The sequence below is a fragment of the Nonomuraea sp. NPDC000554 genome (genome assembly GCF_040300065.1).
Taxonomy (GTDB): Bacteria; Actinomycetota; Actinomycetes; order Streptosporangiales; family Streptosporangiaceae; genus Nonomuraea.
The window spans coordinates 56,805-260,991 of the sequence record NZ_JBEPDC010000015.1 but is presented as its reverse complement, the minus strand read 5'-3'; the positions used below and the strand labels follow the sequence as shown (position 1 = coordinate 260,991).

Annotated in this window: 182 protein-coding genes and 1 tRNA gene (1 of these 183 running past the window's edge); 109 read left to right on the top strand and 74 right to left on the bottom strand. The window is 71.0% G+C overall.

Features of this window, described 5'->3' with window-relative positions; translation table 11 throughout:
* Positions 1-94 precede the first annotated feature (94 nt).
* The 15 genes from ABT294_RS27870 to ABT294_RS27800 all read left to right on the top strand — a co-directional run bounded on the left by ABT294_RS27870 (position 95) and on the right by ABT294_RS27800 (position 19,285).
* On the top strand, positions 95-1,825 hold the full coding sequence (locus ABT294_RS27870; RefSeq protein ID WP_350809226.1) for a peptidoglycan D,D-transpeptidase FtsI family protein: 1,731 nt from the start codon (positions 95-97) through the stop codon (positions 1,823-1,825).
* Between the two features lie 40 nt (positions 1,826-1,865).
* A complete protein-coding gene (locus ABT294_RS27865; protein ID WP_350809225.1) occupies positions 1,866-3,398 on the top strand; it encodes a UDP-N-acetylmuramoyl-L-alanyl-D-glutamate--2,6-diaminopimelate ligase in 1,533 nt (510 codons plus the stop codon).
* A complete protein-coding gene (locus ABT294_RS27860; RefSeq protein WP_350809224.1) occupies positions 3,395-4,813 on the top strand; it encodes a UDP-N-acetylmuramoyl-tripeptide--D-alanyl-D-alanine ligase in 1,419 nt (472 codons plus the stop codon). The genes ABT294_RS27865 and ABT294_RS27860 overlap by 4 nt, the downstream gene beginning before the upstream one ends.
* Positions 4,810-5,865 (top strand): phospho-N-acetylmuramoyl-pentapeptide-transferase, encoded by a 1,056-nt coding sequence (gene mraY, locus ABT294_RS27855; RefSeq protein WP_350809223.1) that lies wholly within the window; start codon positions 4,810-4,812, stop codon positions 5,863-5,865. The genes ABT294_RS27860 and mraY overlap by 4 nt, the downstream gene beginning before the upstream one ends.
* A 5-nt stretch (positions 5,866-5,870) precedes the next feature.
* Positions 5,871-7,229: a UDP-N-acetylmuramoyl-L-alanine--D-glutamate ligase gene (gene murD / locus ABT294_RS27850; RefSeq protein ID WP_350809235.1), complete on the top strand. Its 1,359-nt coding sequence runs from the start codon at positions 5,871-5,873 to the stop codon at positions 7,227-7,229.
* Positions 7,226-8,509, top strand: coding sequence for a putative lipid II flippase FtsW (gene ftsW / locus ABT294_RS27845; RefSeq protein ID WP_502912143.1), 1,284 nt, complete (start codon positions 7,226-7,228; stop codon positions 8,507-8,509). Before murD ends, ftsW begins: the two co-directional genes overlap by 4 nt.
* A 12-nt stretch (positions 8,510-8,521) precedes the next feature.
* Positions 8,522-9,598 carry an undecaprenyldiphospho-muramoylpentapeptide beta-N-acetylglucosaminyltransferase gene (gene murG / locus ABT294_RS27840; protein WP_350809222.1) on the top strand — a complete coding sequence of 359 codons (1,077 nt, stop codon included), beginning with the start codon at positions 8,522-8,524 and terminating at the stop codon, positions 9,596-9,598.
* Entirely contained in the window at positions 9,595-10,995 is a 1,401-nt protein-coding gene (gene murC, locus ABT294_RS27835; RefSeq protein WP_350809221.1) for a UDP-N-acetylmuramate--L-alanine ligase, read from the top strand. Before murG ends, murC begins: the two co-directional genes overlap by 4 nt.
* Positions 10,992-11,654: a cell division protein FtsQ/DivIB gene (locus tag ABT294_RS27830; RefSeq protein WP_350809220.1), complete on the top strand. Its 663-nt coding sequence runs from the start codon at positions 10,992-10,994 to the stop codon at positions 11,652-11,654. Before murC ends, ABT294_RS27830 begins: the two co-directional genes overlap by 4 nt.
* Before the next feature lie 381 nt (positions 11,655-12,035).
* Complete coding sequence (gene ftsZ / locus ABT294_RS27825) at positions 12,036-13,478, top strand: cell division protein FtsZ (protein WP_350809219.1); 1,443 nt, start codon at positions 12,036-12,038, stop codon at positions 13,476-13,478.
* A 968-nt stretch (positions 13,479-14,446) separates the two neighbouring features.
* On the top strand, positions 14,447-15,139 hold the full coding sequence (locus ABT294_RS27820; RefSeq protein ID WP_350809218.1) for a YggS family pyridoxal phosphate-dependent enzyme: 693 nt from the start codon (positions 14,447-14,449) through the stop codon (positions 15,137-15,139).
* Positions 15,140-15,278: 139 nt separating this feature from the next.
* The gene (locus ABT294_RS27815) at positions 15,279-15,779 is read left to right on the top strand and encodes a cell division protein SepF (protein ID WP_350809217.1); all 501 of its coding nucleotides are present in this window, start codon (positions 15,279-15,281) and stop codon (positions 15,777-15,779) included.
* 80 nt (positions 15,780-15,859) lie between these two features.
* On the top strand, positions 15,860-16,150 hold the full coding sequence (locus ABT294_RS27810; RefSeq protein WP_350809216.1) for a YggT family protein: 291 nt from the start codon (positions 15,860-15,862) through the stop codon (positions 16,148-16,150).
* A 107-nt stretch (positions 16,151-16,257) separates the two neighbouring features.
* On the top strand, positions 16,258-17,124 hold the full coding sequence (locus tag ABT294_RS27805) for a DivIVA domain-containing protein (RefSeq protein WP_350809215.1): 867 nt from the start codon (positions 16,258-16,260) through the stop codon (positions 17,122-17,124).
* Between the two features lie 40 nt (positions 17,125-17,164).
* Positions 17,165-19,285, top strand: coding sequence for a hypothetical protein (locus tag ABT294_RS27800; RefSeq protein ID WP_350809214.1), 2,121 nt, complete (start codon positions 17,165-17,167; stop codon positions 19,283-19,285).
* A 277-nt stretch (positions 19,286-19,562) separates the two neighbouring features.
* Here ABT294_RS27800 and ileS read toward each other — a convergent pair whose 3' ends face one another.
* Positions 19,563-22,709 carry an isoleucine--tRNA ligase gene (gene ileS, locus ABT294_RS27795; RefSeq protein ID WP_350809213.1) on the bottom strand — a complete coding sequence of 1,049 codons (3,147 nt, stop codon included), beginning with the start codon at positions 22,707-22,709 and terminating at the stop codon, positions 19,563-19,565.
* 442 nt (positions 22,710-23,151) lie between these two features.
* Between ileS and ABT294_RS27790 the strand changes: the two genes are divergently transcribed.
* From ABT294_RS27790 to ABT294_RS27780, 3 genes are read left to right on the top strand one after another with little or no spacing between them, the layout of a single operon-like run.
* Positions 23,152-23,541: a TraR/DksA family transcriptional regulator gene (locus tag ABT294_RS27790; protein WP_350809212.1), complete on the top strand. Its 390-nt coding sequence runs from the start codon at positions 23,152-23,154 to the stop codon at positions 23,539-23,541.
* Positions 23,505-24,083, top strand: coding sequence for a signal peptidase II (gene lspA, locus ABT294_RS27785; protein ID WP_350809211.1), 579 nt, complete (start codon positions 23,505-23,507; stop codon positions 24,081-24,083). Before ABT294_RS27790 ends, lspA begins: the two co-directional genes overlap by 37 nt.
* Entirely contained in the window at positions 24,076-25,005 is a 930-nt protein-coding gene (locus tag ABT294_RS27780; RefSeq protein ID WP_350809210.1) for an RluA family pseudouridine synthase, read from the top strand. Before lspA ends, ABT294_RS27780 begins: the two co-directional genes overlap by 8 nt.
* Before the next feature lie 8 nt (positions 25,006-25,013).
* On the opposite strand, the gene ABT294_RS27775 is transcribed toward ABT294_RS27780, so the two are convergent.
* From ABT294_RS27775 to ABT294_RS27750, 6 genes are read right to left on the bottom strand one after another with little or no spacing between them, the layout of a single operon-like run.
* Entirely contained in the window at positions 25,014-26,159 is a 1,146-nt protein-coding gene (locus ABT294_RS27775; RefSeq protein WP_350809209.1) for a serine/threonine-protein kinase, read from the bottom strand.
* A gap of 9 nt (positions 26,160-26,168) precedes the next feature.
* A complete protein-coding gene (locus ABT294_RS27770) occupies positions 26,169-26,480 on the bottom strand; it encodes an AzlD domain-containing protein (protein WP_350809208.1) in 312 nt (103 codons plus the stop codon).
* Complete coding sequence (locus ABT294_RS27765) at positions 26,477-27,139, bottom strand: AzlC family ABC transporter permease (protein WP_350809207.1); 663 nt, start codon at positions 27,137-27,139, stop codon at positions 26,477-26,479. Before ABT294_RS27765 ends, ABT294_RS27770 begins: the two co-directional genes overlap by 4 nt.
* A gap of 26 nt (positions 27,140-27,165) precedes the next feature.
* On the bottom strand, positions 27,166-27,993 hold the full coding sequence (locus ABT294_RS27760) for an AraC family transcriptional regulator (protein ID WP_350809206.1): 828 nt from the start codon (positions 27,991-27,993) through the stop codon (positions 27,166-27,168).
* Between the two features lie 9 nt (positions 27,994-28,002).
* A complete protein-coding gene (locus tag ABT294_RS27755) occupies positions 28,003-29,514 on the bottom strand; it encodes a serine/threonine-protein kinase (protein ID WP_350809205.1) in 1,512 nt (503 codons plus the stop codon).
* 10 nt (positions 29,515-29,524) lie between these two features.
* Entirely contained in the window at positions 29,525-31,243 is a 1,719-nt protein-coding gene (locus ABT294_RS27750) for a serine/threonine-protein kinase (protein ID WP_350809204.1), read from the bottom strand.
* Between the two features lie 286 nt (positions 31,244-31,529).
* Between ABT294_RS27750 and ABT294_RS27745 the strand changes: the two genes are divergently transcribed.
* The gene (locus ABT294_RS27745) at positions 31,530-32,372 is read left to right on the top strand and encodes a chorismate mutase (protein WP_350809203.1); all 843 of its coding nucleotides are present in this window, start codon (positions 31,530-31,532) and stop codon (positions 32,370-32,372) included.
* Here ABT294_RS27745 and ABT294_RS27740 read toward each other — a convergent pair.
* On the bottom strand, positions 32,323-33,429 hold the full coding sequence (locus ABT294_RS27740; protein ID WP_350809202.1) for an SGNH/GDSL hydrolase family protein: 1,107 nt from the start codon (positions 33,427-33,429) through the stop codon (positions 32,323-32,325). The two genes, ABT294_RS27745 and ABT294_RS27740, sit on opposite strands and share 50 nt — an antisense overlap.
* Before the next feature lie 6 nt (positions 33,430-33,435).
* Entirely contained in the window at positions 33,436-34,809 is a 1,374-nt protein-coding gene (locus ABT294_RS27735; protein ID WP_350809201.1) for an amino acid permease, read from the bottom strand.
* A 151-nt stretch (positions 34,810-34,960) separates the two neighbouring features.
* Between ABT294_RS27735 and dnaE the strand changes: the two genes are divergently transcribed.
* The 5 genes from dnaE to ABT294_RS27710 all read left to right on the top strand — a co-directional run bounded on the left by dnaE (position 34,961) and on the right by ABT294_RS27710 (position 43,766).
* On the top strand, positions 34,961-38,488 hold the full coding sequence (dnaE, locus tag ABT294_RS27730) for a DNA polymerase III subunit alpha (RefSeq protein ID WP_350809200.1): 3,528 nt from the start codon (positions 34,961-34,963) through the stop codon (positions 38,486-38,488).
* A 215-nt stretch (positions 38,489-38,703) separates the two neighbouring features.
* A complete protein-coding gene (locus tag ABT294_RS27725; protein ID WP_350809199.1) occupies positions 38,704-40,023 on the top strand; it encodes a galactose-binding domain-containing protein in 1,320 nt (439 codons plus the stop codon).
* Positions 40,024-40,098: 75 nt separating this feature from the next.
* Positions 40,099-41,313 carry an MFS transporter gene (locus tag ABT294_RS27720; protein WP_350809198.1) on the top strand — a complete coding sequence of 405 codons (1,215 nt, stop codon included), beginning with the start codon at positions 40,099-40,101 and terminating at the stop codon, positions 41,311-41,313.
* A 52-nt stretch (positions 41,314-41,365) separates the two neighbouring features.
* Entirely contained in the window at positions 41,366-42,298 is a 933-nt protein-coding gene (locus tag ABT294_RS27715; protein WP_350809197.1) for a TolB family protein, read from the top strand.
* A gap of 85 nt (positions 42,299-42,383) precedes the next feature.
* Positions 42,384-43,766, top strand: a complete 1,383-nt coding sequence (locus tag ABT294_RS27710) for an amidase (protein ID WP_350809196.1) — start codon at positions 42,384-42,386, stop codon at positions 43,764-43,766.
* Here the strand turns inward: ABT294_RS27710 and ABT294_RS27705 are convergent.
* On the bottom strand, positions 43,763-44,263 hold the full coding sequence (locus ABT294_RS27705; protein WP_350809195.1) for a hypothetical protein: 501 nt from the start codon (positions 44,261-44,263) through the stop codon (positions 43,763-43,765). The genes ABT294_RS27710 and ABT294_RS27705 overlap by 4 nt on opposite strands.
* A gap of 90 nt (positions 44,264-44,353) precedes the next feature.
* Between ABT294_RS27705 and murA the strand changes: the two genes are divergently transcribed.
* Together murA and ABT294_RS27695 are read left to right on the top strand one after the other, a co-directional pair.
* The gene (gene murA / locus ABT294_RS27700) at positions 44,354-45,664 is read left to right on the top strand and encodes a UDP-N-acetylglucosamine 1-carboxyvinyltransferase (RefSeq protein WP_350809194.1); all 1,311 of its coding nucleotides are present in this window, start codon (positions 44,354-44,356) and stop codon (positions 45,662-45,664) included.
* Positions 45,665-45,716: 52 nt separating this feature from the next.
* A complete protein-coding gene (locus tag ABT294_RS27695) occupies positions 45,717-48,344 on the top strand; it encodes a transglycosylase domain-containing protein (RefSeq protein WP_350809193.1) in 2,628 nt (875 codons plus the stop codon).
* A gap of 85 nt (positions 48,345-48,429) precedes the next feature.
* Here ABT294_RS27695 and ybaK read toward each other — a convergent pair whose 3' ends face one another.
* Together ybaK and ABT294_RS27685 are read right to left on the bottom strand one after the other, a co-directional pair.
* A complete protein-coding gene (ybaK, locus tag ABT294_RS27690; protein ID WP_350809192.1) occupies positions 48,430-48,924 on the bottom strand; it encodes a Cys-tRNA(Pro) deacylase in 495 nt (164 codons plus the stop codon).
* A 20-nt stretch (positions 48,925-48,944) separates the two neighbouring features.
* Positions 48,945-49,682, bottom strand: coding sequence for an AraC family transcriptional regulator (locus tag ABT294_RS27685; RefSeq protein WP_350809191.1), 738 nt, complete (start codon positions 49,680-49,682; stop codon positions 48,945-48,947).
* Positions 49,683-49,736: 54 nt separating this feature from the next.
* Here ABT294_RS27685 and ABT294_RS27680 point away from each other — a divergent pair, with 54 nt between their 5' ends.
* The 10 genes from ABT294_RS27680 to hisF all read left to right on the top strand — a co-directional run bounded on the left by ABT294_RS27680 (position 49,737) and on the right by hisF (position 57,010).
* Positions 49,737-50,915 carry an MFS transporter gene (locus ABT294_RS27680; protein WP_350809190.1) on the top strand — a complete coding sequence of 393 codons (1,179 nt, stop codon included), beginning with the start codon at positions 49,737-49,739 and terminating at the stop codon, positions 50,913-50,915.
* Between the two features lie 85 nt (positions 50,916-51,000).
* Complete coding sequence (gene hisD / locus ABT294_RS27675; protein WP_350809189.1) at positions 51,001-52,323, top strand: histidinol dehydrogenase; 1,323 nt, start codon at positions 51,001-51,003, stop codon at positions 52,321-52,323.
* Entirely contained in the window at positions 52,320-53,390 is a 1,071-nt protein-coding gene (locus ABT294_RS27670; protein WP_350809188.1) for a histidinol-phosphate transaminase, read from the top strand. Before hisD ends, ABT294_RS27670 begins: the two co-directional genes overlap by 4 nt.
* On the top strand, positions 53,387-53,980 hold the full coding sequence (hisB, locus tag ABT294_RS27665; protein WP_350809187.1) for an imidazoleglycerol-phosphate dehydratase HisB: 594 nt from the start codon (positions 53,387-53,389) through the stop codon (positions 53,978-53,980). The genes ABT294_RS27670 and hisB overlap by 4 nt, the downstream gene beginning before the upstream one ends.
* Before the next feature lie 16 nt (positions 53,981-53,996).
* Positions 53,997-54,152: a CG2302 family histidine operon protein gene (locus tag ABT294_RS27660; protein ID WP_350809186.1), complete on the top strand. Its 156-nt coding sequence runs from the start codon at positions 53,997-53,999 to the stop codon at positions 54,150-54,152.
* Complete coding sequence (gene hisH / locus ABT294_RS27655) at positions 54,149-54,784, top strand: imidazole glycerol phosphate synthase subunit HisH (RefSeq protein ID WP_350809185.1); 636 nt, start codon at positions 54,149-54,151, stop codon at positions 54,782-54,784. Before ABT294_RS27660 ends, hisH begins: the two co-directional genes overlap by 4 nt.
* The gene (locus ABT294_RS27650) at positions 54,777-55,106 is read left to right on the top strand and encodes a hypothetical protein (RefSeq protein WP_350809184.1); all 330 of its coding nucleotides are present in this window, start codon (positions 54,777-54,779) and stop codon (positions 55,104-55,106) included. The genes hisH and ABT294_RS27650 overlap by 8 nt, the downstream gene beginning before the upstream one ends.
* Positions 55,106-55,828: a bifunctional 1-(5-phosphoribosyl)-5-((5-phosphoribosylamino)methylideneamino)imidazole-4-carboxamide isomerase/phosphoribosylanthranilate isomerase PriA gene (gene priA, locus ABT294_RS27645; RefSeq protein WP_350809183.1), complete on the top strand. Its 723-nt coding sequence runs from the start codon at positions 55,106-55,108 to the stop codon at positions 55,826-55,828. The genes ABT294_RS27650 and priA overlap by 1 nt, the downstream gene beginning before the upstream one ends.
* 25 nt (positions 55,829-55,853) lie before the next feature.
* Complete coding sequence (locus tag ABT294_RS27640; RefSeq protein WP_350809182.1) at positions 55,854-56,252, top strand: Rid family hydrolase; 399 nt, start codon at positions 55,854-55,856, stop codon at positions 56,250-56,252.
* On the top strand, positions 56,249-57,010 hold the full coding sequence (gene hisF, locus ABT294_RS27635; protein ID WP_350809181.1) for an imidazole glycerol phosphate synthase subunit HisF: 762 nt from the start codon (positions 56,249-56,251) through the stop codon (positions 57,008-57,010). The genes ABT294_RS27640 and hisF overlap by 4 nt, the downstream gene beginning before the upstream one ends.
* On the opposite strand, the gene ABT294_RS27630 is transcribed toward hisF, so the two are convergent.
* The 3 genes from ABT294_RS27630 to ABT294_RS27620 form a co-directional block, all read right to left on the bottom strand.
* Positions 57,007-58,368: a glutamine synthetase family protein gene (locus tag ABT294_RS27630; protein WP_350809180.1), complete on the bottom strand. Its 1,362-nt coding sequence runs from the start codon at positions 58,366-58,368 to the stop codon at positions 57,007-57,009. The genes hisF and ABT294_RS27630 overlap by 4 nt on opposite strands.
* Before the next feature lie 61 nt (positions 58,369-58,429).
* Positions 58,430-58,591 (bottom strand): cytochrome c family protein, encoded by a 162-nt coding sequence (locus ABT294_RS27625; RefSeq protein WP_350809179.1) that lies wholly within the window; start codon positions 58,589-58,591, stop codon positions 58,430-58,432.
* A 183-nt stretch (positions 58,592-58,774) separates the two neighbouring features.
* Positions 58,775-59,404 carry a TIGR03085 family metal-binding protein gene (locus ABT294_RS27620; RefSeq protein WP_350809178.1) on the bottom strand — a complete coding sequence of 210 codons (630 nt, stop codon included), beginning with the start codon at positions 59,402-59,404 and terminating at the stop codon, positions 58,775-58,777.
* A gap of 115 nt (positions 59,405-59,519) precedes the next feature.
* Here ABT294_RS27620 and ABT294_RS27615 point away from each other — a divergent pair, with 115 nt between their 5' ends.
* Together ABT294_RS27615 and ABT294_RS27610 are read left to right on the top strand one after the other, a co-directional pair.
* On the top strand, positions 59,520-61,298 hold the full coding sequence (locus ABT294_RS27615) for an ABC transporter ATP-binding protein (protein WP_350809233.1): 1,779 nt from the start codon (positions 59,520-59,522) through the stop codon (positions 61,296-61,298).
* On the top strand, positions 61,295-63,085 hold the full coding sequence (locus ABT294_RS27610; RefSeq protein WP_350809177.1) for an ABC transporter ATP-binding protein: 1,791 nt from the start codon (positions 61,295-61,297) through the stop codon (positions 63,083-63,085). The genes ABT294_RS27615 and ABT294_RS27610 overlap by 4 nt, the downstream gene beginning before the upstream one ends.
* Before the next feature lie 35 nt (positions 63,086-63,120).
* Here ABT294_RS27610 and ABT294_RS27605 read toward each other — a convergent pair whose 3' ends face one another.
* Positions 63,121-63,507, bottom strand: coding sequence for an ATP-binding protein (locus ABT294_RS27605; RefSeq protein WP_350809176.1), 387 nt, complete (start codon positions 63,505-63,507; stop codon positions 63,121-63,123).
* Positions 63,508-63,728: 221 nt separating this feature from the next.
* On the opposite strand from ABT294_RS27605, the gene ABT294_RS27600 reads away from it, so the two are divergent.
* From ABT294_RS27600 to ABT294_RS27555, 10 genes are all read left to right on the top strand, one after another.
* The gene (locus ABT294_RS27600; protein ID WP_350809175.1) at positions 63,729-64,064 is read left to right on the top strand and encodes an STAS domain-containing protein; all 336 of its coding nucleotides are present in this window, start codon (positions 63,729-63,731) and stop codon (positions 64,062-64,064) included.
* Between the two features lie 62 nt (positions 64,065-64,126).
* Positions 64,127-64,477, top strand: coding sequence for a phosphoribosyl-AMP cyclohydrolase (hisI, locus tag ABT294_RS27595; protein ID WP_350809174.1), 351 nt, complete (start codon positions 64,127-64,129; stop codon positions 64,475-64,477).
* Positions 64,478-64,686: 209 nt separating this feature from the next.
* On the top strand, positions 64,687-65,229 hold the full coding sequence (locus tag ABT294_RS27590) for a Trp biosynthesis-associated membrane protein (protein WP_350809173.1): 543 nt from the start codon (positions 64,687-64,689) through the stop codon (positions 65,227-65,229).
* A gap of 189 nt (positions 65,230-65,418) precedes the next feature.
* Positions 65,419-66,063 (top strand): DUF4190 domain-containing protein, encoded by a 645-nt coding sequence (locus tag ABT294_RS27585; protein WP_350809172.1) that lies wholly within the window; start codon positions 65,419-65,421, stop codon positions 66,061-66,063.
* 150 nt (positions 66,064-66,213) lie between these two features.
* Positions 66,214-66,816 (top strand): CD225/dispanin family protein, encoded by a 603-nt coding sequence (locus ABT294_RS27580; protein WP_350809171.1) that lies wholly within the window; start codon positions 66,214-66,216, stop codon positions 66,814-66,816.
* A gap of 1 nt (position 66,817) precedes the next feature.
* Complete coding sequence (locus ABT294_RS27575; protein WP_350809170.1) at positions 66,818-67,249, top strand: DUF2752 domain-containing protein; 432 nt, start codon at positions 66,818-66,820, stop codon at positions 67,247-67,249.
* Positions 67,250-67,368: 119 nt separating this feature from the next.
* Entirely contained in the window at positions 67,369-68,208 is an 840-nt protein-coding gene (gene trpC, locus ABT294_RS27570) for an indole-3-glycerol phosphate synthase TrpC (RefSeq protein ID WP_350809169.1), read from the top strand.
* 39 nt (positions 68,209-68,247) lie between these two features.
* On the top strand, positions 68,248-69,453 hold the full coding sequence (gene trpB, locus ABT294_RS27565) for a tryptophan synthase subunit beta (protein WP_350809232.1): 1,206 nt from the start codon (positions 68,248-68,250) through the stop codon (positions 69,451-69,453).
* A 46-nt stretch (positions 69,454-69,499) separates the two neighbouring features.
* Entirely contained in the window at positions 69,500-70,300 is an 801-nt protein-coding gene (gene trpA, locus ABT294_RS27560; RefSeq protein WP_350809168.1) for a tryptophan synthase subunit alpha, read from the top strand.
* 248 nt (positions 70,301-70,548) lie between these two features.
* Complete coding sequence (locus ABT294_RS27555) at positions 70,549-74,418, top strand: endo-alpha-N-acetylgalactosaminidase family protein (RefSeq protein ID WP_350809167.1); 3,870 nt, start codon at positions 70,549-70,551, stop codon at positions 74,416-74,418.
* 12 nt (positions 74,419-74,430) lie between these two features.
* On the opposite strand, the gene ABT294_RS27550 is transcribed toward ABT294_RS27555, so the two are convergent.
* Positions 74,431-76,131 (bottom strand): glycoside hydrolase family 35 protein, encoded by a 1,701-nt coding sequence (locus ABT294_RS27550; protein ID WP_350809166.1) that lies wholly within the window; start codon positions 76,129-76,131, stop codon positions 74,431-74,433.
* 128 nt (positions 76,132-76,259) lie between these two features.
* On the opposite strand from ABT294_RS27550, the gene ABT294_RS27545 reads away from it, so the two are divergent.
* The 7 genes from ABT294_RS27545 to ABT294_RS27515 all read left to right on the top strand — a co-directional run bounded on the left by ABT294_RS27545 (position 76,260) and on the right by ABT294_RS27515 (position 81,700).
* Positions 76,260-77,111: a helix-turn-helix transcriptional regulator gene (locus tag ABT294_RS27545; protein ID WP_350809165.1), complete on the top strand. Its 852-nt coding sequence runs from the start codon at positions 76,260-76,262 to the stop codon at positions 77,109-77,111.
* 127 nt (positions 77,112-77,238) lie between these two features.
* Positions 77,239-77,718, top strand: a complete 480-nt coding sequence (locus ABT294_RS27540; RefSeq protein WP_350809164.1) for a DoxX family protein — start codon at positions 77,239-77,241, stop codon at positions 77,716-77,718.
* The gene (locus tag ABT294_RS27535) at positions 77,718-78,470 is read left to right on the top strand and encodes a DsbA family protein (protein ID WP_350809163.1); all 753 of its coding nucleotides are present in this window, start codon (positions 77,718-77,720) and stop codon (positions 78,468-78,470) included. Before ABT294_RS27540 ends, ABT294_RS27535 begins: the two co-directional genes overlap by 1 nt.
* Positions 78,471-78,496: 26 nt before the next feature.
* Positions 78,497-79,597, top strand: coding sequence for a prolipoprotein diacylglyceryl transferase (gene lgt / locus ABT294_RS27530; RefSeq protein WP_350809162.1), 1,101 nt, complete (start codon positions 78,497-78,499; stop codon positions 79,595-79,597).
* Positions 79,594-80,298, top strand: coding sequence for a VIT1/CCC1 transporter family protein (locus tag ABT294_RS27525; protein ID WP_350809161.1), 705 nt, complete (start codon positions 79,594-79,596; stop codon positions 80,296-80,298). Before lgt ends, ABT294_RS27525 begins: the two co-directional genes overlap by 4 nt.
* Positions 80,295-81,107: a hypothetical protein gene (locus ABT294_RS27520; protein ID WP_350809160.1), complete on the top strand. Its 813-nt coding sequence runs from the start codon at positions 80,295-80,297 to the stop codon at positions 81,105-81,107. Before ABT294_RS27525 ends, ABT294_RS27520 begins: the two co-directional genes overlap by 4 nt.
* A complete protein-coding gene (locus ABT294_RS27515) occupies positions 81,107-81,700 on the top strand; it encodes a hypothetical protein (RefSeq protein WP_350809159.1) in 594 nt (197 codons plus the stop codon). The genes ABT294_RS27520 and ABT294_RS27515 overlap by 1 nt, the downstream gene beginning before the upstream one ends.
* Before the next feature lie 164 nt (positions 81,701-81,864).
* On the opposite strand, the gene ABT294_RS27510 is transcribed toward ABT294_RS27515, so the two are convergent.
* Positions 81,865-83,418 carry a bis-aminopropyl spermidine synthase family protein gene (locus ABT294_RS27510; protein WP_350809158.1) on the bottom strand — a complete coding sequence of 518 codons (1,554 nt, stop codon included), beginning with the start codon at positions 83,416-83,418 and terminating at the stop codon, positions 81,865-81,867.
* A gap of 243 nt (positions 83,419-83,661) precedes the next feature.
* Between ABT294_RS27510 and gltB the strand changes: the two genes are divergently transcribed.
* The 5 genes from gltB to pyk all read left to right on the top strand — a co-directional run bounded on the left by gltB (position 83,662) and on the right by pyk (position 93,232).
* Positions 83,662-88,170, top strand: a complete 4,509-nt coding sequence (gene gltB / locus ABT294_RS27505) for a glutamate synthase large subunit (protein WP_350809157.1) — start codon at positions 83,662-83,664, stop codon at positions 88,168-88,170.
* Between the two features lie 13 nt (positions 88,171-88,183).
* Positions 88,184-89,662: a glutamate synthase subunit beta gene (locus tag ABT294_RS27500; protein WP_350809156.1), complete on the top strand. Its 1,479-nt coding sequence runs from the start codon at positions 88,184-88,186 to the stop codon at positions 89,660-89,662.
* A gap of 137 nt (positions 89,663-89,799) precedes the next feature.
* Entirely contained in the window at positions 89,800-91,419 is a 1,620-nt protein-coding gene (locus tag ABT294_RS27495; RefSeq protein WP_350809155.1) for a S8 family peptidase, read from the top strand.
* Entirely contained in the window at positions 91,416-91,766 is a 351-nt protein-coding gene (locus ABT294_RS27490) for a DUF2784 domain-containing protein (RefSeq protein WP_350809154.1), read from the top strand. The genes ABT294_RS27495 and ABT294_RS27490 overlap by 4 nt, the downstream gene beginning before the upstream one ends.
* A gap of 35 nt (positions 91,767-91,801) precedes the next feature.
* A complete protein-coding gene (gene pyk, locus ABT294_RS27485) occupies positions 91,802-93,232 on the top strand; it encodes a pyruvate kinase (RefSeq protein ID WP_350809153.1) in 1,431 nt (476 codons plus the stop codon).
* Positions 93,233-93,273: 41 nt separating this feature from the next.
* On the opposite strand, the gene dapD is transcribed toward pyk, so the two are convergent.
* Together dapD and ABT294_RS27475 are read right to left on the bottom strand one after the other, a co-directional pair.
* Positions 93,274-94,236 (bottom strand): 2,3,4,5-tetrahydropyridine-2,6-dicarboxylate N-succinyltransferase, encoded by a 963-nt coding sequence (dapD, locus tag ABT294_RS27480; RefSeq protein ID WP_350809152.1) that lies wholly within the window; start codon positions 94,234-94,236, stop codon positions 93,274-93,276.
* 19 nt (positions 94,237-94,255) lie between these two features.
* On the bottom strand, positions 94,256-94,675 hold the full coding sequence (locus ABT294_RS27475; RefSeq protein WP_350809151.1) for a pyridoxamine 5'-phosphate oxidase family protein: 420 nt from the start codon (positions 94,673-94,675) through the stop codon (positions 94,256-94,258).
* Positions 94,676-95,169: 494 nt separating this feature from the next.
* Here ABT294_RS27475 and ABT294_RS27470 point away from each other — a divergent pair, with 494 nt between their 5' ends.
* On the top strand, positions 95,170-96,039 hold the full coding sequence (locus tag ABT294_RS27470; protein ID WP_350809150.1) for a TIGR03086 family metal-binding protein: 870 nt from the start codon (positions 95,170-95,172) through the stop codon (positions 96,037-96,039).
* 468 nt (positions 96,040-96,507) lie between these two features.
* Here the strand turns inward: ABT294_RS27470 and ABT294_RS27465 are convergent.
* Positions 96,508-96,581 (bottom strand) — tRNA-Leu (locus tag ABT294_RS27465).
* A 108-nt stretch (positions 96,582-96,689) separates the two neighbouring features.
* Here ABT294_RS27465 and ABT294_RS27460 point away from each other — a divergent pair.
* The 3 genes from ABT294_RS27460 (at position 96,690) to ABT294_RS27450 (ending at position 100,239) form a co-directional block, all read left to right on the top strand.
* Positions 96,690-97,274 (top strand): ANTAR domain-containing response regulator, encoded by a 585-nt coding sequence (locus ABT294_RS27460; protein WP_350809149.1) that lies wholly within the window; start codon positions 96,690-96,692, stop codon positions 97,272-97,274.
* 155 nt (positions 97,275-97,429) lie between these two features.
* Positions 97,430-98,713 (top strand): ABC transporter substrate-binding protein, encoded by a 1,284-nt coding sequence (locus ABT294_RS27455; protein ID WP_350809148.1) that lies wholly within the window; start codon positions 97,430-97,432, stop codon positions 98,711-98,713.
* A gap of 221 nt (positions 98,714-98,934) precedes the next feature.
* Positions 98,935-100,239: an ABC transporter substrate-binding protein gene (locus tag ABT294_RS27450; RefSeq protein WP_350809147.1), complete on the top strand. Its 1,305-nt coding sequence runs from the start codon at positions 98,935-98,937 to the stop codon at positions 100,237-100,239.
* A gap of 23 nt (positions 100,240-100,262) precedes the next feature.
* Here ABT294_RS27450 and ABT294_RS27445 read toward each other — a convergent pair whose 3' ends face one another.
* Positions 100,263-101,123: a hypothetical protein gene (locus tag ABT294_RS27445; RefSeq protein WP_350809146.1), complete on the bottom strand. Its 861-nt coding sequence runs from the start codon at positions 101,121-101,123 to the stop codon at positions 100,263-100,265.
* Between the two features lie 187 nt (positions 101,124-101,310).
* Between ABT294_RS27445 and ABT294_RS27440 the strand changes: the two genes are divergently transcribed.
* The 4 genes from ABT294_RS27440 to ABT294_RS27425 all read left to right on the top strand — a co-directional run bounded on the left by ABT294_RS27440 (position 101,311) and on the right by ABT294_RS27425 (position 106,800).
* Positions 101,311-102,606: an ABC transporter substrate-binding protein gene (locus tag ABT294_RS27440; RefSeq protein WP_350809145.1), complete on the top strand. Its 1,296-nt coding sequence runs from the start codon at positions 101,311-101,313 to the stop codon at positions 102,604-102,606.
* A gap of 620 nt (positions 102,607-103,226) precedes the next feature.
* Positions 103,227-104,633, top strand: a complete 1,407-nt coding sequence (locus ABT294_RS27435; protein WP_350809144.1) for a family 2B encapsulin nanocompartment shell protein — start codon at positions 103,227-103,229, stop codon at positions 104,631-104,633.
* Positions 104,634-104,659: 26 nt separating this feature from the next.
* Positions 104,660-105,901 carry a family 2 encapsulin nanocompartment cargo protein terpene cyclase gene (locus ABT294_RS27430; protein WP_350809143.1) on the top strand — a complete coding sequence of 414 codons (1,242 nt, stop codon included), beginning with the start codon at positions 104,660-104,662 and terminating at the stop codon, positions 105,899-105,901.
* A gap of 35 nt (positions 105,902-105,936) precedes the next feature.
* On the top strand, positions 105,937-106,800 hold the full coding sequence (locus ABT294_RS27425) for a geranyl diphosphate 2-C-methyltransferase (RefSeq protein WP_502912139.1): 864 nt from the start codon (positions 105,937-105,939) through the stop codon (positions 106,798-106,800).
* Positions 106,801-106,813: 13 nt separating this feature from the next.
* Here ABT294_RS27425 and ABT294_RS27420 read toward each other — a convergent pair whose 3' ends face one another.
* The 6 genes from ABT294_RS27420 to ABT294_RS27395 all read right to left on the bottom strand — a co-directional run bounded on the left by ABT294_RS27420 (position 106,814) and on the right by ABT294_RS27395 (position 112,061).
* On the bottom strand, positions 106,814-107,212 hold the full coding sequence (locus ABT294_RS27420; RefSeq protein WP_350809141.1) for a hypothetical protein: 399 nt from the start codon (positions 107,210-107,212) through the stop codon (positions 106,814-106,816).
* Between the two features lie 67 nt (positions 107,213-107,279).
* Entirely contained in the window at positions 107,280-108,089 is an 810-nt protein-coding gene (locus ABT294_RS27415; protein ID WP_502912137.1) for an ABC transporter ATP-binding protein, read from the bottom strand.
* Positions 108,086-109,024, bottom strand: a complete 939-nt coding sequence (locus tag ABT294_RS27410) for an ABC transporter ATP-binding protein (RefSeq protein ID WP_350809139.1) — start codon at positions 109,022-109,024, stop codon at positions 108,086-108,088. The genes ABT294_RS27415 and ABT294_RS27410 overlap by 4 nt, the downstream gene beginning before the upstream one ends.
* Positions 109,014-110,000 carry a branched-chain amino acid ABC transporter permease gene (locus ABT294_RS27405; protein WP_350809138.1) on the bottom strand — a complete coding sequence of 329 codons (987 nt, stop codon included), beginning with the start codon at positions 109,998-110,000 and terminating at the stop codon, positions 109,014-109,016. The genes ABT294_RS27410 and ABT294_RS27405 overlap by 11 nt, the downstream gene beginning before the upstream one ends.
* Before the next feature lie 14 nt (positions 110,001-110,014).
* On the bottom strand, positions 110,015-111,301 hold the full coding sequence (locus ABT294_RS27400) for a branched-chain amino acid ABC transporter permease (RefSeq protein WP_350809137.1): 1,287 nt from the start codon (positions 111,299-111,301) through the stop codon (positions 110,015-110,017).
* A gap of 388 nt (positions 111,302-111,689) precedes the next feature.
* Positions 111,690-112,061, bottom strand: coding sequence for a PaaI family thioesterase (locus tag ABT294_RS27395; RefSeq protein ID WP_350809231.1), 372 nt, complete (start codon positions 112,059-112,061; stop codon positions 111,690-111,692).
* A gap of 155 nt (positions 112,062-112,216) precedes the next feature.
* On the opposite strand from ABT294_RS27395, the gene polA reads away from it, so the two are divergent.
* The 6 genes from polA (at position 112,217) to coaE (ending at position 120,420) form a co-directional block, all read left to right on the top strand.
* Positions 112,217-114,907, top strand: a complete 2,691-nt coding sequence (polA, locus tag ABT294_RS27390; RefSeq protein WP_350809136.1) for a DNA polymerase I — start codon at positions 112,217-112,219, stop codon at positions 114,905-114,907.
* Positions 114,908-115,032: 125 nt separating this feature from the next.
* A complete protein-coding gene (locus tag ABT294_RS27385) occupies positions 115,033-116,133 on the top strand; it encodes a polysaccharide deacetylase family protein (RefSeq protein WP_350809135.1) in 1,101 nt (366 codons plus the stop codon).
* A gap of 203 nt (positions 116,134-116,336) precedes the next feature.
* Entirely contained in the window at positions 116,337-117,821 is a 1,485-nt protein-coding gene (gene rpsA / locus ABT294_RS27380) for a 30S ribosomal protein S1 (protein WP_350809134.1), read from the top strand.
* Positions 117,822-118,126: 305 nt separating this feature from the next.
* Positions 118,127-119,278 (top strand): epoxide hydrolase family protein, encoded by a 1,152-nt coding sequence (locus ABT294_RS27375; RefSeq protein ID WP_350809133.1) that lies wholly within the window; start codon positions 118,127-118,129, stop codon positions 119,276-119,278.
* A gap of 32 nt (positions 119,279-119,310) precedes the next feature.
* Positions 119,311-119,739 (top strand): GNAT family N-acetyltransferase, encoded by a 429-nt coding sequence (locus ABT294_RS27370; RefSeq protein WP_350809230.1) that lies wholly within the window; start codon positions 119,311-119,313, stop codon positions 119,737-119,739.
* Positions 119,740-119,817: 78 nt separating this feature from the next.
* Complete coding sequence (coaE, locus tag ABT294_RS27365; protein ID WP_350809132.1) at positions 119,818-120,420, top strand: dephospho-CoA kinase; 603 nt, start codon at positions 119,818-119,820, stop codon at positions 120,418-120,420.
* A 116-nt stretch (positions 120,421-120,536) separates the two neighbouring features.
* Here coaE and ABT294_RS27360 read toward each other — a convergent pair whose 3' ends face one another.
* Positions 120,537-126,110, bottom strand: coding sequence for a WD40 domain-containing protein (locus ABT294_RS27360; RefSeq protein WP_350809131.1), 5,574 nt, complete (start codon positions 126,108-126,110; stop codon positions 120,537-120,539).
* Between the two features lie 58 nt (positions 126,111-126,168).
* On the opposite strand from ABT294_RS27360, the gene ABT294_RS27355 reads away from it, so the two are divergent.
* Positions 126,169-127,335 (top strand): ArsB/NhaD family transporter, encoded by a 1,167-nt coding sequence (locus ABT294_RS27355; RefSeq protein WP_350809130.1) that lies wholly within the window; start codon positions 126,169-126,171, stop codon positions 127,333-127,335.
* 49 nt (positions 127,336-127,384) lie between these two features.
* Positions 127,385-127,825: a hypothetical protein gene (locus ABT294_RS27350; RefSeq protein WP_350809129.1), complete on the top strand. Its 441-nt coding sequence runs from the start codon at positions 127,385-127,387 to the stop codon at positions 127,823-127,825.
* 11 nt (positions 127,826-127,836) lie between these two features.
* Here the strand turns inward: ABT294_RS27350 and ABT294_RS27345 are convergent, their stop codons facing one another.
* Genes ABT294_RS27345 through ABT294_RS27335 form a run of 3 tightly spaced genes read right to left on the bottom strand, consistent with a single transcriptional unit; the run spans position 127,837 to position 130,299 of the window.
* Positions 127,837-128,637, bottom strand: coding sequence for an inositol monophosphatase family protein (locus ABT294_RS27345; RefSeq protein WP_350809128.1), 801 nt, complete (start codon positions 128,635-128,637; stop codon positions 127,837-127,839).
* A gap of 10 nt (positions 128,638-128,647) precedes the next feature.
* Positions 128,648-129,265: a hypothetical protein gene (locus tag ABT294_RS27340; protein WP_350809127.1), complete on the bottom strand. Its 618-nt coding sequence runs from the start codon at positions 129,263-129,265 to the stop codon at positions 128,648-128,650.
* Positions 129,262-130,299, bottom strand: a complete 1,038-nt coding sequence (locus ABT294_RS27335; protein ID WP_350809126.1) for a hypothetical protein — start codon at positions 130,297-130,299, stop codon at positions 129,262-129,264. The genes ABT294_RS27340 and ABT294_RS27335 overlap by 4 nt, the downstream gene beginning before the upstream one ends.
* A gap of 180 nt (positions 130,300-130,479) precedes the next feature.
* Between ABT294_RS27335 and ABT294_RS27330 the strand changes: the two genes are divergently transcribed.
* Both ABT294_RS27330 and ABT294_RS27325 read left to right on the top strand, forming a co-directional pair.
* Positions 130,480-131,367 carry a PIG-L family deacetylase gene (locus ABT294_RS27330; protein ID WP_350809125.1) on the top strand — a complete coding sequence of 296 codons (888 nt, stop codon included), beginning with the start codon at positions 130,480-130,482 and terminating at the stop codon, positions 131,365-131,367.
* On the top strand, positions 131,357-131,602 hold the full coding sequence (locus tag ABT294_RS27325) for a hypothetical protein (protein WP_350809124.1): 246 nt from the start codon (positions 131,357-131,359) through the stop codon (positions 131,600-131,602). The genes ABT294_RS27330 and ABT294_RS27325 overlap by 11 nt, the downstream gene beginning before the upstream one ends.
* 10 nt (positions 131,603-131,612) lie before the next feature.
* Here the strand turns inward: ABT294_RS27325 and ABT294_RS27320 are convergent, their stop codons facing one another.
* From ABT294_RS27320 to ABT294_RS27310, 3 genes are read right to left on the bottom strand one after another with little or no spacing between them, the layout of a single operon-like run.
* Entirely contained in the window at positions 131,613-132,386 is a 774-nt protein-coding gene (locus ABT294_RS27320) for a sporulation protein (RefSeq protein WP_350809123.1), read from the bottom strand.
* Positions 132,387-132,395: 9 nt separating this feature from the next.
* Positions 132,396-133,634: an SPFH domain-containing protein gene (locus tag ABT294_RS27315; RefSeq protein ID WP_350809122.1), complete on the bottom strand. Its 1,239-nt coding sequence runs from the start codon at positions 133,632-133,634 to the stop codon at positions 132,396-132,398.
* Positions 133,631-135,193 carry an SPFH domain-containing protein gene (locus tag ABT294_RS27310; RefSeq protein ID WP_350809121.1) on the bottom strand — a complete coding sequence of 521 codons (1,563 nt, stop codon included), beginning with the start codon at positions 135,191-135,193 and terminating at the stop codon, positions 133,631-133,633. The genes ABT294_RS27315 and ABT294_RS27310 overlap by 4 nt, the downstream gene beginning before the upstream one ends.
* 223 nt (positions 135,194-135,416) lie before the next feature.
* Here ABT294_RS27310 and uvrB point away from each other — a divergent pair, with 223 nt between their 5' ends.
* Positions 135,417-137,525, top strand: coding sequence for an excinuclease ABC subunit UvrB (uvrB, locus tag ABT294_RS27305; RefSeq protein WP_350809120.1), 2,109 nt, complete (start codon positions 135,417-135,419; stop codon positions 137,523-137,525).
* Here uvrB and ABT294_RS27300 read toward each other — a convergent pair.
* Positions 137,518-138,873, bottom strand: a complete 1,356-nt coding sequence (locus tag ABT294_RS27300; protein WP_350809119.1) for a M1 family metallopeptidase — start codon at positions 138,871-138,873, stop codon at positions 137,518-137,520. The genes uvrB and ABT294_RS27300 overlap by 8 nt on opposite strands.
* A gap of 52 nt (positions 138,874-138,925) precedes the next feature.
* The gene (locus tag ABT294_RS27295; RefSeq protein ID WP_350809118.1) at positions 138,926-139,804 is read right to left on the bottom strand and encodes a serine protein kinase RIO; all 879 of its coding nucleotides are present in this window, start codon (positions 139,802-139,804) and stop codon (positions 138,926-138,928) included.
* Between the two features lie 230 nt (positions 139,805-140,034).
* On the opposite strand from ABT294_RS27295, the gene ABT294_RS27290 reads away from it, so the two are divergent.
* Complete coding sequence (locus ABT294_RS27290) at positions 140,035-140,601, top strand: hypothetical protein (protein ID WP_350809117.1); 567 nt, start codon at positions 140,035-140,037, stop codon at positions 140,599-140,601.
* A 129-nt stretch (positions 140,602-140,730) separates the two neighbouring features.
* Here ABT294_RS27290 and ABT294_RS27285 read toward each other — a convergent pair whose 3' ends face one another.
* Together ABT294_RS27285 and ABT294_RS27280 are read right to left on the bottom strand one after the other, a co-directional pair.
* A complete protein-coding gene (locus ABT294_RS27285; RefSeq protein ID WP_350809116.1) occupies positions 140,731-141,249 on the bottom strand; it encodes a Uma2 family endonuclease in 519 nt (172 codons plus the stop codon).
* Positions 141,250-141,368: 119 nt separating this feature from the next.
* On the bottom strand, positions 141,369-141,965 hold the full coding sequence (locus ABT294_RS27280) for a hypothetical protein (protein ID WP_350809115.1): 597 nt from the start codon (positions 141,963-141,965) through the stop codon (positions 141,369-141,371).
* 144 nt (positions 141,966-142,109) lie between these two features.
* Between ABT294_RS27280 and ABT294_RS27275 the strand changes: the two genes are divergently transcribed.
* Both ABT294_RS27275 and ABT294_RS27270 read left to right on the top strand, forming a co-directional pair.
* Positions 142,110-142,898, top strand: coding sequence for a glucose 1-dehydrogenase (locus ABT294_RS27275; RefSeq protein ID WP_350809114.1), 789 nt, complete (start codon positions 142,110-142,112; stop codon positions 142,896-142,898).
* Between the two features lie 299 nt (positions 142,899-143,197).
* A complete protein-coding gene (locus ABT294_RS27270) occupies positions 143,198-144,013 on the top strand; it encodes an alpha/beta fold hydrolase (protein ID WP_350809113.1) in 816 nt (271 codons plus the stop codon).
* Positions 144,014-144,030: 17 nt separating this feature from the next.
* Here ABT294_RS27270 and ABT294_RS27265 read toward each other — a convergent pair whose 3' ends face one another.
* Both ABT294_RS27265 and ABT294_RS27260 read right to left on the bottom strand, forming a co-directional pair.
* Positions 144,031-144,627: a DUF4126 domain-containing protein gene (locus ABT294_RS27265; RefSeq protein ID WP_350809112.1), complete on the bottom strand. Its 597-nt coding sequence runs from the start codon at positions 144,625-144,627 to the stop codon at positions 144,031-144,033.
* Positions 144,628-144,631: 4 nt separating this feature from the next.
* On the bottom strand, positions 144,632-145,537 hold the full coding sequence (locus tag ABT294_RS27260) for a phosphotransferase (protein WP_350809111.1): 906 nt from the start codon (positions 145,535-145,537) through the stop codon (positions 144,632-144,634).
* Between the two features lie 69 nt (positions 145,538-145,606).
* On the opposite strand from ABT294_RS27260, the gene ABT294_RS27255 reads away from it, so the two are divergent.
* Positions 145,607-148,009, top strand: a complete 2,403-nt coding sequence (locus ABT294_RS27255; RefSeq protein WP_350809110.1) for a GcvT family protein — start codon at positions 145,607-145,609, stop codon at positions 148,007-148,009.
* On the opposite strand, the gene ABT294_RS27250 is transcribed toward ABT294_RS27255, so the two are convergent.
* From ABT294_RS27250 to ABT294_RS27240, 3 genes are all read right to left on the bottom strand, one after another.
* Positions 147,966-148,766: a GntR family transcriptional regulator gene (locus tag ABT294_RS27250; RefSeq protein WP_350809109.1), complete on the bottom strand. Its 801-nt coding sequence runs from the start codon at positions 148,764-148,766 to the stop codon at positions 147,966-147,968. The genes ABT294_RS27255 and ABT294_RS27250 overlap by 44 nt on opposite strands.
* A gap of 17 nt (positions 148,767-148,783) precedes the next feature.
* A complete protein-coding gene (locus ABT294_RS27245; protein ID WP_350809108.1) occupies positions 148,784-149,908 on the bottom strand; it encodes a nitronate monooxygenase in 1,125 nt (374 codons plus the stop codon).
* A 69-nt stretch (positions 149,909-149,977) separates the two neighbouring features.
* A complete protein-coding gene (locus ABT294_RS27240; protein WP_350809107.1) occupies positions 149,978-150,640 on the bottom strand; it encodes an acyltransferase in 663 nt (220 codons plus the stop codon).
* Positions 150,641-150,749: 109 nt separating this feature from the next.
* Between ABT294_RS27240 and pyrG the strand changes: the two genes are divergently transcribed.
* The 10 genes from pyrG (at position 150,750) to ABT294_RS27190 (ending at position 161,476) form a co-directional block, all read left to right on the top strand.
* A complete protein-coding gene (pyrG, locus tag ABT294_RS27235; protein WP_350809106.1) occupies positions 150,750-152,417 on the top strand; it encodes a CTP synthase in 1,668 nt (555 codons plus the stop codon).
* Positions 152,414-153,025: an NUDIX domain-containing protein gene (locus ABT294_RS27230; RefSeq protein ID WP_350809105.1), complete on the top strand. Its 612-nt coding sequence runs from the start codon at positions 152,414-152,416 to the stop codon at positions 153,023-153,025. Before pyrG ends, ABT294_RS27230 begins: the two co-directional genes overlap by 4 nt.
* Before the next feature lie 15 nt (positions 153,026-153,040).
* Positions 153,041-153,946 carry a site-specific tyrosine recombinase XerD gene (locus ABT294_RS27225; RefSeq protein ID WP_350809104.1) on the top strand — a complete coding sequence of 302 codons (906 nt, stop codon included), beginning with the start codon at positions 153,041-153,043 and terminating at the stop codon, positions 153,944-153,946.
* Between the two features lie 115 nt (positions 153,947-154,061).
* Entirely contained in the window at positions 154,062-155,003 is a 942-nt protein-coding gene (locus ABT294_RS27220) for a ParA family protein (RefSeq protein WP_350809103.1), read from the top strand.
* Positions 155,000-155,821, top strand: coding sequence for a segregation and condensation protein A (locus ABT294_RS27215; RefSeq protein WP_350809102.1), 822 nt, complete (start codon positions 155,000-155,002; stop codon positions 155,819-155,821). Before ABT294_RS27220 ends, ABT294_RS27215 begins: the two co-directional genes overlap by 4 nt.
* 316 nt (positions 155,822-156,137) lie before the next feature.
* Positions 156,138-156,671, top strand: a complete 534-nt coding sequence (gene scpB, locus ABT294_RS27210; RefSeq protein ID WP_350809229.1) for an SMC-Scp complex subunit ScpB — start codon at positions 156,138-156,140, stop codon at positions 156,669-156,671.
* On the top strand, positions 156,668-158,641 hold the full coding sequence (locus tag ABT294_RS27205; RefSeq protein ID WP_350809101.1) for a pseudouridine synthase: 1,974 nt from the start codon (positions 156,668-156,670) through the stop codon (positions 158,639-158,641). Before scpB ends, ABT294_RS27205 begins: the two co-directional genes overlap by 4 nt.
* Before the next feature lie 72 nt (positions 158,642-158,713).
* Positions 158,714-159,073, top strand: coding sequence for a chorismate mutase (gene aroH, locus ABT294_RS27200; protein WP_350809100.1), 360 nt, complete (start codon positions 158,714-158,716; stop codon positions 159,071-159,073).
* A gap of 47 nt (positions 159,074-159,120) precedes the next feature.
* The gene (locus tag ABT294_RS27195) at positions 159,121-160,212 is read left to right on the top strand and encodes a prephenate dehydrogenase (protein WP_350809099.1); all 1,092 of its coding nucleotides are present in this window, start codon (positions 159,121-159,123) and stop codon (positions 160,210-160,212) included.
* Positions 160,213-160,270: 58 nt separating this feature from the next.
* The gene (locus ABT294_RS27190) at positions 160,271-161,476 is read left to right on the top strand and encodes an NAD(P)/FAD-dependent oxidoreductase (RefSeq protein ID WP_350809098.1); all 1,206 of its coding nucleotides are present in this window, start codon (positions 160,271-160,273) and stop codon (positions 161,474-161,476) included.
* A 123-nt stretch (positions 161,477-161,599) separates the two neighbouring features.
* Here the strand turns inward: ABT294_RS27190 and ABT294_RS27185 are convergent, their stop codons facing one another.
* Positions 161,600-161,794 carry a DUF2795 domain-containing protein gene (locus tag ABT294_RS27185; protein WP_350809097.1) on the bottom strand — a complete coding sequence of 65 codons (195 nt, stop codon included), beginning with the start codon at positions 161,792-161,794 and terminating at the stop codon, positions 161,600-161,602.
* 140 nt (positions 161,795-161,934) lie between these two features.
* On the opposite strand from ABT294_RS27185, the gene ABT294_RS27180 reads away from it, so the two are divergent.
* The 5 genes from ABT294_RS27180 (at position 161,935) to aspS (ending at position 167,738) form a co-directional block, all read left to right on the top strand.
* The gene (locus tag ABT294_RS27180) at positions 161,935-162,594 is read left to right on the top strand and encodes a TetR/AcrR family transcriptional regulator (protein ID WP_350809096.1); all 660 of its coding nucleotides are present in this window, start codon (positions 161,935-161,937) and stop codon (positions 162,592-162,594) included.
* Positions 162,591-163,967 carry a carotenoid oxygenase family protein gene (locus ABT294_RS27175; protein ID WP_350809095.1) on the top strand — a complete coding sequence of 459 codons (1,377 nt, stop codon included), beginning with the start codon at positions 162,591-162,593 and terminating at the stop codon, positions 163,965-163,967. The genes ABT294_RS27180 and ABT294_RS27175 overlap by 4 nt, the downstream gene beginning before the upstream one ends.
* Before the next feature lie 146 nt (positions 163,968-164,113).
* Positions 164,114-164,776, top strand: a complete 663-nt coding sequence (gene cmk / locus ABT294_RS27170; RefSeq protein WP_350809228.1) for a (d)CMP kinase — start codon at positions 164,114-164,116, stop codon at positions 164,774-164,776.
* Positions 164,777-164,806: 30 nt separating this feature from the next.
* Complete coding sequence (gene der, locus ABT294_RS27165) at positions 164,807-166,207, top strand: ribosome biogenesis GTPase Der (protein ID WP_350809094.1); 1,401 nt, start codon at positions 164,807-164,809, stop codon at positions 166,205-166,207.
* Between the two features lie 268 nt (positions 166,208-166,475).
* Entirely contained in the window at positions 166,476-167,738 is a 1,263-nt protein-coding gene (aspS, locus tag ABT294_RS27160) for an aspartate--tRNA(Asn) ligase (protein WP_350809093.1), read from the top strand.
* A gap of 115 nt (positions 167,739-167,853) precedes the next feature.
* Here aspS and ABT294_RS27155 read toward each other — a convergent pair whose 3' ends face one another.
* The 15 genes from ABT294_RS27155 to ABT294_RS27085 all read right to left on the bottom strand — a co-directional run bounded on the left by ABT294_RS27155 (position 167,854) and on the right by ABT294_RS27085 (position 182,071).
* Positions 167,854-169,518, bottom strand: coding sequence for an MFS transporter (locus tag ABT294_RS27155; RefSeq protein WP_350809092.1), 1,665 nt, complete (start codon positions 169,516-169,518; stop codon positions 167,854-167,856).
* Positions 169,515-170,165, bottom strand: coding sequence for an LppX_LprAFG lipoprotein (locus tag ABT294_RS27150; RefSeq protein WP_350809091.1), 651 nt, complete (start codon positions 170,163-170,165; stop codon positions 169,515-169,517). Before ABT294_RS27150 ends, ABT294_RS27155 begins: the two co-directional genes overlap by 4 nt.
* Positions 170,166-170,225: 60 nt before the next feature.
* Positions 170,226-170,684 (bottom strand): MarR family winged helix-turn-helix transcriptional regulator, encoded by a 459-nt coding sequence (locus ABT294_RS27145; protein WP_350809090.1) that lies wholly within the window; start codon positions 170,682-170,684, stop codon positions 170,226-170,228.
* A 70-nt stretch (positions 170,685-170,754) separates the two neighbouring features.
* On the bottom strand, positions 170,755-170,931 hold the full coding sequence (locus ABT294_RS27140; RefSeq protein ID WP_350809089.1) for a hypothetical protein: 177 nt from the start codon (positions 170,929-170,931) through the stop codon (positions 170,755-170,757).
* Between the two features lie 9 nt (positions 170,932-170,940).
* Positions 170,941-171,525, bottom strand: a complete 585-nt coding sequence (locus ABT294_RS27135; protein ID WP_350809088.1) for a 4'-phosphopantetheinyl transferase family protein — start codon at positions 171,523-171,525, stop codon at positions 170,941-170,943.
* An 18-nt stretch (positions 171,526-171,543) separates the two neighbouring features.
* On the bottom strand, positions 171,544-172,347 hold the full coding sequence (locus tag ABT294_RS27130; RefSeq protein ID WP_350809087.1) for a hypothetical protein: 804 nt from the start codon (positions 172,345-172,347) through the stop codon (positions 171,544-171,546).
* Complete coding sequence (locus ABT294_RS27125; RefSeq protein ID WP_350809086.1) at positions 172,344-173,684, bottom strand: MlaD family protein; 1,341 nt, start codon at positions 173,682-173,684, stop codon at positions 172,344-172,346. Before ABT294_RS27125 ends, ABT294_RS27130 begins: the two co-directional genes overlap by 4 nt.
* The gene (locus tag ABT294_RS27120) at positions 173,681-174,709 is read right to left on the bottom strand and encodes an MCE family protein (RefSeq protein ID WP_350809085.1); all 1,029 of its coding nucleotides are present in this window, start codon (positions 174,707-174,709) and stop codon (positions 173,681-173,683) included. Before ABT294_RS27120 ends, ABT294_RS27125 begins: the two co-directional genes overlap by 4 nt.
* Complete coding sequence (locus tag ABT294_RS27115; protein ID WP_350809084.1) at positions 174,706-175,734, bottom strand: MCE family protein; 1,029 nt, start codon at positions 175,732-175,734, stop codon at positions 174,706-174,708. The genes ABT294_RS27120 and ABT294_RS27115 overlap by 4 nt, the downstream gene beginning before the upstream one ends.
* On the bottom strand, positions 175,731-176,768 hold the full coding sequence (locus tag ABT294_RS27110; RefSeq protein WP_350809083.1) for an MlaD family protein: 1,038 nt from the start codon (positions 176,766-176,768) through the stop codon (positions 175,731-175,733). Before ABT294_RS27110 ends, ABT294_RS27115 begins: the two co-directional genes overlap by 4 nt.
* Positions 176,768-177,826 carry an MCE family protein gene (locus ABT294_RS27105; RefSeq protein ID WP_350809082.1) on the bottom strand — a complete coding sequence of 353 codons (1,059 nt, stop codon included), beginning with the start codon at positions 177,824-177,826 and terminating at the stop codon, positions 176,768-176,770. The genes ABT294_RS27110 and ABT294_RS27105 overlap by 1 nt, the downstream gene beginning before the upstream one ends.
* 1 nt (position 177,827) lies before the next feature.
* A complete protein-coding gene (locus ABT294_RS27100; RefSeq protein ID WP_350809081.1) occupies positions 177,828-178,847 on the bottom strand; it encodes an MCE family protein in 1,020 nt (339 codons plus the stop codon).
* A gap of 7 nt (positions 178,848-178,854) precedes the next feature.
* Entirely contained in the window at positions 178,855-179,709 is an 855-nt protein-coding gene (locus tag ABT294_RS27095; protein ID WP_350809080.1) for an ABC transporter permease, read from the bottom strand.
* Positions 179,709-180,506, bottom strand: a complete 798-nt coding sequence (locus ABT294_RS27090; RefSeq protein WP_350809079.1) for an MlaE family ABC transporter permease — start codon at positions 180,504-180,506, stop codon at positions 179,709-179,711. Before ABT294_RS27090 ends, ABT294_RS27095 begins: the two co-directional genes overlap by 1 nt.
* 176 nt (positions 180,507-180,682) lie before the next feature.
* Complete coding sequence (locus tag ABT294_RS27085) at positions 180,683-182,071, bottom strand: aminopeptidase P family protein (protein WP_350809078.1); 1,389 nt, start codon at positions 182,069-182,071, stop codon at positions 180,683-180,685.
* Between the two features lie 165 nt (positions 182,072-182,236).
* Here ABT294_RS27085 and ABT294_RS27080 point away from each other — a divergent pair, with 165 nt between their 5' ends.
* From ABT294_RS27080 to ABT294_RS27070, 3 genes are all read left to right on the top strand, one after another.
* Complete coding sequence (locus ABT294_RS27080; protein ID WP_350809077.1) at positions 182,237-182,665, top strand: CBS domain-containing protein; 429 nt, start codon at positions 182,237-182,239, stop codon at positions 182,663-182,665.
* Between the two features lie 74 nt (positions 182,666-182,739).
* Positions 182,740-183,513, top strand: coding sequence for a cyclase family protein (locus ABT294_RS27075; protein WP_350809076.1), 774 nt, complete (start codon positions 182,740-182,742; stop codon positions 183,511-183,513).
* Positions 183,510-185,195, top strand: a complete 1,686-nt coding sequence (locus tag ABT294_RS27070) for a thiamine pyrophosphate-binding protein (RefSeq protein ID WP_350809075.1) — start codon at positions 183,510-183,512, stop codon at positions 185,193-185,195. Before ABT294_RS27075 ends, ABT294_RS27070 begins: the two co-directional genes overlap by 4 nt.
* 110 nt (positions 185,196-185,305) lie before the next feature.
* Here ABT294_RS27070 and ABT294_RS27065 read toward each other — a convergent pair whose 3' ends face one another.
* The 3 genes from ABT294_RS27065 to dhaK are packed head-to-tail and all read right to left on the bottom strand — an operon-like array spanning position 185,306 to position 187,342.
* On the bottom strand, positions 185,306-185,689 hold the full coding sequence (locus tag ABT294_RS27065) for a PTS-dependent dihydroxyacetone kinase phosphotransferase subunit DhaM (protein WP_350809074.1): 384 nt from the start codon (positions 185,687-185,689) through the stop codon (positions 185,306-185,308).
* Between the two features lie 58 nt (positions 185,690-185,747).
* On the bottom strand, positions 185,748-186,362 hold the full coding sequence (dhaL, locus tag ABT294_RS27060) for a dihydroxyacetone kinase subunit DhaL (protein ID WP_350809073.1): 615 nt from the start codon (positions 186,360-186,362) through the stop codon (positions 185,748-185,750).
* Entirely contained in the window at positions 186,362-187,342 is a 981-nt protein-coding gene (gene dhaK / locus ABT294_RS27055) for a dihydroxyacetone kinase subunit DhaK (protein ID WP_350809072.1), read from the bottom strand. Before dhaK ends, dhaL begins: the two co-directional genes overlap by 1 nt.
* An 89-nt stretch (positions 187,343-187,431) precedes the next feature.
* On the opposite strand from dhaK, the gene ABT294_RS27050 reads away from it, so the two are divergent.
* A complete protein-coding gene (locus ABT294_RS27050; RefSeq protein WP_350809071.1) occupies positions 187,432-187,578 on the top strand; it encodes a hypothetical protein in 147 nt (48 codons plus the stop codon).
* On the top strand, positions 187,571-188,323 hold the full coding sequence (locus ABT294_RS27045) for a lysophospholipid acyltransferase family protein (RefSeq protein WP_350809070.1): 753 nt from the start codon (positions 187,571-187,573) through the stop codon (positions 188,321-188,323). Before ABT294_RS27050 ends, ABT294_RS27045 begins: the two co-directional genes overlap by 8 nt.
* Before the next feature lie 101 nt (positions 188,324-188,424).
* On the opposite strand, the gene ABT294_RS27040 is transcribed toward ABT294_RS27045, so the two are convergent.
* Both ABT294_RS27040 and ABT294_RS27035 read right to left on the bottom strand, forming a co-directional pair.
* A complete protein-coding gene (locus ABT294_RS27040; protein ID WP_350809069.1) occupies positions 188,425-189,231 on the bottom strand; it encodes a serine/threonine-protein kinase in 807 nt (268 codons plus the stop codon).
* A 56-nt stretch (positions 189,232-189,287) separates the two neighbouring features.
* On the bottom strand, positions 189,288-190,526 hold the full coding sequence (locus tag ABT294_RS27035) for an MFS transporter (RefSeq protein ID WP_350809068.1): 1,239 nt from the start codon (positions 190,524-190,526) through the stop codon (positions 189,288-189,290).
* 70 nt (positions 190,527-190,596) lie between these two features.
* On the opposite strand from ABT294_RS27035, the gene ABT294_RS27030 reads away from it, so the two are divergent.
* Positions 190,597-191,187, top strand: a complete 591-nt coding sequence (locus ABT294_RS27030) for an ArsR/SmtB family transcription factor (RefSeq protein ID WP_350809067.1) — start codon at positions 190,597-190,599, stop codon at positions 191,185-191,187.
* Between the two features lie 69 nt (positions 191,188-191,256).
* Here ABT294_RS27030 and ABT294_RS27025 read toward each other — a convergent pair whose 3' ends face one another.
* Positions 191,257-191,607: a hypothetical protein gene (locus tag ABT294_RS27025; protein ID WP_350809066.1), complete on the bottom strand. Its 351-nt coding sequence runs from the start codon at positions 191,605-191,607 to the stop codon at positions 191,257-191,259.
* 288 nt (positions 191,608-191,895) lie between these two features.
* Entirely contained in the window at positions 191,896-192,519 is a 624-nt protein-coding gene (locus ABT294_RS27020) for a TetR/AcrR family transcriptional regulator (protein ID WP_350809065.1), read from the bottom strand.
* An 86-nt stretch (positions 192,520-192,605) separates the two neighbouring features.
* On the opposite strand from ABT294_RS27020, the gene ABT294_RS27015 reads away from it, so the two are divergent.
* Positions 192,606-193,349 (top strand): SDR family oxidoreductase, encoded by a 744-nt coding sequence (locus tag ABT294_RS27015; protein WP_350809064.1) that lies wholly within the window; start codon positions 192,606-192,608, stop codon positions 193,347-193,349.
* Between the two features lie 97 nt (positions 193,350-193,446).
* On the opposite strand, the gene pruA is transcribed toward ABT294_RS27015, so the two are convergent.
* Together pruA and ABT294_RS27005 are read right to left on the bottom strand one after the other, a co-directional pair.
* Entirely contained in the window at positions 193,447-195,120 is a 1,674-nt protein-coding gene (pruA, locus tag ABT294_RS27010; protein WP_350809063.1) for an L-glutamate gamma-semialdehyde dehydrogenase, read from the bottom strand.
* Positions 195,121-196,038 carry a proline dehydrogenase family protein gene (locus tag ABT294_RS27005; protein WP_350809062.1) on the bottom strand — a complete coding sequence of 306 codons (918 nt, stop codon included), beginning with the start codon at positions 196,036-196,038 and terminating at the stop codon, positions 195,121-195,123. It abuts the gene before it with no gap.
* 75 nt (positions 196,039-196,113) lie between these two features.
* On the opposite strand from ABT294_RS27005, the gene ABT294_RS27000 reads away from it, so the two are divergent.
* Positions 196,114-197,274 (top strand): PucR family transcriptional regulator, encoded by a 1,161-nt coding sequence (locus ABT294_RS27000; protein ID WP_350809061.1) that lies wholly within the window; start codon positions 196,114-196,116, stop codon positions 197,272-197,274.
* Here ABT294_RS27000 and ABT294_RS26995 read toward each other — a convergent pair.
* From ABT294_RS26995 to ABT294_RS26980, 4 genes are all read right to left on the bottom strand, one after another.
* A complete protein-coding gene (locus ABT294_RS26995; RefSeq protein WP_350809060.1) occupies positions 197,166-197,972 on the bottom strand; it encodes a glycoside hydrolase family 16 protein in 807 nt (268 codons plus the stop codon). The two genes, ABT294_RS27000 and ABT294_RS26995, sit on opposite strands and share 109 nt — an antisense overlap.
* 86 nt (positions 197,973-198,058) lie before the next feature.
* The gene (locus ABT294_RS26990; protein ID WP_350809059.1) at positions 198,059-198,652 is read right to left on the bottom strand and encodes an FMN-binding negative transcriptional regulator; all 594 of its coding nucleotides are present in this window, start codon (positions 198,650-198,652) and stop codon (positions 198,059-198,061) included.
* Positions 198,653-198,714: 62 nt separating this feature from the next.
* The gene (locus ABT294_RS26985; RefSeq protein ID WP_502912134.1) at positions 198,715-199,761 is read right to left on the bottom strand and encodes a glycosyltransferase; all 1,047 of its coding nucleotides are present in this window, start codon (positions 199,759-199,761) and stop codon (positions 198,715-198,717) included.
* A gap of 161 nt (positions 199,762-199,922) precedes the next feature.
* On the bottom strand, positions 199,923-201,752 hold the full coding sequence (locus ABT294_RS26980; protein WP_350809057.1) for a SpoIIE family protein phosphatase: 1,830 nt from the start codon (positions 201,750-201,752) through the stop codon (positions 199,923-199,925).
* A 73-nt stretch (positions 201,753-201,825) separates the two neighbouring features.
* Between ABT294_RS26980 and ABT294_RS26975 the strand changes: the two genes are divergently transcribed.
* Complete coding sequence (locus ABT294_RS26975; protein ID WP_350809056.1) at positions 201,826-202,527, top strand: ANTAR domain-containing protein; 702 nt, start codon at positions 201,826-201,828, stop codon at positions 202,525-202,527.
* Here ABT294_RS26975 and ABT294_RS26970 read toward each other — a convergent pair.
* Positions 202,524-202,880 (bottom strand): STAS domain-containing protein, encoded by a 357-nt coding sequence (locus tag ABT294_RS26970; RefSeq protein WP_350809227.1) that lies wholly within the window; start codon positions 202,878-202,880, stop codon positions 202,524-202,526. The genes ABT294_RS26975 and ABT294_RS26970 overlap by 4 nt on opposite strands.
* Before the next feature lie 178 nt (positions 202,881-203,058).
* On the opposite strand from ABT294_RS26970, the gene ABT294_RS26965 reads away from it, so the two are divergent.
* Both ABT294_RS26965 and ABT294_RS26960 read left to right on the top strand, forming a co-directional pair.
* Entirely contained in the window at positions 203,059-203,829 is a 771-nt protein-coding gene (locus ABT294_RS26965; protein ID WP_350809055.1) for a SigB/SigF/SigG family RNA polymerase sigma factor, read from the top strand.
* A gap of 171 nt (positions 203,830-204,000) precedes the next feature.
* On the top strand, positions 204,001-204,187 hold the 5' portion of the coding sequence (locus ABT294_RS26960; protein WP_350809054.1) for an ATP-binding protein. It continues 176 nt past the right edge of the window; only the first 187 of its 363 coding nucleotides appear in the window; the start codon lies at positions 204,001-204,003; its stop codon lies beyond the right edge, outside the window.

Here is a 204,187-nt window from a genome sequence, read left to right as displayed (position 1 = left end):
GCCATGCCCGAGATGGAGATGCCGGAGTCCTCGTAGAACGGGCGACGGGCCGCGAAGCCCCCGCAGGCCGCCGCGCCCCCCGAGGCCGCCGCTCGTGCTGCGGCTGGGCAACCCGCGCAGGCGCATCAACATCGGCCTGATCGGCATGACCTTCATCCTGTCGATCTTCGCCGGCCGGCTCATCCAGATGCAGGGCCTCGACTCCAAGGTCTACGAGGCCGCCGCCGCCGTCCAGCGCACGCACGAGGAGGAGATCCCGGCCAAGCGCGGCTCCATCACCGACGTCAACGGGCACGCGCTGGCCCTGACCGTGGAGGCCCGCGAGATCGCCATCGACCCCACGATGGTGCCCGAGGCGGCCAGGGCGAAGATCGCCGCGGAAATCGCCAGGCAACTCGGCACGTCCGAACAGGACGTCGCCGCCAAACTGGCGCGTACGCAGACCCGCTACCAGCTGCTGGCCCGGGACGTCGACCCGCTGAAGGCCGGCGCGCTGCTCAAGTCCACCGTGCCCGGGCTCACGGCGAAGAAGACCTACCGCCGCATGTACCCGGCCGGCGACCTGGCGGGCAGCCTCATCGGGTTCGTCGGCGACGACGAGAACGGCCTGGGCGGCATGGAGCGGGCCAGGAACAGCCTGCTCGCGGGCCGCGACGGCAAGCAGCGCGTCGAGACGGGCCGCGACCTCCAGCCGATCCCGATGACGGCCAGCCAGCGCGAGGCCCCCGTCGACGGGGGCGACGTGCGGCTGACCATCGACCGCGACATCCAGTGGGCCGCCCAGCAGTCCGTCGCCGAGCAGGTGAAGGCGTCCGGCGCGAGCAGCGGCACCGTCATCGTCATGGACGTCCGCACCGCCCAGATCGTCGCCATGGCCAACGCCCCCGAGCTGGACCTGCGCAACTGGCGCAAGGCTCCGCCCGCCACCTACATCAACAGGGCGGCCTCCGACGTCTTCGAGCCGGGCAGCACCAACAAGGTGATCACGGCCGCGGCGGCGATGGAGGCCGGGCTGGTCAACCCCGACACGGTCTTCCAGGTCAAGGACAACATCCGGTGCGCCGACCGGGTGCTGCGCGACGCCCACGCGCACAAGCCGGAGGCGATGACGTTCCGCGAGGCGATGGCCAAGTCCAGCAACGTCGGCACGGTCATGGCCGCGCGCAAGGTCGGCAGCCAGCGCCTGTACGAGATGCTCAAGGCCTTCGGCTTCGGAGTCAGGCCCGGCGGCGGCGTCCCCGACGAGGGCGCGGGCCTGCTGCCCGACTACAAGAACTGGTCGGGCAGCCAGAGCTGCACGGTCGCCTACGGTCAGGGCGTGTCGGTGACCGCGCTGCAGATGGCCAGCGTCTACCAGACCATCGCCAACGGCGGCGTCCGGATCGAACCGCAGATCGTCGCCGGCACCACCGACAAGGACGGCAGGTTCGTCCCGGCTCCTGCCGGTAAGCAGACCAGGGTGGTCAGCGACAGGACCGCCCAGGAGATCACGACCATGCTCGAGGCCGCGGTGAGCGCCGAGGGCACCGGCGAGCTGGCCGCCATCGCCGGCTACCGGGTGGCGGGCAAGACCGGCACCGCCAACCGCTACGATCAACGGCTCGGCCGTTACGACGGTTACACGGCCTCCTTCGTCGGGTTCGCCCCCGCCGACGCGCCCCGCCTGGTGGTGCTGTCGGTGCTGCAGGACCCGAAGAACGGCCACTTCGGCGGGCAGATCGCGGCCCCCGTGTTCAAGGATGTGATGACGTTCGCCATCAAGAGCAGGAAGATTCCTCCCACAGGCTCCACCGCGCCTCCGGTGCGGCTGGGCGCCGGACAGTGACCAGGGAAGGTACGCTGCCGCCGTGCGTCCCCCGTCCTCTATGCGTCCAACGACCAACCCGCCCCGCCCACTGGCCGGGCTGGCGATCATGCTCGATGCCGGCTCCGGCACGTCGCAGTCGCCGCACGCCGCGCTGACCGGCGTCACCATCGACTCCCGCCAGGTCACCCGCGGCGACCTGTACGTGGCACTCAAGGGCAACAGCGCCCACGGCGCCGCCTTCTCCGGCGAGGCGCTGGCGCGCGGCGCCGCGGCGGTGCTGACCGACCCCGACGGCCGCGACGAGGCCGCCGCGACCGGGCTGCCCGTGCTGATCGTGCCCGACCCGCGCGCCGTGCTCGGCCAGGTCGCCTCCTGGGTGTACGGGCAGCCCGCCCAGGACATCCAGCTGCTCGGCGTCACCGGCACCAGCGGCAAGTCGACCATCACGTTCCTGCTGGAGGCGGGCCTGCGCGCGGCGGGCCACACCACGGGCCTGGTCGGCGGCGTCGAGATCCACGCGGGCGAGCTGCGCTTCGAGCCGAGACTCACCACACCTGAGGCGTCCGAGCTGCACGCCCTGTTCGCGCTCATGCGCGAGCAGCGCGTCACCGCCGCCGCCATGGAGGTCTCCAGCCACGCGCTCGCGCTCGGCAGGGTCGACGGCGTCCACTACGACGTCGCCCTGTTCACCAACCTGTCGCAGGACCACCTCGACTTCCACAAGGACTTCGACGACTACTTCGCGACCAAGGTGCGCCTCTTCCAGCCCGAGCTGTGCCGCGTCGGCGTCACCAACCTCGACGACCGCTACGGCCGCGAGCTGCTGAACCTGGCCGGAGTGCCGATGACCACGTTCTCCGCCACGGGCGACCCGCAGGCGCTGTGGCGGGCGCTGGACGTCCGGCTGGGCGCCGACGGCAGCGTGTTCAGGGTGACGGGCCCCGGCGGCGTCGAGGCGGACGTGCGGATCGCGCTGCCCGGCCCGTTCAACGTCGCCAACGCCCTCGGCGCGATCGTCACGCTGGTCGAGGCCGGGATCCCGGTGCCCGACGCGGTGCGCGGCGTCGGCACCCTCACCGGAGTCCCCGGCCGCATGCAGCGCGTGACCTGCGACGACGACGAGTTCCAGGCGGTCGTCGACTACTCGCACAAGCCCGGCGCGGTCGAGTCGGTGCTGCGCTCGCTGCGCGAGGTCACCTCCGGCAAGCTGACCGTCGTGCTCGGCTGCGGAGGCGACCGCGACAAGGGCAAACGGCCGGTCATGGGCGAGGCCGCGGCCCGGCTCGCCGATGTGGCGATTTTCACGAGCGACAATCCTCGTTCCGAGGACCCTCTGGACATTCTGGCCGCGATGATGGATGGAGCGCTTCGCGTTCCGCAGCACGACCGCGCTCATGTGATCATTGAGCCTGACCGCGCAGCCGCGATCGACCTGGCGGTCGGCCGGGCCGAGCGCGGTGACGTGATCGTCGTGGCCGGCAAGGGCCACGAGCAGGGTCAGTACGTTTCAGGCGAGGTGATCCCCTTCGACGACCGCGAAGTGGTCGCCGAAGCGATCGACGCACGCAAGGAAAGCAGGAAGCACGCATGATCCCGTTGCCGCTGGCCAGGATCGCCGAGATAACGTCGGGCGCCCTGTCCGGCATGGCCGACCCCCGCGCCGTGGTGCGCGGCCCTGTCGTGATCGACTCGCGTCAGGTCGAGCCGGGATCCCTGTTCGTCGCCTTCAGGGGCGGCCGGGTCGACGGCCACGACTACGCCGCCCAGGCGATCAGGGCCGGAGCGGTCGCGGTGCTCGCCACCCGGCCGGTCGACGCCCCCGCGGTGATCGTCCCCGACGCCGCCGCCGCGCTGGCCGACCTGGCGGCCGTGCAGGCCGCCTCGCTGCCTGACACGACCGTGATCGGCGTCACGGGCTCGGCGGGCAAGACGTCCACCAAGGACCTCCTGGCCAGGCTGACGGCCCGCATCGGCCCGACCATCGCGCCCGCCGGCTCGTTCAACAACGAGCTCGGTCACCCGCTGACCGTTCTGCGGGCCGATGTCGACACCCGCTTCCTGGTGCTGGAGCTGGCCGCCCGCAACATCGGCCACATCCAGGACCTCACCCGCATCGCCCCGCCGCAGATCGGCGTCGTGCTCAACGTCGGCACCGCCCACCTCGGCGTGTTCGGCGGCAAGGAGGCCATCGCCAAGGCCAAGGGCGAACTCGTCGAGGCGCTGCCGCGCACCGGCGTGGCCGTGCTGAACGCCGACGACCCGCTGGTGAACGAGATGGCCTCGCGCACCGACGCCCGCGTCACGCTCTTCGGCCGCAGCGAGGGCGCCGCCATCCGCGCCGAGGACGTCACGGTCGACGCGCGCGGGCGCGCCTCGTTCACGCTGCGCACGCCGTCCGGCGCGGCGCCCGTCACGCTGAAGCTGTACGGCGAGCACGCCGTGGAGAACGCGCTGGCCGCCGCCGCGGCCGGGTACGAGCTCGGCCTGCCCGTCGCCACCATCGCCGAGGAGCTGTCGGAGGCCGTGCCCCGCAGCCGGTGGCGCATGGAGGTCACCGACAGGCCCGACGGGGTCACCGTCGTCAACGACGCCTACAACGCCAACCCCGACTCGATGCGGGCCGCCTTCCAGGCGCTGGCCGCGCTGGGCGGCGAGCGCCGGCGCTTCGCCGTCATCGCCGCGCTCCGCGAGCTCGGCGACGAGAGCGACGTGCTGAACGGGGAACTGGGCCGGCTGGCGGGCGGCGCGGGCCTGGCGGGCCTGATCGTCGCGGGGCCCGACGCCGGGCCCGTCCTCGACGGCGCCTTCGCGGCCGCCTCCCAGGAGGCCGGCCCCGGCGGCCCGCCGCCCCCCGGAACCCGAATCGTGCACGTCGCCGACGCCGAGGCGGCGGCGGCCGAGCTGGCGGGGTGGCTGCGGCCCGGCGACGTCGTGCTGATCAAGGGCCCCAGGGCGATGGGCCTGGAGCGGACGGCCGAGCTGCTGCTCGGAGGTGCCGCGCAGTGATCAACATCATCATCGCCGGTGCGGTGGGACTGATCCTGTCGATGCTGGGAACGCCCCTGGCCATCCGGTTGTTCTCGCGGCGCGGTTACGGCCAGGAGATCCGCGAGGAGGGCCCGTCCGGGCATTACGACAAGCGCGGCACCCCGACCATGGGCGGCACGGTGATCGTGCTGGCGTCGCTGCTGGCCTACGGGGCGTCCCACCTCGGGAGGCTCGAGCCCCCGACCGTCTCGGGGCTGCTCGTGCTGTTCCTGATGACCGGTCTCGGCGCGGTCGGCTTCCTCGACGACTTCATCAAGATCTACAAGCAGCGCAGCCTGGGCCTGCGCAGCGGCGCCAAGGCGCTGGGCCAGCTCGTGGTCGGCGCCATCTTCGCGGTCATGGTCACCAGCCAGGCCAACGTGTACGGCATCACGCCCGCCGAGCCCCGGCTGTCGTTCCTGCGCGACTTCGGCCCGCCGATCGGCATCGTGGGCTTCACGGTCTGGGTGCTGATCATGATCGTCGGCTTCTCCAACGCGGTGAACCTCACCGACGGGCTCGACGGCCTGGCCAGCGGCGCCACCGGGGTGGTGCTCGGCGCGTACGTGCTGATCGGCAACTGGCAGCTGCGCAACAACTGCATCGACCAGCTCGGCCCCAACTGCTACTGGGTGCGCGACCCGCTGGACCTGGCGGTGGTGGCCGCCGCGGTGCTCGGCGCGCTCATCGGCTTCCTGTGGTGGAACGCGCCGCCCGCCAAGATCTTCATGGGCGACACCGGGTCGCTGGCGCTGGGCGGCGTGCTGGCCGGGCTGGCGATCGCCACCCGCACCCAGCTCCTGCTGATCATCCTCGCCGGGCTGTGCGTGATCATCACGCTCTCGGTGATCATCCAGGTCGGGTTCTTCAAGATGACCGGGAAACGGGTGTTCAGGATGGCGCCGCTGCAGCACCACTTCGAGCTGAAGGGCTGGGCCGAGACCACCATCGTGGTCCGGTTCTGGCTGATCGCCGGGCTCTGCGCCGCGCTCGGCCTGGGCCTGTTCTACGTCGAGTGGATGCCTCGGTGACGGGCCTGACCTGTGTCGCCGGCCTCGGCGTCTCAGGCACGGCCGTCGCCAAGGTGCTCGCGGGGCGCGGCGAGCGGGTCGTGGTCGTGGAGGCCGTCCAGGGGGAGCGGCAGCTCGCGGCCGCGTCCGAGCTGGCCGGGCACGGCGTGGAGGTGCGCTTCGGCGCCAAGGAGCTGCCCAGGGGCGTCACCAGGCTGGTCACCACCGGCTGGGCGCCGCACCACCCGCTGGTCGCCGCCGCCGTGGAGGCGGGCGTCGAGGTCGTCGGCGAGGTGGAGCTGGCCTGGCGGTTGCGTCCGGAGCACGCCGCCCCCTGGCTGGCGCTGACCGGCACCAACGGCAAGACCACCGTGGTGCGCATGCTCACCGCGATGCTGCTGGCGGCCGGACGCAAGGCCGTCGCGGTGGGCAACGTCGGCCTGCCCGTCGTGCAGGCCGTGGGCGAGCCGTACGACGTGCTGGCGGTCGAGCTGTCGAGCTTCCAGATCCATTGGTCGAGCTCGCTCGCCCCGCACGCCGCCGCCATCCTCAACCTCGCCCCCGACCACCTCGACTGGCACGGCTCCATGGAGGAGTACACCGCGGCCAAGGCCCGCCTGTACGAGCGGGCGGGCACCGTGATCTACAACGCCGACGATCCCGCCGTGGCCCGCCTGGCCGCGCCCTACCGCGGCGCCGTGGGCTTCACGCTGCGCGTGCCCAGGCCGGGCCAGCTGGGCGTGGTCGAGGACCTCCTGGTGGACCGGGCGTTCGTGGCCGACCCGGTGGAGGCCGCCGAGGAGCTGGCCACGCTCGACGACGTCCGGCCGTTCGCGCCGCACAACGTCGCCAACGCCCTCGCCGCCGCCGCGCTGGCCCGCTCGGTCGGCGTGCCGTCCGAGGCGGTGCGCCAGGGCCTGCGCGACTTCGTCCCCGACCCGCACCGGATGACGCACGTCGAACGGGTCGCCGAGGTCGACTACGTCGACGACTCCAAGGCCACCAACCCGCACGCCGCCGCCGCGGCCCTGTCGGCCTATCCGTCGATCGTCTGGATCGCGGGCGGCCAGCTCAAGGGGGCGGACGTCGAGGAGCTGGTGCGCCAGGCCGCGCCCAGGCTGCGCGGAGCGGTACTGCTCGGCGTGGACCGAGGCAGGATCGCCGAAGCTCTCGCGCGACACGCGCCGAATGTCCCCGTCGTGGACATCGCCGACCAAGACACTGGTGTGATGGACCGCGTCGTGACCGAAGCCGCCAGGCTCGCCACCCCCGGGGACACCGTGCTGCTGTCGCCCGCGGGCGCGTCCCTGGACATGTTCGCGAACTACCCGGCGCGAGGGGAGGCCTTCGCGCGAGCCGTCCGCGGGCTGGGGCGGCGGACGTGAGCACGACCACCGGGGAACGCGCGACCGAGGCCGACGTCGAGGGGCCGTCCGGATGGCTGCGGGAGCAGCTCGCCGCGCTGAAGGAGCTGCTCGGCAAGCCGCTGACCACCTACTACCTGATCATCGGGTGCAGCGGGCTGCTGCTGGCGCTCGGGCTGATGATGGTGCTGTCGGCCTCCAGCATCGAGGCGCTGCAGAAGACCGGCAGCCCGTTCTACTGGTTCATCAAGCAGTCGATGTCGGCCGCGCTCGGCGTGCCGCTCATGTGGGCGTGCTCGCGGCTGCCGCACAAGATCTTCCGCTGGGCGGGCTACCCGCTGATGGCGCTGTCGATCATCGCACTGGTCATGGTGCTGTTCATCGGCAAGTCCGAGCTGGGCGCGCAGCGCTGGCTCGACCTCGGCATCTTCTACCTCCAGCCCTCGGAGCCGGCCAAACTCGGCCTGGCCCTGTGGGGAGCCGACCTGCTGGCGCGCAGGGCGCGGGCCGGGCGCATCGAGTGGCGGCAGATGCTCATCCCGCTCATGCCCGGCACCGCGATCCTGGCCGTCATGGTCATGCTCGGCCGCGACCTCGGCACCACCCTGGTACTGTTCATGATCTTCCTGTCGCTGCTGTGGGTGGTGGGAGCGCCGGTGAAGCTGTTCGGCGGCATCCTGGCGCTCGCCGTGCTCGCCGCGGTCATCATGATCAAGATCGAGCCGTACCGGATGGCCCGCATCGGCGCCTTCCTCGACCCCTGGGCCGAGGCGCAGGGCGCGGGCTACCAGGCCGTGCAGGGGCAGATAGCGATGGGTTCGGGCGGCTGGTTCGGGCTCGGGCTCGGCAGCAGCAGGCAGAAGTGGAGCTGGCTGCCGCACGGTGAGAGCGACTTCATCTTCGCCATCCTGGGCGAGGAGCTGGGGCTGATGGGAACGCTGGTCGTGGTGGCGCTGTTCGGGCTGCTGGGGTATGCGGGGCTGCGGGTCGCGGTCCGGGTCAACGACGCGTTCGTGCGGCTCGCCGCCGCCGCCGCCACGGCCTGGGTCGTCGGACAGGCCGTGGTTAACATGGGCGCGGTCATCGGCGTGCTGCCCATCACCGGCATCCCGTTGCCCCTGGTGTCGTACGGCGGCTCCGCGCTGTTGCCCACGCTGGCGGCGCTCGGCATGCTGCTGTCCTTCGCTAAACGCGAGCCGGGCGCGCGGGAGGCGCTGGCCGCGCGTGGCCCCGGAGCGGCCGTCCGGGCCCTAAGCTGGCTTGGCCTGGGGGCTATGACCAGAGGCAGAGCGAGACGTTAGGGAGTGACCGAGATGAGGGTGGTCCTCGCCGGTGGCGGGACGGCCGGGCACATCGAACCCGCACTAGCCCTTGCGGACGCGCTGCGCCAATACGACCAGGGCATCGGCATCACCTGCATGGGCACGGAGCGCGGCCTGGAGACCCGCCTCGTGCCTGCCAGAGGGTACGAGCTGGAGCTGGTGCCCGCCGTGCCGCTGCCCAGGGCGATCACCCCGCAGCTGCTGACCGTGCCGGGCAGGCTGGCGGGGGCCGTCAACGCGGCCGCGGGCATCCTCGACCGGGCCAAGGCCGACGTCCTCGTCGGCTTCGGCGGGTACGTGGCCACGCCCGCCTACCTGGCGGCCAAGCGGCGCGGCGTGCCGATCGTGGTGCACGAGGCCAACCCGCGCCCCGGGCTGGCCAACCGGCTGGGCGCCAGGCTCACCGACCACGTCTTCACCGGCTTCCCCGACTCCACGCTGGCCAAGGCCCAGTACGTCGGCACTCCGCTGCGACGTGAGATCACCGCACTCGACCGGCTGTCGATGGGCGACAGGGCCCGCTCCTGGTTCGGCCTGCAGACCGACCGGCCCACGCTGCTGGTGTTCGGCGGCTCGCAGGGGGCCAGGTCGATCAACCAGGCCGCGCTGGCCGCCGCGCCCACGCTGCGCCGCGCGGGCGTGCAGGTGCTGCACGTGCTCGGCCCCAAGAACACCGTCGACCACGAGCCGCCGCCCGGCGACCCGCAGTACGTGCTGCTGCCCTACGTCGACCGCATGGACCTCGCCTACGCCGCCGCCGACGTCGCGCTGTGCCGCAGCGGCGCGCTGACCTGCGCCGAGCTCACCGCCGTCGGGCTGCCGGCGGCGTACGTGCCACACCCGGACGGCAACGGCGAGCAGCAGCTCAACGCCGGCCGCATCGTCGCAGGCGGCGGCGGCCTCGTCGCCGACGACACCACGCTGTCATCTGATTGGATCATCCAGAACGTGCTGCCCATCCTTCACGACCCCGAACGGGTCGTCGCCATGTCGGAGGCCGCCTCCCGACTCGGCCGGAAGGACGCCGATGTCATGCTCGCCAGGAAAGTGTTGGAGATAGCCCGATGAGTCTCGTCAAGCTGGTCGATCCCGTCGCCGCCGAAGATCTGGGGCGCGTGCACTTCATCGGCATCGGCGGCGCGGGCATGTCGGGCATCGCGCGCATCCTGCTCAAGCGCGGGGTGCGCGTGTCCGGCAGCGACGCCCGCAGCGGCGAGCTGGTCACCGAGCTGCGCGAGCTGGGCGCGACCGTGCACATCGGCCACGCCGCCTCCCACATCAAGGACGTCGACACCGTGGTGGTCTCCACCGCCATCCGCGACTCCAACCCCGAGCTGGGCGAGGCCATCAAGCAGGGGCTGCGGGTCATCCCGCGCGCCGCCGCCCTGGCCGCGGTGATGTCCGGGCGCACCGGCGTCGCCGTCGCGGGCACCCACGGCAAGACCACCACCACCTCGATGCTCACCGTGGCGCTGCAGAAGTGCGGCGCCGACCCGTCGTACTGCGTGGGCGGCCAGCTCGTCACCACCGGGCTGGGGGCCGACGAGGGGTCGGGCGCGGTGTTCGTGGCCGAGGCCGACGAGAGCGACGGGTCGTTCCTGATGCTGGCGCCCGACATCGCCGTGGTGACCAACGTCGAGGCCGACCATCTCGACAACTACGGCGACCCGCGGGCCGTCCACGACACCTTCACCCGGTTCGTCGACCGGGTCGGCTCGCTGCTGATCGTCTGCGCCGACGACCCGGGCGCGGCCGAGCTGGTCTCGGTGGCGCGGGCGCGCGGCCTGCGGGTCCGCACCTATGGCGCCGAGGGCGACTACCGGGTGACGGACGTGCGTCCCGACGGCTTCGGCATCACGTTCACCATCGAGGGCAAGGGCGACGTCAGGCTGGCCGTGCCGGGGGCGCACAACGCGCTCAACGCCACCGCGGTGATCGCCGTGGCCGACGAGCTCGGCCTGCCATTCGAGGAGATCAGAGACGGCCTGGCGACCTTCACGGGGGCCAAGCGGCGCTTCGAGGCCAAGGGCGAGGCGGCGGGCGTCGCGGTGTTCGACAGCTACGCCCACCACCCGACCGAGCTGACCGCCGACCTGCGGGCCGCCCGCGACGTGGTGGCGTCCTACTCGGGCTCCGGGCGGGTCGTCGCGGTCTTCCAGCCGCACCTGTACTCGCGCACCAGGTTCTTCGCCGACGAGTTCGGCGCCGCGCTCGGGCTCGCCGACGAGGTCGTCGTCCTCGACGTCTACGGCGCCCGCGAGGACCCCGAGCCGGGCGTCTCCGGCGCGATGGTGGCCAGCCGCGTCCCGCTGCCGCCCGGCCAGGTCTCCTACGCCCCTGACCGGGCCTCGGTGCCCGCGCTGGTCGCGGAGCGGGCCCGTCCGGGCGACATCGTGCTGACCATGGGCGCCGGCGACGTGACCGAGCTGGGCCCGCAGATCGTGGCGGAGCTCTCCGCGCGGTGAGAACGCGTACAGCGTTCCTGGTGCTGCTCACCGCCGGGGTGGTGGGCACGGCCGCGTGGCTGGTGTTCTTCTCGCCGGTCCTCGGGGTGCGCTCGGTGGAGATCGTGGGAAATCTCACAGTGCCCACCGAGCGCATCAAGCAGCAGGCCGGAGTCGAGGAACTGCACCCGCTGGCCACCGTGGATCTGGCGGACGTGCAGAGCCGCGTGATGCTGATCAGGCAGCTCGCCTCGGCCAAGGTCGACAGAGTGTGGCCCGGCACCCTGAAGATCGAGGTGGTCGAGCGTGAGGCGGTGGCCGCCGTGATCGCCGGGGGCAAGGCGGCGCTGATCGACGGGCAGGGCGTGGTGATCGAGATCAAGGACGTGGCCCCGGCCAGGCTGCCGGTGCTCAAGGTGGACCGTCCAGGGGCGGGCGACCCGGCGACGATGGCGGCGCTCAAGGTGATCGGGAACCTGCCTCCCGCGCTGACGGGCAGAGTCCGGGCCGTGCAGGCCACGTCCCCCGAGGGGGTCTCGCTGCGCCTGACGGACGGGCGCACCATCGTCTGGGGCGGCACCGACCGCGGCGCCGACAAGGCGCGCATTCTCGCCTCGCTGCTGACCCGCAAGGCGGACGTCTACGACGTGAGCTCACCGGACGTGGTGACCCTCAAGTGACCTTGGAGCAGCGCGTTGCGGACCACCTCTCCCGGGACATGCCTCACATAACGCCGCTGGACCCGTCAGAGACCCGAAAGACGGCCGCCGAGCCTGTACGAGGTAGGCGGTCCGGCGTGAGAGCCTGTAACCCGAGTGTCTGGGCGGAGAGCCTCCGACCAGGCGCGACGACAGAGCGAAACGGACAGCCCGCGACACGCCGGACGTGCTTGCGGCGCGGTTAGTTGACCCGCGCGGAGCGTAACTCCTACTGTCCGTATCAATCCTCAGGTTGACATAAATCTGAATCTCAACTTGAGGTTGAGAGTTTAACCGTACTGAACAGAACGCGGAGAAATCCGCACCGAAATGGCAAGTCAACGAGCGGAAAGGCCCCTCGTCGTGGCAGCACCGCAGAACTACCTCGCGGTCATCAAGGTCGTCGGCATCGGCGGCGGCGGAGTGAACGCCGTCAACCGGATGATCGAAGAGGGACTCAAGGGCGTCGAGTTCATCGCGATAAACACCGACGCCCAGGCGCTGCTGATGAGTGACGCCGACGTCAAATTGGACGTGGGGCGGGAGCTCACGCGCGGACTGGGCGCGGGCGCCAACCCCGATGTCGGGCGCAAGGCGGCGGAAGACCATCGCGAGGAGATCGAGGAGGTCCTCAAGGGGGCCGACATGGTCTTCGTCACGGCGGGCGAGGGCGGTGGCACGGGCACCGGCGGCGCGCCGGTCGTGGCCAACATCGCCAGGTCGCTCGGCGCGCTCACGATAGGTGTCGTGACCCGTCCGTTCAGCTTCGAGGGCCGCCGTAGGGCCTCGCAGGCCGAGGCGGGCATCGAGACCCTGCGCGACGAGGTCGACACCCTGATCGTCATCCCGAACGACCGGCTGCTGTCGATCTCCGACCGGCAGGTGAGCGTTCTCGACGCCTTCAAGGCGGCCGACCAGGTGCTGCTCTCCGGTGTCCAGGGCATCACCGACCTGATCACCACGCCCGGCCTGATCAACCTCGACTTCGCGGACGTCAAGTCCGTCATGTCCGGCGCCGGCTCGGCGCTCATGGGCATCGGCCACGCCCGCGGCGACGACCGCTCGGTGGCGGCGGCCGAGATGGCCGTGTCCAGCCCGCTGCTGGAGGCCAGCATCGACGGCGCGCACGGCGTGCTGCTGTCGATCGCCGGCGGCTCCGACCTCGGCCTGTTCGAGATCAACGAGGCGGCCCAGCTCGTCTCCATGGCGGCGGCGCCCGACGCCAACATCATCTTCGGCACGGTCATCGACGACGCGCTCGGCGACGAGGTCCGCGTCACGGTGATCGCGGCCGGGTTCGACGACGTGCCGCCGCCGGTGGAGAAGCAGCAGCCGCGCCCGGCGGCCAGGCCCGCCGCGGCCGCGCCGGCGGCTCCCGCGCCGGCCCGTCCGAGCGCCGTCTCCTCGCCCACGGTCAAGTCCGAGCCGCCGTCCAGGCCCGAGCCGCGTCCCGACTTCAGGCCGGAGCCCAGGGCCGAGGCCCGGCCCGAGCCCCGTCCGGAGCCGCGTCCCGACTTCCGGGCCGAGCCCCGAGCCGACTTCAGGCAGGAGCCGCCGAGGGCCGAGTCGCGCCCTGAGCCCCGTCCGGAGCCCGTCCGGCCGGTGGAGACGGCCCCGGAGCCCGCGCCGGCTCCCGAGCCGATCGCGGACGAGCCCTCCGGCCCCGTCTCCATCCCGCGCCCCACCCCCGAACCGGCAAATCCGCCCACACCCATCACCTCCCGCATGTCGGAGCCCGCCAAACGCCGTCCGGTGGTCTTCGAGGAGCAAGAGGAAGAACTCGACGTCCCCGACTTCCTCAAGTAGCCCGGCCCTCGTCCTTCCCGTGACACGCCGCCGGCCAGGGGCACCGTCTGCACGGCGGCGCTCCTCCGCCGAGGCCCACCGGAAGACCCGCCACCGATCGGCCCGCAGCGAGGGCCTGTCGGAGCGGCGCCCGCGCCACCTGTTGCGGGGGCCTACGGGAGAGGCGTTCGCGCCACTCCCAGGCCCGCGACAGGGGCTGGCGGAGTCCGTGCCCACGTGGACGGCCCAGGAGCAGACACAGGCTCCGGCGGAGAGTGGGCGTGCCGGCGGGCCGAGGGAGAGAGTGCTCGCGTCGCGGGCAGACGACCAGCGAGGTCCGGCGGAGAGCGTGTCCGCCCCTGGGGCCTCTCGGCGGAGCGCCTCTCCTTGCCCCGCCGCCCAGCGGCCCCTGCCAGGCCCTGGAGGAGACGTTCTGTCGCCTGCGCCACCTGCCGCCCGGGCGGTGGAGCCGTGGCCCGCGTCAAGCGTCGCCGCGGCCGACAGAGCAGGGCATGGTGCAGGACACCGGCATGGCCGGTCAGCCGGGGCGCAGCGGGGCCGAACCGTCCCGGCCGGATGTTCCGCGCCTCGTTCCCGATCGAGGGCCTGCTCCCGGTCGTGCTACCGCGAGACGGTACCGTGCGGTCCGACGCGACGTGCGGCGAAGGGGAGGAGCGCAGGCGACCGGCGTCCGAAGCCCACGGCACTCGCTGGGTCACGCGGGCCCCGAGCGGCGCCGACTCGGAACGGTCAGGCCGATGCCCCGCGAGCCGGGAGTGGCGATCGGTCAGGTCTGACGCCACGCGAGTCCGGGGCGTCGCCGATGGGGATCGGTCAGGCCCAGCGGATTCGTCCCCGCCCTGCGAAGAAGCGGTGCGCCGGAACACCCGGCGCGCCTGGCGAGGTGCGGGCGCGCATGAAGGGTGTGGAACGGTGGCGGCGAGGGTGAAGGCTGTGGATGGAACGTGATGGCAAGGGTGGGAAGTGCGATGAGGAAGGACGAGATCGCGGCCGGCCTGGCCGAGGTCGAGAAGCGCATCGAGGAGGCGTGCCGCGCCGCCGGGCGTGAGCGGCAGGAGGTCACACTCGTCGCCGTGACCAAGACCTATCCCGCGTCCGACGTGCGCGTCCTGGCCGAGTTGGGGGTGCGGGACGTCGGCGAGAACCGCGACCAGGAAGCCGCGCAGAAGGCGCGTGAGTGCGCCGACCTCCCCCTGACCTGGCACTTCGTCGGGCAGCTGCAGACGAACAAGGTCCGTTCCGTCGTCGGGTACGCGGACCTGATCCACTCCGTGGACCGGGCGCGGCTGGTCGGCGCGATCAGCCGGGAGGCGGTGAAGCAGGGCCGTGAGATCGGCTGCCTGGTGCAGGTGGCGCTGGACGACGCCCCGGAGAGGGGCGGTGCGAGGCCCGCGGACGTCCCCGCCCTGGCTGACGAGATCGCCGCCGCCGACGGCGTGTGGCTGGGCGGGGTGATGGCGGTGGCGCCGCTGGAGGAGGAGCCGGGCCCGGCGTTCCGGCGGCTGCGTGAGGTCGCGCTGACAGTACAGGAGCGGCATCCGCGTGCCACGATGGTCTCGGCGGGAATGAGCCACGATCTGGCGGAGGCGATCGCGTACGGCGCGACACACGTGCGAGTCGGTACGGCGTTGCTCGGCCGCCGCAAGCCCTTCGTCAGGTAATGTCCCGTCAAGTGGGTCTTCAGACCCGCGGTTCCAGTAGAGGTCGATCAGCGGTGAGCTCCAAGGGGGTACGGCTACCGCCTCGGGCCCGGCGACAGGCCCGAGCGAGTGCGACCATGAGCAGGAGGACGACGTAGCGATGGCCGGCGCGATGCGCAAGATGGCGGTCTACCTCGGTCTCGTGGAGGACGACCGCTACGAGAGGTACGAGTCCTACACGGACGAGTACGCCTACGAGGACGAGCCGTCGAGAACCGGCGAGGAGCGTCCCGTGACGGTCCAGGACCGCGACGAGGACACCGACTCCGGGGTTCCGGCCCAGAGGCCCGCCACGACCGTCCTGGAGCGCCGCACGACCGACCTGGCGCGCATCACGACGCTCCACCCCCGCACCTATAATGAGGCCCGTACGATCGGCGAGCACTTCCGCGACGGGACTCCGGTCATCATGAACCTGACCGAAATGGTTGACAGCGACGCGAAGCGGCTCGTCGATTTCGCGGCAGGTCTAGTCTTTGGCCTACATGGCAGCATTGAACGTGTTACCAACAAGGTGTTCCTGTTGTCCCCTGCCAATGTCGAGGTGACCGCCGAGGACAAGGCCCGAATCGCGGAACGCGGATTCTTCAACCAGAGTTAGAGTCTCTGTATGCCTATCAGACCCAACCAGGTCTCGCCGAGACCCGGAGGGCACATCGGGAGTGGGGGAGCGGCCAGGCCGTGGGGATCGTGAGTCAGATCTTGGTCGTTGTCCTGTCGCTCTATCTGGTGCTGCTCATCGGCCGGATGATCTTTGAGACGGTTCAGGCGTTCGCCCGACAGTGGCGGCCCTCCGGGGTCGTCCTGGTGCTCGCCGAAGCCACATACACCGCCACCGACCCGCCCCTCAAGTTCCTCCGCCGTTTCATTCCCCCGCTCCGGTTGGGTACGGTGGCCTTTGACCTAAGCTTCACAGTCCTGTTCATCGTGGTTCTGATCCTGATCCAGATCGCTGGATCACTGGGCCGGTGACGGGGGTTGTGTGGCACCGGTCATGATCCAACTCGTGTCCGCGCTGAAAGTGATTCGGGTTAACCGTCCCTCCGGACAGACTCCAAGCGCGCCAAGGAGACCAAAAGATGCCGCTGACCCCCGCTGATGTGCGGAACAAGCAATTCAGTACCACCCGGCTCCGGCCGGGCTACGACGAGGAAGAGGTCGACGCCTTCCTCGACGAAGTCGAGGCTGAGCTTGACCGCCTGATCCAAGAGAACGAGGAACTCCGCGCCAAGCTGGCCGAGGCCATGCGCGGGAAGGTGCCGGGCGGCATGAACATGCCCATGGCCTCCGCGCCGGTGCAGGAGCAGCCCAAGCCGGAGATGATGGCGCCGCCGCAGCCCGAGCCCATGCGGGCCCCCGAGCCGCAGCCCCAGCCGCAGCCGGTTCCCGTGGCCATGAACATGCCTCCTGCCGAGGACAACATGGACACCGCGGCCCGCGTCCTCGCTCTTGCCCAGCAGACCGCCGACCAGGCGATCTCCGACGCGCGCCGCGAGGCCGACGAGACCGTCACCCGCGCCCGCCGCGAGGCCGACGAGATCCTCACCAAGGCCCGCCGCCAGGCCGAGCAGGTCATCGGCGACGCCCGCGCCCGCGCCGAGACGCTGGAGCGCGACGCCCAGGAGCGGCACCGCCAGGCCATGGGCTCCCTCGTCCAGACCCGCGACGAGCTGGAGCGCAAGGTCGAGGAGCTGCGCAGCTTCGAGCGCGAGTACCGCAGCCGCCTCAAGCTCTACCTGGAGAACCAGCTCGCCGAGCTGAACGTCTCCGCAGAGGGCAGTGGCGGGTTCCCGGTCATGTCCGGTGGTCCTGCCGCGGCGCCCGCCATGTCGCACGCGGTGCCGCAGGGTGGTCAGCAGCCTCTGCCCGGCCCGAACCCGTTCGGCGGCGAGGCTCCGCAGGGCGTTTTCCCCGGCGGTGACGGTCCTCACAACGATCGCCGGTAAGGTAGCGGGTCGATAGGCCCGTCACTCGAAAGAGCCCCCTGTGATCCTCATCAGCGCTGGTTTGGTGCTCGCGGCGATCGTTCTGCTGATCGCGGGCTTCGTGCTGGCAAAGCCGTTCCTGATCATGTGGTCCATCGTGGTGAGCGTGCTTTCCGCGCTGTTCCTGGTGATCGGGGCGTTCCTGCGGCGTCATGAGCTGTTTCCCCGAGGTGGGCGTGCCGCTGCGCCGGCCGTCCCTCCGGTGGGGGCAGTGCCGCCCGGCCTGCCGTACGACCAGACCCGCCCCGGCCCGGTTGGAGCGCCGCCGTCCCCGCGTCCGCAGACGCCACAGCAGACGGCGACCGTCCCCGCTCCGGCCCCGGGCCGCCCTGCGCCGAGAGGCGTCTCTCCGGACGTGATCGTCCTGGTGATCCCCGGGCGCAAGCGGTACCACGTCCCGGGGTGCCGGCAGCTCGCCGGGAGGGAACACGAGGAGCTCACGTACGAGGAGGCACGCGAGGAGGGCTTCACGCCCTGCACGGCGTGCCTGCCCGACGCCGCGCTCGGCGGACGGCAGCTGCCGCCCGCGGCCGACCCGGAACCCGCCGTCACCGCGCAGCCCGGCGCCGACAAGCCGGGCACCGACAAGCCCGGTCCAGCCGCCGAACACCGGACCGTTCCCCCCGAGGTGACCCGAGACCTGCGCCCGCCGGCTCCCGCCGGTACGGGGCAGCCGAAGCCCGACTCGAAGGCTTCCACCCCCACCCCGGGCACGCCCGCCGCCTCGAAGGCGGACGGATCGGCCGGTTGGTTCGCCCGCCCGGCCACGGCCTCCGCATCGAAGGCGTCCGCAGAAGAGCAGCAGACGGAGCCCGCTCTTCCTTCCCCTGGCTCCAAGCAAGCCTCCGAAGGTGCCAAGCCCGCCACCGGCCGGCCGTCGTCCGGCCAGGCCGCGTCCGCTGGGTCCGCCTCCGGCCGGCCGTCGTCAGGGCGGCCCGCGTCCGATCCCAAGCAGGCTGCCGACGGCTCCAAGGCCGCGTCCGGTGAATCCGGGGCGGGGCAGTCGACGTCCAGCCAGTCAACGTCCCGGCCCGCGTCCGCGAAGGCCGGCGCCGAGTCGGGTACGGCCACTCCTGCCAAGGCGACGTCCGGGAAGCCGGCGACGCGCCCCTCCACCGCTCAGGAGTCCGGCGGTGCCGAGCGTGGTGCCCCGGATCCGGATGACGAGGGCCCCGCGACCGCGCCGCAGCGCGCGATACGTCCCGACGACCCGGCCCCTCAGCTGCCGGGCCTGTCCGGTGAGCCGACGGCCGTTCTGAAGGTGCAGCGCCCCGGCACGGCCGGGCAGCCCGCTGCGGTGTCGAAGCAGCGTCCTGGTGCGCCGGGTGATGCGGCTGGTACGTCGCGTCCCGGTAAGTCCGGTGAGCCGGCTGCCTCGTCCGGTGCGGCGTCGGCTGGGCCGCGCTCCGCATCGTCCGGTGAGACGGCCGAGAGGCAGCGCACCAAGCCTGCCGCGGCGGACCAGGCTGTGGCGCTCGAACGTCCCGCCTCGTCGGCGGAGGCGGCTGCCAAGCCAGGAGGGCCGCTGCCGCCGGGCGCGCCCGGGAAGTCGCAGGGGGCGTCGACGCCTGCCAAGCCCGAGAAGCCGGCCACGTCCGCGAAGCCTGAGAGGCCGTCCACGACTGCGAAGCCTGAGAGGTCGTCGACGTCCGCGGCGTCGGCGACGCCGGGCACGTCCCAGGAGTCGGCGACGTCCGGCAAGTCGAAGGGGGCGGCGGGCAAGCCCGAGCGGGCCGAGCCGGTCGCCGAGGAGGCCGCTGAAGGCGCGAAGTCTCCCGAGGCGACACGCGGTAAGACGGCTTCAGGGGGCGCCAAGTCGCCGGAGGCCCCACGCGGCGCCGCACCCGCCAAGGACGCGGCCTCGGGTGCCGCGAAGAAGCAGCCGGTCAAGACGTCCGAGCCCGACGCCGAACCTGCCAAGGCAGCGAAGGGGGGCGGCAAGGGCGAACCGCCTGCCACCGTGAAGGTCATCGTGGGTACCCGCCGCTACCACAGCACCGCCTGCCCGCTCATCAGGGGCGCGGGCGACACGGGTGTGGAGACCATGACGATCGACGACGCCGAGGCGGCCGGCCTGACGAGCTGCTCGGTCTGCCAGGACGACCGCGAAACGCTCAGCTGACCGGCCTGGACGCGTGAATCCCCTGTCTGATCGCTGCTCGTAGGCGATCAGACGATCAGGCGCCACTGTGTCATCCGGTGATCTCGTGATCTGGTGAAACGGTCAGGCGATCCGGTGAAGGGTCAGGCGCGCGAGTGACTGGCTGCTCGGCCGTGCTGGACGGTGATGATCAAGCGGGTGGCCGGACGCGGGCCGAGCGGTTGCGAACCCGGCAACCCAACAGTTGTCTGCGTGGGCCCAGCGGATCTCGGGTGGCCGAGATCCGCTGGGGTGGTGGTCAGGCGCGGCGCAGCTGGAAGGTGAGCGACAGGTCCGCGTCCGTGTGGGACGGGAGGTCCTCGCCGGCGCCCTCCGTGAGAGTGGACGCCAGCACTTCCTCCGCCACCAGGGCGCCGCCCTGGCGCAGGGCCTGGGACAGGTCGGCGTTGGTGGTCGTCCACCACAGGTCGATGCGGTCGGTGATGGACAGGCCGGTCGACTTGCGTGCCTCCTGGACCAGGCGGATGACCTCGCGCAGGAGGCCCGCGCGCCGCAGGTCGTCCGTGAGTTCCAGGTCGAGCGCGACCGTCTCGCCGGTGCCCGTGTCGACCGCGCCCGTCTCCACCGCCCAGCCCGAGCGGGGCTGTTCTGTGACGATCACGTCGTCGGGGCCGAGCGTCACCTGACCCAGCTCGCCCGCCTCCAGCGTGACCGTGGAGCCGGAGCGGAGGGCGCGGGCCACGGTGGCGGCATCGGCGGCGCCGACGGCCGCGGCGACCAGCTTGGTCTGCGACCCGAACCGCTTCCCCAACGCCCGGAAGTTCGGCTTAACGGTATAAGACACGAGGTCGGCACTAAATCCGGACATGTCCTCTAGCGCCTGGACGTTCAGCTCGTCCGCGATGAGGTCACGCAGCTCCGACGGCAGCGACGGCCACCCGTGCGCGCCCACCAGTGCCCGCCCGAGCGGCTGCCTGGTCTTGACCCCGGAGGACGCCCGGGCCGAGCGCCCCAGCTCCACCAGGCGGCGCACCAGCGCCATCTGCTCCGACAGCGGGGCGTCCAGCAACTCCTCACGGACGACCGGCCACGGCGCGAGGTGCACCGAGGAGGGCGCGTCGGGGGCGCGCAGGATGTCCCACAGGTAGTCGGTGACGAACGGCGTGATGGGCGCCATCAGCCGGGTCACCGTCTCCAGGCACTCGTACAGCGTCGCGAACGCCTCGCGCGAGCCCTGCCAGAACCGGCGGCGCGAGCGGCGCACGTACCAGTTGGACAGGTCGTCGAGGAAGTCCGCGAGCCGGCGCCCGGCCCGCTGGGTGTCGTACTCGTCCAGCGAGGCGGTGACGTCGGCGACCGTGCGGTGCAGCTCCGCCAGCGCCCACCGGTCGAGCAGCGGACGCGAGGACACCGGCGGCGCGTCGGCCAGCATGGACGGCGACCACGACTCGGCGTTGGCGTAGAGCGTGAAGAACGACGTGGTGTTCCAGTACGTCAGCAGGACCTTGCGGACGATCTCCTCGAGCGCGTTGTGACCCACCCGCCGGGCCGCCCACGGCGAGCCCGAGCAGGCCATGAACCAGCGCAGCGCGTCGGCCCCGTGCTCGTCCATCAGCGGGATGGGCTCCAGCACGTTGCCGAGGTGCTTGCTCATCTTGCGGCCGTCCTCGGCCAGGATGAGCCCGAGGCAGAGCACGTTCTCGTAGGAGGACTGGCCGAACACCAGCGTGCCGATCGCCATCAGCGAGTAGAACCAGCCGCGGGTCTGGTCGGTGGCCTCGCAGATGAACTGCGCGGGGTAGACGCCGTCGGGCTTGCCGCGCTCGCCCCACTGGGCGAACGGCATGGACCCCGAGTCGTACCAGGCGTCGATGACGTCGGGCACCCGGCGGGCCTCCGCGGAGCAGGCCGGGCACGGGAAGACGACGTCGTCGACGTACGGGCGGTGCGGGTCGAGCGCCGACAGGTCCTCGCCGGCGAGGGTGCTCAGCTCGGCCAGCGAGCCGACGCACGTCACGTGCGACTCGTCCTCGGAGCACACCCACAGCGGCAGCGGGGTCCCCCAGTAGCGGGAGCGTGACAGCGACCAGTCGACGTTGTTGCGCAGCCACTCGCCGAACCGGCCCCACTTGATCGTCTCGGGGAACCAGTTGGTCTTGGCGTTCTCGGCCAGCATCTGCTCCTTGACGGCGGTGGTCCTGACGTACCAGGACGGGAGCGCGTAGTAGAGCAGCGGGGTGTGGCAGCGCCAGCAGTGCGGGTAGCTGTGCTCGAAGTGGCCGCCGCGGTACAGCAGCCCGCGGGCCCGCAGGTCGTCGGTGAGGCCCTCGTCGGCGTCCTTGAAGAACTGGCCGCCGACCATCGGGACGTCGTCGAGGAAGCGCCCGTCGGGGCCGATGGGGTTGACCACCGGCATGCCGTACTGCTTGGTGACCGCCATGTCGTCGGCGCCGAAGGCGGGGGCCTGGTGGACCAGGCCGGTGCCGTCCTCGACGGTCACGTACTCGCCGAGCACCACGTAGTGCGCGCCCGGGATGTCGACCAGGTCGAACGGGCGCTGGTAGCCGGTGTGCTCCAGCTCGCGGCCGGTGAAGCGGGCCACCTCGGTGGCGCCCTCGCCCAGCACGGGCAGCAGCGGCTCGGCGACGACGAGCACCTCGCCGTCGGCGGTGCGCGCGGCGACGTAGGTCACGTCGGGGTGCACGGCGACGGCGGTGTTGGAGACCAGGGTCCACGGCGTGGTCGTCCAGACCAGCAGCGAGGCGCCCAGCTCCCGCAGCGGCCCGGACGTGACGGGCATGCGGACGTACACCGACGGGCTGGAGACGGTCTCGTAGCCGCCGGGCTGGCCCAGCTCGTGGTCGGACAGGCCGGTGCCGCAGCGCGGGCAGTAAGGCGTGATGCGGAAGTCGCGGAAGAGCAGCCCCTTGTCGAAGACGACCTTGAGCGACCACCAGACCGCCTCGATGTAGGAGGGGTCCATGGTGCGGTAGGCGGTGGACAGGTCGATCCAGTAGCCCATCCGCTCGGTCATCTGCTCGAACGCGTCGACGTGGCGCAGCACGGACTCGCGGCACTTGGCGTTGAACTCGGCGATGCCGTACGCCTCGATGTCCTTCTTGCCGCTGAGGCCGAGCTCCTTCTCGATGCCGACCTCGACGGGCAGGCCGTGACAGTCCCAGCCGGCCTTGCGCGGCACGCTGAAACCGCGCATCGACTTGTAGCGGGGGAAGAGGTCCTTGAAGACGCGGGCCTCGACGTGGTGGACGCCGGGCAGGCCGTTCGCGGTGGGCGGGCCCTCGTAGAAGACCCAGGACGGGTTGCCCTCGTTCTGCTCGATGGAGCGCTCGAAGATCTTCCCGTCGCGCCAACGGTCGAGGACCTCACGCTCGAGCGCGGGCAGGTCGACCTGCGCGGGTAGAGAGCGGAAAGTTGGGGCAGACATCTCGGGCGGGACCTCCACGCTTCGCTGGCCAGGGCTGCGTGAAGGGACGAAGCCGTGCGGCTCCGCGGTACCACCCTTCTTGACCTCGGGAAGAGGCCCTCTTCATTGATCTGCTGCCGGTTCTAGTGAGCTCGGACGAGCCGTTCTTCCGGCGGCTCCGGGGTGATATCCCTCACAGGGCCCCATCAACGCCTTGCAGCTACACACCATAACGCAGAGTGGAGCCGAAGGCTTCCGCGTTTCCAGGTGGTTGATCTGGATCCGGTAGGGAAGTCGTAAACCCCTACAAAGTTGTGGGAATGGACGCCGCGAGTGAGGAGTTAGAGGGGCGAGGCGGGTTATTACAGGAGGGGTAAACCGTCCGGCGGGTCGTTTGCCGTTTCGTTATCGGAGACCTAAGCTGCCCGCACCATTTACGGCCTTGATCAGCATGGAGGCAGCCATGGCGGCAGTCACGCAGACCGCTACACCGTCGATGTGGTCGGAAGAGGAGCTGGCCGAGGTACGCGGTACCCTGCAGAGCGAGATCGACGCGTTGAACGCGGACATCCTGCGCCACGAGTCGGAGATCGCTTCCGGTGATGTCACCCAGGGGGCCGGAGACGACCAGGCGGACGCCGGCGCGAAGACGTACGAGCGAGAACGCGAGATCGCCCTTACCCTGAATGCGCGCGACCTGGTCGCGCAGAACGAACGTGCGATCGCCAGGATCGACGCAGGGACCTATGGAGTGTGCGAATCGTGCCACAAGCCGATCGGCAAGGAACGTCTGCAGGCGTTCCCGAGGGCGACGCTGTGCGTGACCTGCAAGCAGAAGGAGGAGCGCCGGTAGGCGGGCGGCGGGGCCGCCTGTTCGCCGTCCTCGCCGTGCTCGCGGTCGTCATCTACGCGAGCGACGTCATCAGCAAGACCGTCGTGCTGCGGACCCTCGAGGGCAAGGCGCCGCTGGTCGTCATCCCGGACGTGCTGCAATTCCGGGTGATCTTCAATTCCGGTGCCGCGTTCAGCATCGGCACCGGAATGACCATCGTCTTCACCTTCATTGCCACGGGTGTGGTGATCGCGATCGTGCGCACGGCGCGCAAGCTCGGCAGCCTGCCCTGGGCGATCACGCTGGGCCTGCTGCTCGGCGGGGCGCTGAGCAACCTCACCGACAGGCTGCTGCGCTATCCGTCGGGCCTGGGCAGGTCCGTCCAGTTCCAGGGGCACGTGGTGGACTTCATCGAGGTGCTGCCCGGCCACTTCCCGGTGATCGACTACTTCCCGGTGTTCAACATCGCCGACTCGGCGATCGTCTGCGGCGGCATCCTGGCGGTGTTCCTGGCCTGGCGGGGCTATCAGATCGAGGGCGGCAGGGAGGTCACGCGTGGCTGAGCAGCGGAGCCTGCCGGTTCCCGACGGACTGGAGGGAGAGCGGCTCGACGCCGCGCTCTCGCGGCTGTTCGGCTTCTCCCGCACCCGCGCGGCCGAGCTGATCGTCGCGGGCGAGGTGCTGGTCGACGGGCGGGAGGCGGCCAAGTCCGACCGCGTGCACGCGGGAGCCTGGCTGGACGTGACGCTCCCGCCGCCGGTGACCACCCCGATGCCGGTCGCCGAGCCGGTGCCCGGCATGTCGATCGTCTACGAGGACGACGACCTGGTGGTGGTGAACAAGCCGATCGGCGTGGCCGCCCACCCCACGGTCGGGTGGACCGGCCCCACGGTCCTCGGCGGCCTGCTCGGCTCCGGCCACACGATCGCCACCAGCGGCGCCGCCGAGCGGCAGGGCATCGTGCACCGCCTCGACGCCAACACGACCGGCGCGATGGTGGTGGCCAAGAGCGAGCACGCCTACTCGCGGCTCAAGCGCGCCTTCAAGGAGCGCACGGTCGACAAGCGCTACCACGCGCTGGTCCAGGGCCACCCCGACCCGTTCAGGGGCACCGTCGACGCCCCCATCGACAGGCACCCGTCCGGCGACGGCAGGTTCGCCGTGGTCGCGGGCGGCAAGCCGTCGGTCACCCACTACGACACGATCGAGGCGTTCAGGGCGGCGTCGCTGCTCGACATCAAGCTGGAGACCGGCCGCACGCACCAGATCAGGGTGCACATGGCGGCGCTGCGTCACCCGTGCGTGGGCGACCTGATGTACGGGGCGGACCCGACGCTGGCGGCCAGGCTGGGAGTCCACCGGCAGTGGCTGCACGCGGTCGCGCTCGGCTTCGAGCACCCGAGCTCGGGCGAGTGGATGTCGTTCAGCACCGACTACCCTGACGACCTGCAGAAGGCGCTCGACCTGGTCCGCGCCGAGTCCTGAGCCGCGGGTCAGCGGCTCTGCCGCCCCGCGCCGTTGCCCCAGGTCGAAGGTGTGTGCGACCTCTGCTCGTCGCGGGTCCTGCTCCCGGTGGACGTGGGCTTCTCCGGCGGGGGCGGGGTGACCGTCGGGGAGCTGTGCACCACGGCGGGCACCGACGAGGGGTGCCGGGCGTGCCCCGTCCGGCTGGACCACCACGCCGCGCCCCCCGCCACCATGGCGACGGTGAGCGTGCCGGCTGCCAGCGCGGCCAGCCGCGCCCCGCGCCGGCTCTCCGGCCCGGGTGGTGGGCGCCGCGCCAGCTCGGGGACGAGCACGGGGGCGGTGTTCTCGGACAGGCTCCCGGCCACGACGCCGTGCAGGCGCCGCTCGGCCTCGTCCAGCGACATGCGCGCGGCCGGGTCCTTGTGCAGCAGGCCGAGCAGGACGGGCCCCAGCATCCCCGCGCGGGCCAGCGGCGCGGGCTCGTCGTGCATGACCGCGCCGAGCGTGGCCAGCGCGTGCGGGCGGTGGAAGGGCGAGTGGCCCTCGACCGCGACGTACAGCGTCACGCCCAGCGACCACAGGTCGGACGCGGGACGGGCGGCGCCCCCGGCGGCACGCTCGGGCGCCATGAAGGCGGGCGTGCCGACCAGCACCCCGGTTCTGGTGAGCGGGGCCTCGTCCTCGGTGGTGGCGATGCCGAAGTCGGTCAGCACCGCCCTGCCGTCCTCGGTGAGCAGCACGTTGTCCGGTTTGACGTCCCGATGCAGGACGCCCGCGGCGTGCGCGGCGCGCAGCGCCTCCAGCAGTTGCACGCCGATGTCCGCGACCTCGGCGGGCGACATCGGCCCCTCCTCCCGCACCAGGGCGCCGAGCGTGCGGGAGCGGACCAACTGCATGACGATCCAGGGATGGCCGTTCTCCTCCAGCACGTCGTAGACGGTGGCGACGCCCGGATGCGCCACCCGCCCGGCGGCCCTGGCCTCGCGGAAGGTGCGGACCGCGAACTCCTCCCGTTCCGGCCCGGTCAGATCGGGGGACGGGACGATCTCCTTGATCGCGACGTCCCTGCCGAGCACCTCGTCGTGAGCCTGCCAGACGGTCCCCATGCCGCCCTGGCCGATGGTCCTGACCAACCGGTACCTGCCACCGACCATCCCCGCAGAATCGGACATGCGGGCCGACTACCCGATAAACACCCTGACAACCGCGGTGACCACCGCCGCGGTGGCGAGGATCACCAGGAAGGGCGCGCGCAGCAGCAGCGCGACCACGGCCGCGCCCAGCCCGGCCGTCCGCGCCAGGTCGACGTGCAACTCGCCGCGCTCGGTGAACATCTGCACCGCGATCAGCGCCGCCAGCAGCGCGACCGGGACCAGGTCGGCGAAGCGGCGCACCACCGGGTGGTCGAGCACCCGGCGCGGCGCCGCGAGCCCGGCCAGCTTGAGCGCGTAGCAGCCCGCGCAGACGGCGGCGATGGCCCACCACAGCGTCATCGCACCATCACCACCAGGACCGCCGCGGCCGACAGCAGCACGGGCACGCCCGGCGGGAGGAACGGGCTGGCCAGGAGCGCGATCGCGGCGCCGGCCGCCGCCAGCCGGCGCAGTTCGGCGCTGCCGGTCAGGCGGGGCCAGAGGATGGCCAGGAACGTGGCGGGGCCGACCGCGTCCAGGCCGAGCACGCCCGGGTCGCCGAGGAAGGACGTGCCGAGCGCGCCGAGCAGGGTGGTGAGGTTCCACGTCAGGTAGAGGCTGACGAAGGTGGCGGTGAACCCAGCGCGGGCGCCCTGCGCCGTCGGCTGGGCCAGGCTGACCGCCGTGGTCTCGTCGATCACGCCGTGCGCGGCCAGCAGTCTGCGCGGGCCGCGTACCCGCAGCAGGTCGGCCAGGCGCAGGCCGTACAGGGTGTTGCGGCCGCCGAGCAGCAGCGCGCCCGCCGCGGCGGCGACCAGGTTGCCGCCCGCGCCCACCGCGCCCGCCAGGGCGAACTGCGAGGCGCCGGTGAAGGCCAGCAGGCTGAGGACGCACGCCTGCGCGACGCTGAGCCCGGCCGTGACGGCCGCGGCGCCGAAGGCGAGGCCGGACAGCCCCACGGCCAGCCCCACGCCCAGACCGTCCCGTATGGCGGCGGAACGGAGTGTTGTCTCTTCCATGCTGGTAGAAGGTAGGCGCTACCCGTTCACTCGGTCTTGTACGTTCCTGCGGAGCGTTGGTAGGCCGCGGGCGGGACGCCCATGATGCGCTTGAAGTGGCGGCTCAGGTGCGCCTGGTCGGTGAAGCCCACCTCGGCGGCCACCTGCGCGGGTGGCATCCCGGAGGCCAGGAGTCCGCGCGCCCGCCGTACCCGCAGCGAGGTCAGGTAGGCGTGGGGCGGCAGGCCCGTCGCCGCCTTGAACGCCCGCAGCAGCGGGAACGGCCTGGCCCGCACGGTCTGCGCCAGGTCGTCGAGCGTGGGGGGATCGAGCAGGCTGCCGTGCAGCACGTCCAGGGCCTCGCGGACGGCCCGCAGCCCCTCGGACGGCAGCACGGCCGACGGGCGGGGAACGGCGTGGCGGGCCAGCAGGCGGGCGAACAGCGTGCGCATCAGCGTGGAGGCGGCCAGCCCGTCGCCGCGCTCGGTCGCCTGGTGCGCGCTGCCCAGCAGCGCCGCCACCGCCGGATCGCGCACCACCTGCTGAGGGAAGTACGGCGTGCCGCGCGGCAGCCCGATCTCGGCCGCCACCTCCGCCATCGCCTCGACCGACGGGTACAGCATCCGGTAGGACCAGCCGCCTGGCGTGCCCGCCTGCCCGGTGTGCCCGGTGTCGGGGTTGACCAGCACCAGCTCGCCCGCGCCCGCCCGCAGCAGGCTGCCCTGGCAGTCGAACTCCTCGACGCCGGCGAGGATGACGCCGATCGCGTAGCCGTCGTGCGCGTGCCTGGCGAAGCGGTGGGTGACGTAGCGGGCCTTGAGCAGGTCGACCTCCGGCACCGCCGGGTGCCGCCAGAAGCGCGCCTGCTCCTTCATCTGCTCATTTCACAACACTTTGAACGTCCGGGCGAAGGTGTCGAAGTAGTGGCGGTCCTGCTGCCAGCGCGAGTCGGAGGTCTCCCAGTACAGCGCGAACGGGCGGCCCGCGGCGGTACGGAAACCGCGGTTGACCACGTGAATCAGGTTACCGTCGGGCCGGCGGCGGGTGAACTCCCAGTCGGCGGCGGGCCGGCCGAGGTAGGTGAGCGGGGTGATGCCGATCCTGGTGTAGTCGGTGAACCCGCCCTTGGCCTGGATCTCCTTCTCCAGGGCCTCCCAGCGCCGCTCGGGATCGGCCCACTGCCGCTCGGGGACGGTCCACTCGACGATCATCTGGCCGGGGAAGCCCGCGCGGCTCAGGGTGACGCTGTCGCGCGTGGGGCTCTTCACCGCCCGCCACCCTTCGGGCAGGGCGATGGAGAAGGCGCCCGGCGAGTTCTTGTAGGCGCGCCAGCCGTCGGGGAGGGGACGTGGGGAGGGTGACGGGGTCGAAGAGGGCGAAGAGGGCGTCGCGGGCGTGCTCGGTTCGGGCGCGCTCGTTCCAGACGGACCCGGCGTGCTCGCCCCGCCCAGGGTGTCAGAGGAGCGGGCGGCCAGCAGGACGCCGCCCGTGCCCAGCACCGCGGCCAGCGCCACCGCGGCGGGCAGCACGATCGCCCACCGCCGGCGCCGTCGCCGTCGCCGCACCGAGCGCACCTCCAGCGTCCCGTTCGGGTCGACGGCCAGGGACTCGAGCAGGTGGGCCGCCTCCTCGGCGGGCATCCTGGCGGCAGGGTTCCTGTGCAGCATGGCCATGATCACCGGGCCGAGCGCTCCCGCCCGCGACGGCGGCTCGAGCCGGTCGCGCAGCACCGCCGCCACCGTCGCCGGCCACGAGTCCCGCTTGAACGGCGGATCGCCCTCGACCGCCGCGTACAGCGTCGCGCCCAGCGACCACAGGTCGGACTCGGGCCTGGCGGGCTCGCCGTTGAGCCGCTCCGGCGGCATGTACGCGGGAGTCCCGATCAGGCCGCCCGTGGCCGTCAGGCCCGCCTCGGCCTCCAGGGACGCGATGCCGAAGTCGGTCAGCACCACCCGGCCGTCGTCGGCCAGCAGCACGTTCTCCGGCTTGACATCACGGTGCAGCACCCCGGTCGCGTGCGCGGCGCGCAGCGCGTCGAGCACCCTGGCGCCGATCAGCGCGGCCCGCGCGACCGGCAGCGGCCCGCGCATGCGGACCTCCTCGGCCAGCGACCGCGACTTGACCAGCTGCATCACGATCCACGGACGGCCGTCCTCCTCCACGACGTCGTGGATGACGACCACTGACGGGTGGTCGAGGCGGCCCGCCGCCCGGGCCTCCCTGATGGTCCGGCTGTTGAGCTCGGCCCGCTTGGCGTCGCCGACGCCCGAATAGCGGACCTCCTTGATCGCGACCGTGCGGTCGAGCAACTCGTCGTAGGCCTGCCAGACCACGCCCATGCCGCCCTCGCCGAGCGGTTCGATGAGCCGGTAACGGTTGCCGACCTGCCTTTCCACGCCGCGCAGCCTACTTCGTGGTCTTGAAGGTCGCGGCGAAGGTGTCGAAGAAGTGCAGGTTCTTCTTCCAGCTGCTCTTCAGGCTGTGCCAGTAGATCGCGTAGCCACGGCCGTCGTCGGTGATGAAGCCGCGGTTGCGCACCCGGGTCGGGCCCGTGTTGGTGTTCCAGGAGAACTCCCAGTCGGCGGCGGCCTTCATGTAGTCCACCTTCTTGATGCTGATCAGCTTGTAGCCGCCGAAGTTGTCGCGCGAGCGCGGCTCCTGCTTCTTCCAGTCCTTGTACGGGTCGTCGCCCGGCTTCTTGGCCCTCTCGACCATCAGGAAGGAGTTGGCGGCGGCGCCGGGACCCCGGAAGTAGACCTGGTTGCCCTGGCGGGTGTACTCGCGCCAGCCCTTGGGCAGGCCGATCGAGAAGGCGAGCTTGTCGTCCGTGTACGTCTTCCAGTTCTTCGGCAGCGCCGCGGCCGGGTCTTTCTGGGTGGCGGTCGGCGTGGGCGACGGGCTGGTCGTGGGGGTGGCCGCAGGAGTGGACGGCGCGCTGGTCGCGGAGGGCGGCGGCGTGGAAGGGGGAGCGGTGGAAGGCTGCGACGACAGGCTGGCCGCGGTCCGGTTCTTGGGCTCGGTGCCGGGCGCCGAGCGCAGGCCGAGGTACCCGCCCACGCTGGCGACGAGCACGACGGCGCCGATGGCGGCGATGATCGGCATGGCCCGCCGCCCCTCCGGCCGCTCCGCGTTGATGGTGGACTCGGCCACGTGCGCCGCGGGCTCGCGGGTCGGCTGCGGCGTCACCGGGGTGAGCCGCGCTCCGGTCTCCGGCAGCACGGGGACGGCCAGGTCCGGGTCGGTCGCCGTGTCGTCGTAGTCGTAGTCGGCGGCGTCGGTGGCGACGGGCGCGGGCCGGACGGTGGCCTGCGCGATCACCTTGCGCAGCTCGAGCGTGGCCTCCTCGTACGTGAGCCGCTGCACCGGCTCCTTGACCAGCAGGCCGTCGATCACCGACGCCAGCGGCCCCGCGTGCGGAGCGGGGTCGGGCGGGTCGGTCAGGACGGCGTGCATGGTCGCCAGCGCCATCCCGCGCTCGTGCGGCGACCTGCCCTCCACGGCCGTGTAGAGGGTCGCGCCCAGCGACCACAGGTCCGACTCGCGCCGCGCCGGCAGCCCCTTGAGCCGCTCGGGCGCGATGAACGCCGGGGTACCCGCCAGCCCGGTGACCGTGAGCTGCGTCTCGGTCTCCAGCGTGGCGATGCCGAAGTCGGTCAGCACCACCCGGCCGTCGTCGGCCAGCAGCACGTTCTCGGGCTTGACGTCGCGGTGCAGCACACCGGACTCGTGCGCCCGGTGCAGCGCGTCCAGCACGGCCAGGCCGATCTCGGCCACCCGCTTGGGAGGGAGGGGACCGTCCTGCTTGATCACCGCGCCCAGCGAGCGCGAGACGACGAGCTGCATGACGATCCAGGGACGGTCGTCCTCCTCGATCACGTCGTGGACGACGATCACGTTGGGATGCTCGAACCTGGCCGCCGCCCGCGCCTCGCGCATCGTGCGCCGATTCAGCAGCTGCACTTCGTCGCCCAAGGCGGCGGCGTACCTGACCTCCTTGACGGCGACCGTGCGGTCAAGGAGCTCGTCATAGGCACGCCAGACGATGCCCATGCCACCCCTGCCGATGGGTTCCTGCAGCTGGTAGCGGCCGGCGATGCGGCGTCCGTCCTGCTTCCGATCCGACATCAACGGCCTCAAAACCTCCTCTAGGCCAAGAAATACTCCCACAGTGAGGGATCAACGGCGACTCGCCTGAAGGACAGTCCGCCATATGAGAAGCAACGTCCAGCAGGTGGAGAGCCGGTGTAAGCTTCTGACATGACTTGTCGCTACGCGTTTACCGAGCCGGCTCCGGGAGAGCCGGTCGTCAGCTAGCGACCACCTGGAGTCGGCACAAGGCAGAGACGCCTCGTCTCTGCCTTTTTGGTTTTCTGCCGGCTCCGCGCGGGGCCGGCCCGAATGGGGGAGCCGAATGTCTACGACTTTGCGACGACGCGTGGTCAGCCTGGGCGGGCTGCGCGTGGGCGACGGGCCTGCCGTGCTGGTCAGCGGCCGGGTGAACCTGCGCGGGCCCGGCCAGGCCGACGCGTCCGCGGTGCTGCGCGACGGGGCCACGCTGGTCGAGCCGTCCCGCGCGGACGACCTGCCCGCGATCGCCGCGCACGCCGACGGCGTGGTCGTCGGGGCGGCGTGGACGCGCGACATCCCGCTGGTGCGCGCGGTCGCCGGGCTGGGGCTGCCCGTGGTGGTGGAACGGCGGCCCTCCGGGTCGCTGGAGGAGTGGCTCGCCCTGGCCGACTACTGCGCGCTGGAGAACGACGATCAGGTGATCCTCTGCGAGCAGGGGCGGCTGGACCTGGGCCTGCTGCGGGCCGCGCGGGAGGCGTCGGGGCGGCCGGTGGTCGCCGACGTGTCGCAGGACCCCGGGCTGTCCGCGGCGGCGGTGGCGGCCGGCGCCGACGGGCTCCTCGTCGACGGCTCCGGGACGCGGGAGGCGCAGGACGCGGTGACGCTCGTCGGCGCCCTGCTCCGCCCCGAGCTGCCCGCCACGCTGGAGGAGAGCAGGCAGGCCATCGACCGGGTCGACGCCGCCCTGGCCACCCTCCTGGAGCGGCGGGCCGCGCTGGCGGGAGTCGTCCAGACGCTCAAGCCGGTGGGCGGGTTCGCGGGCCGCGACATGGCGCGCGAGCGGGCGCTGGTCGCGCGGATGGCCCAGCGCGCGCCCGAGCTGGGCGAGGCGCGGCTGGCGCCGATCATGAACGCGGTCATCGAGGCGGGGCTGCACCTGTCAGAGGAGCGCTCGGCGCGGACGTGACGGCGAAGTTGTTCAGCGGGCGGTCCGGCCCGGCGGCGATCTTGGCGTTGATCAGCTCGGCGAAGCGGCGGTAGCCGTCGCCCGTGGGGTGGAAGCTGCGCGGGTTGACGGTCAGCTCGTCGAGATCGAGTAGCAGCCCGTTGAGGTACGGCTGGGGCCGCCCGACCTCGTGACCGGTGAAGGCCTCGTAGGCGTCGACGTACTCCACGCTGCCGGGCCCGCCGAAGGCCGCCACGCCCCGGTCGAACTCGCCGGCCACCTGGCCCACCTGGTCGTTCAGCTGGCGTGTCACCCCGTTCAGCCACCGCTGGTCGTCGGGGCTCAGGTTGTCGACGCTCTCGCTGGGGGAGGCGGGGAACGGGCGGGGGTAGCCGAGCACGATGATCCGGGCGTTCGGCGCCCGGCCGCGCAGCTCGCGCAGCACCTTCAGCAGGCTCGGACGTAACCCGGCGATCCGCTGCGACACCTGCGTGTCCTGCTCGACGCACGCCGACGACCAGGGCAGCTTGACGATGCAGCCGGTCAGGACGGGGGTGAACCCGGCGTCGTTGCCGCCGATGCTCAGCGTCACCAGGCTCGTCTCCGGCCCGACCCGGGTGATCTGCGGCTGCTGCCCGTACTGCCCGGAGAAGAGCTGGCCCGTCGTCGCGCCGCTGCAGGCCCAGAACGAGCTGCCGCCGCCGAAACTGTGCGCCCCCGCGACCAGCGGGACGTACGAGCCCCTGGCCCGGTGGCACCGGTCGGCGCCGCCGTTGACCGGCCGTTCCCCCTGCTCGTAGACGCCCTCCCCGGAGGAGAAGGAGTCGCCGAGCGCCACATAGGCGCCGCTCTGCGCCACCTGCACCGGGGTCAGCCGGGTCACCCGCGGCAGGTCGCCGCGCGGCGCGTCACTCGTCGGGCAGCCCGCGCCCAGGAAGGCGCAGGCGACGGTGCGGTGGACGTCGAGGGAGAGCGTGGCCAGCGCGAGCGCGACGCCCAGCGTGGCCGCCGCCGCCACCCGGGCGATCGTGCGTGTCTCCAGCGTGACCTCCCGCGGGCGGCGATCTCCATTCCGCACAGAAGCCTAGTCGCCGACGGGGACGTCGTCGGTGGGAAAGGACGCGCGACGCCGCCTGACCACCGCCCAGCCGAGCGCGATGGCCGCCATGAGCACCGGCATCAGGAAGAACGCGACCCGCTGGTCGGCGTCGGCGAACGGCATCAGCAGCACCACCAGCGCCAGGAAGGCGAGCGTCGCCCAGCCGGTGTACGGCGAACCGGGCATCGGGAACGCCGAGCGGTGGCCGGACCCGCGCAGCCGCATCTGGCAGTAGACCAGCGTGCCCCAGGTGGTGACCACACCGAACGAGGCGACGGCGGTGGCGATGTTGAACGCCCGTTCCGGCACGAAGTAGAACATCGCCACGCCCGCCAGGAACGTGGACGCGGTGAACAGGACGCCGCCGACGGGGATGCGCCGCGCGCTGAGCGTGCCGGTGAACCCGGGCGCCTCCTGCTTGCGGGCCATCGAGCGCAGGATGCGGCCCGTGGCGTACAGACCGGAGTTGCAGGAGGAGAGCGCGGCGGTGATCACGATGAGGTTCATCGCGTCGGCGGCCCACGGCACGCCCAGATGGGCGAAGACCGTCACGAACGGCGAGGTGCCCGCCCGGTAGGCGGTCCACGGCAGCGCCATGGCCAGCAGCACGACCGAGCCGACGTAGAACACCGCGATCCGCCACACCACGCCGTTGATCGCCTTCGGCATGACCTCGCGCGGCCTGGCCGTCTCACCCGCCGTGATGCCGACCAGCTCGATCGAGGCGTACGCGAACACCACCGACTGCAGGCTCATCAGCACCATCGGGAAGCCGGTGGGGAAGAACCCCCCGTGCGCGACGAGGTTCTGCGGGCCCGCCTGCCCCACCGAGAACACCACCAGCACCAGTCCGACGACCAGGAACGTGACGATCGCCAGCACCTTCAGCATGGCGAACCAGAACTCCAGCTCGCCGAAGAGCCGCACCGACAGCAGGTTGACCGCCAGCACGGAGGCCAGCGCGATCAGCGCCGTGAGCCACTCGGGGAACGCGGGCGCCCAGTAGTGGACGTACGCGCCGATCGCGGTCAGCTCGGCGATGCCGGTGAACGCCCAGTTGATCCAGTACATCCAGCCGCTCGCGAACGCCGCCCACGGCCCGATGAACTCGCCCGCGTACACGACGAACGAGCCCGAGGCGGGCTTGTACAGCACCAGCTCGCCGAGTGCCCGCATGACGAAGAACGCGGCCACTCCCGCAGCCGCGTAGGAGAGCATGAGCGCGGGCCCCGCGGCGGCCAGACGGCCTCCCGCGCCGAGGAAGAGGCCGACGCCGATCGCCCCGCCGATCGCGATCATCTGGACCTGGCGGTTGCCCAGCGAGTGCCGGTACCCCTCGTCGGTCTCCGTGCGCTCCATGTGTCTCCCTCGTCACTTTCCGTGAGGGAGACGATAGCCGCGCTACCTGGGGTGACGGGTTCGGCACGCCGTCCTCGGGCGGCGTCCGGGATGTCGGCGTGGACCACTAGAGTCGAAACGCACACCACATCAGGCCGGGAGGCGCCGCTCCATGTCGTCCAGCGACTCGTTCGTCCATCTGCATGTGCACACCGAATACTCCATGCTCGACGGTGCCGCGCGCCTCAAGCAGATGTTCAAACAGGTCGGCGAGCTGGGCATGCCGGCGATCGCGATCACCGACCACGGCAACATGCACGGCGCCTACGACTTCTACAAGCAGGCGACCGCCGCCGAGATCAAGCCGATCATCGGCATCGAGGCGTACGTCGCGCCCGAACTGCGCCACAACAAGAAGCCGGTGCTGTGGGGCGAGCCGCACCAGAAGAGGGACGACGTCTCCGCGGGCGGCTACTACACCCACATGACGATCTGGGCACGCAACAAGACCGGCCTGCACAACCTGATGCGGCTGTCCTCGCGCGCCTACACCGAGGGGTTCGTCCGCAAGTGGGCGCGGATGGACGCCGAGATCCTCGCCGAGCACGCCGACGGCCTGATGGCCACCACCGGCTGCCCCTCCGGTGAGGTGCAGACCAGGCTCAGGCTGGGCCAGTACGACGAGGCGCTGAAGGCCGCCGCGAAGTACCAGGAGATCTTCGGCAAGGAGAACTTCTTCCTGGAGATCATGGACCACGGCCTCGACATCGAGCGCCGCGTCCGCGACGGGCTGACCCGCATCAGCCGCGACCTGAACATCCCGCCGCTGGTCACCAACGACTCCCACTACACCTACGAGTCCGACGCCGCCTCGCACGACGCCCTGCTGTGCATCCAGACCGGCAAGCAGCTGTCCGACCCCGAGCGGTTCCGCTTCGACGGCAGCGGCTACTACATCAAGACCGCCGACGAGATGCGCGCCGTCGACTCCTCCGACCTGTGGGCCGAGGGCTGCCGGAACACGCTGCTGGTGGCCGAGAAGGTCGATCCGGCCGGGTTCTTCGAGTTCAAGAACCTGATGCCGACCTACCCCGTCCCCGACGGCATGACGGAGACCGAGTTCTTCCGCAGGACCGTCTGGGAGGGCATGGACCGCCGCTGGCCCGAGGGCTACGACGAGGAGCACCGCAAGCAGGCCGAGTACGAGATCGGCATCATCGAGCAGATGGGCTTCCCGAGCTACTTCCTCGTGGTCGCCGACTTCATCATGTGGGCCAAGGAGAACGGCATCCCGGTCGGGCCGGGCCGAGGCTCGGCCGCGGGCTCGCTGGTGGCGTACGCGATGGGCATCACCGACCTCGACCCGCTGCCGCACGGCCTGATCTTCGAGCGCTTCCTCAACCCCGACCGCGTCTCCATGCCCGACGTCGACATCGACTTCGACGAGCGCAGGCGGGCCGACGTGATCCGCTACGTGACCGAGAAGTGGGGCGCCGACAAGGTCGCCATGATCGCCACGTTCGGCACCATCAAGGCGAAGGCCGCCATCAAGGACGCCGGTCGCGTCCTCGGCTATCCGTACGCGCTCGGCGACAAGGTGTCCAAGGCGTTCCCGCCCGCGGTGATGGGCAAGGACATCCCGCTGTCGGGCATCTTCGACAAGGATCACCCGCGCTACGGCGAGGCGGGCGAGTTGCGCAGGCTCTACGAGGAAGACGTCGACGTCAAGGCGACGATGGACCTCGGCAAGGGCCTGGAGGGCCTGATCAGGCAGACCGGCGTGCACGCCGCAGGCGTGATCATGTCGGCCGAGGTGATCACCGACTACATCCCGATCATGCGCCGCGACTCCGACGGCGCGATCATCACGCAGTTCGACTATCCGACCTGCGAGACGCTCGGCCTGCTGAAGATGGACTTCCTGGGCCTGCGCAACCTCACCATCATGGACGACTGCCTCAAGCTGATCCAGTCGACCACCGGTGAGTGGATCGACCTGCTGAAGTTGCCGCTCGACGACCGCAAGACCTACGAGCTGCTCGGCAGGGGCGACACGCTCGGCGTGTTCCAGCTCGATGGCGGCGGCATGCGCTCGCTGCTGCGGCTGATGAAGCCCGACAACTTCGAGGACATCTCCGCCGTCGGCGCCCTCTACCGTCCCGGCCCGATGGGCGCCAACTCCCACACCAACTACGCGCTGCGCAAGAACGGCCAGCAGGAGATCACCCCGATCCACCCGGAGTTCAAGGAGTCGCTCGCCGAGATCCTCGACACGACCTACGGCCTGATCGTCTACCAGGAGCAGGTCATGGCCATCGCGCAGAAGGTCGCCGGGTTCTCGCTCGGCAAAGCCGACCTGCTCCGCCGCGCGATGGGCAAGAAGAAGAAGGCCGAGCTCGACAAGCAGTTCGAGTCCTTCGAGGCGGGTATGAAGGACAACGGCTACTCCGCCGCGGCCATCAAGACGCTGTGGGACATCCTGCTGCCGTTCTCCGACTACGCCTTCAACAAGGCCCACTCGGCCGCCTACGGCCTGGTGTCCTACTGGACCGCCTACCTCAAGGCCAACCACCCCGCCGCCTACATGGCCGCGCTGCTGTCGAGCGTCAAGGACGACAAGGACAAGTCGGCCCTCTACCTCAACGAGTGCCGCCGGATGGGCATCAAGGTCTTCCCGCCGGACGTCAACGACTCCGACTTCGACTTCACCCCGCGCGGCACCGACATCCGCTTCGGCCTGTCGGCGGTCCGTAACGTGGGCGGCAACGTCGTCGACGGCATCATCTCCGCGCGCAAGGAGAAGGGCCGTTTCGGCGACTTCAAGGACTTCCTGCGCAAGGTGCCCGCGATCGTCTGCAACAAGCGCGTGATCGAGTCGCTGGTCAAGGCGGGGTCCTTCGACTCGCTCGGCCACGTCCGCAAGGGCCTGGTCATGGTGCACGAGCAGGCCGTCGACGCGATCATCGACATCAAGAAGAACGAGGCCATCGGCCAGGACTCCCTGTTCGGCGCGATCGAGGGCGGCGAGGACCAGACCTTCGACGTGCAGATCCCGGTGGGGGAGTGGGACAAGAACACGCTGCTGCAGTTCGAGCGCGAGATGCTCGGCCTGTACGTGTCCGACCACCCGCTGTTCGGCGTCGAGCACATCCTGGCCTCCGGGGCCGACTGCTCGATCGCCGCGGTCCAGGACGAGAGCCGGGCCGACGGGCAGGTCGTGACCGTCGGCGGCATCCTGAGCGGCGTGCAGCGCAAGGTCACCAAGAAGGGCGACACCTGGGTGCTCACCCAGCTGGAGGACCTCGCGGGCGCCATCGAGGTGATGATCTTCCCGTCGGCCTACCAGCTGTGCTCGACGATCCTGGCCGAAGACGCGATCGTCTTCGTCAAGGGGCGCATCGACAAGCGCGAGGACGTCGCGAAGATCGTCGCGATGGAGGTGACCGCGCCCGACCTGACCCAGGAGGCGGGCGGGCCGCTGCTGGTGAGCCTGCCGCTGACCCGGTGTACCCCGCCGGTCGTCACCCGGCTGAAGGAGATCCTCACCACCCATCCGGGCACGTCCGAGGTGCACCTGCAGGTGCACAACGGGCCGAAGACGACCGTCCTGCGCGTCGAGGACCGGCTGCGGGTGACACCCTCTCCCGCGCTGATGGGCGACCTGAAGCAACTGCTCGGCCCGGCCTGTCTGGGGGCCTGAGGGTTAATAGGTTAATAAGGGTTCCTAACTTTCTTGACAGCCGTCAAGCCGCTTGCCACGCTTTCCGGTAGCGGCTTGGCGCGGCTTTTCTAGGGAAAAGTGACGCGCTCAGCGAGACCTCTGCTGTCCCGGCCGTGACGTGGTGCCCGGTGGGCCGTCCCGGCGGGCGCCCGGTCTGACATGCCCTGATCTCTCACCCCCTCAGGAGATTCGCCGTGTCCAGAGCCCGCTTAGCCGTCGCCGCCGTGATCGCCTTGTTCGCCGGACTGCTCGTCGTGGTGGCAGCCACGTCCGCCGGCGCGGCCGAGACCCTGCTGTCGCAGGGCAAACCCACCTCCTCCTCGTCCAAGGAGGGCTCCTCCTACAGCTCGGGCAAGGCCTTCGACGGCGACACCACCTCCACCAGGTGGGCCTCGCAGGAGGGCCACGACCCCGAGTGGATCCGCGTCGATCTCGGCAGCCCGCAGCAGATCAGCAGGGTCAAGCTGTTCTGGGAGGCCGCGTACGGCGCGTCCTACCGGATCGAGACGTCCGACGACGCGTCGTCCTGGACCACCGTCTACTCCACCACCTCGGGTGACGGCGGCCTCGACGACCTGACGGTGTCCGGAACCGGGCGCTACGTCCGCCTGTACGGGACGGCCCGCGGCACCTCCTACGGCTACTCGGTCTACGAGATGCAGGTGTTCGGCGGCACCAGCACCCCGACCGACCCGCCCACTGACCCGCCGGGCGGCTCCTTCGTCGTCGCGGCGGCCGGTGACATCGCCGAGCAGTGCACCGCAAGCTCCAGCTCGTGCGCGCACCCCAAGACCGCCGCCCGCGTCGAGGCCATGAACCCCGAGTTCGTCATCACCATGGGCGACAACCAGTACGACGACGCCCGCCTGTCGGACTTCCGCAACTACTACGACAAGACGTGGGGCAGGTTCAAGGCCAAGACCCGCCCGGTGCCCGGCAACCACGAGACCTACGACCCGGCCGGATCTGAGGCGGGCTACAAGGCGTACTTCGGCTCGATCGCCTTCCCGCAGGGCAAGAGCTACTACAGCTACGACCACGGCGGCTGGCACTTCGTCGCACTCGACTCCAACGCCTTCGACCAGCAGGCGCAGCTCACCTGGCTGAAGGCCGACCTGGCGGCCACGACCAAGCGGTGCGTCGCGGCCTACTGGCACCACCCGCTGTTCAGCTCGGGCGAGCACGGCAACGACCCGGTGTCCAGGCCGGTCTGGCAGGCGCTCTACGAAGCCCGCGCCGACCTGGTGCTCAACGGCCACGACCACCACTACGAGCGGTTCGCGGCGCAGAACCCGAACGGTCAAGCCGACCCCAACGGCATCGTCGAGGTGCTCGGCGGCATGGGCGGCGCCTCGCCGTACAAGATCGAGAACGTGCAGCCGAACAGCCAGAAGCGGCTCACCGACACCTACGGCGTGCTCAAGCTGACCCTCACCGACAGCACGTTCGGCTGGCAGCTGATCGGCACCGACGGTTCCGCCAAGGACACCAGCCCCACCTACACCTGCCACTGAGGGGCGAGGCGGATGCGCAAGGCGACCGCCGCCGCCGGGCACGGCGTGCTCCTCGACCTCACCGGCCGGGCGTAGATGTACATCTCGATCAAAGGAACCGGGCTCGCCAGGTCCGTGCCGGCCAACGTGCTGGCACTCGGCCTGGTCAGCCTGGTCACCGACATATCGTCGGAGATGGTCACGGCGGTGCTGCCGCTGTACCTGGTGAGCGCGCTCGGGCTCAGCCTCGTGCAGTTCGGCGTGCTCGACGGGCTCTACTTCGGCGTGACCGCCCTGGTCAGGCTGGCGGGCGGGCACGCGGCCGACCGCCTCGCGCGGCGCAAACTGGTCGCCGGGGTCGGCTACGGGCTGTCGGCCGTGTGCAAGCTCGCCCTGCTCGCGGCGGGCGGCTCGGTGGCGGCTCTGGGCGCCGTCATGGCGGCCGACCGGACCGGCAAGGGCCTGCGGACGGCGCCCAGGGACGCGCTGATCACGCTCAGCGCGCCCGCGGACCGGCTCGGCGGCGCGTTCGGCGTGCACCGGGCGATGGACACGGTGGGCGCCTTCCTCGGCCCGCTCGTGGCGTTCGGGGTGCTCACCGTCACGGCCGGCGCCTACGACGCGGTCTTCGTCACCAGCTTCTGCGTCGCCGCGCTCGGCGTCCTGCTGCTCGTGCTGTACGTGCGCGACAGGCGCGGGCCGCTGCCACCCGGCGGGCGCGGGCCGCTCCAACTCCGGACGCTGCTGGGGCAGGTCCGCTTCCGGCGGCTGTGCCTGGTGGCGGCGGCGCTCGGCCTGGTGACGGTGAGCGACTCGTTCGTCTACCTGATGCTGCAGAAACGGCTCGCGCTGGCGCCGGAGCTGTTCCCGCTGCTGCCGCTCGGCACGGCGGGGGCGTACCTGCTGCTGGCCGTGCCGTTCGGCAGGCTGGCCGACCGGTACGGCAGGGCAGCGGTGTTCGCGGCCGGGCACGTGGCGCTGCTGGCCGCGTACCTGCTGCTCATGGGCCCGGCCTGGCTGGTGCCCGTGCTGGCGCTGCACGGCGCGTTCTACGCCGCCACCGACGGGGTGCTGATGGCGCTGGCCGGACCGCTGCTGCCGGAGGAGAGCAGGACCAGCGGCCTGGCGCTGATCCAGACCGGCCAGGCGACGGCCCGCATGGTGTCGTCGATGCTGTTCGGCGCCCTGTGGACGGTGCTCGGCGAGACCGAGGGGCTGGCGGTGATGGCGGCGGGGCTGGTGCTGTCGCTGGCGCTCGCGTGGCGCTCCCTGCGCGCACCCGTGACCGCCCCCTCCAGCCGGAGGCGGTGATGAGCGGGTGCGCCGCGCGTGGCGCACCCGATGGCATCCGGAGGAGGAGACGGTGAAGAGGTTCGTCGTGCTGCTGGTCGCGGTGGTGGTGCTGGCAGGGGGAGCCGTGGCCTACGCCACCTGGGCCGCCTCGCGCGGAGCGGCCCCCGCCGTGGCCGCGTTCGACCCGGGCGTCCCCGGGCGGCTGCTGGTGCGCAGCGCGGGCCGGATCGCCGCCGTGCCGCTGGACGACCCGGGCGCCGCCCCCACGGTGAGCGGCACGGCCTGCGACCGCTTCCACAGCGCGGGCGGCACGACGCTCTGCCTGGTGACCAAGCCGGGGACGCTCCCCAAGACCGACGCGCTCATCCTCGACCGGTCGCTGCGCGAGACCCGCAGGATCAAACTGGCCGGGATCCCCAGCCGCGCCAGGGTCTCGCAGAGCGGGCGGATGGCGTCGTGGACGGTGTTCGTCACCGGCGACTCCTACAGCAGCGGCGGCTTCTCCACCTGGACCGGCATCCTCGACACGCGCACCGGCTACGCCGTCACCAACATCGAGGGCATCCCGCTCTACCTGGACGGCCGCCGCTACCACGCGCCGGACGTGAACTACTGGGGCGTCACGTTCGCCGCCGACGACAACCGCTTCTACGCCACGGTCTCCACGAAGGGGAAGACGTATCTGGTGGAGGGCGACTTCGGGGCGTGGCGGGCGCGGACGCTCAGGGAGAACGCCGAATGCCCGTCGCTGTCGCCCGACGGCCGCCACCTGGTGTTCAAGAAGCGGGTCAGCCCGGGGCCGTGGCGGCTGCACGCCCTGGACCTGAACACGATGCGCGAGACACCGCTGGGGGAGAGCGCCAGCGTCGACGACCAGGCCGCCTGGCTGGACGAGCGGACCGTGATGTACGCCAAGGACGGCGACGTGTGGGCGGCGCCGCTCGACGGCGGGCCGCCCCGCCTGCTGGTCCGCGACGCGTCCTCCCCGGTCGCCGTCCGCTGACCGCCGCCTCCCGCCCACCGGCCCGCCGGGAGGATCGGGCAGGGAAGGGGGCGAGGGGCGGCGCCCCATGAGGGAGGATCGAAGGGTGAGCGAACTGCACTACCTGACTGCGACCGAGATGGCCCGCCTGGTCCGGGCGGGCCAGGTGAGCGCCGTCGAGCTGCTCCAGGCCCACCTCGACCGCATCGAGCAGGTCAATCCCCAGGTGAACGCCGTCGTCACGCTCGCCGCCGAGCAGGCGCTCGACGCCGCGAAGGCCGCCGACGCACGCCAGGCCGCGGGAGAGCCCCTGGGGCCGCTGCACGGGCTGCCGGTGGCGCACAAGGACCTCGTCGACACCGCGCACATCCGCACGACCTACGGCTCGCCGCTCTTCGCCGGGAACATCCCCGACCAGGACGACCTGATCGTCGAGCGCCTCAAGCGGGCCGGGGCGATCAGCGTGGGCAAGACCAACACCCCCGAGTTCGGCACCGGCTCGCACACCGTCAACGAGGTGTTCGGCGCCACCCGCAACCCCTACGACCTCACCAGGTCGGCGGGTGGCAGCAGCGGCGGCGCGGCCGCGGCGCTGGCCAGCGGCATGGTCCCGCTGGCCGACGGCTCCGACATGGGCGGCTCGCTGCGCAACCCGGCGTCCTTCTGCAACGTCGTGGGGCTGCGGCCGACCCCGGGCCGGGTGCCCTCCCTCTCGGAGAACGCCGCCTGGTACACCCTCGCCGTGCCGGGGCCGATGGCGCGCACGGTCGACGACCTGACCCTGATGCTGTCGGCCATCGCCGGGTTCGACCCGCGCGTCCCGTACTCGATCACGGAGACCTTCACCCCCGACCCCGATCGGCAGGTCGGCGGCCTGCGCGTGGCGTGGAGCCCCGACCTCGGGGGCCTGCCCGTCGACCCGCGCACCGCGGCCGTCACCGCCACCGCGCCCGAGGTGTTCGAACGGCTGGGCGCGCACGTCGAGCAGGTCGAGCTGGACCTGTCCGACGCCGACGACGCCTTCCGGATCTACCGGGCGTGGTACTACGCGCTGTCCTTCGGCGACCTCGAGGGCCTGGGCCCCAACACCCGCTGGAACGTCGAGCAGGGCCGCCAGGTCACGGGCGCCGACCTGGCCAGGGCCGAACGCCTGCGCACCGGCCTCTACCACCGGATGGCCGCCTTCTTCGACAGCTACGACGTGCTGATCGCTCCGGTCAGCCAGGTGCCGCCGTTCCCCGTCGAGCACCCGTACGTCGGCGAGATCAACGGCGAGAAGCTGCCCGATTACCTGGCGTGGATGCGCTCGGCGTACTGGATCAGCGTGCTGCACGCGCCGGCCGCCTCGGTGCCCGCCGGGTTCACCCCGGAGGGGCTGCCGGTCGGCGTGCAGATCGTCGGCCGCCCGTTCGCCGACGCCCGGGTGCTGCGCGTGGCCCGCGCGTTCGAGCAGGTCACCGGCCACGGGCTGCGCCGCCCGGCGCTCTAGCCGGCCTCGTCCGGCTGCTCGCCCGCGTACGGCCGGCGCAGCGGCGACTCGCGGTACCCGTGCATGCCCTCCAGCAGGGTGAACAGCCCGACCGCGAGCAGCGGCCAGGAGACCAGCACGCCCTCGGCGGTGAGCTTCAGCGCGCCCGGCACGACCTTCGTGCCGGGGGCGGCCGCCGCCTCGACGGTGACCACGCCGAGGGTGAAGGTGGACCCGACCCAGAGCGTCAGGAAGGCGCCGAGCACCGCGCCCGCGCAGAGTCCCACCAGCATCGACAGCCGGTCCTGGCGGCCGACGAACCACGCCACCGCCCCGCAGACCAGCCCCAGCCCGCCCGTGATCACCGCGAACCAGCCGTCGGCCGCGATCAGCGCCTGCGTGGTCGGATCGGCCAGCACCGGCCCCTGCGCCGTCACCTGGTACGGCGCGCGGGGCGACAGCCAGGACCAGAGCAGCCCGGCGAGCACGCCCAGAGCAGCGAGTGTGAGGACAGTCACCGCTACAGCGCGCAAATGCCTCGCCACACCACTCTCCTTCACATGTACGTCCGAATCAGATCGATGCTATCCCCCGGCTAGGCTCGCGGAGTGACTGCAGAAGAGGTATGGCTGATCGAACCCTCCGGCCCTCTCAGGGGGGACGTCGAAGTACGCGGCTCCAAGAACGCCGTGTCGAAGCACATGGTCGCCGCCATGCTCGGCAGCGGCGAGAGCACCATCCACAACGTGCCCGAGGTCGGCGAGGTCGGCATCACCGCGGCGATGCTCGAGTCGCTGGGCATCAACGTCGAGATCACCCGGTCGGAGATCCGCGTCGGGCAGGGCCCCGAGATCCGGCCCCGGGTGCCCGACGCGTTCACCGGATTGAACCGGATCCCCATCCTCATGCTCGGCCCGCTCCTGCACCTGGCGGGAGAGGCCTTCGTGCCGCTGGTCGGCGGCGACCCGATCGGGCGGCGGCCGGTCAACTTCCACGTGGAGGCGCTGCGCGCGATGGGCGCCGAGGTCGAGGTGGGCGACACCGGCATCTTCGCCAAGGCCAAACGGCTCAACGGCACCAGGATCGAGCTGCCGTACCCGAGCGTGGGCGCGACCGAGACGATCCTCATGTCGGCGGTCCTGGCCGAGGGCAAGACCGTGGTGAAGAACGCGGCGATGGAGCCCGAGGTCGTGGAACTGGCGCTGTTCCTGCAGCGGATGGGCGCCAGGATCGAGCTGTCACCTGACCGCCGGATCGTCATCGAAGGCGTGGAGCGGCTGCACGGCGCGTCCATCTGGCTGGCGGGCGACCGCATCGAGGCGTTCTCCTACCTGGCGGCGGGCCTGGTGACGGGCGGCGAGGTGCGGGTGCACGGCTGCCCGCAGGACCGCCTGGTCACCGCGATCACCACGCTGGCCAGGATGGGCGCCCAGTTCGACATCAACGACGAGTACCTGTGCGCGACCGCGCCCCCCGAGGGGTTGCGCGCGGCGGCCGTCCAGACCGACACCCACCCCGGGTTCATGACCGACTGGCAGACGCCGCTGATGGTGCTGTTCACGCAGAGCCAGGGCATGTCGGTGCTGCACGAGACGGTCTTCGAGAACCGGCTCGTCTACGTTCCCGCGCTCCAGCGGATGGGCTGCGAGATCGAGGTGTTCGACCAGTGCCTGGGCGGCCCGGCCTGCCGCTACCACGACACCAACGCCCGGCACTCGGCCGTCGTGCGGGGCGTGTCGCAGCTCAAGGGGGCCGACGTGACGCTGCCCGACATCAGGGCCGGGTTCAGCGCCGTGCTGGCGGCCGCGGTGGCCGACGGGACGTCCACGCTGCGCGGCGTCCACCACATCGAGCGCGGCTATCACCGCCCGTTCGAACAGTTCGCGTCGCTCGGTCTGAACATCCGTAGAGAACGGTAAAGACTGCGAAGCTGGGCGTTTGCCGCGCTTCTCCTCGTCGCAGATCATCTGCGTGAGTGTGCTCAGAACCATCGGGAGCCTCGTCCTGGCGGGAGCGCTGGGCGGGATCCTGGCGGCCGCGCTCGCCATGCCCTCGGTGGGCGGCGCGGGGCTCGCCGCGAAGAGCGTCGCGAGGACCTTCGTCGACCTGCCGCCCGCACCTCGGGAGACGCCGCTCTCCCAGGTGACCAGGCTGCTGGACAAGAACGGCAAGCAGTTCGCCCAGTTCTACGAGGCGAACAGGACGACCGTGCCGCTGGCCAGGGTCGCCCCCGTGATGCGCAACGCCATCGTGGCCATCGAGGACGCCCGCTTCTACGAGCACGGCGGCCTGGACGTCCGGGGCACACTCCGGGCCTTGCTCACCAACACGCAGGCCGGCGGCATCCGGCAGGGCGGCTCCTCGCTCACCCAGCAGCTCGTCAAGAACATCCTGGTGGAGGGCGCGCGCAGCGACCTCGAACGCAACCGGGCACGCGCCCCCAACCTGGCCCGCAAGATCACCGAGCTGCGGTACGCGCTGGCGCTGGAGAAGAAGTACACCAAGGACGAGATCCTGGAGAAGTACCTCAACATCGCCTACTTCGGCGCGGGCGCGCACGGGGTCGAGGCGGCGGCCAGGCGCTTCTTCTCCACCACTGCCGCCAGGCTGACACTGCCCCAGGCGGCCACGCTGGCGGGCGCCGTGCGCATGCCGTACGCGACCGACCCCTCGCTCGGCCGGACGCACCTGGTGCGGCTCAAGGAGCGCAGGAACCTCGTCCTCGACCGGATGGCCGAGAACCACCTCATCACCCCGGCCCAGGCGAAGGCGGCCCAGCGCACCGGGCTCGACCTCAAGCTCCGCCCGGAGCCCGGCGGGTGCGGGCAGAGCGAGTACCCGTACTACTGCGTGTACGTGCAGCGCGAGCTGCTGACCAACCCGGCGTTCGGCAACACGGCCGCGGAACGGCAGGCGCGGATGTCCAAGGGCGGCCTGGTGATCAGGACCAGCCTGGACCCGACGGCGCAGCACGCCGCCGAGCGGGCCATCCGTCGGCGCGTCCACCCCGCGGACTCCCAGGTGGCGGCCGAGGCCATGATCGAACCCGGCACCGGACGGATCAGGGCGATCACCGCGAGCAAGGAGTTCGGCCGCAACCCCGGCAACAAGAAGAACGGCCCGCGCACCACGTTCAACCTCGCCGCGGACGTGATGCACGGCGGCGGCCAGGGCTTCCAGGCCGGCTCCACGTTCAAGGCGTTCACCCTGGCCACCGCGCTCCAGCAGGGCTGGCGGTTCGGCGACGGCTTCAACACGCCCGGCGAGCTGGTGCCCGCCCACGGCTACCGCGACTGCTCGGGCAAGCGGGTGAACGACCCCCACGCCCGCATCCTCAACGCCAGCGGCGAAGGCACCGGCGGCCCGCACAGCCTGGAGACCGGCACGTGGCAGTCGGTCAACATCTTCTACATGATGCTGGAGCGCAAGGTCGGCCTGTGCAACGTGGTCAAGACCGCCAAGGCGCTCGGCGTCAGCAGGGCCGACGGCACGCCGCTGCGCGAGGTGCCCACGTTCACGCTCGGCGTGAACGAGATGGACCCGGTGACGGTGGCGGCCGCGTTCGCCACGTTCGCGGCGCGCGGCCAGTACTGCCGGCCCCTGGCGATCGTGGACATCGTCGACAGCGACGGCCGCAGGAACCACATCCCGCCCTCCTGCGAGCAGACCCTCGACCGGGGCGTGGCGGACGCGGTCAACTACGTCCTGTCGGGCGTGTTCGCCAAGGGCACCATGAGAGGCCAGAGCCCGGGCAGGCCCGCGGCGGGCAAGACGGGCACCAACAACGGCTACACCTCCGCCTGGTTCGCCGGCTACACCCCGAACCTGGCGGCGGCGGTCAGCGTCGGCGACATCCGCGGCTCCTACAAGTTCCCGCTCACGGGGGTGGAGATCGGCGGCGAGTACTACGGGTCGGTGCAGGGGGCGTCCCTGCCGGGGCCCATCTGGGTGGACTCCATGGACGCGGCGCTGCGCCGCACCCCGCCGAGAGGTTTCCGCGGCCCCGACATGGGACGCTTCGGCGGCGGCTTCACGCCGGGCCTGAAGGAGGCCGAGGAGAAGGCGAGGCACCGCGACGGCCGGGACGGGCGCGGCGGTCGTGACGGCCGTGACCCCCGTGACGGCCTGGGCGGCGCCGACCTGGGCACCGGCCTGGGGGGCGCCGACCCGTGGGGTGGCCTGGGCGGCGCTGATCCGGGAGGCGCCGACCAAGGTGGCGTTGTCCCGGGTGACGTCGGCCAGGGGGGTTTCGGTCAGGGGCGTGACAACCGTCGCGACCGGCCCGGGGCCGACATCCACCGCGACGTCCGTCGCGACCCGTTCGGGGCCGATGTCCGCCGTGACGTGCGCCGCGACCCGCTTGGGGCGGACGTCCGCCGTGACGTGCGCCGCGGCCTGCCCGAGGCGGACATCCGCCGTGACGTCCGCCGGGACGTCCCACGTGACGTCCGCCGTGACCCGCCTGGAGCCGACATTCGCCGCGACATGCGCCGCGACGTCGGCCGTTTCGGCCAACGCCCTGATCAGCAGCGGCCGACGATCAGGCGTCCCCAGCGCGACCCGTTCGTACGGTGGCGCCAGCAACGCCGAGGCCGATAGGGCGGTGTGGCCGCCCTCCGGCACCCCCCGGGTGGGCGTCGCTGAGTGTGGGGCGGGCGATGGGGGTGTGGGGGCGGCCGCTGGGTCAGCCGGCCTTGCCGATGGGGGCGGTGACGGCTCTGGTCAGGGTGATGAGGTTGGCGGGTGCGGTCTCGATCTGGAGGCCGCGCTTGCCCGCCGAGAAGTAGATCGTGTCGAAGTCCAGCGCGGACGAGTCGACCACCGTGGGCAGCTGCTTGCGCTGGCCGAGCGGGCTGATGCCGCCGACCACGTAGCCGGTCACCCGCTCCACCTTGGCAGCGTCGGCCATCGCGGCCCGCTTGCTCTTGAGCGCCGTCGCCAGCGCCTTGAGGTCGAGCTTGCCCGACACGGGGACGACCGCCACGGCGAGCCCGCTCTCCACCTCGGCCACGAGCGTCTTGAAGATCCGCTCGTGGGGCACGCCGAGCGCGTCGGCCGCCTCCTCGCCGTACGCCTGGGCGGCGGCGTCGTGCTCGTACGGGTGGAGCGTGAACTCCACTTTGGACCTGGTCAGCGCCACGGTAGCCGGGGTGCCTCCCTTGGCTTTCGATGTGCTCACGACAGACCAGTGTAGCGAATCTACAATGTAAAGGCGCGGCCGGGGGTGTACCCGAGCGTGCGCCGGAACACGTCGATGAAGGCGCTCGCGGTCGCCCACCCGCAGCGGTGCGCGACCGTGGTGACCGGGAGGCCGTCGGCGAGCAGCAGCAGCGCGTGGTGCAGCCGGAGCTGGGTGCGCCACTGCGGGAAGGTCATGCCCAGCTCCGCCCGGCACAGCCGGGCCAGGGTGCGGTCGCTGGTGCCCACCTGCGCGCCGAGTCGCGCGAGCGTGCGCCCGTCGGCGGGGTCCGCGCGCAGGATGGCGCAGACGGCCGCCAGTCGCGGGTCCCTGGCCGTGGGCAGGTGGAAGGGCTGCTCGGGGGAGCGGCGGAGCTGGTCGAGCAGGACGCCGCGCAGCCTGGCGCGCTCGGGACCGTCGTCGGACGGGTCCTGCGTGTAGGCGATGATCAGCTCGCGCAGCAGCGGGCCGACGGCCAGCACGGCGGGCCTGGTGAGCCCCAGCGGGTTGTCCGCGAGGCCGACGAGCCGCAGGTCGGTGCTGCCGTGGGCGCGGTGCTCGTGCACGGTGCCCGCCGGGATCCAGATCGCCCGGTTGGCCGGGGCGATCCAGGTGCCCGCGCCCGTGGTGACCGACAGGACGCCGTGCCGGGCATAGACGATCTGGTGGTTGTCGTGCCGGTGCGCGTCGATGCCCGCGCCGGGCGCCAGCGGGCGCGTCCCGGTGGGAGCCTCCGGCGTATGGCGGACTTGCGGCATAGATTGGCATTTTATTGGAAGCGGGCCAGAATGTCCCGGGGCGACGATCGACGGGTGGAAACGACTCCGGAGCAGGTCACGGCGCCCCGGCGCCGACAGGTGAACAGGATTCCGGTGCTGGCCGCCGGCCACGCCGGCGTGGACGTCTACCAGGGCGCGGTGCCCGCGCTCGTCCCGTTCCTCGTGGCGGAGCGCGGCTACGGCTACGTCGCGGCGTCGGGGATCGTGCTGGCGGCGACGCTGCTGTCGTCGGTGGTGCAGCCGGTGTTCGGCGCGCTCACCGACCGGTGGCGGATGCCGTGGCTGATCCCGGTCAGCATGGCGACGGCCGGGCTCGGGGTGGCGCTCAGCGGCGTCGCCGGCTCGTACGTGCTGACCTGGCTGGCGGTGGCGCTGTCGGGGCTCGGGGTGGCGGCGTACCACCCGGAGTCGGCGCGGCTGGCCAGGATCGCCAGCGAGGGCAGCCACGTCCGGATGAGCTGGTTCTCGCTGGGCGGCACCCTCGGCTTCGCCTGCTCCCCGATCCTGGTGACACCGCTGCTGTCGGCCGGGGGGCTGGGTGCGTCCCCCTGGCTCGTCGTGCCGGGCCTGGTGGGGGCGGCGCTCACGGTCACGGTGCTGGGCTCGCCGGCCCGGCGCGACGGAGGCGGCGGCGCGGCGCGGCACGCGGGCGGCCGGGACGACTGGCCCGCGTTCACCCGCCTCACGCTGGTGATCGTCTGCCGGTCGGTCGCCTACGTCGGGCTCAGCGCGTTCGTGGCGCTCTACCTGGGCGGCGGCGCGGCGGGGGCGGTCGCGCTGTTCGTGCTGTTCGGAGGCGGCGCGGTCGGCACCGTGCTGGGCGGCAGGCTGGCCGGGCGGTGGGGCCGGGTGCGCACCATGTGGCTGGCCTACGCGGCGGCGGTCCCGGCGATGGCGGGCGTGGTCCTGGCTCCGGGCTGGACGGCGTACGCGTTCGTCGCGGCCGCCTCGATCACCCTGTACGTGCCGTTCTCGCTGCACGTGACGCTCGGCCAGGACTTCCTGCCCAACCGGGTGGGGACCGCCGGCGGCGTCACCCTCGGCCTGGCCGTCAGCGTCGGCGGCCTGACCAGCCCGCTGGTCGGCGCCCTGGCGGAGGCCACCTCCCTGAGGCTGGCTCTGGGGGTCCTGGCCGTCTTCCCGGCCCTGTCGTGCCTGCTCGCCCGCACGCTGACGGACCCCGCGCCCGTCGCCGGGCAGGCCGGGCGGTGAAGTCCCGTCTGGGGCGGCGTCTCAGGCATACGTCCGCATGATGGACAAGACGGGAGTCACCAGCCGGACTCCGTAGACTAGGTGGGTGATTTCCCGTATTGACATGCGTGGTTCTCTGCCGGAGAACCTGCGCGACGTGCTGCCCCGCGCCGAACTCGACGTCGAGGCCGCCCTGGAGAAGGTGCGGCCGATCTGCGACGAGGTGCGCCATCGCGGGGCGGCAGCCGTACGGGAGCTGACCGCCAGGTTCGACGGTGTCGAGATCGAGTCCGCCCGCGTGTCGCCGGAGGCGATCAAGCGGGCGCTGGAGGAGCTGCGCCCCGAGGTGCGCGCGGCTCTGGAGGAGTCGATCCGCCGGGCCCGGCTGGTCCACCGCGACCAGCGGCGTTCCGACGTCACGACGGAGGTGGTCCCCGGCGGCACCGTGACCGAGCGGTGGGTGCCGGTCGACCGGGTCGGGCTGTACGTGCCCGGCGGGCGGGCGGTGTACCCGTCCAGCGTGGTGATGAACGTGGTCCCGGCGCAGGAGGCGGGGGTCGGGTCGCTGGCCGTCACGAGCCCCGCGCAGAAGGACTTCGGCGGGCTGCCGCACCCCACGATCCTGGCCGCGTGCGCGCTGCTCGGCGTCGACGAGGTGTACGCCGTGGGCGGCGCGCAGGCCGTGGCCATGTTCGCGTACGGCACCGAGGAGTGCCCGCCCGCCACCATGGTGACGGGCCCGGGCAACATCTGGGTGGCGGCGGCCAAGCGGCTGCTCAAGGGCCGCATCGGCATCGACTCCGAGGCGGGCCCCACCGAGATCGCCGTCCTCGCCGACGGCGGCGCCGACCCGGTGCACGTGGCGGCCGACCTGATCAGCCAGGCCGAGCACGATGTGATCGCCGCCGCGGTGCTGGTCACCGACAGCGCCGAGCTGGCCGAGGCGGTCGAGAGGGAGCTGCAGGCGCAGGTGGCCGTGACCAAGCACGCCGACCGCGTCGCCGAGGCGCTCGGCGGCAGGCAGTCGGGCATCGTCCTGGTCGACTCGATCGACGACGGCGTCAAGGTGGTCGACGCCTACGCCGCCGAGCACCTGGAGATCCACACGGCCGACGCGGCCGGGGTGGCGGCCAGGGTCAGGAACGCCGGCGCGATCTTCGTCGGCACGTACGCGCCGGTCTCTCTCGGCGACTACCTGGCGGGTTCCAACCACGTGCTGCCCACGGGCGGCTGCGCCTGCCACTCCAGCGGCCTGTCGGTGCAGTCGTTCCTGCGCGGCATCCACGTGGTCGAGTACACGCGCGAGGCGCTGGCCGGCGCGGCGGCGCACGTGTCGGTGCTGGCCGACGCCGAAGACCTGCCGGCGCACGGCGCGGCGGTCCGCGCCCGCTTCGGCTGGCAGGTGCCTGTTCAGGGGGAGGGCGCGTGAACCTCGAAGACCTGCCGATCCGCGACGACCTCAAGGGCAGGAAGCCGTACGGCGCGCCCCAGATCGACGTCCCGGTCCGGCTGAACACCAACGAGAACCCGTACCCGCCCTCCGCCGAGCTGGTCGCCGACCTGGCGGAGGAGGTACGCAGGAGCGCCGGAGAGCTGAACCGCTACCCCGAGAGGGAGGCGGAGGCCCTCCGCGCCGACCTGGCCGGCTACCTGGGCCACGGCCTGACGCTCGAGCAGGTGTGGGCGGCCAACGGCTCGAACGAGGTACTGCAGCAGATCCTGCAGGCCTTCGGCGGGTACGGGCGCAGCGCGCTGGGCTTCGAGCCGTCCTACTCGATGCACCCGATCATCACGTCCGGCACCAGCACCGCGTGGGTGGGCGGCGTCCGTGAGGCCGACTTCGCGCTCGACCCCGTCAAGGCGGCGGCGGCCGTCGAGGAGCACGATCCCGACATCGTCTTCCTGACCTCGCCGAACAACCCGACCGGCACCGCGTTGCCGCTGGAGACGATCGTCGCGGTGCTGCGGGTGGCCAGGGGCGTGGTCGTGGTCGACGAGGCGTACGCCGAGTTCGCCAGGCAGGGCACGCCCTCGGCGCTCACCCTGCTCGGCGAGTTCCCCAGGCTGATCGTCACCAGGACGATGTCGAAGGCGTTCGCCATGGCCGGAACCCGGCTCGGCTACCTGGCCGCGCACCCGGCGGTGGTGCAGGCGCTGCAGCTGGTGCGTCTGCCGTACCACCTGTCGACGCTCACCCAGGCGGCGGCGCGGGTGGCGTTGCGGCACCGCGAGGAGCTGCTGGGCACTGTCGCCGCGCTGCGCGACGAGCGCGACGCGACCGTGGCGTGGCTGCGCGGCAAGGGGTTGACTGTCGCCGATTCCGACGCGAACTTCGTACTGTTCGGGCGTTTTCCTGACCGGCGTAAGGTCTGGGAGGGGCTGCTGGAGCGGGGAGTCCTCATCCGCGAGGTGGGGCCGCCAGAATGGCTGCGTGTGTCGATCGGCACCAGCGAGGAGATGGCGGCGTTCCGCGCCGCGCTGGAGGGAGTTCTGTGAGCCGCGTAGGCCGCGTCGAGCGCGCTACGAAGGAGACGTCCGTTCTGGTCGAGGTGGGGCTCGACGGCACCGGGCGGGTGGACGTGTCCACCGGGGTCGGTTTCTACGACCACATGCTGGCGCAGCTCGGCAAGCACGGGCTGTTCGACCTGACGGTGAAGACCGAGGGCGATCTGCACATCGACTCCCACCACACGATCGAGGACACCGCTCTCGCGCTGGGTGCGGCGTTCCGCGAGGCGTTGGGCGACAAGTCGGGCATCCGGCGGTTCGGGAGCGCGTCCTGCCCGCTGGACGAGTCGCTCGCCCAGGTGACGGTCGACCTGTCGGGCCGTCCGTACCTGGTGCACTCCGAGCCCGAGGGCATGGCGCCGATGATCGGCCCCGAGTACGACACCACCATGACGCGGCACATCCTGGAGTCGTTCGTCGCGCAGGCGGCTATCTGCCTGCACGTGCACGTCCCGTACGGGCGCAACGCCCACCACATCGTCGAGGCGCAGTTCAAGGCCCTGGCACGGGCGCTGCGCGAGGCGTCCGAGCTCGACCCGCGCGCCAGCGGCGTGCCCAGCACCAAGGGTGTGCTGTGAACGGAGAGGGGGCGGCATGACCGAGAACCTGATCGCCGTCGCGATGGTGTTCATCGGGTTGTTCCTCGTCGGCGGCGTGTTCTCGCTCGGCAAGCAGGGGCTGAAGATCGGCGCTGCCATCTGCGCGATCGGCGCGGCGATGGCGATCACGGCGGGGGTGATGTGGTGGTGAGCAGGAACGTGGTCGTGCTCGACTACGGCTCGGGCAACCTGCGCTCCGCCGAGCGCGCCCTGGCCAGGGTCGGCGCCGAGGTGACCGTCACCGCCGACTTCGACACGGCGCTGGAGGCCGACGGCCTGCTCGTGCCCGGCGTCGGCGCGTTCGAGGCGTGCATGCGCGGCCTCAGGAGCGTCCGCGGCGAGCAGGTGATCGGCAGGCGGCTGGCCGGTGGCCGCCCGGTGCTGGGCATCTGCGTCGGCATGCAGATCCTGTTCGCCAAGGGCGTCGAGCACGGGGTCGAGACCGAGGGCTGCGCCGAGTGGCCCGGCACGGTCGAGCGGCTCGAGGCTCCGGTGCTGCCGCACATGGGGTGGAACACGGTCAAGGCGCCCGCGGGCAGCGTGCTGTTCGACGGGCTCGACGCCGCCACCCGCTACTACTTCGTCCACTCCTACGGGGTGCGCGAGTGGGAGCTGCGGCCCGGCGACGGTTTCGTCGAACCGCTGGTCACCTGGTCCGAGCACGGCGTGCCGTTCGTGGCGGCCGTGGAGAACGGCCCGCTGTCGGCCACCCAGTTCCACCCCGAGAAGTCCGGCGACGCCGGCGCCGTGCTGCTGAAGAACTGGCTCGGCACCCTTGAGTAAGGAACGCGCGCGCCGGCGCGCCGAGCGTGAGGCGGTGCGGGCGCGCGCGATCCGGCTCAACGAAGAACGGCAGGCCCGCAGGTCCCGCCGCCGTGCCCGGCTCGCCCGGCTGACGCCGCGGCCGGTGCGGATCGCCCGGCAGGGCGGCGTGATCGCGCGCCGCCAGCGGGTACAGAATGTCGTGGTCGGCCTGGCCTTCCTGCTGGTGCAGGCGCTGGTGTGGCTGATCTGGGGGGCGCCGTTCCTGAGCTTCGGCGTCCTCGTCCTCTCCCTGCTGCTCGTCCCTGTTGTGATGACCCTCGCTTTCGACCGGAGGATCTGATGTCGTTCGTTTTGCTTCCCGCCGTGGACGTGGCCGACGGCCAGGCCGTGCGCCTCGTCCAGGGCGAGGCCGGCACCGAGACCGGCTACGGGGAGCCGCTGGCCGCGGCTCTGGCCTGGCAGGAGGCGGGGGCGGAGTGGATCCATCTGGTCGACCTCGACGCCGCCTTCGGCCGCGGCTCCAACCGCCGGCTGATCACCGAGCTGATCGGCAGGCTGGACGTGAACGTGGAGTTGTCGGGTGGCATCCGCGACGACGAGTCGCTGGCCGCCGCCCTGGCGACCGGCTGCCGGCGGGTGAACATCGGCACCGCCGCGCTGGAGAACCCCGACTGGTGCCGGAAGATCATCGCCGAGCACGGTGACCGGATCGCCGTCGGCCTGGACGTGCGCGGCACGACGCTGGCGGCCCGCGGCTGGACCGAGGACGCCGGAGACCTGTGGGAGGTGCTGGAGCGGCTGGAGTCCGACGGCTGCCCCCGCTACGTGGTCACCGACGTCACCAAGGACGGCACGCTGCGCGGCCCGAACCTGGAGCTGCTGCGCGAGGTCTGCGCCCGCACCGACAAGCCCGTCGTCGCCAGCGGAGGGGTCTCCTCCCTCGACGACCTGGTCGCGCTGGCGTCTCTGGAGCCGCTCGGGGTGGAGGGGGCCATCGTGGGAAGGGCCCTCTACGCTCAGGCGTTCACGCTGGAAGGCGCGCTAGCGGCGGTACGTACCTAGCGCGGGAGGGAACGCGATGCACAGCATGAGCAGCATGGAAAGCACCGGCTCCCGGGTCTTCTCGGGCGGCTTCTGGGAGGAGAAGTACGGCTACGCCCGTGCGGTGGTCGTGGGCGACCGGGTCGTCGTCTCCGGCTGCACGGCGAGCGTCGAGGGCGAGGTGCGGCACGTCGGCGACCCGTACCAGCAGAGCGTGACCGCGCTCGGCATCGCGCTGGAGGCCGTCGAGATGGGCGGCCTGACCCGCGAGGACGTGGTCATGATCCGCTACTACGTGGTGGAGCAGCACCACTTCGACCTGGTGGGGCAGGCCATCGCGGAGCTGCTCGGGCACGTGCGGCCCGCGTGCACGGGAGTGCGGGTGGCCGGGCTGGTCGACCCGAGGATGCTGGTCGAGATCGAAATCGAGGCACAACGAGCATGACGGTAGCGGTCAGGGTGATCCCCTGCCTGGATGTCGACGCCGGGCGCGTCGTCAAGGGCGTCAACTTCGAGAACCTGCGTGACGCGGGCGACCCGGTCGAGCTGGCCAGGCGTTACGACGAGGAGGGGGCCGACGAGCTCACCTTCCTCGACATCACCGCCTCGTCGGGCGAGCGCGAGACCATGCTGGACGTGGTCCGCAGAACCGCCGAGCAGGTGTTCATCCCGCTCACGGTGGGCGGCGGCGTCCGGTCGGTCGACGACGTCAACCGGCTGCTGCGGGCGGGCGCCGACAAGGTGTCGCTGAACACCGCGGCGATCGCCAGGCCTGAGCTGCTGACCGAGGTGTCGCGTCGATTCGGCGCGCAGTGCGTGGTCCTGTCGGTCGACGCGCGCCGCGCGCCGGGCACCACCAGCGGGTTCGAGGTGACCACGCACGGCGGACGCCGGGGCACCGGCATCGACGCGGTGGAGTGGGCGGCGCGCGGCGAGGAGCTGGGCGTGGGTGAGATCCTGCTCAACTCGATGGACGGCGACGGCACGCTCGACGGCTACGACCTGGAGATGCTGCGCGCGGTCAGGGCGGCGGTGCACGTCCCGGTGATCGCGAGCGGCGGCGCGGGGCGGCTGGAGCACTTCCCGCCGGCGGTCGCGGCCGGGGCCGACGCCGTGCTGGCGGCGTCGGTGTTCCACTTCGGCGCCCTGAAGATCGCCGACGTCAAGGAGACGCTGCGCACGGCGGGCCACCCGGTCCGCTAGAACACCCTCATGTGGTGGAACAGCTCGTAGGCGGGGTCCTTGGCGGCGAAGGCGGCCGACTCCGACCGCTTGACGGCCAGGTAGGCGCTGCGCCGTAGCGGGCCGAGCGCCTCCATCAGCAGCTCGTCCGCCTCCAGCGCGTCCAGCGCCTGGTCGAGCGAGGACGGCAGGCGGGGGTAGCGTCCTGGGACGGTGTCGGGGTCGACGTCGACCGGTTCGCCGGGGTCGAGCTTGCGGCGGATGCCGTCGAGCCCGGCGTGGATGACCGCGCCGAGCGACAGGTAGGGGTTGGCCGAGGAGTCCGACGGCTTCAGCTCCAGGTTGGGCTCGCCGCTCTCGCCCAGCGGGGAGCAGATCCTGACGGCGGCCTCCCGGTTGTCGGGGCCGTAGACGGCGTACGCGCTGGACCACAGCCGTGGCCCGAGCCGCCGGAAGCTGTTGACGCTGCCGCAGGTCAGCGCGGTCAGCGCGGGCAGGTGGGCGAGCAGGCCGCCGATGAACCAGTCGCGGACCTCGCTGCCCTCGGCGAACAGGTTGCGGGTGTCGCTCCACAGCGACAGGTGCAGGTGGGCGCCGTTGCCGGCCTGGTCGGCCAGCGGCTTGGGGGCCAGCGACGCCCACAGCTGGTTGCGCAGCGCCACGCCGCGTACCGTCTCGCGGTACAGGACGTGGTTGTCGGCGGCACGCAGCGCGGACGCGGGCCTGATCGACAGCTCCTGCTGGCCGGGCCCGAGCTCCGGGTGGTAGTGCTCGACTCGCAGGCCCTGGGTCTCCATCGCGTGCATGAGCTTGATCGTGTAGTCGTGGGCGGTGTCGAACCCGGTCGCGGCGTAGCAGAGGGTGTCGTCGAGTGGCACCAGCCGGTCGGGGCCGCCTGCCGGGTCGGGCAGGCGGCGGCCGAGGGTGAACTCCGGTTCGAAGGCGGCGATGATGTGGTGGCCGTCGGACGCCAGCTCCGCGACGGCGTCCTTGAGGAAGGTGCGCGAGCAGGCCGCCCACGGGGAGCCGTCAGGCAGCCGCAGGTCCGACAGCATCGCGGCGGCGCCAGGAGCGTAGGGGAGGGGGACGAATGTCGCTGGGTCGGGCACGATCCGCACTTCGCCGACCGGGCCCATCTCCTCGACCTCCTGGAGCTGGTCGAGGATGTTCATCGCCATCATGGCCACCGTGTGCCCGATTCCGGTGCCGAGCCGTTCGGCCAGCCGGGAGCGGGCGACCGCCTTGCCACGGGTCACGCCCCCGTGGTCGGCGTACAGAAAGCGGATCAGCTCGATCCCTTCGAGCTCGGCGCGCTCGAGGATGCGCCGGACGTCGGGATCAGGCTGGTTGATCTTGGTGGCTACGGGACGATCTCTCATCCTGCCTGCGTAACACGTTCCGAGGGTGTGGGGAAGCGTCCGACGCAGACAGAACCTCGGGTCACGTCAGAACATTGGTAAAGAAGACAGCCAACTGGTTGGCACCATTGACAATCCCATCGAACACGCCGTTGACCGCGGCGGCGGCTTGGGCCGGCCGGGTGAACAGGTAGAAGACCACGAACGCCACGAGCACGTAGGTGAGCACCTTCTTGACCTGCATGGGGGGCCTCCTGCAGTCCATTCCCAGCCGTATATACCCGGATCTGGGCGATCATTGGCATCTTCTATGAAGATGTTCTTGATCTTAACCGGGGGGCTTGTTTCCTAAGCCATGGTACGGCCAAGAGGTGGCCCCAGGGGGTCGCCGCGCCGTAATGTTTCCGGCCCACCGGCCCTGCCGGCCTCAGAGGCCGAGGCCGGCCTTCTTCAGCCGGGCGATCGCGTCGTCGTCGCCGGTGTACTCCACCCTGGCGTGCTCCTGGCGGCCGAAGCAGAACAGCAGCAGTTCGGCGGCCCGGCCGGTGACCTCCACCTTCGGGCCCTGCCGCGGGCCGCCGAGCGTCACGCCGCCGCCGAGGCGGTGCAGCACCACGCCCACCGGGGACCTGCGCAGCATCAGCCTGCTCGAGGCCGACACCCGCTTCCAGATGAGCCGCTCGAAGTCGCCGGGCAGCTCGCGCGGCTCCCACCCGGGCTGGGCGCGCCGCACGTCCTCGTGGTGGACGAAGTACTCCAGGGTGTTGACGGCCTCGTCCAGGAACGGCAGCAGCCCGTAGGGGCCGCCCGGCCTGCGGACGATCGAGACCAGTTCGGGGAACGGGTGCGTGGCCTTCAGGGCGCGCTGCACCGAGGCGGTGTAACCGGCGAGCGGCCTGAGCGCGATGCCGCCCGCCGCGTCCAGCCTGCGCTCGCGCAGGACCAGGTGGGCGGCCAGATCGTAGGTGTCCCAGCCTGTGCAGAGCGTGGGCGCGTCGGGGCCGAGCTGGTCGAGAAGGTCGCACAGCGCGGCGCGTTCGCCACGAGCGTGAGTCACGTGGACAACCCTACCTGTGGGAATAACGTACTGATCGCGAGTGATAGTGACATATGTAGAAATTTCGGGATGAGAGGAAGAGCTGCGAGTGGCTACCAAGGTCACCACGGCCGTCATGCGTCAGGGACTGCGTGTCCTGGGGGTGGCCATTCGCGCCGAGAGGGCGGTCTTCGCCGCCGCGGTCCTGCTCAGCGGCCTGTACGGCGGCATGACCGTCGCGTCGGCCTGGGCGCTCGGCTGGGCCACCCAGAACGTGGTGCTGCCCGCCTTCGACCAGGGCGACGTCACCGCGGGCGCGCTGTGGACCGGCGTCCTGCTCATCATCGGCGCCGCCCTGCTCAAGGCGGTAGGCGTCGCCGGGCGCCGGATCTTCGCCGGAGTCATCCAGTACCGGATGCAGGCCCGGTCCCGCCGCGACGTCACCAAGCAGTACCTGCGGCTGCCACTCTCCTGGCACCACCAGCACCCCACCGGGCAGCTGCTGTCCAACGCCAGCGCCGACGCCGAGGCCGCCTGGGCGCCCCTCGCACCGCTGCCGATGGCCGTCGGCGTGATCGTCATGCTGTTCACCGCGGCGATCGGCATGCTGATCACCGACCCGGTGCTCGCGCTGGTGGGCTTCCTGATCTTCCCGGCCATCGCCGTGCTGAACCTGCTGTACCAGCGCAGGCTCAGCCCGCTCGCCACCCGCGCCCAGCAACTGCGCGCCGAGGTCAGCGAGATCGCGCACGAGAGCTTCGACGGCGCGCTCGTCGTCAAGACGCTCGGCAGGGAGGCGATGGAGACCGAGCGCTTCCAGCGCCGCGCCCACGAGCTGCGTGACGCCAACATCGCGGTCGGCAGGGTGCGCGGCCTGTTCGACCCGATGCTGGAGGCGCTGCCCACGCTCGGCGTCCTGGCGGTGCTGGCCGTCGGCGCGCTGCGGCTGTCGACCGGCTCGATCGACGCGGGCGACCTGGTGCAGGTGGCCTACCTGTTCACGTTGCTGGCCTTCCCGATCAGGGCCCTCGGCTGGGTGCTGGCCGAGCTGCCGCGCAGCGTGGTCGGCTGGCAGCGGGTGCAGGCCGTGCTCGACGCGACCGGCTCGATGGAGTACGGCGCCAAGAAGCTGTCCGACTCCGGCCCGGCCGAGCTGGAGGTGTCGGACGTCTCCTACGCCTACGGCGAGGCCGAAGTGCTGCACGAGGTGACCTTCGACGTGCCGCCGGGCCGCACCGTCGCCCTGGTGGGCCCGACGGGGTCGGGCAAGTCCACCCTGGTGCAACTGCTCGCGCGGCTGGTCGACCCGTCCCGCGGGCGGGTGCTGATCGACGGCGCGGACGTCCGCGACCTGGCCTACGGCGACCTGGCCGAGTCGGTCGCGCTGGTGCCCCAGCAGACGTTCCTGTTCGACGACACCGTGCGTGGCAACGTCGCGCTCGGCCTGCCCGCCGACGACGAGGACGTGTGGGCGGCGCTCAGGCTGGCACAGGCCGACGGCTTCGTCGGCAACCTCGGCTCCGGCCTCGACACGCGGGTGGGCGAGCGCGGCGCGTCCCTGTCGGGCGGCCAGCGCCAGCGTCTCGCGCTGGCCCGCGCGGTCGTCCGGCGCCCGCGTCTGCTCATCCTCGACGACGCCACCTCCAGCGTGGACCCCCAGGTGGAGGCCAAGATCCTGTACGGACTGCGCGACGCCGCCGAGGCGTCGAGCGTCGTGGTCGTCGCCTACCGGATGGCCACCATCGCGCTGGCCGACGAGGTCGTCTACCTCGACAAGGGCCGGATCGTCGACCGTGGGACGCACGAGGAGCTGCTCGGCCGCTGCCTCGGCTACCGCAACCTGGTGACCGCCTACGAGCGCGAGGAAGCCGAGCGCGCCGCGATCGAGACGGAAGAGGAAGAGGTCAGCGCGTGAGCGTCGAGGACGTCCAGGGGATCAGGGGCAGCGCGGAGCGGTCGGCGCTGGCCACCATCCGGCGGGGTTTGTCGCTCACGCCGGAGTTCCGCAAGGGGCTGCTGGGGACGCTGGCGCTGGCCGTCGTCGCCACCGTGGGCAAGATCATCGTGCCGATCGCGGTGCAGCAGACCATCGACACCGGGCTGAAGGGCGGCGCCCCCGACGTCGGGTACGTCACGCGGGCGGTGGTGCTGTGCGCCGCGGCGGTGATCCTGACGGCGCTCGCCGGATATGTCATGAACGTTCGGCTCTACAAGGCGACCGAGTCGTCGCTGGCCACCCTGCGGGTGCGCGGCTTCCGGCACGTCCACGACCTGTCGGTGCTCACCCAGAACACCGAGCGCAGGGGCTCGCTGGTCTCCCGCGTCACCAACGACATCGACCAGATCAGCACGTTCATGCAGTGGGGCGGGCTGATGATCATCGTGGCGTTCGGCCAGGTGCTCGTCGCCAGCGTGCTCATGTTCGTCTACTCCTGGCAGCTCACGCTGCTCGTCTGGGCCTGTTTCCTGCCGCTCATGGTCGCGCTGCCGCGCTTCCAGCGCTGGCTGTCGGGCGCGTACACCACCGTCCGGGAGCGCACCGGCGACATGCTGGCGGCGGTCAGCGAGTCCGTCGTCGGCGCGTCCGTCATCCGCGCGTACGCCTCCGAGCGCCGCACCGCCGAACGCATCGACACGTCCGTGGACGCCAACAAGGCCGCCCAGATCAAGGCGCAGACCATCGTCGGCTTCGTCTTCCCGCTGACCGAGATCGTGGCCGCCGTCGCCATCGCCGGGATCGTCCTGCTCGGCGTCAAGCTCGGCCTGTCGGGCGACATCACCGCCGGGCGGCTGGTCGCGTTCCTCTTCCTCGTCACGCTGTTCGTCTCGCCCCTGCAGACCGCCACCGAGGTGCTCAACGAGGCGCAGAACGCGGTCGCGGGCTGGCGGCGCGTCCTGGGCGTCATCGACACCCCGCCGGACGTCGCCGACCCCGGCGAGTCGGGCCTGGAACTGCCGCGCGGCCCCATCTCCGTCGCCTTCGAGGACGTCGCGTTCGCCTACCCCGGCGGCGCCCCCGTCCTGCGCGAGGTGTCGCTGAAGATCCCGCCTCGCTCCCGCATCGCGGTCGTCGGCGAGACGGGCTCGGGCAAGACCACGTTCGCCAAGCTGCTCACCCGGCTCATGGACCCCGCCTCGGGCCGGGTCACGGTCGACGGCCACGACCTGCGGCAGGTCCGCTTCTCCTCGCTGCGCGAGCGGATCGTGATGGTCCCGCAGGACGGCTTCCTGTTCGACGGCACGCTGGAGGAGAACATCCGCTACGGCAGGCCGTCCGCCGGCCGCGAGGAGATCCTGCTCGCCATGACCGAGCTGGGCCTGGCCGACTGGCTGGAGGGCCTGCCCGCGGGCCTCGGCACCCCGGTCGGGCAGCGCGGCGAGTCGCTGTCGGCGGGGGAGCGGCAGCTCGTCGCCCTGGCCCGCGCCTACCTGGCCGACCCCGACCTGCTGCTACTCGACGAGGCCACCTCCGCGGTGGACCCGGCCACCGAGGTCCGGCTGGCCCGCGCCCTGGAAGGTGTCACGAGAGGCCGCACAGCCATCTCCATCGCCCACCGGCTCTCCACCGCCGAGAACGCCGACGAGGTGCTCGTCTTCGACGCCGGACGGCTCGTCCAGCGGGGGCCGCACACCGAACTGGTGGAGGAGCCGGGCGTCTACGCCGACCTGCACGCGTCCTGGGTCTCCGCCGCCCGATCCTGACCCGCTCACCCCAACCCCGCTGGCTCCGACCCCGCTCACTCCAACACTGCGGCGACCGTGACGCGGGTGCCGCCGGGGCCCGACACGATCGTCACCTGGTCGCACAGCACGCAGGTCAGCCAGAGGCCCCGGCCGCCCGTCGCCAAGCCCGGCGGCGGCTTCGACGCTCTCGTCCAGCTCGTCCAGCCGGAAGGCAGGCCGGGCCCGTCGTCGACGACCTCGCACCAGAGGCTGCCCGCGCGCGGCCACAGCCGCAGCCGACCCCCGCCGCCGCCGTGCACGACGGCGTTCGTGACGACCTCGTTGACGGCCAGCACGAAGTCCTCCAGCCGCCGGCCCGCCAGCCCCAGCCCGGCGGCGTGTTCGCGGACCGCCCGCCGCAGGACCGCGACGCGCCCCCCTGCGAATGTCGCGCAGAGCACCCGCCTACACATCGCCGGCACCGGCCCGGCGCGAGACACGGTGCCTCACGACGATCCCTCCAAAACCGTACGTGGCACCGAAACTACTCCCCGCAGCGTCATCACGTACCGCGTTCTCCGCAAAACACTCGGTGACGCGCCGCAGCGAGGTATACCTTTTCGTGCGGGCTGAGTGGCGGGACTATGCGGGACTATGCGGCGGGGCTATGAGGAGCATGGGCGTGGACGTGCTGGAGATGACGCGACATCGACACGGGGAACTGGTGGTCGTCAGCCTGGCGGGGGAGGTGGACGTGGACAACGTGTCGAGGGTTCGCAAATGTCTCGATGAGGCGGTGGAAGACCACGGTCCCCGGCTGGTGGTCGACCTGAGCGCGCTCACCTTCATCGACACGACCGGCCTCGGCGTCCTGGTGCGGCTCCTGGCCAACCTGCGCGACCGGGACGGCACCATGGCCCTGGTGGCGCCCGACGGCCAGGTGCTGAGGCGCCTGCGCAGGACCAACCTGGCGCCGCTGTTCCCGATCTACGACACCCTGGCCCAGGCGCTGGGCTGACAGCGGGCCGCTGCCCGGCGTCCGATGTCAGGGGCGGGCGTCGTGGCTGGTTGAATGGCGTCATGTCGCTCGACCCCGAGATCGCCGCACGGCTCAAGCACAACGGCGACGGGCTGGTGCCCGCCATCGTCCAGCAGTACGACTCCGGCGAGGTGCTCATGCTCGCCTGGATGGACGACGAGGCGCTGCATCGCACGCTCACCACCGGCAGGGCCACGTACTGGTCGCGCAGCCGGAGCGCGTACTGGGTCAAGGGCGACACGTCCGGGCACGTCCAGCACGTCAAGGCGGTCTCGCTCGACTGCGACGGCGACACGATCCTGCTCAAGGTCGACCAGGTCGGCGTCGCCTGCCACACCGGCGACCGCACCTGCTTCGACGCCGGCCCGCTCGAGGTGACGGCGGCGCCATGACCGATCCAGGCCAGGCCCCTGACCCGTCGGCGGGAACGGACCCCACCACGGGCGGACACCGGCCAGGCCCTCCGGCGCGAGACGCACGTCCGCCCGGTGCTCCGGCGGGAGACGCGCGTCAGCCGGGCCCTCCGGCGGCGGATGCTCGCCCCTCCGGCTCTGCGGCGGCGGATGCTCGCCCGTCCGGCTCTGCGGCGGGTAGGCGGGAGTTGTGGGGCTGGGTGGCGGGCACGGCGCTCGGGTGCCTGCTCGTGCTTCTCGCCGCGGGCCGCGCCTGGGTGAGCGTCGCGGGTGCGTCCCCGACCGCGCTCGTGCTGCCGACCGGGGGAGAGCTGAGCCCGGTGCTGACGCCGCTGGCCCTGGCTGGGCTGGCCGGGGTGGTGGCGGTGCTGGCGACCAAGCGGGCCGGTCGGCGGGTCGTCGGCGTGCTGGTGGCCCTGTGCGGGGCGGGCGCGGGGCTGGGCGCCTGGATGGCCATCGACGGCGAGCGGGTGCTCACCTTGCTGCGCGAGCGCAACGTGCTGCGCGCCGCGGGGGCTCTCGACTGGTCGCTGGTGGCGGCGTGGCCGGTGCTGTGCGGGCTGGGCGCGCTGCTGATGCTCGCGGGCGGAGCCGTCGCGGTGGTCCGCGGCGGACGCTGGGCCGGCATGTCCGACCGGTACGAGCGCGGCACGCCCGAGGCGCGCACCCGGCCCGGTGACGACCGCGCCCTCTGGGACGCCCTCGACCGCGGCGACGACCCCACCGCCTAGCCCTGCGCACGCAGGCCCGGCGAACCAGCGGGCCCGGCGAACCATGGGGCCTCTCGTTCCTTCCGGTTCGCACTCGGTGACGCTCGTATTACGAATTGCCCACGCCGTTGAACCTCGCGCCTCCAGGTAAACGTCTAGTCAATAAGCTGCCGGTGCAACTCGTCACGAACCATCTGAGGAGCCAGACGCATGAGCTACGGGGACCAGGGCGGTAGCGGGGGCTACGGCGCGCAACCGCCCGGCGGCGGTTACGGTCAGCAACCGCCGAGCGGCGGCGGCTACGGCCAGCAGCCCCCCAGCGGTGGCGGCTACGGCCATGGTCAGCAGCCTCCCAGTGGCGGCGGCTACGGCCAGCAGCCCGTGAGCAACGGTGGTTACGGACAGCAGCCTCCGAGCGGGAGCTACGGCTATGGCCAGCAGCCGCCGAGCGGTGGCGCTTACGGCCAGCAGCCGGCGAGCGGCTACAACCAGGCATACGGGGAGGGCGCGTACGGCCAGCAGGGCTACGGCCAGGCCGGGTACGGGCAGCAGGGCTACGGGTACGGCGCCCCCGCGGCGCCCAGGAGCACGAACGGCATGGCGGTCGCCTCGCTCGTCCTCGGCATCCTCGGCCTGGTGCTGTGCGGTTTCACCAGCATCCCCGGCGCCGTCCTCGGCCACGTGGCGGTCAACCGCATCAAGAAGACCGGTGAGCAGGGCCACGGCATGGCGGTGGGCGGCCTGGTCACGTCGTATATCACGATCGTGCTCTGGCTGCTGATGTGGATCTTCTTCGGCGGCATGTGGCTGACCCTCATCGGGCTCAGCTCGGCCGCCTCGACCAGCGACATCTGACCGCCGGCAGCAGTGGCCGGGCGGATGCGGTGAGACGCAGTCCGGTTACAACTTGTCCGCAACCTGGACGTTATTCCACGTGGATGGCGGTTTGTCGCTAGGCTGCCGCGCGCAACTCGCCAGAGAATGACCACCTGAGGAGTCATTAGCATGAGTTACGGAAACCAGGGCGACGGCGGTTACGGCGCCCAGCCGCCTGGCGGCGGTTACGGCCAGCAGCCGCCGAGTGGCGGTGGTTACGGTCAGCAGCCTCCAGGCGGTGGCGGTTACGGTCAGCAGCCGCCCAGTGGTGGCGGCTATGGCCAGCAGCCCCCCAGCGGCGGCGGTTACGGTCAGCAGCCCCCCAGCGGTGGTGGCTACGGCTATGGCCAGCAGCCGCCCAGTGGTGGCGGTTACGGTCAGCAGCCGCCGAGTGGCGGTGGCTACGGTCAGCAGCCCCCCGGCGGCTACGGCCAGCCCGGCGGTTACGGCGCCCCCTCGACGCCGCCCGACAACCACCTGGTCGCCGCGATCCTCACCACGCTGTTCTGCTGCCTTCCGTTCGGTATCGTGTCGATTGTCAAGTCGTCGCAGGTGAACTCGAAGTGGCAGGCCGGCGACTACCAGGGCGCGATGCAGGCGTCCGAGGAAGCCAAGACCTGGTGGAAGCGGGCGCTGATCTTCGGCATCATCGCCGAGGTCCTCATCATCGTGGGGTACGTCCTGCTGTTCGTGATCCTCGCGTCGACCGCTTCATCGACCTACGGATACTGATGTGAGCCTTGCGAACCTCGAGCGGCGCGGCACCGACCGCCTCAGGTCGGTGCTCGCGCCGCTCGGCGTCGCCGCGGCGGCCGGAGCCGTCTTCGCGTTCGTCGGCGCGGTCGACCCCAACCAGCCCGGTCACTACCCGACCTGCCCGTTCCTCTGGGTCACCGGCTGGTACTGCCCCGGATGCGGCACGCTGCGCACGATCCACGCGCTCGCCCATCTCGACCCGGTGGCCGCGCTCGGCCTGAACCCGCTCGCGGTGGTCATGCTGCCGTTCCTGGTGTTCTGGTGGGGCCGCTGGCTGGTCCGCTCCTGGCAGGGCAGACCCAGGAGGGCGACACTCGCGCATCCCGGATGGGTGTGGGCGTTCCTCGGCGTGGTGCTCGTCTACTGGGTGGTCCGTAACCTACCGTTCGGGGCATTCCTCGCGCCGTAGCCGGGGGCTGTGGTGAGGTGACCTCGGCGGGGCCGATAGCATCGCAGTACAAGGCCGGGAGCGTACGCGACGCGAACTTCCTGCCGCCCCCAGTTGCCGACCGGAGGGACCCCAAGCGCGTGAGTGAGCGGACCGAAAGGCCGAGTGTCCTCGACGACATCCTCGACGGGGTGCGCGCCGACCTCGCCGCACGCCAGCAGGCCGTGTCGCTTGACGAGCTCAAGCGGCGGGCCGAGCGGGCTTCCGGGCCCCGCGACGCGTTCGCCGCGCTCGGCGGCGACAGGGTCTCCGTGATCGCGGAGGTCAAGCGCTCCAGCCCCTCGAAGGGCGCGCTCGCCGCCATCGCCGACCCGGCGTCGCTGGCCGCCGACTACGAGGCCGGCGGCGCGCACGTGATCAGCGTGCTGACCGAGCAGCGCAAGTTCGGCGGCAGCCTCGACGACCTGGCCTCCGTGCGCGCCCGCGTCGACATCCCGATCCTGCGCAAGGACTTCGTCCTCACCTCCTACCAGCTGTGGGAGGCCCGCGCGCACGGCGCCGACCTGGTGCTGCTGATGGTCGTCTGCCTGGAGCAGGAGGCGCTCGTCTCGCTGATCGAGCGGGCCGAGTCGATCGGGCTCACGCCGCTGGTCGAGGTCCACACCGACGAGGAGCTGGAGCGGGCGGTCGCGGCGGGTGCCCGGGTGATCGGGGTCAACGCCAGGAATCTGAAGACACTCGAGGTCGATCGCGATGTCTTCACCAAGCTGGCGCCGAAGATCCCCGATAATGTCATCAAGATCGCCGAGTCGGGCGTGCGCGGCCCGCACGACCTGCTCGCCTACGCCAGGGCCGGCGCCGACGCCGTCCTGGTCGGGGAGAGCCTGGTCACCGGCAAGGATCCGCGCAGGGCAGTGGAGGCGCTGGTGACCGCCGGCGCCCATCCCGCGACGCGCCCCGACCACGGAGCAGAGGGATAGCAAGTGGCACACGAAGGCTCCATCATCACCGCCGCCGACCTGGCGGGCAACGGCGCCCACGGCGACGACCCCGACGTGCACGGCAAGTTCGGCATCTTCGGCGGCCGCTACGTCCCCGAGGCGCTCATCCCGGCGCTGGACGAGGTCGCCGCCGTCTACGAGAAGGCCAAGAGCGACCCCGAGTTCGTCCGCGAGTTCGACCACCTGCTGCGCACGTACGCGGGCAGGCCGACCACGCTGACCGATGTGCCGCGCTTCAGCGACCACGCGGGCGGCGCGCGGATCGTGCTCAAGCGCGAGGACCTCACCCACACCGGCGCCCACAAGATCAACAACGTGCTGGGCCAGGCGCTGCTGACCAAGCGGCTCGGCAAGAAGCGGGTCATCGCCGAGACCGGCGCGGGCCAGCACGGCGTGGCCACCGCCACCGCCGCGGCGCTGCTCGGCCTCGAGTGCGTCATCTACATGGGCGCCGTCGACACCGAGCGCCAGGCGCTGAACGTGGCCCGGATGAAGCTGCTCGGCGCCACGGTGGTGCCCGTCACCAACGGCTCCCAGACCCTGAAGGACGCCATCAACGAGGCGTTCCGCGACTGGGTCACCAACGTCGACACCACGCACTACCTGTTCGGCACCGTGGCGGGGCCGCACCCGTTCCCCGAGATCGTCCGCGACTTCGCGCGCATCATCGGCGTCGAGGCCCGCCGCCAGATGCTGGAGCTGACCGGAGAGCTGCCCGACGCGATCTGCGCGGCGGTCGGCGGCGGCAGCAACGCCATCGGGATCTTCCACGCCTTCCTCGACGACCAGGGCGTCCAGCTGCACGGCTACGAGGCGGCCGGCCACGGCCTGGACAGCGGCGAGCACGCGCTCACGCTCACCGCCGGGTCCGTCGGCGTCCTGCACGGCTCGCGCACCTACGTGCTGCAGGACGACGAGGGCCAGACCGTCGAGTCGCACTCCATCTCGGCCGGCCTCGACTACCCGGGCGTCGGGCCCGAGCACGCCTGGCTGAAGGACAGCGGCCGCGCCACCTACCACGGCGTCACCGACGACCAGGCGATGAGCGCCTTCTCGCTGCTGGCCCGCACCGAGGGCATCATCCCGGCGATCGAGTCGTCGCACGCCCTGGCGGGGGCGCTGGAGCTGGGCCGCGAGCTCGGGTCCGGGGCGACGATCCTGGTGAACCTCTCCGGGCGCGGCGACAAGGACATGGGCACCGCCATGAAGTACTTCAACCTGTGACGGCGTAGCCCGACGACGCGGCCTCGATCACTGAGAACGGACCATCATGACTACTCTTCAGACGGTGTTCGCCAAGGCGAAGGCCGACAACCGGGCCGCGCTCGTCGGCTACCTGCCCGCGGGCTTCCCCTCCAAGGACGGCGCGATCGCCGCGGCCGCCGCCCTGGTCGAGGCGGGCTGCGACGTCATCGAGATCGGCCTGCCGTACTCCGACCCGCTGATGGACGGGCCGACCATCCAGGACGCCGTGCACCGGTCGCTGCTCAACGGCACCCGCATCGCCGACGTCCTGCGCACCGTCGAAGGGGTGGCCGCCACGGGCGCGGCCACGCTCGTCATGACGTACTGGAACCCGATCGACCGCTACGGCGCCGAGCGTTTCGCGCGCGACCTCGCCAGCGCGGGCGGCACCGGCACGATCACCCCCGACCTGACCCCGGAGGAGTCGCAGCCCTGGCGCGCGGCCTCCGCCGAGGCCGGCATCGACACCGTCTTCCTGGTGGCCCCCAGTTCCACGGAGGAGCGCATTCAGGCCGTGGTCGACTGTTGCACCGGGTTCGTGTACGCGGCGTCCCTGATGGGCGTCACAGGGGCCAGGGAGACCGTCAACGTGGCGGCCGAGGACCTGGTCAAGCGCACCCGCGCGCACACCGACCTGCCGGTCTGCGTCGGCCTCGGCGTCGGCACGGGCGCCCAGGCGGCGGAGGTGGCGGCCTACGCCGACGGGGTCATCGTGGGATCGGCGTTCATCCGCCGCATCCTCGACGCCCCCGACGAGGCCGCGGGCCGCGCCTCGATCTCCGAACTGGCGCGCTCGATGGCCGAAGGGGTCCGCTCACGCGCGTGACGCCGTTCGCATGGCGCCGCCCGCGCGTGACGCTGTTCACGCCGTGGTGGCGGGTCGTGGAACTTGCGGGTGGACCTCTTGGGGACGTCGGGTGAGCATGGGGTGGGGTTTTACCGGTTCTGTCAGAAGTGCCACGTGTAAGCGGATAAGTGCAAGTATTCGCGCCTTTAGTCCATGGCGCGGGTCGTGGTGGCGGGCGATGGTATCGGGGCCCAGGAAGTGTGACGCATTCCCGTGAAAGGACCCGTATGCGTCGACGTCCCATCACCCTCGCCTTAGCCGTCGCCTCAGCCGCGCTGGCCCCTGCGTTCGCCGTGGTCACGCCCGCCCGGGCGGAGCCCACGCCGACCCCCGTCCCCTCGCCGGCCTACGAGCTGGCGTCGCCTGAGCCGTCCGCCACGGAGGCGCTGCCGACGCCCACGCAGCAGAACCTGGCACCCAGGCCGGCGACGGTGGCACAGCCGATCACGATCACGTCCAGAGAGCTGTCCGTCGAGCTGGACCCGGCCTTCCCCAGGGTCCTGCGCTACACCGACCGGGCCGGCGGGGCCACGATGGGCGGCAGCACCGGCGTCCCCGCCGTCGTGCTGAACGGCAAGCCCTACCCGGCCACCGTGGCGCTGACCGGCAACGACGGCGCGACCGCCCGCTACCGGCTGACCTTCCCCGACCTCGCCGGCGTCGCCCTGGAGGCCAGCCTCGGCGTCAGGAGCCGGGTGACGACGTTCGCCGTCGACGCCGTCCGCGACACAGAGGCGTTCCGCGTCAACACGATCGACCTGCCGGGGCACGACCTGGTGTCGGTGTCCAGCGACCAGCCGGGCGCCGCGACCGCGTTCACCAGGCTGGACCCCAACTCCACCCGCACCGCCGACGTCTTCGCCCGGGTCACGGCGGAGACGAGCCCCGAGGCCGCCCCCGTCGGCGCGAGCTACGCGATCGTCAACACGGCCGCCCTGGCCGCCGCCGTCGAGTCGAACTCCACCTACGACAAGCCCTCCGGCCCGACCGACAAGGACGCGGCCCGCTTCTGGCACCAGGCCAGGAAGGACGCCGACGGCACGGTCCGCGTCGGCGTCTGGAGCGGCCAGTGGACCTACCGCGGCACCGGCGCCCCCTTCACCGACGATCTCCCCTGGGCCAGGGTCGCGATCACCCCCGACGCCAACGGCGACGGGACCCTCGACTGGCAGGACGGCGCCATCGCCTTCCGCGGCATCGAGGTCAGGCCGCTGGGCGCGGACCAGACGAAGAACCGGGTGATCACCCACATCCCGTTCAACTTCTCCAGCCAGGCCACCCACCCGTTCCTGCGCACCCTGGACGACGTCAAGCGCATCTCCCTGGCCACCGACGGCCTGGGCCAGCTGGCGCTGCTCAAGGGCTACCAGTCGGAGGGCCACGACTCCGCCCACCCCGACTACGGCGGCAACTACAACAGGCGCGCCGGCGGCCTGAGCGACCTCAACACACTGCTGACGTCCGGAAAGGAGTGGAACGCCACCTTCGGCGTGCACGTCAACGCCACCGAGTCCTACCCGGAGGCCAGGAACTTCTCCGAGCAGCTGGTCGACAAGAACGCCAAGGGCTGGAACTGGCTCGACCAGTCGTACCCGATCGACCAGCGCCGGGACCTGGCCGCCGGCACTCTGGCCAGGCGCTTCAAGCAGCTGCGCGACGAGACCGCCGGCAACCTGGCCGTCCTGTACGTGGACGTGTTCAGGCCGCACGGCTGGGTCGCCGACCGCACCCTGGCCGAGCTGCGCAAGCAGGGCTGGCAGGTGGCCACCGAGTGGGCCGACAAGCTGGAGCGGGCCTCCCTGTGGGCGCACTGGGCCAACGACCTGAACTACGGCGGAGCCACCAACAAGGGGCTCAACTCCCAGATCATCAGGTTCATCCGCAACAGCGAGAAGGACGTCTGGAACGCCCACCCCATCCTCGACAACGCCCGCATCGTCGAGTTCGAGGGCTGGACCGCGGAGAACGACTTCACGGCCTTCTACCGCAACATCTGGGAGCACAACCTGCCCGCCAAGTTCCTGCAGCACCAGCAGATCGTCGACTGGAACGCCGACGAGATCGTCTTCACCGGCGGCGTGCGCGGCACGCTCAAGGACGGCAGGCGCGAGTGGTTCGACGGCGGCCACAAGGTGCTCGACGGCGGCACGTACCTGCTGCCGTGGCAGGGCCGGTACTACCACTACAACCCGGCCGGCGGCGCAACCACCTGGGACTCCGACCGTCCGCTGACCGTCTACCGGCTCACCGACCAGGGACGCGTCGAGGTCGGCACCGTCACCCCCGTCAACGGCAAGATCACGCTGCGGGCCGAGGCAGGCGTCCCGTACGTGCTGTACCCCGGCAGGGCGCCCAAGCGGCCCGACCCCGGCTGGGGCGAGGGCAGCGGCGTGGCCGACCCCGGCTTCAACAGCGACAAGCTCGACGGCTGGGACGTCACGGGCCCGGTGCGCGCCGAGACGAACGCGCTCGGCCAGCGGGTGGCGCTGCTCGACGGCGGCGTGGCGGCCACCCTGGAGCAGCGGCTCAAGGGCCTCAGACCGGGCCAGACCTACACCGCCTCGGCCGCGATCGAGGTCGAGCCCGGCCGGACGAGAGACACGAAACTGGAAGCGGGCGGCGAGTCTGTGACGATCCACCGCTCCACGGCCAGGAACTACATCGCTTCCGACGAGAAGCACGACACCTTCTTCCAGCGGGTCAAGGTCACCTTCACCGCGTCCAGGAGCACGGCCACGCTGCGGCTCAGCGCCGCCGACGGCGCCGCGCGGGTGCGGGTGGACGACGTGCGGCTGGTCAGGCGCGACAGGCCGTCCGGCACCGAGACGTTCGAATCGGCCGAGCAGGGCTGGGGCCCGTTCGTCAAGGGCGACGCCGGAGGCGCGTTCGACGCCCGCACCCACCTGTCGCAGCGCCACGACCCGTACACGCAGGCGGGCTGGAACGGCAAGACGATCGACGACGTCCTGTCCGGCGACTGGTCGCTGAAGGTCCACGAGGAACGGCAGGGGCTGGTCTACCGGACCGTCCCGTGGACGGCCGCCCTCCAGCCCGGACACGCCTACGAGGTGTCGTTCGACTACCAGAACGCCCAGCAGGGCACGTACGCGTGGGTGACCGGCTACGACAAGGCCGGCTCCAGCGTCGAGACGCGGCGCACGCCGCTGCCCGAGCAGCGCTCCACCGCCCGCTTCACCGAGCGGGTCGTCGCGGGCTGCGGCGACGCCTGGGTGGGGCTGCGCTCGCTCCAGCCCGAGCAGGCGGGCGCGGACTTCGTCCTGGACGACTTCACCGTCACCGACCTGGGGGCGGCTCCCGGCACGCAGGCGTGCGCCTCGCTGCGGGTGGACCCGGCCTCGGCGGCGTTCGAGCAGGGCACGGCCAACGACGTCACCATCACGTTCACCAACCTCGAGGACGCGGCGGCGACGGACGTCAAGGTGACGCTGGCCGTGCCGGAGGGCTGGACGGTCACCGGCGAGGGCGGCGGCGCCGTCGAGCCGGGCGGCACGCTGAAGACCGCCTGGAAGGTGACGCCGCCCCCTGACGCCGCCTACCAGGCGTACGAGTTGAAGGCCACCGCCGGCTACACCACCGGCGGGAGCGCCAGGTCCGTCGACGCGGTGGCGAGCGTGCGGACGCTGCCGCCCCCGCCCGGCTCGGACGCCTGGGCGAGCGACCTGGAGTGGCTCAGCGCCGACAACGGCTGGGGGCCAGCCGAGCGCGACCGCTCCAACGGCGACAAGGGCGCGGGCGACGGCACGCCGATCCTCATCGGCGGCCAGAGCTTCCCCAAGGGGCTGGGCACGCACGCGCCCGCCAGGATCCGCTACTACCTCGGCGGCCGGTGCGCGGCCTTCACGGCGTCCGTCGGCGTGGACGACGTGCAGGCCACGCGCGGCTCCGTGCGGTACACCGTGGAAGCCGACGGCGCCGTCAGGGCCCGCACGCCGGTGCTGCGCGCGGCCGACCCGGCCTACGAGCTGAGCGCCGACCTCACCGGCGCCCGCTACGTGGACCTGGTCGTGGACGACGGCGGTGACGGCAACGGCAACGACCACGCCGACTGGGGCGCCGCCCGCTTCCACTGCGCCTGACCGCTCCTGGGGTCAGCCCAGGTCGGGCTCGGCGCGGACCTCCAGCGCCGGGCCCGGCCCGTCCAGTTCCAGCACCACGATCTCGTTCCCGCCCGCCCGCAGCAGCGGCGCGGGGACGTACAGCGTCCGCTGCGGACCGCGCTCCCAGTAGCGCCCCAGGCAGAACCCGTTCACCCAGACGTACCCCTTGCCCCAGCCGGGGAGCTCCAGGAACGCGTCGGCGGGCTCGGAGACCTCCAGCGAGAAGCGGAAGAACGCCCGCCCCTCGCCGGTCACCTCCTTGTGGAACGGCACCTCGGGCAGCTCGTCGAGGGGGATCGCCCGCGCGCCGACCTCGTGCAGGTACTGCTGGCGGTGCAGCACCCCGTCGAGGAGGCCCTTGCGCTCGCCGACCAGCGGCCCGTAGTTGGTCCTGCCCATCGACTCCACCAGCAGCTCGACTGTGGCGGGCCCGGCCACCTCCAGGACGGGCGCCGGCTGCCCGCGCTCCAGGACCGCGACCTGCTCGCCGTCCACCAGGACGTGCGCGCGGTCGTGCAGGCCGCGCACGGTCAGCGGTTGCGGCCCGCGCGGGCCCGGCACCTCCACCCGGTAGAGCACGAGGCCGTGGTGCAGGCCGAGGTCCTCGAACGAGGGCGGGGTCGCGGCCGTCACCTCCGGCAGGGCGACCGCGTCCAGGACGTCGGCCAGCCGCGCCGACCCGGTGGGGAGCAGCGTCGCGGGCGGCAGTGCGGGCGGCGTCGGCGGGACGTCGGGCAGCTCGCCCGCGTACTGCGAGAGCACCTCCCTGAACCGCCAGAACTTCTCCGTCGGCGCTCCCCGCTCGTCGATCGGCGCGTCGTAGTCGTAGGAGGTCACCGTGGGCCGCCACTCGCCGGTGGCGAGCTCGCCTGTCTGGTTCGCGCCGGCCCAGCCGCCGAAGTTGGTGCCGCCGTGCGCCATGTACATGTTGACCGACGCGCCGGTGGCCAGCGTCCGCTCCAGGACGTCCGCCGCGTCCTCGGCCTCGCGGGTGACGTGCTTGTGCCCCCAGTGGTCGAACCAGCCGCACCAGAACTCCATGCAGAACAGCGGCTCGCCCGGACGGTGCGCGCGCAGCGTGGCGAACGCCTGCTCCGGGTCCGAGCCGAAGTTCACCGTGGCCAGCACGCCCGGGACGGCGCCGCCGGTCAGGAGCCAGTCGGCCGGGCCGTCGGAGGTGAACAGCGGCACCTCGACGCCCCTGGCCACCAGCCCGTCGGCCAGGTGGCGCAGGTAGGCCCGGTCGCTGCCGTAGGAGCCGTACTCGTTCTCCACCTGCACCATGATCACGTTGCCGCCGCGCGTCACCTGCCGCTCCGCCACCAGCGGGATCAGCCGGTCGAAGTAACGGTCCACCTGGCCCAGGTAGCCGGGGTCGCTCGTGCGCACCTTGCCGGTGAGCCAGGACGGCAGCCCGCCGTTGTCCCACTCGGCGCAGATGTACGGCCCGGGCCTGACGATCGCCAGCAGCCCCTCGGCCGCGGCGGCGTCGAGGAAACGGGCCAGCTCGTCCAGGCGGCGGAACTCGCCGGGGCGCGGCTCGTGCAGGTTCCACGGCACGTACGTCTCGACGGTGTTCAGGCCCATCGCCCTGAGCATCGACAGCCTGTGCCGCCACAGGTCCGGATGGACCCTGAAATAGTGGAGCGCTCCGGACAGCACCCGGAACTCCGCGCCGTCCAACCTAAACAATTCACCATCGATCGTGAAATTTCGCATATGTCTTCCCGTACGTTGAGTCTTCCCCCCGCAGCCTCGCCGAGCAGGCCATTCGCCGGCCATGGACAAACCCGGGGACCTGTTGGACTTGGGAGGGCCTGATGACGCTCAGGCAGTGGATGCACTACCTCACGCCCGGACCCGTCCACCACCGGCTCGGCCTGGCCTGCCTCGGCGTCGGACACCAGGAGGGCAGGCTCCCCGCCGTCGGCCCGCGCACGCTGAACCACCACGTCGCCATCGTCGTCACCGAGGGCAGCGGCTGGTTCTCGCACGCCGGCGGCCCGCCCGTCGAGGTGGCCGCGCCCGCCGCCATCTGGCTGCTTCCCGGACTCCAGCACCACTACGCGCCGCACGCTCCCGGCTGGAGCGAGTGGTTCGTCGACTTCACCGGACCCGCCGCCACCGCCTACCAGGACCTCGGCTTCGTGGCCGCCGACACCCCCGTCACCCCGCTCACCACCGCGGAACCCGCCGTCCGCGCCATCGGCCGCATCGCCCGCGCGTGCCGCAGAGGCAGCCCCTACCTGGAGGTGGAGACCTCCGCCATCGTGCACGAGGTGCTGGTCGCGCTCAGGAACAGCCGCGCCGACGAGGACCCGCACGGCGACCCGGTGCTGGCAGGGCTGGCCAGGGACGCCTGCCTGCCCGACTCGGTCGCCGAGCACGCGAGCCGGCTCGGGATGCCGCTGGCCGAGCTGCGCCGGGCCGTGCGGCGGCTGGCCGGGTGCAGCCCCAAGGACTACCTGCTGTCGATCAGGCTCACCCACGCCAAGGACCTGCTGGCCACCACGGACCTGCCGGTGGCCGCGGTGGCGCGCCGCGTCGGCTACGCCGACCCCGCCTACTTCACCCGCCTGTTCACCCGGCGCGCAGGCATTCCTCCCAGTGAGTTCCGCGCACAGCAGTATCGCGGCTTCCCCGCCGCGCCGCGCGGTGCGAACCTGCCTTAGCTGAGGCTTATCCTCTCCGTGATCAGATGGGCTCCGGATACTGTGCCCATCCCGGCGCAGAGGAAGAGGAGTGTGGCCTGTGGTCGCGTCAGAAGCGTCACTGCGCGCCAGATCGACGGTACCCTGGGTGACGACCGTCGCCCGGCTCGTGCTGGGCGTGGTGCTGATATCGGCGGGGGGCCTGAAGATCGGCAACCCGTCCGATTCCGTGCTGGCGGTCAAGGCGTACCAGCTGCTGCCCGACTCGGTCGCCACCATGGTGGGCTACGGCCTGCCGATCCTGGAGATCGTCGTCGGAGTGCTGCTGGTCATCGGCCTGCTGACCAGGGTGGCCGCGGTAGTCGCCGCGCTGCTCATGTTCGCCTTCGTCTTTGGCATAGCCTGGGCATGGGCGAACGGCCTGCGGATCGACTGCGGCTGTTTCGGCGGCGGCGGCCAACTGGGGGCCGGTCAGGAGCCGACGTACCTGCTCGACATCCTGCGCGACTTCGGCCTCGTGCTGCTCGGCGCCTGGACCGCACGCTTCCCACCCGGACGCTTCGCGCTCGACCAGGCCCTGGGGCTGGCCGGTGGCGAGCGCAACCGTGAGAAAGAGGAGAACGACTGATGGGCAAGGCCGGCCGCGCGAAGTCGGCGCGGGAGAAGATCAAGGAGCAGCAGGAGCTGGAACGCTCCCGCGAGCAGCGCAGAAAGGTGGTCACGTACTTCTCCGTCGGTGTGGTCGCGATCGCCGCGGTCGGGGCTGGCTGGCTGTACGCGGCGAGCCGCTCCCAGTCGGAGGAGGCCGCCAACGGGCTGGCGCCGACCACTGTGCAGGCCGACGGCTCGGTCGTGATGGCCAAGCCGGGCGTCACCAAGCCCGTGGTCGACATCTTCGAGGACTTCCAGTGCCCCGCCTGCAAGCAGATGGAGGAGGTCAGCGGCTCAACCTTCAGGAACCTCGCGGCCGAGGGCAAGGCCAAGGTCGTCTACCACCCGATCACGATCTTCGGGCAGGATCCGGCCAAGTCCAACTCCATCCGCGCGGGCGCGGCGGCACGCTGCGTGGCCGACGGCAAGCAGTGGGTGGCCTATCACGACGCCCTGTTCAAGAACCAGCCCTCCGAGACCGTCGAGGGGTTCAAGACCGACCAGCTCGTCACCTGGGGCAAGGAGGCCGGAGTGACGGCCCCCGGCTTCGACACCTGCGTCACCGGCCAGAAGCACGCCCAGGCGCAGGCCGACTACAGCGTCAAGGTCAACACCGAGCAGAAGCTCAAGGGCACCCCGACGGTCAAACTGAACGGGACGGAATTGGAGAACACGGTCATCTTCGCCCCGCAGGAGCTGCGTGATGCGGTCACCAAGGCGCCCAAGTAGCCGCACGTCCGCTACCCTCACCTGACATGCCCCTAGCCTCGATTCCCAGCCCTGCAGAAGGGGTCTGGTACCTCGGATTCATCCCGATCCGGGCCTACGCTCTGTGCATCGTGCTCGGCGTCGTCTTCGCCGTCTGGCTGAGCGAGCGCCGCTGGCGCGCGCGCGGTGGTCAGAAGGGCACGATCATCGACATCGCGGTGCCCGCGGTGATCTTCGGCCTGATCGGCGGTCGCCTCTACCACGTCATCACCGACTGGCAGACGTACTTCGGCGACCGCGCGATCAAGAAGCCCTACCAGGCCCTGTTCATCTGGGAAGGCGGGCTGGGCATCTGGGGCGCGATCGCGCTCGGCGGCGTGGGCGTCTGGTGGGCCTGCCGCAGGCGCGGCCTGTCCCTCAGCGCCGTCGCAGACACCGTCGCGCCCGGCATCGCGTTCGCGCAGGCCATCGGCCGCTGGGGCAACTGGTTCAACCAGGAGCTGTACGGCGGCCCGACCACGCTGCCGTGGGGTCTGGAGATCGACCAGCAGCACGGCGGCGAGCCCGGCGTCCTCTACCACCCGACGTTCCTGTACGAGTCGATCTGGGACATCGCGCTCGGCTTCGTGCTGCTCCTCGTGGGCAGCCGGTTCACGCTGCGGCACGGGCGGCTGTTCGCCCTCTACGTCGCCGGCTACACGCTGGGCCGGTTCTGGGTCGAGGGCCTGCGCATCGACCCCGTCGGCGGCGTCGACCACGCGGTCACCTTCCTCAGCCTGCGGCTGAACCAGTGGACGTCCATCGTGGTGTTCGTCGGCGCGCTGATCTACTTCTTCGCGACCAGGAACAAGGACACCCCCGAGTTCGTCGTCCCCGCGGGCGACGCCGAGCAGGCCGAGCAGGAGGCCGGGCAGAGCGGCTCCGACGACCCCGCGCACGAGGTCGCCCCGCCCGCCGACCGGCCCGCAGAGCCCGGCGACGACGCCGCCCGCCCCGATGACAAGGCCGACGACAGCACCGGTGACAGCACCGGTGACAGCACCGGTGACGGCGCCGACGACGGGGCTGACAAGGGGGCCGACGTCGAGGCCGACGGGGCGGCGGTCAAGGCCGCGGAAGGCGTCCCGGAGGAGAAGAACGCGCGATGACCGGCCGCGCGGAGATCCACCACCAGCACCGCGACGTCAACGGCGGCTGGCTGCGGCCGTCGGTGTTCGGCGCGATGGACGGCTTGGTGTCGAACTTCGCGCTCATCGCGGGCGTCGCCGGCGGCACCTCGAACGCCAAGATCATCTCGTTGGCCGGCATCGCCGGGCTGGCCGCGGGCGCGTTCTCCATGGCCGGCGGCGAGTACGTGTCGGTCGCCAGCCAACGCGAGCTGGCGCTGGCCGAGATCGCCGTCGAAAAGCGCGAGCTGGAGCGCCACCCGGAGGCCGAGCAGGCCGAGCTCGCCGAGGTCTTCGTCGGCAGGGGCGTCGAGCCTGAGCTGGCCGACCGGGTGGCCGAGCAGATCTCCAGGAACCCCGACCAGGCCCTGGAGATCCACGCGCAGAACGAGCTGGGCGTCGATCCCGGCGACCTGCCCTCGCCCCGGGTGGCCGCGGTCTCGTCGTTCCTGTCGTTCAGCGCGGGCGCCGTGCTGCCGCTGCTGCCGTACCTGCTTGGCGTCACGAGCCTGTGGCTGTCGGCGGTGCTGTCGTGCCTGGCGCTGTTCGGCGCGGGCGCGCTGGTCTCGACGGTGACCGCGCGCACGTGGTGGTACTCCGGGCTGCGCCAGCTGGTCGTCGGCGTGCTCGCCGCCGGGCTCACCTTCGGGCTCGGCTCCCTGATCGGAGCCTCTGGACTGTGAACAGACCCGCCCCCCGCAAGCGACGCCGCACGCCGCGCTCCGACTGGCAGTTCCCCATCCTCACCCACCTGGGCATCCAGCCACAGCGGCAGAAGCTCCTGGTGATCATCGCCTCGGTGGCCGGCGTGCTGGCCATGGCCGCGGGGCTGGTCACGGTCGTGGCGTCACTCGGCGAGTACGCCCCCGAGCGGCAGGCCAGCGCCGCCGTGCTGGCCCTCGACTCCGACCTGCCGGTGGAGTTCCACGCCTGGTCCTCGCCCAAGCTGTTCGCGCCGGTCGGCACGCGGGCCAAGGACGCCAAGCCGCTCACCAAGGAAGAGGTGTTCGGCCAGCGCACCCTCACCGGGGAGAAGAAGCTGACCCTCAAGCTCGCCGGCAGCCGCGTCGACAACGACTGCGCGGCGGCCATGTGGGGCGAGGAACTGCTCGACCAGCTCGGCGACGCAGGCTGCAGCCAGGCGGCGCGCGGCCTGTACGTCAGCTCCGACGGCCGCTACCTGGGCCAGTACACCCTGCTCAACCTCCGCGACGGCGAGGCGGCGACCGAGCTGGTCGACTCACTGAAGACGCTCTACCGGGGCGGCTGGGCGAAACTGCTCGACGGCGCCAAGGTCTCCTTCCCGCAGGGCGGCCACACCGAGGCGGGCGGCTACGCGCTCGGCCACTACGTCGGCCTGGTCTGGATCGGCAGGGCCGACGGCCGCGAGCCCAACCCGAAGGACGACTTCGTCTCCCTCACGCTCGCGCTGCGGGGCGCGGAGAAGGCCGTCTACCGCAGGGTGGTCGCGATCACGGGGCCGGCGTCCTGATGCCGGTCCGTGTCGTGATCCCGCTGGCGGCGGTCGCCGCGGTGCTGCTGGGCGCCGGCGTCTGGCTGCTGACCCGGGGCGACACCCCGCGTCCCGCCGCCTTCAGGGCTGAGCCCACCTCCGCGCTGTACACGCTGATCGACTCCCGGCAGCGCGACGCTGCCCCGCTCACGCCGGCGGAGGTGTTCACGCCCGCCACCGAGCGGCTCGGCGCGCTCAAGCGCGGCCAGACCGAGCAGTTCGCCGACTGCGGCGAGGCGCTCGCCGGCGTCGACGCCCCCGGCTGCACCCAGGCGCTGCGGGCCGCGTACACGGGCGACGGGGTGGCGGGGCAGTTCGTGATCTTCAACCTCTCCGACGGGCGCGCCGCCGACGCGCTGGTGGCGGCGCTGGGCAAGGACGGGTTCGTCGGGCAGGCCGTCACCTTCGACGCCTCGCGCAGCCGGGCCGAGGCCAGGGCCATGGGCCACTACGTCACGGTGAGCTGGGCGGGCGCGACCCGGTCCGGTGCCGCCCCTGACCTGGTGCCGACGCTGATCGCCCTCGACGGCCTGGGGCGCGTCGTGCAGGGCCGCGTCATCGCCGCGACCTGACCACCGCATCGCACAGCCGGATGTCCTGGCGGGCTGGGTGTCGCCATGCCTGGCTACTTCGCGGCCAAGTGGGCACAGGGTCGCGGAAAGGAGGGCCCAGAGCGCGTTGCGGCCGAGGAGGTCAGGCGTTCGTGGAACCGCGAGGCCGACGGGCGTTGTGGCCGTCAGGTGGTTGTGGACAGGCGGGCGACCGTTTCGGCGACCGCGGCGGGCAGGGCGGCCAGCCGGTGCAGCGGCGCTTCCAGCGGGGTGACGCCTTCCGACCAGGGGGCGCTCTGCCGGATGAGGGCGCGGGCGTCGTTCTTGGTGAGCGTCGCGCCCTGCGCCCTGGCCACCGCGATGAGCGCCTCGCGCCAGGTGTTGGCCAGCTTGGCGTGCCCGTGGTCGAGGACGCGGCGCAGCACCTGGGCGGCGTCACCGTCGGGCTGCGGAAGCCTGGCCGCGTCGAGGGTGTGAGCGCCGGTGGTCAGCTCGTAGACGTCGGCGAGCACGTCGGGGACCGGCGCGGGCAAGGAGGCCGGCTCCGCCAGCAGGACGCGGACGTGCTCGGCGCGGGTGGCGAGCAGCACGCGGGGGAGCGCCGCCTCCAGCCCGGCGGGCAGGGCGACGGCCACCCGCCGCACCGAGGCGGCGTACGGCTTGGCCAGCCAGGTGGTGAGCTTGACGCGCGGCTGGGGGAGGTCCTTGGGCCAGTCGCCGACCAGCAGGTCGGCGTCGGCCGCCGCGGCGTGGGGCGGGCCGTCGGCCTGCTTGGGGACGGACTCGATCGCCTGGGGCCCCTGGGTGTAGATGGCGGTGGCGAGCCGGTCGAGGCGGGCGGCGACGGCGGGGCGGGTCTTGCTGGTGGGGCGCAGGATGTAGAGGTCGGCCGCCGAGCCGATGGCTTCCGCACCGAAATATCTGTTGAAGTCCGGGTAAATGGCCTCATAGGCGAGGTTGAGCGCGGACAGCTCGTTCTGGACCTTCAGCGCCAGCGCCGGCGTCCGCTCGCTGGCGCCGTACGCGAGGAGCACCCGGCCGTCGTCCTTGAGGCCCTCGACCGCGCGCGCCACGAACAGGCCGATGCCTTCGGGCGTGTACGGCGGGTCGGTGATGGCCAGGTCGTGGCCCCGGGCCGAGGCGGGCAGGCCCAGGCGTAGATCGGCCCACCGGGTGTGCACGCCCAGCCCCTGGTCGTCGAGGTATGCCAGGATGCGCTCGTCGATGTCGGCCACCGTGACCTCGGCCTCCGGGTGCACCAGCCGTAGCGCCAGCGAGGTGAGGTCGTGGTCGCCGACGCAGAGCACCCGCGCGCCCGGCAGCCAGAACCGCGTGCCGAGCAGGAGCGCCCTGCGCAGCACGGTCTCGGGCGTGGCCGACACGTGGTCGAGCACGTGGCGCGCCCGCGGGGCCTTGGCGATCAGCTCCTGGAGCCGTTCCAGGATGTGCTCGTAGTGCGGCAGCAGGTGCGCGACCGGGTCGGCGGGCGGCGGGGCCAGCGCAAGCAGTGCCTGGTAGTCGCCCGAGTGCATCAGCGGGACCCTGAAGCGCTCTCCGGACCTTTCCAGCTCCACCTCGCGCAGGAGCCCCTCGATGGCGCGCCTGGACGTCGCCGTCTCCCGCACCAGGTCGGCCAGGCTCCACCACTGGCCGTCGCACAGGAGCGTCAGGGCGTGCCTGAGCCGCCGGCTGTCGACCCCGGCCTCGCCCAGCAGCCGCTCCACCCCGTCACGTTCCATGGGGCAACCCTATCGGCCACGTCCGGGCCCCCGAGGCGGTGAGAGCAAGGGGAATTACGGACCCTGGTCCCGGCGTTTGGGACAGTGGAGTCCGAATGTCGGGATGCTGTCAATGTTCGCAATCTGGACGTGGCGGGCACCATTCCGGCAGGGTGCGGTAACCTCTACCCACACGCAGCAGGGCCAACGTCGTCCCCGCCTGTAAGCAGTTCTTTGACAGACGATGACGACGGGAGGGATTCAATGCCTGCTGCCCACCTCGGGTTTCCCGAGCCCCAGGGCCTCTACCACCCCGCCAACGAGCACGACGCGTGCGGCGTCGCCATGGTTGCCGACGTCGCCGGTCGCCGCGGGCACGGGATCGTGGTGAAGGCGCTGACGGCGCTGTGCAATCTCGATCACCGGGGGGCCAAGGGTAGCGAGCCGGACACCGGCGACGGGGCCGGGATCCTGACGCAGATCCCCGATGAGTTCTTCCGCGCGAACCTCGACTTCGCGCTGCCCGCGGCCGGCGCCTACGCCGTGGGCATGGCCTTCCTGCCGTTCGACGGCGAGGCCCGCCAGATCGCCGTCCGCATGATCGAGGAGATCGCGGCCGAAGAGGGCCTGGACGTGCTGGGCTGGCGCGAGGTGCCGGTCGACCCGGCGCTGCCGGGGCCGAGCGCCCGGGCCGTCATGCCGCATTTCACGCAGCTCTTCGTGGCCTCCCCGGGCGGCGAGAGCGGCCTGGAGCTGGACCGGCTGGCGTTCTGCCTGCGCAAGCGGGCCGAGCACGAGGTGGACGTCTACTTCCCCTCGCTCAGCTCGCGCACGGTCGTCTACAAGGGGATGCTCACCCCCGGCCAGGTCGAGCCGTTCTTCCCTGACCTGAGCGACGAGCGTTACGAGACCGCCATCGCGCTGGTGCACTCGCGGTTCTCCACCAACACCTTCCCGAGCTGGCCGCTGGCCCACCCGTACCGGTACATCGCGCACAACGGCGAGATCAACACGGTCAAGGGCAACCGCAACTGGATGCGGGCTCGCGAGGCGATGCTGAAGTCTGCCCACATCCCGGGCGATATTTCACGACTTTTCCCCATCTGTGACCCGGATGGGAGCGACACCGCCAGCTTCGACGAGGCGCTGGAGCTGCTCCACATCGGCGGCAGGTCGCTGCCGCACGCCGTGCTGATGATGATCCCGGAGGCGTGGGAGAACCACACCGAGATGGACCCGGCCCGCCGGGCCTTCTACGAGTTCCACTCCTCGATGATGGAGGCGTGGGACGGCCCCGCGTCGATCACCTTCACCGACGGCACCCTGGCCGGCGCCGTCCTCGACCGCAACGGCCTGCGCCCCGGCCGGTTCTGGGTGACCGCCGACGGCCTGGTCGTGCTGGCCTCCGAGGCCGGCGTGCTCGATTTCAGGCCCGAGGACGTGGTCCGCAAGGGCCGCCTCCAGCCGGGCCGGATGTTCCTCATCGACACCGCCCGCGGCAAGATCATCGAGGACGACGAGATCAAGGCCGAGCTGGCCGCCGCGCTGCCGTACGAGGACTGGCTGCACGCCGGGCTGGTGCGCTTCGAGGAGTTGCCCGCCCGTCAGCGGGAGATCCCGACGCACGAGGCGCTCGTCAGGCGACAGCAGACCTTCGGCTACACCGAGGAGGAGCTGCGCGTCATCCTGTCGCCGATGGCCAGGACCGGCGCCGAGCCGATCGGCTCGATGGGCACCGACACCCCCGTCGCGGTGCTGAGCGAGAAGCCCCGGCTGCTGTTCGACTACTTCACGCAGCTGTTCGCGCAGGTCACCAACCCGCCGCTGGACGCCATCCGCGAGGAGCTGGTGACCTCGCTGGCCAGCGTGCTCGGGCCGGAGGGCAACCTGCTCGACCCCGGTCCCGCCTCCTGCCGCCAGCTCGTCCTGCCGTACCCGGTGATCGACAACGACGAGCTCGCGAAGATCATCCACATCAACGACGAGGGCGACCTGCCCGGCTTCCACCCGCACGTCGTCAGCGGCCTCTACCAGGTGTCGGGCGGCGGCGAGGCGCTGCTGCACCGCCTGGAGGAGATCCGCGCCGAGGTGTCCGAGGCGATCGCGAACGGCGCGCGGATCATCGTGCTGTCCGACCGCGGCTCCTCCGAGGCGCTCGCGCCGATCCCGGCGCTGCTGCTGACCGGCGCGGTGCACCACCACCTGATCCAGGAGAAGACCCGCACCAAGATCGGCCTGGTCATCGAGACCGGCGAGGCGCGCGAGTGCCATCACATGGCGCTGCTCGTCGGCTACGGCGCCGGCGCGGTCAACCCGTACCTGGCGATCGAGACCGTCGAGGACCTGGTCGACACCGGCGCACTGCCGATCGACAAGCGCAAGGCCGTGCGGAACCTGATCAAGGCGTACGGCAAGGGCGTCATCAAGGTCATGTCCAAGATGGGCGTGTCCACCGTCGCCTCCTACACCGGCGCGCAGATCTTCGAGGCGCTCGGCCTGAGCCAGGAGGTCATCGACTCCTGCTTCACCGGCACCACCTCACGGCTCGGCGGCGTCGGCTTCGACGTCCTGGCCCGCGAGGCCGCCGAGCGGCACCGCCACGCCTACCCGAGGGCGTCGAACGCGCACCGGCGGCTCCAGGTCGGCGGCGAGTACCAGTGGCGGCGCGAGGGCGAGCCGCACCTGTTCAACCCCGAGACCGTCTTCAAGCTGCAGCACGCCACCCGCAGCCGCCGTTACGAGATCTTCAAGGAGTACACCTCGCTGGTGGACTCCCAGGCCGAGAGGCTCATGACGCTGCGCGGGCTGTTCAAGCTCCGCTCCGAGCGGACGTCCGTCCCGATCGAGGAGGTCGAGCCGGTCTCCGAGATCGTCAAGCGGTTCTCGACCGGCGCGATGTCGTACGGCTCCATCTCGATGGAGGCGCACGAGACGATCGCCATCGCGATGAACCGGCTCGGCGGCAAGTCCAACACCGGCGAGGGCGGCGAGGACCCCGAGCGCCTCTACGACGCCACCCGCAGGTCGGCCATCAAGCAGGTCGCCTCGGGACGTTTCGGGGTGACCTCCGAATACCTCGTCAACGCCGCGGACCTGCAGATCAAGATGGCCCAGGGCGCCAAGCCCGGCGAGGGCGGCCAGCTGCCCGGCCACAAGGTCTACCCGTGGATCGCCAAGACCAGGCACTCGACGCCCGGCGTCGGCCTCATCTCGCCGCCGCCGCACCATGACATCTACTCGATCGAGGACCTGGCCCAGCTCATCCACGACCTGAAGAACTCCAACCCCGAGGCTCGCGTGCACGTGAAGCTCGTGGCCGAGGTCGGAGTCGGCACCGTGGCGGCGGGCGTGTCCAAGGCGCACGCGGACGTGGTGCTCATCTCCGGGCACGACGGCGGCACCGGCGCGTCCCCGCTGACCTCGCTGAAGCACGCGGGGGCGCCGTGGGAGCTCGGCCTGGCGGAGACGCAGCAGACGCTGCTGCTCAACGGGCTGCGCGACCGCATCGTGGTGCAGGTGGACGGCCAGCTCAAGACCGGGCGCGACGTCGTCATCGCCGCGCTGCTCGGCGCCGAGGAGTACGGCTTCGCCACCGCGCCGCTGGTCGTGTCCGGCTGCGTGATGATGCGGGTCTGCCACCTCGACACCTGCCCGGTGGGCGTGGCCACGCAGAACCCCGAGCTGCGCAAGCGCTTCACCGGCAAGCCCGAGTTCGTGGTCAACTTCTTCGAGTTCATCGCCGAGGAGATCCGCGAGTACCTGGCCGAGCTGGGCTTCCGCTCGCTCGACGAGGCGATCGGGCACGTCGAGCTGCTCGACATGACGGCCGCCGAGGACCACTGGAAGGCCGGCGGGCTCGACCTGTCGCCGATCCTGCACCAGCCGGAGCTCCCGGCGGGCACGCCGCTGCGGCGCACCGTCGAGCAGGACCACGGGCTCCAGCACGCGCTCGACAACACCCTCATCCAGCTCGCCGAGGGCGCGCTCGCCGAGGGCACCCCCGTGGTGCTCGAGCTGCCCATCCGCAACGTGAACCGCACGGTCGGCACCATGCTCGGCTACCAGGTCACCAAGCGGTACGGCGGAGCCGGCCTGCCAGAGAACACGATCGACATCGGTTTCACCGGCTCGGCGGGCAACTCGTTCGGCGCGTTCGTCCCGCGCGGCATCACGCTGCGGCTGACCGGCGACGCCAACGACTACCTGGGCAAGGGCCTGTCGGGCGGGCGCATCACGGTCCGCCCGCACGAGGAGGCCCCGCTGGACGGACACATCATTTCCGGAAATGTCGCCCTCTACGGCGCCACGTCCGGAGAGGTGTTCATCCGCGGTGTCGTCGGCGAGCGGTTCTGCGTCCGCAACTCCGGCGCGACCGCGGTCGTCGAGGGCGTCGGCGACCACGGCTGCGAGTACATGACCGGCGGCAAGGCCGTCGTCCTCGGGCCGACCGGGCGCAACTTCGCGGCGGGCATGTCGGGCGGCGTCGCCTACCTGCTCGACGCCAGGCCGGCCCGGGTCAACCGCGAGATGGTCGCCATCGAGGCGATCACCGAGCAGGACGCCGAGTTCCTCAAGGAGACGGTCGAGAAGCACTTCGCCGAGACCGCCTCCCCGGTCGCCAAGCAGCTGCTGGCCGACTGGGACGACGCGCTCACCCGATTCAGCAAGATCATGCCTGGTGACTACAAGCGGGTCCTCGCGGCCGCCGAGGCCGCCCGCATCGAAGGCCGGGACATCGACGAGGCGGTCATGGCCGCCGCGGTCCAGGGATAAGGAGGCGTAACCGATGGCTGACCCCAAGGGTTTTCTCACGCACGACCGGGAGCTGCCCGCACGCCGCCCCGTGGACGTCCGCATCGGCGACTGGCAGGAGGTCTACCAGGACTTCCCGCAGGAGAAGCTGACCAAGCAGGCCGCCCGCTGCATGGACTGCGGCATCCCGTTCTGCCACAACGGCTGCCCGCTCGGGAACCTCATCCCCGAGTGGAACGACCTCGTCTTCCGCACCGACTGGCAGGAGGCGATCGAGCGGCTGCACGCCACGAACAACTTCCCGGAGTTCACCGGCAGGCTCTGCCCGGCTCCGTGCGAGGCGGCGTGCGTGCTCGGCATCAACTCCGACCCGGTGGCGATCAAGCGGGTCGAGGTCGAGATCATCGACCGCGCGTTCGCCGAGGGCTGGGTCGCACCGCAGCCACCCGCCGTCAAGACGGGCAAGCGGGTCGCGGTCGTCGGCTCCGGGCCGTCCGGGCTGGCGGCGGCCCAGCAGCTCACCAGGGCCGGGCACGACGTGGTGGTGTTCGAGCGCGCCGACCGCATCGGCGGGCTGCTGCGCTACGGCATCCCCGAGTTCAAGATGGAGAAGCGGCACATCGACCGGCGGCTGGCGCAGATGCGGGCCGAGGGCACCGAGTTCCGCACCGGCGTGCACGTCGGCGTGGACGTCACCGCCCGCGAGCTGCGCGAGCAGTTCGACGCCGTGGTGCTGGCGGGAGGCGCCACCCAGTGGCGTGACCTGCCGGTGCCCGGCCGCGAACTGGGCGGCGTCCACCAGGCGATGGAGTACCTGCCGCTGGCGAACAAGGTGCAGGAGGGCGACCTGGCGGTCGCGCCCATCTCCGCCGAGGGCAAGCACGTCGTGGTGATCGGCGGTGGTGACACCGGCGCCGACTGCATCGGCACCGCGATCAGGCAGGGCGCGCTGTCGGTCACGCAGCTGGAGATCATGCCGCGGCCGCCCGCGTCCCGTCCCGGCAGCCAGCCGTGGCCGACGTTCCCCATCCTGTTCAAGATCGAGAGCGCGCACGAGGAGCTGGAGGACGGCGGGGGAGCGCGGGTGTACGCGGTCTCCACGACGGAGTTCGTCGGGGACGAGTCCGGAAATGTCCGCGCTTTGCGGCTGGTGGAGGTCGATGGGCCGCAGAACGGCTTCCAGCCCATCCCCGGCACCGAGCGGGAGATCCCGGCCGAGCTGGTGACGCTCTCGATGGGCTTCGTCGGCCCGGAGAAGGGCGCGCTGCTGCAGGACCTGGCGGAGGACGGCGGCGAGGGCTTCTACGACGCCCGGGGCAACGTCACGCGCGACAAGTCGTACATGTCCAAGGTGGACGGCGTGTTCGTGGCCGGTGACATGGGCCGCGGCCAGTCGCTCATCGTCTGGGCCATCGCCGAGGGCCGCGCCGCCGCGTCCGGCGTCGACCGCTACCTGACGGGCGACACCTCCCTGCCCTACCCGATCCTCCCGACGGCCCGCTCGCTGGTCTGACCCCGCGGAGGCCCGGCCTCATGGCCGGGCCTTCCGGTCGGTAAAAGTTTGTTGACCGAAGCTTTGCCGTGAACTTGCATTGCATCGGAACCGTCGGGAAAGATGCAGATTCTGTGTCGGTGGGTGGAAGGGGAACAATGCGGCGGCTCGCTTGCGGTTTGCTGACGCTCGTCACGGCTGCCGCGCTCACCGCGTGCGCGTCTCCGGCCACTCCCAGAGCCGGTAACGACGAGTACCTCGTCTTCTACGCCGACGGCCAGCGGAGCCAGGCCGTCGCCGCCGTCGAGAACGCCGGTGGCACCACCGTCAGCACCGAGGACAAGCTCGGCTACCTGCTGGCCAAGGGCGGCGGCAACGGGTTCGTCGAGTCGCTCGGCGGCGACCGCGCCATCGTCGGCGTCTCCGCCGACCGCGAGATCGGCTTCGCCACCTCCCTCCCGGCCGCCCCCGCCGCCTTCCCCGACGTGTCCTCGCTGTCGTCCCGCACGAGCGGCGAGCCCCTCGCCGGACGCCAGTGGGACATGCGGATGATCGGCGCCGACCGCGCCCACCAGAAGGCGCCCGGCACCAAGAAGGTGCTCGTCGGCATCATCGACACCGGTGTCGACGGCAAGCACCCTGACATCGCCCCCAACTTCAACCGCGAGCTGAGCCGCAACTTCGTCACCGACAAGCCCAAGGACGCCAACGGCGACACGCTCGACGGCCCCTGCGAGGTCAGCTCCTGCAAGGACCCCGTGGACGCGGACGACGACGGCCACGGCACGCACGTCGCCAGCACGATCGGCTCGCCGATCAACGGGATCGGCATCGCCGGCGTCGCCCCCGGCGTGCAGCTCGTCAACATCAGGGCCGGACAGGACTCCGGGTTCTTCTTCCTCAAGCCCAGCATCGACGCCCTCACCTACGCCGCCGACATCGGCGTGGACGTCGTCAACATGAGCTACTACGTCGACCCGTGGCTGTTCAACTGCGCGAACAACAAGGCCGACAGCAAGAAGGAGCAGCTGGAGCAGCGCGCCATCATCACCGGCATGCAGCGGGCCATCGACTACGCCCGCAGCAAGGGCGTCACGATCATCTCCGCCCTCGGCAACGGCTCCACCGACCTCGGCAAGCCCAAGGTCGACAAGAGCAGCCCCGGCTATCCGCGCGGTGGGGAGAAAGAGCGCAAGGTCGACAACTCCTGCGTCAACGTGCCCGCCGAGTCCAAGGGCGTGATCTCGGTGTCGTCGGTCGGGCCGACCGGCCGCAAGGCCGTCTACAGCGACTACGGCATCGAGCAGGCCGACCTGGCCGCGCCCGGCGGCGACGGGTCCGACGGCAAGGGCGTCGCCGCCTCGCGGCTGATCCTGGCCGCCGCGCCGGAAAGGGTGCTCCGCGCCACCGGCAAGCTCGACAAGTCCGGCAAGCCCAAGACGTCGCAGGTCATCCGCGACTGCACCGGCGGCACCTGCTCCTACTACCAGTACCTCGAAGGCACCTCGATGGCCGCCCCGCACGCCACCGGCGTCGCCGCCATCCTCATCAGCCGCTTCGGCAAGCCCGGCAAGGGCGGCCTCACCATGGACCCGGCCGCCGTGGAGAAGCTCCTGTACCAGACCGCCGCCCCCAAGCCGTGCCCGTCGCCCAAGGCGTACGTCTACAGCGACTACGGTGACAAGGTGACCCACACCTGCGAAGGCGGCACGTCCAAGAACGGCTTCTACGGCCACGGGCTCGTCGACGCCTGGAAGGCGGCCACTGCCGGGCCATGATGTACCGCCTCATCGCGGAACTCGCGATGGTGGCGCACTTCGCGTTCCTCGCCTACCTCGTCCTGGGCGGGTTCCTGGCCTGGCGGTGGCGGCGCACGATCATCGTGCATCTGGCGGTCGTCGCCTGGGCGCTGTTCTCACTCGCCAGCCACGTCGAATGCCCGCTGACCGACGTCGAGGACTGGGGACGCAGGAACGCCGGGCTCCCGCAACTGCCGCCGAGCGGCTTCATCGACTACTACATCGAAGGAGTCGTCTACCCGGAGCAGTACACGAACTTGGTGCGACTGGGGGTCGCCGTTCTCATCCTGTTCTCCTACGTCGGCTACCTTCTCCGTCGTCCATGACTGCCAGGTGGTCTGTACCAATTAAGGTAGGACTCGTGACCCGTCGCGCGAAAATCGTCTGCACCCTCGGCCCCGCCACGTCCTCTACCGAACGCCTGCGCGAGCTCATCGCCGCCGGCATGGACGTCGCACGCTTCAACCTCAGCCATGGCAACCATGACATGCACAGAGAGGTCTACGAGCGAGTCAGGGAGGTGGCGGCCGACCTCGGCCGCGGTGTAGGCGTCCTGGCCGACCTGCAGGGCCCCAAGATCCGTGTCGGCACGTTCGAGGAGGGGCCGGTACGCCTCGGCTTCGGCGACGTCTTCACCATCACCACCGAGGACGTGCCCGGCGACCGCGAGCAGGTCTCCACCACCTACAAGGGCCTGCCGAAGGACGTCCGCCCCGGCGACACGATCCTCGTCGACGACGGCCGCCTCGTGCTCGAGGCCACCCGCGTCGACGGCGAGCGCGTCACCACCCGCGTCGTCATCGGCGGCATGATCTCCGACAACAAGGGCCTCAACCTGCCCGGCGTCAACGTCAGCGCGCCCGCCCTCACCGACAAGGACGAGGCCGACCTGCGCTGGGCGCTGCGCACCGGCTTCGACATGATCGCACTGTCGTTCGTCCGCCGCCCGTCCGACGCCGACGTCGTGCGCAACATCATGGAGCAGGAGGCCGTCCGCCTGCCGCTGCTCGCCAAGATCGAGAAGCCGCAGGCCGTCGACCGTCTGCCCGAGATCGTCGAGGCGTTCGACGGCATCATGGTGGCCCGTGGCGACCTCGGCGTCGAGCTGCCCCTCGAAGAGGTCCCGATCGTCCAGAGGCGCCTCATCGAGCTCTGCCGCGAGAAGGCCAGGCCCGTCATCGTCGCCACCCAGATGCTCGACTCGATGATGAACGCGCCCCGCCCCACCCGCGCCGAGACCTCCGACGTCGCCTACGCCGTCATGGACGGCGCCGACGCCGTCATGCTCTCCGGCGAGACGTCCGTCGGCAGCTACCCGATCGAGGCGGTCTCCACCATGGACCGCATCGCCTGCGCCGCCGAGAGGTCCTCCCTGCACGCCACCCACACCCTCGAGCGCATGCCCGAGACCACGGGCGGCGCCATCGCCAGGGCCGCCGCCGAGGTGGGCGCCATCGTCGGCGCCAAGGCCCTGATCGCGTTCACCATGTCAGGAGAGACGGCCCGCCGGCTGGCCCGCTATCGCTCGCCGATCCCGCTGCTGGCGTTCACGTCCGCGCCGCACGTGCGCGGGCAGCTGTCGCTGACCTGGGGGGTGGAGACGTTCCACGTCCCGTTCGTGCACCACACGGATGACATGGTCAGGCAGGTCGAGGCGTCGCTGCTGTCGCTCGGCCGCCTGGAGAAGGGCGACAAGGTGGTCATCGTCGCCGGGTCGCCCCCCGGCACCCCGGGCTCCACCAACGCCCTGCGCGTCCACACGATCGGCTCCGCCGTCTCCCACGCGCACTGACGAGGGCGCGTGCCGCGCGGGATCGCGCGGCACGCGGTGCGTCAGTTCGAGTGGAGAGCCGCGTTGAGCGTGATGCCGGTGCCGGTGCGCGGCACGGCCTCCACAGCGCCGGTCTGGGAGTTGCGGCGGAGCAGCAGGCCGCTCGAACCCGACAGCTCCCTCGCCTTGACCACCCGGCCGTCAGGCAGGCTCACCTTGGTTCCCGCCGTGACGTACAGGCCCGCCTCCACCACGCAGTCGTCGCCCAGCGAGATGCCCACCCCGGCGTTCGCTCCCAGCAGGCAGCGCTCGCCGACCGAGATGACCTCCTTGCCGCCGCCCGACAGCGTCCCCATGATCGACGCGCCGCCGCCGACGTCCGAGCCGTCGCCGACCAGCACGCCGGCCGAGATCCGGCCCTCCACCATGGACGCGCCCAGCGTGCCCGCGTTGAAGTTCACGAAGCCCTCGTGCATCACCGTGGTGCCGCTCGCCAGGTGAGCGCCGAGCCGCACCCGGTCCGCGTCGGCGATGCGGACACCCGACGGCAGCACGTAGTCGACCATCCGCGGGAACTTGTCCACCCCGTACACCGTCACCGCGCCCCGCGCGCGCAGCCTGAGCCGCGTCTGCTCGAAGCCCTCGACGGGGCACGGGCCGAAGTTGGTCCACACGACGTTCGCCAGCAGCCCGAACAGGCCGTCGAGGCTCAACCCGTGCGGACGCACCAGCCGCGACGACAGCAGATGCAGCCGCAGATAGACGTCGTGCGCGTCGGCGGGCGGCTCAGAGAGCTTGGCGATGCCCGTGCGCACCGCCACCACCTCCACCCCCCTCGCCGGATCAGGCCCGACCAGCGCCGCCAGCTTGCCCGCCGCGTCGGTGGTGAGCCGCTCGGTGCCGGTGACGGGCGGCTCGCCCAGCTCAGGAGCGGGGAACCAGGTGTCGAGGACGGTGCCGTCGGCGGCGACGGTCGCGAGCCCGACGCCGTGAGCGCCGGTCACAGTGGGATCGATAGCAGTCACGGGCGACAAACTACCGTCTTCACAGCGCGCCCAGGTCGGCCGACAGCCACCGTTCCGGCCGCATCCGGAACGTCACCAACGCGCTCAGGTCGGAACTCTCCACATATCCCCGCACGTCCTCCGGCGCGAGATAGCGGGCCGCGATCCGCGTCAGCTCCTCCACCGTCGTCGGATCCGCCCGCACCACCGGCCCCTCCACCGACACGTAGCGGTAGGTCGGGCTGCTGCGCTGCGCCAGCAGCGAGAACCGCCCCGTCTTGGCGACCAGCACGGCCTTGCGGGAGTCGGCGCCGGTCAGGAACCGCACGTCGCCGCCAGGGCTGTAGTCGTACCAGACGGGGACGTTCAGCGGCGCCCGCCCCGGCCCCGCGTCGACCGCCATCGCCGCGATGTGCGAGTCGGCCAGGAACGCTTCACGATCTTCGACGCTCAACGGCATCGGGCCCACCTCCATCATGTGTCTCACCGGTTACATCACCGAGGACGGAGACGGCTACTCCAGACCAGTGCCCGACAAATGCCCTCATGGGCGGTGTGCGGGCGGATTCTTTGCCGGAGCGAGAGGCGTGCCTGCCAGCCAGGGAGAGCGGGCGACCTACTCCGCCGCGGCGACAGGAGCCGCCTCGGGGACGGCCCCCATCGCCCACCACAGCGACCCGGACACCACCTGTCGAAACTCCCGCCCGCCGCCGCATACCCGACGTCCAGGAGCGCCCTCAACGCGCTCACCGTCCAGTACGCCAAAGAACTCCGCGAACAAGGCATCCTGGTCAATGCCGCCACTTCCGGCCCATGCGCCACGGACTTGACGAAACACCTCGGGGGTCACATCAGTCGCACCGCGGCCCAGGGGGCGGCGATCATCATCAAACTGGCCACCCTCGGCCCCGACGGGCCCACGGGTGTCTTCCTCGACGACGACGGGACCGTGCCTTGGTAGACATCATCCAACTCAACCGGCAATCCGTTCAGGCCACCATCGACCTCGTCAACACCATCAAGCCCGACGATCTCCACCGCCCCACCCCCTGCGCGGGCTGGACGGTCCGCGACCTGCTGGAACACCAGATCGTGCAGAACCACGGCTTCGCCCACGCCGCCACCGGCCGCCCCTCCGACCTCGCCGCCTGGCAACCCCGACCGCTCGGCGACGACCCGCGCGGCGAACACACGGAGTCGGCCGAGGCCGTGCTCGCCGCCTTCGCCGAGGACGGCGTCCTGGAACGCCGCTTCTGGCTCCCCGAGATCCGCGACGGCGGCCCGTTCCCCGCGGAACTGGCGATCGGCTTCCACTTCATCGACTGCGTCGTCCACGACTGGGACCTCGCCAAGGCGCTCGGGGTCGCCCCCAACGTGCCGCCGGCACTGGCGGAGGCCGCGCTGCCGCTCGCCGCCCAGGTTCCCGACACCCCTGAGGCCCGGGGTGAGGGCAGCGCCTTCCGCCCCGGCCTCGCCATCGAAGACGACGCCCCGGCCCTGGACCGCGTCGTCGCCCTCCTCGGCCGCTCACCCACCTGGACCCCACATCCGGCTGAGCATCCACCGGGACGCCACGGGGGTGCCGCTTCGGCGCCCCCGTGCGGTGGTGGCGGGTCAGTACTTCGGCCCGACTCGACCGCCTCCCGGCGCGCGACCGAGATCTCGTTGGCCTTGTTGCGCCGCCAGGCGACGCCGAGGAGGTCAAGCGCCTCACCGCGCAGCGCCAGGATGTCGGCGGACTCGTTCTTGAACAGGTACCGCGGATACTCGTACCACCGCACCCCACTCGGCAACTCGCGCCGGACGCGGTTGACGCCCTGGTAGCCGTCGGAATGGATGAGCCCCCGGACGAACGAGTCTGGAAGGGCCGAGACGATCTCCCGCTGCCACGGAGCCAGGATGATCGGGCGCCGATGCTTTCTGCCGCCGCCATGCTGGGGAAAGAGATGCGGCCAGTGTCTGGAGTACGAGTTGACCTCGCAGCAGCCTGACCCTGTTCGTGGGGCGGACGGCCCGTAGGGCGTCGACGCACTCCTGTTTGAGCCCCGGCCAGCTGTCTGCGCACATGATGCGCAGCGACCACACGCCCTTGTCCGGGGCGCCCATCGGGCTGATACAGCCGTCGGTGGACCTGCTGACACCGGTCTGGCGGCTTGCCTCGGCGACGCTGAGCCCCGAGGCGACCAGGCGCAGTGCCGGTGCCGCACCGCGGGATCGTACATGGCGGGCAGTTTCGCAGGCCGGTACGACAGAAATGAGTACCGCTCGATCTCAGACCGAGCGGTAGTGAAGTGCCCCGGGTGGGACTCGAACCCACACTGCGCGGGTTTTGAATCCGCTTCCTCTGCCTATTGGGATACCGAGGCAGGAATCCGGACGTATCCGAATTCTTTGTACACGCCCAAGGGTAGCCCAACTCCAGCTACCGGCACCGGCGTGGATCTAATCTACCGGACATCGGTACTCTTCTGCTCGTGAGTACGCAGCGGCGAGTGGTGATCGCGGAAGACGAGGCACTGATCCGCCTCGACCTCAAGGAGATGCTTGAGGAGGACGGCTACGTCGTCGTGGGGGAGGCCGGTGACGGCGAGCGGGCGATCCAGCTGGCCACCGACCTGCGGCCCGACCTGGTCATCCTGGACGTCAAGATGCCCGTGCTCGACGGCATCTCGGCGGCCGAGCGGATCGTCGCCGAGCGCATCGCGCCGTGCCTGATCCTGACCGCGTTCTCCCAGCGCGACCTGGTCGAGCGCGCCCGGGACGCCGGCGCGATGGCCTACCTGGTCAAGCCGTTCACCAAGGCCGATCTGGTGCCCGCGATCGAGATGGCGGTCAGCCGGCACGAGGAGATGGTGGCGCTGGCCGGCGAGGTGTCGAGCCTGTCGGAGCGGCTGGAGACGAGGAAGCTGGTCGAGCGGGCCAAGGGGCAGTTGATGGCCGCGCACGGCTGGAGCGAGCCGCAGGCGTTCCGCTGGATCCAGAAGGCGTCGATGGACCGCCGGTTGAGCATGCGCGAGGTTGCCCAGATCGTTATAGACGACTCGGCCGAGCGATCGTAAAAAGTTCCCATATCAGGTGATTTGGCGTTGCGGGTTGTGGCGCGGTCACGAGTGAGCATCCAAGCGGCTTCGGCTTCTTCCGGCTGAGGCGTCCCGGCGCATGCTGATGGGCGGACGGAGGGTCCGCTCCTGCGAACGCGAACGGAGACGCTTCGATGACCCGTATTTCCCGTGCGCTGGCCGTCGCCGCCGCGGCGAGCCTCGCCGCGGCGGCCTGTTCGAGCGGCGGCGGCACGACCGCCGTGCCGAGCACCGCGCAGTCGCAGCCTTCCGGGCAGGCCGCCAAGGGTGACGGCACGCTCACGATCGGGACGACGCTGCCCCAGACGGGGTCGCTGGCCTACCTCGGGCCGCCGGAGTTCGCCGGGGTCGACCTGGCGGTCAAGGAGGTCAACGAGGCCGGCGGGGTCCTGGGCAAGCCGGTCGTGAAGATCGACACCGACTCCGGTGACACGACGACGAACATCGCCTCGCAGTCGGTCGACAAGCTGCTGGCGCAGAAGGCGGACGCGATCATCGGCGCCGCGTCCTCGTCGGTCTCGAAATCGATCATCGACAAGGTCACGGGCGCGGGGGTGGTGCAGTTCTCGCCGGCGAACACGTCCGACGAGTTCACCACGATCAAGGACGACGGCCTGTACTTCCGCACGGCGCCGCCGGACAAGCTGCAGGGGCGGGTCCTGGGCGATCTGGCGGTGGCCGATGGGAACGACACGATCGGCATCCTGGCGATGCAGGACTTCTACGGGTCCGGCCTGGCCGACCAGGTGACGCAGACCGCCGAGGCGGGCGGCGCGCAGGTGGTGGAGCGGGTCGACTACGACCCGAAGGCGGCGGACTTCTCGGCGGACGTGGCCAAGATCAAGGCGAAGAACCCGAAGGCGATCATGCTGATCGGCTTCGAGGAGACGGCGAAGGTCGTGCAGGAGCTGGTCAAGCAGGGGCTGACGGCCGACAAGCACCAGTGGTACATGGTCGACGGCAACATGTCGAACACCAACTACCTGAAGTCGCCCAGGGGCACGCTGAAGGGCGTCAAGGGCACGATTCCCGGCGCGGCGGCCCCGGCGGCGTTCCAGAAGCGGCTGCTGTCGGTGGATCCGAAGCTGACCAACTACACCTACGCGGCGGAATCGTACGACGCGGCGATCCTGATCGCGCTGGCGGCGCAGGCGGCCAAGGACGACAGCGGCAAGGCGATCGCGGCCAAGCTGGAGGACGTGAGCAAGGGCGGCGAGAAGTGCCAGGGCTTCAAGGCCTGCGCCGACCTGCTGAAGGCGGGCAAGGACATCGACTACGACGGTGTGAGCGGCCCGGTGGACTTCAACGACGTGGGCGACCCGTCCGTGGCGACGATCGGCGTCTATCAGTACGGCGCCGACAACAGGTACGACGCCGCCAAGGCGCTGGAGTACCGCAGGGGTGACATCTCCGGATGACGCTTTCCGGGTCCCGGTCCGCGCGGTTGCGGATCGGGGCCGTTGCCGGGACGGCCGGTCCGTAACTCTCCTGAAGCATTCCGTGACGGACCGTCATAGCGACATTACAAATCAGTATAAAAGCCGCGTAAGATCACCACCTCCCCTTCTCGGACGGGCATGCTGAGCTCGGCGAACGCAGCGAGGGAGATCGTCTCCTCGTTGGAATAGGGGGAGTATCTATGATCCGCATTGCTCCAGCAGGGCGAGCCCTGGCCGTCGCAGCCGCGGCGAGCCTGGCCTTGACGGCCTGTGGCGGGGGCGGTGACGCGGGCACGGCCGCGAAGGCGAGCGAGTCCTCCGCGCCGGCCTCGTCGGCCCCCGCCGCCGCCAAGGGCGACGGCACGCTGACCATCGGCACGCTGCTGCCGCAGACGGGCTCGCTGGCCTTCCTCGGCCCGCCGGAGTTCGCCGGTGTCGACCAGGCCGTCAAGGAGATCAACGACGCGGGTGGCGTGCTCGGCAAGCAGGTCACGAAGATCCACACGGACTCGGGTGACACCACCACGAACCTGGCCTCGCAGTCGGTCGACAAGCTGCTGGCGCAGAAGGCGGATGCGATCATCGGCGCCGCGTCCTCGTCGGTGTCGGAGTCGGTGATCGACAAGATCACCGGTGCCGGAGTGGTGCAGTTCTCGCCGGCGAACACGTCCGACAAGTTCACCACGATCAACGACAACGGCCTGTACTTCCGCACGGCGCCGCCGGACAAGCTGCAGGGCCGCGTGCTGGGCGACCTGATCGCCGCCGACGGCAGCGACACGATCGGCATCCTGGCGATGCAGGACTCCTACGGGTCCGGCCTGGCCGACCAGGTCACCAAGACCGCGCAGGGCGCGGGCGCGGAGGTCGTCGAGCGGGTCGACTACGACCCGAAGGCGGCCGACTTCTCCGCGGACGTGGCCAAGATCAAGGCGAAGAACCCGAAGGCGATCGTGCTGATCGGCTTCGAGGAGGGCGCCAAGGTCGTGCAGGAGCTGGTGAAGCAGAGCCTCACGGCCGACAAGGTCAAGTGGTACATGGTCGACGGCAACATGTCGAACAGCAACTACCTGAAGATGCCCAAGGGCACGCTGAAGGGCGTCAAGGGCACCATCCCCGGCGCTGCGGCGCCGGAGGAGTTCAGAAAGAAGCTCCTGGCGAACGACCCCAAGCTGACCAACTACACCTATGCGGCGGAGTCGTACGACGCGGCGATCCTGATCGCGCTGGCCGCCGAGGCGGCCAAGGACGACAGCGGCAAGGCGATCGGGGCCAAGCTGCCCGAGGTCAGCAAGGGCGGCGAGAAGTGCAAGGACTTCAAGACCTGCGCCGAGCTGCTGAAGGCGGGCAAGGACATCGACTACGACGGTGTGAGTGGCCCGATCGAGTTCAACGACGCCGGTGACCCGGCGGAGGCGACGATCGGCGTCTACCAGTACGGCGGGGAGAACACCTACGACGCCACGAAGGCGCTGGAGTACCGCACCGGCAAGATCGACGGCTGAGGTTCGGCCTGGGCGGCCGAGGTTCAGCCGCCCAGGCCGCACGTCCTGAGCGCGTAGGCGGTCAGGCGCTCCTGTAGGGGCTTGGGCGGCACGACGATGACGACGCGTTCCTCGCCGCCGTCGAGTGTGGCCCGCACGGGGAACTGGAACGCCTTCTTGGCCTCGGCGAACGCGTGCGGGTCGCAGCGACCGGGAGTGAGCGCGACGGGCAGCTCGACCTGTCGCGCTCCCGCCTCCAGCACGGCCAGGGGACGCTTCCTGACCGCTGGGGTGACGATGTAGTGGGTGGTGCCGCCCACGTCCTGCACGGCGACCGTGCCCTCGCCCTTGCGGGTCAGGACGAGGCTGCCTCGCATGGCCTTGTCCTGTTCGGTCCAGGTGGGGCCGAACTCGATGTCCGCGGCCTGTTTGACGAGGAAGGCCGAGCACTCGTCGCGTAGCAGCCTGGTGAGAAGCGGGTCGGGGTGCGGCACGGGGAAGAGGACCCTGCGCAATTCCTCCGTGCCCGTACGGATATGGGCCACAACGGTGGCGGGGCTCAGCTCCGGCAGCCCCTTGGTGGAGCAGTTGGCTTCGCCGTACGGAATGCGAAGATCGGTCCGGGGCGTGCGGCGCAGCAGGGCGTCGGCTCTTTGCGGCGGCAGGGTTTTGAAAGACGCCGTGACAAGCTGGACGTCGGAGAAATACACCGGTGTGTCCGAGCTGTTGGTGACGGCGATCTCCAGGACGTGTACCGGCTCGTCGGAGCGCCATTGCGCCAACGAGACCGACACACCGGCGGGGGGCGCGGAGGTGGGCTCCGCCGCAGGCCCGGCAGCGGGTCGAGGGGAGCCGCACGAGGCCACGAGGGCGGCGGCGAGAAGGAGAGCGGTAAAGCGCTTCACTCGAAGCACATTAGGCATGGTCGCACAGCTCTCTAAGTTGAGGACTGATTACGACTCCGCATCCAAGTGCCGACAGTTCCCCAGCGCATCTGGTTGTAGCGCTCGACGGTTTGTACGTTTCCGTCATTCGCTCGGGAACGTCGGCGGTGCTGACCGGATCCCGGCCTGGAGATGAAGGAGACACTTCATGGTCCGCATTGCTCCCGTGGGGCGGGCGCTGGCTGTCGCGGCTGCCGCCAGCCTGGCCCTGACAGCCTGCGGTGGTGGCAGCAACACCGCCACCCAACCGAGCCAGTCGGCTGCTGCTCCATCCTCGGCGGCCCCCGCGGCGAAGGGCGATGGCACGCTGACCATCGGCACGCTGCTGCCGCAGACGGGTTCGCTCGCCTTCCTCGGCCCGCCCGAGATCGCCGGTGTCGACCTGGCGGTCAAGGAGATCAACGAGGCCGGAGGCGTGCTGGGCAAGCCTATCACCAAGTACGACACCGACTCGGGTGACACCACGACCAACATCGCCTCGCAGTCGGTGGACAAGCTGCTGGCGCAGAAGGCCGACGTGATCGTCGGCGCGGCCTCGTCGTCGGTGTCGGAGTCGGTGATCGACAAGATCACCGGTGCCGGGGTGGTGCAGTTCTCGCCGGCGAACACGTCGGACAAGTTCACCACGATCAACGACCACGGCCTGTACTTCCGCACCTCGCCGCCCGACAAGCTGCAGGGCCGGGTGCTGGGTGACCTGGTGGTGGCCGACGGCAACGACACGGTCGGCATCCTGGCGATGCAGGACTCGTACGGCACCGGCCTGGCCGACCAGGTCCAGAAGACCGCCGAGGCGGGTGGCGCGCAGGTGGTGGAGCGGGTCGACTACGACCCGAAGGCGGCCGACTTCTCCGCGGACGTCGCCAAGATCAAGGCGAAGAACCCGAAGGGCATCGTGCTGATCGGCTTCGAGGAGACCGCCAAGGTCATCCAGGAGCTGGTCAAGCAGGGCCTGCCGGCTGACAAGCACAAGTGGTACATGGTCGACGGCAACACGTCCAACACCAACTACATCAAGATGCCCAAGGGCACGCTGAAGGGCGTCAAGGGCACCATTCCCGGCGCCGCGGCTCCGGAGGAGTTCCAGAGCAAGCTCAAGGCCATCAACCCCAAGCTGGAGGACTTCAGCTACGCGCCGGAGTCCTACGACGCGACGAACCTGGTCGCGCTGGCCGCCGAGGCCGCCAAGAGCGACGCGGGCACCGACATCGCGGCCAAGCTCGCCGAGGTCAGCAAGGGCGGCGAGAAGTGCAAGGACTTCAAGACCTGCGCCGACCTGCTGAAGGCGGGCAAGGACATCGACTACGACGGCGTGAGCGGTCCGGTCGAGTTCAACGAGGCCGGTGACCCGGCGGTCGCCACCATCGGCATCTACCAGTACGGCGACAACAACAAGTACGCCACGAAGGCGCTGGAGTACCGCACCGGCGACATCAACGGCTGACAAAACCCCTGAAAGGGCCCGGTCTCGACCGGGCCCTTTCGCATGCCCGGCCATGGATTCTCAGAAATGACGAGAATTCACATTCTTCGGGAAGGGGTGGCTGAATGAACGAGGCGCCCCTTCGGGAAACAAGTAATCGCCGAGAGCGGTCCTGAAAGATGGGCCCGGCTCGCCGGCGCCGGAGCCGCATGACGCCGCGTCTCTACGCTTCAGCGTCCGTGCCGTGCCGGTTCTCGCTGGTGCCTGGGCCGAGGCCGCCTCTCGTCATAACGCACTGAATCCAGGCGCAATAAACCGCCCCCGCCTATATCGCTTCGCAATAGGTCTTACCGGACATAAAGCGCCGTCACCAGCCCATTGCGTGCTCGCGTGACGCCCTTTAGCATCGAAGACGCCGCGATCAGAGCTGCACGTGCGGGCAAGAACGGGAATGCGCTGATTCTAGTGACCATGTCGCGCAAGTCAGCCATCGTGGTGCGGGCGCCGAAGAGGAATAACCCGCGCTGACAAAGGTATATGGGCATTTCGCGTAGACCCCCGCCCGGAATCGGCCGCCGAGCGGAGCTTCACTCATCTGAACTGACGGATTCCCCATCCACGATCAGCGAGTGCGAGGAAACATGTCCACTGAGCAACCGGAGCCCGGCACGGAGCAGCTGTCGAGCCTCGACACCCGGGCCGCGCGCAACCTGGCCACCACCACCAAGACCCGTCCGCAGATGCAGGCCATCTCCTCCCGCTGGCTGCTGCGCATGCTGCCCTGGGTCGACGTGCGCGGCGGAACCTACCGGGTCAACCGCAGGCTGACCCACCGGGTCGGACGCGGCCGGGTGAGCGTGGCGCAGAACGGGGCCGACGACGTGTGGATCATCCCGGAGACGCTCGCGGAACTTCCCGCGCTGCGCGGCTTCGACGACGTCGACCTGCTGAGAGCGATCGCCGCGACGTTCACGCCACGGGAGTTCCACGCCGGGGAGGTCATCGTCGCGGCCGGCACTCCGGTGAGCGAGACCTACGTGATCGCGCACGGCCGCCTCGACCGGCTGTCCACCGGCAAGTACGGAACCACGGAGGTCCTCGGCGTCATCGCCGACGGAGACGGGTTCGGCGACGAGGCCCTGGGCCGGGACGACCCGCGCTGGTCGTGCACGGTCAGGGCGGCCACCGCCGGAACCCTCATGGTGTCGCCGTGGCAGGAGTTCCAGCGGCTGCTCAGCGGCTCCCCTGCGCTGCAGGAGCACATCGAGCGGTACCTGGAGGGCACCCGCAAGCCGGTCAACAAGCGCGGCGAGGCGGCGATCGACATCGCCTCCGGGCACGTGGGCGAGCCGTCCATCGACGGCACGTTCGTCGACTACGACCTCCGGCCCCGCGAGTACGGCCTGAGCGTCACGCAGACCGTCCTGCGGATCCACACCCGCGTGGCCGACCTCTACAACGACCCGATGAACCAGTTCGAGCAGCAGCTGCGCCTGACGGTCCACGAGATCCGCGAGCGCGAGGAGTGGGAGCTGCTCAACAACCGCGAGTTCGGGCTGTTGCACAACGCCGACTACGGCCAGCGGATCAACTCCTGGTCGGGTCCTCCGACCCCCGACGACCTCGACAATCTGATCAGCATGCGCCGCAAGACCCGCCTGCTGCTCGCCCACCCGCGGACGATCGCCGCGTTCTTCAGCGAATGCAACAAACGCGGGCTGACCGTGGGCAGCGCCGACGTCAACGGCCACGAGATCCCGGCTTGGCGTGGAATCCCGATCTTCCCCTGCGGCAAGATCCCGATCACGGACGGGCAGACCAGCTCGATCGTGGCCCTCCGCACGGGCGAGGAGGACCAGGGGGTCGTCGGCCTCCACCAGACGGGCATCCCCGATGAGCACGAACCCGGCCTGAACGTGCGGTTCATGGGCATCAACGGCCAGGCCGTGATGTCCTACCTGGTCAGCGCCTATTATTCGGCCGCGATCCTGGTCCCCGACGCGATCGGGATCCTCGAGAACGTCGACATCGCGGCACCTCGCTCCTGACCGATCAGCCCAGGAAGAGGGGCGTCATGCCGGAATTCACCGCGGATGAGACCGCACGACCGCGCATTCCCGACCTCCCGCCTCCGGGCGGCGCGAGGCGGCTGCCGGGAGGGCCGACGGGCCTGGGAACCTCAGGGCTCCGCTTCCCGGCCGTGGACCAGCCGCCTGTGCCCAGGCTCGACGAGGACGACGGGCACGTCCCCGGTGATCTCGGCGTCCTGACCGGCGGACTCTCACCGGCGGCGTCCCCAGTGGCCGAACGCAGGTACGGCCTGGCCCCACTGGCCTACCGGGAGCAGGAATGGGGTGACGGGTCGTACCCGCCGCTCTACTGCCCTGAGACCGTACGGGTCGACGAGGGCCTCGCCGACGAGGTCGACCGGCGGCTGGCGGCGTGGGCGGAGCGGGTCGGGATCCACGACGGCCGGATGGAGGAGTTCCGCGACACCGGGTACGGGCGGCTGGCCATGCTCACCCATCCCGACAGCGACGACCCCGACATGCTGCTGGTGGCGGCCCAGATGAACGCCGCCTGGTGGGCGGCCGACGACTACTACGCCGACGAGACCGAGCTCGGCGCGACCCCGACGGAGCTTCCCCCACGGCTCGCCCTGGTGATGTCGGCCATGGACCCGCCCCCGCCCGCGGGCGAGTACACCCGCCAGCTCGAGGACGTGATCCAGGCCGACCCCGTCCTGGTCTCGCTGAGATCGGCCACCAGCCATCTGACCCGCCACGCCACCCCCTCACAGGTCATGCGGGCCTGCAACACCACGTTCCAGATGTATGTGAGCTGGACCGCCTACGCCGCCTGGCGCTACCTGGAGACGCTGCCGCCCGTATGGCGTTACCTCGCGGCCCGCCAGCACGACAGCTTCTACACGTCCATGACGCTCATCGACGTCGTCGGCGGCTACGAGCTGCCCGCCAACCTCTTCTACGACAGGAGGTTCCACACCGCCCTCATGCAGGCGGGCACCGCCAGCGTGATCGTCAACGACCTGCACTCCGTGGCCAGGGAGGCGGCCGACGAGCTTCCCGACTCGAACCTGGTCCTGCTCATCGCCGCTGAGGAGAACTGCTCCACCCGCGAGGCGACCGAGCTGGCCGTCTCCCTGCACAACGACTTCGTCAGGGGTTTCGAAGCCAGCCAGCGAGACCTCGCCACGATTCCGTCCACGGAGCTGAAGCGGTTCCTGCGCGGAGCGCAGGGCTGGATGGCCGGATGCCTTGAATGGCACGGCAGCTCCAGCCGCTACCAGTCGTGACGCCGGACCCGATCCCCATGCCCCCAACGAAAGGAATGCCACAGGTGACCGCGATCCAAGACTCTCCCGTCCTCAGCAGCCTCTACCAGCGCTCTGTCGCCGACTACTGGAACGCCGAGAAGAACCCGGTCAACCTGCGCCTGGGCGAGGTCGACGGCATCTACCACCATCATTACGGCATCGGCGAGGTCGACTGGTCGGTCCTGGAAGGCCCCGAGGGCAGCCGTGAGGAGCGCGTCACCAGGGAGCTGCACCGGCTGGAGTCCGCGCAGACCGAGTTCCTGCTGAGTCAGCTCGGCCCCCTGAAGCCCGAGCACCGGATCATGGACGCCGGCTCGGGCCGCGGCGGCTCCAGCATCGTCGCCAACCTGCGCTTCGGCTGTCACGTGGACGGCGTGTCCATCTCCGAGTCGCAGGTCGCCTTCGCCAACGAGCAGGCCAGGCTGCGCGGCGTGGACGACAAGGTCCGTTTCCACTTCCGCAACATGCTCGACACCGGCTTCGAGACGGGCTCCTTCCAGGCGATCTGGAACAACGAGAGCACGATGTACGTCGAACTCGGTCTCCTGTTCGCCGAACACGCCCGGCTGCTGCGCCGCGGCGGCCGGTACGTGTGCATCACCGGCTGCTACAACGACGCCTACGGCCTGCCGTCCAGGGCCATCAGCCAGATCAACGCCCACTACATCTGCGACATCCACCCGCGCAGCACCTATTTCAGGGAGATGGCCGCCAACCGCCTCGTCCCCATCAGCGTCGTGGACCTCACGGCCGCCACCATCCCCTACTGGGAGCTGCGGGCCAGGACCTCTCTCGCGACCGGCATCGAGCAGCCCTTCCTCGACGCCTACAACAACGGCAGCTTCCAGTACCTGCTCATCGCCGCCGACCGCGTCTGAGGCGGGTCAGGAGCTAGCTGCAGCCCGCGACGATCTGGTCGGCCGCGACCCGGTACTCCTTGAGCAGGGCCACCTGCCGGTCGTGCGGGATGTCGGCCTTGGACAGGCCCGCGGTGGTGGTCTTGACGGTCTGCACGGCCGGTGCGAGGGAGTCGGGCAGCCGGTCGCCGAACTGGAGGGTGATGCCGCGCAGCTCGGCGAGCCGGCCGAGCACGGCGTCCTCGATGTACTGGCCGTCCTCCTGGCCCTTCGGCTTGAGCATCAGGTTGGCGTAGCCGATGGCGGAGACGACGCGGGCGCAGGGATCGTCGGTGGGATCGCCGCCCGTGCTGTACCTCGCGGCCGAGGCCGCTGTGTCCTGGCAGCCGACGAGGATGGGCAAGATGATGGCTAATGCCGCTAAACGTCGCACATTGCCCATTAAAGAGCGGAGAAGGGGCCCGCGGGGAGCCCCTTCTCCGTCTCGAAATCGCTAAATATCACGCCTTGGCGAGCGTGCCCAAGTACAGCTCGATGACCTTGGGGTCGTTGGCGAGCTGGCGGCCGGTGCCCGTGTAGGCGTTACGGCCCTGGTCGAGGACGTAGCCGCGGTGGCAGATCTGCAGACAGCGCCGGGCGTTCTGCTCCACCATGATCACGGTGACGCCCGCCTTGTTGATCTGCTGGGCCTGGATGAACACCAGGTCCTGCAACTTGGGCGACAGGCCCGCCGACGGCTCGTCCAGCAGCAGCACCGACGGCTCGGTCATCAGCGCCCTGGCCATCGCCACCATCTGCCGCTCGCCGCCCGACAGGGAGCCGGCACGCTGCTTGCGCCGCTCCTTGAGCGCGGGGAACAGCTCGGCGACGAACTCGAAGCGCTCCTTGAACTTGCCGGGCACCTGGAAGGCGCCCATCTCCAGGTTCTCCTCGATGGTGAGGCTGGGGAAGACGTTGTTGGTCTGCGGGACGTAGCCGACGCCGCGCGAGACCAGCGCGTGCGCCTTCATGTTGGTGATGTTCTCGCCCTTGAGCACCACCGTGCCGCTGCGGATGTTGACGAGCCCGAACATGGCCTTGAGCAGCGTGGACTTGCCCGCGCCGTTGGGGCCGATGATGCCGATCAGCTCGCCCTCGCGGACGTAGAGGTCGGAGCCGTTGAGGATGTTGACGCCGGGCAGGTACCCGGCGATCAGCTCGTCGCACCGCAGCACGGCCTGCTCGGCGCCGTCGAGGTGCGCGCTGCGGTCGGTGACCGCCGCCTTGGACTCAGTCACGGACTCAGGGGCGGACTCGGGGACGGCGTTCACTTCTGCGTCTCCTCCTCGATCTCGGCCTCGAGCGCCGCCTCGGCCTCGTGGAGCTGGGCTTCGAGCTCGGTGTCCGACAGCGGGGCGTCGTGGTGGGCGCCCAGGTAGGCGTCGATGACGCGGGGGTCGGACATGATCGTGTCGGGTGGCCCCTCGGCGATGACGGCGCCCTGGGCCATGACGATCACCCAGTCGCTGATGTCGCGGACCATGTCCATGTCGTGCTCGACGAACAGCACGGTCATGCCCTGCTCGCGCAGGTCCTTGACGTGGCCGAGCAGCGACTGGGTGAGCGCCGGGTTGACGCCCGCCATGGGCTCGTCCAGCATGACCAGCTCGGGCTGGACCATCAGCGCGCGGGCCATCTCCAGCAGCTTGCGCTGGCCTCCGGAGAGCGACCCGGCGAAGTCGTCGCGCTTGGCGTCGAGCTTGAAGCGGGCCAGCAGCTCCTCGGCGCGCTCGCTGATGGCGTCCTCCTGCTCGCGCCACAGGGCCGGGACGAGCGCGCGCCAGAAGCTCTCGCCCTTCTGCTGCTGGGCGCCCAGGCGCATGTTCTCCATCACCGACAGGCGCGACAGCGCCTTGGTGAGCTGGAAGGTGCGGACCATGCCGAGTCTGGCGACCTTGTGCGGCGGGACACCGCTCATGCTGCGCCCGTTGAAGGTCCACTGGCCGGAGTCGGCGGTGTCGAAGCCGGTGAGCTGGTTGAAGAAGGTGGTCTTGCCGGCGCCGTTGGGCCCGATCAGCGCGGTGATGGAGCCGCGCTGGATCTCGACGTGCTGCACCTCGACGGCGGTGAGGCCGCCGAAGCGGCGCACCACGTTGTCGACGACCAGGATCGGGTCGGGCTTGGGGACGCCGGGTTCGCGTTCGAGCTCCTTGAAGGCGGCCAGCGCCGCCGCCTTCCGCTCGCTGGTGGTGGTTTCAGCGCGCATCGATTGCTATCTCCCTCTTGTCACCGAAGATGCCCTGTGGCCGGAAGACGAGCAACAGGATCAGGCCGAGACCCACCAGGATGTAACGAACGGGACCAACCTGGATGGAGGTCATGAACGGGATGTATCCCGCCTGGACCGCCTCGCTGAGGATGCCGTTGACCAGCACCAGCAGCACCCAGAAGATCATCGAGCCGATGACGGGCCCCAGCACCCGGGCGGCGCCGCCGAGGATGACGATCGTGTAGGCGAAGAAGGTGGTCTCCGTGCCGAAGATGTCGGGCTGCACCGAGGCGAAGGCCAGCCCGTAGACGAAGCCGCCGAGGCAGCCGATGACGCCGCCGAGGATCAGCGACTGCATCTTGTACGAGAAGACGTTCTTGCCGAGGCTGCGCACGGCGTCCTCGTCCTCGCGGATGGCCTTGAGCACGCGTCCCCACGGGCTCTTCATCAGCAGGTAGACGACGCCGCAGGAGATGCCGACCAGGATCCAGCCGACCAGCAGCACCCACAGCAGCCGGTAGTTGAAGGTGATCGGGCCGATGCCGTACTCCCCGTCGGGGAAGGGGTTGAGCGCGTAGAAGCCGTCGGAGAAGCCGCGCTGGCCGTCGGAGCCGCCGAAGACGTCCTTGAACGCCACGGAGCGGAAGACGAGCCGGACGATCTCGGCGGCGGCGATCGTGACGATGGCCAGGTAGTCGGCGCGCAACCGGAGGGTCGGGGCGCCGAGCAGCAGGGCGAGCAGGACGGCGGCGAGGATGCCGACGCCGATGCCTATCCAGAACGGCAGGCCGATCACGGTGACCGTGACGGCGAGGCCGTATCCCGCGACGCCCATGAAGGCCGCCTGGCCGAAGTTGAGCAGGCCGGTGTATCCGAAGTGGATGTTGATGCCGATGGCGGCGAGTCCGTAGAGCACCGTCTCGACGCCGATCGCGGCCTTGACGGTGGTGGTGAAGATCGTGAGCCAGTCCATGTGAGCCTCCCCGGTCAGCCGATCCGCTCGCGGCGGCCGAGGATGCCCTGCGGCCGGACGAGGAGCACGATGATGAGTACGGCGAGCGCGCCGACGCTCTTGAGCTCCGGGGGCACCCAGAGCGTGGAGACCTGGATGAACAGGCCGACGACGAGCGAGCCGACGAGCGCGCCGAACGCGGTGCCGAGGCCGCCGAGCGTGACTCCGGCGAAGATGAGCAGCAGGATGTCCTGGCCCATCGTGTACTTGAGGTTCTGCGACAGCCCCAGCATGATCCCGGCCAGTGCGGCGATGGCGCCGCCGGTGGTCCAGATGATCCTGATGACCCGGTCGACGTTGATGCCGGACGAGGCCGCGAGCGCGGGATTGTCGGCGACGGCGCGGGCGGCCTTACCGGTGCGGGTGCGCAGCAGCGCGACGCCGACGACGATGAGGACGACCAGCTCGATGGCCATCGCGACGAAGTTCTTCGGGGCGGCGGAGATGGGCCCGATCTGGACGCCCGGCTGCGCGGTGTACTGCGCGTAGGCCTCGTTCTGGCCGCCGAACAGGATGAGGAAGACGTACCTCATGAAGAGCGCCACGCCGATCGAGATGATCATCATGGCGATGGTGCCGGTGCCGCGCCTGCGGAGCTGCCCCCAGAAGAAGCGGTCCTGCGCGTAGCCGAGCCCACCGGCCAGGACGACCGCGATCACGGCGGCGGGGATGAGGTGCAGCCCGATGCCGACGTTGAAGGCGTAGGCGAGGATGGCGCCGAGCGTGACGAGCTCGCCATGGGCGAAGTTGGTGAGCCCGGTGGTGCCGTAGATGAGGGAGAGGCCGAGCGCGGCGAGCGCGATGATCAGGCCGAGATTCAGGCCCTCGAAGGTGAGCTGGGCCGCCTGGTCCCAGAACGGGCTCTCCTCGGCGCCCTGATCCTGAGGCTGCCCCGCGGCGCCCTTGGGCTGCAACGCGAACAGCACTGTCATCATGTTGCCCGCGAACACCGTCGGCGTTCTGACGTTGCTGCCCCCGCGGACGTCGGCGTTTTGCGGAAGCGTCTTGACATCAAGGGTGACCTTGTACTTTCCCGGTTTGTCGACCGGGACCTCCCATGCGCCCTGGGCGTTACTTGTGACCTCCTTGACGGGTTTTCCATCCTCGGTGGTCACGACGATTTTCACGCCGTTCACTGGCTGGCCTTGGAGTTTGAGTGTCCCTCTCAGGCCCTGGTCGGGCGCCGCCGCGTGGGCGGCACCGGCGAGCAGGAAGATGAGTCCACCCAGAAAGGCCGTGAACGCGATCACGGCTCTGCGCAATGGTGCTCCCTCAGGTAGGTCAAGGCGGGGTTCGTGGCCCCTCCCTCTCGACACGCGGGCATCGCAGGCACGACTGGGATGCTTGGGCGGGAGCTTATTCCGCGATCGCCCGGTTCAGTATCGTTCGTCACCAATTAGTGACACGTGTGTGTCACGGGCGTGAGCAACAAGAAGCCAGGTCAGGGGCTAAATCCACGTATACGCCTGGCAATGGTGGGGCGCTGCTGGGTAACGATTGCCCAGAAATGAGAACGAGCCCGACGGGGGTAGACCTTTGGGACCATGCGAGGCTTCCCCGGCCTCACCGTTTTCTACTCAGCCTCCCCCGCGGGCTCTGCTGGGTCAACCGTAGCGACCCGCGGGGCTGGTGTGCAAAGGGTGGATTCCCTCAGCGGTCGCGCAACATGCAGGTGAGGCGCGAGGTGCACACGCGTCGTCCCTGGTCATCGGTGATCTCGATGTCGTACGTGGCCAGCGACCGGCCGCCATGCAGCCGCGTCGCGACGCCCGTCACATGACCGGAGGTGGCCGAGCGGTGGTGGGTCGCGTTGATCTCGATGCCCACGGCGATGCGGTCCGGACCGGCGTGGATGGCCGCGCCGACGGACCCCAGAGTCTCGGCGAGCACCGCGGAGGCGCCGCCGTGCAGCAGGCCGTACGGCTGGGTGTTGCCCGCCACCGGCATGCGGCCCACGACGCGCTCCGCGCTCGCCTCGACGAACTCGATGCCCATCCGGTGGGCCAGCGTGCCCTCGTGCATCGCGCCGTAGGCGGCGAACTCGGCCGCGGTGTCGGCCGCAGTGTCGCCCGCCGTGTCGGTCGCGGGGCCGGTCGCGGGGTTGGTCTGCGTCAAGGGGACGCCTCCAGTCTTCCGAGCTCGGGTTTTCTGTCGCAGTCGCAGACTAGGCTGCGGGTGTGCCGAAGAGTGACGTGACCCCTGAGCGCCCGTGTCTGCTGCTGCTCGATGGGCATTCCCTTGCCTATCGAGCGTTCTACGCGCTCAAGGACGCCAACCTGATGACCACCGACGGGCAGCACACCGAGGCGGTCTACGGGTTCACCTCGATGTTGACCAACATCCTTCGCGACGAGCGGCCCACCCACGTGGCGGTCGCCTTCGACCGGTCGGAGCCGACGTTCCGGCACGAGGAGTACGCCGAGTACAAGGCCAACAGGAGCGAGACGCCCGAAGACTTCCGCGGCCAGATGCAGCTCATCTTCGAGCTGCTCGACACGCTGCGCGTCCCGCGCCTGTCCAAGGCCGGCTTCGAGGCCGACGACCTGATCGCCACGCTGGCCACCCGCGCGTCCGCCGAGGGCATGAACGTGCTGATCGTCACCGGCGACCGCGACGCGCTCCAGTTGGTCAACGAGCAGGTCACGGTCCTGATGACGCGCCGCGGCATCAGTGACATGACCCGGTTCACGCCCGAGGCCGTCGAGGAGAAGTACGGTCTGTCCCCGGCGCAGTATCCCGACTTCGCCGCGCTGCGCGGCGACCCCAGCGACAACCTGCTCAGCATCCCCAGCGTGGGGGAGAAGACCGCCGCCAAGTGGGTGCGCGAGTTCGGCTCCCTCACCGCCCTGGTCGACCGGGTCGACGAGGTCAAGGGCAAGGTCGGCGACAAGCTGCGCGAGCACGTGGCGCAGGTGCTGATGAACCGCAGGCTCACCGAGCTGCTCCGCGACGTCCCGCTCGACGTCGAGCCGGCCGGGCTCACGCAGGGCGCCTGGGAGCGCGAGGAGGTCAACAAGCTCTTCGACACCCTGCAGATCCGCGGTGAGCTGCGCGAGCGCGTCTTCAAGACGCTGGGCGCCGGCGAGCAGGAGCCCGAGCAGGGCTTCGAGGTCGAGACCGTGATCCTCGGCCCCGACCGGGTCGCGGGCTGGCTGTCGGCCCTGCCCGAGGGCCGCGCGGGCGTCGCCTTCAAGGGCGTGTACGGCAGCGGCACCGGCCGCGTCGACGCCATCGCCATCGCCTCGCCCGACGGCACGGCCGCCCACATCGACCCGGTCAAGCTCACCGAGGCCGACGAGACGGCGCTGCGGGCCTGGCTGGCCGACGAGAGCAGGCCCAAGGCCGTCCACGACGCCAAGGGGCCCATCCTGGCCCTGTGGGCCCAGGGCATGGCGCTCAGGGGCCTGACGTGCGACACGGCGCTGGCGGCCTACCTGGCGATGCCGGGCCAGCGCACGTTCGCGCTGGAAGACCTGGCCAGGCGCTACCTCCACCGCGACCTGCGGGCGGAGGAGGAGTCCAACGGCCAGGCGGCGCTGTTCGGCGACGACGACGACGCGCCGGCCAAGGAGCTCGCGCTGCGCGCGCACGTGGTGCGCGAGCTGGCCGAGGCGCTCGAGACCTACCTGTCGGGCCGGGGCGGCACCCAGCTGCTGACCGACGTGGAGCTGCCGCTGCTGACCGTGCTGGCCGAGTTGGAGCGGGCGGGCATCGCGGTCGACGGTGCGTACTTCGCCGGGCTGGAGGCCGAGTTCGGCGCCGCGGTCAAGCACGCGGTCGGAGAGGCGCACCGGGTGGTCGGCGAGCAGTTCAACCTGGGCTCGCCCAAGCAGCTGCAGGAGATCCTCTTCGTCCGGCTCAACCTGCCGAAGACCAAGAAGATCAAGACCGGCTACAGCACCGACGCCGACCAGCTCGCCTGGCTCGCCACCCAGACCGACCACGAGCTGCCGACGATCATGCTGCGGCACCGCGACCAGACCAAGCTGCGCACCACCGTCGAGGGCCTGATCAAGGAGATCGCCGACGACCAGCGCATCCACACCACCTTCAACCAGATCATCGCCGCCACCGGTCGGCTGTCCTCCGAGAAGCCCAACCTGCAGAACATCCCGATCCGCACCGCCGAGGGCCGCCGCATCCGGCAGGGCTTCGTCGTCGGCGAGGGTTACGAAACGCTGCTCACCGCCGACTACAGCCAGATCGAGCTGCGCATCATGGCCCACCTGTCGGGCGACGAGTCGCTGATCGCGGCGTTCGAGTCCGGGCACGACTTCCACCAGGCGACCGCGGCCAGGGTGTTCGACCTGCCGCCCGAGCAGATCGACGGCGAGCTGCGGGCCCGCATCAAGGCGATGAACTACGGCCTGGCCTACGGCCTGTCCGACTTCGGGCTGTCCGGGCAGCTCAACATCCCGGTGGCCGAGGCGCGGGCGCTGAAGGAGGAGTACTTCCAGGAGTTCGGCGGCGTCCGCGACTTCCTGCAGGACATCGTCCGGCAGGCGCGCAACGACGGCTACACCGAGACCATCATGGGCCGCCGCCGCTACCTGCCCGACCTGACCAGCGACAACCGGCAGCGCCGCGAGATGGCCGAGCGGATGGCGCTCAACGCGCCGATCCAGGGGTCGGCGGCCGACATCATCAAGGTCGCCATGCTCAACGTCCGCCGGGCGCTGGGCGAGGAGGGGCTGGCGTCCCGGATGCTCCTGCAGGTCCACGACGAGCTGGTGTTCGAGGTGGCGCCGGGCGAGCTGGAGCAGCTCACGCAGCTCGTGCGCGACCAGATGAACGCCGCCTACCAGCTGCGGGTGCCGCTGGAGGTCTCCGTGGGAACCGGCCGCACCTGGGAGGACGCCGGGCACTGACCGGGCGGCTGCGCCCCGGCCGTTGACACGCACGCGGCGGGGCAGTCCGACATCGCGTGAATCGTTCCATGCGATCATTTTGGACTAGGCTGAAAGTCGGTTTCCCCGATGGGCACGGGAGTTCTGTGCGGATACCAGCGTCTCTCACGCGGATCATCGGCGTCGCCAACGTGGTCGTCGTCGTGGTGGCGATCATCGGCTTAAGCCTGCTGCCGTCCGACGGCGAGGGCGACGGCCCGTCCGGGCGGCAGGCCGCGTCCAGGGCGGAGCAGAGCCCGCCGGGCGAGCCCACCCCGGTGGCGAGCGAGCCGCCAGGCGTGGAGGCCACCCCCGAGTTCGCCAAGCAGGTCAAGGCGAACGAACTCGGCATGGTGCCGGTGCTGATGTACCACCGGATCCTGAAGAAGCGGCTGGCCTCCATCGACCGGACTCCCTCGCAGGTCAGGCAGGAACTGGAGAAGCTCGCCAGGCAGGGGTACGTGCCCGTCACCGCCAAGGAGTTCGTCACCGGCGCCATGCCGGTGCCCGCGGGCCGCTTCCCCGTCGTGCTCACGTTCGACGACGGGCACCCGAGCCACTTCGCGCTCGACGCGAACGGGCAGCCCAAGCCCGACACGGCGGCCGGCATCGTCCTCGACGTGGCCAGGAAGTACCCGTCGTTCCGGCCCGTGGCCACTTTCTGGGTCAATCGTGACCCGTTCGGGCTGCGCGAGCGCGACCAGCAGGTCGCCGCCGTGAAGTGGCTGGTCGACCACGGCTTCGAGGTGGCCAACCACACCTGGTCGCACCCCAGCCTGTCGGTACTGCCGAAGAAGCGGGTCCGCGAGCAGATCGTCAGGCTCGACCGGCTGCTGGTCAAGCTCGGCGCGGGGCCCGCCAAGACCATGGCGCTGCCGTTCGGAGCGGAGCCGCACCCGCGGAAGCTGGCCCGCCGCGGCACCTGGGACGGCACCTCGTACGACTTCGACGGGGTCTTCCTGGCGGGAGCGGAGCCCTCCCTCTCGCCCTTCGCGAAAGCTTTCGACCCGCTCGCCATCCAGCGGATCCAGAGCAATGGCAAAAAGGGCGAATGCCGCAAGTGGTGCTCCCAGTACTGGCTGGAATGGCTGAACAAGCACCCCGAGGAGCGCTATGTCTCCGACGGCGACCCGGCCCGGATCTCCATCCCCGAGAAACTTCAGGGTAAAATCACCCCCAAGCGGAGACCACAGGTCAACGCGTACTAACCCGGTGCGTCGTGTCGCCTGGATTGACCCCGTGGCCCATGTCTCATATGCTGATCGCTGCGCTGTGGGCTCGCGCGCGCCTCAGACGGAGCGGGCTCGCGCTCGGTCACGTCGATGTCGTAATTCCTCGGCTTGATGCGGAAGAGGGCCTGCCGCGCGTCCGCCACATCGACATCCTGTCCGCGTTCGGAGCAATTCCACACATGACGTCCAGCACTGAGGCCACCTCGAGCACCCCGCAGGTAGCGGTCAACGACATCGGGTCCGAGGAAGCCTTCCTCGCCGCGATCGACGAGACCATCAAGTACTTCAACGACGGCGACATCGTCGAGGGCACCGTCGTCAAGGTCGATCGAGACGAGGTCCTTCTCGATATCGGCTACAAGACCGAGGGTGTCATCCCCTCGCGCGAGCTTTCGATCAAGCACGATGTCGACCCTGCTGACGTCGTGGAGGTCGGCGAGCACGTCGAAGCCCTGGTTCTCCAGAAGGAGGACAAAGAGGGCCGCCTGATCCTGTCCAAGAAGCGTGCTCAGTACGAGCGCGCCTGGGGCACGATCGAGAAGATCAAGGACGAGGACGGCATCGTCACCGGCACCGTCATCGAGGTCGTCAAGGGTGGTCTCATCCTCGACATCGGCCTCCGTGGCTTCCTTCCGGCGTCCTTGGTCGAGATGCGACGCGTTCGCGACCTGCAGCCGTACGTCGGCCGCGAGCTCGAGGCGAAGATCATCGAACTCGACAAGAACCGCAACAACGTGGTCCTGTCGCGCCGCGCCTGGCTCGAGCAGACCCAGTCCGAGGTTCGCCAGACGTTCCTCAACACCCTCCAGAAGGGCCAGGTCCGCAAGGGCGTCGTCTCGTCGATCGTCAACTTCGGCGCGTTCGTCGACCTCGGCGGCGTCGACGGTCTGGTCCACGTGTCCGAGCTGTCCTGGAAGCACATCGACCACCCCTCCGAGGTGGTCGAGGTCGGCCAGGAGGTCACGGTCGAGGTCCTCGACGTCGACATGGAGCGCGAGCGCGTCTCCCTGTCGCTCAAGGCGACCCAGGAAGACCCGTGGCAGCAGTTCGCCCGCACCCACCAGATCGGCCAGGTCGTGCCGGGTCGCGTCACCAAGCTGGTGCCGTTCGGCGCGTTCGTCCGGGTCGAGGAGGGCATCGAGGGCCTGGTCCACATCTCCGAGCTGGCCGAGCGTCACGTGGAGATTCCGGAGCAGGTCGTCCAGGTCGGCGACGAGATCTTCGTGAAGATCATCGACATCGACCTCGACCGTCGCCGCATCAGCCTCTCGCTGAAGCAGGCGAACGAGGGTGTCGGCACCGAAGTCGAGTTCGACCCGACCCTGTACGGCATGGCCGCCACCTATGACGACCAGGGCAACTACATCTACCCCGAGGGCTTCGACCCCGAGACAGGGGAGTGGCTCGAGGGCTTCGACAAGCAGCGCGAGGAGTGGGAGCGGCAGTACGCCGAGGCCCAGACTCGCTTCGAGGCGCACAGGAAGCAGATCGAGGAGGCCCGCAAGGCCGAGGCCGAGGCGGGCGAGGCTGCTCCCTCGTCCTACAGCGGCGAGACTCAGGCTCCCTCGAACAGCTCCTCGTCGTCGGCTCCGGCCAGCGGCGCGCTCGCCTCTGACGAGGCGCTCGCCGCGCTCCGCGAGAAGCTCGCGGGCGGCCAGAGCTGAGGCTCTGAGTAAGTAGTACCTGAGATAGGCCCCGCACGGGCGACCGTGCGGGGCCTTTCCATGTGCGGACGCGTGCTGGGCGTGCGAGCCCGCGGGGCGTGGGCCTGCTCGCCGAGTCGCTCCTGCGAATCCCGCTGGGCTACGTCAGTCCGGTCGACGTCATGGCCGGTCTGTCGCCGTCGCTGCAGGTGGGCACGTTCGTTCTGCTGATCGCTTGGTCTCTGCGTACCGGAAGCGGCGAGAGCGAGAGGCCGACTGCGTATTGCGGAACGAATCTTTCCGTAATGCCTTCTAGGGTTTCCGACATGAACGACATCACGCCTTTTCGGATCGACGTCCCGCAGGCCGACCTCGACGACCTGAAAGACCGGCTGAGCCGCACCCGCTGGCCCCGGCAACTGCCCGGAGGCGGATGGCGCCGGGGTGTCCCCGTCGGCTACCTGCGCGAGCTGGCCGCGTACTGGGCCGACGGCTTCGACTGGCGGGCACAGGAGGCGAAGCTCAACGCGTTTGCGCAGTTCACCACCGAGATCGACGGCCAGAGCGTGCACTTCCTGCATGTCAGGTCGCCCGAGCCCGGCGCCCTCCCGCTGATCATGACGCACAGCTGGCCCAGTTCTATCGCCGAGTACCTCGCGGTGATCGGGCCGCTCACCGACCCGCGTGCCCACGGCCTCGACCCCGCCACCGCCTTCCACGTCGTCGCGCCCTCGCTGCCCGGCTTCGGCTTCTCACCGTTCCCCGAACCCGCCGACGAGCGTCCATGGAACATCGCCCGCGTCGCCCGCACCTGGGCCGAGCTGATGGGCCGACTGGGCTACCGGCGCTACGGCGCACACGGCAACGACGCGGGCGCGCTGGTCACGCCGCAGCTCGCCGTCCTCGACAGCGAGCACGTGGTCGGCTCGCACATCACGGCCGGGCTGGGCGTCCCCACGGGCGACCCCGCCGAGTTGGACGGAGCCACGGAGGAGGAACGGGCCGGGCTGGAGAGGCTGGCCGAGTTGTTCGCCGGAGGCAGCGGCTACGGCCCATACCTCGCCAACCGGCCGCAGACACTCGCCTTCGGCTTCACCGACTCGCCCGTGGCCCAGCTCGCCTACCTCGTCGAACGGTTCAAGGAGTTCGACGGCTGGCCCGAGGGTGAGGTGGCCGAGCCGATCGAGCGCGACCTGGTGCTCACCAACGCCACCCTGTACTGGCTGACCGGGACGGGCGGCTCGTCGTCCTGGACGTACTACGAGGGCGCGGCCGGCATGCCGATCGACCAGACCGACGTGCCGACCGGCGTCTCGCACGGCGGGTCCCCGCTGATGCGCCGGATCGCCGAGCGGGGGAACACGATCACGCACTGGGCGGGGGAGCACTCGCCCAGCCACATGGTCGCGATGGCCGCGCCGGGGTCGCTGATCGGCAGCATCAGGACGTTCTTCGGGGGACTCGCCGTGAATGCGTGAAGTAGGGTGCTGCGGTGGACATCGAGCGGGCGATGGCGTCCGACGCGGGTGAGATCCTCACCGTGCAGAGAGCTGCCTACGTGACCGAGGCCCAGCTCTATGGAGACCCGTTCATCCCGCCGCTCGTCGAGTCCCTGGAGCAGGTCCGCGCGGCCATCGTGTCGGCGACCGTGCTCAAGGCGGTCGACGGGGGGCGGGTGGTGGGAGCCGTCAGGGGCCAGCTGTCCGGCACCACCTGCCTGGTCGGGCGGCTGGTGGTCGCCCCCGACCGGCAGGGCAGAGGCGTCGCCATGGCGCTGCTGACCGCCCTGCACGAGCTGGTGCCGGAGGCCGCCGCGTTCGACCTGTTCACCGGCCATCTGTCCGATGGGAACCTGCGTCTCTACCGCCGCCTCGGCTACCGCGAGACGCACAGGGAGCGCATGGACGACCACCTCACCCTGGTCCACCTGCGGCGCTGACCAGGCACAGGCGCATGTGCCTCCCCAGCGTCGTGATGGGCGGTAGTGGGCGGGATTGCCCGCCGATAGGCTTTCGGTGTGCTGACGATCGGACTCACGGGCGGTATCGGGTCGGGCAAGAGTGAGGTGTCCAGGCGGCTCGCGGCCCGAGGCGCCGTCGTGATCGACGCCGACAAGATCGCCCGTGAGGTGGTGGAGCCCGGCACCCCCGGCCTGGCCCGGGTGGTGGCGACCTTCGGCGACGGCGTCCTCCACCCCGACGGCTCCCTGAACCGGGAGAAACTGGGCGGCATCGTGTTCGCCGACCCCGACAGGCTCGCCGCGCTCAACGCCATCGTCCACCCGCTCGTGGGGGAGCGGGTGGCCGCCCTTCAGGCGCAGGCGGCCGACGACGCGATCGTGGTGTACGACGTGCCGCTGCTCGCGGAGAACAACCTGGCTCCCATGTACGACGTGGTGATCGTCGTCGACGCCTCCGACGAGGTCCGCATCGCCCGCCTCGCCGAGCACCGGGGCATGCCGGAGCAGGACGCCAAGGCCCGCATCGCCGCCCAGGCCGGCCGCGAGGAACGCCTCAGCGTCGCCGACGTCGTGATCCCCAACGAGGGGAGCCTGGAAGACCTGGAGGCCCGCGTCGACGCCGTGTGGCAGGACCTCGTCCGGCGAGCCTCGCTCGGCTAGCGGCCACAACGAGCAGAGGCCCGCCGAGGGGCACGAGCGCGGGGCATGGCGGGCCGTCGAGGGGCACGAGCGCGGGCAGTGGCGGGCCGTCGAGGCCCGCTGAGGGGCGCCCTGTCTCAGAAGGGGGCGTCGAGGGCTACCTGCCGCACTCCCGGCAGGTGCGGGTCCAGCTCGCCGAGCTCGAACCTCGACATTCCGATGACGTGCCAGAACTGGCCCGCCACCTCGCCCTGCACCTTGTAGCGGCCGTCGGGTGCCAGCGCCGCCCACCCCTCCGGCAGGCCCAGGAGCGTCGCCAGGCGGGTGTCGCCGTCCCAGAGGATCACCGTGCCGTCGTCGCCCGCGCTCGCCAGCAGGTCGGAGACGGGGCTGTAGGCGACCGACCAGACCCGGCGGGTGTGGCCCGTGTGCGTGTGCAGCAGCTCGCCGCTCTCGGTGCCCCACACCCGGACGGTGAGGTCGTCGCCGCCTGTCGCCAGGCGCTCGCCGGTGCGGTCGAAGGCGACGCTCCACAGCCGTCCGGCGTGCTTGTCGAGCGTGTGCATCAGGCGTGGCTGCCAGGGCTGGCCGGGACGCAGCTCCCACACCAGGGCCCGCCCGTCGCTGCTGGCGCTGGCCAGGTATCGGCCGGACGGGGAGAAGACGACCGAGTAGACCCGGTCGGTGTGCCCCTCCAGGGTCGCGATCCGGCCGCCCGATTCGACGTGCCAGATGCGGACGAGCCGGTCGTCGCAGCCCGTCGCGACGTACCGGCCGTCGGGGCTGAAGGCGATCGAGCGGACCCTGCCGCGGTGGTCGGCCAGGTTGCTCACCAGCCGGCTGGTCGGCCGGTACCAGATCCGGACGCTGTCGTCGTCGTTGGCCGTGGCCAGCATCTCCCCGTCGGGGCTGAACGCCTCGGCCCACACGTGGTCGGTGTCGGCGTCGAGTTCGCGCTCGTAGTCGCCCGTCGAGGCGTTCCAGAAGTGCACGCCGCCGTCGTTGCTGGAGGTGGCCAGCACCGGCCCAGCCGGTGAGAACAGCGCCGAGATGAGCCGGTCGGCGGTGCCGGTGAACTCGCGCAGGCGGCGGCCGGTGCGCGGCTCCCACACCCGCACCACGCCGTCGTTGCCGCTGGTCGCCAGCATCGAGCCGTCGGCGCTGAACCTGACGGAGGAGATCCGCCTGCCGTGCCCGCGCAGCACCCGCTGGCACTTGCCGGAGGAGGTGTCCCACAGCCGGACCGTGCCGTCGTTGCTGCTGGTGGCGAGCTGCTCGCCGTCGGGATGGAACGCGAACGGCCACACCGAGCTGCGGTGCCCCGTCAGCTCGGTGCGCCGGGTGCCGCCGGCCTCCTGCACGCGGACGACGCCGTTGGAGTCGCCGGTCGCCAGCGTGCGCCCGTCGGGGCTGAACGTCACCTGGTAGACGGCCGCCGCGTGGGTGGTGTGCAGGCCGCGGGGGGTGCCCGTGCGCGGCTCCCACAGGCGTACCGCTCCGGAGGTGTCGCCGGTCGCCAGCAGCGAGCCGTCGGGGGAGAAGGCCACGCAGTAGACGCTGCTGCCGTGTCCGGTCAGGGTGTGGCGCAGCTTCCACGACGTGGTGTCCCAGACGCGGACGGTTCCCGCCTCGTCGCCCGTGGCGAGCAGCCCGCCGTCGGGGCTGTGCACGGTGCGGTAGACCGCTCCTCTGTGCCCGTCGAGGGTGTGCGCGACCTGGCCGGAGGCGAGATGCCAGACCCGCACCACGCCGGCCGCGTCGCCGGTGACGAGCGCCGCGTGGCCGAAGGAGACGGTGTAGACGGGCGACTCGTGGCCGGACAGCCGGTGCAGGAGCTGCCCGGTGGCCGTCTCCCAGACGCGGACCACGCCGTCGCCGCCGCCCGCCGCGACCAGCTCGCCCGCGGGGCTGAGCCGCACCGGCCAGACGCCCTCGGCGTGCCCGGGGAGCGTGCGCAGCCGCTCGCCGGTGAGCGCGTCCCAGAGGATCACCATGCCGTCGCTCGCGCCGGTGGCGAGCACGTTCCCGGCGAAGGAGACGGCGTAGACGCGGCCGCGGTGGCCCTGCAGGTTCCGCACCGGCTGGCCGCCGACGCACAGCAGCACGCCGCCGTCGTCGCTGCCGATCGCGATCGTGGAGCCGTCGGGGCTGTACGCGATCGGCTCAGGCAGGCGGCTGGTCTGGAAGTGGTACCCGTACGGCACGCCGATCGCGGCGGGAGCCAGCTGCACCTCGACCGGCTGCCCCGGCACCACCGCCGCGCCCGGCAGGTGCGGCAGCGTGCCCGTCACGTTGATCAGCGCGGCCCGGTGCCACACGGCGCCCTCGGCCGAGATGTCGCTCAGGTCGGTGCGCGCCAGCCGCGCGCCCGACAGGTCGGCTCCGGTCAGGTCGGCGCCGGTCAGCCTGGCCCCGTCGAGCCGTGTGCCGACGAGCTTGGCCTCGCGCAGGACCGCGCGGGACAGGTTCGTGCCCGCCAGCGTCGCGCCGGTCAGGTCCGCGCCGGTCAGGTCGACCTCCTGGAGGTCTCTGGCCGACAGGTCCTCGCCCTGCAGGTTGGCGCCCCTCAGGTCGGCGCGGGCGGGCGTGCGCAGCCGGGCCGCGATCTTGACGGCGTTCGCGCGGGCGACGTCCTCCGGGGGTGGGTCGTCCACCCACGCCCGCAGCGCCCGGACGTCGGCCAGGTCGCACAGGAACTCCACGGTCAGCGCCGACAGCGGCCTGCGCGACAGCGTCACCGGCGCGTCGAGCGTCGCCGCGACGTGCCGGGCGATCAGCCACTCCATCACCGAGGCGTGGATGAACCCGAACATGCCCTCCTCGGTACGCACCAGCAGGCTGCCCGAGCCCATCGCGTACGCCGTGTGCGCGGGTGACAGTTGGCCGGCGGCGAGGTCGGTGAGCGTTTCGGCGATCTCGGTCAGCTCGTCCACGCCCAGCAGGGACTCGCCCGAGTCCCACAGCCGCAGCGCCAGCGCCGTCACCGCCCGCCACAGCTCGTCGGTGGTCAGCGCGGTCGCCGAGCCGGGCACCTTGGCCCGCCGCTCCTCGAACGCCAGCCACGAGCTGAGGATCTCCTCGTACAGCAGGGCCGGGCTGATCGTGTGGCGGGCTCCCGCCACCGTGCGCAGCCGGTCGGCGTCGAGGTCGGCGATGAAGCTGAGCATGCGCGGGTTCTGCGCCAGCGCGAGTAGGTCGGAGATGCCCTCCATGAGCGACATGCGCGCCGTGGCCTCGTGGCCGTCGTCGAAGCGGTTGGCCAGGTACGAGCGGATCTGGTCGTGCGTGAAGTCCTCGACGCTGAGCACCCGCCGCTGGGGCAGCACCCCCACCATCTCACCGAGCGAGGTCAGCACCTGGCTGTGCGACTTGAAGTGCTGGGTGCGGCTGGCCACGACGATCTTCGCCTTGTCCTCGGCCGCGGCCAGCAGCGTCGCCAGGTGGTCGGCCGCCCGGTCGTAGGTGAGCCGGGTGACCAACTCGTCGAAACCGTCGAACAGCAGCACGATCCGGCCCTGCCTGAGCAGGTAGCGGAACGCCTTGAGGTCGATGAACTCCTCGCCGTGCGCGGCCAGGTGGGCGGCCACCAGGCTGTCGACGCTGTGCGCCTTGTCCAGCGCCCGCAGCTCGATGAAGATCGGTGTCAGGTGCGGCAGCTCGGCCGGGATGCGCCTGGCCAGCTCGCGCAGGGCGAAGGTCTTGCCGTGGCCGAAGTCGCCGAGCAGTAACAGGAACCTGCCGTGGTCGGCCGCCAGCAGGCGCATCAGCTCGTCGGTCAGCCCCTGCCTGACCAGGTTGCCGGGCCGGTCGAGCTCGCGGTAGCGCTGCGGGACGTACAGCTCCGGCGGGTAGCGGCGGTCGGTGACGAGCCTGGACGACTGCTCGGCCACGTAGCCCGACAGGTCCAGCAGGCCCTGGAACTCGGTGAAACTGCGCAGCCTGACCCCCCTGCGCATGAGGTCGTCGCGGAGCGCGCGGGCAGGCGGCGGGCCGCCCTGGTAGACGAGCTCGGCGGTCAGGTCGGCGGCGTGCGCCCGCCGGACGAAGTCGTCGGTGTCGGCGGCCGTCAGCTCGCCGACATGCGCGCCGATCATCGTCAGCCGGACGAAACCGTCCTCGGGGTGGGTGACCACCAGGTGCGTGGGGAAGCGGCGGATCCTGGCCCGCTCGTGCCTGGCCTCGCACACCTCGGTGATGCGGTCGAGCAGCAGCTCGACGGGGCTCGGCTCGCGCTCGGCCGGTTGGGGCGCGGGGTCGGGCTCGGGCAGCGCCTCGCCGGCGAAGGTGGCCTGCGCGGCCCGCCAGCCGGACGAGACGCGCTCGGGCTCGCCGCCCCGCGGCAGCCAGGTGCGCAGCCCGGCAGGGGTGATCTCGACGACCTGGTGGTGCCCGGAGCGCGGCGCGGCCACCGCCCCCTCGCCCGCCTCGCCCGCGCCGTGGAAGAGCAGGTTGAGCCGGTGGCCGAGGAGCCGCTGGAACGCCGGGGCGTCGTGCAGCGCGGCGGGCGGGTGGCCGATCGCGCCCAGCCGCAGCCACGAGCGCTCCTCGTACGGGCGCAGCCGCTCGGCGAACCAGGCCGCCTGCGCCTCGCCGAGCAGCGCGTACGCGTCGCGCTCCAGGTGGCTCATGGCCATCGTCGAGTTCAGCCCCGCCACGACCACCTTCAGGTCGGGCACCTCGAACAGGCTCCACGGCTGGCCGCCGTCGAACACCCGGTCGTCCAGCCCCTGGTACACCTCGCCGAACAGGCCCGCGAAGTGCCGCCACTTCGGCCAGTACGGCGGCTGCGGGATCACGTCGTCGGCCTCGCAGGTGAGGAAGTACGCGCTGGCCGCCGCCTTGGTCACGTCGCGGGGGCCGGGCACGATCACCAGCCGCTGCGGCTCCAGGCCGATCAGCAGCCTCAGGTCGGTCAGGAACCGCGTCGCCTGCCCGAACTGCCCGAGACTGCCCGACTCGGTGAGGTCGCCGCTGACGACCATCAGGTCGGGGCGTGGCATCCCCCTGTCGTACATCTCCGTCAGGTCCGCCCAGATGCGTGCCTGCATGTCCTCGGGGGTGAACGGCTCGCCGGGGTCGGGCAGCGCGCGTCCGAACCGGGGGCCGCCGATGTGCAGCACGCTCAGCGACTCGCGCGGCTGGGCCGTGACCGCCGACAGGGGGAACTTCGGCGCGGTCACGGGAGCGCGCCGCGCCCGCGACCGCTCGGCGGGCGGCGGCAGCGTCGGCGCGGGCAGCGGCACCGCCGAGCCGGACGGGAACGCCGGGGCGGCCTCCGGCTTGGCCCGGCCCGCCATCGCCTCCTGGACGCGGCCCAGCAGCAGCGCCCTGGCCTGGCCCGAGTCGGTGACGCCGAGCAGGTCGACCCAGGTGATCGTGGACAGCAGCCCTTCGAGCTGGACGTCCTCCAGCCGGATCGTGACCAGCTTGTTCGACGGGTTGTCGGGGTCGGCGCGCAGCGCGGCCTGCCACTCCAGGCGGCCGTAGCGGGAGGTCAGGTAGTTGCGGGAGAGCACCGCCACGACCAGCTGCGCCTCGCTGACGCCGCGGTCCATGAAGTCGATGAAGTTGGTGCCGGGGACGAAGTCCCACGCCTGGATCATCGTCCGGTAGCCCGCCGCCTCCAGTTCCCAGGCGATCCAGGTCGCCCACGCCGTGTCGGCGGGGGAGTAGCTGACGAAGATCTCGGTCGGCCTGCCGTCACGCGCCATGCCGCCCAGTATCCCCCGCGGAATCGGCATCGCGCAGCCTGTGTGCGATCATCGTCGGGTGTGGCGGCGTCTGGGCGTGCTCGACTGGATCAGGATCGGGCTGCTCGCCCTCGGTCTCCTGTTCGTGGCGACCGGGGCGCTGCCCCTGCGCGACGCGGCCGAGAGCCTCGACACGATCTGGCCGCTGATGATCTTCCTGGTGGCCGTCATCGTGCTGGCGGAGCTGACCAAGGAGGCCCAGGTCTTCGACGTCATCGCCGCCAGGCTGGCGGTGTTCGGCCGCGGTAACTACGCCGCCCTCTTCCTGCTTTGTACGGCTTTCGCATCTTTTGTCACGATTTTTCTGAATCTCGATACGACTGCGGTGTTGCTGACGCCGGTCATGCTCGCCCTCGCGCCCAGGGCCCGCATCGCCGCGCTGCCGCTGGCCATGACCACGATCTGGCTCGCCAACACGGCCAGCCTGCTGCTGCCTGTCTCGAACCTGACCAACCTCCTCGCCATGAACAAGCTGGGCCTCGACGCGCAGCAGTTCGCCGCCCGCATGTGGGCGCCGCAGCTCGCCGCGATCGCGGTGACCATGGCGTTCCTGTGGATCTTCTACTGGCGCCGGGGTCAGCGCCGCGACGCGCGCTACACGCCGCCGCTGCTGGAGCCGGTCGCCGACCGGGTCGTGTTCGCCGCCGCGTCCGTCGCCTGCGTGGTCTTCATCGTCGCGCTGCTGCTGAAGGTGCACGTCGCCGTCGCCGCCTCGGCCGCGGCGCTGATCGTCGTGCTGGCCTTCCTCGTCCGCCAGCGCGGCCGGCTGACCTGGCGTCTCGTCCCGTGGCAGCTGGTGATCTTCGTGACGGGCCTCTTCCTGGTGGTGCCCACGCTCAGCCGGCACGGCCTGGCCGACCTGATGAGCTGGATGATCGGCGGCGACCACGACCCCTACCGCACGGCCGCCGTCGGCGCGGGGCTGTCGAACGCGATCAACAACCTGCCCGCGTACCAGGCGGTCCAGCAGGTCGTCCCCCACCAGGACCAGCTCCTGGCCCTGCTGGCGGGCACCAACGTGGGGCCCGTCATCACCCCGTGGGCGTCCCTGGCGACGCTGCTCTGGTTCGAGTCCTGCCGCCGCCACGACGTGAAGGTGCCCATGCGGCGCTTCCTTCTCACGGGCGCGGGCCTGGCCGTCGTCGGCCTCCTCGCCACCGTCTGGGCGCTGGTCGCCACCACCTGACCGGCTCCCGGCGGCCGACCACACGCCTGAGTCATGGAAGATTAAAGGCATGGTCAAATCCCACTATATTGCCGGTTTCGGTCTTGTCCTCGCGCTCGCCGGGTGCGGCTCCTCCGGCGCGGCGGCGCCCGAAGCCACCTCCGGTTCGCCCACGTCCAGCGCTCCGGCCGCGGCGCCTGCCTCGTCCGCACCCGCCGAGAACCAGACGCACACCGTCACCTTCGAGGTGCTCGGCAAGGGCAAGGCGATGCAGCCGATCATGTACGTCGCCGACGAGGACGGCACGGCCAGCGGCGTGGACCTGCCGTGGTCCAAGACGTTCAAGGTCGAGGTGGTCGGCGCCGAACACCAGGTCGGGCACCTGCTGTCGATCGTGGCCGGCTCGTCGCAGGCGGCGAACGGCCGGCTCGAGGCGGCCGCCTGCCGCATCTCCGTGGACGGCAAGCAGGTCGCCTCCGGCAAGGGGACGTGCGAGTACAAGCTCACGTAACCCCGGCCGGGTCAGCGGAGGAGGTCGAGGAGGTGAGGGAGGGCTCGGGGGTGGGCGGCCACGAAACTGCGGTCCTCGGCCGTCCCGTCGATGTTCTCCTCGAACGCCCCGCCGTCCAGGGCGCGGATCTCGACGCCCGCCTCCTGGGCGATCAGCGCCCCCGCCGGCAGGTCCACCGACTCCGCCCGGTAGCCGACGATGCCGTCGATGTCGCCCCTGGCCAGCATCGCCCACGACAGCAGCGGCGCCCACAGCTGCAGCACCCGCCGCGCCGCGAGTTCCAGCGTGCCCTTGAGCGCCCGCACGGTCGCGTCGTCCCTGGCCACGGCGTACCCCTGGGTCCAGGCCAGCAGCGGCCCGTGCGGCGAGGGCCGGTACGGCGCCGCCAGCCGCGCCCCGGACGCCGTCACGGCGCCGCACCCGCGGATCGCCGACCAGGTCTGGGCGGTGACGGGATCGTGCACCACGCCCAGCACCGGACGTCCCGCGCGGCACAGCGCCACCCCCACCACGTACGCGGGCAGCCCGATCGCCACGTTGTTGGTGCCGTCGAGCGGGTCGACCAGCCACGTCCACTCCCCGCCGGACGCCCCCAGCAGCCCCGACTCCTCCGCGATCACCGCGTGCGACGGGTACGCCGTGAGGATCCGCTCCACCAGCAGCTTCTCCGAGGCCAGGTCCAGGTCGGTGACCACGTCCCCGGACCCGCCCTTGGGCCGGACGCCGAGCGCGCCCCGCGTGCCCTCCAGCAGCAGCGAGCCCGCCGCCTCGGCGGCCTCCACGGCGACCGCGCGAGCGTGATCCAGATCCATCGGGCACCCCTCAGGTCAGGTGGGCGGTGATCAGGCGGACGGCGCGGGCCGTCTCCTCGGCGTCGAGCGGCTCTCTGCACACGTGGTGGACGCTCCCGCCGAGCGGCCCGAGCGACAGGTCGTGGCTGCCGGGACGCCCCCGTCCGAGCGCGATCGTGGCGGCCTCGCCGCCCTCGGGCACCACGCTGCTGTGGAAGCGGTCGGCGGCCAGCGTGTAGGTGTCGCCGGGGCCGAACGACTCCACCAGCCCGGTCGCGTGCCGCACGGTGCGGCGGGTGGGCGTGATGCGGTCGCCGTCGGCGGCGCTGACCACCTCGAACACACGGTGCGTGGCGTCCCGACCGGCGTCGGTGACGACCGCGTGCACGTTGCGCACCTGCCCGTACAGGACGTGGCTGACGAGGTCCCAGCTGTGGCAGTGGATCTGGGACGTGGTGCTCCGGGCGTGCGGCAGCGAGTCGGACCACAGGTGCACGCACACCCCTTCGCCGCCGTCGCGCTCCAGCGGCAGGCAGACGAAGCCGAGCGGGTGGCGCACGGCCGTGACGCCGGGCCCGGACAGCGCCCGGAGCGCCCACGTCCGCGCGCGTCCCTCGACGACCTGCTGGTAGACGCTGGGGTAGCTCATGCGTACGGGTCCCTGGCACGCAGCGCCTTGCGGGCGATGTCGACGATGTCGCGCAGGTCGTACGACTTGGGCAGCGGCACCCCGATCCGCTCGAACAGCTCCTGCACCTCCTCGACGGTGGGCTCGTCGCTGAGCGGCACCCGTTTGTAGGTCTCCAGCGGCACCCGGCGCGCCTGCTCGAAGCTGAGCCGCAGCTCGGTGTCGCAGTTCTCGTAGTAGAAGGTGTCGGCCAGCGCGGTCATCGCCCGGTTCGGGTCCTCGACCGTCATGATCAGGCGGGTGGACGACAGGTCCCAGCGGAACGTCGTCATCGTGGACGACAGGCCGACCCCGATGTCGAGCAGCCCGTAGCGCTGCCGGTGCCAGAACGCGGCCAGGATCGTCGCGTAGGACTCCTTCCTGGCCCTGTCGGTCGTCCACGTCTCGCCGGTGCCGTCGGGGGCGTCGGACAGGGAGCGCCGGTAGTGCGCGTACGTCTCGCACACCTCCACGTCGGACGGGTCGATGACCTCGATCCTGACCGTCAGGTGGCGCTTGTCCCGGCGGGCGGCGGCGACGCACTCGGGCAGCGTGACCGCGCGCAGGTAGGTGCCGGTGCCGCCCTTGAAGCTCCATCGGGTGGTGTCCTTGCGGGCGTCGGCGTGCGCCTGCGCGATCTCCTGGCGGCTGCCGAGCACTCTGACGAGCTGGAGCGAGTCGAGGGCCCTGCGGGTGCCGGTGACCAGCGTCTCGATCTGTTCCAGCCGGGCCAGCCGTACCGGCAGGTCGGCGAGCGCGCCCGAGGTGATCGTCTCCTCGACGGGCGCCTGGCGGACCCGGTCGCGCAGCAGCGCGGTCGCCACCAGCGCCAGGATCACCAGCGTGGACGAGCTGACGAGCTGCCGCTGGATGTCCACCCCGTTCTTGCCGAAGACGTCGTCGGGGATGACGCCGAGGACGCCGACCACGATCGCCAGGCCGAGCGCGATCGCACCGTCGGCGTTCTGGGCCGCCCATGACGCGAGCCGCTTCGACGCCGCAGTGAACCGTGCCATCGCTCGCCCCGCATCCGACGATCAGTCAGTCCCCAAGGTCATGTTAACGACTGCGTCATGCGACTGCCAGCGCACGTAAAGCCACGACGTCATACCCGAGAATGAGTGAACAGATCCACCTTGGAGCTCATGTGCTCGGGGCGTCCCGATGCCTACGCTTGCTGCGACACGGGGGTGGGGATGAAGGGGATACGTGCGCTGTGCGCGAGCCTGCTCGCGTTGACGCTCGTGGCGTTCATCGTCTGCCCGGTGACGGTGCAGGTGGCGGCCGCGGTCGCCGACATGCCGTCGCCGGGCGAGCGGTTCCTGCAGGTTGTCGCGCATCCCGACGACGACCTGCTGTTCATGAGCCCCGACCTGTACGGGGCGGTCGCCGAGGGGCGGCCGACGGTCACGGTCTACCTCACCGCGGGCGAGGGCACCGCCGGGTTCGACGACGAGCACGACCCGACCGTGTACGTCCGCGACCGGGAGGACGGCGTGCGCGCCGCCTACGCCTATCTGGCCGGGGTGCGCAACGCGTGGCGCTCCACCCCGCTGAAGGCGGGGAGGCTGCCGTTGACGATGGACACCCTCGTCGACAGGCCGCGGGTCAGGCTGGTCTTCGCCAGGCTGCCCGACGGCGGCGACCCGCGTGCCGACGGCGGCCGCTTCGCGCTCACCCGGCTGTGGAAGGGCGGGGCATGCGTGCGGGTGTACGTCCCCGGCGGGCCCTGCGCGAGCAGGGAGGACGTCATCACCGCGCTGCACGTCCTGTACGTCAGGTTCGGATCGAACGTGCTGCGCACGCTCGATCCCGATCCGCCGCCGCACGCCAGGCGCGATGACCATCCCGACCACGTCGCCTCGGCCCGCTTCGCGCTGGCCGCCCTCCAAGGGCTGCGGATGCGGAGAGCGTCGTACCGCGGCTACCCGATGACCGGCTGGGCGCCGAACGTCGCCGCCCGGCTGCGTGAACTCAAGCGTCAGGTGTTCGGCGAGTACCGCCGCCACGACTACCGGGTGAACGGCTGGCGCTATCGGGCCTGGATCGAGCGCATGTACAGGATTCCCGATCATGGACCCTGATGTTCTCGGCTACTACCAGCGTGGCGGCGAGCTGACGCGGTCACGCGAGGGGCGCGGGCGGCTGGAGTTCTGGCGCACCCAGGACGTCCTGCGCCGGGTGCTGCCGCCGACACCGGCGCGGGTGCTCGACGACGGCGAGCGGCGTGAGCTGCTGCTCGCGGCCGCCCGCCGCCTGGAGTCGGTGCCTTCGCTGCTCGGCGTCAGCGGCCATCTCCTGGCCGTGACCCACGCGTAGCGCCGGGAGGTCAGAACCAGCCGCGCCGGCGCGCCATCTGCTCCAGGCCGTGCTGCAACGCCTGGTCCGCCGAGCCCGGGTGGTCGTCGTAGCGGACCGTGAAACGGTTGTAGGCGTCGTGGCTGGAGGTCAGGAACCCGCCCCGCTTGTCGGCCTCCAGGATCACGTCCATCTGCTGCGGGCCGGCGATGAACGTCAGCTCCAGCTCGTTGAAGTGGCGCCGCCACGACCCGCCCGCGTAGTACTCGATCTCCTGGAAGAACGGCATGGTCGAGCCGTACAGCGTCCCGCGCTCCAGGTCGGCCTTCTTGAAGGCGAAGCCGAGCCGGTCGAGCGCGGCGATGACGTACTCCTGGGCGGGCAGCGGGTTGACGAACAGCGGGTCCAGGTCGCCTTTGTCGAGCGCGCCGGCCAGCGCCAGCTCGGTCTGCACGCCCAGCTTCATGCCGTGCAGCGGGTGCCCGCCGATCGCGCTGATCGGCGTCTCCCACGGCATCGGGATCTCGAACGGCTGGCTGTGCTCGGCGCCCGCCGCGAGCTGGAACGACCCGGCCACCTGCCGGCGCAGGAAACTGTAGGTCGTCTTGTACTCCTCGTCGCCGCGCTCCACCTCGACCACCGCGGTCAGGTCCAGGTGGATGCCCTCGACCTTGTAGTCGGCGTTGCCGCCGCGGAAGTTGACCACCCCGCGCAGCGGCTCGCCGGGACGGACACCGGTGCTCGACAGGACCGTGTCGACTTCGACGCCCGCGCCGAACGCGGCCATCAGCTTGCGGAACACCATGGGGTTCTCCTATGCGGTCGGTGCGTGGCCGTTGCCGCCGGCCGAGATGCGGGGGAGCAACTGGGCGAGCAGCAGGGTGGACAGTGCGGAGTCGCCGGTGCCCTGCTGGGTGCGGACCACCAGCGGCTGGGGGGCGCTCTCCGCCAGCTTGGCGCCCACGTCCAGGCGCCTGCGGGCCAGCTCGTACTGCAGCACGGCCCGGTTGTCGCGGTACGACTCGGCCAGCCGGCGCAGCGCCTTGGCCTCGTTCTCGGCCGCGGTCAGCTCGGCTCTGCCGCGCGCCTCGATCTCCCAGCGCACCCGCTGGGCCTCGGTCTCCTGCTCCTCCAGCATCCGGGCGACGTCCTTGCGCGCCTTGTTGTGCGCGGCCTTGACCTCGACGACGCGGGCGTCGCGGGTCTTCTTGGAGCGCTCGATCTCCATGAGCAGGGTGTCGATGCGGCGCTTGCGGGTCAGCTCCCACTCGCGCTCGTAGGCCGACAGCTCCTTGGCGACCTTCTCGCGGGTCGCCAGGTGCTGCTGGTACTGGTCGGGCAGCTGCACGTCGGGGATGTTGGCGCCGGTGACGCGCACGCCGTACCGGCCGAGCTGGCGGTTGAGCGCCTCCTGCATGTCGCCGACGTCGGAGCCGCGCAGGTCGTACGCGCGTTCGGTGTTGACCCTGCGGCTGCGCTGCCTGATGGCGTCCTGGACGGCGCTGGCCAGGACCAGGTCGAAGTTGCCCGCGCCGATCGTCCTGACGAACGCGACCGGGTCCACGATGCGGAACTTGAGGAAGAACTCGATGGACTTCAGCGGCACGTTCTCGGCCGTCGGGCAGGCCACGATCGGCGCGGAGTACGGGATCTCGGTGGAGGTGTCGACGACCGCGTCCACCCGGTCCCACGGCAGCCACAGGTAGTGGCGGCCGGGGGGCAGCGTGCCGGTGATGGCGCCCCAGCGGCTGCGCACGCCGGTGGTGCCCTCCTCGATCTCGATGATCGCCTTGCGCCAGATCCAGATCAGCGCGACGAGCAGCAGGAACAGCGCCGCGATCACGGCCAGGACGGTCGTGACGGGATCGTTCGCCATGACCGCCGTCCCGGCGAAGTACAGCGCCAGGAACAGCAGCGACGCCCAGGCGAACCCGCGCCGGTCCTTGGGGATCACCACGGGCACGAGCTGGCCCTGCTCGCCGCCGCGCAGCAGCTGCCTGATGTCGGACCAGGAGGCCAGAGACTCCTTGATCTTCGAGAACTCGCGGCTCATCGGACCTCACCCTCGATGGCCGGTACGTCCTCCGGCTCCTCCGCCACTTCTTCCGCCACCTTCTTGAGCAGGGCGGCGATCTCGTCCTCCCTGCCGCGCACGCGCTCGCCGATCTCGGCGAGCCTGGAGCGGATGGCGGCCATGTCCTCGGGCGAGAACAGCGCCGCCCCCGTGCCGCCGACGAGCTGCTGCGCCAGGGCCAGGAAGTCGATGTCGGTCTGCTCACCCACCTGCACCACCTGCGGCAGCCTGGCCGAGACCGACTCCAGCTTGTCCAGCAGGTCCTGCTGGAAGCGGTAGTCGAGGATCTCCGGCGCCTCGGCGGCGGACAGCGCCCTGATGTCCAGCGCCTGCGCCTCCAGGAGCGCCGAGTTGGCGTTGGCCGACGACTCCGCCTCGACCAGCCGCTGCCTGGCCTGCGCCTTGGCCTGGTGCGAGGCCCGTTCCAGCGCGGTGTCCATGCGCGCCTGGTAGCCGGCGATCTCGGCCTGGATCGCGCTCAGCGTCTCCTGCAGCCCCGCCAGCTCCTTGACCAGGTCGCCCTCGTTCTGCTCCTTGCGCAGCTGCAGCTCGTACTCGTAGGTGTAGGCCTCCTTGGCCACCCGCACCATCTCGGGCGCGGCGAGGTCCATCCGGTACTCCTGGCTGGACGGCTCGGCGTGCGTGATGTTCACGTCCGTCAGCCGGACGGCGGGCAGGAACTGCTGGTTGAGGTTGTCCAGCATGCCCACCGTGCTCTCGCCCACCAGGTCGTAGATATCCTCCGCCCGCTGCGCGTAGATGAGTGAGCGGGTGACCTCGCTGATGGCGTTCTGCAGCTTGGACTGGAAGCCGCTGACCGAGCCGAGCACGAAGATGAACTCGGCCGGGTTCTCGATCCTGAACTGCAGGAACATGTCGACGCTCGCCTTGACGCCCTGCTGCGTCGGCGCCTCGCGGATCGGCGCGTTGAACGGGTACTCGCGGGTGGTGTTGACGATGTAGCTGACCCGCTTCCACGGGTTGAACAGCGTCACCCGTCCGGGCTCGGCGATCTGCACCAGCTTGCCGAACTTGGTGATCAGCGCCTTGCAGCCCTCGGGCACCATGACCACGCTGCGTCGCCACCACAGGAACGCCGCGGCCAGCACGAGCACGATCCAGTAGTGTGCGCCGAAGAACACCTCGGTGTCCGGGATGACGTTGCCGAGCGCGCCGATCAGGCCGAGCACGACCAGGATGGCCAGCGGCACGACCACCTTCGCGGTGCTGCCCTTGGGGATCACGACGGGCGAGATGACGTGCATGCCGTTCTCGGCGAAGCTGCGGTTGACGATCTCGCCGGCCTCGTTCAGCGACGCCGTCCTGGCTTCGATCAGCGTGCCGACGGACGCGCCACCGTCGCGGGCGGCGGCGAAGTCGTGCGGGTTGAGCGCGAACCCCGGGGCCTGCCCCGGCACCTGGAACTGGCCTGCCTGGTCTATCGCCTGCCCGACGGCCTGGCGCACATCACCCCCCTGGAGCACCGCCTGGGCTACGCCCTGGCCTGCCTGGATCAAGGCTTCTCTGGGTCGTGACATCGCACCTTCCTTTTCCGCTACAGGCGAATCAGACCGTATCGGGTGAGACTTGCTGATCGCTTGCAACGGCGGGGTTTACGGGGTGATATCGGGCGTTCCTTGGCTCGCGGGGGCGCTCACCGCCGTCGCGTACCTCCGCGCACCCGCCGAAGCACCGCTGACCTCTGCCGGGCCCGAGGCCCGCCGACGAGTTCTGTCAGTGGCGCGGCCTACAGTGGGCAGCATGCGACCGGTCACAGATTTGCAGCGGAAGGTGGCGCCCTTCGAGGTCGTCACCGAGATGACTCCTTCGGGCGACCAGCCGACGGCCATCGCCGAGCTGGAGCGCCGCGTCAAGGCCGGGGCGAAGGACAGCGTCCTGCTGGGCGCGACGGGCACGGGCAAGACGGCCTCGATCGCCTGGCTGATCGAGCGGCTGCAGCGGCCCGCGCTGGTCATGCAGCCCAACAAGACGCTCGCCGCCCAGTTCGCGAACGAGCTGCGCGAGATGCTGCCCAACAACGCGGTCGAATATTTCGTCTCTTATTACGACTATTACCAGCCTGAGGCGTACGTCCCGCAGAGCGACACCTACATCGAGAAAGACTCCTCGATCAACGACGAGGTGGAGCGGCTGCGCCACTCGGCGACCAACTCGCTGCTCACCCGGCGCGACACGATCGTGGTGGCGTCCGTGTCGTGCATCTACGGCCTGGGCACGCCGCAGGAGTATGTCGACCGCATGGCCAGGCTCAGCGTCGGCATGGACATCGACCGCGACCAGCTCCTGCGCCGCCTGGTCGACATGCAGTACACGCGCAACGACCTCGCCTTCACCCGGGGCACCTTCCGGGTCCGCGGCGACACGATCGAGATCATCCCGAAGTACGAGGAGCTCGCCGTCCGCATCGAGATGTTCGGCGACGAGATCGAGAAGCTCTCGACCATGCACCCGCTGACCGGCGAGGTCATCACCGAAGACGAGGAGCTGTACATCTTCCCCGCCTCCCACTACGTCGCGGGCGAGGAGCGGATGGCGGCGGCCGTGGCCGGCATCGAGGCCGAGCTGGCCGAGCGGCTGTCGGAGCTGGAGCGCCAGGGCAAGCTGCTGGAGGCGCAGCGGCTGCGCATGCGCACCACGTACGACATCGAGATGATGCGCCAGATCGGCACCTGCTCCGGCATCGAGAACTACTCGCGCCACATGGACGGGCGGGCCGCCGGCAGCGCCCCCAACACGCTGCTCGACTACTTCCCGGAAGACTTCGTGCTGGTGCTCGACGAGTCGCACCAGACCGTGCCGCAGATCGGCGCCATGTACGAGGGCGACGCCTCCCGCAAGCGCACCCTCGTCGAGCACGGGTTCCGGCTGCCGTCGGCGCTCGACAACCGGCCGCTGAAGTGGGAGGAGTTCCTGGAGCGCATCGGCCAGACGGTCTACCTGTCGGCCACGCCGGGGCCGTACGAGCTGGGGCGGGTCAAGGGCGAGGTGGTGGAGCAGGTCATCCGGCCCACCGGGCTGGTCGATCCCGAGGTCGTGGTCAAGCCGACCAAGGGGCAGATCGACGACCTCGTCCACGAGATCCGCGCCCGGGCCGACCGCGACGAGCGCGCCCTGGTCACCACGCTGACCAAGAAGATGGCCGAAGACCTGACCGACTACCTGCTCGAACTCGGCATCCGCGTCCGCTACCTGCACAGCGAGGTCGACACGCTGCGCCGCATCGAGCTGCTGCGCGAGCTGCGCACCGGCGAGTTCGACGTCCTGGTCGGCATCAACCTCCTGCGCGAGGGCCTCGACCTGCCCGAGGTGTCGCTGGTGGCGATCCTCGACGCCGACAAGGAGGGCTTCCTCCGCTCCGACACGTCCCTGATCCAGACGATCGGCCGAGCGGCGCGAAACGTCTCCGGCCAGGTCCACATGTACGCCGACAAGATCACCCCGTCGATGGAGCGGGCCATCGACGAGACCAACCGGCGCCGGGCCAAGCAGATCGCCTTCAACCAGGCCAACGGCATCGACCCGCAGCCGCTGCGCAAGAAGATCGCCGACATCCTCGACTCGCTGCAGCGCGAGGACGCCGACACCCAGCAGCTCATGGGCGGCGGCCGGCAGCAGTCCCGCGGCAAGGCCCCGGTCCCGGGCTTCGCCGCCAAGCAGGCGGGGCAGCACGCCAGGGCGATCGCGGGGGAGATGCCGCGGGCGCAGATGGAGTCGCTGATCGAGTCGCTGACGGAGCAGATGCACCAGGCGGCGGCCGACCTGCAGTTCGAGGTGGCGGCCCGGCTGCGCGACGAGATCAAGGAGCTGAAGCGGGAGCTCCGCGACATGCGGGAGGCGGGGGTCAAGTAGTGGCGGGCGTGGTCGGCGAGTCGAGCCACTGGTCGACCAGCGCGGTGAAGTCCTCCCCGGTCCGGGCGTTCAGCCATGTCACGAACGACGCCCTGTCCTGTGTGGTCCCCCGGTGCTCCTGCACCCAGGCCCGCAGGGTCGCGAAGAACCGCTCGTCCCCGAGTCGCTTGCGGATCTCGTGCAGCATCAACGCAGGGCCGATGTACACATTGCCGGCCCCGAACCGGCCCGGGGTGTACCGTCCGGGCGGCCCCGACTCCCGGCGCAGCCGCCCGTCGATCTCCCTGGCCTCGGTGAGGTAGTCCTCGAGCGTCTCAGCCGTGTGGTCGGCCGCCCACTGCCACTCGATGTACTCGGCGAAGCCCTCGTTCAGCCACAGGTCCCGCCAGGTCCGGGGCGTGACCGCGTTGCCGAACCACTGGTGCGCCATCTCGTGCGCCACCACCTCGGGCCTCAGGAAACTGGGGGCCAGCGTCACCATCTGCTGGGTTTCCATCCCCGAGTCGCTGGTGACGACCACGCCCGCGCTGGAGAAGGGGTACGGCCCCAGCCGCTTCTCCAGCCAGCGCAGGATGCCCGGCGTCTGCCGTACGACGGGGAGGTTCTCCGTCTGGTCACGCTTGTTCAACCAGTACGTGATCGGGATTCCACGCGGCCCCTTGGCGGCGAAGTGGCGGTAGCGATCGGCCGTGAACAGCGTGACGTAGCTGGCGACCGGCTCGGTCGAACGCCAGTGGTAGGTGTTCCCCTTCCGGCCGGCGAAACGCCCGTGCGCCACCGCCGCCCACCCGCGTGGCACCTTGATCGCCACATCGTAGAGCGCCTCGTCGGACGGCTGGTCGTTCACAGGGAACCAGGTGAAGGCCCCGTACGGCTCCTGCAGCGCCCATGCCGACCCGTCGGCCGCCGAGCGGAAGCCCAGCCGCTTCATGTCGGAGCGGTACTGGCGGGTCCGTGCGGGTTCGGGAACGCCGTGATACCGGACGACCACCCGAACCCGCGCGTCCGCCTCCAGCGGCGAGCGCAGCGGGATCACCAGGTCGTCGCCCGGGTGCCGGGCCACGACCCGGGTGCCCGCGACCGTGACCTCGTCCACGCGCAGCGCGCGCCCGAAGTCGAGCGTGATCTTGTCGATCTTCTTGACGGCCCGGACGGTGAGCAGGGCCGTGCCGGTGAGCAGCCGCCGAGACGGTTTCCAGTCCAGCCGCAGCCCGTAGTGCAGGACGTCGATCGCGGGGTTGCCGTACGCGGGGTAGACGGGGTCCGCCACCGGCTCCGAGCGCCCCTTGTCGGGGACGCCCGGCACGGCCACCGCCGCGGTGAGTAAGAGGGAGATGATCGAATGCATGGGCGACAAGGTAGTGGACGGGGGGCTTTCCACGAGAACGATATTCGGTCCGTCAGCTCATGCCCGCCTCCTTGTGGAGCAGGGCGGACAGCGAGTCGGGGTCGGCGGCGGCGACGCCCTTGGCGGCGAACCAGGTGGCCACGTTGCGGGCGTCGCGGTCGAGGAAGGACCGGCCCGCCGGGTGCGCGATCACGTCCACGATCTGCGGCAGGTCGATGATGACCAGCCCGCCCTCGTGCACCAGCAGGTTGTACGCCGACAGGTCGCCGTGCGCCAGACCCTCCCTGGCCAGCGTGACCATCGCCTCCACCAGTTGCTTCCACAGCTCGTCCAGGCCTTCTGAGACGTTGGCCAGGCGCGGGGCGGCGAAGCCGTCCGGGGTGCCGACGAACTCCTGAAGGATCTCCGTGCCGACGATCTGCACCGGATACGGCACGGGCAGCCCCAGCTCGCGCAGGCGGCACAGCGCCCCGAACTCGGCGACCGCCCACTGGCCCGCGATCACTTGCTTGCCGAACGCGGTGCGGTTGGCCATGGCCCGGTTCATGCGGCTCTCGCGGGTTCTGCGGCCTTCGAGGTATCCGGCGTCGCGGTGGAAGAGACGGTGCTCGGAGGACCGGTAGCGCTTGGCGGCCAGCAGGCACACCCGGTCGGTGCCGGGCACCCCACGCGAGATCAGATGGACGTCGGCTTCCTTGCCGGTCTTGAGAATGCCCAGCTCGGTGTCGACGGCGGCCAGCTCGGTGACCAGCCAGCTCGGATAGGGCTGGGGGCCGCGCTCGGTGGGAGTGCTCTGGTCCCAGGTGGACCAGCGGTCGCCCTCGGGCGGCCCGTCGTCGGCGGACGTCTCGGGCGTCCTCTCGAGCCATTCGATGTCGTCGGCGTCGAGGGCGTACTTGCCACGGCGGTGGTGTTGCGAGTGCTTCGGCACGGTGGGATCTCTCCAGAAACGAAGCCCACCGGCTCGGCGATCAGGTCAGCGGATGACCGGTGGGAAGGTATGAGGACGCGGAAAACGGCACGCGAACAGTCGTCATCACGGTCTCACCCTCCCTTCGCGCCGACGGCGATCAACTCGTGTGAGTATGCCGGTGATCACCGTGGCGGGGCAACCGAATAAATCAGGTGAACGTCTCCCACCGGGCTTGTACGGTGCAGGACATGCGGCGATGCGGAGTGTGCTCTCACTGGGAACCGGCCGGAGCCCCGGGCTGCGCCCGGTGCGCGGCGCTGGTCGACGAGATCGTCGAGGAGGGCTGGCGGGCGTTCCTCGCCGCCGAGTTCGCCACGACCGCCCCCGGCCCGGCCGAGGAGCGGGCCATCGCCGAGATGGTGGTCGACGAGCCCGACAAGCACGTGTGGCGGGTGGTCGACGCCGCCTATGACCGGCTGACCTGCGACGAGTGTGGCGGCAGACTCAGCAGGGGGCCCGCCGGATGCGCCCCGTGCGACCTGGCCAACGGCTTCCGCTACGCCGCCATCGAGATCGACCGGCCGGAGGCGGCACCGGGGAACGAGCACGGACTGCGCGTCAACGTGTCGGTGGTGCGCAGACCGTCGGGGATCTCGCCGCGCGAGCTGCTGGCGCGCCGGCTGTCGCTGCCGATCCTGCTCGAAGGGCGGCTGCCCGCCACGGCCGAGGCGCAGGCGGGCAAGGCCCTGCTGAACAGCGGCGCCACCGAGGCGGAGTTCGCCGAGTACCTCTATCGGGAGTGGGACGCGCACTGACCCGCGCGGCGGGACGTGCGTCGATGTGCCAGGTGGGGCGTGCGCTGACCCGCGAGCTGCGCCCCGCGCAGAGCCGCGCGGTGGGATGTGCGCCGAAGCGTCAGGTGGTGTGCGCGCTGGGCCGCCAGGTCAGCCGATGACCTTGTCGAGGTCGATGTCCACGTCGAAGCCGATGTAGGTCTGGAGTCGCCCGCGATGGATGCCGGTGGGGACGTAGGCCTTGACCACGGGTTCCAGCTCGAACGTGTAGACCACCATCGCGTTGTCCTCCTGCTCCACACGCCAGAAGTGCCGGATGCCCGCGCTGGAGTACTTGACCGGCTTCGTGGTCCGATCACGCTCACGGGACTCTTCCGAGACCACTTCGACGACCAGGTGGACATCATCCGGCCTGAATGTGGTGGCTTCGAGGGAGAACGCCGACCTGTTGATCACGATGACGTCGGGCTCAGGACGCTGCCGTACCCCCAGCGTCACCGTCATTTCACGAGCGGTCATGAGATCGGCGGGCGGCCGGATCCCGAGTGCGAGGTCGGTCAGCCGGCTGTTGGCGAGCATGTGGAAGACCGTCTGGGGTGGCCGCATGATGAGTGCGCCGTCGATCAGCTCCACGTGCCGCGGCGCGTCAGGGGGAAGGTGATCCAGCATCTCGGCGGTCCATCCGCCAGGTGGGCCTGGATGGAACCACTCCGGGAGGGCACCGGACATCGTCGTAGCCTCTCTGGAGATCTCACGTCGGGTGACCATCATGTCACCCTGGGTGGGAGTCAGGAGAGGTCTTTTCGCTCCCGGCTGTAGAGGCGGTCGATCTCGTCGAGGGGGTCGGGGGCGGGGCGGCGGGACTCGATCTCCAGCTCGGTGCGGGCGTGGAGGTCGTCGATGCCGGTCGCGGCGTGGTGGACCTGGTCGCCGAGCAGGTCGGCGCGGATGCGGGCGCACATGGACGTCAGCTTGGCCTGGTGCTCGCGGAGCCGGTCGAGCGTGGCGTGGTCGACGTACGGTGACATGCGGCGTTGCTGGGCGTACATCCCGAGCTGGCCGTCGTGCACCTCGGCCTGGCTCGACAGGTCGGCCATCAGTCTGGGCAGGTCGCCGAGGTGCCAGCCCCGGCCGTGCGCCTGATCGATGGCCTGGCGGGTCAGCGACACCTCGCGCCGCAGGTCGAGCCGGAGCCGTTCGACCTCCGCGGCGTCGCCGGGCCCCATCGCGTTGACGTGGGTGGCCAGGCGCGTGGTGGCCTGCTTGGCCTTGGTGGCAGCCTTCTTGCCGACCTTGACCAGCAGGTAGACGGCGACGCCCGCGACCAGGAGGAGGAACGCCAGGATCGCCAGCACGATGAGCACGACCTCGCCGATCGGGGCCACCTCCTTCAGGGGGTTCTGCCTAGAGGATAGTCGGCTCGGACGGCTTGCGGGCGGGCGCTCGTCGCCCTTCAACCAAGCAAGCTCTTGATTGTTCTCTGATCGCCGTGGTTCGCTGCTGCTACAGGCCGCGGAGGGAGCGAGCGCATGCTGGACGGCAAGGTCGTGATCATCACGGGCGGCGCGAGGGGCATGGGAGCCGCCACCGCCCGGCGCTGCGCCGCCGAGGGAGCGCGGGTGGTGCTGACGGACGTCCTCATCGAGGAGGGCGCCGCCACCGCCAAGGAGCTCGATGCCCAGTTCGTCCCGCACGACGTCACCAAGCCGGGCGACTGGGGCGAGGTCGTCGCCACCGTGACCGAGGCGTACGGCAGGCTCGACGGGCTGGTCAACAACGCGGGCATCGCCGTCCAGGGGCCTCTCGAGCGGCAGTCGCTGGAGGAGTTCGAACGGGTGCTGAAGGTGAACCTGGTCGGGGTGTTCCTGGGCGTCCAGTCGGTGGTGGCGCCCATGCGCGCCGCGGGCGGCGGGTCGATCGTGAACATCTCGTCGGTGGCGGGCCTGACCGCCTTGCCCGGCACGAGTGGGTACGGGGCTTCGAAATGGGGCGTGCGCGGCCTTACCAAGATCGCCGCCGTCGAGCTTGGGCCCGATCGGATCCGGGTCAACTCCATCCACCCAGGGATGATCGTCACCCCGATGACGGCCGGGCACGGCGCGGTCTCGGGCGCGGGCCGCTTCCCCATCGTCGCGGCCGGGCGCTGCGGCGAGCCGGAGGAGGTCGCGCAGGCGTCCGCCTTCCTCCTCTCGGACGCGGCCTCGTACATCACCGGCGCCGAGCTGGCGGTGGACGGCGGCTGGGCGGCGGGCATCACCCAGTTCCGCGCGCCGACGAGCGCGGAGGCCACGACCGACGAGACTGCGGCGACCACATGATGCGCCCTCCCGTCATACAGCCTTCAGCGGGACGGGCCTCCGCGGGGGGCCGGGCCTCCGCGGGGCGCCCCGACGCGAGGCGGGTTTCCGCGAGGCAGGGTTCCGCGAGGCGCCCTTCCGCGAGGCGGGATTCCGTGGTGCGGGTTTCCGCAAGGCGGGCTTCGGTGGTGCGGGCTGGCGTGATTCGGGCGTGTGTGATGTGGCTGTGCGGAGAGCGGGTGCCTTTGGGACGGATGGGTGAGCCTGCCACGAAAAGCCCGCACGTCACTCGCGTCGAGCCCACCTAAGGAGGCGCTGTCATGCCATACGCGGACGTCGGCGGAGACATCACGCTCTTCTACACCGACGACGGAAGGGGCGACGGGCCGCCGCTGCTCCTCGTGCACGGCTGGGGCGCCGACTCGCACCAGTGGTCGTGGCACATCGACGCGCTGGCCCGGACCCACCGGGTGATCGCGGTTGACCTGCGCGGCCACGGCTACTCGTCGGTGCCGGAGTCCGGGAACACGCCACGGGCGATGGCCGAGGACCTGAACGGCCTGCTCGCCCGTCTAGGGGTTCCCGAGGTGGTCGCGGTCGGGCACTCGATGGGCGGGCAGGTCGTCTCGGTGCTGGCGGTGGAGCATCCGGAGCGGGTGGCCAGGGTGGTCGCGGTCGAACCGGCGTACGGGATGACGCCCGAGGTCGCGCAGGGGTTTCCGGAGATGGTCGCGGGGCTGCGCGGCGAGCACGCGCACGAGGTCGCCGTCCAGATCGACGAGTGGTGCACGAACGCCGCCACGCCCGCCGTCGTCAGGCGGTGGCACAAGCGCAGGCTGTACGGGATGCCGCCGCACGTGCTCGCCCAGGCGTTCGAGGGCATGTTCACGCTGCCGGGCTCGGTGGGGGTGCGGCCGGTCAGCGACGACTACCTCGCCCGCAGGCGGTGCCCGGTGCTGTCGTTCTGGTTCGACCCCGCCCAGGCGGCCTGGGAGGCGGGGCTGGTGAAGCATCCTGAGTCGAGGGTCGTGTGCTGGGAGGGGTCCAGCCACCGGTTGCACGAGGAGCGTCCCGCGGAGTTCGTGAACGTCGTCGGACGGTGGGTGAGAGCGGGGCGCTCACGGCCGGACCGGTGAGGCGGGCGCGGAAGACGTCAGCCCGCGGGGCGGCGGCTGCGGCGGAGGCGGAAGCGGCGGACCTTCCTGAACGTCCACCACCCGAGCAGCGCCAGCAGCACCAGGACGACGACCACCAGGATCGGGACGAACACCGCGATCAGGCTCATCCCCAGCGACCCGGCGTCCTCCACGGTGCTGACGACCGGCGCTCCGACGCCCGCGGTCCCCGCGTTGATCACCGGGCGGGCCGTCGCCTTCAGCACGTGCACGGCGAGGGCCACCGCGATGCCCAGCAGCCAGCCCACCCAGGGATGCTCGGTCATCCAGGTCGAGTGGTCGAGCTCGGCGGCGGCGTTCGTGGCGCTGAACACCACGCCACCGGACACGGGCCGCACGGCGGTCTGGATGGCGTCGTTGACGCTGTCGACGGCCGGCACCTTGTCGAGCACGATCTCCGCCACCAGCAGCACCGCGATCACCGCGAGCACGCCCCAGTTGGACAGCCACCCGTAACCGTCGGGCAGCTTCACCGCGTCGGTGACGTTCGCCAGCACGCCCACGACGAGGAGCGGGATGTAGGCGTTCAACCCGGCGGCCGTGGACAGGCCCAGCCCTGTCAGCGCAGCGAACATGGCCCTAGTCTGCCCCGGCCGCCTGCTCCATGAGGCGAGGCAGGGCGGGTCCGGTGAACTCGGCGACGGCCCGCTCGTACTTCTCCATGCCCCACGACCAGAAGTCGAAGTCGATCGTCTCGTTCGCGCCGTCCTGGATGGAGGCCCACAACGTCCAGCCGTACTTGGACATCAGCCCCAGCAGCCGCGCCCGCGCGATCCGGTGGCGCAGGCGGCGGCCGTAGTAGGACGTGACGAGCAGGTCGAGCTGGTCGAGCGACAGGTCCGCCTCGCTCCAGATGTTGCCGAGCTCGAAGCAGGGGTCGTTGTTGCCCGCGTACTCGTAGTCGATCAGCCAGAGCCGCTCGCCGTCGTCGATGATGTTGCCGGGCAGCAGGTCGTTGTGGCACGGCACGGTGGGTTCCCGCCGGGTGGCGAGGCATCGCCGGATGCGCAGGACGTCCGGCATGAAGTCGAGGTACCTCGGCGGCAGCCGGAAACCGCGCTCCCGGACGATCGCCAGGTACCTCCGCTGGATGTCGAACATGTCGAAGTCGCCCGCGAAGCGCGGCCCGGCGTGCAGGCGCCGGCACGCGTCGGCGACCCGGGGCAGGTTCGCCGAGTCGCGCAGGTCGGCGTCGGTGAACGTCCGTCCGGGCAGGAAGCCCACCACCAGCACGCCCTCGCCCGGCAGGTAGCCGTGCACCGGCGCGCCGACGCCCGCGCGCGCGGCGGCGATCGAGTTGGCGTGCTCGGCCTCCCTGTCGATGGCGAGCAGCGCGCCGTCGCTGGCCGACACCCGTACCACGTACGCGCCGGAGGGCGTGGTCACCTTGTAGTTGCGGTTGGTCAGCCCGCCGGGCAGCTCCTCGACGGTACGCGGGACGCCGGACAGCACGGGAATGCGTTCGAGGACCTCGCTCACGGCCATGGTCGATGCTAGCCCTGCCTTTCCTAAACGGTCTAGACCTTTTTGGAGCAGGGGGTTAGCCTCGCGTCCATGAGCGACTCGGCCCGGATCGTGATCATCGGCGGCGGCGTGGGCGGCGCCTCCGTGGCCTACCACCTGACGGAACTCGGCGAACGCGACGTCGTCCTGCTGGAGCGCGACGAGCTGACCAGCGGCTCCACCTTCCACTCTGCCGGGCTGGTCGGACAGCTCCGCGCCGACCCCACGCTGACCCGGATGAACCAGTACTCCGTCGAGCTCTACCGCCGCCTGGACGCCGGATGGAGCGAGTGCGGCGGCATCAAGCTGGCCTCCACGCCCGAGCGGATGGCGGAGATCCGCCGCCAGATCGGCTGGGCCCGCACCTTCGGCCTGCCGCTGGAGGAGATCTCCGTCGCCGAGGCCGTCGAACTGTTCCCGCTCATGGACCCGTCCGGCGTCGTCGGGGCCGCCTACCTGCCCACGGACGGCCAGGTGGACCCCTCGCGGCTGTGCTACTCGCTGGCCGCGCTGGCCCGTCAGGGCGGCGCCAGGATCAGGACGCGCACCCGCGTGCTCGGCGTCGACACGGCGGGCAACCGGGTCACCAGGGTCCGCACCGACCAGGGGGACATCGACTGCGAGATCGTGGTCAACTGCGGCGGGATGTTCGCCGCGGAGATCGGGCGGATGGCCGGGGTGCGCATCCCGATCGTCCCGATGTCGCACCAGTACGTGGTGACGGACGCCTTCCACGAGCACACCGGGCTGCCGACGCTGCGCGACCCGGACCTGCTCGTCTACTACCGCCAGGAGGTCCAGGGCCTGGTCATGGGCGGGTACGAGCGCGACTGCGCGCCCTGGACGGCCTCCGAGTCCGCCTACGACGCCGTCCCCGCCGACTTCAACGGGCGGCTGCTGACGGAGGACTGGGCGCGATTTGAGGAAATTTCCGACAACTCCAGGATTCGGGTTCCGGCCATGGCGGACGTCGGCATCCGCAAGCTGATCAACGGGCCCGAGGCGTTCACCCCGGACAACGAGTTCTGCCTGGGGGAGACCGAGGTCGGCGGGTTCTTCGTCGCGGCGGGCTTCTGCGCGCACGGCATCGCCGGAGCGGGCGGCATCGGCCGGGTGATGGCCGAGTGGATCGTCGAGGGCGAGCCCAGCATGGACGTCTGGCACATGGACATCCGCCGCTTCGGCCGCCAGTATCGCTCGCCGTCGTACACGCTCAAGCGGGCGATCGAGAACTACGAGACGTACTACGACATCCGCTACCCCGGCCACGAGCGCTCGGCGGGCCGCCCACTGCGCGTCTCTCCGGCGTACGGCTGGCACGCCGCGCAGGGCGCGGTCTTCGGCGAGAAGGCCGGATGGGAGCGGGTCAACTACTACGCCTCGAACGAGCCGGACGCCCAGGCGGCGAGCACCTCAGAACGGGATCCGCGGCCGCGAGGGTGGGCAGGGCGGCTCTGGTCGCCCGCCGTCGGCGTCGAGCACCGCGCCACCCGGGAAGCGGCCGGGCTGTTCGACGAGACGTCCTTCGCCAAGATCGAGGTCACCGGCCCCGACGCCGCCTCCCTGCTGGAGTGGGTCTGCGACAACCGCGTCGCCCGCGACGTGGGCGCGGTCACCTACACGCAGGCGCTCAACCGGCGCGGCGGCATCGAGTGCGACTTCACCGTCACCCGCCGCGCCGACCAGGAGTTCCTCATCGTGACGGGCACCGCGTTCGGCTCGCACGACCTCGGCTGGCTGCGCAAGCAGGCCGCGCTGAGGAACGCCGACGTCCGCATCGCCGACGTGACCGGCCAGTACGCCTGCTTCGCCCTCTGGGGCCCGCGCGCCCGCGACATCCTCGCCACCCTCACCCCCGACCCGCTCACCTTCCCGTTCATGACCTCGCGCGAGCTGACCGTGGGGGACGTGCCGGTCCTGGCGCTGCGGGTGACGTTCGTCGGCGAGCTGGGCTGGGAGCTGTACTGCTCCAGCGAGTACGGCCTGGCGCTCTGGCAGGCGCTGTGGCAGGCGGGCGGGCCGCACGGGCTCACGGCGGCGGGCTACCGCGCCATCGACAGCCTGCGCCTGGAGAAGGGCTACCGCGTCTGGGGCGCCGACATCGGCCCCGAGATCACCCCGTACGAGGCGGGCCTGGGCTTCTGCGTCAAGCCGGACAAGGACTTCCTCGGCAGGGACGCCCTCGACCGGAACCCGCCGCGCAGGCTGCGCTGCGTCACCCTGGCCGACCCCCGGGCGATCGCCCTGGGCAACGAGCCGGTGCGGGTGGACGGCGAGGTCGTCGCCAGGGTCACCTCGGGCGGCTACGGCTACACGGTCGAGTCGTCGATCGCCTACGCCTACCTGCCCGTCGGGCCCGGCACGAAGGTCGAGATCGAGGTCGAGGGGGCGTGGGTGGCCGGGACGGTCGTCAGGGACCCGCTGTACGACCCGGCGGGGGAGCGGGTGCGCTGACCCCGCCGCTGACCCCGCTGCTGACCCCGCTGCGCACCGAGAGCCGCACCCGGTCGGGCCTGAACAGGTCGCGGGCGTACTCCACCGGGACACCCCCGGCGGCATAGGCGGTGCGCTCGATCAGCATGAGCGGCGTGCCCGGCGAGATGCCCAGCTCGGCGGCGTCGGCAGGCCCGGCGATGACCGGGTCGAGGTGCTCGACGGCCGTGCGCGGTTCCAGGTCGTACCGGCCGGCCAGCAGCGCGTACAGCGAGCCGCTGAGGTCCTCGTCCAGGAAGCCGGGCAGGGCGGGGAAGAAGGACCGTTCGAGCGCCACCGGCGACTGCCCGGCCGAGCGGACCCTCGCGACCTGGTGCACGGGCGCGCCCGGCTGCACCTCCAGTGCGGCGGCGACGGCCTCCGGTGCCGGGACGGTCGCCGCCACCAGCACCCTGGCCTCGGCCCTCAGGTGCGCCCTGCGCATCTGCTCGGTGAACCCGGCCAGCCCGGTGAGGTCGCAGTCGATGCGCGGCTCGGCCACGAACGCGCCCCCGGCCCGCCCAGGGACCCTGACCAGCACGCCGTCGCGTTCCAGGGTGGCCAGCGCCTGCCTGAGCGTCATCCGGCTCACTCCGAGCCTGGCGGCCAGCTCGCGCTCGCCGGGCAGCCGGTCGCCCGGAGCCATCTCGCCGCTGCCGATGGAGTCGAGCAGCCACTGCTCGATCTGCACGTGCGCGGGAACTCCGGTGCCTCGCTCCAGCTCGGGTGTCCCGACCACACGCGCATCGTAACCGGTCACCCCGACAGCCTGGCCAGCCGCTCCACCGCCTCCGCGAACTCGCTCACCATCTCGTAGACCACCTCGCGGGCCGGTTTGACCTGGTTCAGCTGCCCCACGACCTGGCCGACGAAGTAGTTGGCCAGCTCCAGCGCCCCCGGCTCGCCCCGCTCGGCCGCCGCGCCGATGCGGGCCATCGCGGCCTCGGCGACGAGGAGCTGCATCGGCATCCCGAGCGGTCCGGGGCTCTCGGGGCCGGAGTCCCATTCGTCGGTCCACGCGGACGCGAGCTGCCGGGCCGGCTTGCCGGTGCGCGACCGCGACCTGACCGTGTCGAGCGAGGAGGCGGCCAGCAGCTTGCGCTTCACCGCGGGCGCGGTCTCGGCCTCCTCGGTCGTCAGCCAGACGGAGCCGCACCACACGCCCTCCGCGCCGAGCGCCATGGCCGCCGCCATCTGCCGCCCGGACGCGATGCCGCCCGCCGCCAGCACGGGCACGGGCGCGACCGCGTCCACGACCTGCGGGACCAGCACCATGGTGGCGATCTCGCCGGTGTGCCCGCCCGCCTCGGTGCCCTGCGCCACGACGAGGTCCGCGCCCGCCGCGACCTGCCTGCGCGCGTGCTCCACCGTGCCGACCAGCGCCGCCACCGGCACGCCCGCCGCCCGCGCCCTGGTGACCATCTCCGGCGGGGGAGGCCCGAGCGCGCTCGCGATCAGCCCGATGCGATGCTTGAGCGCCACGTCGATCAGCCCGGACGCGCCCGCCGCCGTCACCCGCCTGCCGAACTCGTCGGCGGAGCCGGCCGGCGGCTGGATCGTGCCGCTGACGCCGTACTTCGTCATCAGGTGCGTGACGAAGTCGCGGTGCCGTTCCGGGACGAGGTCGGCCAGCCGCGCGTGGCGGTCCAGCGCCGCGGCGTCGATCCTGCCGGGGACGAGCACGTCCACCCCGTAGGGATGGCCACCCACCCGCTCGTCGATCCAGGTGAGCTCGGTGTCGAGCTGTTCCGGCGTGAACGCGATCGCGCCCAGGACGCCGAACCCGCCCGCGTTGGTGACCGCGGCCACCACGTCACGGCAGTGGCTGAACGCGAACAGCGGGAACTCGATGCCAAGACGCTCGCAGATAGCGGTCCGCATGAACCGACGCTAACCGTCAGAAGGATGTTCGGTCCAGCTGTCCCGAGGTGATTCCCGAGGGGACGCCGGTCAGGACGCGGTCGCCTGCCTGTCCAGGCCCAGTACGCTCCCCGGGGCGTGCCAGCCCAGTTCGGGCGTGTATTCGCGCACCAGCTTGGCGGGCACGCCCGCCACCACGCTGTGGTCGGGGAACTCGCCGCGCACCACGGCTCCGGCCGCGACCACGCACTGGCGGCCCAGCCTGGTGCCGGGCAGGATGATCGCGCCCGCGCCCAGCCAGGAGCCCGCGCCGATCGAGACCGGGTTGTTACGCGGCCACTGCCTGCCGATCGGCGTCTCCGGGTCGTCGTAGACGTGGTTCTGGTCGGTGATGTAGACGTAGGGGCCGGTGAAGACGTGGTCGCCGATGTCGATCGACTGGTGGGCGACGACGTGCGTCCCCCGGCCGATCGAGCAGCTCGCGCCGATGCGCAGGATCGAGCCGGCGCCCAGGTCAAGGCCCGGCCACATGCCGCACGAGATCGACACGCGCTCGCCGATCAGCGTGTGGTCGCCGATCTCGATCCACTGCTCACCGAAGATCGCGCCAGGGGGGAAGGCGATGCTGACGCCCTCGCCCAGGCGGCGGAACCGGTAGCCGGAGGGGGTGGCCGGAGTGATCGCCCCAGCCTGGCGGATCGCCGCGTAGGCACGGTGAATCAGCGTGCCCCATGCCCGCCGTACTAGTGACATAGCGCTCAAAGTTACCGTTAGGTCATGCCGTTCGGGCATGTCGGGGACGTTGTTTGATATCCTGAGAGCCCGTGGACAGTTCGCCACACCTCGAGCCACGGGAGCCCCTTTGCGCAGCGCATCGCAAACCAAGCATCTGTTCGTCACCGGCGGTGTCGCCTCCAGTCTCGGCAAGGGGCTCACGGCGTCCAGCCTGGGCCGTCTGCTGAAGACCCGCGGTCTCAGGGTCACCATGCAGAAGCTCGACCCCTACCTCAACGTCGACCCCGGCACGATGAACCCGTTCCAGCACGGCGAGGTCTTCGTCACCGACGACGGCGCCGAGACCGACCTCGACGTCGGCCACTACGAGCGGTTCCTCGACACCGACCTGCACGGCTCGGCCAACGTCACCACCGGGCAGGTCTACTCCAACGTCATCGCCAAGGAGCGACGCGGCGAGTACCTCGGCGACACGGTCCAGGTCATCCCGCACATCACCAACGAGATCAAGGACCGCATCCGCGGCATGGCGGGCCCCGACGTGGACGTGGTCATCACCGAGGTCGGCGGCACCGTCGGCGACATCGAGTCGCTGCCGTTCCTGGAGGCAGTGCGGCAGATCAGGCACGAGGTGGGCCGCGACAACGTCTTCTTCCTGCACGTGTCGCTGCTGCCCTACATCGGCCCGTCCGGTGAACTGAAGACCAAGCCGACCCAGCACAGCGTGGCCGCGCTGCGCAGCATCGGCATCCAGCCCGACGCGATCGTCTGCCGCTCCGACCGCCCGATCACGGTCTCGCTCAAGCGCAAGATCAGCCTCATGTGCGACGTGGACGAGGACGCCGTCGTCTCCGCCGTCGACGCCGACTCGATCTACGACATCCCCAGGGTGCTGCACTCCGAAGGGCTCGACGCGTACGTGGTGCGGCGGCTCGGCCTGCCGTTCCGCGACGTCGACTGGAAGGAGTGGGAGCAGCTCCTGCGCCGGGTGCACCGCCCCGCCAAGGAGGTCACCGTCGCCCTGGTCGGCAAGTACATCGACCTGCCCGACGCGTACCTGTCGGTCACGGAGGCGCTGCGCGCGGGCGGGTTCGCCAACGACGCCCGCGTCAACATCCGCTGGGTGAAGAGCGACGACTGCGACACCCCCGAGGGCGCCGAGCGCGAGCTCGACGGCGTCGACGGGGTGCTGATCCCCGGCGGGTTCGGTGTGCGCGGCATCGAGGGCAAGATCGGCGCGATCAGGCACGCCCGGGAGAACAGGATTCCGCTGCTCGGCATCTGCCTCGGCATGCAGGGCATGGTCATCGAGGCCGCCAGGAACCTGGCCGGCATCGAGGACGCCAACTCCGTCGAGTTCGACCCCGACACCAAGCACCCGGTCGTCTCCACCATGGCCGACCAGGAGGACGTCGTGGCCGGCGAGCGCGACATGGGCGGCACCATGCGGCTCGGCCTCTACACGGCCAAGCTCGCCGAGGGCACGCTGGCGCGTCAGCTCTACGGCGGCAAGGCCAAGGCCGACGAGCGGCACCGCCACCGTTACGAGGTCAGCAACGCCTACCGCGAGCAGCTGGAGAAGGCCGGTCTGGTCTTCTCCGGGCTCTCGCCCGACGGCCGCCTGGTCGAGTACACCGAGCTGCCCGCCGACATCCACCCGTTCTTCATCGGCACCCAGGCGCACCCCGAGTTCCGGTCCCGCCCGACGCGGTCCAACCCGATGTTCAAGGGTCTGATCGGCGCCGCCCTGGTCTACGCCGACAGCCGCGTCACCGCGTCCAAGGCGGCAAAGTGAAGATCCGCGACACGCCCGAGGAGTGGGACGTCGTCGCGTCCAAGGAGCACTTCGGCGGGCGGGTGATCGAGGTGCGCACCGACACCGTGCGGATGCCCCGCGAGCAGGTCGCCGACCGCGACTACGTGGTGCATCCCGGGTCGGTCGCGGTCGTCGCGCTCGACGCCGACGAGCGCGTCCTGCTGATCCGCCAGTACCGGCATCCGGCTCGCCACCTGCTGTGGGAGCTGCCCGCCGGGCTGCGCGACGTGCAGGGCGAGTCGCTCGTCGCGGGGGCCGCGCGGGAGCTGGCCGAGGAGGCGGGCTACCGCGCCGAGACCTGGCACACGCTGGTGGACCTGTACACCTCGCCCGGCATGTCCAACGAGCGGATCAGGGTGTTCCTCGCCCGCGACCTGACGAAGATCCCCGAGGGGGAGAACGGCTTCGTCCACCAGCATGAAGAGATCGACATGCCGGTGGAGTGGGTGCCGCTGCCCGACGCGGTGGAGAAGGCGCTCATGGGAATGATCCACAATTCCCCGGCCGTGGCCGGTATTCTCGCCGCGTACGCGGCTTCGGTCGAGGGATTCGCCCTGTTGCGGCCTGCCGACGCCCCGGAGGAGTGACGGAAGGACCATGTCGTGGAGGCGGTGCTCTCCAGCTATCTCGCCCATCTGGCGGTGGAGAGGGGCCTGGCTGCCAACACGCTCGCGTCCTACCGGCGTGACCTGCGCCGCTACGTGGAACATCTGCAGGCGCGCGGCAGGGGCTCGCTCGGCGAGGTGGGCGAGGCCGACGTCCTCGACTTCCTCGCCGCGCTGCGCGCGGGCGACGGCGATCACCCCGCGCTCGTGGCCAGCTCCGCCGCGCGCGCGGTGTCGGCCGTGCGCGGCCTGCACCGTTTCGCGCTGCGCGAAGGCGTCGCCGCGCACGACCCCGCCCACGAGGTGCGCCCGCCGCGCCAGCTCCGCAGGCTGCCCAAGGCGATCACCGTGGACGAGGTCGAGCGGCTGATCGCCGCGTCCGGCCCCGACGGGGCGCCGCTCACCCTGCGCAACCGCGCCCTCCTGGAGGTCCTGTACGGGACGGGCGCGCGCATCTCCGAAGCCGTCGGCCTGGCCGTCGACGATCTGGAGGACGACCAGGTACGGCTGCGCGGCAAGGGCGGCAGGACCAGGGTGGTGCCCCTGGGCCGGTACGCCAGGTCCGCGCTCGACGCCTACCTGGTCAGGGCCAGGCCGGGCCTGCTGGCGCACGGCAGGGGGACCCCCGCGGTCTTCCTCAACGCCCGCGGTGGGCGGCTCACCCGCCAGGGCGCCTGGGAAGTCCTTCAGGCCGCGGCCGAACGTGCCGGACTTGCGGGGATATCTCCGCATGTGCTGCGCCATTCCTTCGCAACTCACCTCCTCGACGGAGGTGCCGACGTTAGGGTGGTTCAGGAACTTCTCGGCCACGCCTCGGTGACGACCACTCAGGTCTACACCCTGGTCACGGTCGACAAGCTCCGCGAGGTCTACGCCGCGGCGCACCCCCGCGCCCGTCAGTGATCTATAGTTTTTGCGGCGACGCCGTAGTCGGCGTGCCGCCTTGCCGCGTTAAGTGGTGACGCCATAGTGTCCGTCCGGACGGTCCGGTTCGGGATCGTCAGGGAGGTTCGAGCTGGTGACTGTGACGACCAACGGTTCGACCCCGGGGACCCCCGACAACCCCTGGGGTGACACCAAGACCAACGCGCCCTCCAGCGGCGTGAACCTGGGGCCGACTCGCCGGCCGAGACCGGTGTTCCCCGAGCCGGTCCCGCGCGAGACGCACGGCCCGGCCCGGGTGGTCGCGATGGTCAACCAGAAGGGCGGGGTCGGCAAGACCACCACCACCATCAACCTGGGCGCCGCGCTCGTCGAGTACGGCCTGAAGGTGCTGCTGGTCGACTTCGACCCGCAGGGCGCGCTCTCCGTCGGCCTGGGCATCAACCCGCTCCAGCTCGACCTGACCGTCTACAACCTGCTGATGGACCGCGGCATCACCGCCGAGGACGTCCTGCTCGAAACCGGTGTCGAGGGGCTCGACCTGCTGCCGAGCAACATCGACCTGTCGGCGGCCGAAGTCCAGCTCGTCACCGAGGTCGCCCGCGAGCAGGTGCTCGGCCGGGTCATCAAGCCGCTGCTGCCGCACTACGACGTCTGCCTCATCGACTGCCAGCCGTCGCTCGGCCTGCTCACGATCAACGCGCTGACCTGCGCCCATGGCGTCATGGTGCCGCTGGAGTGCGAGTTCTTCGCGCTGCGCGGCGTCGCGCTGCTCATGGACACCATCTCCAAGGTGCAGGAGCGGCTCAACGACGAGCTCGAGATCGAGGGGCTGCTGGCCACCATGTACGACGCCCGCACCCTGCACGGCCGCGAGGTCCTCGCCCGCGTCGTGGAGGCGTTCGGTGACAAGGTGTTCCACACCGTTATCAACCGGACGGTCCGCTTCCCCGACGCCACGGTCGCCGGAGAGCCGATCACCACCTTCGACCCGTCGTCCCTGGGCGCGAGCGCGTACCGCGAGCTGGCGCGCGAAGTGCTGTCGCGCTGGCCCGCACCTGCCACAATGGCCAGGTGACCGAGCAGCAGACCGAGCCCGCCGCCGGCTTCCAGGTCCACCTGGACGTCTTCGAGGGCCCCTTCGACCTGCTCCTCGGGCTGATCGCCAAGCACAAGCTGGACATCACCGAGGTCTCGCTCTCCAAGGTCACCGACGAGTTCATCGCCTACATCACCTCGCGCGGCACCACCTGGGACCTCGACCAGACCAGCCGCTTCCTCCTGGTCGCGGCCACCCTCCTCGACCTGAAGGCCGCCCGCCTGCTGCCCTCGGGCGAGGTGGAGGACGAGGAGGACCTCGCGCTCCTGGAAGCCAGAGACCTGCTGTTCGCCAGGCTCCTGCAGTACAAGGCGTACAAGGAGGTGGCGACGTACTTCTCCGGCCGGATGGCTGAGGAAGCCCTGCGCTTCCCCCGCGTCGTGCCCATGGAGCCGCAGTTCGCCAACCTGCTGCCCGAACTCGTCCTCGGCATCGGCCCGGAGCAGCTGGCGAAGATCGCCGTCCGGGCCTTCACCCCGAAGCTTCCGCCCACGGTCAGCGTCGGGCACATCTACCAACCACTCGCCAGCGTCCGCGAACAAGCGGCTATCCTGGTGCAGCGCCTGCGCCGCATGCGCAAGGCCACCTTCCGGGCCCTGGTCGCCGACTGCGAGGGCACCTTCGAGGTGATCGCCCGCTTCCTGGCCGTGCTGGAGCTCTTCCGAGAGTCGGCGGTCACCTTCGACCAGCTCGAACCCCTGGGAGACCTGCACGTCACCTGGACGGGCACGGACGACGGCGACGTCGCGGTGGGCGACGACTACGAGGAGACCGCGGAGAAACCGTCCCATGACTGACCACCCCCAGACCTCCCTCCCCGCCTGGATGACCCTCCCGGGCTCCCTCGCCGCCCCAGACGCCCCTGCGGCTCCTCCCGCCTCGGAAGAGCGCGAGGGCGATGCCGCCACGTCGGCTGCCGGTGCGGGGTCGGCGGAGGGTGTGGGCGGCGATGCCGCTTCATCGCCCGTCGCCGGGGTTCCGGCCGCGGAGGCGGGCGGCGATGCCGAATCGCACACGTCACTGCCCGCCGACAGCGCCAGGTCGGCGGGTGGCGAACCCGAAGGGGCCCGTGTCGGGGAGCCTGGTGCGGATGAGGAGGCCGAGGGGCCGGGGTTGCGGGCGGCCATCGAGGCGATCCTCATGGTGGTCGACGAGCCCGTCGCCGAGGTGACGCTGGCGCAGGTGCTGGAACGTCCCACGCACGAGGTGACGGCGGAGCTCCAGGCGCTGGCCGCGGAATACACCGCCGCCGGGCGGGGTTTCGAATTGAGGGACGTCGCCGGCGGCTGGCGCTACTACACGCGGGCCGACTGCGCGTCGATGGTCGAGCGCTTCGTGCGCGACGGCCAGCAGACGCGGCTGACCCAGGCCGCGCTGGAAACACTCGCGGTCGTGGCCTACCGGCAGCCGGTCAGCCGCGCCCGCGTCGCCGCGATCCGCGGTGTCAACAGCGACGGCGTCATGCGGACGCTCGTCGCCAGGGGGCTGGTCGAGGAGGCCGGCACCGACCCGGAGAGCCAGGCAGTGCTCTACCGGACAAGCTCATACTTCCTTGAACGTCTGGGACTGAAGGACCTGAGCGAGCTCCCCGAGCTCGCCCCCTTCCTCCCCGACGACGTGGAGAACCTCGAGGAGACAACAAAGTGATCAACAGGCGCAGTACCCCGTCCGGTGATGGACGCGGTCGTGGACGCACCGGCGGCTCCAGCGGCCGTGGCGGGCGTCCCGCCTTCCGCTCCGACGACGCTCGCGGCGGTTCGCGCCGCGAGGGGTTCCGTGGCGGTTCCCACCGAGACGACTTCCGCGGCGGTTCGCGCCGCGACGACAGTGACCGCGGCTACGGCCGCGACAACCGGGGCGAGCGCGACTCGCTCCGCGCCGACCGCGGCGGCTCCCGCGCCCGCACCGGCCGTCCCGGCTCCTACGGCGACGACGCCGGCCGCGCATCCTCGCGCGGCGACCGCGGCGGCTACCGTTCCGAGCGCCCGGCGCCGCGGGGCGAGCGTGACGGTTACCGTTCCGACCGCCGTGACGGCGATGGCCCTGGTTTCCGTTCCGACCGCCGTGACGACCGCGGCGGCCGTTCCGACCGTCGTGACGACTTCGGCGGCCGTTCCGAGCGGCGTGACGGTGACGGCCCTGGTTTCCGCTCAGACCGTCGCGACGACCGCGGGGGCTACCGCTCCGGCGGCTCGGCGCAGCGGGGCGACCGCGACGGTTACCGTTCCGAGCGCCGCGGCGGCCGTCCCGACCGCCGTGACGGTGGCGGATTCCGTGACGACCGCGGTGGCGGCTACCGTTCCGAGCGCGGCGATGACCGCGGCGGTTTCCGTTCCGAGCGCGGCGGTTACGGCGCGGCGAGGCGCGACGGGGGGCAGCGGTCCTTCGGCGAGCGTGGCGACCGTGGCGGGTTCCGCTCCGACCGACGTGACGACCGCGGCGCCGGTCCCCGCTCGGGCCCCCGCTCCGACCGTCGTGACGAGCGTGGCGGGTACCGGGGCTCGGACGAGCGTGACGGCGGCTACGAGCCCCGTGGCGAGCGCGCCGGGTTCCGTGCCGACCGTAGCGGGCGCAGGGAGGACACTCCCCGAAGCGGGCCGACCCGCGCCAGGTACGGCAGGCGCGACGACTCCGGCCGCGGCGGACGGCGGGACGACGTCCAGACGATCGGGCGGCCTGCCAAGCCGGGCGCCGGCCGTTCAGGCGACGGCCGCGCGTCCGGGCGCACGGGCAGGGGAAGCGACGGCCGCGCGTACGACCGTACGGGCAGGGGAGACGACGCCCGTACGACGGCGCAGCCGCGTGACCGGTTCAAGACGGCCCGCCAGCCCATCCGTGACCGTGACTTCTACCCCGAGGGCTACACCGACGAGCGCGACACCACCGAGGTCCCCGGCGGCGTGCGGCTGCAGAAGGTGCTCGCCCAGGCGGGTGTCGCGAGCCGCCGCGCCTGCGAGGAGATGATCGGCGACGGTCGTGTCACCGTGAACGGCCAGGTGGTGCGCAGGTTCGGCGCGAAGGTGGATCCGGCGGCGCAGGTCATCCACGTCGACGGCAAGCGCATCCCGACCGCCCCCGACCTGGTCTACTACGCCCTGAACAAGCCCATCGGCGTCGTGTCGACCATGGAGGACCCGCAGGGCCGTCCGTGCCTGGCCGACTACGTGGAGGAGCTGGCTCCGAGGCTGTTCCACGTGGGCAGGCTCGACACCGAGACCGAGGGCCTGCTGCTGCTCACCAACGACGGCGAGCTGGCCAACAGGCTGACCCATCCGAGCTACGGCGTTCAGAAGAAGTACTGGGCCAAGGTGCCGGGGCCGATCCCGCGCGACCTGGGCCGCAGGCTCAAGCAGGGCATCGAGCTCGAGGACGGCCTCGTCAAGGCCGACGAGTTCACGGTCGTGCAGGAGCACGGCCAGCAGGCGCTGGTCGAAGTGGTGCTGCACGAGGGCCGCAAGCACGTGGTCAGGCGCATGCTGGAAGAGGCGGGCCACCGGGTCATCGACCTGGCCAGGATCGAGTTCGGCCCGGTCAAGCTGGGTCGTACCAAGCCGGGCACCATCAGGTCGCTCTCTCTGAAGGAGGTTGGCGAACTTTACGCCGCCGTGAAGCTGTAATCTGGCCAGAACGCAGGAGCCCGTGCGGACCTCCGCATGGGCTCCACCGCTTTGACGAAGGGGACGAAGCACATGGTGCGGGCGATCCGCGGGGCGATCCAGGTCGATGCCAACGACCGCGGCGCGATCATCGAGGGCACGACCGAGCTGGTCGCCGCGATCATGGAGCGGAACCGGCTCACCACCGATGACGTGATCAGCGTGCTGTTCACCGCCACGCCCGATCTGACGGCGGAGTTCCCGGCGCTCGCCGCCCGCAAGCTCGGTTTCCACGACGTGCCGCTGATCTGCTGCACCGAGATCGACGTGCCGGGCGCGCTGCCGAGGGTGGTCAGGCTCATGGCGCACGTGGAGACCGACCGGCCGCGCTCCGAGGTCCAGCACGTGTATCTGCGCGGCGCGGTGGCCCTCCGGCAGGACATCGCCCAGTAATCCTGACCGTCCAAAGCAGCAATAGCCCGATAAATCAGGACAACGACATGGCTTCCGACCTCCGCACCGTGCTGATAGTCGGCACGGGGCTCATCGGCACCTCCGCCGCGCTGGCGCTGCGCCAGCGCGGGGTACGCGTGCTGCTCGCCGATCGCGACGAGGCGGCGGTGCGGCTGGCGAGGGAGCTGGGCGCGGGCGAGGAGTGGCAGCCGGAGCGGGAAGGCCAGGAGATCGACCTCGCGGTGATCGCGGTGCCTCCCGCGCACGTCGCCACCGAGCTGCTGGAGCTGCAGAAGCGCGACACCGCCCGCTTCTACACGGACGTGGCCAGCGTGAAGGCCGAGCCGATCGACCGGGCCACCCAGCTGGGCTGCGACCTGACCCGCTACGTGGCCTCGCACCCGCTGGCCGGGCGCGAGAAGTCCGGCCCGGGGGCGGCCAGAGCCGATCTGTTCCTCGGGCGCCCGTGGGCGCTCTGCCCGACCCCCGCCGCCTCCGCGGAGGCCGTCGAGGCCGTGCTGGCGCTGATCGAGTTGTGCGGCGCGAACCCCGTCCAGGTCGACGCCGCCGACCACGACAGGGCGGTGGCCGTGGTCTCCCACGCCCCGCACGTCGCCGCCTCAGCGGTGGCGGCCAGGCTGACCGACGCGTCCGACGTGGCGCTCGGGCTGGCCGGCCAGGGAGTGCGCGACGTCACCCGGATCGCGGGCGGCGACCCCGGGCTGTGGCTCGGCATCCTGTCGGGCAACGCGACTCCGGTGGCCGAGGTGCTGGAGGCGGTCTCCCGCGACCTGGCCGAGGCCGCGACCGCGCTGCGCGCGCTGGCCGACGGCGACGGCACCGCCACCAACGAGATCACCCAGCTGCTCAAGCGCGGCGTCACCGGTCACGGGCGCATTCCCGGCAAGCACGGCGGGCCCGCTCCCGCGTACGTGGTGGTGCAGGTGGTCATCGGCGACCGTCCCGGCCAGCTCGCCCGGTTGTTCCAGGTGTGCGACGAGGTCGGGGTGAACGTCGAGGACGTCCGGCTTGAGCACGCGCCCGGCCTGCCGCTGGGCATCGCCGAGGTCTCGGTCCAGCCGGACGCCGCGGTGGTGCTGACCGAGGCGCTGCACGAGCGGGGCTGGCAGGTTCCGTAGATGTCACAGCCCGGCCTTCTCGATCCGTCTTCAGGGCGGAACGAGGAGGTAGGGAAGAATGACCGACATTCTGGTACTCGGAGCCGGGTACACGGGCATCGCCGCCGCGATCAGGGCCGCCGTGCGGACCCGCCGTCACGGTGGCAGGGTGACGCTGGTCAACGCGTCCCCGCGGTTCACCGAGCGGCTCAGGCTGCACCAGACCGCGGCCGGCGAGCGGCTGGCGGACCACTCCATCGACGAGGTGATCGCCGGCACGGGCATCGCGTTCGTCCTGGGGCGCGTCACCCGGCTGGACCCCGTCCGGCGCGAAGTGACGGTCGGTGAGCGGGTGCTGGGCTACGACAAGCTGATCTACGCGCTCGGCAGCGTCACGGACGTGTCGGTGCCCGGCGTGGCGGAGCACGCCTACGACTACGACGACCACGACCAGGCGGTCCGGCTGGCGGCCAGGCTGCGCGGGCTCGACCAGGGCGTCGACCAGGGCGTCGACCAGGGCGTCGACGAGGGGCCCGGCAAGGGGCGCGACAGGGCGACCGTCGTGGTCGCGGGCGGCGGCCTCACCGGTGTCGAGTCGGCCGCCGAGCTGGCGGAGGCGCACCCCGGGCTGCGTGTCGTCCTCCTGGCCAGAGGGCGGCCCGGCGCCATGATGGGTGCCAAGGCCCGCGCACACCTCGACAGTGCGCTGCGCAGGCTCGGCGTCGAGGTCCGCGACGGCGCGGTCGTCACCAAGGTGCTGCCCCACGCGGTCGAACTGGCCGGGGGCGAGCTGATCCCCTCCGACGCCACGCTCTGGACCGCGGGCACCCGGGGCCTGCCCCTGCCCGAGGTGGCGGGGCTCACCGTGGACGGCCGCGGACGCGTGGTGGTGGACTCGGCACTCCGCTCGGTGTCGCACCCGGACGTCTACGCGGTGGGCGACGCGGCGGCGGTCAGCCAGCCGTTCGGCGTCATGCACGGCACCTGCCAGGGCGGCATCCCGACCGGACTGCACGCGGCCGACGCCCTCGCCGCCGAGCTGCGCGGCAGGACGCCCGGAGCGTTCCGTTTCGGGTACGTGCACCAGCCCGTGAGCCTGGGGCGCCGCGACGCCGTCATCCAGTTCACCCACCCCGACGACACCCCGCGCAGGTGGTACCTGGCCGGGCGGTGGGCGGTCCGCTACAAGGAGACGGTGAGCAGCAGCCCGATGCCCGTCTACCGGCTGCTCAAGCGCGGTCTGGTGCCGGTCGCACTGTTCCGCCTGTCGGCCGCGCTCAAGTGACGCGCTCAAGTGACGCGCTCAAGTGACGCGCTCAAGTGAGCAGGGGCCGTCTGTATGGACGGGGCCGGCCGGGTCGCACACCCCACGTGGACCCGGTCGGCCTCGTACTCTCTACGATCGGCCTCAGTGCCGGCTGAGCGCCTGGCTTACGGCGCTCGGACCGTCGTACTCGCGGTCGGGAATGGCCTGGAGGGCCTGCAGCATTTCCTGGTCTGCTCCCTTCGCGCGGGCAGCCCTCACCAGGTCCTCCCGCTTGGCGGGGTAGTCGACGCCGGAGAGGTGCTTCTGAAGCTCGATCGGATTCACTTTCTTTTTCATGTGACTAAAAGTGCCCAGTAAGTGACGATATGTAACGAAGCGAGTGCAAAGAGTAGTTGGTGCGCGAAGGGTTGACGATCTGCCCCAGTCGGGGATAGAAACGCGGTAACAACGTTACCGAACAGAAACGACGTTACCGGATGACCGTGTACCAGCAGGCTCAGCAGGAGGGGCAGGACGTCGTACGGGCGGCGATCCTCGACGCCGCCACCCATCTGCTCGTCACCGAAGGGCCCGTGGCGCTGACCGTCCGGCGCATCTCCGCCGAGGTCGGATGCTCCACGAAGGTGATCTACACGCTCTTCGGCGGCAAGGACAGCCTCACGGAGGCGCTCTGGCTGGAGGGCTTCGCCAGGATCGAGCGCAGGCTGCTGGACCTGCCGGAGGACCACGACCCCCTGGCCAGGCTGCGCACCGGCCTCCAGGTCTACCGCGCCTACGCCCTCGCCGAGTCCGACTACTACCGGGTCATGTTCCAGGGGGCCATCGCCGGGTTCTCGCCCAGCCCGGACGCGCTGGAGACCGCCAAGCGGTCGTTCCTCATCCTGGTCGAGGGCGTGGCCCGCTGCCTGGAGGAGGGGCGGCTGCGCGGCGGCACGGCGGAGGAGATCGCCGACGTCCTGTGGATGGCGATGCACGGCGCCGTGAGCCTGGAGATCTCCGGCTACTTCGACGAGCCCATGTCCTCGCAGCGCTACCGGCTGCTCTGCGACTCGGTCCTCACGCCGTTCCTGCCTTCCGATGACCTGCCTTCCGTTGATCGGCCCGACGACAAGCTCGACGAGAGGAGCGCACGATGACCACTCCCTACAGAGGCGGATTCACCCCGGTCGCCGAAGAGATCACCGCCTTCGACCTGGACGTCACCGGCCGCGTCCCGGCCGAGCTCGACGGCCGCTACCTGCGCAGCGGGCCGAACCCGCTCAGCCTCGACGATCCCGGCGCCGCCCATCTGTTCCTCGGCGAGGGGATGGTGCACGGGGTGCGGCTGCGCGACGGCCGGGCCGAGTGGTACCGCAACCGGTGGGTGCGCAGCGCCCACGTCGCCGAGCGGCTGCACGAGGAGCCGAGGCCGGGGCCCGTCCACGAGGGCATCGACTTCGCCGCCAACACGCACGTCATCGGGATCGCGGGGCGCACCTTCGCGACAGTCGAGGCCGGGGCGCGTCCGTACGAGCTGGACTACGAGCTCGGCACCGTCGGCCCGTGCGACTTCGACGGCGGGCTGCCCGGCGGCTTCGCCGCGCACACCCACCTCGACCCCGCCTCCGGCGAGCTGCACGCGATGGCCTACTACTTCGGCTGGGACCACCACCAGCACATCGTCATCGACCCCAAGGGCGCGGTGATCTCCACCAGGGACATCCCGATCGCCGGCGCCCCGATGCTGCACGACTTCGCGCTGACCGAGCGCTATGTGGTGATCTACGACCTGCCCGTGACGTTCAGCCTGGCCCACATGGAGAAGGGGGCGCCCCTGCCGTACGCGTGGAACGACGCGCACGGCGCGCGGCTGGGGCTGATGTCCCGCGCGACCGGCGAGGTGCGGTGGGTGGACGTAGAGCCGTGCTGGGTCTTCCACACCCTCAACGCCTTCGACGACGGCGACCAGGTGGTGGTGGACGTGGTCCGCTACCCGAAGCGGTTCGTCGACGCCCGGCTCGACCTGGGCGGCCCGCCCGCGCTCGACCGCTGGCGGATCGACCCGGCGTCCGGCAAGGTCACCGCGACCAGGATCGACGACCGCCCGCAGGAGTTCCCCAGGATGAACGAGCGGCTCACCGGGCGGCCGTACCGCTACGGGTACACCGCCCTCGCCCACGACCTCGTGGACGTGATCTGCCCCCCTGCCGACACCGAGCTGGAGGACCTGCCCGACGAGGCGTTCGACAACACGCTGATCAAGCAGGACCTGGAGCGGGGAGTCCAGGAGTACCGCCGGTTCGGGCGGGGCGCGTACGTGAGCGAGCCGGTGTTCGTGGGCGCGGGCGGTGCGGGGGAGGAGCGGGCCGAGGACGACGGGTACGTGATGGCGTTCGTGAACGACCCGGACAGGGGCGCCGCCGACCTGGTGATCCTCTCGGCCCAGGACTTCACGGGGGAGCCGGTCGCGACCGTCCACCTGCCCGCCAGGGTGCCGCTCGGATTCCACGGGAGCTGGATCGCCGGCTGAGCCGTCCTCGCGCGTCCGCCGCGAACGGGAGGGGAGGGCGGTGCGCGCGTGACAGTCGTCCACGGCGGCTTTCCCGAGGCGGTAGCCTCTTCAGGTTGGGTCAAGAACGTGAAGAGGGAGAGGCCGTGGCCGGTCTGGTCGTCGCCATGGACGGCCCTTCGGGGTCGGGTAAGTCGAGCGCGTCGCGCGGGGTCGCCCGGGCACTCGGGCTGCGTTACCTTGACACCGGTGCGATGTACCGGGCGATGACCTGGTGGATGCTCCAGCAGGGCGTCGATCTGGCCGACTCCGAGGCGATCGCGGCGCGCGCAGGCGAGCCGGAGATCGCGTCGGGCACCGATCCCGACGCCCCGACCATCCACGTCGACGGCGTCGACGTGGCGGGGCCGATCAGAGAGGCCGAGGTCACCGGCGCGGTCTCCGTCGTCGCCGCGGTGCCCGAGGTGCGCTCCAGGCTCGTCGCGCTCCAGCGGCAGATCATCGGCGCGGGCGACATCGTGGTCGAAGGCCGCGACATCGCCTCGGTGGTCGCCCCCGAGGCCACCGTCAAGGTCTACCTGACGGCCAGCGCCGAGGCGCGGGCCCAGCGCCGCTCCGCGGAGCTGGCGGGCAGCACGGTCGAGGCGCAGCAGGCCGCCATGGCCAGGCGTGACACTCTCGACTCCACACGCAAGACGGACCCACTCTCGATGGCGGCTGGCGCCATCGAGCTCGACACCACCGCGCTGAACCTGGAAGAGGTCATCGCCGAGGTGCTGAGTCTGGTCGCGGAGCGAAATGGCCGCGATCCTTCATACGAGCGCGCCTGAGGGTGCGGTACTCACTAAGGACGAACAATCGTGTCGACTGGGGATTGGGTCGAGGCTGAGCTCGACGATCTCGAAATTTCCGAAGAGCACGGCGACAGCGGCCCGCTGCCCGTCGTGGCCATCGTCGGGCGGCCGAACGTGGGTAAGTCCACGCTGGTCAACCGCATCATCGGCCGCCGCGAGGCGGTCGTCGAGGATGTGCCCGGCGTCACCCGCGACCGCGTCACCTACGACGCCAACTGGCGGGGCCGCCGCTTCACCGTCGTCGACACCGGCGGATGGGATCCTGACGCCACCGGCATGAACCTGCGCATCGCCGAGCAGGCCCAGGTCGCCGTCGAGCTGGCCGACGTCATCGTGTTCGTCGTCGACGCCACCGTGGGCGCGACCGACTCCGACGAGATCGTCGGCTCGGTGCTGCGCCAGTCGGGCAAGCCGGTCATCCTGGCCGCCAACAAGGTCGACAACCAGCAGCTGGAGCTGGAGGCCGCCGCGCTCTGGTCGCTCGGCCTGGGCGAGCCGTACCCCGTCTCGGCCCTGCACGGCCGCTCGAGCGGCGACCTGCTGGACGTCATGCTCGACGCGCTGCCCGAAACCCCGCGCGAGAAGTTCGAGACCGAGCGTGGCCCGTACCGGGTGGCGCTGCTCGGCAAGCCCAACGTCGGCAAGTCCTCGCTGCTCAACAAGCTGGCGGGCGAGGAGCGGGTGCTGGTCGACCCGATGGCCGGAACCACCCGCGACCCGGTCGACGAGCTGATCGAGCTGGGCGGGCGCACCTGGCGCTTCATCGACACGGCCGGCATCCGGCGGCGCGACCGCGAGCTGCAGGGCGCCGACTTCTACGCCGCCATGCGCACCAGGTCCGCGCTGGAGCGCGCCGAGGTGGCGATCGTGCTGATCGACGCCAGCGAGGTGCTCACCGAGCAGGATCTGCGGATCATCAGCCTGGTGATCGAGTCAGGCCGGGCGATGGTGGTCGCGTTCAACAAGTGGGATCTCGTCGACGAGGACCGCCGCTACTACCTGGAGAAGGAGATCGACCGGCAGCTCGTCCGCACCCCCTGGGCGTTGCGTGTCAACATCTCCGCCAAGACCGGCCGTCACCTCGACCGGTTGGTCCCCGCGCTGGAGAAGGCGCTCGACGCCTGGTCCACCCGGGTGCCGACGTCCAGGCTGAACGCGTTCCTGACCGAGCTCGTGCAGCAGACCCCGCCGCCGGTGCGCGGCGGCAAGCAGCCGAAGATCCTCTTCGCCACCCAGGCGTCGGTCGAGCCGCCCAAGTTCGTGCTGTTCACCTCGGGCTGGCTGGAGGAGACCTACCGCCGGTTCATCGAACGCCGCATCCGCGAGGAGTTCGGCTTCGCCGGGTCGCCGATCGACGTCACCATGAAGATCCGCGAGAAGCGCAAGGGCAACCAGGCGAAGAAGTAGATGCGGTAACATCCACGGCAACACATTGACGGAGACGAGTAGCCAGGGGTCCGGCGCGGGCCCAGAGAGCCGCCGGCAGCTGTGAAGGCGGCCCCGTGCCCCCTGGCGAAGACACTCCTGAGTGCGGGGAGGAAATGCCCCGCCGGTTGGCCCCCGTCATAGGGCCGTCGAGGCCGCCTCGGTGAGGCGGCGAAAGTGCGGTGGCACCGGGAGCTCCCTTCTCCCCCGCACTCCCAAGGGGTCATGCAATTCCTCAAGAGGAGCTGTGATGATCTCTCGTGTCATGTCGGCGGAGCTCGCTGAGCACGCCGGGCAACGAGTGACGATCGCCGGTTGGGTCCATCGCCGCCGGCTGCTGAAATCCGTGTCCTTCCTCGTCGTCAGAGACCGTTCCGGGCTGGCGCAGGCCGTCAGCCACGGCGACCTGCCCGCCGAGGAGAGCGTCGTCCGGGTCACCGGCACCGTGACGGCCAACCCGCAGGCGCCGGGCGGCGCCGAGCTGACCGCGCCGGAGGTCGAGGTCCTGGCGGAGCCCGTCCAGGGGCCGCCGTTCGAGCTGTATCGGCCGACGGTGCCGGCGGCGCTGCCCACGATCCTCGACCACGCGCCGGTCACGCTGCGCCACCCGCTGCTGAGGGCGCCACTGGAGATCGCCGCGGCCAGCGTGGCGGGGTTCAGGCAGGCGCTCGACGGCCTCGGGTTCACTGAGATCCACACGCCGAAGATCGTCGCGTCGGCCACCGAGTCGGGCGCGAACGTCTTCGGCATCGACTACTTCGGCCGTCCCGCCTACCTCGCCCAGTCGCCGCAGTTCTACAAGCAGGCGATGGTCGGGGTGTTCGAGCGGGTCTACGAGGTGGGGCCCGTCTTCCGCGCCGAGCCGCACGACACCGCCCGCCACCTGGCGCAGTACACGAGCCTCGACGCCGAGCTGGGCTTCGTCCGCGACCACCGGGACGTGATGGCCGTGCTGCGCGAGGCCGTGGCCGGGATGCTGGAGTCGGTGCGGCGGCAGGCCGCGGCGGCCGTGGCCGCCCTGGGCGTCGCGCTGCCGGACGTGCCCGCGGAGATCCCGGCCATCCACTTCACCGAGGCGCAGCGGCTCACCGGCGAGGACGAGCCCGACCTGTCTCCGGCCCAGGAACGGTGGCTGTCGGAGTGGGCGGTGCGGGAGCACGGCTCGGAGTTCCTGTTCGTCACCGGGTACCCGATGGCCAAACGTCCCTTCTACACGCATCCGGACCCGTCCAGGCCGGCCTACTCCAACGGGTTCGACCTGCTGTTCAGGGGCTTGGAGCTGGTGACGGGCGGGCAGCGGCTGCACCGCCACCAGGACTACCTGGACGCGCTGGCCGCCAGGGGAGAGCCTGCGGAGCCGTACGAGGGGTACCTGCAGGCGTTCGCGTACGGGATGCCGCCGCACGGCGGGTTCGCCATCGGGTTGGAACGCTGGACCGCCCGGCTGACGGGCGCGGCCAACGTCCGCCAGGCCACCCTCTTCCCGCGTGACCTGCACCGCCTCACGCCCTGAAACCCGCGGCCGCGTCACCCGCCGACCCGCCTGACCGGGCGGGCCGGCGGGTCGCGTGCCCGTGGCGATGCTTCCCACGTACGGAGACCGGGACGGGCGTTCGTCGAGTGACGCTCTACGGTGTGTGCCCGGCCGGCTCGGCGCGTCCGGGAACGAAGATCGCCACGGCGGCGGCGAGGACGCAGATGACCGCCGTGACCAGGAACATCTCGGTGTACTCGACATGCAGCGCGGCCCGCACCCGCGCCGTGTACTCCGCCAGCCGCCGGGCGTAGGTCACCGCGTCCACGCCGACCGGCAGCGGGGTGTCCAGGTGGGCCGTCAGCGACTGGAAGCGGTGGAAGCCCCACGCCGACACCCCGGCGATGCCGATCAGCATGCCCATCATCCGGGCCACCACGACCGCGGCCGAGGCCACGCCGTGCTGTGCGGGCGGGGTCACCCGCAGCACCGCCGCCGAGACCGGCGCGATCACCAGGCCCAGCCCCAGCCCGGCGACCACCAGGTCGACGTCCACCTGAAGACCGGCGCTCGCCAGGTCCAGCGGCCAGCGGCTCATCAGCGCGTACCCGGCGGCGGCGACCAACAGGCCCGCCACCGCCACCACGCGGTCGCCGAGCCGGCGAGCCAGCAGGCCGCCGAGCACCGCGCCGACCGGCAGCGCGAGCAGGAACCTCCCCAGGAGCAGGGACGCCTCCAGCGCCTCCATGTCGAGCAGCGTCTGCGCGGTGAACTGGACGAACACCATGGTCACCAGGAGCGCTGCCCCCGTCAGGAAGCTCACCGCCAGCGTCGCGAGCAGCGGCCCCTTGCGCGTCGCCGACAGGTCGAGCAGCCGGACCGGGCTGCGCACCTCCCACCAGACGAACCCGGCCCCCGCCAGCACCCCAGCGCCGATCATCGGCCACCCCCAGGGCGGCAGGACGGCCCTGGCGGGCTCAGGGTTGTACAGGCCGACCACCAGCAACGCCAGCGCCAGCGCCAGCAGCGCACCACCGACCCCGTCCACACCGCCGGCCCTGACGCGACCGGCGGCGTAACCGCCGACGCGGTCCACGCCACCGGGCGCTTGCCCCATCGGCGAGGGCATCTCAGGTCCGCAGTCTCCGGGTGTCTGGGAGGAAGTGAGGGTTGGAGGTGCCGCGGGAGGTGAGGTGGGGGCGTCGGGAGGTGGTGGTGCGAGGTGGGGTGGGGGGACGGTGTGGTGGACGGCGAGAGCGGCGAGCCCCGCCAGCGGAACGTTGATCCAGAAGATGGCGTGCCAGCCCCCCACCTCCACTCCCAGCACCGAGAGGCCCGGCGTCAACGCCAGCAGTCCGCCGTACAACGGCCCGAGAGCGCTGCCCAGCTCCTGGGCGGCCCCCACCGCCCCCAGCGCCAGCGGACGCTCGCGCACGTCCCACAGGTCGCCGATGAGGGCCATCGTGATCGGCAGCAGCGCGCCCCCCGCGATGCCCTGGAGCGTCCGACCGCCCACGACCATGGGCTCCGAGGCCGCCAGCGCCGTCAGGACCGAGCCGAGCGCGAACGCCCCCAGGCAGGCGTGGATCAGCGGACGCCTGCCGTACCGGTCGGACAGCTGCCCGAGCAGCGGCATCGCGGCGACGTACCCCAGCAGGAAGCCCGTCACCACGGGAGTGACCCGTTCCAGCCGGTTCAGCGCGATGTCCAGGTCCTCGGCGATGTCGATCAGGACGGTCACGACCACGTACGCGTCGAGCGCGGCGAGCAGGACCACCGCCCCGCCGACGCCGAGCGCGACCCGGCGGGCGCGCCTCATCCGGCGGGGGGCGGCGTGACCGTGACGGGCACGTCGTAGTCGCGCAGGGTCACCGTGACGGTGCCGTCCTGCAGCGGCAGGCTGACCTTGGTGAGCCTGCTGGACGCCGTGTCGACCCAGACCGTGGCGTTGACGCCCTGCGTGACCCCGGGCACCAGCGTGCCGAGCACCTGCCCGGAGAAGGTCGTGGCGACCCGGTACGCGCCGTCCTCCTCGGCCTCGACGCGCGGGTCGGTGGCCGAGGCGAGGAGGTGCGCGAGACCCTTGCCGGGGTCGAGGATCAGCGACGGGTCGTAGATCTGCGCCAGGTCCTTCCTGGTCATCTTCTGGAAGCCGCCGGTCGGCCCCCTGAAGTGGACGGTGTCGCCGACCAGCGCGAAGGTGATCTCCTGCAGCCCGCCCAGTGGCAGGTCGATGGTGATCGTGCCGTCGCCGTCGCCCGCGGCGGTCAGCCTGCCGTCGGCCTTCTTCACCGGCACCTTGGGCTTGCCGTCGGTGGAGATGGAGAACGCGGCGCTCTTCACCGCCTTCATCGCCTCGGCCGACTTCTTCATCAGGTCAGGCCCGGCGGGCAGCTCGCCCCCGCCCCCTGACGAGCAAGCTGACACCAACGCGAAAACGAGGAGCAGCAGCAGCTTTCGGAGCATGCGGGGATGGTAACGAGCGGCCGGGAACGATCGTGAGCCGTCGCAGGTATCGGTTGGGTGTCAGCGCAACTTCTTCAGCTGCTCGACGATCGGCTCGAAGGCGGCCTGGAGCGCCTCGAGCTGGTCGTCGGTGAGCCGGTCGACGAAGTGCTCGCGGACGCTCGCGACATGGTACGGCGCCACCCGCTCGATGGTCTCCCAGCCTTCGCGAGTGAGCACGGCGAACGTGCCGCGCCGGTCGTCGCGGCAGTCTTCCCTGGTGACCAGGCCCTTGGCCTCCATGCGGGAGATCTGGTGCGACAGCCTGCTGCGCGACTGGATGGTCGCGTCGGCCAGGTCGCTCATCCGCATCCGGCGTTCCGGGCTCTCGGAGAGGTTGACCAGGATCTCGTAGTCGTTCACGGACAGCCCGTGCTCCTGCAGCTCGCGGTCGAGGCGGTGCATGAGGAGCCTGTGCAGGGCGAGATGGGTTCGCCAGGCACGCTGCTCAGCGGGAGAAAGCCAGCGAGGCGCGCTCATGATCTCCAATCTAGCGCACGTAGAGTGCCTTGCGGCCGGACCTTCTCGCCCCACGCGGGCCCCGCAGCGTCTAGCTGAACGCCATGACGATCGCCAACCCGACGAAGTGGACGACCACGACGGCCACGATCAGCGAGACGAACACGAACTTGGCCGGGCCATGTTCGAAAGTCTTGCCCTCTTCAAGAGGCTTGCGTGCGGCCACGCGCTCGGCGATGCGCTCCTCGAGGGGCTTGCGATAGAACATACCCACAGGCTATCCGGGAACAGGCACCCTGGCGGCTGGGGCATCGGTGATAACGGCCACTACAATGTCCGGCTCGACGCTCCACTCCAGCAGGTGAGAGCGCGTCCAGTCATAGTCGGCGGCCATCGCGTCGATGGTCAGCTCGCCGCGCTTGATCAGCGCCTCCTTCCGCGTCCAGAGCCTGATCAGGTCGTCGTTGCCGGTGACCGTGGCGCGCTCGCGGGGGGTGAGCGCCACCGCGGCCAGTGCCTCGTCCAGCGGGCCGGGCGGCACGCGTTCCGCGTCCACGCCGACGCGGCCGGGGCCCGCCGCCGCGCAGACGTACCCGCGCGTGTGGCTGAGGCTGACGCTCACCTGCGGGAATCCCTCCAGGTACGGCCTGCCGTGACCAGGGCCGTGCTCGTCGCAGTGCTGCAACAGCGTCAGCCCGGACGCTTCCGCGCCGAGGAAGGCGGCGGCGCAGAGCCGCACCAGCAGGTGGGCCGCGACGAACGACTGCCGGTCGGCCTCGTGCCTGAAACGGGCGGCGCGCTCGCGCTCGACGGCCGTCAGCCAGCCGATCGGGGCGTTGATCTCGTCGGGCCTGCCGCCCATGGTCACCGGGTGAATGGGTCAGTCCTGTTTCTTGCCGTCGAGCTTGTACTGGTCTTCCTTGGCCGCACCGAGGACGGTCACGTCGTTGATCTTCCAGACGCCCTGCTGCTTCACCAGCGTGATCTTAAGGTGGGAGTCCTTCACGGAGCGAATCGCCTGGGCGGTGTTGACCTGCTGGTCCACCACGACGATGGCGTGGGCCAGGGCGTCGTCCACGTCCGAGAGGTAGACCTCGCGGACCGTGGCGTGCGAGACGGCCTTGAGCTTGACGATGACCTGGGCCATCGCGCCGCCGAACGCCTCGTCGTAGGTGGCCAGGAAGTCGCCCGTGGCCTGCGAGATCACGGTCGAGCGGGTGGCCTGCAGGTTCTGGTAGTCGTAGCTGAGCAGGGCCTGGCCGAACGAGCTCGCCGCGCCCGAGACCTCCACGCGCAGGGCCCGCTCGGCCTCCAGCCTGGCCAGCGCGTCCCGGGCCTGGGAGGCCGACATCCACTGCAGGACGGCCGTCGCCGCCAGCGCGGCCGCGACCATCGCCGCCAGCGCTCCCAGGACGCGGGCCCGGGTGAACCCGGCCCGCCTCCCCGCGGCGGCCCCCTCGCCCGCCGCGGAGGCGGTCTTGTCCGACGCCGAAACGGCGTCGTCCGCCGCGGAGGCGGCCGCGTCCTGCGTGGCAGGTCGCGTCGCGGGCTCGGACGGGTCCTGGGCGGCGGGTGGCGTCGCGGGCTCGGCCGTGTCCCGCGCGAGGGGCCGCTCCTCGGGTTCGGGCGCCGGTTCCGGCCGTTCTGCCGTGGTCTCCTCGGCGAGGTCCTGCTTGGTCGTCATGGGTTCTCCTCACGGCGGCGGGCGGCCCGGCCCGCCGCGATCCAGCCCGCGATGCCACCACCGGCCACGACGGCGAGGAAGATCGCCACGATCAGCGGCGTGGTGCTCAGGGGGGTACGGGACGCGGCCGCGGTGGCGGCCACGCCGGTGGGGGAGGGCGAGGCGGCGTCGGGCTTCGACGCGGACCTCGCGGGGGTGGAGGTCGGCCTGGCCGCGGCGTCCACGCGGCCCCGATCGGGGACGCCCGTGTCGTGCGGGGCGTCGGACGGGTCGTCGGTGGCGGCGGGGGCGTGCTTGGGGCAGGCGCGCAGGCGCGGCACCGTGGGCGGCCCGACCGGCCCCGCGTACTCTTCGGCCGGTTTCGGCCCGCCCGGGACGCTGAAGATGAACGCCGCCTTGCCGTACACGGTGTCGCCTCGCCTGTCGCTGATGTCGTCCGTCAGGCTCAGCGCGGTCGGGACGATGCTCAGCAGGTGGTGCACGTTCCGCTCGGTCTCCGGTGAGAAGACCGGTTTGTGCGGCAGCCCGGCGGCGGTCAGCAGGCAGGAGAAGCCCGGCCTGGACCGCTTGATGGCCTGGTCGAGCTGGGCGAACACGCCCGGCCCCTGGTCGAGGAAGGCGTTCAGGTCGGCGCGCGACTCCCGGAGCGTGCCCGTCACCGTGCTGAGGTCGGTGATGCCGGAGGCCAGCTTGTCCTTCCTGCCCGCCAGCGTGTGGGTGAGCCGGGTGAGCTGCACCGACAGGTCGTCCAGCAGCTGCGCGTTGTCGGCCAGCGTGCCGGTCAGGTCGTGGGCGTCGTCGATGATGCCCCTGATGGACGGCGCCCGGCCCTCCAGCGCCACCGCCAGCTCGTGCGTGATCGTCTTGGCGTCCTTGGGCGGCACCGCGTTGAGCAGCTTGCCGACCCCCTCGAACAGCTTCTTGTAGTCCAGCGGGACACTGGTTCTGGACAGCGGGATCACCTGGCCGGGCGCGAGCGACGGGCCGTTCACGCCGGTCGCGGGCGGCGACAGCTCCACGTACGGCTCGCCGATCGCGGACTTGCGCCGCACCTCCGCGGTGACGCCGCCGGGCAGCCTGATCTCCTTGTCGATGTCCAGGCCGACGACGATCTTGCCGGTCGCCAGCCGCACGTCCCCGATCTTGCCGACGCGGACGCCCAGGTAGGCGACGTCGAAGCCGCGGATCAGGCCGGGGGAGGAGACGAACTCGGCCGAGACCCGGTAGGGCTTGGTGATCGCGTCCAGCTTGATGATCGTGCTGAACGCCCAGACCGTCATCACGACGCCCAGCGCCACGAAGAAGCCGAGGTTCAGGTAGATGCGGCGGTTCCTCATCGTGGCGGCTCCCAGAGCAGGCGGAAGTCCTCCAGGCGGTTGGGCAGCGGGCCGACCTTGAGATCGTCCGGGAGGATCCCCTTGCTCTTCTTGGGCAGCAGCAGGCCCTTCAGCCACAGGTAGATCAGCACCTGGCCGTTGACCGTGATCGGCGGCGCGTCGATGAACGCCTGGATCTTGGCGACCAGCGCCTTGAGGTCCTCCTTGCCGCGCACCATCGACGTGCTGATCGCGTCCAGCTCGCGCAGCAGGGTCCGCAGCCGGGCGGCGTGCCGCGGGTAGACCGTGAGGTTGGCCTCCTTGGCCAGGTTCGTCAGCGCGACGATGGCCTTCTTGACGTGCCCGCGGCCGTGCGCCAGCCGCGCGGTCGCCGCCTCCAGGGTGCCGGGCAGCCTGTCGAGCTGGTCGCTGCCCTTGGCGAGCTGGTCGCCCAGTTTGGCCAGGGCGTCGATGCTGGTCGCCATGTCCTGGCGGGCCGCCGCGTAGGCGTCGGTGACCTCGGCGGTCTGCCTGATCAGCTTGTTGAGGTCGTCGCCCTTGCCCGCGACCGCGGTGGAGGCCGCGTCGAGGAGGGAGTTGACGTCCTGCGCGCCGAGCGCCTCGATCAGCGGGCCCGCCTTCGCGGTGACCTGCTCGATGTCCGGTTCCACGGACGTCTCGATGATCGTGGCGCCGCTCTTCAGGTACGGGCCCGTCGACAGGTCCTTGCCGGCCGGCGGGGTCAGCTCGACGTAGTTCTCGCCGAGCACCGACGTCTTGGCCACGGTCGCGGTGCTTCCCACGGGCACCGGGTGGCCGTCCTCGATCGACATGGTGACCCTGGCCTGGTAGCCCTGCAGCCGGATGTCGGTGACCGTGCCGACGCGCACGTCGGCGATCTGCACGCTGTGCCCGGCGACCAGGCTCTGCACGTCGTCGAAGGTGGCGTTGAGCGTCAGGTCGCCGGTGGCGGAGCCGAGCGTCTGGAGCGAGCAGGACGCCGTGATGCCCAGCGCCAGCAGCCCCGACAGGACGCGCGCCCTCATCGTGTCTTCTTCCGCTGGAAGGGGCAGTTGCTGAGCCCGGCCGGCAGGCACGGCACCGAGCCCAGGTTCAGCGAGTCGAACAGCGGCGTCAGCCAGGCTCTGGTCGTCGCGTCGAGCACCACGCGGATCTTCAGCACGTGCTGCTCCCTGTCCCAGGAGTCGATCAGGACGTCGGCGAAGTCGGCCGCGCCCTTGACCGCCTGCGCCATCGACGCGCTGTTGGCCCTGACCGTGAGCACCAGCTCGGCCAGCGTGCTGGTCGCCTGGGGCAGCCGTTCCGAGTACGCCTCGATGATCACGTCGCCGCGCCGGACGAAGTCCGCCATGCCCGAGATGAACCCGCGCAGCCGTCTGCGCTCCTCGGCCAGGATGGCGCTGGCCTCGGCGAAGGAGTCGATGGCGCCTGTCACCTGGCCCTCCCGCCTGTTCAGGCTGGTGGCCAGCTTGTTCAGGCCCTTGGCCAGGTCGATGAGCTGCTGGTCCTGCTTGGTCAGCGTGTCGGTGAGCCTGGCCGTGTCGGCCAGCGCGTTGTTGATGGTCCTGCCGCGTCCTCTGACGCTGTCGGCCAGGTTGCCCGCCACCTTGCCCAGCTTCTTGTCGTCGAGCGCCTCGGTCAGCTTGGTGAACGCGTCGAGGGCGTCGTCGATCTCGACCGGCAGGTCGGTCCGCTCGAGCGGGATGGTCGCGCCCGGCGCGATCCGCTGGTCGCCGGGCTTCCACGGCGGGTAGAGCACCACGTTCCGCTCGCCGAGCGTGTTCTGCGGGGCGACGACCGCCTTGACGTCGGCGGGCAGCGGCACCTCGCGGTCGACCGACAGCTCGACCCGTACCCGGTCGCCCTCGATCCTGATCCGCTCGACGTAGCCGGCGTCCAGCCCCATCACCTTCACCCGCGCCTGCTCGTACAGCGAGGGCGCCTTGCTGAAGATCGCGGTGAGCCGGTACGGCTCGGCGCCGAGCAGCGTGCACCCGCCGCTCGCCACCAGCAGGGTTCCGGCCAGGAGGACCGCGAGCAGTCGTCTCATCGCTCGCCCTTCCTGTCCTTCGCGGTGTCCCTGGAAAGGGCTCCCAGCACTTCTGGGTCGATCGGCCCGAGGCCCGTGGCGATGGCCTCCAGCCACGGGCCCTGGCCGCCCATCGTGGACATGCCGGAGAACGTCGGGCCCGCCCACGCCAGCAGCGAGTTGAGCTGCTTGTTGCCGTCGCTCAGCCTGGTAGTGATCGCGCTGTTGTCGTCGAGCACCCGCACCAGCGACTTCTCGTGCTCGTTGATCAGCCGGGTGGTGCTCTGCACCAGGTCGCTGCCGTCGCCGAGCAGGGTGCGCAGCTCGTTGCGGCGGCTGCGCAGCTCGTTCAGCATGACCTCGATGGCGTCGATGAGCCTGCCGAGCTGCTTGTCCTTCCGTTCCAGCACCTTCATGATCCGGGAGCCGTTGTCGAGGAGTCTCTGCAGGTCGGGCTCGCTCTTGCTGATGGTGTCGGACAGGTCGCCGATGTTCTTCAGCAGCCTGGTGATGCGTCCCCGCTTGGTGGTGTCGATCTTGCTCAGCTCGTTCAGCAGGTTGTCCGCCTGCTTGGTGTCCAGCCGCTGGACGAGCTTGGTGGCGTCCTTGAGCGCGTCGTTGATCAGCGTGGGCACGCCGGTCCGCTCGACCGGGATGCGCCGCTGGCTCTCGGGCAGCTGGTCGACGTACGGGGCCGAGACGGGCCCGGTCAGCTTGACGTACCGGCCGCCGAGCAGGTTCGACAGCGTGATGTCGGCCCTGGTGGAGCGGCCGAGCCGGACGTCGCTGTCGACCTTCCAGGTCACGACCACGTTGCCCTGGCCGTAGTCGGCCCGCACCTCGGTCACCTTGCCGACCCGCACCCCGGCGACGCGCACGTCGTTGCCTGTCCGCAGCCCGCCCGAGTCGACGAACGTGCCGGACATGGAGTAACCGCCCTCCAGCAGCCCCAGGTTGCCGACCAGGAACGTCGCCACCAGGACGGTCCCCAGCGCGGCCAGCGACACCAGGCCGACGGCGATCTTGTTGCGGTCGCGGAAGGACTTCGCCGCCATCACTCACCCACCATGAGCTTGCGCAGGTCCTTCGAGCTCTGGATCCGCGTGCTGCCACGCAGCGGCGGCGGCGTCTTCATCGGGTACGGGCACGGCGCGGCGTTCAGCGCGACGCATGGCACCGCGGTGACGAAGTAGTGGCCGCGGTCGACGCTGGAGTAGGCGCGGGCGAACAGCGGCTGGAAGGTGCCGACCGTTCTGTCGATCTCGCCGACGTGCCGCCTGATGCCGCCCGTCAGGCTCGACAGGTGGTCCACCAGCGTGCCCAGCTCGTCGGCGTTCTTCCCGATGACCTCGTTGGACGTGTGCACGGTGGTCGTCAGCTCGACGAGCGCGTCATCGACGAGCTTGCGGTTGTCGGCGAACGCCTCGGAGAGCACGACCAGGTTGTCGACCAGCTGCTCGATCTGCTTGTCGCGCCGGGCCACCACCCCGGTGACCGTGGCGTAGTCCTTCAGCAGTCGCTGGATCGTCTGCTTGCGCTCGTTGAGTGTGCCGGTGATGTCGTTGACGTTGTCGAGCAGCCTGGGGATGTTCTTGTCGTTGCCCTTGAGCGCCTTGGCCGCGGCGGTGAGCAGCTGGTTGATCTGGTCGGGGTCGAGGCTGCGGGTCAGCGGGCCGATGTCGCTCACCAGCTCGCCGATGTCCACCACCGAGGAGGTGCGGGCGATGCGGGCGCCGGGTGCCAGCCTGCCGGACGCGGTGCCGGGGACCAGGTAGACCACCCGCTGGCCGACGGCGTTGCGCCAGCGGATGGCCGCCTCGGTGTCCTCGGGGACCCGGACCGCGTCCTGCACCTCCATCGTCACCTCGGCCCTGCCGTTCACCACCTTGATGGAGTCGACCTGGCCCGCCGGCGCGCCGGCGATCTTGACCTGGTCGCCCTCGTTGAGGCCCGACACGTCGTCGAAGGTGGCCGTGAGCAGGTAGCCGCCGCCCGTGCTGACCCTGGCGATCTGGAACGTGATGACCACGATGAGCGTCACCGTCGCCCCGATGAACAGGACGAAACGCAGGAGCGTCCAGCGGCGGGCGGCGCGCTCCCTGGAGATGGCCACGTCAGCGCCTCCCGTCCGTGGGGCCGCAGGATCCGACGACCAGCTCGCAGATGTCGGTCGCGACGAACGCCTCCACCTGCAGCTGCCGGGTCCCGCCGGGGCCCGGCGCCTCGATCAGCTGGTTGAGCAGGTCCACCAGCTTGTTCAGGCCGCGTACGCCGTCGCCGGCCAGGCCGAGCTGCGCGTAGATGAGCGCCGCCACCCGCTCGCCCGAGTGGACGCCCGCCCGCAGGTCCTGCCGGTGCTTGCGCAGGCCGTGCGCGCCCAGGTCGGAGATGGAGGTGACCTCCTGGAGCAGCGCCCTGACCTTGTCGGCCCGCTTGAGCAGGTCGGGGGTGATGACGTTGACGTCCGAGGCGATCGACACCAGCTCGTCGCCCTTGTCGGACAGCGCGGTGGACAGCGCGGCGCCGTCGCGGAGGAACTGCCTGGCGCGCTCCCGCTGCCTGTGGGCGACCCCGATCACGGTGCCGGAGTCGTCGATGAGCTCGCGTAACGCGGGCCCTTCGCCGTCGAGCCCCCTGGCCAGGGTGTGCACGATGGCGGAGACCTCGTGCGGGTCCACCGCGTCCAGGCCCCGGTAGGCGGCGCCGAGCGTGTCGGACAGGTCGAGCGGGTCCTGCGTGTCGGTGATGACGGCGCCGGCGGCCAGGTAGGGGCCGGCGCTCTCGCCCGGGCCGAGTTTGAGGTTGACGTACTTGGGGCCGAACACCGACGCGGGCTCGACCGCTGCCACCGTGCTCTGTGGCACCTTGACGCCGGGCCGCAGGTGCATGGTCACCACGGCGTGGCCCTTGCCGTCCAGGGACACGCCGGTCACGTCGCCCACCGTGATGCCGCGGATCTTGACGGGCGAGTTGGTGTCCAGGCCCTGCCCGGCGTGGCCGAAGACGGCGTCGATGCGCGTCCCGCTGATCTCGGTGGCGGAGCGCACCACGAAGAACGTCGTCGCGACGAACACCACGACCACGGCGAGCGCGATGCCCAGCCGGACCGGCAGCGAGAGCTCGGTGCGTCCCATCGCTCGCCTATCCCGTCAGCTTCACGCTGCCGCCGCCACCCCAGAACAGGTACGACAGCAGCAGGTTGAGCAGGACGATCGTGACGATCGACTGGCGGATCGCGCGGCCCGCGGCCACCCCGACGCCCACCGGCCCGCCGGTGGCGTAGAAGCCGTGGTAGCAGTGGATCACGATGACGGTGAAGGCGAAGACGCCCACCTTGGCGACGCTGTAGACGATGTCGCTGACCGGCAGGTACAGGTAGAAGTAGTAGTCGTAGACGCCGGGCGCCAGGCCGAACAGCACCGTGCTCATCAGCCGGGTGGCGAAGAAGCTGGCGAACAGCGCGATCAGGTAGATCGGCATCAGCGCCAGCAGCGCGGCCACCACACGGGTGCAGATCAGGTAGGTGAAGGCGTTGATGCCCATCACCTCCAGCGCGTCGATCTCCTCCGAGATCCGCATCGCGCCGAGCTCCGCCGTGAACGACGAGCCGACCTGCGCCGCCAGCGCGGTCGCCGCGATGATCGGGGTGATCTCCCGGACGTTCGCGAAGCTGCCCACCAGGCCCATGAACGACTCGGCGCCGATCGCCTGCAACCCCTGGTAGCCCTGCAGGCCCACGGTCGCGCCCACGACGAACGCCATGGTGAAGACGACGAAGACCATGCCGCCGCCGATGACGGTCGCGCCGACGCCCACCACGACGTCGCTGACCTGGCGGACGACGACCTTGACGTACTTCAGCCGGAGGATGACGTCGCGGACGGAGTAGAACACCACCTTCCACACGAACAACGGCCAGTCGGCGAGCCGGGCGAACCGCTCGGCCCACTCGCGGCCGCCGCTGGCGAGCCTGAGCCCGGCCGTGCGCGCCACCATCACAGCGCCCTCGGCGGGTAGGCGAGGAAGTACACCGCGGAGATCACGTAGTTGAACGCGAAGACCAGCATGAACGTGACGACGGTGGCCTGGTTGACCGCGCGTCCGACGCCGACCGGGCTGGTGGCGCAGGTCATGCCCTTGTAGCAGGCGACGGCGGCGGCGATGAACCCGAAGATCCACGCCTTGAACAGGGTGACGTACAGGTCGGAGCCGACGACCAGCGAGAGCGCCCCGTCGAAGTACGCCCCCGGGGTCACGCCCTGCACGACCACGTTGAAGAAGTAGCCGCCGCCGGCCCCGGCCAGGATGACCAGCGGGCACAGGCAGACCGCGACCGTGCTGGCGGCCCACATGCGCGGCGTGACCAGGCGGTGGATGGGGTTGATCGACATCACCTCCATCGCGCTGAGCTCGTCGCGGATGTGCCGGGCGCCGATGTCGGACGTCATCGCGCTGCCCCCGGCCCCGGCGATCAGCAGCGCGCTGGCCAGCGGCGCCACCTCGCGGATCAGCCCGACGAACACCGCGCTGCCGGTGGCGGACGCCGCGCCGAGCTGCCAGGCCAGCTCACCCACCTGCAGCGCGACGGTCGCGCCCAGCGGCAGCGACACCAGCAGCACGGGGACGCTGGTGACCCGCGCGAGGAACCAGCACTGGTCGACGAACTCCCACCACCAGTGCCGGATGTCCCAGCTGCGGCGCAGACCCTCCAGGACGATGACGAACAGGTCACCCACCTGGCCCAGTACGGACCCGGCCTTGCGGCCGACGAATCCGGACAGGGCCATCAGCATTCCGCCCGGGTGAGTGCTGCCGTCATGACCACCTCGCGTTGCCGGCCGACTACGGACCAGTCACCTTACTGACGGGTTGTCCAGTAAGTCGATGCTTCCCGAGGAATTTGAGGAAAAGGTATGAGACCCAGGTCACATGTTGTCAGCCAACTACGAAACGTGACAGCACTGTGACACTAGAGGGCGGCCATCCAGCGCTCGACCTCGTCCGGGTGGCGGGGGAGCGCCCCGGACATCAGGCGGGCGCCGTCGGCCGTGATCTCCAGGTCGTCCTCGATGCGGACGCCCAGGCCGCGGAACTCCTCCGGCAGCGTGAGGTCGTCGGGCTGCAGGTACAGGCCGGGCTCGACGGTCAGCACCATGCCCTCCTCCAGGACGCCGTCGAGGTAGACCTCGGCCCGGGACCTGGCGCAGTCGTGCAGGTCCAGGCCGAGCATGTGGCCGCTGCTGCAGAGCGTGTAGCGGCGGTACAGGCCCGACTCCAGCAGCGCGTCGGGGGAGTCCTTCAGCAGGCCCCACGCGTTCAGGCCCTCGCAGATCACCCGCATCGCCGCCAGGTGGAAGTCGCGGAAGCGGGCGCCGGGCCTGAGCGTGGCGATCGCGGCCGTCTGCGCCTCGTACACCAGCTCGTACACCTGCCGCTGCACCGGGGAGAAGCGGCCCGACAGCGGCAGCGTGCGGGTGACGTCGGCGGTGTAGAGGGTGTCCGTCTCGACGCCCGCGTCGAGCAGCAGCATGTCGTCGGGGCGCAGCGCGCCGTCGTTGCGGATCCAGTGCAGGACGCACGCGTGCGCGCCTGAGGCGACGATGCTGTCGTAGCCGACCGCGTTGCCCTCCAGCCTGGAACGCAGCCCGAACACGCCCTCCAGGTAGCGCTCGCCGCGCGGGTGGCCGAGTGCCTGTGGCAGCGCGCGCACCACGTCCTCGAAGCCGCGGGCGGTCGCGTCGACGGCCGACTGCAGCTGGCCGACCTCCCACTCGTCCTTGAGCAGCCGCATCTCCGACAGGAAGCCCTCGAACTCGGCGTCGCCGACGCTCGGCGGCAGCATCGCGTCGACCGAGGAGTCCACGCCGCGCAGGACCCTGGCGGGCCCCGTAAGGTCGAACCGGCCGATGTGGGCGCACCGCACCTGGTACAGCTCGGCCGCCTCGGCCAGGTCCGGCCTGCGGCCCACCCAGAACTCGCCGTAGCGCCTGTCGCGGTAGAACTCCTGGCCCTCCGAGCGCGGCGAGCGCGGCCTGACGTACAGGGTGGCCTCGCCTGACGGCTCGATGACCAGCACGTCGCCGGGCTCGGCCGCGCCCGTGAGGTAGGAGTAGGCGCTGTGCGGCCTGAACCGGTAGTCGGAGTCGTTGCTGCGGACCTTGAGCGTGCCGGACGGCACGACGAGCCGTTCGCCGGGGAACCGGGCCGCCAGCGCGGCGCGGCGCTTGGCCGCCCACGGCGCGATCGGCAGCGCCGACACGTCGGTGCGCCGGGTGTCGGCCCAGCCCGTCCGCATGAAGTCGGCCAGTTGCCCGGTGATGGGCAGGTCGTGGCTTCCGGTGTTCAGCTGTTCGCTCATGGACGTCCTCAGGATGATATTTCACATGGTATGGAATGCAGCTTATGTGACGGTCGACCGCCTGACCACGCCGTTGCTTGCCCGAAACCAGAAGAGGTGAGGGGCTTAACCCGACCTCCTTCGGGGGAATGACCCAAGCTAAAACCGAAGGCTGAGGTGGTGCAGATGCTCATCGGGACAATCCTGCGCAACAAAGGCAGCAACGTGACGACCGTGCCCCCGGAGGCGTCCGTGCGTGAACTGCTCGCCAAGCTCGCGGAGGACAACATCGGCGCGGTCGTCGTCTCCACCGACGGAGCCACCATCACCGGCATCGTGTCGGAGCGCGACGTCGTCCGCCGCCTCCACGACCGCGGCGCGGCCATTCTCGACCGGCCGGTGTCCGAGATCATGACCTCCGAGGTGCGCACCGCGGGCCCGAGCGACAACGTGGAAGAGCTGCGCAAGACCATGACCACGCAGCGCTTCCGGCACATGCCGGTGGTCGAGGACGGCAGGCTGGTCGGCATCGTCAGCATCGGCGACGTCGTCAAGAGCGCCATCGAGGAACTGGAGACCGAGAAGGCGTCGCTGGTCGACTACCTCCACCGGTGACCGGCCGTCTGGCAGCGCGCTCACGGCTGTAGGAGGATGCAGCCAGCCCCGAGCAGCCCATCGAGGAGGATGCCATGTCGGTCCTGCGGAGCCTGGTCGAGAGCGTGCGCAGCGGCGCCGTCGAGATCGTCGACCTCACCGCGCCCCTCACGCATGAGACGCCGATCCTGCAGCTGCCCGAGCCGTTCGGCAACGCGATCCCGTTCCGTCTGGAGGAGATCAGCCGCTACGACGACCGTGGCCCCGCCTGGTACTGGAACGACATCCACACCAGCGAGCACACCGGCACCCACTTCGACGCGCCGATCCACTGGGTGAGCGCCCGCGACGGGCAGGACGTCTCACAGGTGCCCGCCCGCAGCCTGCTCGCCCCCGCGGTCGTGCTCGACCTCTCGGCGGAGGCGGAGAAGGACCCCGACTTCCTCCTCCAGATCGACCACGTCAAGGAGTGGGAGCGCGTCAACGGGCCACTGCCCGAGGGCGGCTGGCTGCTCTACCGCACCGGCTGGGACGCCAGGTCCGCCGACCAGGCCGCCTTCCTCAACGCGGACGAGACCGGCCCGCACAGCCCCGGCGTCTCCGTCGAGTGCGCGCGGTGGCTGGCGTCCGAGACGCCCATCCTCGGCCTCGGCGTGGAGACCGTCGGCACCGACGCGGGCGCCGCGCACTCCTTCGAGCCCGCCTTCCCCTGCCACTCGTTCCTGCTCGGCGCAGGCAAGTACGGCCTGACCCAGCTCCGCAACCTCGACCGCCTGCCCGTGACCGGCGCCGTGGTGATCGCGCCCCCGCTGCCGATCGTGGGCGGTTCCGGAAGCCCCGTGCGCGTGCTGGCCCTGGTCGAACGGTGATCGTCGCGGAGGCCGTCGGACGCGTCCTCGCCTCGCTCGGCGTGGAGGTCGCCTTCGGCGTGGTGGGGAGCGGCAACTTCCACGTCACCAACGCGCTGGTGACGCACGGCGCCCGGTTCGTCGCCGCACGGCACGAGGGCGGCGCCGCCACCATGGCCGACGCGTACGCCAGGATGAGCGGCACGGTGGGCGTGCTCTCCGTCCACCAGGGGCCCGGCCTCACCAACGCGATGACGGGCATCGCCGAGGCCGCCAAGAGCCGCACCCCGCTGATCGTGCTCGCCGGCGAGGCGACGGACGTCCGCTCCAACTTCCACATCGACCAGGACGCGATGGCGCGGGCGGTGGGAGCCGTGCCGATGCGGATCGCCTCCGCCCACACGGCGGTCGAGACCGTTGTGGCCGCCTTCCGCGCCGCCTGGCACGACCGGCGGACCGTGCTGCTGAACCTGCCGCTCGACGTGCAGGCCGGCCTCGTGCCCTGGCGCGGCCTGCTGGGGGAGTTCCTCGACCAGATCACCTCCGCCGCGCGGGCCGCCGCCTCCACGGCGCTGCCGTCGTCGAGGCCGCCCGCGCCCGAGCAGGTGGCCGAACTGGCGCGCCTGCTCGCCGCGTCGCGGCGGCCGGTGTTCGTCGCGGGCCGCGGCGCCAGGCACGCCCGGCGCGAACTGGAGGAGCTGGCGGAGCTGTCGGGCGCGCTGCTGGCCACCTCCGCCGTCGCCAAGGGCCTGTTCCGCGGCAACCCGTGGGACCTGGACGTCAGCGGCGGCTTCGCCACCCCGCTGGCGGCCGAGCTGATCCGCGGCGCGGACCTGGTCGTGGGCTGGGGCTGCGCGCTCAACATGTGGACGACCCGGCACGGCGACCTGATCGGCGGACAGGCCGCCGTCGTCCAGGTGGACCTGGACGAGGACGCGCTCGGCGCGCACCTCCCGGTTCGCCTCGGCGTGGCGGCCGACACGGCCGCCACCGCGCTCTCCGTGACGGCGGCGGGCGTCGACCGGCCGGGTGGTGGGGAGGCGCGGCGGTATCGGTCGCCCGAGCTGGCCCGGCGCATCCAGGCGGAGGGCCGCTGGCGGGCGGTCCCGTACACGGACGAGAGCCGCGACGGCCGCATCGACCCGCGCACGCTCACGATCGGCCTCGACGACCTGCTGCCCGCCGAGCGGATCGTCGCCACCGACTCCGGCAACTTCATGGGCTACCCGGCTATGTTCCTGGACGTCCCCGACGAGCAGGGGTTCTGCTTCACCCAGGCGTTCCAGTCGATCGGGCTCGGCCTGGCCACCGCGATCGGCGCGGCACTGGCCAGGCCCGACCGGCTGCCGGTGGCCGCGCTCGGCGACGGCGGCGCGCTGATGGGCGTCGCCGAGCTGGACACCGTGGCGCGGCTGGGTCTGCCGATGGTGGTCGTGGTCTACGACGACGAGGCGTACGGCGCGGAGGTCCACCACTTCGGGCCGCACGGGCACCCGCTGGAGCTGGTGCGCTTCCCGCCGACCGACCTGGCCGCCGTCGCCCGGGGGTACGGCTTCGCCGCCGTGACCGTCACCGAGCCGGCCGACCTGGCGGGGGTGGCCGGCTGGCTGAAGGGCCCGCGCGACCGCCCGCTGCTGGTGCACGCCAAGGTCGCCCGTGACCGCGCCTCGTGGTGGCTGGAGGAGGCCTTCAAAGGCCACTGAGCCAGGAAGCCGTCAGGCCGCCCGCACGGGAGCCCGCCGGGCGCCGGTGAGTCGTTGCCCCGCTGGGGGGCTGTCGCTGGGGTGCTGGTGGGTGCGTCTCGCTCGGGGCGTCACGTGTCGCCGAGTTTGCGGTATGTCCGTGCCTCCTCGGCTGCCGCGAGCACGTCGGCGAGGGACGCGCCCGCGCCCGCTGCTACGGCGGCGGCGATCGCGCCCTCCAGGAACGGCACGTCGGCCACCACCACCTGCCCCGGCACCTCCAGCAGCCGGGACGTCAGCACCGAGCTGCCCAGGTCGGGGATGATCAGCACGCCGTCGCCCTGGTTCACCGATGCGAGGGCCTTGCCGATGAGGTCGATGCTGGTGCCGAGCCGGCCGTCGCCGGTGCCGCCCGCCGCCGCGACGGGCACCCCGGAGCCGGCGATGCCCCGCGCCAGCGCCGCCATCTCGGACGCGAGCCCCGCGCTGTGCGCGACGAGCACGAGCCCGACCACCCTCAGACACCACCCTCAGAAGGTCGCATCACGCACCACCGCACGGCGTCCCCACGCATCACGCCACCGCCGCCAGGGCCGCCACGATGAGGGCCGACGAGGCCGCTCCCGGGTCCTCGTGCCCGATGCTGCGCTCGCCCAGGTAGCTCGCCCGCCCCTTGCGGGCCCGCAGCGGGATCGTCGCCCGCGCCCCCTCCTCCGCCGCCCGCGCCGCCCGCTCGAACGCCTCGCGCGCGCCCACCCCGTCGCGGACGGCCCGCGCCAGCTCCCGCGAGGCGGGGGCCAGCGCGTCGACCATCGTCTTGTCGCCCGGGGCGGTCTTGCCGAGCCGCTCGACGGCCACCACTCCGGCCTCGAAGGCCGCGGCGAACCCGGCCAGCGTCACGGGGTCGTCGAGTGACCTGCCCATCTGGCGGAACACCGACCCGTACAGCGGGCCGGAAGCGCCGCCGACGCGGCGGATCAGCGTGGCCCCCGCTGACAGCAGCACCTGTGCGGGCGTGTCCGGCGGCTGGTCGGCGAACGCCTGCCGCACCTCGGTGAACCCGCGGTCCAGGTTCGTGCCGTGGTCGGCGTCGCCGATGGCCGCGTCGAGCTCGGTGAGGTGCTCGCGCTGGAGCCGGACCAGCCTGGCCGCGTCCTCGATCCAGGCGACGAAGAAGCGGGTGTCCATCAGCGTCCCCAGCGCAGCCCCGGTGTCTCGACCGGCGCGTCCCACAGGCGGGTGAGGGTGTCGTCGAGCCGGCAGATCGACACCGAGAAGCCCTGCATGTCCAGGCTTGTCACGTAGTTGCCGACCAGCGAGCGCGTCACCCGCGCGTCCTTGCCCCGCACGAACGCCGCCACCTCGCCGAACACCACGTACAGCTCCATCAGCGGGGTGCCGCCCATGCCGTTGACCAGGACGAGCAGGTCGCCGCGCAGCGGCAGGTCGCGGTGGATGGCCTCCATGGCGAGGGCGGTCAGCTCGCGGGCCGAGACCAGCGGGACCCGGGTGCGGCCGGGCTCGCCGTGGATGCCGATGCCCAGCTCAACCTCCCCCTCGGGCAGGGTGAACGTGGGCTTGCCGGCCGCCGGGGCCGTGCACGAGGTCAGCGCGATGCCGAATGAGCGGCTGCGCTCGTTGACCTCGGCTCCGATCCTGGCGATCTGGTCGAGCGGCGCGTCCACCTCGGCCAGCGCCCCGGCGATCTTCTCGACGAACAAGGTCGCGCCGGTGCCGCGCCGGCCCGCCGTGTAGAGGGAGTCCTGGACGGCCACGTCGTCGTCGACGAGCACGGAGGCCACCTCGACGTCGTCGACCAACTCGGCGGCCAGCTCGAAGTTCAGCACGTCGCCCGTGTAGTTCTTGACGATGTGCAGCACGCCGGCGCCGCCGTCGACCGCCCTGGTGGCGTCCATGATCTGGTCGGGCACCGGCGAGGTGAAGATCTCGCCGGGACAGGCCGCGTCGAGCATGCCGTGCCCGACGAAGCCGGCGTGCAGCGGCTCGTGCCCGGAGCCGCCGCCGGAGACGAGCCCGACCTTGCCGGGCCGAGGGCCGTCCGCTCGGTAGACCACTCTGTCGCGCACCACCAGCGATGGGTGGGCGGCGGCGAGCCCGGCCAGCGCGTCGTCCACCACGGACTCCGCGGTGTTGATGAGCTTCTTCATGGCCACAAGACCGATCTGCCCGTTTCCCCCTGGGGACAAGCGTCATAGCGTGGCCGGGGTGGAGCCGCCTGGGCGGGCCGCTGGCCAGGGTGGCGCTGGAGGAGCTGACCGCGCTGGTCGCGCCCGACCACGACGTGGACGCCGCGGGCATCGACCGGACCAGGTACGGGAACGTCCGCGGCGTGGTCCGGCTGCCCACCAGGGCGCAACCTAGGCTACCTTCTGCTCATGGCTGAGATCGTGTACCCGCCGGTGATCGCCGCCGCGCGGACCCTCTTTCGCGTCCTCGACTACCGCTTCCACATGGAGGGGACCGAGCACGTGCCGCGCACCGGCGGAGCCGTGCTGGTCAGCAACCACGTCAGCTACCTCGACTTCATCTTCGCGGGGTTCGGCGCGCTGCCGTCCAAGCGGCTGGTGCGCTTCATGGCCAAGCAGGACGTGTTCGAGCACCGCATCTCCGGGCCGCTGATGCGGGGCATGCATCACATCCCGGTCGACCGGGGCGCGGGCGCGGGCTCGTACGCCACCGCGCTGCGCATGCTGAAGGCGGGCGAGGTGGTAGGCGTGTTCGCCGAGGCCACGATCAGCCGGTCGTTCACGGTCAAGGAGATCAAGAACGGCGCGATCCGGATGGCGCAGGCCACGAAGGTGCCGGTCATCCCGGTGGCGCTGTGGGGCAGCCAGCGGCTGTGGACCAAGGGCAGGCCGAAGCAGCTGACTCAGCGGCACGTCCCGCTGACGATCCTGATCGGCGAGCCGATGTACCCCCAGCGTGGCGAGGACGTCAACAAGCACACGGCCGACCTGTACGCCCGCATGTCGGAGCTGGTCGACAGGGCGCAGCGCACCTACCCGGAGATCCCGCCCGGCGTGTGGTGGCAGCCGGCCCACCTCGGCGGCACCGCGCCCACGCCCGAGGAGGCGGCGGCCATGGACGCCGCCGAGGCCGAGGCGCGAGCCAAGAAGGAGCAGGCTTAGGATCCCGCCGGGAAGCCAGGAGGGAGCAGGCGCCCGTCGGCTCGCTCGTGGCGGGCGCGCCTGATGGGCGCCTGGATGGAGCGAGCCGAGAGCCGGCAGGGTCAGATCGCGGCCGGGTAGCTGCTCGCGCGCATCCCCGCCAGCAGGCCAGCGGTCTGCTCGGGCGTGTAGCGGCGCACCGGGTCGTGGTGGAGTAAGCCCTCGATGAGCGGACGCATCACCCCGGCGCGGCGCGGCGGCGGGTAGCCGCCGCTTCTGGCCATGCCGAGCACGGTCGCCGCGTCCTGGCCGGGGTAGGGCGGCTGGCCTTCGACGGCGCTGTAGAGGGTGGCGCCGAACGACCACATGTCGGCCTCCTTGCTGGCCGGGCCGCCGTGCAGCCGCTCAGGGGCCATGAAGGCGGGGGTGCCGCGCAGCCGCCGCTGGGTGGTCATGCGGATGTCGCCCTCGGCGGTGGCGATGCCGAAGTCGGTCAGCACCACCCGGTCGCCGGTCAGCATGACGTTGGCCGGCTTGACGTCGCGGTGCAGCACGCCCGCCTGGTGCGCGGTGCGCAGCGCGGCGAGCAGGTGCTGGCCGATCGCCGCCACCGACTGGGCCGGGAGCGTGCCAACCTGGGAGAGCAGCTGGTGCAGCGACAGCCCGTCGAGGTACTCCATCACGATCCAGAGCTTGCCGCCCTCCTCGATGAGGTCGTGGACGGTGACGATGTTCGGGTGCGTGAGGCCCGCGGCCATGCGCGCCTCGCGCAGCACCCGCCTGCGCACCATCTCGGCCTCACCGGACAGCGTCAGCTCTTTGAGCGCCACCTCGCGGTGCAGCAGCTGATCGAACGCCCGCCAGACGACGCCCATACCCCCACGACCGGCCTCCCCGTGGAGGAGGTACCGTCCGCCGATCTCCCGCATGCCATCCCCTCGTTGCTCGTGGTAATCATGTCATCTCGAGGGACGGCATTGGGTCTCTACCGTGATCTGGATATGTCGGGAATCTTAGGTTCGCTGGTCAGCGGGGTTGAAATTCGATCGCCCAGGGCGCGCCACACGAGCGCGACAGCGACCATGGAGACGCCCACCGCGCTGAGGAAGACGGCGGGCAGCCCGGCCAGCTCGCCCAGCACGCCGCCGAGCGCGGCGCCCAGCGGCATGCCACCCATCCCGATCAGCCGATAGGCGGAGTTCACCCGGCCGAGCAACTCGGCCGGAATCAGCCGCTGGCGGGTGGAGACGACGAGGACGTTGACGGCCGCGCCGGTCACGCCCCACAGCACGGCGGTCGGGTAGAGCGCCCAGGCGGTCGGCACCAGCACGGGGACGAGCAGCAGCAGGTTGTTGGCCGTCCAGCCGCCGACGAGCGTCCTGCCCTCCCCGAACAGGCGGATGGCCCGGTCCGACACCAGCGATCCCACCACCGCGCCGGCGGCGAACGCGGTCAGCATGAGGCCGTACCCGCTGGGTTCCAGGCCGATCGCGGAGTCGGGGCCGACGACCCAGAGCACCATGACGGCGAAGTAGGCGGCGCTGGAGAAGTTGAGCAGGCCCGCGCTGACGGCGAGGGTGCGCAGGAACCGCTGCGACCACAGGTAGCGCTGGGCCTCGACGATGCCGGCCAGCAGCGAGCGCCGCCCCCGGGCGTCCTGGGGGGCCTTGAACGTGCCGCGCATGCCGAGCAGGAGCAGCCCCGCCGCCCCGTACAGCAGGGCGGGGCCGCCGAAGAGGGCGGCGGGCAGGATCGCGACCAGCACGCCCGCGACGGGCGCCCCGACGAACTCGTTGCCGATCATCTGCGCGGTCTGCACCCGCCCGTTGGCCCTGGTGAGCTGCGCGGACGGGACCGTCATCGGCAGCACCGACTGGGCGGAGGTGTCGGCGAAGACCTCTGACACGCTCGCCAGCAGCACGACGGCCAGCAGCGTCCACAGGTTCAGCAGGCCGAGCGCGCCGAGCAGCGCGGCCACGGCCAGCACCACCACCCGGAACCCGTTGGCCAGCACCATGATCCGCCTGCGGTCCACCCGGTCGGCGATCGCCCCCGCGTACAGGGCGAACAGCAGCCACGGCAGCGTGGCGGCGGCGCCCACCAGCGACACCTGGGTGGGGGAGCGGGTCAGCGACACCGCCAGCAGCGGCGCCCCGACTTTCAGCACCCCGTCGGCCAGGTTCGACAGCGCGGTCGACGACCACAGGTATCCGAACGACCGCATGACTCACTCCGATAGTGTGTGTAAGAGAAACTGTGCATAGAATCCTTTGCAAAGATAGGTGTGCACGCCGATGCGAAGCAAGAGCTATTCCGCAAGAACGCTCGACGCGAACGCGCTGAAGTCGTTCGCGCACCCCCTGCGCCTGCGCATCTACGAGCTGCTGGAGGAGCACGGACCGTCCACGGCGACCCGGCTCGCGGGCCTGCTCGGCCAGAACACCGGCGCGACCAGCTACCACCTGCGGGAGCTGGCCCGGCACGAGATGATCGAGGTCGCGCCCGAGCTGGGCAAGGGCAAGGAGAAGTACTGGCGGATCGTGCCCGGCGGCTTCTCCTACGGCGAACCGCCGCCGGGCGACGCCGAGACGGCGGGCGCGGTCGAGTTCCTGCTCGACGACCTGGTGCGGCAGCGCGGCGCGGAGCTGGCCCGCTGGCGCGAGGAGTCGGCCGGCACTCCCGCCGAGTGGGTGGCGGCCAGTGGCTTCGGCCGCCGCTCGGTCAGGCTCACGGCGGCGGAGACCACCCGGATGCGGGACGAGGTCTTCGAGGTCCTGGAGAGGTATCGGGCGCTGGCGGACGGCAGGGAACTCGAGTCGCCGGGCGACCCGTCGACCGAGCACGTGGTGGTGCACTTCGACGTCTTCCCCGTCGGGGTCCGCTAGGGGCGCCCCTGGCATGGGCCGGTCCCGGCCGCGCGTGCGGCCGGGACCGGGGGTGGGGGTTGGGCGATGTCAGTCGGCGCAGATCGCGAAGACGCTGATGCCGACGTCGTTGTACTTGGTCTGGCGGCCGAGGCCGATCCAGCCTCGGCCGTCATCGGTGGGGAAGGAGCCGACCAGGATCGCGTCGTTGCCCCGGGCCTCGGCGCCGCCGCCGAGCACCTTCTTGGAGCCGGGGCAGTACACCGTGCGGCGCTGGAAGTTGGGGACGTTGGCGTTGGGCAGGGAGACGATCTGGTAGCCGGACGGAAGGGTGCTCAGCTGGGCGCTCTGCGCCGTGGGGGGATTGGCATGGGCGCTCGCCGGGGACGCCGCCACCAGGCCCGTGGCTGCGGCGAGGACGACGAGGGTGATGCGCTGCATGGACTCTCCTTTGCTTGTCCTCGCACCCCGCCGGCCTGGCGGCACGAAGAGGAAGGTCGTGCTACCGGTGTGGCCCGCGTGGTGAGAGTGACGAGGGGATTACACAGTGAGTATCCATATCTTCACTCTCCGTGTCGAGAGGCAGTTGTGTTCGAGAAACCCTGAGGTCACGACGTCGCCACGCGCGCCCGGCGTGGCGACGCGGGTTGCGGGCTACCATCGTCCGATGTGACCGACACGCCCGCGCGTTGCCGGAGCCGGCACCTCGCCCCCTGATCCGCTGGTGCTTCAGGTGCGGCGCCGTGCCGCTGCTGCGTCGTCCACGCGCGGCGACGGGGGCCATGCCTCGAGCGTGAGGTCGACCATGGCGTGCAGATCCGCACCGGATGCGCCCCCGGCTGCCTGGACAGAGATGCCGTAGGAGATCGCCCAGACGTACCGCGCCAGGGCTTCAGGAGCCACCGACTCCGGCAGATCGCCCTCGGCGCGCGCGCGTTCGAAGCGTTCGCTCAGGCCTGCCTCGGCCGCGCGCCGTAGGGCCGCCAGCTCCGTGCGGATCGGCTGGCCCTGGGGGCCGGTCGCCAGGGCGCTTTGCACCATGAGGCAGCCGTCCGGCCCATCCGATCTTGTTGCGACGTCGACGGCGCCGCGCAGCAGGGCCTCGGTGACCCCTCGCGCCGTGGGCTGGTCAAGGGCTGTACGGACGTGGGCCGCCGGACCGTCGAGATAGCGGCCGAACGCCTGGCGGAACAGGGACTCTTTGTTGCCGTACGCGGCGTACAGGCTGGGTCGGTTGATTCCCATCGCCTCGGTCAGGTCCGACAATGCTGTGCCTTCGTAGCCCTGGCGCCAGAAGACCTCCAGGGCGCGGTCGAGTCGTTCATCGACGTCGAATGCGCGTGAGCGTCCCATGGCCGTGCCCTCCTGCCCAGTTTTCGTACCGATCGGTATAGTACTCTCTCGATTCAATACCGATCGGTACACAAAATGGAGATCGCATGACGCTCAAGGGAAAGGTCGCACTGGTGACCGGCGGATCGCGGGGCATCGGGGCCGCGGCCGCCCGTGCGCTCGCCGAGGCGGGCGCCGATGTGGCGATCGGCTACGCCACCTCGTCACAGAAGGCCCGGGCGGTCGTCGCCCAGATCGAGGCCGCAGGCCGCCGCGGCGCCGCCTACCAGGCCGATCAAAGCGACCCCGGCCAGGTCGCGGACCTGGTCGACACAGTCGTCGCGGACTTCGGACGACTCGACGTCCTGGTCAACAGCGCGGGTGTGTCGCAACGTGCCGTGCTCGGTGACCAGCGGGACGACCCGGCGGCGCAGGACAACCTGTACGACGTCAACCTCGCCGGCGTGGTGGCCGCCATCCGCGCCGCGTCCAGGCTGATCGGCGATGACGGCCGGATCATCACCATCGGCTCCACCTTGGCCGACCGTGCCGGATTCCCGGGAATGGCCGACTATGCGGCGACCAAGGCCGCGATCGTCGGCTACAGCAAAGGCGCGGCACGCGACCTGGGCCCGCGCGGCATCACGGTCAACGTCATCCAGCCAGGCGCGGTCGCGACCGACATGAACCCTCCGGAGGGTGAGTTCGCGGACGCGCAACGAGCCCTGAAGGCGCTGGGCCGCTTCGGCCGCCCGGAGGAGATCGCCGCAGGCGTGGTCTTCCTCGCCGACCCAGCCGCCTCCTTCGTCACAGGCACCGTCCTTACCATCGACGGCGGTTACCTCGCCTGACCAGGGCTCCATGACGATGAACGGAGACAAAGACGCCCCGGAACTCGAGGACGAGTTCCGGGGCGTCTTTGTTCATCCCCGCTCATACGCGGTTCTGTCAGTACCCGAGGTTCTTGAGATCGGGCTGCTCCCAGCCGCTCTGCGGGATGTCGCCCCTGAACGGCGGCGTGACGACCGGCGGCACGAACGTCTCCTTGATCGTGCGGGCGTTCACCCAGCGGATCAGATTGAAGATCGAACCGGCCTTGTCGTTGGTGCCCGAGCTACGGGCGCCGCCGAACGGCTGCTGGCCCACGACCGCGCCCGTCGGCTTGTCGTTGACGTAGAAGTTGCCCGCCGCGAAGCGCAGCCGCTCCGACGCCGACGCGATCGCGTAGCGGTCCTGGGCGATGATCGAGCCCGTCAGCGCGTACGCCGCGACGCCCTCCATCTGGTCGAGCACCGCGTCGTAGTCGCCGTCCTCGTAGACGTGCACGCCGAGGATCGGGCCGAAGTACTCCTTGACGAAGATCTCGTCGGTCGGGTCGGCGCACTCCATGACCGTCGGCTTCACGAAGTAGCCGGTCGAGTCGTCGTAGGAGCCGGTGAGCAGCTCGATGCCGGACGCCGCACGGGCCCGGTCGATGGCCGCCTTGTGCTTGGCGAAGGCGCGCTCGTCGATGACGGCGCCCATGAACGTCGACAGGTCGGCCGCCACGTCCCCCACGCTCAGCGACTCGGCCACGCTCACGAACTCGTCACGCATGCGCGTCCAGATCGAGCGCGGCACGTAGGCGCGCGACGCGGCCGAGCACTTCTGGCCCTGGTACTCGAAGGCGCCCCTGATCAGCGCCGTCGACAGGACGGCCGGGTCGGCGGACGGGTGCGCGAGCACGAAGTCCTTGCCGCCGGTCTCGCCGACCAGCCGCGGGTAGCCGTGGTAGTTCGCGATGTTCGCGCCGACCGTGCTCCACAGGTGCTGGAAGGTCGGCGTCGAGCCGGTGAAGTGGATGCCGGCCAGCGCCGGGTGCGTCAGCGCGACCTCCGAGACGCCCTGCCCGTTTCCGGTGACCATGTTGATCACGCCGGGCGGCAGCCCCGCGGCCTCCAGCAGCCGCATCGTGAAGTGCGCGGCGAACTGCTGGGTGGGCGACGGCTTCCAGACGACGACGTTGCCCATCAGCGCGGCCGACGTCGGCAGGTTGCCGGCGATGGCGGTGAAGTTGAACGGCGTGATCGCCAGCACGAAGCCCTCGAGCGGCCGGTACTCCATCCGGTTCCACACGCCCGGCGACGAGACCGGCTGGTCGGCGTAGAGCTGCCGCGCGTAGGCGACGTTGAAGCGCAGGAAGTCGATCAGCTCGCAGGCCGAGTCGATCTCCGCCTGCTGCGCGGACTTCGACTGGCCCAGGACGGTCGCCGCGTTCAGCGTCGACCGCCAGGGGCCGGAGAGCAGGTCGGCGGCCTTGAGGAAGATCGCGGCCCGCTCGTCGAAGGAGAGCGCCCGCCAGGCGGGCGCGGCACGCAGGGCGCTGTCGATGGCGTTCTGCACGTCCTGGGCCGTGGCGTCGTGGGTGCGGCCCAGCACGGCGGCCTTGTTGTGCGGCTGGACGACGTCGATCGGCGCGCCGCCGCCCAGCCGGCGCTCGCCGTCGATCGTCATGGTCAGGTCGATCGAGGAGCTCGACAGCTCCTTGATCCGGTTCTCCAGCGCGGCGCGCTCGGCGCTGCCCGGCGCGTATGCGTACACCCGCTCGTTGGCGGGGACGGGAACGTTGCTGATGGCATCCATTTACTTACCCCCAAGGGCACGAAGGAAGAAGGCGACGTTGGCGGGGCGTTCGGCCAGGCGGCGCATGAAGTAGCCGTACCAGTCGTCGCCGTAGGGCACGTAGACACGGACCGTGTGACCCGCTCCGGCCAGCGCCTCCTGGCGGTCGGTGCGGATCCCGTAGAGCATCTGGTACTCGTAGTCGCCCGTGGACCGTCCGAAGCGGTCGGCGAGCAGCTCGGTGATGGAGATCATCCGGTCGTCGTGCGTCGCCACCATGGGGTACCCCTTCCCCTCCATGAGGATCCGCAGGCACCGCACGTACGCCTTGTCGACGGCCGTCTTGCCCTGGTGGGCGACCGTGGCGGGCTCGCGGTAGGCGCCCTTGACCAGGCGGACCCTGGACCCCTCCGTGGCCAGCTCGCGGCAGTCGTCCTCGCTGCGGAACAGGTACGCCTGGATCGCCACGCCGGTCGCGGGGAAGTCCTCGCGCAGTTTGCGCAGGATCCCGAGCGTGGAGTCGACCGTGGTGTGGTCCTCCATGTCGAGCGTGACCGTGGAGCCGTTGGCGTCGGCGGCGGCGCAGATCGCGCGGGCGTGGTCGAGCGCCAGGGAGTCGTCGAGCCGCTGCCCGAGCGCCGACAGCTTCACCGACGCCTCGCCGCCCCGGCCGAGGCCGAGCGGGCGCAGCGCGTCCAGCAGCGTGACGTACGCCTTCGCGACGGCCGCGGCGGCGCTCGCGTCGCGCGTCTCCTCGCCGAGATGGTCGACGGTCACGGCGAGGTGCGCGTCGCGCAGCCGTTCGATGGCGGCGCGCGCCTCTTCGACGCTCTCGCCCGCGACGAACCGGTCGACCACCTTGCGCGTGAGGGGGAGACCGGAGACGGAGCGACGTACCAGGTTGCTCCGGGAGGCCGCGAGTAGCACTTGACCCAGCATGATTTCAGCCTAAAACCCCAGCTCATGGGAGGCCATTGACGCTCGTAACGCCGGTTGTGGCAGGCTGTTAGACAAATGCACAACACCGCTGATCTCCAGGACACGGTCGACGAGATAGCGCGCCTGCTGGGCGCGTCCGCCACGCTCGAGGACCGCTCGTTCCGCCTGCTCGCGTACGGCGCGCAGCACGGCGACATCGACACGGTCCGCCAGGAGTCGATCCTGCGCAGGCGCGCCACCGGCGAGGTGCGCGACTACTTCGAACGCTACGGCATCGCCCGGGTGAGCGGCCCGATCCGGATTCCCGCCGACGCCGACCTCAAGGTGCTGGCCAGAGTCTGCTGGCCGCTGCGCCACGGCGACGTCACCTACGGCTACCTGTGGCTGCTCGACTCGGGCGAGCTCACCGACGAGGCGCTGCGCAGGGTCGAGCCGCTCGTCTCCAGGGCCGCCGGCGAGCTCGCGCAGGAGGCCCGCAGTCGCCAGGACCTCGGACGCGGCCTGCGCGCCCTGCTCTCAGCCGACCCCGAAGAGCGCGCCCAGGTCTCGATCGAGCTGCCCGGCCCGGTGGCGGCGATCGCGGTGCGCGAGTCGAGGGAGCGCGTCGCCGCCCTCTGGACGCTGCCGCGCGGCGTGCTCTCCCGCGCCGGCTCGCCTGTCGCGCTGCTCGCCCCGGCCGGGCTGGCCGGCGAGGTGGCGCAGACCGTCCAGGCCGCGTACGGCACCGCCGCCGGGCTCGGCGCGCCCAGGAACGACCCGGCGGACGCCTGGCAGAGCTGGCGCGAGGCCCGCCTCGCGCTGCGCGTCGCCGAGCACTTCCCCAGGTTCGCGCCCATCGCCCGCTGGGAGGACCTGGGCGTGCACCGCCTGCTGGCCAGGCTCGGCCAGGCCGACCTGCGCGAGCTGGCGGCCGAGACGGCGGCGCTCGACCGTGAGCTGGCCCAGACCGTCGAGACCTACCTGGACCTCGGCGGGCACGCCCAGAAGAGCGCCGCCGAGCTGGGGGTGCACCGCCAGACCCTCTACTACCGCCTGGGGAAGGCCGAACGGCTGACGAACAGGGACCTGTCGGACGGCGACGACCGCATGGCGGTGCACCTCGGGCTCAAAGCGGCCCGGTTGCTGCCTCAGCCCCAGGAAGGGGCCCAGCCCGGAGCCGGGACGGGAGCACGGTCTGGGGCCCGGTCTGGGGCCCGGTCTGGGGCACGCTCAGGGGCCCAGCCTGGGGCGCGGTAGATCCGCACCCAGTCCACGTACATCGACACCGTGTCCGGGGTGGAGGCGTCGCGGCAGCGCGGCTCGCACACCACGTCGTTCTGCAGGGCCAGGCCCATTCTGCGGTTCCCGGGGACGTGCGGGCCCTGGTAGTCCCAGAGGCGGTGGCCGTCCAGCCAGAAGGTCAGCCGTCCGGGCAGCCAGTCGACGGCCGCCGTGTGCCACGTCGTGAAGTCGGCGCGGAGTTGCTGCAGCGCCCGGCCGGCGTCGCTGTGGACGAAGATGCCGCCGCCCTGCCGTTGCGGGTCCACGATCTCGGCGAAGTCGACCTCCGCGCCGGGACCGTCGTTCGAGGCCGGCCAGAGCAGCGCCACCGGCGTGTACCCGGCGCCCGCCTCGGCCCTGAACCTGACCTCCCAGCGGCCGTACGCCTGCGCCAGCGTGCTGGCGACGCCGCCCGACAGGTCGCGGCCGCCGTACCTGGCGCCCCTGAGGCGCAGCACGCCGCCGGAGACCGTGGTGGCCCGCCCGGTGCGGGGGTTGACGGCGGCCTCGGGGGAGTCGTAGATCATCCACTTGGACGGGTCGAGCGAGGCGCCGTCGAAGTTCTCGACCACGACCGGCGCTCCCCACGTCCAGGTCTCCGCCCGCGCGCTGTGGGGGATGAGGGCGGTCGTCAGGAGGACCGCCCCCGCCGCGATGAGACTGCGTGTAGACATGCCGCCATGCAAGCAGAGGGGGCGCAGGTGTCGCAGGAGTATGCGGAAACCCCTCTACCAGCAATGATGCCCCCCGCACGGATATTTCAGGACATGTAGCGAAGCGCCGCGTCGTCACCGGGGCCGCCGCGTTCCGACAGGCCCTTGGCCACCCGCGCGCGGTGCTCGGCGTCCTTGTGGCCGTCGTACTTGAACTTGCCGCGGATCTCCTCGATCGTCAGCCGCAGCCCCCTGATCCCCGACAGCAGCCGGGGCATCTGGGCCGGGTCGCCGTGGCCGGGCTCCAGGTCGTCGAGCTGGCCGCGCAGGATCTCCAGCTTGCCCTCGGCCTCGGTGACGATCTCGGCGTGGCAGGTGAGCTGGACGGAGGAGTAGTACGTCGTGGGCACCCCGAGCGCGGGATCGGTGCCGGGCTCGGCCCGCCAGCCGCCCCGGATGTAGGACCAGGGGCCGGCGACCGACAGGATCACCTTGGGGTTCTCCTCGATCGCCGCCCAGATCGGGTTCGGCCTGGCGAGGTGGAGGAGCACCGTCCGGTCGTCCGTCAGCAGGAACTGCGTCGGCACGACGACCGGCACGGCGCGGTCCCGGCCCGCGGCGATGAGGGTTCCGAACGGGTTGTCCCGCACGTACGCGAGGGACTGCTCCTCTTCGCCGGCGTCCCAGGGGTGGATCAGCATGCCAGAACGATACAGACGTCCGATTCGCCGGGCCAGGGCGGCCTCGTCGCGGCCGGTCCGTGTCAGGCGCAGGCCGCCTCGTAGACGCGCAGCAGCTCCTGGCTGACGCGCTCCCACGAGTAGCGCGAGCGGGCCCGGTCGGCGCCCGCGTAGCCGAGCGCGGTACGCAGCGTCGGGTCCGTCAGCAGCTCGCGGGCCAGCCGCGCGGTGCGCGCCGGACGGTCCGGCGGCACCAGCAGGCCGGTGACGCCGTCGATGACCGAGTCGAGGTGCGCGCCCACGGCCGAGGCGATCACCGGCACGCCGCAGGCCATCGCCTCCAGCGCCACGACACCGGTCGCGGCTTCGCGTGGCACCGTCACCACGGCGTCGGCGCTGCGCATCAGCTTCGGCACCGAAGCCCGCCTCACCTGCCCGAGCAGGGTCACCCGCTCGGCCACGCCGAGCTGGTCGGCCAGGGCGCGCAGCCGCCGCGCGTCCCTGTCGTCGTCGAGGTCGTCCATCAGCGGGCCGCCCGCGATGACCAGCTCGACGTCCGGCAGCCCGGGCAGCGCGCGGATCACGGTGTGCGCGCCGCGCTCGGGGGTGAGCGGGCCGACGTGCAGCAGCCGCTTGCGGCTGCCCCGGGTGGCCACCGCGCCGCGGCGGTGGAAGCGCTCGGTGTCGATCCCGTACGGGACGATCGCGATGTTGCCGCGCGGCACGCCCAGCCTGATCAGCGCCGACTCCTCGTCGCCCGAGCCCGCGATGACCGCGTTGGCCCGGCGGCCGAGCGCCAGCTCCAGCTTCTGGTGGGCCGGGTGGACGGTGTGGAAGGTCTGCGTGACCGGCACGCCGAGCCCCTTCGCGCCCGTCACCGCGGCCAGGCCGCACGCCCAGGAGTGCGCGTGGATCACGTCCGGACGGTCCTGGGACCAGCGCTGCTCCAGGTACCTGGCGACGTCGCTCAGGTACGGCACCAGCTCGTCGGCGGGCAGGTCCCGGGCGGGACCGACGTCCATGCTCTCCAGCGTGACACCCGGGGCTACCCGCGTCCTGGGCTTACCTTCGGCGTTCTCACGGCGGGAGTAGATGGTGACGTGGTGGCCTCTGCCGAGCTCGCGTGCCACGGAAAGGATGTGATGGCGCCGGTTGGCGGCAGCGGAAGCAACGATCGCGATATTCATGGCACACCTCAGCGTCAGAAGCGTTCAAGGTGTGCCTGCGTCTTAGGCACCGATCTGTTTCTCCGACGATACCCACTTTCTCGTCAGCCGCAAACCCCCACAGATCAGACACCCCGGAGAGCCAGGACCACGATCTCGTCCCACACCTGCCCTTCGGAGAAGGCGTGCCGGTCCTCCTCGACCGTCTTGACCACGGTCGACGGGGACTGGCCCGCGCACCGGCTGAGCACGTCGGCCAGCCGCTCCTCGCCGTACGTCTCGCCCGCCCGGTTCCTGGACGAGATCAGCCCCTCGGAGTAGAGCACCAGCGTCTCGCCCACCGGCAACGGCAGCTCCTCCGACCCCGTCTCCGCCATCGGCGAGATGCCCAGCGGCACCCCGCCGCCGGCGGCGAACCGCACCCCGCCGTCCGGCTGGAGCAGCGCCGCCGGATGGTGCCCCGCCGACGACAGCCGGATCGTGCGCCCCCGGACGAACCCGGTCAGCACCATCACGAACATCCCCGTCCCCTGCTCGACCAGGGCCTGGTTCACCTTCCGCATCACCACGTCGGGGTCGGACTCCCAGACGCTGAGCACCCGCAGCCCGCCCCTGACCAGCGCGCTCACCGACGCCGCCTCCTGGCCCTTGCCTGCGGCGCCGCCCAGCGCGAAGCCCCAGCCCCCGGCCACCGGGAACACGTCGTAGAACTCGGCTCCCACCGACGCCCCCGGATGGTAGGCCGCCGCCGCCTCGTACCCCGGCACGTCGGGCAGCTTGCGCGGCGCGACGCTCGCCGACAGCGCGTCCGCCGCCCGCGAGCGGCTCTGGAAGCTGCTCTGCGCCCGCAGCGCCAGCCCGAGCTGCAGCCCGACCTCCTGCATGACGGCCAGGTCCGCCAGCGTGAACGGCGACCGGTGGTGCGCCCTGACCAGCGTCAGCGCGCCGTCGGCCGGGCCGATCGGCACGCACAGCACCGACCCGGCCTCCATCGCCGTCAGCAGCGGGCCCTCCGGGCAGACGCCGAACAGTGTCTCGTCCTCGACCATCTCGTGCACCACGCCGGAACCGTGCTCGATCACCTGCGTCACCAGCGGGCAGCACACCGGGTCCGACGCCTCCACGTGCCGCACCAGGTCGCCCAGCGGGTGATCCTTCGGCGCCACCACGATCGAGCGGCGCGGCAGCCCGTCGCGGACCAGGTCCGCGACCACCCAGTCCGCCCAGCCCGCCGCCAGCATCCGCGTGGTCCTGGGCAGCGCCACCGGCTGCCGCAGCGCCTCCTCGTCCAGCAGGAGCGCGCCCGTCCTGGCCAGCAGGTCCTGCCGCTTCGCCGCCGCCAGCAGCAGCGCGCCGTCGGACAGCTCCGGCCGCTCCCCCGGCTCCGGCAGCTGCACCTCGGTCGGCAGCGCCACCGCCGCCACCATCTGCTGCGGCTCGCCCGGCATCGTCAGCCTGGTCAGCGCGAGCTGCACCGTGTGCGTCCTGCCCTGGTGCGCCAGCCGCGTCTCGAACGCCGCCGGCTCCCCGGTCTGCAGCACCGACGTCAGATGCGAGCGGAACGCCGCCCGCCTCGACACGTCGACCAGCAGCGGGAACGAGCGGCCCACCAGGTAGCCGTCGGGGCTGCCCAGCAGCCGCGAGGTCTCGCCGTTGATGCGCCTGACGACGCCGCCGCCGTCCAGCACGATCACCGGGACGGGGAAGGCCTTGAACACCTGTCGCAGCAGCTTCAGCTCGCGCTGGGAACCGTCCTTCTTGCCGCCCTGCCGGGCGGGCCCCTTGCGCAGTTCCTGCCTGGCCTCGGCGAGCAGCTCAGCCGCCGTGCCCAGCTCGGCGAGCGCGGCGTCCAGCGTCGGCGCGAGCTCGGACGGGTACGCCGTCCTCGCCTCACGCAGGGAAGAGACGCGGGCGGAAAGCGCGTCCAGAGCGTGTTCGAGGTCGGGCATTGTCATCCTCTGACGCTACGCCACTCGGGATAAAGGTATCCATAAGGGGTAGAGGCTTGTTGCTATGGAATCGACTGCGATGATAACCCCCAGTCTCGCCCGTGACCTGGCCTTTCTCGGTCGCCTGGGCGAGGAGACCTCGACCGAGAGCGTCCTGCGCGGCCTGACGACGGCGCTCGCCGCCGGCGTTCCAGGATGCTCCGGCGGCTCGGCCGAGCACTGGCGCGACCGGCGGGTGCTGGTCTCCGGCTCGCACAGCGAACTGATCATGCTCGTCGAAGGCGAACGGGAGCTCGGCGAGGGCCCCTCGGCCGAGGCCAGGCAGACCGGCAGCCGGGTCACCATCACCGACGTGCTCGCCGACAGCCGCTGGCCCCGCTACGCCGCGCTGGCCACCCGCTGGGCCGTGCGCTCCGCGCTCCTCGTCCCCGTGCAGATGGCGCCCGCCACGCTGGTCATCGGCCTGTACTCCGTGCGGCCGGCCGCCTTCTCCCCGCAGGCCGCCCACACGCTCGCCGACATGCTGACCGAGCAGGTCGGCGTGGCCATGGCGAACATGTGGGACTTCGAGGAGGTGCGCACCGGCGCGGCCCAGCTACAGGAGGCCCTCGCCGGACGGTCCGTCATCGACCAGGCCAAGGGCATCATCATGCAGACCAGCGGCTGTACCGCGGAGGCGGCCTTCGATGAGCTGCGCCGCACCTCGCAGCACCATCAGGTCAAGGTGGCCGACCTGGCCAGGCTGCTGGTCGAGGAGCACCAGCGCAAGTCGCGCGGCTAGCCAAGGGCGGCCAGCGCGTCGTCGAGGGTGTCGTACAGCGGCAGCCGCTGCGCGAGCCCGGTGATCCACATCACCTTCGACTTCGAGTACTCGACCCCGACCAGGGCGAACCTGGCGCCCGACGCCAAGCTGGTCTGCCAGTGGTGCACGATCAGGCCAAGCGCCCGCGAGTCCATGAACGTCACCCCCGCCAGGTCCAGGATCAGCTCCGCGCCCGCCAGGGACAGGTAGTCGGCGAACTGCTCGCGCGTCGTGGCGTCGAGCACGCCATCGACCTTGATCACAGTGATCTCGTCAACGGTCGACGACGTCAGGCTCAGGGCTGCGACAGGCCCCTCGCCGTTCTCCGGCATTGTCACGAAGCAACCCTACTGTTACCTGGGCGGGGAGGAATACTTCCCCGAGGATGGGGGAGACTGGATCCGAAGTCCAGCAGAGGGCTTCCGTCTCGACAGTAGAGCGAGGTGTGCCTCTGCCTGGGCTTTTTCCTTTTGGTGGAGGCCTCCCTGCGATCCATATCGAGGAGCAGCGATGGCTGTACAGGAATACGTTCTCGAGGAGATGACCGCCGAACAACTCCTGGCCGAAATGGTCAGGGAAGACACTCTCGACAGCCACAGGGAGCGGCTGCGTGAACGCATCGTCGAGATGCACCGGCCGCTCGCCATGGAGATCGCCAGGCGCTACCGGTACCGTGGCGAACCCCTCGAGGACCTCCTCCAGGCCGCGTACGTCGGCCTGATGAAGGCCATCAACGGCTTCGACCCCACCCTCGGGCACGCCTTCAGGGGATACGCCGTCGTCACCATGACCGGCGAGGTCAAGCGCCACTTCCGCGACCGCACCTGGGCCATCCGGGTGCCCCGCCTCTACCAGGAGCGCCGCTCCGAGCTGAACCGGCTCGTCGCCGACCTCAGCCAGGACCTGGGCAGATCGCCCACCGTGTCCGAACTGGCCGCCAAGATGAACATCAGCGAGGAGGACGTCCTGCTCACGCTGGACGCGTCCGCCGCCTACAGCACCCTCTCGCTCGACGCGCCCCTCGGCGCCGACGACGACGCCGCCTCGCTCGGCGACGTCATCCCCGAGGACGACGACACGCTCAGCACCATGGTCGACCGCGAGGCCGTCAAGCCGCTCATCGACGCGCTCCCGTCCAGGGAGAAGCACATCCTGCTGCTGCGCTTCTTCGGCAACATGACGCAGGCCGAGATCGCGGCGGAGTTCGGGATATCCCAGATGCACGTTTCCAGAATCCTGCGCAAGGTTCTCGACCAGCTCCGCTCGGAACTGGTCGGCTGAGAAGGCGGTCTTCGGGTGAACGAGGAGGTCGATCCTCGTGCGGGCGCACACCGCCCGCCACCCGGCACGCCCGTGAAGGAGACCGGCCCGCCACCCGGCGCGTCCGTGAAGGAGACCGGCCCGCGGTCAGGCGCGTCCGTGCGAGAGAGCAGCCCGCCGCCGGGGACGCCCGTGAAAGAGATCAGCTTCCGCCTGCCCGACCTGCCGGAGGTGCGCTCCGCCGCCGAGACGCAGGCGCGGGCGGCGGGCATGCCGGAAGAGGCGATCGGCGACCTCGTCATCGCCGTCAACGAGGTGGCCACCAACGCCGTCACCCACGGCGCGCCGCCCGCGCGGCTGCGCACCTGGGAGGAGGACG

Bases quoted from the DNA above. Each gene is read 5' to 3' on its own strand.
- ABT294_RS27865 (WP_350809225.1), top strand. From the start codon at position 1,866: ATGCGTCCAACGACCAACCCGCCCCGCCCACTGGCCGGGCTGGCGATC.
- ABT294_RS27860 (WP_350809224.1), top strand. From the start codon at position 3,395: ATGATCCCGTTGCCGCTGGCCAGGATCGCCGAGATAACGTCGGGCGCC.
- murG (WP_350809222.1), top strand. From the start codon at position 8,522: ATGAGGGTGGTCCTCGCCGGTGGCGGGACGGCCGGGCACATCGAACCC.
- murC (WP_350809221.1), top strand. From the start codon at position 9,595: ATGAGTCTCGTCAAGCTGGTCGATCCCGTCGCCGCCGAAGATCTGGGG.
- ABT294_RS27820 (WP_350809218.1), top strand. From the start codon at position 14,447: ATGAGGAAGGACGAGATCGCGGCCGGCCTGGCCGAGGTCGAGAAGCGC.
- ABT294_RS27815 (WP_350809217.1), top strand. From the start codon at position 15,279: ATGGCCGGCGCGATGCGCAAGATGGCGGTCTACCTCGGTCTCGTGGAG.
- ABT294_RS27805 (WP_350809215.1), top strand. From the start codon at position 16,258: ATGCCGCTGACCCCCGCTGATGTGCGGAACAAGCAATTCAGTACCACC.
- ileS (WP_350809213.1), bottom strand. From the start codon at position 22,709: ATGTCTGCCCCAACTTTCCGCTCTCTACCCGCGCAGGTCGACCTGCCC.
- ABT294_RS27790 (WP_350809212.1), top strand. From the start codon at position 23,152: ATGGCGGCAGTCACGCAGACCGCTACACCGTCGATGTGGTCGGAAGAG.
- ABT294_RS27775 (WP_350809209.1), bottom strand. From the start codon at position 26,159: ATGTCCGATTCTGCGGGGATGGTCGGTGGCAGGTACCGGTTGGTCAGG.
- ABT294_RS27770 (WP_350809208.1), bottom strand. From the start codon at position 26,480: ATGACGCTGTGGTGGGCCATCGCCGCCGTCTGCGCGGGCTGCTACGCG.
- ABT294_RS27765 (WP_350809207.1), bottom strand. From the start codon at position 27,139: ATGGAAGAGACAACACTCCGTTCCGCCGCCATACGGGACGGTCTGGGC.
- ABT294_RS27760 (WP_350809206.1), bottom strand. From the start codon at position 27,993: ATGAAGGAGCAGGCGCGCTTCTGGCGGCACCCGGCGGTGCCGGAGGTC.
- ABT294_RS27750 (WP_350809204.1), bottom strand. From the start codon at position 31,243: ATGTCGGATCGGAAGCAGGACGGACGCCGCATCGCCGGCCGCTACCAG.
- ABT294_RS27745 (WP_350809203.1), top strand. From the start codon at position 31,530: ATGTCTACGACTTTGCGACGACGCGTGGTCAGCCTGGGCGGGCTGCGC.
- ABT294_RS27735 (WP_350809201.1), bottom strand. From the start codon at position 34,809: ATGGAGCGCACGGAGACCGACGAGGGGTACCGGCACTCGCTGGGCAAC.
- dnaE (WP_350809200.1), top strand. From the start codon at position 34,961: ATGTCGTCCAGCGACTCGTTCGTCCATCTGCATGTGCACACCGAATAC.
- ABT294_RS27720 (WP_350809198.1), top strand. From the start codon at position 40,099: ATGTACATCTCGATCAAAGGAACCGGGCTCGCCAGGTCCGTGCCGGCC.
- ABT294_RS27685 (WP_350809191.1), bottom strand. From the start codon at position 49,682: ATGCCGCAAGTCCGCCATACGCCGGAGGCTCCCACCGGGACGCGCCCG.
- ABT294_RS27660 (WP_350809186.1), top strand. From the start codon at position 53,997: ATGACCGAGAACCTGATCGCCGTCGCGATGGTGTTCATCGGGTTGTTC.
- priA (WP_350809183.1), top strand. From the start codon at position 55,106: ATGTCGTTCGTTTTGCTTCCCGCCGTGGACGTGGCCGACGGCCAGGCC.
- ABT294_RS27640 (WP_350809182.1), top strand. From the start codon at position 55,854: ATGAGCAGCATGGAAAGCACCGGCTCCCGGGTCTTCTCGGGCGGCTTC.
- hisF (WP_350809181.1), top strand. From the start codon at position 56,249: ATGACGGTAGCGGTCAGGGTGATCCCCTGCCTGGATGTCGACGCCGGG.
- ABT294_RS27630 (WP_350809180.1), bottom strand. From the start codon at position 58,368: ATGAGAGATCGTCCCGTAGCCACCAAGATCAACCAGCCTGATCCCGAC.
- ABT294_RS27625 (WP_350809179.1), bottom strand. From the start codon at position 58,591: ATGCAGGTCAAGAAGGTGCTCACCTACGTGCTCGTGGCGTTCGTGGTC.
- ABT294_RS27615 (WP_350809233.1), top strand. From the start codon at position 59,520: ATGCGTCAGGGACTGCGTGTCCTGGGGGTGGCCATTCGCGCCGAGAGG.
- hisI (WP_350809174.1), top strand. From the start codon at position 64,127: ATGTCGCTCGACCCCGAGATCGCCGCACGGCTCAAGCACAACGGCGAC.
- ABT294_RS27585 (WP_350809172.1), top strand. From the start codon at position 65,419: ATGAGCTACGGGGACCAGGGCGGTAGCGGGGGCTACGGCGCGCAACCG.
- ABT294_RS27580 (WP_350809171.1), top strand. From the start codon at position 66,214: ATGAGTTACGGAAACCAGGGCGACGGCGGTTACGGCGCCCAGCCGCCT.
- trpA (WP_350809168.1), top strand. From the start codon at position 69,500: ATGACTACTCTTCAGACGGTGTTCGCCAAGGCGAAGGCCGACAACCGG.
- ABT294_RS27555 (WP_350809167.1), top strand. From the start codon at position 70,549: ATGCGTCGACGTCCCATCACCCTCGCCTTAGCCGTCGCCTCAGCCGCG.
- ABT294_RS27545 (WP_350809165.1), top strand. From the start codon at position 76,260: ATGACGCTCAGGCAGTGGATGCACTACCTCACGCCCGGACCCGTCCAC.
- ABT294_RS27535 (WP_350809163.1), top strand. From the start codon at position 77,718: ATGGGCAAGGCCGGCCGCGCGAAGTCGGCGCGGGAGAAGATCAAGGAG.
- lgt (WP_350809162.1), top strand. From the start codon at position 78,497: ATGCCCCTAGCCTCGATTCCCAGCCCTGCAGAAGGGGTCTGGTACCTC.
- ABT294_RS27525 (WP_350809161.1), top strand. From the start codon at position 79,594: ATGACCGGCCGCGCGGAGATCCACCACCAGCACCGCGACGTCAACGGC.
- ABT294_RS27515 (WP_350809159.1), top strand. From the start codon at position 81,107: ATGCCGGTCCGTGTCGTGATCCCGCTGGCGGCGGTCGCCGCGGTGCTG.
- ABT294_RS27510 (WP_350809158.1), bottom strand. From the start codon at position 83,418: ATGGAACGTGACGGGGTGGAGCGGCTGCTGGGCGAGGCCGGGGTCGAC.
- gltB (WP_350809157.1), top strand. From the start codon at position 83,662: ATGCCTGCTGCCCACCTCGGGTTTCCCGAGCCCCAGGGCCTCTACCAC.
- ABT294_RS27500 (WP_350809156.1), top strand. From the start codon at position 88,184: ATGGCTGACCCCAAGGGTTTTCTCACGCACGACCGGGAGCTGCCCGCA.
- ABT294_RS27495 (WP_350809155.1), top strand. From the start codon at position 89,800: ATGCGGCGGCTCGCTTGCGGTTTGCTGACGCTCGTCACGGCTGCCGCG.
- ABT294_RS27490 (WP_350809154.1), top strand. From the start codon at position 91,416: ATGATGTACCGCCTCATCGCGGAACTCGCGATGGTGGCGCACTTCGCG.
- ABT294_RS27475 (WP_350809151.1), bottom strand. From the start codon at position 94,675: ATGCCGTTGAGCGTCGAAGATCGTGAAGCGTTCCTGGCCGACTCGCAC.
- ABT294_RS27455 (WP_350809148.1), top strand. From the start codon at position 97,430: ATGACCCGTATTTCCCGTGCGCTGGCCGTCGCCGCCGCGGCGAGCCTC.
- ABT294_RS27450 (WP_350809147.1), top strand. From the start codon at position 98,935: ATGATCCGCATTGCTCCAGCAGGGCGAGCCCTGGCCGTCGCAGCCGCG.
- ABT294_RS27440 (WP_350809145.1), top strand. From the start codon at position 101,311: ATGGTCCGCATTGCTCCCGTGGGGCGGGCGCTGGCTGTCGCGGCTGCC.
- ABT294_RS27435 (WP_350809144.1), top strand. From the start codon at position 103,227: ATGTCCACTGAGCAACCGGAGCCCGGCACGGAGCAGCTGTCGAGCCTC.
- ABT294_RS27430 (WP_350809143.1), top strand. From the start codon at position 104,660: ATGCCGGAATTCACCGCGGATGAGACCGCACGACCGCGCATTCCCGAC.
- ABT294_RS27425 (WP_502912139.1), top strand. From the start codon at position 105,937: ATGCCACAGGTGACCGCGATCCAAGACTCTCCCGTCCTCAGCAGCCTC.
- ABT294_RS27410 (WP_350809139.1), bottom strand. From the start codon at position 109,024: ATGCGCGCTGAAACCACCACCAGCGAGCGGAAGGCGGCGGCGCTGGCC.
- ABT294_RS27405 (WP_350809138.1), bottom strand. From the start codon at position 110,000: ATGGACTGGCTCACGATCTTCACCACCACCGTCAAGGCCGCGATCGGC.
- ABT294_RS27395 (WP_350809231.1), bottom strand. From the start codon at position 112,061: ATGCACGAGGGCACGCTGGCCCACCGGATGGGCATCGAGTTCGTCGAG.
- rpsA (WP_350809134.1), top strand. From the start codon at position 116,337: ATGACGTCCAGCACTGAGGCCACCTCGAGCACCCCGCAGGTAGCGGTC.
- ABT294_RS27375 (WP_350809133.1), top strand. From the start codon at position 118,127: ATGAACGACATCACGCCTTTTCGGATCGACGTCCCGCAGGCCGACCTC.
- ABT294_RS27370 (WP_350809230.1), top strand. From the start codon at position 119,311: ATGGCGTCCGACGCGGGTGAGATCCTCACCGTGCAGAGAGCTGCCTAC.
- ABT294_RS27360 (WP_350809131.1), bottom strand. From the start codon at position 126,110: ATGGCGCGTGACGGCAGGCCGACCGAGATCTTCGTCAGCTACTCCCCC.
- ABT294_RS27350 (WP_350809129.1), top strand. From the start codon at position 127,385: ATGGTCAAATCCCACTATATTGCCGGTTTCGGTCTTGTCCTCGCGCTC.
- ABT294_RS27345 (WP_350809128.1), bottom strand. From the start codon at position 128,637: ATGGATCTGGATCACGCTCGCGCGGTCGCCGTGGAGGCCGCCGAGGCG.
- ABT294_RS27340 (WP_350809127.1), bottom strand. From the start codon at position 129,265: ATGAGCTACCCCAGCGTCTACCAGCAGGTCGTCGAGGGACGCGCGCGG.
- ABT294_RS27335 (WP_350809126.1), bottom strand. From the start codon at position 130,299: ATGGCACGGTTCACTGCGGCGTCGAAGCGGCTCGCGTCATGGGCGGCC.
- ABT294_RS27330 (WP_350809125.1), top strand. From the start codon at position 130,480: ATGAAGGGGATACGTGCGCTGTGCGCGAGCCTGCTCGCGTTGACGCTC.
- ABT294_RS27325 (WP_350809124.1), top strand. From the start codon at position 131,357: ATGGACCCTGATGTTCTCGGCTACTACCAGCGTGGCGGCGAGCTGACG.
- ABT294_RS27320 (WP_350809123.1), bottom strand. From the start codon at position 132,386: ATGGTGTTCCGCAAGCTGATGGCCGCGTTCGGCGCGGGCGTCGAAGTC.
- ABT294_RS27315 (WP_350809122.1), bottom strand. From the start codon at position 133,634: ATGAGCCGCGAGTTCTCGAAGATCAAGGAGTCTCTGGCCTCCTGGTCC.
- ABT294_RS27310 (WP_350809121.1), bottom strand. From the start codon at position 135,193: ATGTCACGACCCAGAGAAGCCTTGATCCAGGCAGGCCAGGGCGTAGCC.
- uvrB (WP_350809120.1), top strand. From the start codon at position 135,417: ATGCGACCGGTCACAGATTTGCAGCGGAAGGTGGCGCCCTTCGAGGTC.
- ABT294_RS27300 (WP_350809119.1), bottom strand. From the start codon at position 138,873: ATGCATTCGATCATCTCCCTCTTACTCACCGCGGCGGTGGCCGTGCCG.
- ABT294_RS27290 (WP_350809117.1), top strand. From the start codon at position 140,035: ATGCGGCGATGCGGAGTGTGCTCTCACTGGGAACCGGCCGGAGCCCCG.
- ABT294_RS27285 (WP_350809116.1), bottom strand. From the start codon at position 141,249: ATGCTGGATCACCTTCCCCCTGACGCGCCGCGGCACGTGGAGCTGATC.
- ABT294_RS27275 (WP_350809114.1), top strand. From the start codon at position 142,110: ATGCTGGACGGCAAGGTCGTGATCATCACGGGCGGCGCGAGGGGCATG.
- ABT294_RS27270 (WP_350809113.1), top strand. From the start codon at position 143,198: ATGCCATACGCGGACGTCGGCGGAGACATCACGCTCTTCTACACCGAC.
- ABT294_RS27265 (WP_350809112.1), bottom strand. From the start codon at position 144,627: ATGTTCGCTGCGCTGACAGGGCTGGGCCTGTCCACGGCCGCCGGGTTG.
- ABT294_RS27260 (WP_350809111.1), bottom strand. From the start codon at position 145,537: ATGGCCGTGAGCGAGGTCCTCGAACGCATTCCCGTGCTGTCCGGCGTC.
- ABT294_RS27255 (WP_350809110.1), top strand. From the start codon at position 145,607: ATGAGCGACTCGGCCCGGATCGTGATCATCGGCGGCGGCGTGGGCGGC.
- ABT294_RS27245 (WP_350809108.1), bottom strand. From the start codon at position 149,908: ATGCGGACCGCTATCTGCGAGCGTCTTGGCATCGAGTTCCCGCTGTTC.
- ABT294_RS27240 (WP_350809107.1), bottom strand. From the start codon at position 150,640: ATGTCACTAGTACGGCGGGCATGGGGCACGCTGATTCACCGTGCCTAC.
- aroH (WP_350809100.1), top strand. From the start codon at position 158,714: ATGGTGCGGGCGATCCGCGGGGCGATCCAGGTCGATGCCAACGACCGC.
- ABT294_RS27195 (WP_350809099.1), top strand. From the start codon at position 159,121: ATGGCTTCCGACCTCCGCACCGTGCTGATAGTCGGCACGGGGCTCATC.
- ABT294_RS27190 (WP_350809098.1), top strand. From the start codon at position 160,271: ATGACCGACATTCTGGTACTCGGAGCCGGGTACACGGGCATCGCCGCC.
- ABT294_RS27185 (WP_350809097.1), bottom strand. From the start codon at position 161,794: ATGAAAAAGAAAGTGAATCCGATCGAGCTTCAGAAGCACCTCTCCGGC.
- ABT294_RS27180 (WP_350809096.1), top strand. From the start codon at position 161,935: ATGACCGTGTACCAGCAGGCTCAGCAGGAGGGGCAGGACGTCGTACGG.
- ABT294_RS27175 (WP_350809095.1), top strand. From the start codon at position 162,591: ATGACCACTCCCTACAGAGGCGGATTCACCCCGGTCGCCGAAGAGATC.
- cmk (WP_350809228.1), top strand. From the start codon at position 164,114: ATGGACGGCCCTTCGGGGTCGGGTAAGTCGAGCGCGTCGCGCGGGGTC.
- aspS (WP_350809093.1), top strand. From the start codon at position 166,476: ATGATCTCTCGTGTCATGTCGGCGGAGCTCGCTGAGCACGCCGGGCAA.
- ABT294_RS27155 (WP_350809092.1), bottom strand. From the start codon at position 169,518: ATGAGGCGCGCCCGCCGGGTCGCGCTCGGCGTCGGCGGGGCGGTGGTC.
- ABT294_RS27150 (WP_350809091.1), bottom strand. From the start codon at position 170,165: ATGCTCCGAAAGCTGCTGCTGCTCCTCGTTTTCGCGTTGGTGTCAGCT.
- ABT294_RS27145 (WP_350809090.1), bottom strand. From the start codon at position 170,684: ATGAGCGCGCCTCGCTGGCTTTCTCCCGCTGAGCAGCGTGCCTGGCGA.
- ABT294_RS27140 (WP_350809089.1), bottom strand. From the start codon at position 170,931: ATGTTCTATCGCAAGCCCCTCGAGGAGCGCATCGCCGAGCGCGTGGCC.
- ABT294_RS27135 (WP_350809088.1), bottom strand. From the start codon at position 171,525: ATGGGCGGCAGGCCCGACGAGATCAACGCCCCGATCGGCTGGCTGACG.
- ABT294_RS27130 (WP_350809087.1), bottom strand. From the start codon at position 172,347: ATGACGACCAAGCAGGACCTCGCCGAGGAGACCACGGCAGAACGGCCG.
- ABT294_RS27125 (WP_350809086.1), bottom strand. From the start codon at position 173,684: ATGAGGAACCGCCGCATCTACCTGAACCTCGGCTTCTTCGTGGCGCTG.
- ABT294_RS27120 (WP_350809085.1), bottom strand. From the start codon at position 174,709: ATGAGGGCGCGCGTCCTGTCGGGGCTGCTGGCGCTGGGCATCACGGCG.
- ABT294_RS27115 (WP_350809084.1), bottom strand. From the start codon at position 175,734: ATGAGACGACTGCTCGCGGTCCTCCTGGCCGGAACCCTGCTGGTGGCG.
- ABT294_RS27110 (WP_350809083.1), bottom strand. From the start codon at position 176,768: ATGGCGGCGAAGTCCTTCCGCGACCGCAACAAGATCGCCGTCGGCCTG.
- ABT294_RS27100 (WP_350809081.1), bottom strand. From the start codon at position 178,847: ATGGGACGCACCGAGCTCTCGCTGCCGGTCCGGCTGGGCATCGCGCTC.
- ABT294_RS27095 (WP_350809080.1), bottom strand. From the start codon at position 179,709: ATGGTGGCGCGCACGGCCGGGCTCAGGCTCGCCAGCGGCGGCCGCGAG.
- ABT294_RS27090 (WP_350809079.1), bottom strand. From the start codon at position 180,506: ATGCTGATGGCCCTGTCCGGATTCGTCGGCCGCAAGGCCGGGTCCGTA.
- ABT294_RS27085 (WP_350809078.1), bottom strand. From the start codon at position 182,071: ATGAGCGAACAGCTGAACACCGGAAGCCACGACCTGCCCATCACCGGG.
- ABT294_RS27080 (WP_350809077.1), top strand. From the start codon at position 182,237: ATGCTCATCGGGACAATCCTGCGCAACAAAGGCAGCAACGTGACGACC.
- ABT294_RS27075 (WP_350809076.1), top strand. From the start codon at position 182,740: ATGTCGGTCCTGCGGAGCCTGGTCGAGAGCGTGCGCAGCGGCGCCGTC.
- dhaL (WP_350809073.1), bottom strand. From the start codon at position 186,362: ATGGACACCCGCTTCTTCGTCGCCTGGATCGAGGACGCGGCCAGGCTG.
- dhaK (WP_350809072.1), bottom strand. From the start codon at position 187,342: ATGAAGAAGCTCATCAACACCGCGGAGTCCGTGGTGGACGACGCGCTG.
- ABT294_RS27045 (WP_350809070.1), top strand. From the start codon at position 187,571: ATGGCTGAGATCGTGTACCCGCCGGTGATCGCCGCCGCGCGGACCCTC.
- ABT294_RS27040 (WP_350809069.1), bottom strand. From the start codon at position 189,231: ATGCGGGAGATCGGCGGACGGTACCTCCTCCACGGGGAGGCCGGTCGT.
- ABT294_RS27035 (WP_350809068.1), bottom strand. From the start codon at position 190,526: ATGCGGTCGTTCGGATACCTGTGGTCGTCGACCGCGCTGTCGAACCTG.
- ABT294_RS27030 (WP_350809067.1), top strand. From the start codon at position 190,597: ATGCGAAGCAAGAGCTATTCCGCAAGAACGCTCGACGCGAACGCGCTG.
- ABT294_RS27025 (WP_350809066.1), bottom strand. From the start codon at position 191,607: ATGCAGCGCATCACCCTCGTCGTCCTCGCCGCAGCCACGGGCCTGGTG.
- ABT294_RS27020 (WP_350809065.1), bottom strand. From the start codon at position 192,519: ATGGGACGCTCACGCGCATTCGACGTCGATGAACGACTCGACCGCGCC.
- ABT294_RS27015 (WP_350809064.1), top strand. From the start codon at position 192,606: ATGACGCTCAAGGGAAAGGTCGCACTGGTGACCGGCGGATCGCGGGGC.
- pruA (WP_350809063.1), bottom strand. From the start codon at position 195,120: ATGGATGCCATCAGCAACGTTCCCGTCCCCGCCAACGAGCGGGTGTAC.
- ABT294_RS27005 (WP_350809062.1), bottom strand. From the start codon at position 196,038: ATGCTGGGTCAAGTGCTACTCGCGGCCTCCCGGAGCAACCTGGTACGT.
- ABT294_RS27000 (WP_350809061.1), top strand. From the start codon at position 196,114: ATGCACAACACCGCTGATCTCCAGGACACGGTCGACGAGATAGCGCGC.
- ABT294_RS26995 (WP_350809060.1), bottom strand. From the start codon at position 197,972: ATGTCTACACGCAGTCTCATCGCGGCGGGGGCGGTCCTCCTGACGACC.
- ABT294_RS26990 (WP_350809059.1), bottom strand. From the start codon at position 198,652: ATGCTGATCCACCCCTGGGACGCCGGCGAAGAGGAGCAGTCCCTCGCG.
- ABT294_RS26980 (WP_350809057.1), bottom strand. From the start codon at position 201,752: ATGACAATGCCCGACCTCGAACACGCTCTGGACGCGCTTTCCGCCCGC.
- ABT294_RS26975 (WP_350809056.1), top strand. From the start codon at position 201,826: ATGATAACCCCCAGTCTCGCCCGTGACCTGGCCTTTCTCGGTCGCCTG.
- ABT294_RS26970 (WP_350809227.1), bottom strand. From the start codon at position 202,880: ATGCCGGAGAACGGCGAGGGGCCTGTCGCAGCCCTGAGCCTGACGTCG.
- ABT294_RS26965 (WP_350809055.1), top strand. From the start codon at position 203,059: ATGGCTGTACAGGAATACGTTCTCGAGGAGATGACCGCCGAACAACTC.